A 227432-nucleotide genomic window follows, 5' to 3' on the forward strand; every position below is an offset into this window, starting at 1 on the left:
TAAAAGGAATATTTTTAAGCTCTGTAACCCCTTTTTCTATTTTAGAAATATCTAATAAATCATCCAGTAACACTTTTAAGTGTGTTCCTGTTTTGTTCATTACATTTAGCGCTTCTTTTTGTTCGTAATTAAGCTTGGTTTTCTCTAAAATTTCCATGAACCCAAGTAAATTATTTAGTGGGTTTCTAATTTCGTGATTTAGGTGAGCTAAAAACTTATTTTTTAATTCTTCTTTGGCAACAAGAATGTCGCGTTCAAAACCGAGTTTGTTTTTTAAAATAGACGCCTCATTTTTTTCTTGAACTAAGGGTTGCGACTCGTTATAATGTTCAGTAAAATCAAAGACCAATACATATATTTTGCCTTCTTGATGCAATACATCAACATCGGCGATAATTATTGTGTTTTCCATGTTTAAGTTAACACATGGAAAATGAACTTTTTCTGAAACCGTTTCAAAAAGAGGTACAATCGCTTCAAAGAAGGGGTGTGTATCTGAAATAAAATGGTCGTTAGGGATGTTAAAAAGCGTATTGTCACTTTGAATAATCTTCCCTTCAGAAGAAACTTCAATAATTTGAATTTTTGAATTGTATAGGGTTTCTTTAAATTTACTAATATCCATAAGTTAACGTAGTTGTTTCGTAATTTTCAGAAAGACATTTTCAACATTATCACCCTCTTTAGCACTTGTAAACTCGCAGTCTTTGAATGGCTCCTGCTTGAAAAAGTCTTCAACGTGTTCGGAGGTAATTAAATCAGATTTGTTTCCTACCACAGCAACTGGAATTTTGCTGTAATTTTCCTTCAGAAAATCCATTTCTTCTGCTAAGTTTTGAAAGGTTTCTGGGCGTGTTACATCAAATACATATAGAAACCCATGCGAGCCGGCTAGATAGGAGGCTCTGGCTTTAGATATGGAGGTGTTTCCTTCAATATCCCAAAGGATAAGAGTTATCTTTTCTCCATCTATTTCTACTTCTTTTTTCTTTACGTGAACGCCAAGGGTAACAAGGTAGTCTTCGCTAAAAACGCTATCTACAAAGCGTCTAACTAAACTGGTTTTGCCGACACCAAAGTGTCCTAACATAACTATTTTTTTTGACAGGGACATATAAGTTAGATTTTAAGCAAGTATAAAGAAATTAATTTAAATCGTTTCTTACGTCGTCCTTTAATTGAATGGATTTTTGGTGTAAGAGGGTCGAATTGTCTTTAATTTTTTTAAGTAAAGCGGTTTGCTTTTCGTCAAGATTTGTTTTTTGTAATTTTTCTATATCGGAAACAATATCCTGAAGTTTTTGAACAATCTTAGCGTCAATACGGTCTTGTATATATTCAAAGTACGCTCTTTTTTCTTCGGAATATTTTGTAGTTAATTCATACGCTTGCTCGTTAAGCATTGCTTTCTTTTTTTCTTGAGCTGCGTCGTGCAAATGTTCATAATGACTTGAATAATCAAACAATAAAATGGCTAGAAAGCCTATTTCTTTTTTAATTGTAATATCACAAATAACGTCACTATTAATAATGTCTAATTGTACACAAGGGAATGCCAAGCTATTTGTAGAGCCATCGGTTAATTCGTCTTTTAAGGATTCAAAAAATGGATGCACATCAAATAGATTTTGACCCACCGAAAGCTCTATAATGGTATTGCTGCTTTGAGTAATCTTACCATTTAGGTCGGCATGAATTTCTTGTACTTTATTAGAAAAATAAGAATTGTTAGGATGTGTCATAGTGTCTCTAGGTTTTTAGCTAAATCCATAAATAACTCAGTTACTCCTTCACCTGTTTTAGCGCTTACGACGCCATGAATGTCTATGTCTTTATTTTTGAGGTATTCTAAGACATTTTTAGGATTTTTCTCGTCAGATTTATTTCCTACGGTTCGCAAGAGAACTTTTGGATAGTTTTTTTTAAAAAAATTTATTTCTTCGTCAAGACTGTAATACGTTACGGGTCTTGTGATATCAAAAACATGAATAAATGCATTAGAGCCTAGTAAATACGAAGGTCTCGTTTTTGTTACAGAAGAGAAACCTTCTAAATCCCATATAATCATAGACATGGTGTTTCCAGAAGGCAACGTAATATGTTTCTTTTTAATTTGGACGCCAAGTGTTGTTTTGTAATCTTGAATAAATTCGTTTGTTATAAAACGACGTAATAGCGACGTTTTCCCAACTCCAAACTGACCAAGCAAAACTATTTTTTTTATACTCTCCATTTAAAAATGTGTTTTTAAAATATCATCAATCGCTTCTTTGGTAAGAATAGAGATTTGTGGGGAAAGGCTTTTAGATAGTTTTAATAATTTATTTTCTAACTTATTTTCAAAACTGCGGGAATAGGATCCAGAAATAACAACCGCAATGTAATACGTATGAAAGTTTTGAATATGAATGGTGTACAGTTCATATTCTATGGCCTCTAGGTTTTGAGTACCTCCTTCAAAAGCATCTTCTACAAAGCTTTTAATAGCGGTTAACATTCCAGAAATCATGTCTTTATCTACGGTAGCAGTATTGCTGTGATTTCCTAATAATATTCCAGAGCCTTTTTGAATAATAAAGACTTCACTGATGGTGGGTGCATCGAGCTCGGTAAGTAGTAAGTCACTTTCCTTTACTCCTGTAAATTTAGCGCGTAATTTTCGTTTAAAAGAATTTACAGAAAAGGTGTCGTTTACTTTCTTATTCATGGTTTCAGAAAGCAACTTAATCTCGTTTTGAATGTAGCGTTTAATCATTTTTCCCATAATTGGGTACAATGCTTCTACAACACGTTCTTTGGAGTTTTCTATTTCGTCTTTAAGGGTTTGAGTAATTACAGGGCCGAGTGATGTAGGGATTTCAGAAACAAATACTTTAAGTCGATCTTCAATAATTGGATTTACTTTTTCTGAAAGCTTTTCTTGTTTTTCAAGTGTTTCAGATATTTTTTCTATCCGTTGGTTTATGGCATGGGCAACCTCTCTGTCGTCTATTAACAGAATATCCCTTAGAAGTTGTAACCTGTCTTCTTCAACCATATATTACTTAAAAAGGTGGGCTATGAACTTATTTTTTCACCGAGATTGATTAAAAGTTTTCCAAGTTCTCTTCGGTCCACTTTCTTTTCTGAAAGCGCATCGGTTTTAGCATTCAATGAATCTTCTAGATCTGTAATACGAATGTTAACATCAGTACTAAGGGTGTCTATGGACTGCATTAGTTCATTGCGAACTTCATCAATGTAGTTTTCTAGGTGTTCCTTTTTATCCTGAATGTCTTTTTTTAAGGTTTCAAATTCACTGTCATATTGAACCATGTTTTCACCAAAAATAAGGTTTTTGATGGCTTCAATTTTAGAAGTAGAATCGACAGCGTCGTTGATAGGTTCTTGGGTGTTTTTTTTACTCATTACATTACATGTTTGCAAAAATAAAGTTACTAAAAAAACGCAGATATTAACAGCTTTTCCATTTTTTATGCGTTTCGCATAAATTCTTCGGCTTTCTCTACCATGCGTTTGCTTCCGCAGAAAAAGGGTGCGCGTTGGTGTAATTCGGTGGGTACAATGTCTAGAATACTCATGAAGCCATTGCTAGCCTTACCTCCCGCTTGTTCGGCAATATAAGCCATTGGGTTACATTCGTATAATAAACGTAGTTTTCCATCAGGATTTTTAGACGTACTTGGATAAATATAAATGCCTCCTTTAATCATATTTCTATGAAAATCAGATACTAATGATCCTATGTATCTAGAAGTGTATGGACGATCCTCTTCTTCTTGCTGACAGTATTTAATATAGTTTTTAACTCCTTGTGGGAATTGAATGTAATTTCCTTCGTTCACCGAATAAATAGCTCCCGTTTCGGGAAAACGCATATTAGGGTGCGATAAGTAATAAGTTCCAATCGCTGGGTTTAATGTAAATCCATTTACACCGTGTCCTGTACTATAAACAATCATGGTAGAAGTACCATATACGATGTATCCTGCAGCGACTTGTTTGTTTCCTGGTTGTAGAAAATCGTCAATTGTAACTGGGGTTCCAGAAGGTGTAACTCTTCTGTAGATGGAGAAAATGGTTCCTACCGAAACGTTTACGTCTATATTAGACGATCCGTCTAAAGGATCCATCAACACTACGTATTTATTATCGTTTTTCTCGTTACGTCCTTTAATGGTAATGAAATCGTCCTCTTCTTCACTCGCAATACCACAAACAATTTCTCTATTGGTAAGTGTTTTAATAAATACCTCGTTGGCGTAAACATCTAATTTTTGTTGATCTTCTCCTTGTACGTTTGTTTCTCCTACAGCTCCTAAAATATCAACTAAACCAGCCTTGTTTACTTCATGATTTACAACTTTAGCTGCAAGACGAATGGAGTTAATTAATCTTGAAAGTTCACCTGAAGAGTATTGAAATTCGCTCTGATTTTCAATAATAAACTCGCCAAGGGTTTGATTTTGTTTAGCCATTTTGTTTTGGGTATCATGAATTTTAAGCAAATATCGGGATTTTTAAGAAATTGAGCCGATATTTGTCAAGCAAAACGTATTTCATGAAAATTACTATAAGAAAAGCCCTTAAAGAAGATATGAAAGATGTGTTGTCTCTCATTGAAGAGTTGGCACTATTTGAGAAAGAACCAGATGCTGTTGAAGTGACTGTCGCTAACCTACAAGAAGATGGTTTTGGAGCCTCTCCTAAATTTACGTGTTGGGTTGCCGAAGTTGATAAACAAGTGGTTGGTATGGCTTTGGTTTATTTTAGATATTCTACTTGGAAAGGAAAAACAGTTCATTTAGAAGACTTGGTAGTAAGAGACAACATGCGAGGGAAAGGTGTGGGGGAAGCTCTATATGCTGAAGTGATGAAATACGGTCATTCGCAAGGTGTAAAACGCGTACAATGGGAAGTGATTGCTTGGAATGAGGGCGCAATTAAATTTTATGAGCGAAGTGGCGCTAAAGTACTGCGTGATTGGCATGTAGTACATATGGACGAACAAGGTTTAACTAATTATATTGAAAAAGAGTGATTAAAATATTTAAATTTGGGGGAGCTTCTGTAAAAGATGCTAATGGGGTTAAAAACCTAGCCTCTGTGCTAGAAACTACAGCTGAAAAAGATGTCGTAGTCGTGATATCTGCAATGGGAAAGACAACGAATCATCTAGAAGTTGTTGTTTCCAATTATTTTTCAAATCCGGAGGCGATTGAAGCTTCAGTAACTGAAGTGTATGATTACCATCACAAAATACTATCAGAATTATTTGCCTCTGCTTCGCATCCTATTTTTAAGAAAGTAGCCGGTCTTTTTAAAGAGTTAAATCAGTTTCTAAAAAGCACAAAATCTGAAAATCACGCTTTTATTTATGATCAAGTAGTAAGCTTTGGTGAGTTAACATCGACCACCATCGTTTCTGCGTATCTTTCCGAAGTAAACATAAAAAACACCTTTTTAGATGTTCGTAAATGCATTAAAACCGATAACTATCACAGAGATGCAAATGTAAACTGGGAGGTTACTCAAAAAAACATTTCGACCCTGGTTAGTGCAAAAGGTATTACCGTAACACAAGGGTTTTTAGGAGCTGAAGGAACTAATAATTTTACCACCACCTTAGGACGTGAAGGAAGTGATTATACGGCTGCTATTTTTGGATACTGCCTAAATGCCGAAAATGTAACGATTTGGAAAGATGTGCCAGGGGTTTTAAATGCCGATCCGCGCCACTTTGCAAAGACTCAATTATTACATCACATTTCATACAGAGAAGCCATAGAATTAGCGTTTTATGGAGCTTCTGTAATACACCCAAAAACATTGCAACCGCTTCAGAGAAAAGAAATTCCGTTGTTTGTGAAATCGTTTTTAAATCCGTTAAACGCCGGAACGTGTGTGGGTAAAGGTGTTACTTTAGATCCTCAAGTATCTTGTTTTATTCTGAAAAAGAATCAAGTGCTAATCTCGCTGTCGTCGTTGGATTTTTCATTTATGATGGAAGACAATATTAGTGAGATATTTAAATTGCTACATGAGTATAAAATGCGCATGGAGTTAATTCAGAATTCTGCCATTAGTTTTTCAGTTTGTATCGATAATAAATACAATAATTTAGAGCTGTTGCTTACCAAACTTAGAGAAAAGTATAAGGTGCATTGCGACGAGAATGTAACGTTATATACCATTAGACACTCCAAACCTGTAGAAATTAAAACATTGATAAACGGAAAAGATGTATTGGTAAAGCAAGAGAGTCGCGATACTGTGCAATTAGTTATTAAGGAATAGTTGGTTTGGTTTCGCTATATTTGCCAACAGCAATAATTGAAAAAAATTCATGGGTTTAGTCAGTGCAAAGGAAGTAGCAAAAGCCATAAAAGTAGATAAATTCGGCTTTTTAGGCACTTCTATGGGATGGACATTGATGAAAATACTTAACATTTCTACCATGAATAAAATTTATGATAGAAACAAGCACTTAAGCAATCTTGAGTTTATAAATGCACTTTTGGATGAATTTGAAATTAATTTTGAAATTCCGGAGGAAGATTTAAAGCGAATCCCAAAAACAGGACCTTTTATTACCATTTCCAATCATCCGCTTGGAGGAATTGATGGTATATTATTGCTGAAATTACTACTAGAACACCGCACAGATTATAAAATTATAGCAAACTTTTTACTGCATCGTATCGAGCCTTTAAAGCCGTATATAATGCCTGTAAATCCTTTTGAAGATCACAAAGACGCAAAGTCGAGTGTCCAAGGAATAAAAGCAGCTTTGAAACATTTAAGTGACGGACATCCATTAGGTATTTTTCCTGCGGGAGAGGTTTCTACCTATCGAGATGGTAAACTAATGGTGGATAAGCCCTGGGAAGAGGCGGCTATGAAAATTATAAAAAAGGCCAATGTTCCTGTAGTGCCTATTTACTTTCACGCCAAGAACAGCAAGCTTTTTTATCGTTTGGCAAAGATTAGTGATACGTTTAGAACCGCTAAATTGCCTTCTGAATTATTGACTCAAAGAGACCGTGTTATTAAAGTTCGTATTGGAAATGCCATTTCTGTGAACGATCAAGATGAACATGAGTCTTTAGCTGGTTTTACTGAATTTCTTCGGAAAAAAACGTACATGTTATCAAATGCGTTTGAAACAAAGAAGTTGTTAGATGGCATTCCAAAATCATTAAAAATACCCAAAGCACCTAAGAAAATTGCAGGTCCCGTTTCGGTTTCTGCGATGGAAAAGGAGATTGGAGTGTTGCGTGAAAACGACAAACGCTTACTTACCAGTAAAAATTACGAAGTCTTTTTAGCACAAGCAGATATCATTCCGAACATTTTACAGGAAATAGGGCGTCTGCGTGAGATTACCTTTCGAGAAGTAGGTGAGGGAACGAATAACTCGACCGATTTAGACAAGTTTGATTCTTATTACCACCATATGTTTTTGTGGGATACAGATACTAAAAAACTGGCAGGAGCCTATCGTATGGGATTAGGGTCAATGATTTTCCCAAGGTTTGGAATTGATGGTTTTTACCTTCAAGATTTATTTCGTTTTGAACCTGAACTCTATCCTATGATGGAAAAATCGATAGAGATGGGACGTGCGTTTGTGATAAAAGAATACCAATTACGTCCAATGCCTTTATTTTTACTTTGGAAAGGAATCGTGCACACGACGTTACGTTATCCAGAACATCGTTATTTAATTGGCGGAGTGAGTATTAGTAATAAGTTTTCAGAATTTTCAAAATCGTTAATGATTGAATTTATGAAGTCTAATTATTACGACCCTTATGTGGCGCAATACATTAATCCTAAAAAGGAATTTAAGGTAAAGCTGAAGGATGCCGATAAAGATTTTGTGTTTGATGAAAGTGAAGCCGATTTAAATAAATTTGATAAAATTATTGATGAGGTAGAACCTGGAAACCTTCGTTTGCCCGTATTGATAAAAAAATACATCAAACAAAATGCAAGAGTTGTTGCCTTTAATGTAGATCCTCTCTTTAATAATGCCGTAGATGGTTTAATGTATATTCGTATTGCAGACCTACCAGAAAGCACTGTAAAACCTGTGATGGAAGAGTTTCAGGAAGAGCTTGAGAAAAAGTACGCCAGCAAGGCAGAAGAAGGAGAATAAGTATAGTATATCCCCATTTGTGTTTTTTTTAATTCGTAAATTTTTCGAAATGATCGCTAAAACCATAGATGAAGTAATTGCTCAATTACACGATATTATTGCTGTTGAAGCCAGTAAGAATTCTCAAATGGCTTTCTTTCCGATATTGTATAAAAAAGTAACCGAACGTATAAAGGTCGGTATTCAGAACAATGAATTTGAAAACAATGTGCGAATGGAAACGCTCGACGTTCTTTTTGCAAATCGATACATCGCTGCCTATCGTCAATATTCCGAAGGAAAAACGCCTACAATCAGCTGGAAAAATGCTTTTGAAGCCACACGGGAAAGTTCGTATTTAATTATGCAGCATTTGTTGTTGGGAATTAATGCACATATCAATTTAGATCTAGGAATTGCTGTTGCTGAAACTGTTGGGGATCAAGGAGATTTAACCGATTTTGAGAATGATTTCAATAAAATTAATGACATCTTGGCGAGCATGATTGATGATGTGCAACAACGAATAGGAAAGGTGTCGCCGCTCTTTTATTTATTAGAAAAAGTAGGTAAAGGAAAGGAAGATAAAATTGTTTCTTTCAGCATCAATATTGCGAGAGATGGCGCTTGGTTGTTTGCCAATCAGTATCATATTTCTCCCAACAAACTTGAGGAAATAGCGTCTCGAGATACAATTATAGGCTTTTTAGCAACCCAACTTACCACGACAAAAAGCTGGCTTATTCGCCATACTATTAAAACCATTCGCTTTTTTGAAACAAAAGACACTAAGCGTGTGATTTCAGTTTTGGGAGCTGTTTAGTTTAACGGACGTTTTTTAATCATTCCTCCTTTGGCGTCTTTAATACTTTGCATTACTAAAAAGGCATTTTTATCTATTTTATCGACTTCCGTTTGCAGTTTTGCGAGTTCCAATCGGGTTATTAATGTGTAGATGATGTCTGTATCTTTCAACGTTTCCCCTCGTTTTCCAAACCCTCTTTTACCGTTGTAAATAGTACATCCGCGCCCCATGTTTTCAATAATAGCAAGTCTTATTTCTTCGCTTCTTTCAGAAATAATAGTAACACCTACATATTCTTCAATACCTGACACGACAAAATCGACCGTTTTTGAAGCCGATAAATAGGTTAACATCGCATATAGCGCTGTTTCAATTGTAAAAATATAGGCTGCCACGCTGAAAATCAGAATATTAAAAACAAGGATTACATCTCCAATAGTAAGGGATGTTTTACGGCTAATAAATATTGCGAGAACTTCGGTACCATCAATAACGGCACCACCACGAATTGCCAATCCGATACCAAGACCTAAGAAAAACCCCCCAAAAACGGCAATTAATAATTTGTCGTCTGTAACGGTTGGGAAATCTATAAAATGAACAGAAATAGCTAGGGCTAAGATGCCAAGAAAACTACGGAAAGCAAATTGTTTTCCTATCGTAGAATATCCTAAAACAATAAAGGGAGTGTTTAATAGTACTAAAAGCAGCGATAGTGAAAGTCCTGTAACTTCAGTTAGTATAAGCGAAATTCCGGTAACACCACCGTCTATAAAAGCATTGGGAAGTAAAAAACCAGTAAGACCAAAACTAGCTGAAACAACTCCAAGGATTATTAATGCGCTTTCTTTTAAGAGATGGGTAAACTCAATAGTTGTTTCTTTAACCTCTTTTTCGAAAGGTTTTTTGGTGGTTTGAACCCGTCTTTTTTTAAGACGTTGTTTGGTTGCTTCAACTATGATATACTGGAAAATGCTATTCATCCTTTTTAAAGTTTTAAGTGTTTTATTAAAAAAAGACTTAAATCAAAGGTAATAAACTAGCGAACCGTATGGTGTTTTTATTATGTTTTAAATAAAATAAAATATGAAGGTGTAAAGACGACCGTTACTTATGACATGAATGACGCAGAAAAAATGGATCCTTTATTTACTTCACTTTCTACAGAAATCTCACCTCCCATTGCTTCAATTTGATTTTTAGCGATAAAAAGTCCAATCCCTTTAGCATCTTTATTATAATGAAAGGTTTTGTACATTCCAAACACTTTATCTCCATAAAGGTCTAAGTTGATTCCAATACCATTGTCAATAAACTGAACAGTAACCTTACGTTTTTTAGTAATGGTCTTAATTGTTAAGCATGATTTTCGTTCTGGAGAGCTATACTTGATGGCGTTTGTAATAAGGTTGAGTAAGATACTTTCTAAGTACGCAGGAATTGCACGTACAATAGTATTGTCTGGCACTTCATTTATAATTGTAAAATCGGATTTAATTAATAATGATTTTACATTGGTAAGGGTTTTTAATATTGTGTCTTTAAGTTTTAGCGGTTCTAATCGATCATTAATATGAGTATTCATATTGACAATTTGATTAAGATGCCCAACCGTTTCTTCTAGGCTATTTGAAGCTTCTCTTAATAGCGGATAAAATTCATTTGTAGTTGCTTCTTTAGCTTCTTCGTCAATTAAGTTTAGAAGCATTGAGAAGTTCCCTGAATGCGATCTTAAGTTATGAGAAACAATATGTGCGAAGTTAAGAAGGCGCTCATTTTGACCTTTGGTCACTAAAAGTAGTTTGTTAATTTTATTTTCGGCGTTTTTCTTTTCGGTAATATCAGTTATTTGGGATACAAAATGAATAGGATCTCCAGCATCATTTAATACGATTGAAACCGATAAGTGAGCCCATATAACATTTCCATTTTTATGAAGGTATCGTTTTTCCATTTGATACCTTCTCTTCTTTAGATTTAATAATTCGGTTACGTTTTCTAAATCAATATTTAAGTCGTCAGGATGGGTAATATCTTGAAATGTTTTCTCGTAAAGTTCGGTTCTGGTATATCCAAGAATTTTTGTTAACCCGTTGTTTACTTTTAACCATTTGCCATCTATTCCAACTAAAGCTAATCCAACAGAAAGGTCATGAAACGTATTTCTGAACAATTCTTCTTGTTGAGAAACTCTTTTAATTGCTTTGGTTTTTTCATCAATGTCTTGGAATAAACCATACACTCTTATGCATTTTCCATCTTCCATTACAGGAATACCAATAGCTCTTACCCATTTTTCATTGTTTTTAGCAGTGATAATCTGTAATTCGATATCGTATTTTTTTCCCTTTTCAATAGCGTTTGTAAAAACTTTTGTGATTAAATCACGACTTTCACCTTCTTTGAAAAAATTAATTCCAGCTTCTAAAACAGGAATGTAAGATGTTTCTACTTCATGAATTTTACAGGTAACGTTAGACCAATACACCTTGCCTGTGGTTAAATCTACATCCCAAGTACCTATTTTGGCTGCTTCATTACTTTTTTCGAGTAAGTCTTTTAAATGGGTTACTTGAAATTGAATATTTTTTCGTTCCGTAATATCTTGATGCGAACCAGCAATCCATTCTGGTTGTCCATCCAACGTATGGGAAACAACTTTTCCTTTGTCAAGAACCCATACCCAATGGCCTTCTTTGTGTTTCATGCGAGTTTCATTTACATAAAACTCAGATTTACCTCTTACATGATCGTCATATAATTGCGTCGATTTAGCAACATCGTCTGGATGTGCAAATTTTTGCCAAGTACGATCATTCACTTCGCCTATTTCTTCTAGTGTATATCCTAAAATGGCAGCCCATTGTTCGTTAAAATTAACGGTTCTAGTCTGAACGTTATGCTCCCAAGTTCCAATATCAGTACCCGTAGTTACGTGCTTATAATGTTGTATTTTTCGTTGTTGATTTCTAATAGTTTGTTCTCTTTCGGTAACGTTTGTAAGAGATACAGCAATACAGTTTGGAGAATCATCAATGCCTTTTAATAGGTGTCCTTGTAGTTGCATCCAAACAGGAGAACCATCTTTATGTGTAAATCGTATGGTTTTAGCTCCTTTACTTTGAGTGTTGTTTTGAATAGAAGTAAAATAATCTAAAGCGTCTTGAAGATTTTCAGACGCGATGCATGATTGCCAAGAGGCAATATTAAGATGCAGTTCTTTTTCTGTATAGCCAAGAGCTTTGCAAAAAGATGAACTTAAGCTTCCTTGAAAAGGAAACGAAGGTTCTAATTCCCAAAAACCATCTAAAGCAATGTTTTTTAAAAAATCAAGAATAGAGGTATCTTTTTGAGTCAACTCGTGTAATTTAATATTTGGGGATTGATACATAATTGTAAATGTTACATCGGGGGTATTTACATTACTTAAACACAATAAAATTACCGGTAAGATTCAAATAACACCGACAAAGATACAAATAAAACCGATAAAACGCAACTTTATTGTAGGGCTATCCATTTATATTTAAATTTATTAGTTTTAACTGTTAAATGTATGATGTTTATTAGGTCTTGGTTGTCATAAAGTTAGGTTTTCTTTAAATAATTCTATTAGATTTTAAAAGAAAAAATCAACACAAAAACCTTAAAAGGAGAGGAAAAAGATGTTTTTAAGAAGAATAATTGCTTAGGAGCATTTTTTTTCAGTAGTTTCAAAAAACTCTTGAAATAGATTTTTTAAGGTAGCCAATCGATCGGGGTTAATTTTGTAATACTGACTTTTCCCAGAATAATTACTCTTTAATAAGCCCGATTTTTTTATAATTTGAAGATGTTGGGACGTAGTGGGTTGCGATAGTCTAATTTTTTCAGAAATATCTTTACACAAACAGCCGTCACAATCTCCTATATAGTTTAGTATTGCAATTCGTGCAGGGTGTGATAAAACCTTTGCTAAATCTGCCAATTGATTAACGCTTACCGAATGTATGTGTCTTTTAGAAACGCCCATAATAATAAATTTAATATTGCAATATTACGATAATATTTTAAAAATAAAAACTGTCTAATACCATATAATTACAATGGTATTAGACAGTTGAATCTAAAGTTTAGAACCAGCCTTTTTTCCCTATTTGATAGGTTTGGTAAAACTCTTCGTCACTTTTAGTCAAGTAAATGATACCTTCAATAAGTCCGATAATACCTCCAAGACCGCATGTAACCACGGTAATTATAATTTGTATGATACCTTCTTTTGTGTATCCTAAAATAAATTTATGAATCCCAAGAGAACCGATAACAATCGCTAAAATTCCTGCAATTAATTTTTTGTTTTCACCACCGTTTGTAGCTTCATTCCAGTTTTCTTTCATATCACTAAAAGTTTCTTTAGCATCTTCTTTTATATCTTTTGCAGCTTCTTTTGCTTCATCTGCCATTTCTGAAGCTTTTTCTTTTGCGTTTTCAAAAGATTCTTTTGCCTCGTTTTTCATTTCTGAAGCTTTTTCGCCAGCAGCATCTCTTAAGTCTTTAGCCTTATCGCCAAGATTCTCTTTATTGTTTTCACTCATTTGTTTTAGTTTTAAGTTAATTTAGTTTTTACGATCTAAAGCTACAAAAATTATAAGAACGCTTTGTCTACGGGTTCCCATAATTCAATTTTATTTCCTTCAGGGTCAAGAATCCAACCAAACTTTCCGTAGTCATATTCTTCTATTTCTCCAACAATAGTAACGCCTTCCTCTTTTAAAAGCTTCAGTAATCCTTTTAGATTTTCTACTCTAAAATTCATCATAAAAGGCTTGTCGCTGGGCTTAAAATATTCGGTGTCTTCTTTAAAAGGGCTCCATTGTGTAGAACATTTATTACCATTTTCGTCTTTCCACCAAAAAGTACAACCGTATTGGTCTGTGTTTAATCCTAAATGGTTTTTGTACCACTCTTTAATGGCATCGGGATCTTTCGTTTTAAAGAAAAATCCGCCTAATCCTGTGACTCTATTTTTCATGTTTTATTTTTTTACTTCGGAAGGTGCTAAAAATTCGTTGATTATTTGTTCTGCTATAACTTCTGCTAGTTTCTCTTTACTTTCTTTGGTCCATCCTGCAATGTGGGGTGTAAGGAGTACATTTTCCATGCGTAATAACTCTTGAAGGGGTTTTGGCAACTCTTCCGAAGAAAACAACGACTCAAACGATCCTTTTTCATACTCCAGCACATCCAATCCAGCGCCTAGTACCTTCCCGCTTTTTAATGCCGAAACCAAATCGGCTGTCACCACACTTTTTCCTCGTGCAGTATTAATAAACCAAAAGGGTTTTTTGAAGCCATCTATAAAAGAGGCGTCTATCATTTTATTGGTTAAAGGCGTCCACGGTGTGTGAATACTAACAACATCACTGAGTTCTTGCAAGGTTTTTAACGATACTTGTGTTGCATTTTTATTCCCGACACCTTCTTTAATGTCGTAGCAAAGTACGGTGCAGTTAAAGCCTTTCATTTTTTTGGCAAACGATTTTCCCATGTTGCCATATCCAATTAAGCCCACGGTTTTTCCGTCTAATTCAATGCCGCGATTGGCTTCTCGATTCCATTGTCCTGCTTTTACTTCCTTGTCGGCACGATTCAAATGATTGAATAATGACAACAGCATACCTAAGGCATGTTCGCCCACAGCACTTTTGTTTCCGCTAGGCGCAGAAAATAGTTTTACACCTTTACTTTCGGCATAGTCAATGTCGATACTTTCTAATCCGGCACCTACACGACCTATAAATTTTAAATTGGTGGCAGCGTCCAGAAAGGTAGCGTCAATATTAAATCGGCTTCGAATTACGATACCATCGTATTCAGAAATAGAGTGCTCAATGGTTTCTTTAGATGACGTATAATCTTCCTCGTTAGTGAAGCCTGCGTTTTTTAGTAGGTCTATCAATAACGGGTGATTGTTGTCTAAGTGAAGTACTTTCACGGCTTATATTTTTGGGTAGTTAGTTTGCGTTTTTGGATCTATAACATTGCCCGTGTGGGCAGTGGTTATTTTTTCGAAAAGTAATAGCTGTACTTCTTCGCCTTTTCTTGTTTTGGGACAATGTTCTACCCCTTTTGGAACCACAATGAGTTCTCCAGGGTTTACAATCTCTATTCGGTCCCTAAAGTGCATTTCAAGTGTTCCCTTTTGCACAAAAAACAATTCGTCTTCTTCTTCGTGTTTGTGCCAAACAAATTCATCTTTCACTTTGGCTAAAAGTACTTGCATGTCATCAACAACGGCTATTTGGTGTGGGTGCCAGTGTTTACTAAAACTCAAAAATTTTTGTGCTAAGTTTATCGTTTTCAAATACCCTTGTTTTAGACAAACAAGTTAGTGAATTCTTCGATAACTTTTATTTTGGGATGAATTTTTCCGAAAAGAAATAGTACTGAAGCTTTTGAAGTTAAAAGCCTAAAATAAGTTTTGCGATTAGAAAGTAGGTAAGAATTCCGAATACATCATTGCTTGTCGTAATAAAAGGACCCGTTGCAACGGCAGGATCTATTCCGTTTTTATCTAAAATAATTGGAACAAAAGTACCGATTAAGGCGGCTAAAATAATCACAGAAATAAGTGCAATACAGATACTGATAGATTCTAAATACGTAGTGTGAAACGCAAAATGACTAATTAATAATACAACCAATGCGATGCAAAGTCCGTTAATAAGCGCCAAAAGTGATTCTTTTAAAAGGCGGCGTATTATGTTTCCTTTAATGGTATCGTTAGCCAAACCTTGCACAACAATTGCGCTCGATTGTACCCCTACATTTCCTGCCGTTGCCTGAATTAAAGGCACAAACAATAATAAATTGGGGTAGGTTAGAAAAATAGCTTCAAAGCCAGAAATAATACTAGCCGCACCAAGCCCCCCCATCATTCCAATCATAAGCCACGGAAGACGTGCTCGCGTAAGTTTTAGTACGCTGTCATCTGCCTCTACATCTTGCGAAATACCGGCCGCCATTTGGTAATCTTTTTCTGCTTCTTCTTTGATGAAATCGACAATATCATCAATCGTAATACGCCCTACTAAAACGCCGTTTTCGTCAACCACAGGAATGGCTTCCAAATCGTATTTCTGCATGATACGGGCAACATCTTCATTGTCGGTATTCACCGTTACATAATCTACCTTCGGAATGTATATATCGCTAATATGCGCTTTTCCTGAAACGGTTAAAAGGTCTTTAAGAGAAAGGCGCCCTTTTAATTTCCCTTCTTTATCAACTACATAAATGGAATGAACACGTGTCACGTTTTTTGCTTGTCGGCGCATTTCGCGCACACAACCCGCAATGGTCCACGTTTCTTTTACCTTTACAAGCTCTTTCGCCATTAAGGCTCCCGCAGTGTCTTCATCGTAATTTAAAAGCTCGACAATATCGGCTGCGTGGTCTTCATCTTTTATTTTGTCAATTACTTCTTTCTGAATGTTTTCATCCAATTCAGCAATAATATCTGCTGCATCATCGGTATCCATTTCTTCCAGCTCGTTGGCAATCTCTTTTGGAGACATACGATCTAGAATTTTTTCACGAACCTCTTCGTCCAGCTCCATTAAAGCTTCCGAAGTAAGATCGGTTTCAAGTAATTTTATCAGGTAAGTTGCTTCGTCACTTTTCAGCTCTTCTAAAAGCTCGGCGATATCGGCAAAGTGGAATTCATTAAGAAGCTCACGCAATGCATTGCCATCTTTTTTGGCAATGAGTATTTCTATTTGATTTATAAAATCATCCGTGAGTTGAAATTGCATCTTCCTCCAATTTTAATGTGAGTGCGATAAACTGTTCCACCGAAAGTTGTTCGGGACGTTGGCCAAAGATAGTATCTTCTTTTAGTTTATCAGAGAGATTAAAGGATTTTAAACTATTTCGAAGTGTTTTTCGGCGTTGTTGAAAAGCCGTTTTTACCACTTTAAACAGCATTTTTTCCGAACAAGGAAGTGAAAAATCTTCTTTTCTAGTTAAACGAAGCACGCCACTTTCTACTTTAGGCGGCGGATTAAAAACCGTTGGAGGTACTGTAAATAAGTATTCTGCGATGAAAAAAGCTTGGGTCAATACGGAAAGAATTCCGTAGGTTTTACTTCCTTCTTTCGCGCAAATTCGCATCGCGACTTCTTTCTGAAACATTCCAGAAAATTCAGGTACTTGTTCTTTGTTTTCAATGGTTTTAAATACAATCTGAGTCGAAATATTGTACGGAAAATTTCCAGTAATGGCGTATAATTCATCTCCAAAAATATCGGAAAGGTCTGTACGTAGAAAGTCTCCTTCTAGCAACTGAAGGTTTTTATCTGGATAATTTGCTTCCAAATACGAAATAGACTCACTGTCTAAGTCCATCGCCACAAGGTCGATATCGTTTTCGAGCAAATATTTGGTAAGTACGCCCATTCCTGGACCAATTTCTAAGACGTTTTTATAGCCTTTAAAACGTAAAGTCTCGGCAATTTTTCTGGCAATACCTTCATCTTCCAGAAAATGTTGTCCTAAGTGTTTTTTGGCTCTTACGTCTTTGCTCATTTAATGCTCGCTTACAATTTCTAATTCCGTTCTAAATGCAACAAACTTTCCTTCAAAAGGTTTGCTTTGCGCTCTAAGTGCTTCCGCATTTTCGGCGTAATATTTTTCTAAAGTTGTTTTACTATCCGTTCGATATTGCACAGAATAGGTAATTCCGCCCATATCTTCTTCTATTTGCACTTTGGTCATCAAAGCATTGCTAAACTTTCCTGTGGCTAACATCGCCGGAATGTGTTCTTTTTGCATCCAACGAAGCCAAGTGTCGTGAATAGATTCTTCAATGTTTATGGTAACATTATAAATATACATGCGTGTGTTTTTACTCTTAATTAATAACGTCGCCTCGAAGGGCTCGGTACTTTTTACGTGCTTCTACAAAATAAATACTGTCGGAGAAACTGAAAATAATTTGTTCGTACAGTTCTTTTGCCTTTTCAGGTTGCTGCAAATGGTTTTCGTACAATTTTGCCAATCTAAAATGCGCATCATCGGCTAGAATATCGTCGTTGTAAAACTCAATAAGCTTCACATAATTTGCTTCAGCCTTGGTGTATTGTTCTGTTTTTTCAAACAATTCTCCTTGTTTCAGCAAAGCTTCGTCTTCAATTTTTTCTCCTTTGTGATTGGTAATTATGTCGTCTAAAGCAGTAATTGCTTCGTTGTTTTTATTCTGAAAGGAAAGTAAATCGGCTCGTGCGTATTTTTTAAGTGCCGTTTGCGTTGAATCTTCCAAGGAATTATCACGAATCATTAAGCTTAGTTGCATGGCGTCGTTTGCAATGAGTTGTGATGCCGACTTCCGAAGTACATCTAACTGAATTTGTGCCCATTCAAAATCGCCTTTGAAATAACTGGTTTGTGCTACTTTGAAACGTGCTTCTTGCGCCAACACATCACTCTGTACTTTTTTCTGAATCTGAGAATAGTAAATCAATGCTTGGTTAAATTTCTCATCATTCACCAAAATATCTGCCAATTCCATTTTGACACGTGCTTCTTGATAAGCAGTTAATCGTTCTTCTGAAAGGGCTTTCAAATGTGCAATTGCCGTTTCTTTTTTGTTCATTTCGAAAGCCAGAAAATGATTGTAGTCTATCTGAAGCAAATACGTTTTCGAATCACGGCCGTAGGTGTCTAAGAGTTCTTCAAACTTCGCTTCTATTTTTGAATATTCTTTTTTCGGAGTAGTTTCCAAAGCAATTTTCATGAGCAGTTGATGCCCTTGTAATTTTGCCTCAGGAGTTGCGGAGTTTTCAATTAGAAAATTAACAATAGCTGTTGCATTCTCATAGTCTTTTTCGGCAATGGTAATAACGGCTAGGTTGGTGACACCTCTTAAATCTTCTTCGGTTCTTTTGTAAATCGCTTTTTCTTGAGTAAACGCTTTTTTATAGTCTTTTTGCTGAATAAACAACCAACTAAGCAATTCGTTATACGTTACATTGGGATTTTCCTGAAGGTTCCGAAGTAAGATTTTACGTAAAATACCATTGGCTTCGTTGCTCGGATCTTCGGTGATGTACAAACTGAAATTATGCTGTGCTATTTTTTTTCCGGACGGATTCTTATCAATTAAATCGAGGTACTTCCGAAACATTTCTTCTAGCTTCCCTTGTTCGCCATAGATTCGCGCCAAATAGAGGTTAAAATCCATGTCTGGCTTCACTTTCATGGCCGTTTCATAAGAGGTTACGGCATAATCTAACAAGCTGTAGTCTTCAAAACTTCTGCCAATGCTGTATGCGTAATTAGGTCTTATTTTAATAGCTTCGATGGCCAAATCGTAGTTTTGAGTTGCTAGCGTATCCTTTCCTTGAAGCGCAAAATTGTATCCGTAATCGATGTAAAGTCTCGGATCAAAAGCGCGAGACGAAAGTTTTTCTTCCAACAGTTTTTCTACTTCGGAATACTTTTCGAGCTGCTGATTGGCTTCTACTAACGATTGTAAAAAATCGGTGCGATGCGGCGACTTCTTGTACAGCTTTTCATAGATGGTTACTGCTTTTTCAAACTCGCCTTGGTCAAAGTAATTTTTAGCCAATAGCTCGCTTTGCGCTACGGCTGAAGCACCTACGAAAAAGAGTAATACATAAAAAATACTGCGCATCTGGTAAATATAGGGTTTTCGAGATTCAATAAAAGCAAAAATTGAGCCGTGTTCATTTAGAGAATAAGCCAACGTAAGCTATTCTAAAATACCAACAATGTATAAACTAAAGTAATCTCCTGTTGAAAGATCTAGATTGACTAATTCTTCCGAGCTTTCATTAAACTTATAAAGAGTATAACCTATGTTGTAATCTCCAATAACGTTGAGATTTTGATTGGTATTTGGATCATAAAAAGATTTTCCTGTCAAATGCACAAGTGTATAGCCATTATTAGGGGTGATATCAACGAGTGTATTTTGAGCAAAATCGATTGAAATTGGAATCACATTGTATGTCCCCACAATAGTCCTAAAAGCTAATAGATTATTGGTGTTGTTTGTTTTAGATAATCTCCAAATACCATTAGGATAATTATTAAAATAGTATAGAGATGCGGTATTTGCTGCCAAATCAACTTCCACTAAATCGCGATCAACATCTGAATCAATAGAAACTGCAGAGTAATAAATTTTATTGTTGGCTAAAACAAATGAAAGTAGTGGGCTGCCAGAAAGCGGAGTAGTTATTCCCGTATCTATTACTTCATAGGTAGTTGGGTTAATATTAATTATATGATATTCAGTTTCATCATCATATTCGTTAGTATTCAATAGCCCTGTTAAAAGTGAAGTTTGTTCATTCCAAACTAAGGCTGCTATCGATTTATAAGGCCCCTCTAATGTGCTTGGGACCTCTAAAGGAACTTCAGTGGTTTGGCCAGAACTTTTATCGTAAACTAGTAATTCAAGTCTGTCGCTTAAATAGTAATTTGTAATCACAAAAATTTTGGTTTCAGTGTTTGAAATTGTATTTGTTTTAATTGACCTCGATTCACTATGCTCAATATTTCCTAGTAAAACAGTTTCACCCGATAGGTTTCCAATAGAATAAACGGCTCTGTTATTAGCCACAGCAATATATTTGTAATCATCGATACTCACAGAAAATGTTCCTACGGTTTGACTTACACCTTGTATTATAAGTGTAATCGTAGAAATACCTCTAGAAAGTTGCGGAACAATTACATCTAGCGTTGTTGTTGTAGCACTTGTTATTGTAGCAGTAACATCGTCAAAAGTAACAGTATTTTCAGAAGCAATAGGGCTAAAATTTGTACCTCTTATGGTAATGGTATCTCCTACTTTTCCCTCTTCAGTACTTATTGACGTTATGGAGAAATTGAATGCTTCAACTTCGTCACTATCAGATGAAGTACAACCCATGATAATGATGCATGTAAGTACATAGAATAAAAAAGTAGTTATTTTCATAGTTGTTAGTTTATCATATCAAACCCGCAATACGGTACTAAAACCTCTGGGATTTTAATTCCGTCAGGAGTTTGGTAGTTTTCTAAGATCCCTGCCAATACACGCGGTAATGCTAAAGCACTTCCGTTAAGGGTGTGTGCAAGTTTGTTTTTTCCGTCGGCATCTTTAAAACGCAATTTCAATCGATTGGCTTGAAAGGTTTCAAAATTAGAAACAGAAGAAATCTCCAACCAACGATCTTGCGCAGTAGAAAATACTTCAAAATCATACGTCAATGCAGATGTGAATCCAAGATCTCCTCCACACAAACGAAGAATACGGTACGGTAACTTTAATTCTCTTAAAATGTTTTTTACATGCTCCACCATTTCATCTAAGGCAGCATAACTGTTGTCTGGGTGTTCCACACGTACAATTTCTACTTTGTCAAATTGATGCAATCTGTTTAGTCCACGAACGTGCGCGCCATAACTTCCTGCTTCTCTTCTAAAACAAGGCGTGTAGGCTGTACAGTGAATGGGTAAATCGCTTGAGTTTACCAAATCACCACGAAACATATTGGTTACGGGAACTTCAGCGGTCGGAATTAAATATAAATCGTCTACTGTTGAGTGGTACATTTGCCCTTCTTTGTCTGGCAATTGTCCCGTTCCATATCCAGATGCTTCATTTACCAAATGTGGCACTTGGTATTCGGTATATCCCGCATCGGTGTTTTTGTCTAGAAAATAAGAAATCAAGGCACGTTGTAAACGCGCTCCTTTTCCTTTGTACACAGGAAATCCTGCGCCTGTTATTTTTACACCCAATTCAAAATCGATGATGTCGTATTTTTTGGCAAGTTCCCAGTGCGGTAATGCACCTTCTGCTAACTCAGGAACAGTTCCTTCGCGAAACGTTTCTTCATTATCGTTTTCGTCCGTTCCAGCAGGAACTAATTCATTCGGAATGTTGGGAAGTGTATATAACAACTCCTGTAGCTTGTCTGAAGCAGCATTTAATTGCTCAGAAAGTTCTTTAGAAGCTTCTTTTAATTGCCCTGTTTTTTCTTTTAAGAGGTTTGCTTTTTGCGTTTCTCCATTCTGAAAAAGTTTTCCAATCTCTTTTGAAAAGGTATTGGATTGTGCTAAGGTTTCGTCAAGTTTTGCTTGCGTATTTCTACGTGTTTCGTCTGCTTGAAGAACATCTTCAAGAACTTGTGCTGCATCTAATCCTCGCTTGGCAAGGGCAGCAATCATTTTTTCTTTGTTGTCTCGAATATCGGTTACCTGTAACATTGCTTGGGCTTTTAAGCTGGCAAATTTACGGAAATCACATTATTTATTGGCAGACTTCTTATGATAATCTTCGGGAGAGGGTAAAATCCAATCGTGATGCTTAAACGGATACCATTTTTCGGACGCTAAATCTACGTTTGGATCAATAAACGGATGGTATTTTCCGCCGTTTACTTTTACGCGAATGTCCATAAAAACAGCTACGTCGTTTCCTTTCTCCGCTTCCACTTTGCGAATGTGTTGTGCCAATTGCCAGATTAAATCGGGTTTCGCTTTAAAGGAGTTTTTCTGTTTGTGTACCAAGAGTGCTTGGTAATTGTATCGGGTTCGTTTTCCGGTGTTTTTGTCTTCTACCCAAACGGTGGCATTTCCACTTTTGGAACGTAGCATCATGCGCCAACTTAAACGATGTCCTTCTTCCGTCCACAACACATCGTCTTTAAAAAACCAATGGCGTACCGGCAATCCAATCTGAAACAGAAAGTAAATACTGAATACAGTGATGAGTAATTTTTTGTACTTCGGAACGATAATTTCTCCAGCTGTATATAATTTTTTCTGCGGAAGAAACCGTTTCTGTAATGTTTCCGAAGAAAAGAAAAATAAGGCAAACGCAATCGACATATACGGGAAGATGCCTATTTGAAACACGACAGAATTAAACAAATGAAAGAACACAGAAATGGCAAATCCGATCATTCGGGTGCGTTTCCAAAGTAATAAGGGTACAATGAATAAATCGAATAAAATTCCGATGTAGGTAATGCAAAACTGAACCCATTCTAGTTGTAAAAATGGACCAATCAACCAATAATCGCTCTTGCCTTTCATAAAAAGGGCTGCAATGGTTCCGTCGAGCCAATCTGGATACCATTTGGCGACAGAAGCATAGGTGTACACAATCCAAACCTGAAGAATAAGCACCAACAAACACCATTGTGGCATTGAGGGTGATTTAATTTCTGGTGTGAACTTAGCATCTAACGAAAACCACCGATTGGCGGGTAAAAAAGCCATGATCCAACACAATAACATCATGAGGTAATAATGGTTGTTGTAGCCCGTTTTTTGCATCAAATAAACGGCGCTCCAAAGCAACGCATAGGCGGGCATGGCAAAGCGATATTTGTAGCCTAGCATTACCATTACACCAAAAATACCCATGAGTACAAAGTAGGCATACATGCCAGGGCCTAATAAAACTTGTAAAAAGTCGAAACCTATAAAATTGAAGGTAAAATCGGGTTCTACCAAATGACGTCGCACCCAACCTGTAGCAATCGCACCAAAGGCTTCCGTGGCGATTAGGAGTCCGAAAACAGCTCTAAAAAGCACCAAACCTGTGTTGTCGATATGTTTGAATAAAATTTTATTCACGCGTGGCTAAATAGGTTCTAGCAAAGTGTTCGTCTTTTTGAATGGCAACTTTTAACGCTTCTACCGAATTGAAGGTTTCTTCGTCCCGAATGTGGGTTATGAATTCGATTTTTAGGGGTTGATCGTACAAATCTTCATTAAAATCTAGAAAATACGTTTCAATCGTTTTGTCTTTTCCTCCAACAGTAGGGTTGGTGCCCACGCTTGTAATTCCGTAGATAATTTTATTCTGAATAGCTGCTTGAACTACATACACGCCATCTTTCGGAATTAACTTATGAGTTTCTTCCAACTGAAGGTTTGCGGTAGGGAAATCTATGGTGCGACCAATGGCTTTACCTTTCACTACCGTTCCAGATACCATAAACGGGTAGCCTAAATAGCTATTTGCCGTTTCAATATCGCCCACATTAAGGGCTTTTCTAATTTTAGTTGAGCTTACGGCAACATCGTCTAGCTCTTGAGCGGTGATTTCTTCCACTTCAAAACCGTATGTTTTTCCAAACTCTTTAAGGTCGGTAATGTCGGCATTTCTATTTCTTCCGAAGCGATGGTCGTAGCCAATAATAATTTTTTTGGCATTGAGTTTATTTACGAGAATATCTCTTACATATTCCACCGCTGTCAGTCTTGAAAAAGATTGTGTAAACGGGTGAATAATTAAGTGATCTAAACCTATTTGTTGTAGCAGTTCTTTCTTTTCTGAAAGGGTATTGATCAGTTTAATGTTTGCGTCCTTTTGAAGAACCATTCTAGGATGCGGGAAAAAGGTTAGTAAAACAGAATCTAAATTGTCTTTTTGGGCGGTCGCCACCAATTTTTGTAAAATGGCTTTGTGTCCAATATGAACACCGTCAAACGTGCCAATAGTGACAACACTAGGGCGTTTGTTGGTGTATGAAGCGGCAGATTTGTATTCGTTCACGTTATTTTCCGTTAAAGGTGTTCATTGTTATGTTTATGCCTGCGAGTCCGAACGACTCGATAATTTTTGTTCCGACGTCCAAACGTTCTGGAAGTGCTTTCTCTTCTTCTGGAGTCCAATCGCCCAATACATAGTCTACTTGTCTTCCTTTTGAAAAGGCATCGCTAATTCCGAATCTAAATCGGTTGTAGGTTGCAGATTGCAATACATTTTGAATGTCTTTCAATCCATTGTGTCCGCCATCGCTTCCTTTTGTTTTTACACGGATGCTTCCGAAGGGTAAGTTAAGGTCGTCTGTAATGACCAACAAATTTTCCAAAGGGATTTTTTCTTTGTCCAACCAATATTTTACGGCTTTACCACTTAAATTCATATAGGTACTCGGCTTCAGTAAAATAAACGTACGTCCTTTTACTTTATGCGAAGTAATGTCGCCTAATTTTGCTGTTTCCCACGTAAGGGATTCCTTTTCGGCCAAGTGATCGAGAACTTTAAAGCCAATATTATGTCTAGTGTTGTGATATTTGGGACCGATATTCCCTAATCCAGCAATGAGAAATTTTTTCATAGGATCGCCTTCAATGCGTTGTGTTTGATTTTTTAAAGCAAAAAGATTTTTGAAAAATGAAAAGATCATAGGTTCTTTTTAAACTTCAGTAAAAATAAAAAAAGCATCCTGAATTAACAGAATGCTTTTGAGTTATCTTATAAAAAGAAGGTATATTATTCAGCAGCAGCTTCAGAAGCTTCTCCTTCACCTTCAGCGCTATCTTCGTCTTCATCATCAACATCTGCAACTGCAGTACGAGATGTTCTAACTTGACAGATAACAGTGTTGTCTGTATGTAAAATTGTAAACTTATCGCTTTTTACAGTTGCGATGTACATTTTAGCTCCAATTTTCATTTCAGAAATATCTACTTCGATAAAATCTGGAAGGTTTGCAGGAACTGCTTTTACACGTAACTTACGAGTAACGATACGTAAAACCCCACCATTTCTAACTCCACGAGAGTTACCTACGATACGTACAGGAATTTCCATCATCACTTCTTTATCGTCGAAGATTTGGTAGAAGTCCATATGTAAAATACGGTCTGATACTGGGTGAAATTGAATGTCTTGAAGAATGGCAGCAACTTCTGTTCCATCTTCTAAGGCAATTACAACTGTATGTACGTCCGGAGTGTACACTAAGTTTTTAAATGCCAATTCTGGTGCTGAAAAGTGAATAGGCTTATCTCCTCCGTATACTACGCAAGGAACCATTCCAGCATTACGTAAGGCTTTGGTAGCTACCTTGCCCACGCTTTCTCTTTGAGATCCGTTGATTGTAATTGATTTCATTTGGTATTTTTAAATTTATGAATACTAGCCTGCTTTTCAGCTAAGCGGGTGCAAAGATGCGGTTTTTTTTCTGAAGGTAGAAATAAAAAAGACAGTTTTTTAGGCTGTCTTTTTTATAGGTATTGTTTGTGTTTCTGAAGGTTACATCAAAAACTTAGAACTTATCGATTCGTTTGTATGTACACTTACCATTACATCGGCAAATAAGTTGGCACAAGTTAATACACGAATTTTATCACTTTGTTGGCGTAATGGAATAGAATCTGTTACGATTAACTCTTCCAGTTTTGAATTTTCTAACTTGTTATACGCATCGCCCGATAGGATAGGGTGCGTACAAATAGCGCGAACACTAAGCGCACCTCTTTCAATCATTAAATCGGCAGCTTTGGTAAGTGTTCCTGCAGTATCGACCATATCATCTACTAAAACAACATTTTTCCCTTGCACGTCACCAATAAGTTCCATGTGTGAGATTACGTTTGCTTTTTCGCGTTGCTTGTAACAGATAACGACATCGCTTTCTAATGCTTTCGAGTAGGCGTAGGCTCTTTTAGAACCTCCCATATCTGGCGAAGCAATGGTAAGGTTGTCTAGGTTTAAACTTTTTAAGTACGGTAAAAAGATGGTAGATGCAAAAAGATGATCTACTGGCTTTTCGAAAAACCCTTGAATTTGATCTGCGTGTAAATCCATCGTGATGATACGTGTAGCTCCTGCTGTTTCGAGCATTTTAGCCACTAATTTTGCAGCGATTGGCACACGAGGTTTGTCTTTACGGTCTTGTCTTGCCCAACCAAAATACGGCAATACGGCAGTAATGTGTCTTGCTGAAGAGCGTTTTGCAGCGTCTAACATAAGAAGCATTTCCATTAAGTGGTCGCTGTTAGGATGTGTAGAGCCAATAATAAATACACGACTTCCACGAACCGACTCTTCGAAAGAAGGTTGAAATTCGCCATCGCTATAGTGTGATGTAATAATGTTTCCTAATGGAATGCCGAAAGCACTCGCAATGTCTTTAGCTAGAGCCTCACTTTGTTTACAAGCAAAAATCTTAGGAGCTGGATTTGTCATCTGTGTTGTGTTGTGTTTTGTGGTTTGGAGGCACAAATGTAATTGAATCGATAGTTTTAATAAAAAAATGATGTTATGAATTACTAACAAATTTAAATAAAAGTGTATTTTTGCCGTCCAATTACTAATTTGCTCCAGTGGCAGAATTGGTAGTCTTGTTTTTACCAATAGACAGGCACTAGATTCAACATCTAGGTTAAATTGCTCGAGTGGCGGAATTGGTAGACGCGCTGGATTCAAAATCCAGTGACTTCGGTCGTGCGGGTTCGATTCCCGCCTCGAGTACTAAGAAAAGACTTAATTATCTGTAATATCAGGTTTTTAGGTCTTTTTTGTTTTGTGGTTAGCCGAAAGTTTGCCGAAAAGGGTCGCGTGAGACTCAGAAAGGCAAGCGAGTTCAGATCTTTCGGAATTACAAATAACTATTATTTGTTTAAATGATTCAGTTGTTAGCCACAAGGTTTACTCAAGTTTAATATTTTTTCGTTTGTTATTTATGTTTGAATTATTAAAATATCTATCATAAACTAATTTAAATCCGAAAACATTTAATAATGCAGCTAATGACCATAAAACAAAAGCAACTATGAAATTTGATTTAAAGTTAGTTATGTAGTTAGTTGCAATCTCAACATTCCAAGAATTGAAAAACATTATAATTATGAATATAATACCTATAAGGGCATAGATACCTAGCAACACTAAAATACTTTTTCTCTGCCAATTTTTGATTTTGGAATCAATCAGTTTTTCTCTTAGGTTCGTATTTGTGACTTCTAAACTTTCTAGTTTTTTATCTTTTATTTGCTCATTACTTTCTATGCTTTTTTTACTAGAATAAAAAGCCTCCGATTTTTCTGTAAATTCTTTTAATACATCTTCCAGTCTTTTATGGCGGTGTTCTTCAAGTTTCTTTTGCTTATTTGATTCTTCCTCCAATCTTCTGACAAATTCTTCTTTTTTATTTTGCGCTAAATCATTTAATTCTTTAATATCAGTTAATTGCTTGTTGGTAATTCTCGTTGCAATTCTTACAATATCAGAATCACTCAAATCCTCGCTGGCATATTTATGGATATTGTCATCTAATTCCCTAATTATTTTAGATTTTGGTAAATCTCGATTGAGAGTAAATGCTATCGATGAAGTCAATCCAATATCTGCTAAATCATCGGCATCCATTTTTAATTTGGTTTGTGGATTGCTTAGCCATAAAATGTTTAAAAGATTATCAGCGTTAATGATTTCTGGCTGGTATTTATTGTCAGAATTGAAAGTTAATTCCTCGCCTGTAGTGACATTATTTACAAACCAACTATTAACTTTTTCAAATTCTTTAATATTTTTATTTCGTGTTCTTTTGACATGAGTTATTGCGGTAGCATCGTGTAGGGCTGAAATTTTACTATGTCTGTATTCCTTAAGTGCAGCGTATTCTTTAGAATATTTAGCCTCATTTTTTGATTTTTGGTCATTAATAATTGATATACCAAGTTTAGATAATTCTGTTTCTAAATTGTCCGCAATTTTCTCTAAATCATTTTTTTTCAACCCTCTTCTGTCGCAAGCATTGTAAATGTCTTCGGCATAAACTTTTCTTTGCAAAAATGAAGCATCAAAATATTTCGCCTTTTGATCTAATAAATTTTTAGTTTCCTCTATTGTGTCAGTTAATACTCGAACTTTAAAATTTTGCTTTTTTGCTATTTCAACGAGGGTTTTACAAGTATGAGTCGATTCTGGTGTATTTAGGTCTAATAATCCAACTATGAAATTAGTGTCAAAAAGAAGCTCAACATCAATTTCTGTTTCACTTGGATTGTACATAATAAATCCAGAAATGATTGAACCTATATAAATATCTTTAATCTGACCATAGACTGTAGGTATTTTTCTAAAAAAATTTACAAACTGTGCTTCGGCTGTAAAATCTTCTTTATCTGATGATGTGTCTCTTGAAAAATATTTTGAGAGTTCAAACTTATTTTGTTCAATAAAACTAAAAATTGAACTACTGTTTTTAATTTCAAAATCAGAAGATTCACAAAATTTTTGAAATAAAGTTTCAATGTCGTTTATTGCCGACTCTTTTGCAGATATAGTTTCTTCATAATCAAGAAAAGTATATTCAGATATACTGAATGCGTTATCTTTATAAATTTCAAATAATTTTTTCTCATTGGTATTGATGTCTTTTGCAATCTGTCTTAAAACATTGTTTAAAACAGGAATAGGAATGTCAATGTCATAAATTAAGTCAAACTCTTTTTTAATTTCCATTGTGCTCTTACCACTATAAATACCTTTGTTGTTCATTAAAGAAATTACTCTTTTGACTAAAGGTTTAAAAATATCCAATGGTCCTTTTATTAAAGTCCCATTGTTTCTTATATGTGCTAAAAGACTGTAAGTGACAGCTCTATCTTTATTCATTGACGTTTTTTTTATCTTGTGGCTAACTCCATATATTGTCACCTTCTTAGTTGCCCTCAAGAACTATGATTAGTATACGTTGTTGTTAGCGTTTCGTTTTATTATATCCATTTATCAAAGTTGTTATACCCATCATCTTTAATCCAATCATAAATTGAATAGTCTGTAGATAATCTGAAGATTTTGTTTCGGTTTGATTCTGCAACCTCTTTCACTGTCCATCCGTCTAAGTCAGTATATTTTTGCCATTCATTTTGTATGTAATTATGTAGACTTAATTTTTTACCTGTATTATCGAAAGAATAACCTAAATAAAATAAAGGATTATTTCCATTACTTTTTGTTTTGCCATCTTTTCCTTTGATACCATTTATGTGGATTGCAAGTATATTATTTCCACTTTCTAAACTTTTCATTATTTCATAATCAACCCATCTGCGCTCATATGTATGAGTTCCAACTAAAACACAAGTAACAGAAGTGTTTATTAATTCTTTGTTTATTAATCTTTTTAAAGCTAGTTCACTTGTTTTCTTTGCATCTTCCCAAATAGAAGCGTCAAAATATCCAGCTTTATTATCTTTTGTAAGTTTATGGTTTCTAACAGTGTTTGCTCTAAAATCAACAACGTCTTGATAGTGAAAACTAAAAAATACTCTCTTTGCCATATTATATGTTTTTTTGTAATAAGTTAATTGCTTTAATGATATTATTAATTAAATCAGTGTCTTTGATGTCTGAATCGCCTAATAATGTGATTGCTTCAATTAAATCCGGATTATTTGGATAATATTCGTTTGTTGATTTAATAACTTTATCCCATAGGATTTTGGACATAAAGCCAGTACACCCAATAGGGATTACTTTAACATTTTGGTTAATCGCAATGTCAAATTCTTGAAGTAGCCCATCTGAATCAATAATATTTCCATCAACGATTTTATTGCCAAAGAAAAACAATGCAATTCCAGCATCTGTAAGCATATCTTCTCTGTATTTTTTCCATAACTTTTCTCTTTGAGTGCTATCAGAAATATTTTGAGGGAAAGGTCTTAATACTAAATAATCATCTAAGTGTCTTCTTTTTGAAGTATAAACAAATGAGAGAACACCATTAATTACTGAACTCCCGATACCTAATCCAAAGCCTGAAATTATTTTATACTTTTTTTCTGCTAATTTTCGAGAAATATTAAAAATCAACTTTTCAGTTCTATCTTTTCCGTATTTTCCATAATCGTGTACAGCTCCAGAAATAAAAATGTTTTGTCGTTTTAATTTGACTTGGATTAACTTTAAAACTTCTGTGATATCAGAATATTTATCTACAAGTAGAGCTTGTATTCTATATCGTTTTAGGTCTTTTATCTTAAGTTCCTGTTTAATTTTGGAATAATTAAATTCCTCTTCTGAATCAAAATCATCTTTATTTATTGTTTTAAAAAAGCAATAATGGTCTCTTGTGTTAGTCCCTAATAAAATTCTAATTCTACTAAGGATATAATCCAAATTAGGGTCTTCAAAACTAAAGCCGATAAATAAAAATGTTTTAGAAACTAAATCTCCTTGAAGTGCAGTAGTAAAGAGTTGTCTTTTTTCATTATAACTTTCATAATCATCTTTTGTTAAAATTGCTTCGTGTGGCAAACTTATGTCCCCGTGCATTTTATATACAACAGCATCTCTTCTGGGTTTATTGACAGCTAAATTCGCTGAACATATTTTAACATCTACTGTTTTACCGTAGTTTTCAAGTGATTTTTCTATTAAGTTATCATAGTTCGTAGTCCAAAAAGTATGAATAGGTAAGAATGATAATATTTTGTGATTTTCGCTTAATTCAACTTCTTTTGTAAACTCATCAATTAATTGGCTATTAATACTTCCTCTTCCTCCTTTTTCATTTTCATAGTATTGGGCAAGTGCTATTAAATCATTTTCTTTATCAATATTTAAGTTTAATTCATCCGCAATTTCAGCTAATAAACCTTTCCAATTAACTAAACCTGTAGATACAGAAAGACCAGCACCTGCAAAAATAGATGCATTTTCGTTATTTATTGCTTTTATATATTTATCTACAAAGAGGGTTAAATGTTTTTTCATATAAATTTTTCTTAATAAACGCCAACGTCTCGGCTATGGTTAGTACGGGATTAAAAGGAACTGATCTTTCGATTAAGCACTTAGTCAAAACTTTTTATTTTGTTTTATCTTTTCATTTTAAAGCCGAATCAAAAAGATTTGGCAGACTTGGTTAAAAGCTTGAATCTTTGGGTTAAGCAACAAAACCTGTATTAACGATAGCTATTGTTGTGCATAGTGTTTTATTTGTCATTTATAACTTCCGCAATTTCTTCTGCAATTTCTTCTACAGTATAAGAAGAAGTGTTACGTGCTAACTTATCAGCCAATGAAGGACTATATTCAATAACTTCTTTTTTTGTTATATTATGCCAAATAGGTAATACAATTTGTTCGTCTGAAATTGATTTAGTAATTATTCCATCAAGTTCATAATTTGTCCAACCTTTACGTATGAAATCTTTGGAAAGAACTACTATTCCAAATCTACTATTAGCTAATCCTTTATCAATTTTCCTTCTTAAAGAGTCTCCAATTTTTAGAGTAAATTCATCATACCATACTGAAAGTCCTTCAGATTGAAGTGCCAAAACTAAAGGTCTTACAACTTCGTCTTTGTCTTCTGAAGCGTGAGATATAAAAACATCATATTCTCTTTCTTCATTGTCGAATTCAGGTGGTTTATTTCTGTCTTGTACTAATGACGGAACAGAAGCTAATGAAGGCTGTCTCATTTCAGGTAATGCACTCGGCATCATTCTTATTGAACTTCTTGTTGACCCTCTTAAACCTTGCATATCCACCGTAACATACCAGTGTCCAGAATTTGGAATTTGTAGACGGATAGGCGATTTTTTTGCTAATCCCCCAATATAAGTATGTTTTTTACCATTTCTGTAGCTTTGGAAATTTGAGGAATTCATTAGTCTAACATTCGCAGCACTACCTTGCAATGTGATTTCAACTACATCTCCTCTTTTTTTATTTCCTAAATCGTATTTCGTAAAATTCATAAATTCTTTAATTTTTAAAATACTTCTTGCATTTCAAATTCACTTTCCCCACTGATAAAACCTTCTATTTTGTAGGTTCTATTCTCAATATCAAGTTCAAAGTAAATTCCTAATTGATAACCACAAACGTGTTCTGGGTGAGTTTCTCCATCATACGACCAAACTTCATCATAACTTGATTTTGTCAATGTTCTCAATCTATTTTTGTCACTTATTTTTTCGTGTTCTGGTCGAGTCGATTTTTTCATTTCAATGGCGAGTAAATTATCATTCCCCATTTCATTACCACGACTATGTATTATTAAATCACAATTTATGGTTACCACTTCCATATTGTCATCCAACATAGTTTTTACTTCTCCGTTCTGTTTCCTGTTATACTCTGTATCGGAAAAGTATTCAGTTAGCCCATATTTTGTGAGCAAAACCTCAAGATAGATTGCTAATCTTCCACATAAATTTCTTTCACTTGTTCCGCCAAGTATATTATCTACTTCTCTTTCAAAGAATTTGGCTTTACCTTCATTGAAAAAAGCAAATAAGTTATTTTGAATTTCATTCATTTATTTGATTCGTAAATTTGTACTTACATTATGCACAACTCCGCATATAATTACTTAGTTAACTATAAATAATTAATTAAGAACTCTAAAAATCACCTCAAAAACTCCTAATCTCGCCCCAACTTTTTAAAGTTGCAGGAACAAAACACACAGACGTTGCATCTAATAATTTCTAGACTATATTTAGTTGGGGATGGTAAAAGGGAATAGGTTTGTTTCAAAAAAGCATTCACTTATCTTACAGCTACTTGCTTTTACATAGTAAAATAAAGCTATTGCTCATTACTATCCTTACGGGTTTCCGTAAGGGTAGGTTTTTAAATGTACCGAGAATAGTTTAAATGGGGTGTATTTACGGTACAGGGTTTTTCCTGTATTTTGGTTTTTGGGGAGTTTTTAGTTGAAGCTAAAGTCAAAAATGACCTCAAAATAATCGCAACCAGCACAACCATTTGAAGTTGTTGTAAATTCTTCTTCTCCAGCTTTAAATTCAGATGTGTCAAAGTAAGTGTTACCAAAAGCATTAATTTTAGTAACTAAATTGTCATTATTATCATAAAATTCTACTTGATAAGAAGCAATATCATTAGTATTACTTCCGTCATTTATAGCTATAATATGTCCTGTTAAATCAACATCCCACTCCGTATTCTCTGGAAAGAATGAATAAACATGATGTTTTGTATAAGACGTATACGTATATGATGTAGTTCCGTCTAAACGGATTTCTAATATTTTAAAATAAAGTGAGCTATAATCTTGTGGAATATCCTTTAATGTTACTTTATCAAAAACTAAAGCTTGAGGTCTTGTAGTAGTAATTGTTTCTTCAATTTGTAAATCAAATAGGTTTGATTTTAATGTAATGGTATAGTCTCCAATGTAGTTCGCGTAAAAACTTAAATTGTTAGTGGTAAAAGTTTCAGTTCCGTTATTTGATGTTACTTCCCAAGTATAATCTCCATTTGAATTTGTAGCAGTTCCGTTAGATAATTCCCAAGTATAAAGTCCGTTTTGATTGGTAGATGTATTGGTGATATTAATTTCAGAAGATGCAATTGTGCGGCCACTTTCAATATTAAAAGATAGAGTAGGTTGAAATTCTTCGTCATTCGATAAGCAACTGTTTAGAGTAATGATAGCAAGTGTAAGGAGTACTAATTTTTTCATTCTTGTCTATGTATGTTTGGTTTCGAGTGATTTCAGCTTGTTTCCAAGTTTAGATATAATTAGTGGGAAATGGTTAAAAGTAAAATAATATTTTAAAAGGCATGGGGTAACCTTACAGGGTTTTTCCTGTATTTTGGGTTTTAACTCCTACCGTAATTTTTCAGAAGCAATATTTAAATAGCTATTTCATAAAAACCCGTACTTTTAACTCAGATTTACCCACTCTTTTTTTTATGAAAACAACAGTATTTTTCTTTATCGCAGCAGTCACAATGTTAAGTGCGTGCGGGACTTCAAAAACAACCATGAACGACTGTATTGATACGTCGAAAATAAGCGACGGCCCTTGTACCATGGAGTATGCTCCTGTGTGTGGTTGTGATGGTAAAACATATTCAAATGCCTGTGCGGCGATGCGCAGTGGTGTCACCTCGTGGACGGAAGGAGCCTGCGCTGAAAACTAAAAAAGATGTTCGGTTGCAACTAAAAGTGTACTACAACATCGCCTTTATTCTGGCAGTATCTTTTTAGATCGTTCTCGCAAATTGGCGCGATCGTTTTCTTCAGTCAAAGATTCGTTCCCTACATTCAACACCATTTGAGCGTGTTTTACAAGCGCCTTTTTATAAAGTTCTTTTTTAGCAAACACATTGATAGTGATTAATGCATCCATTAATTTCAAGATAACGGCGATACTACCTGCTGAAAACTGACGAATTTGATTGAAGGAAGCGTCTAAATAATCTTCAAACTCCAGCATATCGACAACTATTCTTAATTTGCCTTCCTCATCAACGCGGTATTTTGAAGGAAAAGGAACTTGCGAAAGGCGACACATCGTGGTCGTTAAATTATCAATACAGGCATTGGCTGTAAATGGGTCGTTAACGCCAGGAGATAAGGCGCGAGATGCAATTTCAACCATTTGATGAATGGAAAATACAAGGTCTTGTTGTGCGCTTTTGGTTTTTCCTATCACAAACTGATTGTGAATGCTTTTTAGTGTTTCTTCATCCACCGTTTCGTTGGTATAAACTGTTCCAATTTCAATACGCTCTACCAAATGGTCTCCCGGTTTAAAGTACAATTCTAGCAACCCGTCAAAAGAACATACGTCTCCTAACAATCCTTCGTTGTTAATGTATTGAAGGTAGCCGCTTTTCTGTGATTGAATGCTAATGCTATTCGTGTACTTTGACTTGATATCATCTACAGCGCTTTCTTTTTTACCTTCCCAATTAGCACCCATTTCTTCAGGAAATAAGGTGTCGATTTGTTTGAAAATGATTTCTGAAATGTCTGAAATCACTTTATCCGCCTGAATGCTCGTGGCAATTTGATGGATAAATACAATGAGAAGAATAATATTAATAAAGGCTACAAAAATAGCTACGAGTATAGAAAGTGAGGGTATAAAAGTGTAGCCGTCGCTTTCCTTTATGGCATTTAAAACGAAAAGGCAATACAGGTAGGTGGAAATGTACGACCCTAATACCACTTGATTCAATCGGATGTACATAAAATTCCGAATCAACCTTGGGCCAAATTGTGAAGATGCTAACGTTAAGGCCACAAGTGTTATGGAGAAAACCGTTCCCGCAACTCCTATCATCGCTGCAGAAATCGTAGTTAAGATACTTCGGGCAGAATCTGCGCTATTCACAATAAAGAAACGACCTAAACCATCTTGCGAGAACGTAATTGCATGATCTAACGATACCAATCCAATGGAAAGAAAGATGGTGAGTATGATAATCAATACGGGAACGAACCAAAAGGTCGCTTTTAATCTTTTAAAGAAAAATAATATGTTTTGCATAGTACTGAAAAGGGATTACGCCAAATTTCATGTCATTTCACGGCTGAATCAATGGGCAATACCTTCAAGAATAATCAATTCTATGAACGCTTAACGGTTTTAAATAGCTGTATTTTGCGTATTGCTATGAGTGTGAATTTTAAAGATACTAAAACTAAATTTTTCCTCGACTTGCAATCAATCTTTTATGAATTTCTTAATATGTTTCCCTTCTTCGGAATTGATTTCAATAAAGTAAACCCCTTCGGAAAGTGATGAGACGTCAACAGAACCTTCAACGGTCTTAAATTGCGTTACTATTTTTCCACTTACTTCATAAATGGTGATGGTTTCAATCTGAAGGTTTTCAGAAGTGATAACTAATTGCTCTGAAGCAGGATTTGGGAAAACAGTAAACTCGACTGCATTTTGATCTGAAACAGACAATGCCTCTGTTCCATAAGCAGCGTAAAACCCAGGCGCAAATTCTAAATTAAGGGTACCTATACTCGTATTTGCATCGTAATAAAGGGTGATATATTGATTTGAGGTTGCCGAAACATAGCCAAAAAATAAACTTTCAAAATTGGTATGTGATTGATAATTGCATGAATTGAGCGTTGCATCGAAAAAAGTTGGTGTAAGTGTTTCTTCTCCACTAATAATAGTATACGTAAACTGTCCCATAAAATTATTACAAGCACCGTAGCCTTCAAAACTCAAATCGGGGTGGATTGTTAAATAAGGATGGATACTTGGCTGTACATTGGAAACATACTCTGATGGGCTGAGGTCGGCTGCTAGTTCGTATAGATGCCAGGTTCTGTATAAATTTGGATCTTGAGCAAAACTTGGGGCTCCAAATGAAAGGGCGAAAAGGAAAAGTAGTATTTTTTTCATGATCAATAAATTAGAAAGAGTTCAAGGGGAGTTGTATTAAAGATATAAATTTTTTTAAAAACAATAGTTATCTTTGGGAATCATTGAAAATTAATTCCGCTAATGACAGATTTTTGGCTTTTTTTTGAACTTGGTCTTTCGCACGTACTCGATTGGAGGGCGTACGATCACATCCTTTTTTTAGTAGCGCTTTGTGCGGCGTATAATTTTGGCTCTTGGAAACGATTGTTGTTGCTCGTTACTCTATTTACAGTAGGTCATACGCTTTCCCTTCTATTGGCAAATTACGAATTGGTGCAGGTTTCAAGTGCATGGATAGAGTTTTTAATTCCGGTGACCATTTTGGCGGCAGCCATTTATAATGTGGCAACTGCGGGTAAAGAGAAGCGATTGGATACAATTAGTATCGTATATTTTATCACCTTCTTTTTTGGGTTGATACACGGCTTCGGATTTGCGACTTATTTTAAGATGCTAGCTGCCGACGGTGAACTATTTCCATTGTTAGAGTTTGCTTTTGGTGTTGAAATTTCTCAAGTAGTTATTGCGCTTGTTGTGTTGACTGCCGAATATGTTACACAAACATTTGTACGATGTAGTAAACGAGATTGGATTTTAGTGGTTTCGTCTATCGTAATAGGAATGAGTATTCCGATGCTTATGGAGACGTGGCCTTTTTAGTTTAAACGGAAGAGAAATCAAGGAATTTAAAACCTTTTGCAAATAGTTAACACAACTTATTTTGTGAAAGTGTAACTTCCCACTAATTTCGCTACTTATATTTCAGAACCCCTTCATGGATACAAATTTGCAGAAACAAGAACAGTACGATATCGCTTATTTACGAATGGCAAAAGAATGGAGCAAGCTTTCGTATTGCAATCGCAAACAAGTTGGCGCGTTAATTGTAAAGGATAAAATGATTATTAGCGATGGCTACAATGGTACGCCTACTGGTTTTGAAAATATTTGTGAAGATGAAGATGGCGATACAAAATGGTATGTGCTACACGCTGAAGCCAATGCTATATTAAAAGTGGCTTCCTCTACGCAATCCTGTAACGGAGCAACACTATATATTACTATGTCACCCTGCCAACAATGCAGTAAATTAATTCATCAAGCCGGAATTAAACGGTTGGTGTATCACCAAGAGTACAAAGATAACTCTGGTGTGAAATTTTTAGAAAAAGCAGGCGTTACAATTACGCATATTAATGACTTAGAGTAACAAATGAGCTTTCAGAAAAAACACGTACCGCTTCTACTTGGTCTGGCAATTGCCCTGGGTGTTTTTATTGGATCTAAGTTAAACTTCAACGATACTACCGAAAAAATATTCGCTACCAATTCGAAAAAAGACAAACTCAATCGGTTGATCGATTATATCGATTTTGAATATGTAGATCAAGTAAACACCGACAGCATCGTAGATGTAACGGTCAATGGAATTCTTGAAAATCTAGATCCACATTCTGTCTATATTCCTGTAGATGAGTACGAAGACAATGCAGATGACATGCGAGGTAATTTTGTCGGAATTGGAATTAGTTTCTATCCTTATAAAGATTCTATTGCAGTAATTCGCTCTATTAAAGGCGGACCTGCAGAAAAAGCAGGAATTAAAGGAGGCGATCGTATTATTTATGCAGACACCAATAAGCTGTTTGGAGAAACGGCGGTGCGCGATAGTATAACAAGTTACTTGAAAGGAGAAATAAACTCTAAAGTGAAGCTTCAGGTGTACCGTAAAGGGGAAAAAGAATTGCTAAATTTTGACGTGAAGAGAAAACGGGTTCCTTTGGTGAGTATCGATGCTTCCTATATGGTGACTGACGAACTAGGGTATATTAAAATCAACCGATTTTCAGAAACCACTTATAAAGAGTTTCATACTGCGCTAGAAGGTTTAATCGATGAAGGAGCGACCAAATTAGTGCTGGATTTACGAAACAATCCGGGCGGTTATATTTCTACGGCAGAGCAAGTTGTGGATGAGTTTTTAGAAAATAAAAAGCTAATTCTAATTACAAAAAATAAAACGGGAGAAGAGAACAAATCGTATGCGTCTCGAAAGGGTGATTTTGAAAAAGGAAAACTCTACGTGCTTATCAACGAAAACTCCGCTTCGGCAAGTGAAATAGTGGCGGGAGCTTTGCAAGACAACGATAAAGGAACCATTATTGGACGACGTTCGTTTGGAAAAGGGTTGGTGCAGCGCGAAATGTCGTTAGGCGACGGAAGTGCAGTACGTCTTACCATTGCGCGATATTACACCCCTACAGGACGGTCTATTCAGAAGCCGTATGGAAATGGAAACAAAGCCTATTACGAAGACTATGAAAAACGCTATAAAAATGGCGAACTTATTAGTGCCGATAGCATTCACGTAGCAGATTCCCTTCGATATGTAACGCCAATGGGCAAGGTTGTGTATGGCGGCGGCGGAATTATACCAGATGTGTTTGTACCGAAAGATACCAGTGTTGAAAACGAAACCATTCAATATGTTTCTAGAAGTGGTTTTATGAGTTATTTCATTTTTGAATACTTAGACAAACATCGTACAGAGCTTGATACAGTTCCGTTCACCGAATTTGCTTCAGATTTTGTTGTAGACGAACAACTTGTGAAGGATTTTCTAGAATACTCTAGGTTTACGGAAGCGCGCTTAGATTTAAAACGTTATTCCGAAGTGCTTAAAAAGGCATTAAAAGCGAATATCGCACAGCAATTGTACGGTCCAAATGCATTCGAATACATTATGAATCAAGACGACCCAATGTTGTTAAAAGTAGTGTCTTTAGAAGCAGCAACTCAAAAAGGTAATGCTTCGGAAACAGAAGAGTAAACAAATTTGTTAGCGTTTCTTTTTTGCAATCTTTTGTGAAACTTGAAAGATTAGCAACAACAAAATTACACAAGCTGAAGCTAAAACACCAATACCTGCAATGACACTGTCTCCTTCAAATAAGTTGTCGAAATCTAGGAGTGTTATATTATAGATTAGAAGAAACGATGCTATTGCGATAAGTATGTATCTAAATGTTTTCATGGTCGTTTTGTCTTCAAATTAATTAAAAAGTTCTTGAATGTTTGAGGTGAACAACTTTACCGCAATTGCTAATAAAATAACTCCAAATATTTTTTCGATAATCGCAATTCCGTTTTTACCTAAGAAGCGTTGAAGCCTAGAAGAGAAGCGCAATACAATAAATACAATTATAATATTTACAATAATTGCGATGATAATGTTTTGGATGTCGTATTCGGCCCTAAGCGCTAATAAAGTAGTTAAACTTCCTGGTCCGGCAACGATTGGAAAGGCAATTGGAAACACAGTTGCCATGTCTAGGCTTTCTTCACTTTGTTTAAAAAGAGAGATTCCTAAAATCATTTCAATAGCAATAAAAAAGAGGATAAAAGCTCCAGCAACAGCAAATTCGTTTACATTAATACCGATAAGCTTCAAGATCTCTTCTCCTATAAATAAAAAGATGATCATTACGACTGCTGCGATAATAGCAGCGCGTCCACTTCTAATTTGACCCGACTTTTCGCGTAGTGATATGATAATAGGAAGACTCCCTATAATATCTACAACGGCGAAAAGAATCATTGTTGCGGTTGCTATTTCTTTAAAGTTGAAATTCATAACTCCTTGTTTTAAAAGTGCAAAACTAAGTATTAAAGCCGTATTTCATGAATAAAATTCAGTTTTAATTAAAGCAAATTTTCTTCGGAATTTATTACAGAAACAATATATATTTGCAAGATGTTTCAACTAGGAAAGACAATAGTTTCAGAAGATTTAATCGAAAAAGATTTTGTGTGCAATTTAGGCGCCTGTAAAGGTGAGTGCTGTATTGCAGGAGAGGCTGGTGCGCCAGTAAGTAAAGAAGAAACCCTTATTCTAGAAGAGATTTATCCAAAAGTGAAGCCTTTTCTTCGCCCTGAAGGTATTGCTGCTATTGAAGCGCAAGGAACATTTATTACGTCAGATTTAGACGAATTAGAAACTCCTTTGGTAAATGGAGAAGAGTGTGCGTATGTCACATTTACCGACAGCGGAATTGCAAGTTGTGGTATTGAAGACGCTTACAATGCGGGCGAAATTTCTTTTAAAAAACCAGTTTCTTGTCATTTGTATCCTGTTCGCGTTCAGGAATACAGTGAGTTTTCGGCAGTAAATTACCACAGATGGCCAATCTGTAATGACGCCTGTACATTAGGAGCATCACTTAAAGTACCTGTGTACAAATTCGTGAAAGAAGCGCTCATCCGTAAGTTTGGTGAGTATTGGTACGCCGAGCTTGAAAAATTAGCCGCTAACAAATAACATCCTTTATTTCATAATTCGTAAAAATTCAGAATGAATTAATGTACTAATACACTTAATGTTAGTATATTAACTGCTCAATTTTTAAACCTTTTAATTATGAAAAAAATAATTTTCACACTAGTATCAGTGCTCTTATTTGTAGCTTGCGACAATCCAGTAAGTAAAAAGATTAAGGAAGCAAAAGAAAATGTTTCCAATACTACCGAAGCAGTTAAAGAGCTCAATAATATGCAAGAGGATCTTATGGAGCTTCAAAAAATAGAACCCCTTACCAATGAAGAGTTAAAAGAGTGGCTTCCCGACGATATTAATGGGATGAAACGTATTGCTTTTAAAGCTGGTCAGATGGGAATGGTTCAAATCGCCTCTATTGAAGGTACCTATGCTACGGAAGACAAATCTAAAAAGTTTAAAATAGAAGTTATTGATGGAGCAGGGCAAATGGGTGCCGCGGCCACTGCCGGAATGCGCATGTTGTTTTCACAAGAGTTTGAAGAAGAAACGGAAACTAAGATGAGAAGAACCGTTAAAAAGAACGGTGTAAAAGCCATTGAAGAATACCGAAAAAACAATAATAGTACTACAATTGAGTTGATGCAAAACAATCGATTTTATCTAAAAGCAACGGGAACAAATATGGATGTAGATGAAACTTGGGATGCGATTGACGAAATTGATGCGGACGATTTAGGAGCTTAAAAATAGATAGTATAATATAGGAAACCGTTTTCTTTTTTGGGAAGGCGGTTTTTTTGTGTTTTAAACTCATTTTTTCGAAAATCTGCCTTTTTAATTTCTTTTTTCTGAAAAATTCCGAGGGTTTTTTTGTTGAAAAATACTTCTGAAATAACTTGTTGAAAACCCTGTTTAAGTACCGTAGAATGGAAGAATTTGAGGCTTTTCAACGATAAATTTTCAAATTGTTTATAACGCAACAAAACATTTATAACTAATTGAAATACAACAAGTTAAACACTTTGTTTAACAAAACAATAAGAACAGTTTAAAAAGCCAAATGTTGAAAACTTTGTTGAAAACCTACACGCAGTTTTATCCTAAATACTATTAAAATTAGCCATCTTTGTTAGTCCCTAGTAGGCACAAAATATTTCAATTTTAAAAAGCAAAGGACAATGAGTCAAGTAGAGCCAATTTTACAAGAAAACAAGAGCAGATTTGTAATATTTCCAATTCAACATCATGATATTTGGGAGTGGTATAAAAAATCTGAAGCGAGTTTTTGGACGGCAGAAGAGATTGATTTACATCAAGATCTTACAGATTGGACTACGAAACTGTCAGATGATGAGCGTTACTTCATAAAACACATTCTTGCCTTTTTTGCAGCTTCAGATGGAATTGTAAATGAAAATTTAGCAGAGAATTTTGTAAATGAAGTTCAGTATAGTGAAGCGAAGTTTTTCTATGGTTTCCAAATCATGATGGAGAACATTCATAGCGAAACCTATTCCTTACTTATTGATACATACGTAAAAGACGAAAAAGAAAAAGACGGTCTTTTTAACGCCATCGATACATTTCCAGCAATTAAAAAGAAAGCAGATTGGGCCCTTAAATGGATTGAATCAGATTCATTTGCAGAGCGTCTTATCGCATTTGCTGCGGTAGAAGGAATTTTCTTTTCCGGTGCTTTTTGCTCTATCTTTTGGTTGAAAAAACGTGGATTAATGCCAGGACTAACATTTTCAAACGAGTTAATTTCTCGTGATGAAGGTGTTCACTGCGATTTTGCAGTTCACTTGCACAACCATCACTTAATTAATAAAGTGCCTAAAGACCGTATTCGCGAAATTCTTGTGGATGCCCTTAACATAGAGCGTGAGTTTATTACTGAATCACTTCCGGCAAGTTTAATTGGAATGAACTCTAATTTAATGACCCAATACCTAGAATTTGTAACCGACCGTTTGTTAATGGAATTGAATTGTGAAAAAGAATACAATACTACCAATCCATTCGACTTTATGGATATGATTTCGCTTCAAGGAAAAACAAACTTCTTTGAAAAACGAGTTTCAGAATACCAAAAAGCGGGAGTTACCAATACCGACAAAGATTCTAATAAAATTAGTTTCGACGCAGATTTTTAGAAGGTTTCGCTTTTACGCAGAACTTTTCAATATATAGCTGATACTGTGCAATGTAACTGTTGCGCACAGCACAATTTTTCAAAAATAATTAAATAACCTCAATAAAGGAGAACATATGAATGTAGTAAAAAGAGACGGCCGCAAAGAACCTATCATGTTCGATAAAATTACAGCAAGAGTTAGAAAGCTTTGCTATGGTTTAAACGAACTAGTAGATCCAGTAAAAATTTCGATGCGTGTTATTGAAGGATTGTACGATGGAGTAACTACAAGTGAATTAGATAATTTAGCTGCTGAGGTTGCGGCGACAATGACTACATCTCACCCAGATTATGCACGTTTGGCAGCACGTATTTCTGTGTCAAACCTACATAAAAACACCAAGAAAACATTTTCCGAAGTAATGGAAGACTTATACCTGTATGTGAATCCACGTACTGGGAAAAAAGCTCCTTTATTAAGTGATGAGGTGTATAAAGTAATTATGGATAATGCGGAGGATTTAGATTCTACCATTATTTACAATCGCGATTTTGGATACGATTATTTCGGATTCAAAACATTAGAGCGTTCTTACTTATTGAAACTAAATGGCAAAATTGCTGAGCGGCCTCAGCATATGTTAATGCGTGTTTCTGTAGGGATACATTTAAACGATTTAGCGGCGGTGAAAGAAACGTACGAACTGATGTCTAAAAAGTTCTTTACGCATGCTACACCCACCTTATTTAATAGTGGAACACCAAAACCACAAATGTCTTCTTGCTTTTTATTAGCAACACAAGACGATAGTATTGATGGTATCTATGACACACTGAAGCAGACTGCAAAAATCTCACAATCTGCTGGAGGTATTGGATTGTCTATTCACAACGTTCGTGCAACGGGATCGTACATTTCTGGTACCAACGGTACTTCAAACGGAGTCGTACCTATGCTTCGTGTGTTTAACGATACTGCACGTTATGTAGATCAAGGAGGAGGAAAACGTAAAGGGTCTTTCGCAATTTATGTAGAACCATGGCATGCCGATATTTTTGATTTCCTTGATTTGAAAAAGAATCACGGGAAAGAAGAAATGAGAGCCCGCGATTTGTTTTATGCAATGTGGATTCCAGATTTATTTATGAAGCGTGTTGAAGATGATGCAGAGTGGACGTTAATGTGTCCTAACGAATGCCCTGGTCTTTTCGATTGCCATGGCGAGGAGTTTGAAGCATTGTACCATAAATACGAAGCTGAAAACAAAGGAAGAAAGACTATTAGAGCGCGTGAGCTTTGGGAGAAAATTACAGAATCTCAAATTGAAACGGGAACACCTTATATGTTGTATAAAGATGCAGCAAATAGAAAAACAAACCAGAAAAATTTAGGAACCATCCGTTCTTCAAATTTATGTACAGAGATCATGCAGTTCACATCTCCAGAAGAGGTGGCTGTTTGTAACTTGGCCTCTATTGCATTGCCAATGTTTGTGAAAAATGGTGAGTTTGACCATAAAGAATTGTTCCGTGTAACAAAACGTGTTACTAAAAACTTGAACAGAGTAATCGACAGAAATTACTATCCGGTAAAAGAGGCTGAAGTGTCTAACTTCCGTCACCGTCCTGTTGGATTAGGAATTCAAGGATTGGCAGATGCGTTTATTATGATGCGTTTACCGTTTACTTCTGATGAAGCTAAAAAAGTAAACCAAGATATTTTTGAAACTTTATACTACGCTGCATTAACGGCATCGGTAGAAGAAGCTAAAGCGGACGGACCTTACGAAACATACAAAGGATCACCTATTTCTGAAGGTAAATTCCAACATAACTTATGGGGAATAGAAGATTCAGAATTAAGCGGTCGTTGGGACTGGGCTAAATTGCGCAAAGACGTTAAGAAACACGGAGTACGTAACTCATTGTTAGTAGCGCCAATGCCAACAGCCTCTACCTCTCAAATTTTAGGAAATAACGAAGCTTTTGAGCCATATACATCTAACATCTACACCCGTCGTGTATTGTCTGGTGAGTTTATTGTAGTAAACAAACACTTACTAGAAGATTTAGTTGCTTTAGGACTTTGGAATGATGACTTAAAAGAAGAAATCATGCGTGCTAATGGTTCTGTACAAGGAGTTGATATTCCTCAAGACTTGAAAGAGTTGTACAAAACTGTGTGGGAATTGAGTATGAAAGATATTATCGATATGTCACGTCACAGAGGATATTTTATTGATCAATCTCAATCGTTGAACCTGTTTATGGAGAATGCGAATTACGCTAAATTAACATCGATGCACTTTTATGCATGGAAGAGCGGACTTAAAACAGGAATGTATTACTTAAGAACGAAGAGTGCTGTAGATGCAATTAAGTTTACATTGAAGAAAGAAGTAAAGAAAGAGCCAATTGCGATGGCTGAAGCTACCGTAGAAGCAACTTCTGCAGTTTCAGATAAACCAATGACTCCACAAGAATTAAGAGCTTTATTAGACAAGTCGAAAGGTGGAGCACCAGACGACGATTGTTTAATGTGTGGATCTTAATCTACGATTTAAATAGACATATTTATTGTTTTTAAAAACCTTGCTGATAGCTATCAGCAAGGTTTTTTTTGTTTACGACAATACTTCGGCTTCAGAAGTAACGATAACAAAAAACCTCACAATCTCTTGGGAAGGAAATTGCGAGGTTTCTATGTGGTAACAATTCAATGTTACCAAATCCTTTGGAGCAAGAATACTTACTTCTAAAGGACTGTTTTTTTTCTAAAGTTTCAGAAGAACAAAAATAATAATTTTCTTTTTTTCTGAAAAACAGTATAAATATAGTCTGTTTTATCATTCTAAAAGAATCTATTTTGTTAAACTTTATGTCAGAAAAGCCACACAAAACTGTAAGAAACAGTGTTTTGTGTGGCTTTTTTAAATGATTCTGAAGCCTTTCCGAAGAGAAAGATGTACAGATAATACTTATAAAATATCGTTTTTCTTAGAGTTCGAATATTCTAAGAAATACTTTTCTAACAGAATGGTAATCTCTTCGACTAAATCTTTACACTCTAACAATATAGAGAAGTATAAAGAAGTGTTTTTAGGACTAGAACCAGACTCTTTGGTACGTGTTATTTGCTTTTCAATTTCGGCAGTGATGTAATCTAAAAACGCTTGTTTCTCATCAATAATCGAAGGAAGATTCTCAAGGGTTTTATTGTCAAACTCTTTTTTAACGTTTCCGAAAAGCGTTAGCAATTTCTCTTCTACTTTTTTAAGATCGCGAATTTGATTAAACTTAAGACCTTTATGACCATTTTTAACGTGCTTGTAACTCTTGTTTGCTATAAAATCAAACGATTGTACAATATCTTGTAATGAGTCTTGAATAAGTAGGTAGAAACGACTTGCGCCAGCTGTAGTGTCATCTACGTTCTTCATATAATAAAAAACGTGCGTGTTTAAGTCTTCAATTTCGTCGCTTAGTTTTTCACTTTGTACTTGTGCCTTTTTTAATCCTTTAAGGTCTTGTTTTCCTAAGCTTTCAATGGTATAGGCAAGTAATTTTGAACCACGACGCATTACTTCAGACACATTGGAAGAACTTTCTTCAATTACACCAACCATAGAAGAACTTTCGGCTTTCTTAAACTTAAGATCTTCTTTAATTTCGGCTGTTTTCTTTTTGCCTCTTATGTAGTTTCTCACAATTAAAACAATGGCTAAAATAAGTAAGACTCCTAAGGCAGCACCTTCAAAATAATAAATTAGTAATGCTAATATAGAAGCGGCCACGAAAGCAGTAATAGCAGTCATAAACCAACCTCCAATTACGTTTAGTACTCCCGAAACGCGGTACACAGCACTATCACTTCCCCAAGCGCGATCTGCCAAAGAAGTTCCCATTGCTACCATAAAGGTGACATAGGTTGTTGATAAAGGCAGTTTCATACCAGTTGCGATCGAAATTAAAACACTTGCTACCATTAAGTTTACGGCAGCTCTCACCATATCGAAGGCAGGGGTGTCTGCGGTTAGAATTCGTTTGCCAGTTGGAAGTTCAAATCTTTTCTGAATCGTGTTTTTTACTTTCGTAGGTAGTAAATAGTTGATACCATTGTTTAGGCCAATAACACCTCTTACGAGGTTTTGAGAAAGCCAGTTAGGTTGAAAACGTTCTTTTACTTCGTCTTGACGTGATAAATCTACAGAAGTTTTAACAACGCGTCTTGCTTTTTCGCTAAACCATAGGGTTAAAATCATTACAACTCCCGCACCTAATAATAGTAAGGGTTGCGCTGGAACTTTTGCCGCTAAACTTTCCATGCTAAACAACGAAGCGTCTACTCCGGAAGCAGACCAATCAATATACGATTGATATGCTGCCATCGGGACACCGATAAAGTTTACCAAATCGTTTCCAGCAAAGGCCATTGCTAAAGCAAAGGTTCCTAATACAATAATTATTTTGTAAATATTTGCTTTTAAAAATTGAATAGACGCCCAAGAAATGGCAGTCCAAACGGCAAAATTTAACCCTAAAAATTGAAGTAAGTTTTGATTTGCCCAACTTGAAAATGCTTCAGGAAGAATAGAAGCACCTTTTAATCCTTTTATAATAATGAAATATGCTATGGCTGAAACTGCGATACCACCAAATATGGCTGAAACCCAAGATGGTTTTTTCTGAAATTCGAAACTTAGCAGGTAGCGAGAAACGAACTGTACAAACGCCCCTATGGAGAAGGCGATGACGACCGAGAGGAGTATTCCGAAGATAATTTCAGTGGCTTTATCAGAATTGATATACTCGCCTAACTGAAGAAAGCTATCCCCGTTTTCTGATATTTTTAATAATGAAACACAAACCGCTGCTCCTAATAATTCGAATACAATAGAAACGGTTGTTGAGGTAGGTAAACCAAGGCTGTTAAAGAAATCTAGTAGCAAAATATCTGTAATCATTACCGCCATAAAAATGACCATAATTTCATCAAAATAAAACTTACTCGGATTAAAAATACCTTTACGGGCAACCTCCATCATTCCACTAGACGATAATGCTCCAAAAGCGATACCAACACTAGCAACAATCATAATGGTTTTGAAAGAAATGGCTTTAGATCCTATTGCTGAGTTTAAAAAATTTACAGCATCATTACTAACTCCTACAACTAAATCCGCAATAGCTAAGACAGCTAGTGCAATCAACATAACTAAGTAAATGTTGTCCATAGATAACAATATATTTTAAAGCGCAAATTTCAAGTTTATTTTTGAATCGGATGTTATGCAAATGTTATGTGTTAAGGTTGCGCGTCCTTGTTTTATTTTTAAAAATACGAAGAGATCTTTAATAATAAACAGACTATACAAGATATTACTAATGTTACCTTGTTAAAATACTGAAAACAAGATACTTATAGCTGCAATGTTAATTTAATGTTACGTAATTGTTGCTTGAAAGTAAAATATGATATATATTTGTAAAGTAATTATTAATTTAAAATGCCTCGTTATGAAAAATTTAATTGTTTTATTAGTCGCTTGTTTCTTTGTAAATGTAGCTGTAGCACAAACTGGAAAGAAGGATATTTATAAACTAAAAGGAGATGTTATTGAGGCAGTACTTTACCATGAAAATGGTGCTGTAGCGCAAACAGGATTTTATACTCTAGATAATAAATTAGAAGGAGAATGGATTAGCTACGATAGTAATGGAAAGAAAAGTGCTGTAGCACAATACGACAATGGAAAAAAAGTAGGAACTTGGACATTTTACCAAGGAACTACACAAAAAGAAGTTGTGTATAATGACTCTAAAATCGCAAAAGTAAAAACATGGGAAATTACAGATACTAGAATTGTATCAAATAACCCATAAGAAGATTTTAAAAATTTTCAATAAAAAAGAGCCACGATATTTCGTAGCTCTTTTTAGTTTTGAGCGGAAGCTCAAGGTTTATTTTTTATAATCCTGAAGTCCATCCAGCAGCCCAAGTAGGAGCAGCAGCACCGTTTCCAGCACCAGAAGTAGGACCTTGTACTACAAAGTTTTGGTTGGCACCAGGATAGTCCGTAACCATCCAACCTGCTAAAGGATTGTCAAATTGCATTGGGTTCACAGAAAGATCACCGTTTTCAATTCTAACAGCAGCTTCAGCATCTGTATCTTTTACTTTTACGCCAAGATCGATACCATCTGTATAGAAGTTAGTCACTGTAAAGTTTCCACCACCTTCTTTGTAGTATAATGCACCTTCAGAAACAGGTCCAACAACTGTAATGTTAGAAAGTGTTGTTGTTGTAACAGGAGTCGCATTTCCATTGTCTCCATTGTTAGAACCTTCAATACCTGCTTTAGCACCGTCTTTAATGTACCAGTATGATCCATTTCCAGTCCATCCGTCAGCAAAATCGATAGAGTCATCACCACTACCTGTAGATACTAAGTAGTTACCAGATACTGATCCTCCAAAAAATTCGATTCCGTCATCCCCACCGTGAAGTGATTGTACGTATTCAAAAGTTGTTCCTGCTCCAATTCCGAAAAGAGATACACCGTTAAATTCTTTGTCGTTAGAGAATGTAGCACCTGTGTACTCTACACGTAAGTAACGAATAGAACCAGAGTTGTCATTTGCGTCTGTACCACCATATGTAAGATCAGCAACTTCAGAAGTCACAGAAACACCTTTGTTTGTTGGTGCATAACCACATAATACCAATCCACCCCAGTCTCCAGCAGTAGGATTCGCACTTCCAGAAGTCATAACAACTGGATTGTTTGCTTCCCCTTCGATATTGATTTTACCACCTTGTGCTACTGCGATGTATGCAGCAGTTCCACCTGTAGCTTTAATTGTAGTTCCTGCAGGAATGTTTAAAACACCTCCGTTAAGCACCACGAATGAACCTGTTAATAAGTATTCAACATCAGCATTTAAAGAAACTGTTCCAGATACTTCACCGGCAAGGTTTTCAGTACTTGCTGGTCCGCTGTTGTCTAATCCAACAGTCCAACCTGCAGCCCAGTCAGGAGAAGCGGCACCGTTACCAGCACCCGTTGCAACACCTTCTGTGTAGAAAGATTGGTTGCTTCCTGTGTAGTCAGTGATTTGAAAACCAGCAGGAACATTTCCGAATTGAATATCGTTGATGTCAAGATCTCCATTTTCGATTCTTGCAGCAGCTTCAAGATCAGTATCTTTTACTTTTATTCCAAGATCTACGTTACTAGTGTAGAAGTTGTTAATTGTAAAGTTTCCACCACCTTCTTTGTAGTACAATGCACCTTCAGAAACAGGACCAACAATTGTAATGTTTGAAAGTGTCGTTGTTGTAACAGGAGCAGCATTACCGTTATCTCCATTGTTAGAACCTTCAATACCAGCTTTAGCACCACCAGCAATGTACCAGTTAGAACCCGTTCCTGTCCAACCGTCAGCAAAGTCGATTGAATCATCACCACTATTAATAGATACTAAGTAGTCACCTTTTACAGTTCCTCCAAAAAATTCGATTCCGTCATCACCTCCGAAGAACGATTGAACGTATTCAAAAGTAGTTCCAGCACCCACACCGAAAAGAGAAACTCCGTTAAATTCTTTGTCGTTAGAGAATGTAGCACCTGTGTACTCCACACGTAAGTAACGAATAGAACCTGAATTGTCATTTGCGTTTGTTCCACCATAAGTAAGATCGGCAACTTCAGAAGTTACAGAAACACCTTTGTTTGTTGGCGCATTACCACAAATTACCAAACCACCCCAGTCACCTGCAGCAGGATTTTCAGAACCAGAAGTCATAACTACTGGATTTGAAGAAGTTCCGTTTACAAAAATCTGACCTCCTTGTGCTACTGCGATGTAAGCAGCAGTACCACCTGTAGCCTTAATTTTTGTTCCAGCAGGAATTGTTAAAGATCCTCCGTCTAATATAACATATGCTCCAGTTAATTCATATTCTAATGTTGCGTCAAGAATAACATCTGTTGCAACTTCTCCAGAAAGTAAATTAGCTAAACAAGGTTGACATGCAGTTCCACCGCAATCAATACCTTCTTCGTCTCCATTTTGGATGCCATCGGTACAAGATGCAGCCGTTGGATTGTTGTCGTCATCACTTCCACACGATACTAAAAGTGTAGTTGTAGCAAGTGCTAACATAAAATTAAAAATTGTTTTTTTCATTTTTCTAGTTTTTAAGATAAGTACTACTAAGTGTAATTAGTTATTGTTAGATTAAAATTTGTATGCTAATGAAAGTTTGAAATCATACCCTTTTTTGTATGACAATACGGTTACATCTTTTTGTTGAAAGTCGACTAAGTCAGGATTTGTTGTTCCGTCTACAGCTTCTTGAAATCTTTCAATTGTTGGATTTAATAAGTTTTTAGCAGAAAGCCCTAAAGAGATATTTTCTGTTAGTTGTGTTTTTGCGATAAAGTCTAAGGTTGTAATTCCCTTTTCGATTAAGTTTCCTTTTCCTACACTTCCAAGCGCGAAGATTCGGTCTGAAAAGTAATTGGCAGCAACCGTTAGTTGTATGTTTTTATCTTCTGAAAATTCTTTGTAATAACTTACATCTGCATTTGCAACAAAGTTTGAAGCTCCAGAGATTTCCGTTTCGCTATACGTCGGAATAAAGCTAATTGGCGCTCCTACTTCGGTCGATTCAGCCAATACTTTTTCACCGTCTAAGTCTTGATTCGTCATCATGTAAGAAGCATTAAAACCAGCGCTTAAGTTGTTTTTTAAAGTCGCATCTTCAGTGTCTACTTCATGTTCGAAAATGGACTTACGAAGTTCCAATTCAGCTCCTAAAGCAGTTGCTTTTTCACCTGTGTTACCCCAAGAGATATCGTTGGAAGCAGAGACCACCGTGAAACTATTGATAGGGTTTTGAATGTATTTTCCGAAGGCACCTAACGAAACAATTTCATTAGATTGTGGAAATAACTCCCACTTTACATCTACGTTGTAATCGGTTGAAGCGTATAACCCAGGGTTTCCTTGGTAATCTTGGTTTATTTCTTGGAAAAGGAATAAAGCTCTCTCCTTATATTGTGGCAACGTGTATGTTTTACTTGCTGCAAATTTTAAGTTTTGCTTCTCAGTTAATTCATACTTCATCGACACGGCTGGAAGAATTTCAAGCGACTCTAAATCACTACTTCCGTCTCCAAGCGAAGTAGACCATTCGATGTTTTGATTAATTTGCTCCCCTCTAACTCCTGCAAGTACTGTGAACTTAGGTGAAAAAGCATATTCGAAATTTAAATATCCAGCGTGAATTGTTTGATCTCCTTTGTAAAACTGAGGATCTAAGGCGTTTGGAAGATCTACAGTACCTCTAAACGTTCTTATTCTGAAAAGTCCGTTATTTAAGTTTTCTTGATTGAAATAGGCATCAACGTTGTAAGGATCTACAGTTGGTTGTGGTACATTTCCAAAAATTTGAAAGTTGAATTGTGTCGCTTCAAAATTTACGTTTTTAAACTTTCCGTTGTACCCAACAGTAACTTTTCCATTATAATCATCATCTTCATTTTTGCTGAATTTATACGTTGCAGCAAGTCTAGCCGCTACTTCTTCTTCCGCTAATTCAGAATAAAAGCGATTGTTGTCTGAAGCTGAAGATACAAACTGAAAGGATTTAGGTCCGTCAGGATCATTTGCCGCTACAGGAACTAAAGTAACCTGTCTTCTGTCTGGCATTAAGTTTTCTAGATAGTTGTAAGATCCACCCCAATTCACTTCAAAACGGTCACCAATTTCGTGGTCACCTAAAAGTTGGTGAGAAATCAAAGAGGTTCTTTCAAAAATTGCACGTTGAATAAATCCACCTCCTTCAGAAGCATCATCATCCTTGTCTATTACCCCTAAGTATTCTTTTTGCTGTTGACTTGTAATGTTTAAGTAGAGACCGTTGTAGTTTATTTGAGTGCCTTTGTTTTTTATTCCTAAGTTACCCATTAACGTAGTGTTGGTGTTGTATGAGTAATTGTAAAAATCAAAATCACTGTCTTGTACCGAGCTAACATTGACACCCCCTCTAGAGATTCCTTCTCTAAATGAGTAGTCGTTACTGAAAGATCCCACACCAAATAGACTCACTTTTGTGTCTTCGCCAATTCTAAATGAATCTCCTCCTTTTAACGAAACACCAGAATTTACAGGCATTGAAGTACGCTCTCTATCCCAGCTTGTTTCAAAGTTGTAGTTGGTTAATGGAAAAGCTGGATAGTCTTTTTTGTAAAAACCTGTTTTGTTAGGGCCTTCATTTAAATAAAAGTCACTTTCTCCAACCGTAGCGGTATTTACTCCAGTTTCAAAACCCACTTCAAAAAAACCACTTCCTTTATAGTTTTTAGAAACGATGTTGATGTTTGCTCCTGCAAAATCTCCATAATTCTGAACATTGTATGTTTTGTCAATTCCGATAGACTCTAGAATATCAGTATCGAAAATACTAAGGCTAATGTTCTTCTTAGAAGGGTCGTTAGAAGGTAATGGTAAATCGTTTAGGGTTGTAATGTTGTAACGATCTCCTAAACCTCTTACAAATACATTTCCAGTACCTTCATCTTTCGAGATTCCTGTTACTTTGGTTACAGCCGTTGCCACATCTCCAACTCCTTTACGAGACAGTTCTGCCGAACCAATACTTTGTTTTGTTGTAATTGCTTTTTTCTGTTCCAATAATAAAGCAACTTCACTTTCTTTACGAGTGGTTGTTTTAATAACTACTTCATCAAGAGCAGCTGCACTTGCACCCATAGGAACATTTACCGTTGTTACTTTATTAGCTTCTACAACAATGTTGTCAATCTCTACAGATTCGTATCCTACAAAACTGTATACAATAGTGTATGTTCCAACCTCAAGGTTTTCTAAAGCGTATAATCCATCAAAATCTGAAGTAGTTCCTGTTGAAGTGTCTTTAATAATAACGTTTGCGAAAGGCAAAGGTTCGTTGTTATAATCTTTATCCGTTAAATTACCTACAATTGATCCTGTTTGTTGTGCAAAAGTGATAGTTGCAATTGATAAAAAAAGGATAGTTAAAAATGTTCTCATTACTTAGTTTAAATTTCTTGGGGCAAAGAAACCGTTATAATGTAAAGCCTGTGTTAATTGGGGATTACGCTTTTGTGATAAGAAGGTTACCTAAACGTTACGAGGCTTCCTGTCATTTTTCAGTACTTTTTCTGAACAAAATAGTATCTTGCTAGCAAATAAATTACTACAATGATGCAATGGGAAAAACTCTTGTCTTTACGAAGACAAGGCGATACCAACAAGCGATTACGCATAGAGCAAGATGAAACTCGTTTGGGTTTTGAAGTAGATTACGATCGTGTAATTTTTTCGTCTGCCTTTAGAAGTTTACAAGACAAAACACAGGTAATTCCACTTTCTAAAACGTCTTTTGTTCACACTCGCTTAACACACAGCTTGGAAGTTTCTGTTGTAGGACGCTCTTTAGGACGCACCGTAGGGAAAGCAATACTCGAAAAACATCCACACTTACAAAGCACGCACGGACACCATTTCAACGATTTTGGAGCTATTGTCGCTGCGGCAGCTTTAGCACACGATATTGGAAACCCACCGTTTGGCCATAGTGGTGAAAAAGCGATTGGAGATTACTTTTTAAACGGCAACGGAAAACGTTTCAAGTCGCAACTTACCGACAAGCAATATCAAGACCTTGTAAGTTATGAGGGGAACGCAAACGGATTCAAAATAGTTACAGAATCTAAAAACGGAGTAGAGGGCGGATTGCGATTGTCGTTCGCAACATTGGGTGCTTTTATGAAATATCCAAAAGAGTCCCTACCTAAAAAACCTACCAAACACATTGCCGATAAGAAATTTGGTGTTTTTCAATCGGACATTCCTTTTTTTGAAGAGGTCGTGAAAGAATTAGGGTTGCAAAAAAGAGGGAAAGCCAATGATGTAAGTTATGGCCGTCATCCGTTGGCCTTTTTGGTAGAAGCAGCAGACGATATCTGTTATACCATTATTGATTTTGAAGATGGAATTAATTTAGGGCTAATTGATGAAGAGTTTGCGTTAGAATATTTAATTAATCTAGTAAAAAAGTCTCTTAATACTGAAAAATATAGTAGTTTAAAGTTGCCTTCAGATCGACTAGCGTATTTAAGGTCGTTAGCGATAAGCACATTAATAGGAGAAGCCGCCTCAATTTTTATTGAAAATGAAGCCGCTATCTTAGAAGGTAATTTTTCCGAAGCATTGCTCGATAAAAGTAAATACAAGGCACAAATCGATGATATTATAAAGATTAGTGTTGAAAAAGTATATCAAAGTAGTGAAGTAGTAGATAAGGAAATTGCTGGATATACAATTTTGGCAACGTTGCTAGATGTGTATACAACAGCTTTTGAAAATTACTTTAAAGGAGGCAATCGCCATTATGATGCGTTAATCTTGAAAAATTTTAAAGGAAATATTTCAGAAAATCAGAATGTCTATGATTACTTGATGGAATGTTGCAGTTATATTTCAAGACTTACAGATGGGAATGCATTGCAACACTTTCAGAAGATAAAAGGAGATCTTTAAATACAGGCAGAGAAATTAAGTCTACATAATTGATAGGCCATTTGAGGATTTTGATAGCACGATTATGTATATAGGATTCTAAAGAAATTAATCTGAAATATCTTTAACAAAAACCCCTTAATCGCTTATATTTGTCAATCTTAGTGTTAAATAGTAGGATATTGTAAGATATTTGCAATGTTTATGATATTTTTATGAACTAAAGAAATTAATAATAAACCTTATTATGGAATATAGCTTATTGTATTTCGTATGTTAATCTAAAAAAAAACATGAAAAAAGCATTATTTTTACTAGCTTTTATTACTGTGAGTGTTGTTTCAGCGCAAGACTACAGTAGTGTGATTAGCTCGTATTTGAGTAGTAATCGCGCAGAGCTAGGACTACAACCTCAAGATATTGGGGAAATCGAAATTAGTTCACAAAGTTTCTCAAAAAGCATGGAACTTGATGTAGTATATGTAAATCAAGTACATCAAGGAATAGAAGTTTTTAATTCAACTTCTACTTTTGCAATTAGAAATGGAAACGTTGTAAACGCTAACCTTTCTTTTACTGAGAATATTTCTCAAAAAGTAAACGCTACAAACCCAAGTAATACTGCAATGGCAGCAATTGCAACGGCAGCGAGTTCTTTAGGGATTCAAGCACCTTCGAACTTACAGGTTATAGAGACAGTTGGAGCGCATTCTTATGTGTATTCTAATGGAAGTATCTCTTTAGAGAACATTCCTGTAAAATTAGTGTACCAAACAACTGAAGACAACAACTTACGTTTAGCGTGGGATTTAAGCATCTATCTTTTAGATGGTTCTCATTACTACAGTGTACGTGTAGATGCAGTAACTGGAGCATTATTAAGTACTCATGATTGGGTAGTTAGCTGTAGTGTTAATTCTAAAGCGCATACTAATCATGCAAGTCATACAAATGAAGTTGCTGCAAGAGGACAAAGTATTTTGTTTCAAGACAAAGCACCTACCAATCTTGAGCTTTTAGCTGGAGAGCAATACAGAGTATTTCCTATTCCTGTTGAAAGTCCAAGTCACGGATCTGATGAGTTAGTAATTGAGCCTGCAGATGCTACAGCATCTCCTTTTGGATGGCATGATTTTGACGGAGTAGCTGGTGATGAGTTTACAATTACTAGAGGTAACAACGTTTGGGCACAAGAGGATGCAGATGGAAATAATGGGGTTGGGTACTCTCCAGATGGAGGAGCTACTTTAGACTTTGACTTTGCATTTAACTTTAATACATCTCCTGGAAACATGAGGGATGCAGCGATTACAAACTTATTCTATATGAATAATATCTTGCATGATGTATTGTACCAATACGGATTTGACGAAGAAGCTGGAAACTTTCAACAAAACAACTACGGAAATCCTGGAAATGGAAACGATTATGTAATTGCAGAAGCACAAGATGGTTCTGGAACTGATAATGCAAACTTCGCTACACCACCAGATGGACAAAGACCAAGAATGCAAATGTTCTTATGGACTGCTTCAGGACCTGCTGGTGAGCCGTTAACGATTAACAACGGACCTTTAGCTGGAGATTATACTGGTATTCCTGCGAATTTTGGACCACCATTACCTGCAACTCCTATTACAGAAGATTTAGTAGTTGTATTAGATGATGATTCTGGTGTTTCTACAGATCCAACAGATGCTTGTGATGTAATTACTAATGGAGGAGCACTTTCTGGTAAAATTGCAGTAATCCGAAGAGGAGAATGTGAATTTGGATTTAAAGTATTAGCTGCTCAAAACGCAGGTGCTGTTGCAGCAATTGTAGTAAACAATGAAGCTGGAGCTCCAATTATTATGGGACCTGGTGTAAATGGTGGAGATGTTACTATTCCTTCTATTATGGTTTCTCAAGCAGACGGTGAGGCTTTTATTACTGAATTAGCATCAGCTACAGTAAATGGTTCTATCTTCGAAACGGGACCTTACATGTTAGATGGTGATGTTGATAATGGTATTGTTGCACACGAATACGGACATGGTGTTTCTAATAGATTAACTGCTGGACCAACAAACGTAGGTTGCTTGCAAAATGCTGAGCAAATGGGTGAAGGTTGGAGTGATTATATTGGTTTAATGCTTACTATGGAACAAGGTGACTTAGGTCCTGATGTTAGAGGTATTGGAACTTATGCTACTGGTGAGCCAATTACTGGTACTGGTATTAGAACTTACCCTTACAGTACAGACCTTACAGTTAATCCTCATACATATGATAATATCAAAACAGAATCAGTACCTCACGGTGTAGGTTCAGTTTGGACTGCAATGCTTTGGGAAATGACTTGGGATTTAATTGATGCTAATGGTGGAACTATCGGTGATATTTACACAGGTACTGCTGGAAATAACATCGCATTACAATTAGTGATGGATGGTATGAAGTTACAACCTTGTAATCCTGGTTTCGAGGATGGTAGAGATGCTATTTTATTAGCTGACAGACTGAACAATGGAGGTGCTAACCAATGTTTAATTTGGGAAGCATTTGCAAGAAGAGGTATGGGTCTTAGTGCTAGTCAAGGTAGTTCAGCAAGTAGAAGTGATGGTACTGAAGCTTTTGATGTACCAACAACTCCTGGTTGCCTTTTAAGTACAGCAGATACTAAACTTGATAATAACTTTGCAATCTATCCAAACCCATCTAATGGAAACATTAACATTAGCTCTGTTGTAGATGCTGGTGATGTAACAGTTTCTATTGTTGATCTTAATGGTAGAGTAGTATTTACTCAAAATGTTGAGTTACATACTTCAGTAAATATTAACGCTGAAAACTTGAACACAGGTATTTATGTTGTTCAAATCGAAGGTGTAAATTACGCACATACTGCTAAGTTGATTATTGAGTAATCAATAGTTAGAACAGAATTTTAAAAAGAGGCTTCTTAGAAGCCTCTTTTTTATACGTATAATTCAATGGTTTTTTGAATTGCTTCGGAAGAAATTCCTGCAATACTTTGAAGTTCGTGCACACTAGCATGTTCTAGAAATACATCGGGCACACCTAGAATCTCAATGGTGTTTGAATACTGATGCTTTACTGAAAACTCAGCAATACTACTTCCAAAACCCCCTGCAATAGCGCCATCTTCAATCGTAATGATTGTTTTGTAGTTTTTAAAAATATGGTGTAGTAGTTCTTCATCCAGCGGTTTTATAAATTGCATGTCATAACACGCCACTTTTTCTGAAGCTGAAGAGGTTTTAATGGCTTCTAATGCATTTTCAGCAATAGGACCCACCGTTAAGAGTGCTACATCAGTACCTTCCTTTAAAAGCGATCCTTGTCCTATTTTTAGTTCTGAAAAAGGCAGTTCCCAATCCAAAAGGGTTCCTCTGCCACGCGGGTAACGTATGGCTATGGGTAAATTCAATCCTAATTGAGCAGTATAAAGAATGTTTCGCAGGGCGATTTCATTTCGTGGTGCGACAATTATTAAATTTGGAATGCAGCGTAAATACGAAATGTCAAAAATACCGTGATGGGTGGCGCCATCTTCACCTACAATTCCAGCCCTGTCTAAACAGAAAATAACGGGCAGTTTCTGCAAGCAAACATCATGAATTACTTGGTCGTAGGCACGTTGTAAAAATGTAGAGTAAATATTACAATACACATACAACCCTTCCGAAGCCAATCCAGCAGCAAGAGTTACCGCATGTTGTTCTGCAATTCCCACGTCAAAAGCACGTGTTGGAAACGCTTCCATCATATATTTTAAAGAACTCCCAGTAGGCATCGCGGGTGTAATTCCAATGATTTTCTCATTCTTTTTGGCGAGAGTGACCATTGTTTTGCCAAACACATCTTGAAACTTAGGCGGAATTTTTTCGGTGCCTTTGGGAAGTAAGTCGCCCGTTTTCGCGTCAAATTTACCAGGAGCATGATAGGTTACCTGATTTTCTTCTGCTTGCCGAAGTCCTTTTCCTTTTTTAGTAATAACATGAAGTACTTTGGGACCTTTTATGTGTTTTAATCTGTTTAATTCTGAAAGTAACGTATCTAAGTCGTGACCGTCGATTGGACCTGTATAATTAAAGTTTAATGCTTCAAAAATGTTGTCTTTTTCTGAAGCTTCATCAAGTTTTACTTTTGTAAAATAGGCTTTTAATGCGCCAACGCTAGGGTCAATACCAATGGCGTTGTCGTTTAGTATGATTAAAATATTGGTGTCGGTTACGCCCGCGTGATTTAAGGCTTCAAAAGCCATTCCGCTTGCAATGGAAGCATCACCAACCACAGCAATATGTTGTCTGGTTGTATTTCCTGTTAATTGTGCTGCGATGGCCATTCCTAAAGTGGCAGAGATGGCGGTACTGCTGTGTCCCGTTCCGAAGGCATCGTATTCACTTTCGGCCATTTTTGGAAATCCGCTAATGCCTCCAAGCGTTCTGTTGGTGTGAAAAACATCTTTTCGTCCCGTGAGTATTTTATGTCCGTAAGCCTGATGACCCACATCCCAAACGAGCTTGTCTTCAGGAGTGTTAAAAACATAGTGCAATGCAATGGTGAGTTCTACAACGCCTAAACTTGCGCCTAAATGCCCTTCTTTAACCGCAACGATATCTATAATGAATTCGCGAAGTTCCTGCGCAATCTGAGGTAAGTCTTGTTGCGTCACTTTCCGAAGATCTCTTGGGAATTGGATGCTATCTAATTTGTTTTCTGACACATCGCAAAGATACAGTTATTCGGTATTTGTTAAATAATAGATTGGATAATTTGTTACTTTGCGTTTAGAAACTAATTGCAACAGGAATACATTATGATTGAGCCTTACGACGATGCGTATTTTATGAAAAAAGCACTTCAGGAAGCGGAAGCTGCATACGCTAAAGATGAAATTCCAATTGGAGCGGTGATTGTAAGTAACAATCAAATTATAGCAAGGGCACATAACTTAACTGAAACGTTAAACGATGTAACCGCACATGCCGAAATGCAAGCGATTACCGCAGCAGCAAACTTTTTAGGTGGAAAGTATTTGAAAAAATGCACACTATATGTTACGATTGAACCTTGCCAAATGTGTGCAGGAGCTCTTTTTTGGAGTCAGATTTCAACCATCGTATATGGCGCTCGTGATGAACAAAGAGGGTGTATTTCGTTAAACACGAAGCTGCATCCCAAAACAGTTTTAAAAGGGGGTGTTTTGAAAGAAGAAGCTTCTAATTTGTTGAAGCAATTTTTTATAGAGAAGCGCAACTTAAATTAAGTCATAAAAAAAGCCTCTAAGTTCATTGTGATTAGAGGCTTATATCTATTAGGTTGTATCGTATATACTTAGTCGTGGAGTACGCGCACTTGAGCTGCAACCATTCCTTTTCTTCCTTCTTCTTCTACATATTCTACTCTGTCACCTTCGTTAAGAGCTTCCCCATTTAATCCGGTAATGTGTACAAAAATGTCTTTTCCAGTATCATCGTTAGTGATGAAACCAAAACCTTTAGATTCGTTGAAAAATTTTACTGTTCCTTCCATTGTAATAAAAAATAAATTAAAAATTGGTGTTATTGAGCTATAAATGTAGTGCGGTTTTTTAACATTAAGAAAAATATTTACAAAAAAGTAATTGATTTATAACTTCTTGTCTTTTTGGTACTCTTGCATTTTTTCAATGTTCTCTTTGGTTAGCATATAGTCCTTTACGTTTTTATCTTTCCATCGGTGATAAATAAATGAAGGCATTAATATGAAAAAACCTACAACAATAGCGCTTCCAATTAAAAGATGTCCTGTAGCTTCATCTTCGGGTTTTATGTAGAATCCAACAGCTAGTAAAATAATAACGGCTATGAATAAAAGGGGTAAAAAATATTTCATGATTTATTTAGTTGAAAAATCTATAAGTTTTCGTCTGTATGCGGTTAATAATTTCGATTTAGAAACAAAACCATAATATTTGCCGTTGCTAATTACGGGTAAATTCCAAGCAGACGTATCTTGAAATTTCTTCATAACATCAGTCATTTTGTTTTCTTCTAGCATGATGTATGCTGGAGGGGTTTGCATTAAATCACTCGCCTTAATTTTTTTATACAAAGTTTGATCAAACATAACAGGGCGAAGATCGTCTAGTAAAATGATGCCTTCAAGTTCTTTTGTAGCTTTATTAACAACAGGAAATAAATTCCGATTCGATTTTACAACGGCTTTGTGTACAATGTCTCCCAAGGTCATGTCTAAATAAACCGGAACAAAGTCGCGTTCAATCACGGTTTTAATGTCCATGAGTGTGAGTACTGCGTGGTCTTTATTGTGAGTAATTAAGTCTCCTTTTTTGCCTAATTCCATTGCATATACTGAATGTGGAATAAAGTATTTGGTAATGGAAAATGAAATCACAGAAGCAATCATTAACGGAATAAATAGTTCGTACCCTCCTGTTAGTTCAGCAATAAGGAAAATTGCTGTTAAGGGGGCATGAAGCACTCCTGCCATCACTCCTGTCATTCCAACTAATGTGAAATTACTTTCAGAAATGTTGGACGTAAAGAAATTTAGGGTATTCAATATTTTGGCAGAACAAAAACCTGTAATGCTTCCCATAAATAGGGTAGGCGCAAAAATTCCCCCTACACCACCAGCTCCAAACGTAAAACAACTTGCAATAATTTTGAAGAAGATGAGACCTGCTAATAATGCAATAACCACCCAAGCACTCGTTAAATCGAGGTGAAAGATGTTGTTTTCTAAGGCAATTTCAGGGTTTCCTTGTACTAAATTATTAATAACATCGAATCCTTCACCGTAAAGCGGCGGAATGAAATAGACGAGGACTCCAATTCCTAGTCCTCCAATCATAAGTCTTTTTATGGGCGAACTAATTTTTTCAAAAAAGGATTGAAAAAAAGAGTATGTTTTTGTGAAATAAATAGAAACCAATCCTGTAGCAACCCCAAGAATAATGTACAAAGGAACGTGTTGAATTCCGAATTCATCTTCAATTCTGAAAGGGAGTAGGACATCATTTCCGAAGAAAAAATAAGACGTAATAATTGCTGAAAGTGACGCTAATAAGAGCGGCATTAAGGAAGCCAAAGTAAGGTCGAGACTAAATACTTCAATCGCAAAGATAATAGCTGCAATGGGTGCTTTAAAAATGGAAGACATGGCACCAGCAGCAGCACATCCAATTAACAAGGTTCGCGTTGCTTGGTTTAAATGAAGCATTCGCGATATATTCGAGCTTATTGCGGCTCCCGTTGCCACGGTAGGGCCCTCTAATCCGACAGATCCTCCAAAACCAACCGTTAAAGGTGCGGTAAGTAAACTTCCAAACATTTGATGGGCTTTCATGAAGCCTTTTCGTTGCGAAATAGCATATAATGTAGAAGGAATTCCGTGACTTACTTTTTGTCTAATCACATACCGAATACAGAGATAGGTGAGGGTTAGTCCTATAATTGGAAAGATAAAATAGAAGGCTGTGAGGTAGTCTTTTATTAATTTCTTTTCAAGGAGTAACTGTATAAAGTGGGTTGTGTTTTTAATAATAACTGCACCAACGCCCGACGTAAAGCCCAAAAGAATACTTACAATGTAAATAAACTGTTTGTTTGAAATATGCTTTATGCGCCATATTAAAAATTTCTTTAAAAGCGTTTTTTTAGGCATAGTGCTATAGTAGTAAAAAATCCTGCAAAAAGCAGGATTTTAAATTTACGATTTTATATTGAGTTGTAAGCTTAGTTCTTCAAGTTGTGCATTGTCTATTGGTGCAGGCGCATCGATCATGACATCGCGTCCCGAATTGTTTTTTGGGAAGGCAATGAAGTCTCGAATCGTTTCTTGACCGCCTAAAATAGCAACCAGTCTATCCAGTCCGAAGGCCAAACCACCGTGAGGAGGCGCTCCGTATTGGAAGGCATCCATTAAAAATCCAAATTGAGCTTTTGCTTCCTCTGGTGTAAACCCAAGGTAATCGAACATTAATGCTTGTGTTTTCTTATCGTGAATACGAATAGAGCCTCCTCCAATTTCGTTTCCATTTAGTACTAAATCGTATGCGTTTGCTTTTACGTCGCCAGGATTGGTTTCTAGTAATGCTAGTTGCCCTGGTTTTGGAGAGGTAAAAGGATGGTGCATTGCATGGTAGCGTTGTGTGTCTTCGTCCCACTCTAATAAAGGAAAATCGATAACCCATAAAGGAGCAAACTCATCCGCTTTACGAAGACCAAGTCTTTCGGCCAATTCCATACGTAGCGCACTTAATTGAGCGCGTACTTTATTTTTAGCTCCTGAAAGCACACAGATTAAATCTCCCTTTTGAGCTCCAGTTACTTCTGCCCATTTTGCAAGATCTTCTTGGTCGTAAAATTTATCTACGGAAGATTTATAGGTACCATCATCGTTGCAGCGTGAGTAAACCATTCCTAACGCGCCTACTTGAGGGCGTTTTACCCAATCAATCAGTTTGTCAATTTCTTTACGCGTATAAGCGTTTCCTCCAGGGACTGCGATACCTACTACTAATTCTGCTTGGTTAAAAACACCAAAGTCTTTGTGTTGTGCTACTTCGTTAAGCTCTCCAAACTCCATTCCGAAGCGAATGTCAGGTTTGTCGTTACCATACTTTTGCATAGCCTCATCATAGGTCATTCTTGGAAATGTTTCAAGAGTAACTCCATTAATTTCCTGCAACAAATGACGTGTTAAGCCTTCAAAAGTGTTTAAAATATCCTCTTGATCGATAAATGCCATTTCGCAATCAATTTGCGTAAACTCTGGCTGTCTATCGGCGCGTAAGTCTTCATCTCTGAAGCATTTTACAATTTGGAAGTATTTGTCCATTCCCCCCACCATCAATAATTGTTTGAAGGTTTGCGGAGATTGCGGAAGCGCATAAAATTGACCTTCATTCATGCGAGAAGGCACTACAAAATCACGAGCTCCTTCAGGAGTAGATTTAATAAGGTACGGAGTTTCTACTTCGACAAAGTTTTTTTCAGAAAGAAAATTACGAACTGCCATGGTTACTTTATGACGAAAAATAAGGTTTTCTCGTACTGGGTTTCTTCTAATGTCTAGGTAACGATATTTCATTCTAAGGTCTTCACCACCATCTGTTTCATCTTCAATAGTAAAAGGAGGTGTAAGTGATTCGTTCAGAATCGTAATTTCAGAAACTAATAGTTCAATGTCTCCAGTGGCCATTTTTGAGTTTTTAGACTCACGTTCAATAACGGTTCCTGAAACTTGTATTACAAATTCGCGTCCTAATTTAGCGGCTGTTTCCATCATAGCTTTAGGCGTGCGCTCTTCATCAAAAATTAATTGCGTGATGCCATAACGATCTCTAAGGTCTACCCAGACCATGAAGCCTTTATTTCTAATTTTTTGTACCCAACCTGATAATGTTACTTGTTGGTTTATGTTTGAGGCGTTTAATTCGCCATTAGAATGCGTTCTGTACATTTTGAAAAATTAAGTTCTAACTACTTTTGTAGAAGTTGCAAATTTATAAAGATAATATATGCAATGCATTAAAAAATTGGAAAAGAAATTTTTGTCTATCCTTTATATAATTCCTTAAATTTTTGTGTTAATTAAGCTACAAATGCAAAAAAAAGGAGAATTCTTTATTAACTTACCACTGAATTAATCAATATGAATAAATTATGAAACAAAAAAACTCTACTCGCAGGACCTTCCTGTTTTTATTATTTCTGTTTCCATGTTTAGTGTTTGCACAAACCTCGCTAAAAGGAAAGATTCTTGATAAAAACGGAGACACTGTCCCCTTTGCCAATGTAATTGAAAAAGGAACCACTAACGGAACGACAACAGATATTGATGGTAAGTTTACCATTGACGTTCCCAATTTGCCCGCAACTTTAGTGTTTTCATCTTTAGGTTACGAAACAGTTGAACAAGTAGTAAATACAGCTGCTCCAATGACTATTAATTTTGTTGAGTCTGCTCAGGCTCTTGACGAAGTAGTCGTAACAGGGCTAGCAACCTCAGTAAAAAGATCAAACTCTGCAAATGCTGTTGCTTCCATATCTGCTGAAGATATTTCAGGAAGAACACCTCCTCAAACGTTAGATGGAGCTTTGGCAGGGAAATTTGCAGGAGCACTGGTAACAAAAAGTTCTGGAGCTCCCGGTGGTGGAATTTCAGTGAAACTTAGAGGGGTAACCTCGATAAATGGTAACTCACAGCCGTTATATATCGTAGATGGTGTTTATGTAAATAATAGTAGTGTTTCGGCAGCAGGATTGAATGCTGTTTCTGGTGCTGCTTCAGGAGGAAATCCTTCAAGTCAAGACAACCCTTCAAATCGTATAGCAGATATTAATCCAGATGATATTGAAAGTATAGAAGTGCTTAAGGGTGCATCTGCCGCTGCAATTTATGGATCTCGTGCTGCTGCAGGGGTTATTTTAATAACAACCAAAAAAGGAAAACGTGGTGAAACAAAAGTTTCTTTGTCTCAAGAAGTTGGTTTTAATACCATGTTGAATCCTTTAGGGCAACGAACTTATACTCGTGACATTGCTGAAGCTGCTTTTGGGCCAGGAAATGGCGCATTGTTTGCTGAAGCACAAGCAAACGGAACCTTAACAAATTTTGAAAAAGAGATTTATGGTGAAGAAGGCTTTATTAATAACACAAGTGTTAATGTGTCTGGAGGTTCTGAAAATACATCCTTTTATGCAGGGTTTTCTAATAGTGAAGAAGATGGTATTGTGAAAAATACGGGTTATAATAGAAAATCGGTTCGTTTAAATGTTGAGCATAAGTTTTTAGATAAACGTGCGAAAATTTCTGTTAGCAGTAATTACATTAACTCAAATGCGGACAGAGGGTTTTTTAACAATGATAATACAGGGACCACAATAGGGGTGTCTTTAACATCTACACCACCTTGGGCACAATTGTTTCCTGATGAAAATGGAAATTATCCAGACAACCCTTATGGAGGGTCTAACCCGCTTCAAACAAGAGATTTAATTACAAACAGAGAAACAGTTAATAGATTTATTACTGGGGCGACTCTTGATTTTAATATATATGATGCTGAAAATTCTAGTTTGAAATTACAATTACGCGCAGGTGTCGATTACTATCAATTGGTTACTAAAGCTATTTTTCCGAAGGAACTTCAATTTCAGAAGATTTCAAATGGAGGGCTTAATGGTTTAAGTGCATTAGGTTCAGCTGAAAATAAAGATGCGAATTATTCTGCATTTTTAGTACACGACTTTAATACTGATAATGATCTTGCGTTTACTACTCAAGTGGGTATTACAAAACAAACGTTTAGTGTTAACATCGTACGAAACATTGCAACAAATTTAATTGGTACTGAAACAAATTTAGACCAATCTGGAAATGTTAGTGTTTCTCAAAACAGATTAGAACAAGAAGATGCTGGTTTTTTCGCTCAAGAAGAAATTAATTATCAAAATAAATTTATTGCTACCTTAGGGGTTAGAGGTGACAAATCTTCTAATAACGGAGATGCAAATAAATTGTTTTATTATCCGAAAGCGTCATTAGCAGTTAACTTCCATGAATTTGATTTTTGGAACAATTTTGAAACGATGAATCAATTTAAAATTAGAGGAGCTTATGGAGAAGCTGGGAACTTTGCACCAAACGGAGCATTATTTACAGCTTATGGGAGTTCTTTAATTGATGGTTTACCAGGAATTGTAGTTCCAGTAACGCTTGGAGATCCTACAATTGTACCTGAGCGTCAAAAGGAATTAGAATTTGGGGTAGATGCTGGCTTTTTTAACAATAGATTAAATTTAGAAGCAACGTATTACAACAAAAACGTAGACGATTTAGTACTTCTTGCAAATAATGAGCCTTCTTCAGGTTTTGGAAGCAGATGGGCTAACTCTGGTAACCTTGAAAACAGAGGGATTGAACTTTCGTTAAATGCTGATGTTGTAAGAAGCGATAACTTTAACTGGAGTACAACTATTTTATATTTTAAAAACGAATCTGAAATAACTCGTTTGGATGTAGAGCCATTTAATCTTGGTGGATTCGGACAAGGATTGGGTACTTTTAGAATTGAAGAAGGAGAAAGTGCTACCCAAATTGTAGGGAACAATGCTGATGGTGATTTGGTAGTTTTAGGAAATGCAGAGCCAGATTTTCAAATGACTTTTACAAATAACTTTAATTATAAAAACTTTGATTTATCATTTTTATGGCACTGGAAAAAAGGAGGAGATAATATCAACTTATCAAGCCTTTTAACAGATTTTGGACAAACTAGTTTCGACTATGATGGTACAAACCTCGATCCAAGTGGTGCTATGTCGAATGGAGATTATAGAGTAAATGCTTTCCTTTCTGGAAACGCAACGCCATTCGTTGAAGATGCTTCCTATTTAAGATTACGTGAAATTGGATTGTTTTATACGGTTCCAAGTAAGTTAATTAAATCAGCATTTAAAGATTATGTATCTAATTTTAAAATTGGATTTTCAGGAAATAACTTAATCAACATTTTTGATTATAACAGTTACGATCCTGAGGTTTCGAATTTTGGCTCTAATGGGTTGTCTTCAGGAGTTGAAGTAACACCATTCCCATCTTCGAAGCGTTACTTATTTCATTTAGCGGTTGATTTTTAATATTAAAAAGAAGAATATGAAAAACATAAAAATATATTTAGTTGCAGTTTTGATTGGTTTGGTCACAGTTTCTTGTGAGGTCGAAGACGGTCAAAACTTAAATGGACCCACAACAGATTCTGTATCATCAGATTTGTCAAGAGGTGAATTAGACGTAGCCATGGCTGGAGCTTTGTCGGACATGAGAGTGTTTTTAGGTACTCAAGTGGATGCACAAGCAGTTGCCGGACGTGAATATTGGAGATTTCAAAGTTCCGATCCACGATGGACAGGAGATTTATTAACTGGAATTTTAGATAATAATACCTTTTATACTACAAACCCTTATGCTTCAAGATATGCTACAATAAAGGATATTAATCTTTTATTGGAAGGATTGGAAAATACGACTGCAGATTTTAGTGCGGAAGAAATAGCAGCATCGAAAGGTTTTGCAAATACTTTAAAAGCGCATGAGCTTTTAATGGTATTAAATCAGCAGTATCAAAACGGAATTAGGATTGATGTTTCTGACCCGGATAATTTAGGGGAGTTTGTAGATTATAATACAGCATTAACAGAAGTATTTAACTTACTATCTAGTGCAGCATCCGACTTGTCAAATGGAGGGGGAAGCTTCCCGTTTATGGTGCCTTCAGGATTTGCTAGCGTAGCAACTCCTTCTAGTTTTTTAACTTTCAACAGAGCCTTAGCAGCTCGTGTGGAAGTTTACAGAGGGAACTATGCCTCTGCGAATTCGTTACTTCAAAATTCATTTATGGATTTAGCTGGAGATTTATACAATGGTGTTTATTATAGTTTTTCACTTACGGGAGCAGATCTTCCTAATCCATTGTTTTTCTCTTTAAACGCTTCAGGAGCAAATGCTAGAATAGTGCACCCTTCTTTTATAGAAGATGCTGAAGCTAACGATGCTCGTTTAAGTAAAGCCGTGGAGAGAATGATTGATGATGGTAATGGAAATATGGTCCCAAACCCTTTAACGCAATCTAATCTAACAGGTTTTTACGATGTATTCATTTATGAAAGCAATATAGACCCTGTCGCTATTATTAGAAATGAAGAGTTAATTTTGTTGTATGCTGAAGCAAATCATATTTCAAGCCCTTCAACTGCTGTAAGCGCTATAAATGTCATTAGAAATGCTGCAGGAATTGGACCTTACACAGGAGGTACTTCTCCAGCAGAATTAGTGAATGAAATTTTAACGCAAAGAAGATATTCTCTTTTTGCTGAAGGAGGACATCGTTGGATTGATTTAAGACGTTTCAACAGGTTAAATGAATTGCCATTAGACAGATCTGGAGATGGAACTTTTGAACAATTTCCAACACCATTAACAGAAAATCAATAATCAATTATAATTAGTACCATAATTAAAAAACCCTTTCCAGACGGAAAGGGTTTTTTTTATGCTATATCGTTTCAGAAACAATAGGTTGTTTTTTTGAACCCGATCGCCATTTGTGTATGCGAAGTTTCATTCGATGCACCATGTAAAATAAAACAGGAACAATAATTAACGTAAGGAAAGTAGCTATAATCAATCCATAAATTACGGTCCAAGCCAAAGGTCCCCAGAAAATTACGTTATCTCCACCCATATATATATTAGGGTCAAACTCTCCAAATAACGAAAAGAAGTCGATGTTAAAACCAATCGCAAGCGGTATTAACCCAAGTACAGTGGTAATAGCGGTTAACAATACAGGGCGTAAACGTGCTTTTCCTCCTTGAATAATAATGTTTTTAACGTCTTCTTTTGGTAATAACGCATCCTCGTCTAAATCAAGTTCTACCGATTTTCGATCGATAAGGAGTTGTGTGTAATCTAGTAATACGACTCCGTTGTTTACTACAATTCCGGCGAGCGAAATAATCCCCATCATGGTCATCATAATTACGAAAGAAGCACCTGTGATTAAAATACCGCCAAATACACCTATGAAGCTTAAAAAGATCGCAATCATGATAATCGTTGGTTTTGAAATAGAACCAAATTGGAATACCAAAATGAGCATAATTAACCCTAATCCTGAGAAAAATGCACCCATCAAGAAACTCATTTGTTTGTTTTGCTCTTCTATCTGACCAGTATAATCTATAGAAACCCCTTTTGGAAGGTCTTTAAAGTTCGCCATTTCAGTTTGTATGTGCGACACAATTGCACCAGCATCAGTATATCCCGGTTTTAACGCTGAATACACAATCACAACTCTTTTTCCATCACGATGCTTTATCGCACTAAAAGAAGACGTGTTTTTCTCTGTTGTTACTGCGGAAACAGGAACTTCTCTTAATTTTCCAGCACCATCTTTAAATGTTATATTTTGATTAAAGAGCGCACTTTTGTTGTATTTATTATCCTCGTTGAAGCGAACGTAAATATCAAAATCGTCTCCATTCTCTTTATAAACACCCGCTTTTTCACCGAATAAAGATCTTCGTAATTGATTTCCGACCTGTCCCGCAGAAACACCAAGTGCTCCAGCTTTTTCACGATCTACCACCACTTGCATGGCAGGTTTTCCTTTGTTAACGTCTATTTTAAGCTCTTCAATTCCGGCAATGTTACGAGAGTTAATGAAACTACGCATTCTTTCAGCAGTTTGAATAAGCTCGTCATAATCTTCTCCTTCAATCTCTATGTTGATTGGGTAACCAGCTGGTGGCCCAGCAGCATCTTTTTCAACAGAAATAGCAACTCCAGGATAAATTCCAGAAAGTTCAGATTGTACGCGTTGACGTAAGACTTCAGAATCTTTTCCTCTACGTTCTTTGTATTCACGCATGGTAGCTGTAATCTTAGCTTTGTGTGGCATTTCAGCAGAAGATCCTCCGTCAGTTTGCGGATTTCCAGCACCTTCACCCACTTGTGATACAGCAGATTCGACCAAGAAATTACGTCCGTTATCTACGTATTCACTGTCGTTAATTATACCGTACACACGTTGTTCTATCTCTTTCGTGATTGCATTTGTTTTTTGAATATCGGTTCCTTGAGGATATTCTATGTAAACAATAATCTGGTTGGGTTTGTTGTCTGGGAAAAACTCAATGTTGGTTCGCTGACTCGCAACAGAGGCGCCAAACAATCCGAAGACTACAAAAAGTAATAAAAATGTCCCTACAACAAAAATAATAGGTTTGTAGCCAGATAAAGCAAATTCTAAAAAGGCTTTGTATTTGTTTTCTAACCAAACTAATGTATTTCTTTGGAAGTAATTAGCCCAATTTTTTAGTACATATCTATAGATCCAAAAGTTAGCAGCAACAACTAGCATTAGTGTTCCTAAACCTCTTAATGAACCTCCAAATAAAAGAATAAGGATTCCAGGAACTCCTAGAAGTAATGAGAGTCTAATTAGTTGTTTTCTCGTCAGTGCTTTTTCGTTTATGTCCATAAAACGAGACACTAACATAGAATTAAAAAGGATGGCAACAAAGAGTGAAGATCCTAATACAACAGATAGTGTAATAGGGAAATAAATCATAAACTCACCCATCATTCCTGGCCACATTCCTAACGGGACAAAAGCCGCCACAGTAGTAAGTGTAGAGATAATAATAGGATAGGCAATTTCTCCAATTCCTTTTTTCGCTGCTTCAATACGTGTCATTCCTTCCTCTTCCATGAGGCGATATACGTTTTCAACCACTACAATACCATTATCAACCAACATTCCTAGTCCCATAATAAGACCAAATAGAATCATGGTGTTTAATGTGTAGCCTAATGCCGAAAGAATCATAAACGACATGAACATGGACATCGGAATTGCAAACCCGACAAACAATGCATTTCTAAATCCTAAGAAAAACATCAATACTGTCACCACTAGGATAATCCCGAAAATGATATTGTTTACAAGATCATCTACTTGATTGATTGTTTTTTCAGATTGATCGTTTGCAATGGTCACGGTTACATCTGGAGGAAATACATTGGCGATTGCATCTTCTTTAATCAATTCGATTTTTCGAGCCGCTTCGACCATGTTTTTTCCAGCTCTCTTTTTAACGTCAAGCATCACCACACTATGTCCGTACTCACGTGCATAGGTAGTTTTTTCCTCTTCCTTAAATTTTATAGTCGCTAGGTCTTTTAGATATACAGTTCCGTCACTTGATTTTACAACAAAGTTTTCAAGCTCAGACGGCTTACTAATTTCACCCAAAATACGAATGGTTCTACGTTGTCCGCTAGTCACCATATTTCCAGCCGACATCGTCATGTTTTCATTTCGGATGGTGTTTATAATATCGTCAAAACTAACACTAGCCGCCATCATTTTGTAGATATCTACCGCAACTTCAACTTCTTTGTCTTGCGCTCCACGAATATCAGCTTGTTTAATTTCTGGAAGGTCTTCAATTTCATCTTGAAGGTATTCAGCAAATTCTTTTAGCTTTTCAACCGTATAGTTACCAGAAATATTAATGTTACTAATCGGTGTTTCTTCTGAAAGATTTAAGTCAAATACATTCGGTTCAACCTTGGCGCCATTAAACGTAGGCCAATCTTCACCTGCTTTTTCAGAATCTACTTCGTCTTTAACTTTCTGTTTTGCAGCTTCCACTTGAATGTCGTCATCAAATTCTACAGTAATAATACCGTAATCTTCTTGCGAGGTTGAAGTGATTTCAGAAACACCACTAATGTTTTTTAATTTGTCTTCCAAAGGATCGACAATAAGGCGCTCTATATCTTCGGCAGTATTTCCAGGATAAGGAATACTAACATATATTTTAGTTTCTTTTATTTCTGGGAAACTTTCACGTGGCATGCTAAAATATGCCGAAAGACCTAAAAATAGAATAATACCAATGATTACGTAAATGGTTGTTTTGTTGTCAATTGCCCACGACGACAAAGCAAACTCCTTGTTTACACTTTTTTGTTTCTTACTCATCGTTGTTTACGCTTAAAATTTTAACGGTCTGTCCTTCTTTTACACTACGAGCACCTTCACTAATAATTGTGTCTCCTTTCGAGATTCCTGAATTGATTTCAACAAAATCACCTTCCGTTTTACCGGTTACAACAATCTTTCTGTTTGCCGTTGCTTCGTTAGAATCTCCAGTTCTTGTTGTTACATATACATACTGTTCTCCATCGGCATTTTCAGAAATAACACTTTGCGGAATTAAGATCGCTTCTGGATTTGTGTAGTCGTTAATTTTAACCTTAGCCGTTAAATTTGGTTTTATGTTTCCAGCTTTATTTGGAACATTTACTTCTATTTTAAACGTACGGTTTCCTGGGTTGATGTAATTTCCAACTTGCGAAACTTTTGTTTGAATCGTTTCGTTTAGTACTGGGAAGTTTACTTCTACTGTTTTTCCAGGAACCACATCGGATAAGTAACTTTCAGGAATTTCAACTTCTATGTACATGTCGTTTAAGTTTACCAAACGAAATACTTCCGATTGTCCTGCGGAAACTACAGTTCCTTGTTCGCTTTTTACATCGTCTATAATTCCTGAAAAAGGAGCTCTAATCGATGTTTTAGCAACTTGTGATCGCATTTGATTGATAGATTTTTGTTGCCCTTCATAATTCGCTTTCGACTGAAGGTATTCAATTTCGCTACCAATTTTTTGTTCCCACAAACGTTGTTGTCTTTCAAAAGTCGTTTTAGCAAGATTTGCTTGTACTTCCATTTGTGCGACTTGTTGCGACAAACCACCATCGTCTATAGAAGCAAGTAATTGTCCTTTTGTGACTTTCTGACCTTCTTTTACATATACTCTAGTTAATAAACCGGAGTATTCTGGGTATAGAATGATATTTTTCTTGGTTTCAACATTTCCTTGTAGCTCTAAGAAGTGATTAAAAGGTTTTTGTTTTGCTTCAAAAGCTGTTACCAAAGGAAGTTTCTTTACCGTGTCTAATTTGGCAATAGCAACATCTATTTGCTTTATTTTATTGTTGATTTCAATTTGTTCTGCAACAATTTCGTTTCTTTTAGTATGTATTGCTTCAAGATTACCTGACTCAATGATTGCATCCAACGATTTTCCATCACCTCCACAAGAGGCAACTGTAATAGCAGTTAGTAGGATTAGAATTATTTTTTTCATCTGTATGTTTTTTTTCAAGGTAATTAGTTAGTTGTTGTTTCTTAGTTGAGGTTTGTTTAATACGGTTTCTAACGTAGCTTTTGTAGTGATTACGTCAAGCATCGATTGAAAATATTGTTGTTGTGCAGAATATAACTGCGTTTGGGCTTGTCGCAAGTCGAAACTTGTTGAAAGACCTTCAGTAAATTTGATTTGATTTTTATGTTCAATTCGTTCGGCTAAAGCAATGTTCTTTTTAGAGTTTTCGTAATTCTCTGTTGCAAATTGATAATTGCTTTTGGCTGTATTCACTTCTAGTTTTATATTCTGAACTGCTTCGTCTAAGCTCGTTTTTGCCTTTTCAAGGGCAATCTTGGCTTGCTGTGTTTTCGCACTTCGCATCCCACTACTAAAAATAGGTACGTTTAAGTTAAACCCTAATACAGAAGACTGATACCAAATTTGTTCGTTTTTCAAAAATGAAAACTCCTCGCTGTTTGCGGCAGTTCCGTAGTTTAAAAAGGCAGATAAAGTTGGTAATGCCTTACTTTTTGCCAATTGCACTTCCAAGTCGCGTTGTTCGGTTAGGTTGTAAGCAATTTTATAATCTACGTTTTCTTCGATGCTTGAAGTGTCGTCTAGAAGCGTTAAGCTGATGTTTTGCTGTGCTAAGTCGTCTAAGCTGTCTTTAAATTCAACGTTTTCGTCGGCGTCTATTCCTAGGGAAACATTGAACATTTGTCGTGCTATTGAAGCGCTTCGTTTCGCATTGTTAAGCTGTGACTCAATGTCTAACAATGTAATTTCTAACTGCTCAACACTTTCTTCTTCAGTAAGACCATTTTCATAAATCTTTCTCGTTTCATAAATATTCTTCTCAAGATTCTTTTTGTTCTTTTCAAAAATAGCGACCAGTTCTTCAGAAAGGAGTACACTTCCGTAGGCATTAATAACTCCTTTTCTAACTTCTAAGGAGGTTTTTTCCGAAGCATTTTCAGAATAATCTAAAAACGCCTTTGCCGCTTTTAAACCAACAAGGTAGCTACCGTCAAAAATTAACTGATTTAACGTAGCGGTGGCAGAAGCACTTTGTTTTGTTCCAAAAGTTATCGGTACAAACGTACCTGGTGCTCCTCCTGCAATTTCGCCAGGAAGTAATGTTACTGGCTGTTTTAGGTTGTTTGTATAGTTTACAGCACCGTCAATTTGTGGCAACCCCGAAGCGGTTGTTTCCCATTTTTGTTTTAATGCAATTGCGATGTCTCGACGTGCATTTAAAACAGTATAGTTGCTGTCTAAAGCAAACTGTATAGCTTCTTCTAAGTTGAAACTATAATTGCCTTTCTGTTGTGCTTTTCCTGCTGTCGAAAAAAGCAAAAGGCAGATGATAATTAGTGATTTATGCATTTGATTGATTTGAAATTGATTGATTTTCGTTTGTGAATTTATGAAGTGTTTTTAAGCCTTCGGCAGTAATAATTCCGCGTATGTGATATTCTAAAAATTCTTCTATCAGTGCCGCTTTCGAGAAATTTTCTGACGGAAAAAGCTTTTCATCTTTTATTCCGCTAACGCCCATGAAATAGATTCGAGATACAAATTCTATATCTAGATTTTTGCGGTACAAGCCAAGTGCAACTCCGCGTTGTAAGTTAGACACGGTACACGCGTGCATTGCTTCGTATTGCTTATCCTTTAGCTCACTGTATATTTCAGGGTAATATTTCTGAAGTTGGTATTGTGGCGATGTTTTTTCACCTTTAAGATGCATTAAAACAAACTTTTTAATTTCATACAATTCTTCAATTGGATTTTTATGAAGTTCTGTAATCGTATTGATACCACACGAAATTTCGTTAAAAACACAGAGCGTAGATTCTTTAACTAATTCAGTTTTGTTACTAAAATGCGAATAAATCGTCTTTTTAGAAATCCCCATTTCTTGGGCAATATCGTCCATGGTAACGCTCTTAAAGCCAATGCTTAAGAATAATTTTGATGCGTTTAGTATAATTTTATCTCTCATAATCGATTGCAAATGTAACGCATGGAAACTATAAAAACAAAATAAGTTTCCTAAGTTTTACATTAATTTAACATTCCCAGTTAGGAGCGTCGTAGTTATATTCTTTTTCTTGATTAATTAGCGCCATTTTGCTTAGCTTCTTGTATTTTTGCCGGAAATTTTTTGAATGGACATTTTAGCAAAATATAGTGAAGCATTAGACGTACACCTTACTTCAAGTGTAGCAGTAAAAGAACCCATACAGTTGTACGAGCCTATTCAGTACATTGTGTCTTTAGGAGGAAAACGGTTACGTCCTACACTTACATTATTGAGTTGTGATTTTTTTGGAACCAGCTACGAAAAAGCTATGAATGCTGCATTGGCAATTGAGTTGTTTCATAATTTCTCTTTAATTCATGACGATATTATGGACAATGCACCCTTGCGTCGCGGAGAAGAAACTGTTCACGAAAAATGGGATTTAAACACAGGGATATTATCTGGCGATGCGATGCTAATTTTAGCGTATCAGTTGTTTGAAGTATACGATGCTTCTTTGTTTAGAGATTTAGCAAAGTTGTTTAGTAAAACAGCCTTACAGGTTTGTGAAGGACAACAATACGATGTTGATTTTGAAACTCGAGACGATGTTACAATTCCTGAGTATATTAAAATGATCGATTATAAAACGGCCGTTTTAATTGGAGCAGCAATGAAAATGGGAGCTATTGTTGCAGGTGCTTCGGAAAGTTGTAAAGAGAGGATTTATGCTTTTGGGCGAAATTTAGGAATTGCGTTTCAATTGCAAGATGATTATTTGGACGCTTTTGGAAATCCTAAAAACTTTGGAAAACAAGTGGGAGGTGATATTATTACCAATAAAAAAACCTTTTTGTACTTGAAAGCGCTTCAAAATGGTACAAAAGATGAAGCGGAAGAATTAGAGCATTTATTCAGTATAAATCCTAAAGACCCTTCCGATAAGATTCAGAGAGTAACCGCTATTTTTAAATCTACAGGAGCTTCCGAAGCAACCAAAGAAGAAATCGTAAAATACACTCAAAAGGCAAATGAAGATCTAGAAAAGATTGCTATTTCTTCTGAAAGCAAAAATACATTGCGTGAGTTTGGATTATCTTTAATGGCGCGTTCCGTTTAAAAATAAACTCGAACAAAAGGAGCCCACGCATTGGCGTAAATACTATCCGTTTCGTCGTACAACACATCGTATCTAATTCCTGCTGAAAAGTTTTGGATGCGATACCCAGCACCTACAAACAATGCTGGATACCAATAGGTGTCGTCGGCTATATTTAGAAACTCTTCAAATTTTCGAGACACATTTAGTTGTTCAAATTCTAACGAAAGTTGCAACTGCGGAATCACATTGTAAAGTCCTAAGACACTTCCGCCAAGAATGGTGGTGTTGTATCTATTTTTTTGTTCGTTGTATGTAAAATTAGCACCCACTCCCAAAGCAAACTGATCGTCAAATTGGTAAATGGCACTTGGCGCAATGGTGCCACTAAAAAAACCATCGCCAAAACTAAGTCCGAGCCCTCCTCCAAAGCGTACATGCGACCAAAAAGTGTCGGTGTTATCTTGTGCATTTACCTGTGCTTGCATCGCAAAGCTGGACAGAAATAAAGTAAATAAGAAGAATGCAAAGGGCCTTTTAAGTAAATATTGACTTTTCATTAGTAAATAATTAAGAGTTTTGTTCTATAAATATATAAAATCGAGGAATGTAGTTTATGGATTTATTGTATTTTTGTTTCGTTTTATAAAATAGATCACTTTTTAATCCTACTATGGATAAATATTCATTCCTTAACGCAATTCACCCTGCATATATAGCAGAACTTTACGATACTTATTTAAACTTTCCCGATAGGGTTGAACCCAGTTGGAGGGCTTTTTTCCAAGGGTTTGACTTTGGAATAGAAAACGGATCGCTTGAAGCTTTAGGTATTGAGCAAGGTGAAACAGCAACAGTTCCTGAAAATGTTCTAAAAGAATTTCAGGTTATTAAATTAATAGACGGATACCGTACGCGTGGACACTTGTTTACGAAAACGAATCCAGTTCGTGATAGAAGAAAATACGAGCCTACACTTGCATTGGAAAATTTTGGGTTGTCTCAAAACGACTTACAAACATCTTTCAAAGCAGGAGAAATCCTTGGAATAGGCGAAACAACTTTGGAAGAAATCGTTAGACATCTCCAAAGTATATACTGTGATTCAATAGGAATCGAGTATATGTATATTCGGAAACCTGAAGAGCTTCAGTGGATTCAAAAGAAACTGAATATTAATGACAATCAGCCCAACTTTTCAGAAGTTCAGAAAAAAGACATTCTTAAAAAGCTAAATGAAGCTGTTTCTTTTGAAACATTTTTACACACAAAATATGTTGGACAAAAACGATTTTCTCTTGAAGGAGGAGAAAGTTTAATTCCGGCCTTAGATTCGCTCATTGAAAATGCAGCAGAAAAAGGTGTCAAAGAATTTGTCATGGGAATGGCACATAGAGGACGTTTAAGTACGCTAACCAATATCTTCGGAAAAAGTGCTAAAGACATCTTTAGTGAGTTTGACGGAAAAGATTACGCACAAGATATTTTTGATGGTGATGTAAAATATCACCTTGGATGGACGTCGAAACGTAAAAGTAAATCTGGAAAAGAGATCAATTTAAATATTGCGCCAAACCCTTCTCACTTAGAAACGGTAGGAGCGGTTGTGCAAGGAATTGCACGTGCAAAACAAGACGATCATTACAAAGACAATCAGAAAGCAGTATTGCCTATTATTGTACACGGAGATGCAGCAATTGCTGGACAAGGTTTGGTGTATGAGATTGTGCAAATGGCACAGTTAGATGGGTATAAAACGGGCGGAACCATTCATATTGTTGTAAATAACCAAATAGGATTTACAACCAATTATTTGGATGCACGTTCGTCTACATATTGTACAGATGTTGCAAAAGTAACCTTATCGCCTGTATTGCATATTAATGCAGATGATGCTGAGGCAGTAGTTCACGGTATGTTATTTGCGTTAGACTTCAGAATGCAATTTGGGCGCGATGTATTTATCGATTTACTAGGATATAGAAAATACGGGCATAATGAAGGTGATGAACCGAGATTTACACAGCCTAAATTATACAAAGCAATTGCAAAGCATGAAAATCCGAGAGATATTTATGCAGATAAATTGATCAAACAAGGTATTATTGATGCCTCATATACTGCAAAATTAGAGCAAGAATATAAAGATAAACTAGAAGAGAATTTAGAAGATTCTAGAAAAGAAGATACGACTGAGATCACTCCTTTCATGGCCGATGAGTGGCAAGGGTATGTGTATGCTGAAGAGGATAAAATGATGGAGTCTGTCGATACGACATTCGATTTGGATGCCCTTACTGAAATTGCTGAGGTCATTACGAAACTGCCTAAAGACAAAAAATTTCTTCGGAAAATTTCACGTCTTGTTGAAGCACGTCACCAGATGTACTTTGAAGACAATCAATTAGACTGGGCAATGGCTGAATTGTTAGCCTATGGTACTTTGTTAAAAGAAGGCCACGATGTTAGAATGAGTGGGCAAGATGTTGAAAGAGGAACGTTCTCACACCGTCACGCAGTAATTAAAGTAGAAGAAAGTGAAGAAGAAGTGGTATTGCTAAACCAATTAAAAGGAGAGCAAGCCGACTTCTATATTTATAATTCATTATTATCAGAATACGGAGTTGTAGGATTTGATTATGGATACGCAATGGCGAGTCCGATGACACTTACAATTTGGGAAGCACAATTTGGAGACTTTAGCAATGGGGCGCAAATTATGATAGATCAATACATTTCGGCAGCCGAAGATAAATGGAAGCTTCAAAATGGATTGGTGTTGTTATTGCCTCACGGTTATGAAGGTCAAGGGGCAGAACACTCTTCTGCAAGAATGGAACGTTACCTTCAGTTATGCGCTACCGATAATATGTTTGTTGCAGACTGTACCACACCTGCAAATATGTATCACTTGTTACGAAGACAACAAAAAATAAAGTACCGTAAACCACTAATTGTGTTTACTCCTAAGAGTTTGTTACGTCACCCAAAAGTGCTTTCTACAAAAGAAGAATTTGCAAATGGAAGTTTCCAAATGCTTATCGATGATGCAGAAGCAAAAGTCGCAAAGGTGAAAACGTTAGTATTTGTTTCCGGTAAATTCTATTACGATTTATTAGAGAAAAAAGAAGCCGATAAGCGGGATGATGTTGCATTGGTGCGTGTAGAGCAATTGTTTCCATTACCAACAGCTATGATGACTGCTACTATTGAAAAATATAAAAATGCAGACGATATTGTTTGGGCACAGGAAGAGCCTAAGAATATGGGGGCATATTCGCATGTATTAATGCATTTTGACGCTGCTAAAAACTTTAGAGTTTGTAGTAGAAAAATGTATGCTGCACCTGCTTCTGGAAGCAGTGTTCGTTCTAAAGCGAGACAAGCAAAAGTAATTGAAAGTGTTTTTGATAAAAATGAAGCGTAGTTAGTATATTTATACAGCGCAAAACCAATTGAAAAATAAATAATAAATGTCTCTTTTTTTGAGATTGAAATAATGATACTATGGCATTAGAAATGAAAGTTCCTTCACCAGGAGAATCCATAACCGAAGTAGAAATAGCTCAATGGTTAGTTGAAGATGGCGATTGGGTTGAAAAAGATCAAGCCATTGCTGAAGTAGATAGTGATAAAGCAACACTAGAACTTCCAGCAGAAGCTAGTGGAATTATTACCCTAAAGGCTGAAGAAGGCGATGCTGTAGCAGTTGGAGCGGTTGTTTGTTTAATAGACACAGAAGCAGCTCGACCTGATGGAGCTTCAGACGAAAAGGAAACAAAAACTGAAGCAGCAGCACCAGTAGAAGCCAAAAAAGAAGCACCTGTAGCAGCTAAAAAAGAAAGTTATGCAACAGGAACTCCTTCGCCAGCAGCGAAGAAAATTTTAGACGAAAAAAATGTTTCGGCAACTTCAGTAAAAGGAAGTGGTCGTGATGGTCGTATCACAAAATCTGATGCTGAAAATGCTTCAGTACCTTCAATGGGAACTCCAGGAAATGGATCTCGAGGTACCGAGCGTAAAAAGTTATCAATGTTACGTCGTAAAGTAGCAGAACGTTTAGTTTCAGCAAAAAATGAAACGGCAATGCTTACTACTTTTAACGAAGTAGATATGGGACCTATTTTCGAATTGAGAAAACAATACAAAGAGCAGTTTAAAGAAAAGCACGGTGTAGGATTAGGCTTTATGTCTTTCTTTACCTTGGCGGTTGTTCGCGCATTAGAGTTGTATCCAGATGTGAATTCAATGATTGATGGCGATTACCAAATTAAACATGATTTTAAAGATATTTCGATTGCAGTATCTGGTCCTAAAGGATTAATGGTGCCTGTTATTAGAAATGCAGAAAACTTAACTTTTAGAGGTGTTGAAGCAGAAGTAAAACGACTTGCAATTAGAGCGAGAGATGGTAAAATTACCGTAGATGAAATGACAGGTGGTACATTTACTATTTCTAATGGAGGTGTTTTTGGTAGTATGTTGTCTACACCTATTATTAACCCACCACAATCGGGTATTTTAGGAATGCATAATATTGTTGAAAGACCAATTGCACGTGATGGCGCTATTGCTATTGCACCAATTATGTATGTCGCATTGTCTTACGATCACCGTATTATTGATGGTAGAGAGTCTGTGGGATTCTTGGTTGCTGTTAAGGAAGCACTAGAAAATCCAGAAGAATTACTGATGAATAACAACATTAAAGCTGCTTTAGAGCTTTAGTAGTTGAATACTATATGTAAAAAAAAACCTGACTTTATAAAAGTCAGGTTTTTTTTTGGTGTAAGTTAGTTGGAAATTTTGAATAATATTTATAGAAAAAATGGAACAAAGTAATTTGCAACATTTAATGTGACCACTGTTATAATTGAAATGACTAAAACAACAAATAATGTTTTTTTAGAGCTTTCAGAGAGTGTATTTTTATCTAAAGGAATCATAATAACTTTCATACTATAAAAGTACACGCTATGATTGATTTATGAAATACGTAAAAACACGTATATTAATTAGATTCCGCTACAAAAGGATTAAAAAAACTTTTGATGATGCTCTTTGGCCCAGATTAGCAGGCTGTTTGTTTTAGGTTCAAGTTTCAGTTTGTTGATGATATTACTTCGGTGTTTTTCTACTGTTCGATACGATATAAACAGCAAAGAAGCGATTTCTTTATTCGTTTTATCTTTTGCAATAAGCTTTAAAATCTTTTTTTCTGAAGGCGTTAAGTCGGTAAGAGCACTGTCTTCAGGAATGTCATCTGCCAAGAGTTCCATTATTTTTGGACTGTAATAATGTTCTCCGCTTGATACTGTGTTAATGCAGTTTTCAATTTCTTCGAGCGCAAACTCTTTTAAGATGTATCCAAATATATTAAGGTCCTGCGCCTTTTGATACAAATCTCTCTCTTTGTGAAGCGTAATTAGGACAATTTTTGTGTTTAAACCGTTTGTTTTACAGTTTTTAGCAATTTCCAATCCAGACATATATGGCATCTGAATGTCTAATATTGCAATGTCAGGATCCATTTTGGTAATTAAATTATAGGCTTCTCTTCCGTTGTTTCCACTACCGATAACATTGTACTTTTTTTCTAATAAAAAGTCGTTAAGTCCCTTTAAAAGTAGTGGGTGGTCATCTGCAGTAATTATGCTGTGTTTGTTCATTGTAGTGGAAGTTTATATTCTAGGATGGTCCCATTTTCAATTTTGGAAATCACCTTCATCTGACCTTTTAATACTTTGGTTCTTTCCAGAAGTGTTTTTAATCCAAGTGATTTCTTGTCTTGGTATTTTTCGTTAAAATCGAACCCTACGCCATTGTCTTTGATAGAGATGATAATATTGTTCGCAAATCTTTTTACAAGTACTTTACTTGCTTCGGCATTGGCATGTTTTATAATATTACTCAAACTTTCTTGAACAATGCGATAAATATTCACTTCTTCTTCAGGAGTAAACAAATTATCGATGTTATCTATTTCCGAAGAAATAAATAAACTCGTGTTTTCATCTATCTGACGAATGGTGTGTTCTATTGCTTTTGTGATGCCTAATTCCTGAAGCGCAAAAGGGTGTAAGTCTCTTGAGATGTTTCGAACTTCATCTATGGTTTTATCAACCATCTCCATTGTATCTTGGTCTCCAGTAGAAATAAGTTTGTTTTTTATAACCAGTAGTTGTTGCCCAATACCATCGTGTAAATCTTTCGATATTCGCATTCGTTCTTGCTCTTGCGATACCAATAATTTTTGGCTAAATCCTTCTTGAAGGTTCTTTTTACTCTTTAAGTTACGTCTGTTTCTGGAAAGCAGAATGATTCCGAAGCCCAACATAATAGCTAAGCTGATAAAGAACATTACTTTTTTGAAGGTTTGGGTATCTTTCTCTAGTAATTTAATATTGGTATTCTTTTCAACCAGTTCTTTTTCCTTCTTTTGCATATCAAATAGGGTTTGATAATAGGCGAGGGAATTTGCGTTACTTCTGCTGTAAAGAGAGTCTCTAATTACGGCATATTGGTCTTTGTTTTCTAAACTTTTTTTGTAGTTTCCTAAGTTTTTATAAATTTCTGAAAGCATTAAGTGCGAATCCATGATTTCGTCTTCAACACCAAGTTTTTCAGCATTCTCAAGTTTTTTATTTGCGTAAAATAAACTGTTGTCATAATCGCCTATTGCAATTAAAAAGGTGGCGTGAGCGCTGTTAAAGTTTAGTTCAGCACTAGGGTCTCCGAGTGCACTGTCGTAATACGGCTTGATGGTTAAAATTTCTTGTTTTGCCTTTATTAATTCTTTGTGTTCGCTATAATATTCAGATAATTTGGAGTGAATATTAATAAACATCTTTGTGTTTAGTGTGTCTGTGAGGTTTTTCTTGGCTTCTAATAAATACTTTAACCTGAGTTCTGAATCACCTGTTTTTTGATAATCGAGTGCTTGGTTGAAATATTCCGTCGATAAAAACTCTTTTAAATCAAGTGTTTTTAATTTTGTGATTAATTCGGCCCGTTCCTTTTTAGCAAGCTCATAAAATCCATTGATGCTAAACATGGTAATTTTACCTTGTTGTGCTCGGAGCATGTATTGATAGTCTTTTAGCGATTCATAAATAATATAGGCATCGTTAAAGTCTTTACGGGCAGATACAAACTCACCTAAACTAGACCGGGCATGACCTCGTAGTAGTAAAGCGTCTGCGATGTGAATGGAATCTTTGCTAGAAAAATTTTGTAACGCTAAGGTATAATCTTCAATAGCTTCTTTGTAATTTTTTGTGTAGTGCGCGAGTCCCTTTTTTAAATACAAGCCTCCTAATAAAAAGCTGTCTTTAATTTTATATTTATGAGCTAACACCCCGTTTAAAATTACAATTGCTTTTTCTGGATCATTGCCAATATTGGTAAGTGGATGCTGCAAGTTCATTGCTTTTTTTGCAGCTTGCTCAATGCTGTCCATATCTTTGGCAAGATTGATGTAAATTTGGCTATAATCGATAAATGTTTTTGTGTCTTTTCGAAACGATTTTGATAAGACAGAGTCTAAAGCGGTTAATTTTAAGACGTTATCGGTTGTTGTGTCTGCGATGTTTTTATAATGCCTTACATCTTGTGCAACCATAGAGATGGCAAACAGAAATAGCAGGGGAGCTATAACTAAAGATTTGTGAAGCATTCGTGTTTTTTAAGTTTGTTGTAGGTATTAAAAGTACTAAAAAAAAATCAACTTTTTAGCAATCTATTTAACATACAGACAGTTTCTTCCATAGTCAATAACCCCTCTTTGTTGCTTTAAAAAATCCGCGCCAATAATCCCGTGAACAGCTGTTTCGTCTGCTTGTCGAAGGGCTTCATTTACGTGAGATAAGTCGAAAAGAACAAAATCCATTTTTGAAGTCGTCCATTTTTTAATTTGAATGGTGTTATTTCTAGCTACTTTGGTTTCCATATTAATAGCCCCAGCCCCAGCTGCTTTAATGTCGCTCTCTTCACTGGTAAGTGCGAAATGACTTGTATGTGAAAAACCAATGCAACTCGTTGACGCTCCTGTGTCTAGGATGAATTGGCCTGCGATATTGTTTATTTTTGCTGAAAATTTATAGTGTCCTGTAGCTAATTTTTTTAATGGAATTCTGTAAAAACCATTGCCTTCAAGGAAATTTCTTAGATGCGTCACGTTACTTTTTTTGTAAAGATAGCAAACAAAATAAGTAGCTTTGCAGTATGTTAACAGATACCCACACACATTTATATAGTGATGCTTTTGAAGCAGACCAAGACGAAATGATGCAACGTGCCATAGCGGCTGGAGTGACTCGTTTTTTTATACCCGCAATAGATTCTGCGACAACGGAGGCGATGTACCAATTAGAACAAAAGTATCCAGATCAGGTTTATTTGATGATGGGATTACACCCTACATCGGTAAAAAGCAATTATAAAGAGGAACTTCTTCATATAGAAGCGCAATTTGAAAAGCGGAATTTTTATGCAGTGGGTGAGATTGGAATTGATTTGTATTGGGACACTTCAACGCTAGACATTCAGCAAGAAGCATTTCGGTATCAGATACAGTTGGCGAAAAAGCATAAACTACCTATTGTAATTCATTGTCGGGAGGCATTTAACGAGGTTTTTGAAGTGTTAGAAAGTGAAAAAGGAGAGGATCTCTTCGGAATATTTCATTGCTTCACAGGAAGTTTAGAGCAAGCTAAACAAGCAATTTCGTATAATATGAAATTAGGTATTGGGGGTGTTGTCACCTTTAAGAATGGGAAGATTGATACCTTCTTACATCAAATAGACTTGAAACATATTGTATTAGAGACTGATTCGCCCTACCTTTCTCCCGTGCCATTTCGAGGCAAGCGTAATGAAAGCAGTTATCTTTGTTATGTAAGTAAAAAGCTTTCAGATATTTACCAGCTTTCCGAAGCCGAAATAGCCCACATCACGACAGAAAATTCCAAAGCAGTTTTTGGGATCTAAAACTTCAGAGAAGAATGACAAAAAAATCGAACATACTACTTATATATACAGGAGGTACTATTGGGATGATCAAAGATTTTGAAACTGGCGCACTGCGTAATTTCAATTTTGACGATTTATTGAAACATATTCCAGAGTTGAAATTATTAGATTGTGACATTGCAACCACTAGTTTTGAGGCTCCTATAGATAGTTCGAACATGAATCCTTCTTTTTGGGCAGAAATAGCAACACTTATAGAGGTTAACTATGAAGCGTATGATGGTTTTGTGGTATTGCATGGTAGTGATACAATGTCTTATACAGCTTCAGCCTTGAGTTTTATGCTAGAGAATTTAGCAAAGCCAGTCGTATTTACAGGGTCTCAATTACCTATTGGTGATTTTAGAACAGATGCGAAGGAAAATTTAATTACGTCTATTCAGATTGCAGCCTTACAGGAAAAGGGGCGACCTGTACTCACAGAGGTTTGTCTTTATTTTGAATACAAATTATACCGTGCAAACAGAACAACGAAAATAAATGCCGAACATTTTGAAGCTTTTGCATCGTTAAATTATCCTCCATTGGTAGAAAGTGGAGTGCATTTAAAGGTAAATAACGAAGCATTGTTTGTAGCCAATCGAAGAAAAAAGTTGAAGGTTCATAAAAAAATGGAATCAAATATTCTCTTGATTAAAATGTTTCCAGGATTAGATCGACCTACGTTAGAATACCTTTTAGCCTATCCAGATTTAAAAGGATTGATTTTAGAAACCTATGGTAGCGGCAATTGCACGAACGAAGAGTGGTTTTTAAAAGCCATTAAAAAAGTACTTCAAAAGAAAATTCCCGTTGTTAACGTAACACAATGCTCTGGAGGAAGCGTAAGTATGGGGCAATATGAAACGAGTATGGACCTTAAAAAGATGGGTGTTATCTCAGGGAAAGACGTGACTACGGAAGCTGCTTTGGCAAAATTAATGTATTTAATGGGGCAAAATGTTTCGTCTAATAGCTTTAAAACCATCTTTGAAACATCATTACGAGGTGAAATGCAATAAATAATAGACTAAAGTCTTTTTATTGCGTTACTTTTTTTTGTTATTTGCCATCCTATTAATTTTAACCCTTTGGGTTTTATAATAGAGAGGTGGCCGAGTGGTCGAAGGCGCACGCCTGGAAAGCGTGTATACGCCAAAAGCGTATCGAGGGTTCGAATCCCTTCCTCTCTGCAAATTTGTAATAGTACTTTGAAATGTGATGCTTGTGGGTAAGAATACGATTGTATGTATTCTAGCTTGTTTAAATAGAAACATTTTCTTTTAATTAAGAAATTTAAAGATGATTTCTGTTTGAAATCGTGCTGTTTGATAGTTATTTATGCGTTTTTACGTTAAAAAGAAGCGACTTTTTTGGTTAAAAAAGAAGATTCAATAGGGTAGTTTACCTTAATAAATTACGTTTTAACTTAAAATTGTATTGGTAACAACTTTAAATACAGCAAATACGGGCTTGCGTTAAATATATTATTGCAGATTAACTAAATTATTTTATATCTTTAAAACCTTAAACTAAAAACAAATCTTTAAGTCGATAGCAATGAAAAAATTATTTTCTATTATGGCAATTGCCGCACTAGTTTTTGCGGGAACATTAACTGCATCTGCAGCACAAACTTCGCCAACAAGCACACAATCTCTAACTACAGCAGCGACTGTATCATTTGTACAAGATGAGGAAGCTGGCTCAACAGAGGAGCCACAAGGATGGCATCAAGATTTAAAACAACGTTTCATTGAAGGGGGTCCTAGTTTTATGGGGATTGTACTTTTATGTTTAATTCTTGGTTTAGCAATTGCTATTGAAAGAATTATTTATTTAAATCTTTCTACAACTAACACTCAAAAGTTAGCTCAAAACGTAGAAGACGCATTAAGTAGTGGTGGTATTGAAGCTGCTAAGGAAGTTTGTAGAAATACAAAAGGACCTGTAGCATCTATCTACTATCAAGGTCTTGATCGTGCAGACGAAAGTATTGAAGCTGCTGAAAAAGCAGTAGTTGCTTACGGTGGTGTTCAAATGGGACAATTAGAGAAAAACGTTTCTTGGATTTCATTATTTATCGCTCTTGCTCCAATGCTTGGTTTCATGGGAACTGTAATTGGTATGATTTTAGCATTTGATAAAATTGAAGCAGCAGGTGATATGAATCCTTCTCTTGTAGCAGGGGGTATTAAAGTAGCACTTTTAACAACTGTATTTGGTTTAGTTGTAGCGATTATTCTTCAAATTTTTTACAATTATATCATTGCAAAAATTGATAGCATTGTAAACAGTATGGAAGATGCATCTATCACATTAATTGATATGTTGGTAGACTACAAAAACAAAAGATAATTTTAAAACACACCAATAATGGGTTTACATAAAATTTTAAAAATAGTAGCATTAATCCTTAGTATTGCTGGAGTTATTTCTCTTGCAATGATAGTTTCTAAGGGAGATGATGCTGTTAAAGCAACCGGAGAAGGACTAGATTGGTTTTTATATGTAGCGTATATCATGTTGGCCATTGTACTTCTTTTTGTAATAGTGTTTGTGATAAAAGGACTTTTATCAGGGAATATTAAAAATACACTTATTGCAATTGGATCTTTCTTAGCAATCGTAGTCGTATCTTATGTTTTATCAGACGGTACAGAAACAATGTTAAAAGATGGTACAATGCTTTCAGCTAGTGGTTCTAAATGGATCTCTACGGGACTGTATGTATTTTATATCTTAGGAGTTCTTGCAATTGCAGCAATGGTATTTAGTGGAATTAAGAAAATAACAACAAAATAATATGGCAAGAAGAGCAACACCAGAAGTTAATGCAGGGTCTATGGCAGACATCGCATTCCTGTTGCTTATCTTCTTTTTGGTAACAACTACCATCGAGAAAGATAAGGGGATTGCTAGACAGTTGCCTCCAAATGAAGATGTAGTCGATCCTCCAGTTATAAAGCAAAAGAACTTATTCATTGTAAATGTGAATAAAAATGATCAATTGCTTGTTGAGGATGATTTGATGGAGCTTAAAGATTTACGTCAAGCTGCAATCGAATTTTTAGACAATGGTGGGGCTGCAAAAGGGTCACCAGAATATTGTGCACATTGTAAAGGGAAAAGAAGTCCTGATTCATCAGACAATCCTGACAAGGCAGTAATATCTGTACAAAACGATAGGCTTACTTCTTATAAAATGTATATCGCTGTTCAAAATGAATTAGTGGCGGCGTACAACTTTTTAAGAGATAGAGAGTCTCAACGTTTATACGGATGGAAATTTACCGAAGTTAAGAAGGCTATTGACGAAGGGAATTATAGTGGAAACGAAGAGGCGGCTCAGGCTAAATTAGAGAATATCCAAAAATTATTTCCTTTGAAACTATCTGAGGCAGAACCGAAAAAAACAGGACAATAAAACAAGGAAAATTATGTCAAAATTCACAAAGAAAAAAAGCGGTGAGTTACCACCAGTGAATACTGCATCTTTACCAGATATTGTATTTATGTTATTGTTCTTTTTTATGGTTGTAACTGTATTAAGAAATAATAATCTATTGGTGAAAAACGAATTGCCAAAAGCAGATCAAGTTGAAAAACTGAAGAAAGATCGTTCAGTATATATTTTCGCTGGAAAACCTAGTGCTCGCTATGCAGATAAGTATGGTAAGGAAGGTAAAATCCAAATTGGAGATAAGTACACAGATGTTTCGAATGTAAAATTCGCTTTGACTGAAGCAAGACAAAAACTTTTACCAGAACTTCAAGATAAAGTAATGGTGGCTTTAAAAGTAGATAAGGAAACTAACACAGGTCTAGTAACAGACATTAAACAAGAGTTACGTGACTTAAATATGTTAAAGCTTATTTATATTGCTGCACCAGGTACCGAAATTGGAAAGTAATACGTTTTTATAATACTTAAAAAACGCCTTGTCACTGAACTTTCAGTACAAGGCGTTTTTTTGTTTCAGATAAATTAAAATACAACTATATTTATCGTATGTCTAAGCATCTATTTAATTCTTATATCTTTCTATTGCTATCATTTACTCTGATGGCACAGGATACTATTCCAAGCGATTTAGGAGACGCTAAATACCGAGAAGACCAATTTTATGTAGGGGCAACCTATAACCTTTTAACCAATGTTCCAAGTGGCGTGGACATTCGCGGACTTTCAGGCGGAATACAATTTGGGTATTTGAGAGATATGCCAATTAATACAAAGCGAAACGTTGCTATAGCCGTTGGACTAGGATTTTCATTTAATGAATTTGGTCAAACCTTATTTATTGGTGAGGATACTAATGATGAAACAATTTTTACTGTTCTAGACGATTCAGAAGTAGATTATTCGCGCAACCGATTTAGTACAGCAGCGGTAGAACTTCCTATAGAGTTTCGATGGAGGTCTTCTACGGCAACTACCTACCGATTTTGGCGTGTTTATGCGGGATTTAGGGCTGGTTATACCTATTGGTACAAAGCGAGCTTTAAACAGTCTGGAAACAATGTAAATCAGACTTCAATTCCTGAGTTTGAAAAATTAAGACTTGGAACCACATTGAGTTTTGGGTATAATACGTTTAATTTCTTTGCGTACTATAGCGTAAACCCCTTTTTCAAAAATGCAGTCACAACTACAGGAGAGTCCGTAAAGTTTCAAACCATTAGTGTCGGACTTATGTTTTATATCTTATAGCCAGAAATTAAGCATCACTAGCTGCGGTAGTATCCCTACAAAAAAACCAATAATAAGTTCTATTCCCGTATGCGAGTTTGTGTGTAAGCGCGAAGAAGCTACCCAGCCATTTGCGATAAAGAAAAAACCAATACCTACCAATACATTAACTTTAAAATGTATCCCTAAGGCTATTAAAAACATGGTTACACCTGCAATTCCCATTTGATGTAAACTAACTTTGAACTTTAAGAGAACGAGTATTAATGCACTAATGCTTGAAAAAAGTATGGCTACAAAGAAGTAATATAATTCGGGACTTTCATAAGGATCAAAAACCATCTTAATAATCAACAGCAGTAATAGGCATTGTACCATTAGTGGAATCTTTCGTTCTCCTACACTTTGAAGATGAATACTTTGTAACACTCCTATATTTTTCAGTAGAAAGAAAACAATGATAGGTATGAACAGTGTGATAATTGCAATAGAGAATAAACGCGCTTGCATGATCTCTAACTCAATAAATCGAGGTGTCACGATATAATATAAGGTTGCACCTAACAAAGGCATTAAAAGCGGATGAAATAAATAGGCGGCGAGGCGAATGAAGAAGTTCATTAAATCTCTTTTCTAAGTCTTGCGACCGGTAAATCTAATTGTTCGCGGTATTTTGCGACAGTACGACGGGCAATTGGATATCCCTTTTCTTTCAGAATTTTAGCTAGTTTATCGTCGGTTAATGGCTTTCTTTTGTCTTCTTCTGAAATTGTAATCTCTAGTATTTTTTTTATTTCTTTGGTTGAAACATCTTCTCCTTGATCGTTTTTCATCGACTCACTAAAAAAGTCTTTAATCAATCGCGTTCCGTAGGGAGTATCAACGTATTTACTATTAGCAACTCTAGAAACCGTTGAAATATCCATATTAATTTTATCGGCAATATCCTTTAAAATCATTGGTTTCAGTTTACGTTCGTCACCCGTTAAAAAATATTCTTCTTGCTGATGCATAATAGCATTCATCGTAACAAAAAGAGTTTGCTGACGTTGTTTGATAGCGTCAATAAACCATTTTGCAGCGTCTAATTTCTGCTTTATAAACTGAACGGCATCTTTCTGCGATTTCGATTTGTCTTTCGACTCTTTGTAGCCTTTCAGCATGTTGGTGTATTCTCTCGAAACATGAAGTTCTGGAGCGTTTCTACCATTTAACGTTAATTCTAAAACTCCTTCCACAATAGTAATGGCAAAATCGGGAACAACGTGTTCTACCATTCGATTATTTCCAGAATAAGCACCTCCAGGTTTCGGATTTAAATTTTCAATTTCTTGAATAGCACCACGCAATTGGTCTTCTGAAATGTCAAACTTCTGAAGTAATTTTTTATAGTGTTTTTTTGAAAAATGATCAAAGGCTTCTTCTAATATAGAAATAGCAAGAGCTACAGATTCTGTAGTGTCTTTTCGTTCTAATTGAATTAATAAACACTCCTGAAGGTCACGTGCACCTACACCTGCTGGATCTAAATCTTGTACAATTTTTAATACCTTTTCAATCTTGTCTTCACTGGTATAAATGTTTTGTGTAAACGCAAGATCGTCAACAATATCGATAAGTTCTCGGCGTATGTAACCACTTTCGTCTATACTCCCCACTAAAAACACGGCAATTTCCTTTTCCTCTTCATCCAGACGATAGGTGTTTAATTGTTGTGTTAAATGTTGAGTAAACGAAGTTCCAGAAGCATACGGCATGTCTTTCTCTTCATCATCGGCACTGTAGTTATTGGCAGAAAGTTTATAGCTAGGCGTTTCGTCATCGCTTAAATAATCGTCCACATTGATGTCGGTTTCAATAACTTCACTGTCCGATTCGTATTCGTCTTCATTGTTAAAATCTTCATCGTACGTATCGTCATCATCTTTTCCTCCTTCAAGCGCAGGATTTTCATTCATTTCTTGCGAAATACGTTGTTCAAAAGCTTGCGTAGGCAACTGTATCAACTTCATCAGCTGGATTTGCTGAGGCGATAGTTTTTGAGATAATTTAAAGTTAAGCTGTTGTTTTAGCATCGTTCTTTGTACTTACTTATAAAGTTAAAAAAAACTGGCTACTTACAGTGTAAAGTAGCCAGTTTTAATAAAAGCTTATGAAAATATAGGAAGAAGCTGAAAGTAGAAGCTTTCAAACCCCTTTTTTGTCATTTTGCGATCTTAAAACTCGGCGTTACCAGGAGTTCTAGGGTAAGGGATTACATCTCTAATATTCCCCATTCCTGTTACAAACTGTACCATACGCTCAAAACCAAGTCCGAAACCACTGTGAACTGCAGTTCCAAATTTACGAAGTTCTAAGTACCACCAAAGTTCTTTTTCGTCAATACCCATCGACTCCATTTTTGATTTTAGGACATCATAACGCTCTTCACGTTGTGAACCTCCCACGATTTCACCAATACCTGGGAAAAGAACATCCATAGCGCGTACTGTTTTTCCATCTTCGTTAAGACGCATGTAAAACGCTTTAATATTTGCCGGATAATCAAATAATATCACAGGGCATTTAAAGTGTTTCTCTACTAGAAAACGCTCGTGCTCACTTTGTAGGTCAGCACCCCATTCTTCGATGATGTATTTAAATTTTTTCTTTTGATTTGGTTTCGATCTTTTTAAGATTTCGATCGCTTCCGTATAGGTAACTCGTTTAAAGTTATTGTCTAAAATAAACTGAAGCTTTTCGCGTAGTTTCATTTCGCTACGCTCGGCTTGTGGCTTGTTTTTTTCGTCTTGAAATAAACGCTCTTCAAGAAACTCAAGGTCGTCAGCACAATTTTCTAGCGCATACGTAATGATATACTTGATAAAATCTTCAGCAAGATCCATGTTTGCATCAAGATCGTTGAAAGCTACTTCTGGTTCAATCATCCAAAATTCAGCCAAATGACGAGAAGTATTTGAATTTTCGGCTCTAAATGTAGGTCCGAAGGTATAAACTTTCCCCAGTCCCATTGCGTACGTTTCTGCTTCTAGTTGCCCACTTACAGTTAAGTTGGTTTCCTTTCCGAAGAAATCTTCTTTATAATTAATAGAGCCATCTTCATTTAAAGGTGGGTTTTTAGGATCAAGTGAGCTTAAACGAAACATTTCGCCAGCACCTTCAGCATCACTTCCTGTAATAACAGGCGTATTCATGTAATTGAAACCGTTTTTCTGAAAGTAATCGTGAACGGCAAAAGCCAGTTTAGAACGGGTGCGCATAACTGCACTAAATGTATTGGTGCGAACGCGTAAATGAGCTTGCTCTCTTAGTGTTTCAATCGAATGTCTTTTAGGCGATAGTATCGTTAATTTTACTTCTTCCGGATTTGCTTCTCCAAGAATTTCGACTTTTGAAACTTGTATCTCAACTGCTTGTCCCTGTCCTTGGCTTTCTACAAGTAAACCTCTCACGTGGATGGCAGCACCTACGGTAATTTTTTTAAGTATCTCTTCTTCAAATTTTTCAAAATCTACTACACATTGAATATTTTTAATAGTAGATCCATCATTTAATGCAATAAAACGATTGCTTCTAAAGGAGCGTACCCAGCCTTTAACGGATACTTCATGAAGAGAAGGTTCACTTTTAAGTAAGGTAGCTATTTCTATATGTTGCATAATGGTTTTTTATGAATGCGTAAATATAATTTTTTAATTGTTATTTCTGAAAAAATTACGTCTTAGACTCTAGTTCATCTTCGTCATCTTCACTGTCTGGAATAATTTTTAATGCAGGTTTTTTGAGGGTCTTTTTATTTGCAATACTTCGCTCTAATGAAAGTAATAAAGAAGGCAATAACAGAAGGTTTGCTAGCATTGCAAAAAGAAGCGTCATCGAAACTAAAGCTCCTAATGCTACGGTTCCTCCAAAGCTTGAAATGGTAAATACAGAGAACCCGAAAAACAAGACTATTGAAGTGTAGAACATACTAACGCCTGTTTCTCGTAACGCGGCATATACCGATCGTTTGATTTTCCAGTCGTTTACAATGAGCTCTTGACGGTATTTTGCCAAAAAGTGAATGGTATCATCTACCGAAATACCAAAGGCAATGCTAAACACTAAAATAGTGGAAGGTTTTATAGGTACTCCTAAAAAGCCCATCAATCCTGCGGTTACTAATAAAGGCAATAGATTTGGAATTAACGAAACAAGAATCATTCTAAAGCTTCTAAACATCCAAGCCATAAATAAGGCAATGAGTAAAATAGCGAGCGATAGTGAAATGACTAAGTTTTGAACCAAATATTTGGTCCCTTTTTGAAATACCAATGCTTTACCTGTGAGGGTTACATCGTATCTTTCCGAAGGGAAAATTTTAGCAATCTTAGTTTTTAAGTCTTCTTCTATACGATCAAACCGTTCTGTTTCGGTATCCTTCATAAATGTAGTAACACGCGCATACTGACCTGTTGTGTCTACATAGCTAGACAGTAAATTTGTTTTGTCAGAACTGCTTTTAGCGTAGGATAGTAAAAAGGTTTGTTCTTGGTTGTTTGGGAGTTGATAGTACTCAGGATTGTTATTGTAATACGCCTGCTTAGAGTATTTAATGAGTTCAACGACTGAAAGTGGCTTTGAAAATTCTGGTATTTCTTGAATGTAATCTTGTAGTTCATCAATGCGTTTAAGGGTCGCTAACTTCATCACCCCTTTTTTACGCTTGGTATCTACTAAAATTTCAAGGGGCATAATACCTTCAAATTCTTTTTCAAAGTACTTTATGTCTTTGTAGAATTCAGTTTTCTTCGGCATATCCTCAATAATACTTCCCGAAATTTTGATATTGAAAATTCCAATAATGCTTACGCAAAGCAATGCAATGGCGGTAATGTAAATGGCAATGCGATGTCCGCGTACCATTTTTTCCATCCAGTTTACAAAGCTGTTAATCCACCCTTTGTTCAAGTGTTTTAAATGTTTGTATTTAGGAATGGCCATATAACTATACACAATTGGAATGATAAGTAAGCTCAATAAAAAGATAGCGATGATATTGATTGAAGCAACAATACCAAACTCTTTAAGCAACTGACTGTTGGTTAAAATAAATGTAGCGAAACCTGAAGCAGTTGTTACGTTGGTCATTAAGGTTGCGTTTCCAACCTTGGTAATTACACGCTGTAGCGATTTTGCTTGATTCCCGTGTTGTTTTATTTCTTGCTGGTATTTATTAATCAGGAAGACGCAATTCGGAATTCCGATAACAATGATTAGTGGCGGAATTAAAGCCGTAAGTACCGTTATCTCGTAGTGCAATAAGCCTAAAATACCAAAGGCCCACATAACACCAATAATTACGGTAACCATTGAGATTAAGGTGGCTCTAAAAGATCTAAAAAAGAAGAAAAAGATAAGCGAAGTTACGAGTAGGGCAGCACCAATAAACATCCCAATTTCATCAATAATGTTTTGAGAGTTTAGAGTTCGAATATACGGCATCCCAGAAGTATGTACTTTTATACCGGTGTCTTTTTCAAATTGCTGAATTTTCGGAATTAAAACCTTGTCAATAAAATCTTTTCGTTCGGGCGTATTTACAATGTCCTTTTTAAGATAGATAGCGCTTCGTACCGATTTTTTATCGGGGCTATACACCAATCCATTGTAAAACGGAAGGTTGGTAAAAAGTTCATGTTTGTAATCATCTACAACAGCTTGTGTAATGATAGAGTCTTTCACCAACGGAACCATCCTAAAGCCTTCAATGTCGGTTCTTTTTTCTAGTTTCTGAAGGTTTCCTAAAGAAAGGGCAAACTCTACTTCTGGTGATTTTATGAAATCTTCGGAAAGTTTATTCCACGCATTGAAATTTTTAGGGGTAAATAGCAGCGAGTCTTTTACGCCTAAAACAATCAAATTTCCTTCTTCGCCAAAGTGCTTTAAAAAACTATTGTACTCGATGTTAATTTCGTGGTCGTCGGGTAATAAATTCGCTTCCGTGTATGTAAAGCGCATGTGTTTCCATTGCATTGCCAAAGCGACTGTAATAGCTGCAATTGCAATAAGAATGAACGCTCTGTTCCGTAGAATAAAACGAGCGGTTGCGCTCCAAAAACCAATGCTAAAAAGTTTATTCAAAATAGATGCAAATTAAGAACGGCAAAGGTACTAATTCCTATGAAGGGGAACGCTTTTTTGCGATAGATTTATTTTGACTAAAACTTTAAGTAGAAAGTGAACTTTAAAGAGATATTGTCGTCAAAATCTGGAAGGCTATAATACCCATAACGATACGCAAAACTCAATCCAAAACCAAAGAGGATTTTATTAAGCTCGACTCCCGATTCAGAATAAAGTTGATCTAATGTCTTAAAGTTTAGCCCTGTGTGATCCGTTTTGTTTTTTAAATCACCCAAAGCATGACGAGTAATAAGTACTAATTCGGGTTGTATTTTTCTTGAAATATTGAAGCGTCTCAAGCTATGTCTAACCTGAAGTGTGGTTAATTTGTCTGAGAAAAACTCGCCAAAATACATGGTTTCAAAACTCTTTCTGCCCGCTACAGAAAAGCGCTTTAATATTTTTCCTTTTGTAGGATTGTTAGGGTATGCGTGGTATAAATGTGTCAATGGAACATCTCCAAGTGCCAAAGCGTTTTCCCATAAAATGTGGGTAGAAGATAGGTTTCTTCTTTTTATGTAATAATCAAATTTTAATCCTAGTTTGGTGTAGTTAAAGTCACTTCCTTCAATTCCTTTTACACCTTGAGTAATCTGAGCACTAATTTTTGGAAACCCATCAAAGTATTCAATACGGCCGTCTTCCGCAGTAAAAAAATTTGTTTTCGGACTATATCGCATCGATACTGTAGCTTCTGCCACTGTGTAGTTGTTATAAAGCGTGTTGTTGATTACGTAATTATAGGCTAGTGTTTGTTCAATTTTACTTTTGGAGAGTCTAAATTCGGAATAAAATTTAGGTGAAAATTCATGCTGAATATTGGTTTGCCACGTTCTATGCTTGTAAAACTGTGTCACGTTTACCAATCGAGGTTCAAAAACGGAATATACTCTGGCATCGGTTAAAAAGTTGGAAGCACCAATTTCCATAATATCTTTGACGTAAAAAGCATTAAGCCAAGTGTTCTTATCTTTATTTAAACGAGCACTACCTCCAATGCTGTATTTTATTTGTTCGTCAATAAAACCTCGAGCAACATAACCGCTTATTTTGTAGGTTTCAGAAAGGCGATTGTTGGTTACACCTCCAAAACCAATACGTAAACCTTCATAATTGTTGTATTTAATAAGGTATTTTAAATCAGCATCGAAAAAGCCGATTGGGTAAAAACCAGTATTAAATGGGTTTTGTTTTTTTTCTTGTTGGGAAGCTGTAGTGTCCTGCTTGGTTTGAATAGAGGGCTCTTGCGCAAATGCGGAAAAAAAGGTTAAAAAAGTAAGGAAGAGTAAAACCTTGCGCATATAGGATTTCAAATCAATCTAAAGTGTAAAATTATAAATAAAGCGACAATTAAGTCGCTTTATTGTATGAATAAGAAATTAAAATGATTAGACTGTCATTATTTCTTTTTCTTTATTCGCGAAAATTTCATCTATCTTATTGATGTGGAAATCGGTTAATTTTTGAACATCAATTTCAAGATTTTTCTTCATATCCTCAGAAATTTCTAGATCTTTAATGTCATTATTTGCGTTTTTACGATCGTTACGAACACCAATTTTAGATTCTTCAGCTTCGTGTTTTGCTTGCTTGGCTAAATCTCTTCTTCGTTCTTCCGTTAGTGGCGGAACAGTAATTATAATGCTCTCTCCGTTATTCATTGGGTTAAAGCCAATGTTCGCCTGGTGAATTCCTTTTTCAATTTCAGGAATAAGGTTTTTCTCCCAAGGTTGAATGGTAATAGTCATCCCATCGGGTGTATTAACGTTGGCTACTTGACTCAAAGGAGTAAGACTTCCGTAGTAATCTACCATTACAGCATTCACCATAGCAGGAGAAGCTTTCCCGGCACGAATGTTTATGTATTTTTTTTCAAGGTGAAGTAATGCATTGTGCATTGCTTCTTTTGTGCTATCTATTATGAATTTAATTTCTTCTTCCATCTTTAGTAGTGTCTGCCTATACAGGTCTCATTTAATTAAACTTAATTGTATTAAAAAAAGTGTGTTTCTTTAAAATTAAGATATATTTTTCAAAAACTAAGCCATTTTTTAAAAATAGGAATGACTTATGGGTTTTTATAAGTTAACTTTTGTTCCAATATTTTCACCAGAAACTACTTTCATTAAGTTTCCTTTGGTGTTCATGTCGAATACAATAATTGGCAATTCATTTTCTTGACTTAATGTAAAAGCGGTGGTGTCCATTACTTTTAGGCCTTTTCGAAGTACATCGTCAAAGCTTATTGAGTCAAATTTGGTTGCAGTAGTGTCTTTTTCGGGATCGCTAGAGTAAATACCATCTACACGCGTTCCTTTTAAAATAACATCTGCGTGAATTTCGATTGCGCGTAAAACAGCAGCCGAATCTGTAGTGAAATATGGGTTTCCTGTTCCTCCGCCAAAAATAACTACGCGTCCTTTTTCTAAATGACGAATGGCTTTACGGCGAATAAAAGGTTCTGCAACTTCGTTAATTTTAATAGCGCTTTGTAAGCGTGTTGGAATCCCTTCGTCTTCCATAGCACTTTGCAGTGCGAGTCCGTTAATAACCGTTGCAAGCATCCCCATATGGTCTCCTTGTACACGATCCATTCCACGACTTGCACCAGCGACACCTCTAAAAATATTTCCGCCGCCTATTACAATGGCAACTTGTACACCTTTTTCAATAATTTCCTTAATTTCTTGGGCGTATTCTTGAAGGCGTTCTGGGTCAATCCCGTATTGACGATTTCCCATAAGGGCTTCACCAGATAATTTTAAAAGAATTCTTTTGTAGTGCATAGCTTTGTTTTACGAAGGCAAAAATAATGAAAAATGTTGGATGTTTATTTAAAAATAAAAAAACCGTCAGCGAAGAGCTGACGGTTTTAAATACAAGATATTTTTTTGAAGCTTACGTTAAAGAAACTCTTTTAAATCCAACTACTGTTGCGTCACCTTTGCTAGCAACGTAAGCAGCTACATTCATAGAATCGTCCATGATAAAGTTTTGATCTAACAATGCTTTTTCGTGGTCTAATGTAGTGTTGTCTGAAATAAAACGCTCCATTTTTCCTGGAAGAATTCTATCCCAAATAGCTTCTGGTTTCCCTTCAGCTTTTAATTCAGCTTTTGCATCTTCTTGAGCTTTTGCAAGAACCTCATCAGTTAATTGAGATCTAGAGATAAATTGAGGAACATTTTTAAGTGTTTTTCCTAATCTACCTAATTCGATATTGTCTTTTTCAATTACAGCAATTCTAGCTTCTGTTTCTGAAGCTACGAATTCTGGAGAGAAATCTTTGTATGAAAGTGTTGTTGCACCCATTGAAGCAACTTGCATAGAAACATTTTTAGCAACCTCAGCAGCTGTATCAGACGCAGCTGAAAGACCTGTTAAAGCACCAATTTTGTTTCCGTGAATGTACCCACCAACGAAAGGAGCTTCTAAAATTTCGAAACCACCGATTTCAATTTTTTCTCCAATTACACCAGTTTGCTCGATTAATTTTTCTTCAACAGTCATTCCGTCGAAATCTGCTTTTAAAAATTCTTCTTTAGAATTTGTGTCTAAAGCGATATCGGCCATTTTTTGAGCCATTGCTACGAATGAGTCATTCTTAGCTACGAAATCTGTTTCACAGTTTAAAGAAACAATTACACCTCTTGTGTTAGCGTCGTTTACTTTCGCAATTACAGCACCTTCACTAGAGTCTCTGTCGGCTCTTTTTTCAGCGATTTTTTGTCCTTTTTTTCTAAGGATTTCGATTGCTTTATTGATGTCACCTTCTGCTTCAACTAATGCCTTTTTACAGTCCATCATTCCAGCTCCAGTTTGTTTTCTTAATTGATTTACTTCTGCGGCAGTTATTTTTACCATCGTTATAAAGTTTTAATGTATTTGAAAAAAAAGGTCGTTTAATTTATTTCTATAGCAAAGAAAAGAACCAAACGACCTTAGAGTGTTAACTAAAGTTTATTTATTCTTCTTCTTTGCTTTCTTTAGAAGCAGTCACTTTTTTGCGAGCTTCTTTTTTAGCTGGAGCAGCATCCTTTTTGTCTTCTTTTCCTTCTTTACCAGATTTTCTTTCAGCAAGACCTTCTATAATAGAGTCAGATACGGAAGTCATAATTTTGCTAATAGATTTAGAAGCATCGTCATTCGCAGGAATTACATAATCAATAACACGAGGGTCACTGTTTGTATCTACCATTGCGAAGATTGGAATTTTTAATTTTTGAGCTTCAGCAACTGCGATGTGCTCACGCGTAGTATCTACGATGAATAATGCAGCAGGAAGACGGCTCATGTCGCTAATAGAACCTAAGTTCTTTTCTAGCTTAGCACGTAAACGATCTACTTGAAGACGTTCTTTTTTAGACAAAGTCATGAAAGTACCATCTGCTTTCATACGATCAATAGAAGCCATTTTTTTAACCGCTTTTCTAATCGTTACAAAGTTTGTAAGCATTCCACCAGGCCATCTTTCAGTAATGTAAGGCATGTTAGCATTCTTTGCTTTTTCAGCAACGATGTCTTTTGCTTGTTTTTTAGTAGCTACGAAAAGGATTTTTCGTCCGCTAGCTGCGATTTTTTTCAAAGCTTCATTCGCTTCGTCAATTTTTGCAGCAGTTTTGTAAAGGTTGATAATGTGAATACCATTACGCTCCATATAGATATACGGTGCCATGTTTGGATTCCATTTTCTTGTTAGGTGACCGAAGTGTACACCTGCTTCTAGAAGATCTTTAACTTCTACTGAGTTACTTGTTTTTGCCATTTTTGTTTAGTTTACTTTCTGTATGTTTAGATGTCAACCTTCTCTAGGAGCTTGGTTTAGATGCTAAACTAATGTTACATCCGGCAGGATGAAACTAACAGCTTAATGATAATAAAATTTATGAACTTGTGTTTCAAAACTATTTTGAAACGAAAATGATGTTGTGCCACAGTTTTTGCAGCACAACATACATTTGTAATATTAACGTTTCGAGAATTGGAACTTTTTTCTCGCTTTTTTCTGACCGAATTTTTTACGTTCAACCATTCTAGGGTCTCTAGTTAATAGACCTTCTGGCTTTAATACCAATCTGTGTTCTTCATTAATTGCACACATTACACGTGCCAATGCCAAACGAATTGCTTCTGCTTGACCGGTAATACCACCACCAAATACATTTACTTTGATATCGAAAGATGTTTCGTTCTCAGTAAGTACTAATGGTTGTTTTACTTTGTATTGAAGTGTTGGTGTAGTGAAATAATTTGTTAAATCACGTTTGTTAATTGTGATGTTTCCTTTTCCTTCAGAAACATATACACGTGCAACAGCCGTTTTTCTTCTTCCTATTTTGTGTATCGTCTCCATTACTTAGTTAGGTTAAGGTTAATTTCTCTTGGCTTTTGTGCTTCTTGACCGTGGTCTGTTCCTACATAAACTTTAAGGTTTCTGAATAATACAGCACCTAGCTTGTTTTTAGGAAGCATTCCTTTTACAGCCTTTTCGATAACACGTGCAGGATCTTTTCCGTACAATTCTTTAGCAGTTAAGCTACGTTGTCCACCTGGGTAACCCGTGTGGCGAATGTACGTTTTGTCATCCCACTTGTTTCCTTTAAGAACAATCTTATCGGCGTTAGTAATAATTACGTTGTCTCCACAATCTACGTGAGGCGTAAAACTTGGTTTGTGTTTGCCACGAAGTAATTTTGCAACCTCACTAGCAAGACGACCCAAAGTCTGGCCGTCCGCATCCACTAAAAGCCACTCTTTGTTAACAGTGCTTTTGTTAGCAGATACTGTTTTGTAACTCAATGTATCCATTTCGTTTTTTGTCAATAGTTAATAAAAATTTGTTTCCTCCGGTTGATACAATCGCGCTAAGAGGGGTGCAAATGTAATATTATTTATTTGAATAACAAGGGGTGACGATTTTATTTTTCCTTGTTTTCTTCGGAAGGATTTTCGAAATGTAAAACAGTTGTATGTGAACACAATCACCCTTTTACATTTTGTCTTTGAAATTTTACATTTCCTATATTTTTACTGATGTCGTGTTTCTTTTCTTCGGAAGGATTTTAAATAATAAAGCGCTGTGTTTATTGTTTGACAAACATTTTAGTCGTTGTTTTTTCTTCGGAAGAAATCTGAACGTAATAGATGCCAGCTGCGAATTTAGAAACATCAATTGGTTTTTTTATATTGATTTCTGAAAGTTCTTTTAGTAACGTTCCTTTGGTATCGTAGATTTTTATTTCTGAAAGTGAAAGTTCATCTGAAGCTACGGTTAAAAAATCTGCTGTAGGGTTTGGGTAGATAGTAATAGCTTGTTTTAAAGTTTCATCGTCAATTCCAAGATTACCATCTAGTCTAACAACCCAATAATCATATAACCCAATTGCGTCTTCTGTTTTGTCCCCCGATATATCTGAATCTGAAAAGCCAGCAACAACATAGGATCCGTTATTAGATTGTATTATTGAGTAAGCTGCTTCTCCACCATTTCCTCCTACAGTATTTTGGGCTTCAATTAGCCCCTCTGAATTGAGTTTTACAACCCAATAGTCAGATAAACCTTCAGAATTTTCAGTTTTGTCGCCTGAAATATTGCTATCAGACCCGCTTACTAAAATATAACCTCCATCCATAGTTTGTACTATAGATTCAAGGAAATCCAACCCATTTCCTCCAATAGTATTCTCCCATTGAATTTGACCGAGACTATCAATTTTCACAACCCAAATATCACCATCACCAATAGCATTTTCTGTTTTATCTCCAGAAATATTAGACCATGAGGTACCACCAAATATGTAACCCCCATCCGTTGTTTGTGATATACAATGAACGATGTCACTATCGTTACCACCAATGGTATTCTGCCATTCTATAGCACCTAAAGAATTCAATTTTACTGCCCAATAATCCTTATCACCTTTAGAATTTTCTGTTTTATCACCCGAAATGTTAGAAGAAGAATGACCACCTAGAATGCATCCACCATCACTTGTACTAACAACAGAATATAAAGAATCTTCATTATCTCCACCAATGGTATTATCCCATTCTATAATTCCATTAGTATTTAATTTCACTACCCAATAATCCATTGCATGATTAGTGCCAATTCTGTTTTCTGTTTTATCGCCTGAAATATTAGAGTCTGAGTATCCTCCAATAAAATAGCCGTTATCTGGAGATTGAACTACTGAATATAACAGTTCACGACTAGATCCACCTATTGTATTTTCCCACTCAATAATACCATTTGCATCAATTTTTACAATCCAATAGTCTGATTCTCCCATGGCATCCTCAGTTTTATCACCAGAAATATTAGAGCTTGAAATACCCCCAAGAATATAACCACCATCCATAGTCTGTTTAATAGAATACAAATGATCATCAAAAGTACCCCCAATAGTATGTTGCCATTCTATGTTCTCGTTGCTGTCAAGTTTAACTACCCAATAATCACCGGAACCTATAGAGTTTTCTGTTTTGTCTCCAGATATATTTGATGTTGAACGCCCGCCAAGAATATATCCTCCGTCAGTGGTTTTGTCCATACAATAGAGTCTGTCATCATTGCTACCACCAATTGTATTTTGTGAGAGTATATTTAGGTCTTGTGAATAGGAGAATGTAACAAATAAAAGCAATAATAGAAATGATAGTAGTTTTTTCATGAAGCATTTTTTTACAATAATAGAAAAGTTATTAGTAAAACCAGAAAATTTCATAAGTTTGATTTTTTTCAGAAGAAGATACCTAAAATAAGTGTCTTGTTTCCAGTAAAATTAGTATTTGAGTTTGTCTGTTTCTACTAATTTGTAATCTTTCAGAAACAATGAAAGTTATAAATGCCCTGTATATTTTAGTATCCAAATATCGCCAAGACCTTTACCTGCTCCTGTTTTATCTCCGTTAATTCCTGAATATGAAGTCCCAGCAATAACATAGCCACCATCTTCTGTTTGTAATAACACTCTTGCTTGATCAGACCGATTGCCTCCTAATGTTTTATCCCATTCTACTTCACCTAATTCGTTTAGTTTTACCAACCAATAGTCCTCCTCACCTCTAGAATCTTCCGTTTTATCTCCAGAGATATTAGAATTTGAATGACCAGATACTAAGTAGCCTCCTTCAGAAGACTCTATAATAGTGTTATCCCCAATTCAATTCATTTCCACCTATAGAGTTTTGCCATTCAATTGCCCCAGAACTGTCGGTTTTTAGTATCCAATAATCAAAATTTCCGTTTAAGTCTTCTGTTTTATCTCCAGAAATGTTTGATCCTGATCCCCCGCATACTATATAACCGCCATCAGTAGTTTGTATAACGTCTTCTAAAATGTCAAATTGGTCACCACCGAAATGTCTTTGCCATACAGATGAACCAGAAGCATTTGATTTGTATAACAAGTAATCTTCTCCTGTGCCGTTTTGGATGTTTATTCCTGAAATAAAACTATTGTCGGTAGTTGTTTTAAATGCTTTTAAATATCCGCCACCAGGAAATGAAAAGTCTTTTTGATCTTGAATAATTCCAGCGGAAGAAATTTTAACATACCATTGGTCGAAACCTGATCCTAGATTTATAGGAAGTGTTTTATCTCCAGAAATGTCAGAACCAGAATGGCCAGCTAGCATATAACCGCCGTCAGGAGTTTGTACAATACCTTTTAAAACATCCGTTTGATCACCACCAATCGTATTCTGCCATTCAAGCGTGCCATCAGAATTTAATTTTAACACCCAATAGTCGGGACCTCCCTGCGAATTTTCTGTTTTATCTCCCGAAATGTTAGATTCAGACGTAGCAGCAACAATATACCCTCCATCTGCCGTTTGTAAAATGTCAAATCCAAAATCGTCTTCACTTCCTCCGTAGGTTTTGTCCCATTGTATCGTTCCGTTAGCAGAAAGTTTTATAATCCAGACGTCATCTCCTCCTCTAGACTCTTCCGTTTTATCCCCAGATAAACTAGAATTAGAAGTCCCACAAAGAATAAATCCTCCATCGGCAGTTTGAATCATGGAATTAACCTGATCGTACCAAATACCACCAATTGTTTTTTGCCACGACTCTGGAATTGGAATCTCATCATCGGTTGGATCTACTTCATCATCATTAGTTTCTTCAACAGGTTCGCTGGTATCTGTAGAGCTGCAAGATTGGGTGAAAATGACGGTACAAAAGACAAATAATAGAATGTATATTTTTTTCATGGGGTGTTTTTTTTCAATAGTCCAAAAATAGCTATTTAGAGTAAATAATACATTTTATAGTTTTACAACCCAAAAGTCATTGCCTCCTCGTGAGTCTTCAGTTTTATCTCCAGATATATTAGAAGAAGAGGTTCCTGCTAAAAAGTAGTCTCCTTCACTTATTTCTATAATACTTCTTAAAAGTTCTTCATTTTCTCCTCCAATTGTATTTTGCCAATCAATATTTCCAGAAGCAGTTAGTTTTAATACCCAATAGTCTAATCCTCCTTTACTGTTTTCAGTTTTATCTCCCGATATATTAGAATTTGAATTACCACCAATAATGAACCCTTGATCTATAGTTTCTGAAACTGACCAGAGTTCATCAGATTGAGAACCGCCAATAGTATTGTCCCATTCAATAACACCCGAGTTGTTTAGTTTTAAAATCCAATAATCAGTAATTCCAATTGCGTTCTCACTTTTAGTTTCTGAAATATCTGAAGCTGAATGACCTCCTAAAATAAAACCATTGTCACTAGTCTTGCATATTGTATTTAATATATCATCATTGGCCCCGCCAATCGTTTTTTGCCAAATTATATCTCCTTGAGAATTTATTTTTACAATCCAATAATCAAAAAGGCCTAAGCCAGCTTCAGTTTTATCTCCACTAATACCAGAACCAGAGTTCCCTCCAATTATATAACCACCGTCATTCGTCGAAATTGCTGCAGAACCTGAATCTATACTACTACCTCCAATGGTTTTATCCCACTCTACATTTCCAGAACTGTCAATTTTTACGATCCAATAATCTGATCGACCTCTTGAGTTTTCAGTTTTGTCACCAGAAATATTTGAAGAGGAAAATCCACTTAATAAAAAACCACCATCATTAGAAACTACAATTGAACTTAAAATATCGCTATCGCTACCTCCAATCGTATTCTGCCATTCTATAATTCCATTATTTGTTAATTTCACGACCCAATAATCTCGACCTCCATTTGAATTTTCAGTTTTATCACCAGATAGGTTTGATACTGAGAATCCGCCTAAAATATACCCCCCATCTAATGTTTCTTTAATTGCATATAAAAAATCTTGATCAGATCCGCCTATGGTTTTTTGCCATTCAATAACACCTGAAGCATCTAATTTCACGACCCAATAATCTCCCATGCCTTTAGTGTTTTCTTCTTTATCACCAGATATATTAGAATCTGATGTTCCTCCAATAAGGTATCCATTATCTGAAGTTTTAATGCTAGGAAACAATGCGTCTTCGCCACTCCCACCAATCGTTTTTTGCCACGACTCTGGAATTGGAATCTCATCATCAGTCGGATCCACGTCATCATCATTTGTTTCTTCTATAGGCTCTCCAGTGTCTGATGAGCTACAAGATTGGGTGAAAATCACGGTACAAAAGACAAATAATAGAATGTATATTTTTTTCATGGGGTGTTTTTTTTGAAAACTACAAAAAGTATTTCATTCAGTTCTAACAAAAAATGAAATACCAATTGAATCATTCAAAAATATAACTCTTTAGTGTAAAATATGTTGTAAAAAAGGTATTACTCCACAGTCACTACCAAATCATTTTTAAACACCATCGTACCCGGCTTCAGCGTAATCGACTTTACTTTTCCTGCTTTGGTTGCGGTAACCGTAGTTTCCATTTTCATCGCTTCAATAATAAACAACGGATCGTTCTTTTTTATTTCTTGCCCTTTTTTCACCAACACCTTATATAACATACCTTGTAACGGAGCACCCATCTGACTTGCATCTGAAACATCTGCTTTTAGGTTTTCTATCTTTTTAATGTTTAGCGATTTGTCTAGCACTTCCACCAATCTGTTTTCTCCATTTACTTTGAAAAATACAATTCGCACTCCTTCATCATTGGCATTACCAATAGACAGCAGTTTTACAATGATCGTTTTTCCTGGTTCTAAATCGATCAGTACTTCTTGCCCTACCTTCATTCCGTAGAAAAAATTCTCGGTCGGTAAAATCGCTACATTTCCATATAAATTGTGTTTTTGGTGCGCGTCTTCAAAAACTCTTGGGTATAAACTATAGGATAAGAAATCTTCAAATTCGATAGGTCGCGTAAAGCCTGGCTGAAATTTCTTCTGAAAGCTTTTATATTCAGCATTAAAATCGATGGGTTTTAAATGTGCATTCGGTCGGTCGGTATACGGTTCGTTGTTTTTCAGAATTATCTTCTGAAGCTCCTTCGGAAAGCCTCCTAAAGGTTGCCCTAAATCTCCTTTGAAAAAGTTTATCACCGATTCTGGAAACGAAATGTCTTGTCCGCGCTCCATCACATCTTGCGGACTTAAATCGTTAGTGACCATGAAAATGGCCATGTCGCCTACAACCTTAGAACTTGGAGTTACTTTTACTAAGTTTCCGAAGAGGGTATTTACGTTTCCGTACATTTTTTTCACTTCGTCAAAACGATCACCCAATCCTAAAGCGGTTGCTTGCGGGCGTAAATTTGAATATTGTCCTCCCGGAATTTCATGTTGATACACTTCTGCAGTTCCCGATTTTAAACCAGATTCAAACGGATAGTACAATTCACGAACATCTTCCCAGTAATTTGAAAATTGATTCAAAGTATTGGTGTCAAAATGATGCGCACGCTCTTGGTGTTTCATCATTTCTACAATTGAATTGAAATTAGGTTGCGAAGTAAGTCCCGACAAACCTCCCAAAGCAACATCTACCACATCAACTCCTGCTTCAATCGCTTTTAAATAGGTGGCAGATTGAATGGAAGAAGTGTCGTGCGTATGCAAATGCAACGGAATGTTGAGCGTGTCTTTTAAAGCACCTACCAACTCGGTAGCAGCGTACGGACTTAACAATCCGGCCATGTCTTTAATGGCAATCATGTGTGCGCCGGCATTCTCCAAGTCTTTTGCCAGTTGGGTGTAGTATTTTAAGTTGTATTTGGTTTCGTTTTTGTCTAAAATATTTCCGGTGTAACTAATAGCAGCTTCTGCAATACCCCCCGTTTTGTTTCGGACGAAGTTAATGCTAGGCTCCATCGCTTTTACCCAGTTTAGAGAATCGAAAATTCGGAAAATATCAATTCCGTTTTCCCATGATTTTTCGATGAATTTTTCAATCAAGTTGTCTGGATATGCTTTGTATCCTACACCGTTGGAACCACGCAATAGCATCTGAAATAAGATGTTAGGCATCAGTTTCCGAAGTTGGCGTAAGCGCGTCCACGGACTTTCATGTAAAAAGCGCAAGGCTACGTCGAAAGTAGCACCTCCCCACATTTCGATACTAAAGGTGTTGGGGTGATTTTTCGCATAACTTTCAGCAACTTTCAACATATCGTACGAGCGCATTCGTGTTGCCAACAATGATTGGTGCGCATCTCGAATGGTAGTATCGGTATAATGTATTTTCTTTTCGTCTTTTAACCACGCACAAAATTTCTCTGGTCCAAGCTCGGTTAATAAGTCTTTTGTTCCTTTTGGGTAAGGCGCATTACTATCAAATTTTGGAATTTTTGCACTTCGGAAAATTTTACTGTCATCCTTAAACTTTACGTCTGGATTCCCATTTACGATCACCTCACCTAAATACTGCGTTATTTTTGAAGTACGATCCTGTGATAGTTTAATATTGAATAACTCGGGTGTATTCTGAATAAAATTAACCGAAGCCTTCCCTTCTTTGAAGGTTTCGTGCTGAATCACATTTTGAAGAAAATGGATATTGGTTTTCACTCCTCGAATACGAAATTCTTTTAAAGCACGCGTCATTTTCCGAACGGCTCCGTCTAAGGTTCTACCATGTGCAGAAACTTTTACCAACATCGAATCGAAAAACGGACTCACACTATACGATTGGTAAATACTTCCAGCGTCTAGTCGAATTCCCATTCCTGAAGCCGAACGGTAGGTTGTAATGGTTCCGTAGTCTGGCGTAAAATCGTTTTCAGGATCTTCAGTAGTTAATCTACATTGCAGAGCAAAACCATAGGTTGCTAATGTATCTTGATCGTAAATTTTTATTTGTTTGTCGGAAAGTTTATAGCCTCCGGCAACAAAAATCTGCGTTTTAATAAGGTCAATTCCGGTCACCATTTCGGTCACGGTGTGCTCTACCTGAATACGAGGGTTCACTTCAATAAAATAGACATTGTCCTCGCGATCTACTAAAAACTCTACGGTACCAACGTTGTTGTAATTAACTTCTTTAGCGATTGAAATCGCATAGGTATATAATTCATTTTTTACTTTTTCTGAAACATTAAAAGAAGGCGCCACTTCTACCACTTTTTGGTGGCGACGTTGTACCGAGCAGTCCCGTTCAAATAAATGACGGATGTTTCCGTGGTTATCGGCTACAATCTGAACTTCAATATGCTTAGGGTCTTCTACATATTTCTCCAAAAACATGGTGTCGTCAGCAAAGGCATTCAACGATTCGTTTCGCGCCGAATCAAAATACAATTCAAGGTGTTCTGGGTTTCGTACAATTCGCATTCCTCGTCCACCACCACCAGAAGCAGCTTTCAGCATTAACGGATAGCCAATTTTATCAGCTTCAGCTAAGGCAACTTTAAGTGATGTTAGTTCATTTTCGTTACTTTCAATAATAGGTACCTTACATTTTACAGCAATTTTCTTGGCCGTTATTTTATCGCCCAACGCATCCATCACTTCTGGATCTGGACCAATAAAAATAATGTTGTTTGCTTTACATTTTCGGGCGAATTCAGAATTTTCAGACAAGAAACCATAGCCAGGGTGAATGGCATCGACACCTTTCGATTTTGCCAAAGCAATAATCTGATCGCTGTCTAAATACGGTTTTAAAGGTTCATTGTTTTCTCCAATTTGATAAGCTTCATCGGCTTTATAGCGGTGTTGCGAATACCTGTCTTCGTAGGTAAATATAGCCACCGTTTGAATGTTGATTTCTGTACAAGCACGTAAAACTCTAATGGCAATTTCACCACGATTGGCAACTAAAACTTTCTTGATTTCCATGAAACTAATGAATTATGAATGAACGATTCTGTGATTTCGTTAAAGATACAATTTACTATGCATGCACAGCAAATTTTAAAGTAATTTTATTTTACTGTTTTTTCAAAGCAAACACTGTTTTCAGCGGCGGCATATTGCCCGTAATTGGGAATGATTTTGTAACCGTTTTTTTTGTATAGCTGTATGGCTTCTGGTTGTTTTAGGCCTGTTTCTAGAATGCATTTTTGAAACGATAGTTCCTTTGCCCAGAGTTCTAATTCGGCAAGTATTTTGGTGGCGATTCCTTTTCCTCTACTTTCTGGAGCGGTGTACATTCTTTTTACTTCGGCGGCGGCAGTATCGTATTTTTTAATAGCGCCACAACCTAGAGGGAGTTTACCATTGTAGGCTACAACAACGTGCTTTATGGTGTCTAATCCATTAAATTGATGGTAAAAATCGTGTTCGTCTCCGTCTCTAATGGCTAAATCTTCATCTAATTTAGACACTAGTTTTTTAAAATTCTCATCTTCTGAATTTGTCCGAATTAAGGTAATCATAGCTACTACTTTATAATGTATGGGTTTTCGTTTTTGTAATTTCGAATGATAAAATCCAACGCACTATGTAAAATATCGCCCATATTTAACGATTTTTTGAAATTCACATCTCCTGTAAGGTCAAAAAGATGATCTTTTAATTGGTTTATTTTATCGAGACTAGAAATTTGGTCTGCTTTCATGCAGTTTATTAAACCTTTCAAACGTTTTTTTTCACTTACAGCCCTTTTTGCTAATAACGACCGTTCTTCTAATTTGTATTGTAGAATAGAGGATTCTTTGAGCGAACTTAAAGTCATTTTGACTAGTTTATTGTTCTCTTTCAAAAATTGAGGCATGTATACCTTTATATTGCCTTCATAACTTTGTTGGTCAAAATCGATAGCTCTAATTCGGTATTGTATGCGGTCAAAATCGTGGGTTAACACCATCACATAATTGTACGAACGCATATCGCCTAGAAGTCGGACAAAACAACGTTCGTTAAATTTTACGAACTCCTTTGCGATTTCTTTTTTGTCTCTATCTGAACAGTCATCTAAATTTTTATTGATAAAATCATCACCTGGAATCCCAGAGATATGTTCTTCAATTACAGTGTTTCCGTGCACTAAAAAGTTGATGTGATTTGGAGATAAGAGGTGTTCCAGTTCTAGTCCATAAATTCGGGAAGCATCTGCTTTTTTTATATATAGGAAAAGATAATTGTCATTTAAAATATTCCGAACCTTCACTCGAAACGGTTTTGTGTTTCCAAAAGTGCAATAATCAATGCTGTCAATCGAGAGGTACGGAAGCACAACATCGCTACCATCTGCGTGTAAAATGTTGTACATTCTTTTTAAACTCACTTCAATTTCGTCCCGCTCCGATTCAGAATAATAGGCACTTACCCAAAGGGTGTCTTTTCCGTCTTTATCATAAATAGAAACAACTCCTTGAAACCGAAGTAAATCGTCATAATAAATAGGAATTTTTATGTTCCGTCCATGACGTGTTAAGTAAGCCGATAGCTTTTCGGTGATTTCATAGGCAGGTTTTTTTTTGGAGATAAGTTTTTTCATGGCTTCAGGAAATAAGCCTAAAGATATGTATTAAAAAACACTATTACTCTTTCACAAACTTTTTTAAAGCCACATTTTTACCTGAATAGAACTGGATATAATACACACCTGTGGCTAAACTTGAAACATCTACGTTTGGAGAAATGGTATCAACTTCCCATTGTAATAAACGACTTCCCGTTATTGAATAAATGTTTATTTGGTCTATGGTTTGATCTTGAGTGTTGATTTGTAATGTGTTTTTAGTAGGGTTGGGGTAGATTGTTATTGCAGTATTAAATGGGTTTTCTGAAAGACCTAATGTTTGAGTATGTTTAAGTATCCAAAAATCCTGTTCTCCACGAGAGTCTTCAGTTTTATCGCCTGAGATATTCGAGCTCGAATTACCACCTAAAACGAAACTTCCATCAGCTGCTTGTACAATAGATAATATACCATCAATTTCATTTCCGCCAATGCCATTTTGCCACTCAATAATACCTACGTTATTTAATTTCACGATCCAAACATCATAATTTCCATGTCCATTTTCGTTTTTATCTCCTGAAATGTTAGACCTTGAAAACCCACCTATTAAATAGCCCCCATCCGTTGTTTGCTGGGCGGCGTACGAATTATCAATGTCATTCCCACCTATCGTATTTTGCCATTCGATTGTTCCATTAGCATCCAACTTAACAACCCAATAGTCTGAACTGCCTTGCGAATTTTCAGTTTTTTCACCTGAAATATCAGAAATAGATATGCCTGTTAATAAATAACCCCCGTCTGATGATTGGAGTATAGAAAATAAAACGTCGTCTTGGTTTCCCCCAATTGTTTTGTCCCATTCAATGTCTCCTGAAGAATTTATTTTCACCGCCCAATAATCAAATTGACCTCTTGAGTTTTCAGTTTTATTTCCAGAAATATTTGAATCTGAATATCCTCCAAGGATACAACCTCCATCTGAGGTACTAGCCATTGCTTCTATGGAGTCTGAATTATCACCCCCAATCGTATTTTGCCATAAAATGTTTCCAGAAAAGTCCAATTTTAGAAGCCAGTAATCATCAGATCCCCATGAATTATTGGTTTTGTCGCCTGAAATGTCTGAATCAGAGGTTCCACATACATAATACCCATCAGTAGTAACTCTAATTTGTGGAAACCATTCAATACCTGAACCTCCGATAGTTTTATCCCATAGCACATTTCCTAAGGAATCCAATTTTACGATCCAATAATCGATTGGCCCTTTTCTGTCTTCAGTTTTATCTCCCGAAATATCCGAACTCGAATTTGCGCTAATAATGTATCCTCCATCTGGAGTCAATTCAATCGAATAAAGAGAATCAGTGCCATTTCCACCAATTGAATTTTGCCATTCAATATCTCCATTACTATCAATTTTTATTATCCATAGATCAAAATGACCATTTGAGTTTTCAGTCTTATCCCCTGAAATATCAGAGATTGAAGAACCTCCCAAAATATACCCTCCATCTGGTGTTTGCTTTAAATCGTGAAAATTTTCCATTTGGCTTCCTCCAAAAGTTTTCTGCCAAAGAATGTTTGGGTCTTGAGCGTAAGTGTATGTTGAAAGTAGTATTGCTAAAAGAGTAAGTATTCTTTTCATATTCTTTAATTGAGGTCTGATATAGATTATCAGGGTGTAAAATACATAATTCCTACAAATTAAGAAACCTAGTAAAAACTTATTAATAAGGGTGTTTTTTTATAACAGTTTTGAATATGCAAAATAGTTAAAACATAAAAAAGGAGCTGTTTTAAATGTTAAAATTGTCTTAAAGAGATTAAATTACTGTCACGGACCCAACTTTAAGAAGTCTTTAACACACATCAATCAATCAACCCATCATGTTTTATAATCGTATACTATTGACAGTTCTTCTTTTTTGTTCTTTTCAATTCATCGTTGCTCAAGACGAAAAAGTTTCCGAACCTGCCTCGCCAGAAGGCAAGGAAAAAAAACAAACCATCGCTAAAAGAATCTACACAACCCATCCTTTTGAAGGCGTTGAACCTCCAAAAATAGACGGTGTACTAGACGATGCCGCTTGGGATGTAGTGGAATGGAGTAGCGATTATGTTCAAAATGAACCTCATAACGGAGCAGCACCCACCGAACAAACCAAATTGAAAATTACCTATGACGATAAAAATCTGTATGTTGCTTTTCTATGTCTCGATACAGACCCTGACGGAATTGTAAAACGCTTATCGCGCCGCGATGGCTTTGAAGGCGATTGGGTAGAATTGAATATCGATAGTTACAATGATGATCGTACCGGGTTTTCATTTACCATCACAGCTGCAGGCGTAAAAGGAGACGAGTTTATTTCTAGAAACGGAAATAACTGGGACGGAAGTTGGAATCCTATTTGGTATGTAAAAACGGCTATTACTTCGGAAGGGTGGGTCGCAGAAATGCGCATTCCGTTAAGTCAGTTGCGATTTGGAAATGAAGAAGAGCAGGTATGGGGAATTCAATCGACACGACGTTATTTTAGAGGGGAAGAGCGCTCACTTTGGCAACCTATTGTGCAAAACGCACCAGGTTGGGTAAGTGAATTTGGAGAGCTTAGAGGAATTAAAGGAATAAAACCTCAAAAGCAAATTGAAATTCAACCCTATGCATTGGGACAACTAGATACCTACGAGCAAGAAGCAGGAAATCCTTTTCGTGATGGAAATGATGTCATGGGAGCTGTTGGATTGGATGCGAAAATTGGAATTACAAACGACCTTACATTAGATTTAACGATTAATCCAGACTTCGGACAAGTAGATGCAGACCCTGGAGCAATTGCTTTGGATGGTTTTGAAATATTTTTTGACGAACGACGTCCGTTTTTTGTGGAAAACAAAAACATTTTCGATTATGAGTTTGGGGGAAATCAGGACAATTTATTTTTCTCTCGTCGTATTGGAAGAAGCCCACAAGGAAATACCACTACAGACGATGCGAAAGGGGAGTTTGAAGATTTCCCAAACAACAGCACCATATTAGGAGCCGCAAAATTTAGTGGTAAAACCAAAAATGGCTGGTCTATTGGCGTGTTAGAAAGTGTAACGGCAAAAGAGTATTCAGAAATTGAGCTAGACGACCGAGAATCAGTTTTAAACGAGCTGCCTGAACGAGGAACGGAACGAAAAGAATTGGTAGAACCGTTAACCAATTATTTGGTGGGGCGTGTTCAAAAAGATTTTAATAAACGCAATAGTTTTATTGGAGGAATTTTCACGGCCACAAACCGTGATTTGGAAGACAATCTTTCGTTTTTACATAAAAGTGCGTATACTGGAGGAATAGATTTTAAGCATAACTGGAAAGAACGTAAATATTATATTGAAGGGAGTGCCGTGTTAAGTAAGGTAAGCGGAAGCCCAGAGGCCATCACTGAAACACAACAATCTATTGTACACTTATTTCAACGTACCGATGCGGGACACGTATCGTTAGACACGACCAAAACCTCTTTAACAGGTACTGGAGGGCGCTTGGAGATTGGAAAAGGCAGTGGTAATTTTCAATATGAATTTGGAGGAAACTGGCGCTCTCCAGAGTTAGAACTAAATGATATCGGCTTTTTACGTCAGGCCGATGAAGTGCGACAATATGCAAGTGTCATACAACTTTTTAACACACCTACTAGCTGGTACCGTCGTGCAAACATGTCTTTGTACCAATCGACCACGTATGATTTTGAAGGAAATTTCAACGCTTTTTATTATCAATTTAATGCTTTTGTAAATCTCAAAAACAATTGGTTTGTAGAAGCGGGCGCAGAAAATAACGGAAGAAATTATAGCAAATCCTTTTTACGTGGCGGACCAAGATTTAAAAGCAATGGAGACAACCTTGGTTTTGTGTATGCAGGAACCGATTCTCGGAAAAAACTAAGCACTACGGTTGGATATGTATTTGGGCAAGCCAGAGAGAAAAATTATTCGTTTACGCGGTATGAACTTCGGTTACAATACCAACCTTTAAATTCGTTGCGTTTAAATATGACGACAAAATACGAGTCGCGACCTCATAAAACACAGTATGTAGCACAACGAGATTTTAATGACACAAAAAGATATATTACAGGAAACATAGATTTTGAAACCATTAGTACGGTGTTTCGAGTAAACTATACTATAAACCCGAATCTATCAATTCAATATTACGGAGAGCCGTTTATTGCAAGAGGACGCTACTCTGACTTTAATTATGTAAAAGATCCTACAGGAAAAAATATAAACGATCGCGTTCAAACCTTCGGCGACAATCAAATTTCATTTCAAGAGGACTCGTATAATGTAGACGAAGATGCTGATGGCACTACTGATTATTCCTTCGGAAAGCCAGATTTTACAGCAGCACAATATAGATCTAATATAGTAGTGCGTTGGGAATACATTCCAGGGTCAGAGATATTTTTCGTGTGGTCTCAAGGAATTGATGGTTCTGGTGACGGAAGCAATGATTTTGGGAAAATAATTGACACTCAGATTTTTGGACAAAAACCACAAAACACATTTTTGGTAAAAGCAACTTACAGATTTGTGTTATAAGAATAGGGTTTTAGTCGAAAAAGAGGTGTGTTTAAGCGAAAACAACTTTTGTTAAATGGTAATAGTTAGGTAGTTGTTCTTTCTATGTATAGATTTGAAATAGGTTAGTTATAAGGCTTACAATAAATGTAATTTGTGAGGAATTACGTAAGCCCTTTTTCATAATAATTTGGTTAAGACGCATGTTTTTTATAGTACATGTTTGGCGTTCTTTTTTTACTACTTGACAGGGTTTATGTAGAGCGTTTTTAAATGGGTGTTTCTCCGCAAAGAGAAGCACCCTTTTTTATTGCTATTTAGTTTCCCGTCATTCCGAATTCATTTCGGAATCACATTGCATTGATAATCTGATGGGTATTGTGCGAACCTGAAACAAGTTATAGGTTGACAAACGATGCTTCAATTAAATTCTAGTGCGCTTCCAGCCAGTTTTGTCCTAATCCAATTTCTACATCTAAAGGAACAGAAAGTGTGTAGGCATTTTCCATTTCAGATTTAATAAGTATCTGAAGCTCTTCTAGTTCGGGTTTGTAAATATCAAAAACCAATTCATCATGTACTTGTAACAACATTTTACTCTTATAATTCCCTTCGGAAAGTTTGTTGTAAATATTGATCATGGCAAGTTTAATAATATCGGCAGCGCTTCCTTGTATCGGCGCGTTTACAGCATTTCGCTCTGCGGCACCTCTTACAATGGCATTGCTTCCGTTAATTGCATTTAAATAACGGCGTCTTCCCAATACGGTTTGTACATATCCATTGTCACGGGCAAAATCTACTTGCTCGCTCATATAATTCCGAAGCTTCGGATAGGTTTTGTAATAGGTATCTATCAATTCTTTTGCTTCCGTTCGGCTGAGGTCTGTTTGATTGCTTAGTCCGAAGGCAGAAACCCCATAAATAATTCCGAAGTTTACGGTTTTCGCATTGCTACGTTGTTCGCGGGTAACTTCTTCCAACGGAACATTAAACACTTTAGCAGCGGTAGAAGCGTGAATATCTTCTCCGTTTTTAAAAGCTTGAATCATGGTTTCTTCCTCACTTAAAGCAGCGATAATACGAAGCTCTATTTGCGAATAATCTGCCGCTAATAAAACATACTCTTCATTGCGAGGTACAAAAGCTTTACGCACTTCACGTCCACGTTCGGTACGAATAGGAATGTTTTGTAAGTTAGGATTGTTACTCGACAATCTTCCAGTAGCGGCTACCGTTTGCATATAATCGGTATGCACGCGTCCCGTAATAGGTTCTACTTGCGTTGGCAAGGCATCTACATAAGTACTTTTAAGTTTAGCAAGCCCTCTGTATTCTAATACATCGCGTATAATTTTATGGTCTTTTGCCAAATACGAAAGTACATCTTCAGCTGTAGAATATTGCCCCGTCTTGGTTTTTTTAGGCTTGTCTACCAATTTCATTTTATCAAACAGAACTTCTCCCAATTGTTTGGGCGAAGCAATATTGAATGTTTCTCCTGCGGTTTCATAAATGGCAGCTTCCAACGTTAAGATATCTGAATCTAATTTTGAAGAAAGACTGTTTAAAAATTCTATGTCTAAGTTAATCCCTTCCAATTCCATCGCTGCTAACACGCGCAACAACGGAACCTCAATCTCATCGAATAATTTTTGTGTATTGGCTTCTCCTAATTCATTCTGAAAATGTTCTTTTAACTGAAGCGTAATATCTGCATCTTCAACCGCGTATTCTGTTTGGTCTTTTACAGGAACATCGCGCATTGAAAGCTGATTTTTTCCTTTTTTACCAATCAATTCTGTAATTGAAACAGGCGTATAGTTTAAATAAGCCTCGGCCAATACATCCATATTATGACGCATGTCTGGATTGATGAGGTAATGTGCCAGCATCGTATCAAATAATTTTCCTTTTACGGCGATGTTGTATTTGGCGAGTACTTTAATATCATATTTTAAATTCTGACCAATCTTTTCGATGGTTTCAGCTTCAAAAAACGGACGTACAATTTCAATAAGTTCTTGTGCTTCGTCTCTATTTTCTGGAAACGGAATGTAAAATCCTTTGCCTGCTTCCCACGAAAATGCTATTCCGACCAATTCGGCAGTTAACGGATTCAATCCGGTAGTTTCGGTATCAAAACAAACACTGGTCTGTTTCATTAAGTTCTGAACAAACAGTTTTGTTCCCATTCCGGGTTGTACGGTTTGGTAAAAATGTTCGGTAGTGGCAATGGTATTTCGAGAGCTAAATGCTTGCGATTCTTGGGTTGCTTCGGAAGTATTTACGTCGCCACCAAATAAGGAGAACTGTCCCGCACCAGCCGAACTAGCAGCAGCTTTTTTAGGGGTTTCGGTTCCCGTTGAAGCCGATTTGTTCGTTGTGTCTGTAGACGTTTCCGTAGCAAAAGTCTTCAGAAAGTTGTCGGTAAGACGTTTGAATTCTAACTCCTGAAAAATTTCTGTTACTGCTGAAATATCAGGCTCCGACATCTCAAAGTCTTCCGCATTAAAATCGACAGGAACGTCTAAGATAATTTTAGCGAGCTCTTTCGAAAGCATTCCGAGTTCTTTTGCTGCTTCTACTTTCTCCTTCATCTTTCCTTTCAGCTCATGGGTATTGGCTAATAAACCTTCCATGCTTCCGTAGGCAGCAATAAATTTTTTCGCAGTTTTTTCACCCACACCTGGTAATCCAGGAATGTTATCGGCGCTATCGCCCATCATTCCAAGAAAGTCGATGACTTGCGACGGACTTTCAACTTCAAATTTTTTCTGAACTTCTGGGATTCCCCAAGTTTCGTAACCACCACCAAAAACAGGGCGGTACATAAAAATATTTTCAGAAACCAGTTGTGCAAAATCCTTATCGGGAGTTACCATAAAGGTTTTATAGCCTTCTTTTTCTGCTTTTTTAGCAAGTGTTCCAATTACATCATCGGCTTCATAGCCTTCCTTCACCATAATTGGAATGTGCATTGCTTTTAAGATGGTTTCAATATACGGCACGGCAAGTTTTATAGCATCGGGAGTCGCGTCACGATTGGCTTTGTACTCAGGAAACATTTCGTTTCTACTCACGCTTCCACCTCTGTCAAAACAAACCGCCAAATGATCGGGACGTTCTCGTTTAATAACATCTAGCAAGGAGTTGGTGAATCCTAAAATTGCCGAAGTGTCTAAGCCTTTTGAGTTTATTCGGGGGTTTTTAATAAAAGCGTAATAGCCTCTAAAAATAAGGGCGTAGGCATCAACGAGAAAGAGTCTTTTTTGGTCTGACATGGATTATTTTTTGAAACGTATTGTCTCCCCGAGCGCAGTCGAGAGATACTTATTGAAGCAAGAATTCAACGTGAATTCTCGACTGCACTCGAACAAATATGTTGTTCGCTTTACAATATTTTCAAATGTAAAAAGAAGCTTTCAGAAATCAGCATTTTCAGAATATAAAAAACAAATGTTAAATGCGACTATGCCTGATTTATAAAATATTTTTCAGGTGGTTATAGCAAAAAGCAAAGGAATAATAATAGTAGCTCCAGCTTTTTCATTAGCTCCTCTTTGTTAGAAGAACTCAAAGGAATGGCTATGTCGCCAATATATACCGTGTTTTTTTCAGTAGAAGTTATCCTATTTAAATTAACCCAATACGATCGATGTGTCTTCACAAAATTTTCTAGATTGAGTCTTTCCGAAGTGTGTTTTAATGTATGTGGTACCAAGTATTGATTTGACGTAGTAAATACATAACAGTAATTATCAAAAGCTTCTAAGTGAGTAATTGTTGACTGATTGATTTTATGAGTCCGTCCTTCAGATTTTAGAAGAATAAAATCTTCATCCGTTAGTGAAAAATTGTGCCAAGCTAATTCAATATTACTGCGTAAACCTGCTTCCGTAAAAGGCTTTACAATATATCCGAGAGGATGCGTTTCTTTAACTCTTTTAATAGTTTCAGGGTCGGTTTGCGAGGTAAGATATAAATATGGAATATTTCTAATATCTAATTGTTTGGCCAAGTCTATACCATCTTTTACACCCTCCAATTGAATATCGACCAAAACTAGATCTGGACTTAATTTATCAATATTGGTAATGGCTTCTTCATACTCATCGCTATCACCAACGACTTTAAAACCTTGTTTTCTAAGTGCTGTTTCAACGGTCGCAGCTATTAGCGGCTCGTCTTCTACGATATAGATAGTTAAGGCTTTCAAATTTTATTCTTTTTTCTAAATTAGGGTATTCATATAGATTTGGAGCATTTATTTAGTGAAAGTAGAATTATATTTAGTGAAAACGATTACAATTCCTTGAAACGTATAATTTGTAGTGAAGCAATGGTTCCTTTTGTTTTCTTCGGAAAGGTCAGTTTTGCTTTCAACTTTTTCGCTAAGGCAGTAATAAGCTGAATGCCAAACGAGCTGTCTTTTATTTCTGAAGGCATGCCAATTCCATTGTCTTCAACTTCGAGTAGAAGCTCATTTCCTTGCTTGGAAAAGCGAATCTCCATGTGACTTTCTTCAGAAACAGAAGTAAATGCATGTTTTATAACGTTGGTAATCATTTCGTTTAATATCAACCCCAAAGGTGTGATTGTTTCAATGTCTAATACTATTGGAGTTACATTTAAAGAATAGTTTATTTTCTTTCCTTCAAACTGATGACTTTCAAAAATGTCGTGAGCTAAGTCTGTAAAATACTCTTTAGTGTTAATTCCTACTAATTGATCTTTACTGTATAATTTCTGATGAATTAAAACCATAGAACGCACTCTGTTTTGTGCTTCTTTCATCGCTATTTTTGCTTCTTTGTCCACAATATTTTCAGATTGCAAATAGAGCAAAGAAGATACAATTTGAAAACTGTTTTTTACACGATGATGTGTCTCTTTGAGTAGTACATTTTTTTCATCAACAGATGCTTCTAACAATTGTTTTTGTTTTGCCAATAAGGTATTTTTCTTTTTGTTTTTATAGAGAAAGAACCCGACCAAGGCTGCAACTAGTAATCCAGCTAACGCCAACATGAGGTATAGTCTCTTTTCTTGAGCTGCTTTTTCGGTTTCTAATGAAAGCACTTTAAGCTGGGCGTCCTTTTTTTCAGTTTCGTATTTCGTAAGTGCCTCAGCCATGTTTTGGTCTTGTGTCGCGGCTATGACAGAATCTTTTAACTTTTGTGACTCTAAAACTGTTTTATAAGCATCGTGAAATTCATTTTTCTCTGAATAATAATCGGCAAAGGCATTATACGACTCAATGAGTTGTTCTACATGATTTATTTTTTTGGCAATAGCCGTCCCACTTTTTAATAAAGGGAGGGCCAATGAAAATTGTTTTTGCTTGGTGTATGCTATTCCCATTCCGGTATTTGAAACGGCGTGTAGTAGCGGAATTTGTTTTTCAGAAACATATAGTTTTGAAAGAGAATAGGAAGAAACTGCTCCAGAGAAATCATTGTTGAAAATTTTAGAATTTCCTTGATTCATATAGGCAATTCCTGCATTAATAGAATCATTCTTTTTTAGATAATAATGAATCGCTTTTTCAAGGATTTCATCTGCCTCTTGATATAAATTATAATTCATGTACAAAATAGACAGGTTATTATTTACATTGGCTACCCACTTTTCATCTTTGAGATTAGAGGCAATTTCTCTTGATAGTAAATAGTATTTTTCGGCATTTTTAAAATCGTCTGTTTTGATAAAACAAGAAGCAAGATTGCTATATAACTGAGCAAGTTCTTTAGACAGTGTCGAAGAACCTAGCATGCGTAAGGATTCTAAATAATACGAAATGGCTTCGTTGTAATCTTCGGTAACATAGCTCGCCATTCCTTTAATATTTAAGGATTTGGCATCATATTTTTGAGAACCTATGAGTTTTGAAATAGAATCATAAATATGAGCATACTCAATAAGATTTTGAGGGCTAGATCGCCATTCTGTATTGACAACTTCTTGAAGAAAATTTAGCTTTTCAGTATTTAGCGCAATGGTATCTAATGTAGCTTGAACATTCTTCGTTTGACCGAAAGAGAGAAAAGAAACTAAAAGTAATGATACTTGGGCGATGAAAATTTTACTCATGTATTTCGATTTATTAAATTTCAATTAGGCTATTAATCGTCTCTGAGTTTTGAACAAACCGAGAGGGGGAGGAAAATATATAATAGCAGATTGCTTCAAAGGTATCTGTGCTTAAGTGATACTCTAAGATACTGTTTTTCAATTATCTTTTTAAAACAAATAATTAGCATTTCGTCGTACCCTTCAATTTTACAAAGGCACGTTTTTTTCAGGTATTTATACTAACATCTTGATCTATAATGTTACTAGTGCTGTTTCCTAAACTTTGTCTCTAAGTATGAAGTAATCGTAATTTTTTCAAAGACAGAGTTTTTTTGTCTAAGAAATGCTGAATTAACTTTTTAATAGCTTTTACAGAGGTTTTTATACGCTATTTCGTACTTTTCGAGCTTAATAACTATCTTCTATGAATAAAATCTCAATAGCAATCCACGGAGGTGCTGGAACCTTATTAAAGGGACAAATGACAGCTGAAAAAGAAGCAGCGTATAAAAAAGCTTTAGACACTGCGCTAGAGAAAGGGTATGCTATTCTGAAAACGGGCGGAAGCTCGGTCGATGCCGTTGCAGCCTCGGTACAATTGTTAGAGGATTCCCCGTTGTTCAATGCAGGAAAAGGAAGTGTGTTTACTGCGGAAGGTTCGCATGAAATGGACGCAGCCATCATGGAAGGAAAAACTTTGCAAGCAGGAGCCGTTTCATTAATAACAGGAATAAAAAATCCGGTGTTATTAGCGCGCGATGTGATGGAAAAAAGTGAACATGTGTTTTTGGCAGGAGAAGGCGCAATGCAGTTTGCAAAAAGCAATGGCTATACTTTAGAAGACGAAACGTATTTTTACGATGAATTACGCTACAAACAATGGCAGGATATAAAAGGAAGTGATAGCTTTCAATTAGACCACTCCGTAAAAAAAGATTCAAAATTTGGAACGGTAGGGGCGGTTGCTTGCGATGTAAATGGTACGGTTGCAGCAGCGACAAGTACGGGAGGAATGACCAACAAGAAATGGGGCCGAGTAGGCGATAGTCCGATGATTGGCGCAGGAAATTACGCAAACAATGCAACGTGTGCGGTAAGTTGCACAGGAAGTGGTGAGTTTTTTATTCGCGGTGTTGTGGCCTACGATGTTTCGTGTTTAATGGAATACAAAGGATGGTCGCTCGACGAAGCGGCTTCAGAAGTAATTCAGAAGCGTGTTTTAGCACTTGGGGGTGATGGCGGATTAATCGCAGTGGATGCCAAAGGAAACATTTCAATGCCTTTTAATACGGAAGGAATGTACCGGGCGAGTAAGACTTCAGAAGGAATAAAAGAAATTGCTATTTATAAAGAATAAACAAGAATCACATAAACTGTTTTAATGAATATGTGATTCTTGTTTGATTTGCTTTTTATACTAAATCAGCAGATAGTGGTGAAACGAGGATCGATTTCTTTTCAATGTTAAAACGGTCACCGTTTGCTAGAATATGAGTTTTTAAGTTGGTTAGCGACATGGCGTCTCCTTCTTTAATTACTTTTCGGTTGTTGTGTTTCGCTTTACGAGCGTTGAAAACAATCACCATTCCGGAGCCAATCACTTCAAATTTATTGCCTTTAATTATTAATCCAGTGTCTTCAGCAAGACCGATACCTATAATTTTTGGGAATTTTGCAACGGCTTCCGCAAGACGTCCAAAACGACCACGACGAATAAAATGAGAATCGATAATTAATTCAGGAATAAAACTCATCCCTTCTCCCATTCTCGTAGCACCTTTGGTAAATGCTTCTTTAATTCCGCCGCCTGTAATCATCTCTTTCGACATGCACATAGCGCCAGCACTTGTTCCTGCAATTACAAAAGGCTCGTTGGTGTACTTCTCAGACATGATTTTGTGAAGCTTCGTGCCGCCTATTTTTTTAGTAATATTAGATTGATCACCACCAGAAAACATCACGCAATCTGCCTTTTTCATCAATTCAAGATTGGCAGGGTCGTCAGACTGCTCTCGTTCTCTAATGTCCATTACATGCAAATTAGTACATCCTAATTTGCTAAACGCAGCTAGGTAATTTTCACCAACTTCTGCTGGAATACTAGAGGCTGTAGGGATTATAATTATAGAAGCATTTGTACCCCCACTTTCTTTGACAACGCGCGATAGGATACCATCTAATATAAATTCTAAATGGTAAATCTCACTGATTTCTATGCCTTTGTCTTCATTTCCTCCTATGGGGATTAAGATTCCTTTTACTTTCATGGGGTTTCAATATTTTGAGGGCAAAAATACAAGTTTTGTACTGAAAAAAATTATATATTTATAATCTTTCGCCTATCTATTAGAAAGCTTTTGAGGTAGCTAGGTTCTTCCAATTTTTTTATTTTGAGGTACTTACAAATTAAAAACCTTGGCTTTTATAGATTTCAAAAGACACACAAAAACTAACCAACTATGAAAATACGTGAAATAAATGCAATGCGAGGACCCAATTATTGGTCTGTTCGTCGCCATAAATTAATTGTAATGGTGCTGGATTTAGAAGAGATGGAAGAAAGACCTTCTAATAAAATTGAAGGCTTCAAAGAGCGTCTAGAAACCATGTTCCCTACAATGTATAGTCACCGTTGTTCTGTAGGAGAACCCGGCGGGTTTTTCCAACGTGTAGACGATGGTACATGGATGGGGCATATTATTGAGCATATTGCGTTAGAGATTCAGACATTGGCGGGTATGGATACTGGCTTCGGAAGAACACGTGGGTATGGAGAAGAGGGCGTTTATAATGTTGTTTTTTCGTATATCGAAGAAAATGTGGGGCGTTTTGCGGCGGAAGCAAGTGTACGAATTTGTGAAGCCTTAGTTCTTGGAGAAGATTACGATTTGGAGGCAGATATACAAAAAATGCGCGAACTTCGTGAAGCAGAACGATTGGGACCAAGTACAGGTTCTATTGTTGAGGAAGCTGAAAGCAGAGGGATTCCATGGATTCGTTTAAACAAGTATTCCCTTTGTCAGTTAGGATATGGTGCCAATCAAAAAAGGATTCAGGCAACAGTTACTAGTGAAACAAGTAGTATTGGGGTAGAACTTGCTTGCGATAAAGAAGATACAAAATACCTCTTAGAACAAGCTGAAGTAGAAGTGCCAAAAGGCGATATTATAAGTAGAGAAAGTAGTTTAGAAGAAGCCTGTCGTTATGTTGGATATCCTTTAGTGATAAAACCAATTGATGGAAATCACGGTCGCGGAATTACCGTGGGTATTGAAAACTACGACGAGGCTGTTGTTGCTTTTCACGCCGCAAAAGAGGTGTCTCGAAGAGTCATCGTAGAAAAATATATTACGGGTGAAGATTATCGCTTGCTTGTTATTAACCATGTGTTAGTTGCAGCAGCCATTCGTACTCCTGCACATGTTATTGGAGATGGTGTTTTGACAGTAAAAGAATTGGTTGATAAAGTAAATGAAGATCCACGTAGAGGGTATGGACATGAAAATGTACTAACCATGATTACCATTAACGATCTCACAAAAACAATTATTAAAGACGCCGGCTATACGGAAGATTCGGTATTGCCAAAAGGGGAGCGGCTTATTCTGAAAGATACAGCGAATTTAAGCACAGGAGGTACAGCAGAAGACATTACCGATATTGTTCATCCTTCTAATGTTTCGATGGCGGAACGAATTTCGAAAATCATCGATTTGGATATTTGTGGAATTGATATCATGACTAGTGATATCACCAAGCCTTTGTCTGAAACGGGAGGTGCTGTATTGGAAGTAAATGCAGGACCAGGATTTAGAATGCACTTAGCACCAACCACTGGATTGCCTAGAAATGTCGCGGCGCCAGTAGTCGATAAGTTATTCCCAAACAAAGGAGATACGGGACGAATTCCAATCGTAGCCATAAGTGGAACCAACGGAAAAACCACAACGACTCGTTTAATCGCCCACATGGCAAAAATGAGCGGATATCGTGTAGGATATACAACGAGTGATGGTGTGTATATTCAAAATAGGTTGTTGATGAAAGGAGACTGTACAGGGCCTGCTAGTGCCGAGTTTGTGCTAAAAGATCCAACAGTAAATTTTGCAGTATTAGAATCGGCTCGTGGTGGCTTATTACGTGCGGGACTTGGCTTTAAAAACTGTGATATTGGAATTGTAACCAACGTAGCAGCAGATCACTTAGGATTAAAAGGAATTCATACCATTGAACAATTAGCGAAAGTAAAAGGAGTTATCCCAGAAACGGTATTGCCAGATGGTTATGCTATTTTAAATGCCGACGACGACTTAGTGTACGACATGAAAAAAGGGATTAACTGTAACCTAGCGTTGTTCTCTATGGATGAAATGAACCCGAGAATACAAGCGCTTCAGAAAATGGGCGGAATTACAGCCGTTTACGAAAATGGATATGTTACCATTTGTCGCGGTACCTGGAAGATGCGAATTATGAAAGCTGAAAATATTCCGTTAACCTACGGAGGAAAAGCCAAATTTATGATTCAAAACGTGCTGCCAGCGATTCTTACCGCAAATATTAGAGGGATTAGCATTGAAGATATGAAAGCAGCATTGGAAACGTTTATTCCTTCAGCTTCGCAGACGCCTGGTAGGTTGAATATGTTTGAATTTGAAAACTTTACTATTTTATTAGATTATGCTCATAATCCTGCGGGAATGAGAGCGCTTCAAAACTTTGTAAGTACCATTGATGCAACTGTGAAAGTGGGGATTATTGCCGGAATCGGAGACCGACGCGTAGAAGATAATAATGAAATGGGCGCAATTGCCGCAGAGATGTTTGATGAGGTAATTATACGCCAAGACAAGCGTTTACGAGGAAAAACAGAAGAAGAATTAATCAAAATGCTAAACGATGGGATTATGGCGAAAGATCCTAATAAGAAAACAACCATTATTCCTTCGGAAAAAGAAGCCATCACCTATGCCGTTAACAATGCTAAAAAAGGGTCGTTAATTATTTTATGCAGCGATGTAATTCCAGATGCTTTAGACTTAGTGATGAAATTTAAAGAACAAGAAGCCAGTGGAGAGGTGGTTTTTGCAAAATAAACCTTTTTGAAAACAATTTATAGTATTAAAAAGCCGCCTGGAGAAGCGGCTTTTTTGATTTAATAAACTAAACTAAATACCTTTCAATAAATTATTGAATCTAGTCAAATGTATGATTCATAAATTGTTACTAAGTTGTCTTATTGTTATGAATGGGTTATGAAAATAGAAAAGCCACCACAGATGTGGTGACTTTTCGCCCCAAATTTGATCGATAACCTAAGTCATCAACCTACTTATGTCTAGTAAAATTAATAAAAAAATTGGTTGAAACTATAATTGTAAGAACATCCCTACTAATAACTTGTAGGGGTTATTTGTTAATTTTCAATACTTGAGAACACATAGTAGTTGTTTTAGTCTCAGAATTAGAAGAAGAAAACAGTTAAATAAAAGTGAATGTTCTTTTCAAAAAAATGAAACGCACTACCTTTAAAAAAAAGTTGCATTTTCATGGGAGTACGTCTCATTATTTTTATTACCATTCTTATTTTATTAGATCTGTACGCCTTTCAGGCGATTCGGACATTTTCAAAAAATCAGTGGGTATTTTGGGTTTATGTTTTGTTGTCGATTGCAGTTTTGGCTTACCTAGTGTATGCTTTTTTGGTGTACGATAGAAGTGTAGGACCTACCTCTGGAAGTTTACAAGTTGCAGGAATTTTCCTGTTGTTTTTCGTGCCAAAACTCGTTTTATTAGTTTTCATGTTTGGGGAAGATATCACACGCGTATTTTTGGGTGGGTATAACTACCTGGCATCAAATAATACAACCGAGTACATTCCGTCAAGACGTAAGTTTGTAAGTCAGTTGGCGATTGGTGCAGCGGCAATTCCTTTTGCTTCATTAGTCTACGGAATGGTGAAAGGAAAGTATAATTATAAAGTGCTGACACATACCCTTTATTTTGATGACTTACCAGATGCCTTTGATGGTTTTAGAGTGACTCAGATAAGTGATATCCATTCGGGAAGCTTTGATGCACCTGAAAAAATTGAATACGCCATCGACTTAATCAATGAGCAAGAAACCGATCTTTTAGTGTTTACAGGCGATATTGTAAATACAAAAGCGGAAGAGATGGATCCTTGGATTTCTACCTTCAAGCGATTAAAAACACCCGAGTTTGGAAAGTACTCCATTTTAGGGAATCACGATTATGGGGAGTATGTTAGTTGGCCTTCCGAAGAAGCAAAAGCTGCTAATTTTAAAGGGATAAAAGACATTCATAAAAAAATAGATTTTACGTTATTGCTCAATGAAAATCGTTTTATCGAAAAAGAAGGAGAACGCCTTGCTTTAATTGGAGTAGAGAACTGGGGACATAACTTTAAACAAGCGGGCGATTTAGCAAAAGCTTCCGAAGCAACCCTACAAAAAGACTTTAAAATTTTACTCAGTCACGATCCGAGTCATTGGGAGTACGAAGTAAAAAATAACGACCACAACTATCACCTTACCTTAAGTGGACATACCCACGGATTTCAATTTGGAATCGAAATTCCAGGTTTTTTAAAATGGAGTCCTGTGCAATATGTGTACAAACATTGGGCGGGAGTGTATAAAGAAGTGGGACGCTATATAAATGTAAATAGAGGTTTTGGTTTTCATGCGTATCCAGGACGGGTGGGAATTTGGCCAGAAATTACAGTAATTGAACTTAAAAAGAAGCGTACTACAACTTAATTGCAAGGAAATGCTATATTTGTAGTACTAATGCTCAAGTAATACTTTAGATACATGTCAAAGTTTGGAGAATTAATTGAAACCCGAGTTCCGGTTTTATTAGATTTTTATGCAGATTGGGATGAAGCCTGTAAAGGAATGCACCCAGTTTTACGCGATGTTGCCGCCGCACTTGGCGACAAGGCGCGTGTGATAAAAATTGACGTAGATAAAAATCAGCAACTTGCCGAAGCCCTTCGTGTAAAAGGACTTCCAACACTTATGATCTATAAAAATGGCGAGATGAAATGGCGCCAAAGTGGAGAGCAGGATGCAAATACCTTAATCGGTTTGGTAAAAGAATACGTCTAGGTTTTAAATAGCCTCACACTTTAACCCTTTTTCAGAAATGTACTGAAGCACTTTTGGTAGCACATACCGAAGGTTTTTTTCTGCTTTTAAACTATCGTGAAACACAACTATATTTCCAGCTTGTATGTTTTTTAATACATTCTGAAGACATTTTTCTTCGGAAACTTCTGCGTCATAATCATAGCTTAGCAGGCTCCACATAATAATTGTATGGCCTTTTTTCTGAAGCTTTTTTGCTTGCTTCGAACGAAGTTTTCCATAGGGTGGACGAAACAAGTTTGTGTCTCCTTTGGAAAGTTGTTGGTTGTAACTTTTCAGAAGAGTATCACACTTTGAAGCATCTTCAATATACTTTGAAAGTTCCGTTTTCCAACCATTACAATGTGTATAGGTGTGATTCCCTACGGAATGACCTTCAGAAAGAATATCAGAAAAAATAGTGGGATGTTTCCGAATATTATCGCCAATACAAAAGAACGTGGCTTTGGCTTGGTGTTCTTTTAACTGCTGAAGCACCCAAGGTGTTACTTCAGGAATGGGGCCATCGTCAAAAGTAAGATACACGGCATCTGAAGCATTTGGAAACGCCCAAACGCGCTTCGGATAAATCCAAGAAGCAAGTTTGGGCGTTGTTACCAAATTTAGTTTCAACCTGTTTAATTTAAAGGTGTTTCTTCAACCGCATCTAACAGTGTAGAATCGAATGGAATCTCGGGGGTTGAATCTTGTTGTTGTAAATCTCTATCCACATCTACCTTTTCGTTGTCCGAATAGAAGTGACGGAAGAGTAATAAATACCCGTTAAATTTATCGGCTTCCTTACGAGCAATTTCTTCGCTGTCTTTCATAATTAATACGTCGATTAAGCCTCTATAGCGTTCCATGTCACTAATAATTTCATCGGCAATTGCGTATTGTTGTTGTACTTTCATACCGCTGTAATACGTAAGTTTTTCTTGGTATTTTCTAGCGACATCTTCGTATACTTTTCTGGCTTTTTCTGGCTTGTCAACTTCGTAATACCCAAGAACAAACGGTTCTAAAAGAGAATAGTATTCAAACATATCTACCGGCATTTTTTCCATTGCCACATCTAATATGTTCTCTGCTTTTTCCTTTTTACCTTCATTGATAAGAGTTTCGGCAAGGCGTGCTAAATTACTACGGTAGGTAATTCCATTTCGACGTGTTTCTACATCGTGATAAATGTCTGGGCTACCACTATTCCCCCAATCCCAATCCATAACGATATCGTACATTTTATCGGCGTCAACACGGCCCATATCAAATGGGTTACGAGGATTTACAGGAGTGCGAATAGGGACTAATTTGTAAACAACACCTTCCAGTTGAAGGTAGTCCTTCATCCATAAATAGTCGTCGTCTCCAAAGCTTCCACCACTAAAATAGATAGGGCGTTCCCAGTTGTTATTTGCGATAATATCGAGCATTAACAGGCGGTTTTTATAAATGAAATCACCTTTCAGCTTGATGTCAATATACGGTACAATTTTATCGGCGTCTTTTTCAGAAACAATTCCATTTTTAAGCACTGATTCTTTGTTTACAGGAACTCTAATTATTTTTGAAGGGAATGAATTTGCAAAAATACCGCTGTTTAATTCAACTTTGGTTACAGGGCTATCGTCTGCCACCCATTTCATCCATGTTTTGATGTCTATGGTATCTTGTTTGGTTTCTTGATATGCAATGTAGTCTCGCGTTCCAAATCGATACTTTTCGTGCGTCAGTTGCGACGGAATAGGATCACTAGTGTACGCTTTTTTCTTCATGTCGTCAATATACCAATCGGTAGCAAAAAGACTTGTGTTTATAACGCGTACATCTTGTCTGTAGCCTTCAATACCTTGTGCGTACCATAGTGCAAAGGTGTCGTTGTCGCCAATGGTAAACAGAATGGCATTTTCATCGCACGAATCTAAATACATTTTTGCCATAGATTGTGCAGTGTATCTACCAGATCTATCGTGGTCGTCCCAGTTTTGAGTTGCTAATAATACAGGAGCGGCAAGAGCCGTGGCAATAAGTACTGTTGGAATTGCAATTTTCGGCTTTATATAGTCTTTTAACATGTCGTATAGTGCATAGACTCCAAAACCAATCCAGATAGCAAATACATAAAATGAACCTACTAAGGCGTAATCTCTTTCTCTTGGTTCGAAAGGTCGCTCGTTGAGGTATACTTTTAAGGCAAGCCCCATAAATAGGAAGAGAACCATGAGTACCCAGAAATTTTTCCGATCACTTTTAAAATGAAATACGAGACCTAGAATACCAATAATGAGTGGTAAAAAGTAATATGTATTTCGAGCCTTGTTGTATTTTGCGTCACTAGGAAGGTTTTCTTGTGTTCCTAAGCGAACTTCATCAATAGGTTTGATGCCACTCAACCAGTTTCCGTGTTGATTGGTGTATTGCCCTTGAATGTCGTCTTGTCTTCCTGTGAAATTCCACATAAAATAACGCCAATACATATACCCAAACTGGAACTCGAACATGAATTCCATGTTTTGTAAGAATGAAGGTTTTTCAATATTTAGAAAAGGTCCGAAGTCTCGCATAAAGGCATCGTAATCTTCACTATCGACAAGACCTTCGTTATAGGCTTGTTTAAACTTATTCACTTCATCAATCAGGCGAGATTCTCCGAGATAGTCTCTTTTAATGGTGAAATCTAATCCGTTGGTAAACTCTAAGTAGTTTTTCGCATTTTCGGTGCTCCACATCCTTGGTAAAAAGGCTTTGTGGTTGTTGTCGAAATTTTGAATCGCGTTTTTATATTCGTTTACAATAATGTATTTCCCTGTTTTTTCGTCTTTTTCGTATTTCGGTTTGTCGTCTTTATAAGGGCTGTCAAGATCTAGTCCTGAGTAAGCTTCCGTAAAGAGCGGTCCGTAAAACAGGTGTGTTTCAGGATATTGTTCACGGTTGTAGTATGCTAATAACTCACGTGCGTTGTTTGGGTTATTTTCATTAATTACTGTCCCAGCGTTTGCTCTAATTGGAAGCATTAGCCAACTAGAAAATCCGATTAGGATGAATAAAACACATAAAACAAGTGTGTTTAATTGAGTATAGTTTTTCTTACGCGTGAACTTCAGTAAGGAGTAGGCAAGCGCAACAAACAATATTCCTGCGATAATGGTTCCTGAATTGAAAGGCATTCCAATGTTGTTTACGAAAAATAATTCCGTAGCACTAAAAAACTTCATCGTCATTGGAAGTAAAAACTTGAAGATGAAAAGCAAAACAGCTACCGTAACTACATTCGCAACTATGAAATTTTTAACAGTGACCGTTTTGTAGTTTTTAAAAAAGTACAGAAACCCAATAGCAGGAATGGTTAATAACCCTAAAAAGTGAACTCCGAATGATAGTCCGACCACAAAAGCAATTAGAATAAGCCAACGATCGCCACGAGGGGTGTTCATTTCACGTTCCCAGCGTAGAGCAACATAAAATAGCACAGCCATAATAAAGGTGGCCATGGCGTATACTTCTGCTTCTACGGCATTAAACCAGAAACTATCGGTGAATGTAAACGCTAACGAACCTATTGCCGCACTACCTAAGATGGCAATTTGATTGTTTTTGGTAAGTTCCGTTTGTTTTGAAATGATATTGGTAAGCAAAATGGTAATAGACCAAAACATAAAAAGAATGGTAAATGCACTTGCAAAAACAGACATTAAATTTATGGTAAGGGCAATATTTGACGCTTCAATCGCGAAAATGGAGAAAAAAGCCCCTAAAATTTGGTACAAGGGTGCTCCTGGAGGATGTCCAACCTCTAAGTTACTGGCTGTCGTAATGTATTCGCCAGCATCCCAGAAACTAGCGGTAGGCTCTACAGTTAACCAGAAGGTAATGAGGGCGATGGCAAAGACCGACCACCCTAAAATATTATTCCATTTTTTAAAGTTAAAGGAACCCATATATGCTTTCAATTTTAATTGAGGCGAATTTACTAATAATTAAAAATAGTTAGCCTATTAAATAGTGGTAACGTGCTTTATAGCGTGTTATTTTATTCTTAAAAGTAAACAAAGAAAATTTTTTAGTAAAAAATGTTTGCACAAAACAAAGTTTCTATTAAATTTGCATCCGCATTAAGGTATTGGCCCATGGTGTAACTGGCAACACGTCTGTTTTTGGTATAGAAGAGTCTAGGTTCGAGCCCTAGTGGGCCAACAAAAATTAAATCCCGATCGAAACGATCGGGATTTTTTTGTTTAGTGCAAATACAAAATAGGCTACTTACCTGACAGTTAAATCTTTAAAAGCAGCTATTTTTTTTAGAGAAAAATTTAAGGCTTTTTCCCGTTTCCCAAACTTCATCCTTTGTAGATAATTTTCTTATGTTTACTCCTACAAACACCTAAACATATTGATAATGAAAAAAGCATTTTTCTACTTATTGCTACTTGCAATGCCATTTTATAGTTATGCACAAAAGGATCTTTCAGAAGATTATAAGTATACGGTAAGTGAGCCATATCAGGTTTATGACGCTCCAAGAAAACATTATTTTTCTGATGGAAATGAAATTTTGAGTGTAAAGCCTTGGAAGAAAAAAATGATTCTTCAAAAGTTTGATGTAGAGGGATTGACTTTAAATTCGATGAAAGAATATGAAGACTTTCCAGATAACTGTATGGTAGAAGGAATAAAGCAGTTGCAAGATAAATTTTATCTTTTTTATTCTTCATGGACAGGTAGAGATACGCAGCATGAACAGCTTTTTTATAGAGAAATTAATTTTGAATCAGGAACTTTTGTAGGGGATGCTGTAAAATTAATTGATATTGATGGAAAACTAGCGGGTACTTTGGCTTCTACAAGTGGCGTTGCAGCTCCTTTTGCTTTTGGATTTGGAGTCACCGATAAATTTGATTTTTTAACTTCATTAGATGAGTCTAAAATTCTTATTCAATACAGAAGAAAACCAGAGGTAAAGTCGGACAAGAATAGTTATGATATTATAGGGGTAGAGGTGTACGATTTGTCGTTGAATAAACTTTGGTCGCGAGAATACACCATGCCTTATACAGAGCGTAGGATGAATGTAGAAGATTTTGCGGTCGATTCTGACGGAAATGGCTATTTGATGGCGAAGGTTTTTCACGATGATAGTAATAAGGATAAAAAGAGAAGAAAAGATGAAGAAGCTAATTATCACATGGAATTGTTTAGGCTTTCTAAAGGAGTGGCTGAAATTGAAATTACCAAAATTGATTTAGGGGAAAAATTCATCAATGGAATCTCCCTTTTTGAATCTGTAGATGGGTATATGTTATGTTCGGGCTTTTATACAAACGGACTTAATAATAAATTACACAATGCCGATGGAGTTTATACATTCAAAATTACGAGAGAAGGAAAATTGATTGATGAGAAATCGTACGAAATCCCGTTGGAGATTTTAAATCAATATGTTAAAAATAGAACCAAAAAGAAAAACGAGCGTAAAGATAAAGACGGGAAAGCTGAATTTCAAAACATGAAATTACGAAATCTTGTTGTTAATGGGGATGGAAGCTTAGTTTTAATAGGGGAACAAACGTTTATTGTTGTACACCGTTCTACACGATATACCTATGTAACGTATCATAATAATGATATTTTAGTTACAAAAATAGATCCAGAAGGAAACTTAGCGTGGATGAAAAAAATACCTAAAAGACAGGTAGGAAAGCCGAAAATGGGAGAGGTTTTTGATACAAGTAAAACCTATCAGGGAGGAATGTCATATTCCCATTTTGCAGCCAATGGAAATCATTACATTGTTTTTCTAGACAATGTGAAAAACATAGACCTTCCTTTAGATAAAATTCCAGCATTACACAGTGATGGTCATGGAGGTTATCTTACAGCCTATAAAATAGACGATGCTACTGGGGCTCATTCGAAAGGGTCAATTTTGGATACGAGAGAAGTAAACGATATGGAGCTGTATCAGTTTAACAACGATCGAATTGTAAAAACCGCAGAAGATGAGTTTGTAATCGAATTTTACAAAAAGAAAAAAGAGGATGTGCTAGTTAAGGTAAACATACTTAATTAGAAAAAATCTAAATTTTTATACAACAAAGCCGAATCTTTTTAGATTCGGCTTTTGTATTTTTAGTACTTAACTATTTTTAGTTTCCATATCGATTACGGTGGCTACTGTTTTCACCAAACGATTGTGGTTTTTTACAAATGGATTGCTTTTATCCCACACATAACCCGCTAAAACCGCACAGATTTGTTTTTTAATTTCGGGGTTTTCAGGACGGTGAAAAAATATTTTCTGAAGGTTTCCTGTGTACCATTCTTTCACATAGGTGGAAAAAACATGCACCCCTTCTTTGATGTAATCGGTATATTCAACCTCCCAATCTACAGGTTCGCCATTTAATTCTTTTGTGATCAATTTTGCCGATAACAAAGCAGATTCCGTAGCAAATGTCACGCCTGAAGAGAAAACGGGATCTAAAAACTCGGCGCTATTTCCTGTAAGTGTAAACCCTTTTCCGTAGAGTTGTTTTACCGATTTAGAATAATTTTTAATTTCAACAGGCGGAAACAAATGGGCTTCTCCTTCAAAACGCTCTTGATAATAGGTAGAAAGCTCCATCATTTTGGTAATTTTTTCTGAAGGGCTTCCGGTATATTTTTCTAAAAACTCGGTAGGACCTACAAAACCAATACTTGTAACGCCATTTGAGAACGGAATCACCCACAACCAAACATCGTCTGTAACCACGTCGAAAGTTATGATGGTGCCTTCAACGCCTTTAGGTCTTTTGGTTTCTTTTACGTGTGTAAATATTGAAGAGTGTTTTGGTAGTGCTGAAGGTTTGTCTAAATCTAATAATCTTGGTAGCACCCTTCCGAAGCCGCTAGAATCAATAATATATTTCGCTTCAATTATAGAAAGGTTTCCTTCGGAATCTTTTATCGTTGTTTTAGACGATCCGTCTTCAGCAAAATCGACAGCAACGACTTCTTGCTCAAATTCGATATTTACCCCTTTTTTCTGAAGCTCATTAGTAAGAGTTACATCAAAATCGGCCCGTGGCACTTGCCATGTCCAATCCCAACCTGGGGTGTGTTTTTTGCTAAAATCGAAATCACAAACCACTCCATTTTTCAGAAAACGCGCTCCCGATTTCACTTCAAAGTTTTGCGCTTTGAGGCAGTCTAATAAGCCAACTTCTTCAAAATGATCCATGCATCTAGGCAATAAACTTTCACCAATAACAAACCGTGGGAAGTTGTTTTTTTCAACTACTTTGATGGAAAGACCTTGGTTGTGAAGATGCGCTGCGGCAACGCAACCAGATGGACCTGCTCCAATAATTAATACGTCAATGTTTTTAGAGGTTGTCATTAGCTGTTATAGATTGATTTGCATAAATAGTATATAGATGCTATAAATTATTAGATTTGTATTCAAAATAACCATTTTTATTTTAAGTAATATATCAATATCCATTAAAAGTTATTCCATTTTACATGTTGAAAATTAAAGGAGAGTTAGGGGTTCAAGAATTTTACGATGTTATCATTAAAGGCGAATCCATTCAAATTGACAATCAGATTGTTGATAGAGTACAAAAAAGCTTCGAATTTTTGAAAGAATTTTCAGAAAACAAAATCATATACGGTGTTAATACGGGCTTTGGTCCGATGGCTCAATATAAAATTGAAGACTCTCAACGAATAAAATTACAATATAATTTAATAAGAAGCCATGCTTCAGGTACAGGAAATCCAATTCCGGCAATGTACGTGAAAGCAGCTATGTTGGCGCGATTAAATACATTGAGTTTAGGGAATTCGGGTGTGCATCCATCAGTGGTGTCGCTAATGACCGAACTTATTAATAGAAATATAATTCCTTTAATTTACGAACACGGTGGTGTGGGCGCTAGTGGAGATTTGGTGCAATTAGCACACTTGGCATTGGTAATGATTGGTGAAGGCGAAGTGTATTACAAAGGTGAACTAAAACCAACGCAAGAGGTTTTCAAACTGGAAGGACTTTCACCAATTACTGTGGAATTACGTGAAGGATTGGCATTAATGAATGGTACGTCGGTAATGACGGGAATAGGTGTTGTGAATACCATTTACACCAGAAGGTTATTGAATTGGGTGATTGGGTGTTCTTCGGCTATTAATGAAATTGTTGAAGCTTACGACGATCATTTATCACACGATTTAAACCATACCAAAAAACACAAAGGGCAACGTCGTATTGCGGAAGCGATGCGCGAACACCTAGAAGATAGTACACTTACTAGAAAACGCGAGCATCATTTGTACAACGGTAATAATGAGGTGAGTGTTTTTGAAGAAAAAGTACAAGAGTATTATTCATTGCGATGTGTGCCTCAAATTTTAGGGCCCGTTTTAGATACGTTGAATACTGTTGAAAGTATTCTTATTGAAGAAGTAAATTCGGCAAACGACAATCCTATTGTCAATGTTGAAAAAAAGCATGTATACCACGGTGGAAACTTTCATGGAGATTATGTATCTTTAGAAATGGACAAGCTGAAGATTGTCGTAGCCAAAATGAGTATGTTGGCAGAGCGTCAATTAAACTATTTGCTAAATTCCAAGCTAAATGATATCCTACCTCCTTTTGTAAATTTAGGGGTGTTAGGATTAAACTTTGGAATGCAAGGGGTGCAATTTACAGCCACTTCTACCACGGCCGAAAATCAGATGCTTTCCAACCCTATGTATGTGCATAGTATCCCCAACAATAACGACAATCAAGATATTGTAAGTATGGGAACGAATGCTGCCTTAATCACAAAAAAAGTTATCGAAAATGCATTCGAGGTGGTGGCAATCGAGTTAATTACTATTATTCAAGCTATTGAATATTTAAAAGTACAGGATAAAGTTTCATCAAAAACAAAGAAAATGTACGATGAAATCCGCGCTATTGTTCCCGTTTTTTCAGAAGATGTTGTTATGTATCCATTTGTTAATAAAGTCAAAGAATATATTATAAACGCTGAAAATTAATACTATGAAAAAAGTAAGTCTTTTCGTTCTGGTCATTTTGATCAATGTAAGTTTTGTCTATGCGCAAGAATTTGCTCGTGTTAGAGACAATGATAAATTTGGGTTCATCGATACCACGGGGAATCTAGTGGTTCCGTTTCAATTTGAAAAAGCAGGAGATTTCTCTGAAGGCTATGCTGCCGCTTTTAAAGATGATAAATGGGGATTTATTACTACTTCAGGAGAATGGGTGATTCAGCCAACCTACGACCGTGTAAAAGCGTTTAGTTCGGGGTATGCACTTGTGTTGAAAGACGATCAGTGGCGTTATATTGATGCTTCAGAAAAAGAACTTACCACGCCTGTATTGGAAAAGCATTATGATTTTGATGAAAATGGTATTGCATTTTATAAGGTAGAGAAAAAGGTAGGTTTGATGAATACAAAAGGAGAAGTGTTTTTAGAGCCAACGTATGATGAAATAAAACCTTTTGTAGACGGATTTGCAAGAGTGAAAAATAATGATGCATGGGGAATGATTGATACCTCCGGAAAGGTGACTATTCCTGTTGAATATTCAGAACTTGGTGACTATAGTAGCAAAGCTATTTGGGCAGCCAAAGGCGAATCGTACGGGGTTTTAGTGAATGGAACTTTTACCATTGTGTCAAATGCAGATAAAATTTGGGACTTTTCTGAAGATTCTAATTTGACCTATGCGCGCAGCAACGACAAAATTGGTTTTATTAATACAAAAGGGGAATGGATTATTGTTCCTGCGTACGATAAAGCAAGAGCTTTTGTAAATGGCTTGGCACCTGTGAGTAATGATAAAAAATGGGGCTACATTAATGAAAGCGGTGCACAAGTAATCGATTTTAATTTTTACGATGCTGAAATATTTTCAAAAGATGGCTTGGCTCCTGTGAAAGAAAAAAAATTATGGGGCTTTATCGATGCTTCAGGGAAAATGGTAATTCCAGCCGAATATAAAATTACTGCTGGTGGGTTTTCTATCTTCAGCAAAAACAACCTAAAAGGCTTCAGAAATGGGGTGGCTCGCGTAAAGTTCAAAAAAGAATGGGGCTTCATCACTAAAACAGGACAGCCTTTAGGAGGAAAATGGTATGAAAATGCCGAAAATTTTTCAAAATAGAACATAAAATACTAGCCGAATAGGTAATGGAAAAAAAAGTAGCCCCAAAAAAATACGCCTTAGTTACAGGCGGTTCTAGAGGAATAGGACGTGCAGTTTGTATTCAACTAGCCAAAGACTTATCGTATTCACTATTAATAAATTACAATAGCAACGAAGCGGCAGCTCAAGAAACTTTGAAAGAAGTTGAAGCTGTGGGCGGATCTGGAGAGATCATTCAGTTTGATGTGGTAAATGCTGAAGCGGTTGTTTCAAAACTAGAAGCTTGGCAAGAAAATCATAAAGACGCCATTATTGAAGTGATCGTGAACAATGCCGGAATCACGAAAGACGGTTTGTTTATGTGGATGAAGCCAGAAGATTGGACCAATGTGATCAATACAAGTCTGAACGGATTTTTTAATGTAACCAATCATTTAATTCAGAAGTTATTGGTAAATCGCTACGGAAGGGTGATTAATATGGTTTCCGTTTCAGGATTGAAAGGAACGCCAGGACAAACAAATTATAGTGCTGCAAAAGGAGCGGTAATCGCTGCGACAAAGGCGCTAGCACAAGAAGTAGCAAAAAGAAACATTACAGTAAATGCTGTGGCTCCAGGTTTTATTAAAACTGATATGACGGGCGATCTGGATGAGAAAGAACTCAAAAAGATGATTCCCGCAAATAGATTTGGTGAAGCTGAAGAAGTGGCGAATTTAGTTTCGTTTTTAGCTTCCGAAAAATCCTCTTATATTACCGGCGAAGTAATTAATATAAATGGAGGAATATACTCCTAAAACTAAGTAGCGAGTAATGAAGCGAGTTGTAATTACAGGAATGGGAATATATTCTTGTATAGGTAAAAATCTTTCCGAAGTAAAAGAATCTCTTTACAACGGAACTTCAGGAATTACCTACGATCAAGACCGTAAAGAGTTTGGGTATCGCTCACCGTTAACCGGTATTGTAGATGAGCCAGACTTAAAAGCGCTGTTGTCTAGACGTGAGCGTATTAGTATGGGAGAAGAGACCTGCTATGCGTATGTTTCTACGATTGAAGCGCTTGCCAATGCAAAAATAGATCAAGATTTTTTAGATACCCATGAGGTTGGAATTCTCTACGGAAACGACAGTACTGCAAAGTCTGTGATCGAATCGGTAGATAAAATACGTGAAAAGAAAGACACTACGTTGGTGGGCTCTGGTGCTATATTTAAAGCGATGAACTCGACGGTAACCATGAATCTTTCTACTATTTTCAGATTGACAGGGATTAATTTTACTATTAGTGCCGCTTGTGCAAGTGGTTCACATGCTATTGGAATGGCATACCAACTAATTAAAAGTGGGTTGCAAGACTGTATTATTTGTGGCGGTGCTCAAGAAATTAATAAATTGGCCATGGGAAGTTTTGATGGATTAGGGGTGTTCTCTATGAATTTAGACGATCCTACCAAAGCATCACGTCCCTTCGATAAAGACAGGGATGGATTAGTACCCAGTGGTGGTGCGGCAACCTTAGTGGTTGAAAGCTACGAGTCTGCTATAAAAAGAGGTGCGCCCATTTTAGGAGAAATTATTGGGTATGGATTTTCTTCCAATGGAGAACATATTTCAACACCCAATGTAGATGGTCCTTCAAGAGCCATGAAAAAAGCATTGGAACAAGCAAACCTTAAGCCAAGCGAAATAGATTATGTAAATGCTCATGCAACCTCTACTCCTGTAGGTGATGCAAATGAAGCGAAGGCATTGGTGAATGTTTTTGGAGAAAATGGCCCCGCAATAAGCTCAACCAAATCAATGACAGGTCACGAATGTTGGATGGCGGGCGCAAGTGAGGTTATTTACTCAATGTTAATGATGGAACATTCATTTGTAGCGCCTAATATTAACTTAGAGAATCCAGACGAGGATGCGGCTAAATTAAATATTGTTAAAAAAACGTTAAACAAAAAAATTGATGTATTTTTGTCGAATTCCTTCGGATTTGGAGGAACAAATTCAGCATTAATAATAAAAAAAGTGCCGTAAGAAAATGACTAAAGAAGTAATTGTAGAGAAGATAAACTACTTTCTGGTAGATGAGTTTGAAGTAGAAGAAGAGGATATTGCGCCACAAGCCAATTTAAAAGAAACACTAGAGTTAGATAGCTTAGATTTTGTTGATTTAGTTGTTGCTATTGAAGCAAATTTTGGCGTAAAATTAGTTGGAGAAGATTTTCAAACGGTAATAACATTACAAGACTTTTACGATCTAATAGAACAAAAAATAAGCTGAAAAACTACTTGAGTTAGCATGTCGGGCGAATGGGAAGGAAAATCGAGAGGTACCGTCTTAGGGTATAAAATCTTTATTTTCTTTATTAAGAAACTAGGGGTTCGTGCGGCCTATGTATTACTCTATTTTGTTGCTTTTTACTTTTGTTTTTTCTCTCCTAAGAGCACTAAATCCATTTATTACTATTTCCGAAAACGACGTTCTTACTCAAAAGGGAAGAGTATTCTTCATATTTTTAAGAGTTATTACGTTTTCGGACAAACCATAATTGATAAGTCTGCAATAGCGTCTGGCTTAAAAGATCAATTTACATATGAGTTTGATGGCGTTGAGAATATAATCAACCTTTTAGATGAAGGAAAGGGTGGAATCTTAATTAGCGCTCACGTTGGAAATTTTGAATTGGCCGAATACTTTTTTGAAGAAATTGATACGCGTTCACAAATTAACTTGGTTACTACCGATGCCGAGCATCAACACATTAAAGAATATTTAGAAAGTGTTACTAAAAAATCGAGTATAAAGTTTATTCTCGTAAAAGAAGACCTTTCACATATATTTGAAATTAATGCAGCTTTGAGTAATGGTGAGTTGGTATGCTTTACGGGCGACCGCTTTTTTGAAGGCACCAAATACCTTTCCGAAGCATTGTTAGGAGAAGAAGCAAAATTCCCAGCAGGCCCCTTTTTATTAGCCTCTCGTTTAAAAGTTCCCGTGGTTTTTGTGTATGTGATGAAAGAAACTGCAAAACATTACCATCTGTATGCTAGAACCGCTGAGGTACAACATAGAGATGCACAAGGATTGCTGAAAAAATATACCGAAAGTGTTACTTGGATGCTTGAAAAATATCCCTTACAATGGTTTAATTATTTCGATTTTTGGAATGTAAAAGGTAAGAAATGAAAGAGGTTTTAGTTGTTTATTATTCGCAAACAGGACAATTGTTCGATATCGTAAAGAATATTACTTCTTCTCTAGAAGCTGAAAATGTAAACCTTACATATTATAAAATTACTCCCGAAAACGAGTATGAATTTCCATGGAAGAAAGAGCAGTTTTTTGATGTATTCCCGGAGTCGTTTCTTCAAATACCTTGCGATTTAAAAGAACCTTCAGAAGAAATCCTTCAGAAGAAATACGACTTAGTTATTTTAGGATACACCGTTTGGTATTTATCGCCTTCTGTTCCTGTAAACTCCTTTTTAAAATCAGCTTCAGCAAAGATAATACTGGAAAATACACCTGTTGTTACAGTTGTTGCTGCTCGGAACATGTGGATCATGGCGCAAGAGAAAGTGAAACAATTACTTCTTCAGAATAAAGCAAATTACGTAGGGAATATTGCGCTAGTAGATCGTCATATCAACCATATTAGTGTGATTACCATTGTACATTGGATGCTTGGAGGGAAAAAGGATAAGAAGTTTGGTCTTTTTCCAAAGCCAGGAGTGTCTGATAAGGATATCGCTGAAGCTTCAAAATTTGGAGTGCCTATTAAGACCGCTTTGTTCACAAATAAATACACAGATCTTCAGCCTAGTTTATTACAATTAGATGCAGTACGGGTGAGCCCGTTTTTAGTTACAGCAGATACTAGAGCGAATATTTTATTTTCAAAATGGGCGAATTTAATTATAAAGAAAGGTGATGCGGGAGACCCAAAAAGAAAGAAATGGCTCGTTTTTTTTAATTATTATTTGTTAATTGCAATATGGGTATTTATGCCTATTGTTTTTATTGTATTTTTGGTTACTTATCCCTTATTAACGAGAAGAATAAAAAGGCAAAAAGAATATTTTTCATCTGTATTTACAAAGAAGATTTAATGAAGAACGTTTACATAACAAGAGTATCAAAGTTTTTACCTAATGATCCTGTTGATAATGACACTATGGAGAAACGCTTGGGGTTTATCAATGGTAAAACATCCAAGGCAAGACGCATTGTGTTGCGAAATAATAAAATTGAAACGCGATACTATGCTATTGATGACAATGGAGATGTAACACATAACAATGCACAATTAACCAAAGAAGCTATTTCAGGATTGTGTGACGAAAGTTTTAAAGCGGAAGACATACAGATGCTTTCCTGCGGAACGTCTAGTGCAGATCAAATTTTACCGTCGCATGCGGCCATGGTTCACGGGTTTCTGAAAAATGGAAACTTAGAGATTAATTCTCCTACGGGAGCGTGTTGTAGTGGTATGAATGCACTTAAATACGGCTATATGGCTGTAAAGTGTGGTGAAGTTGAAAACGCTGTTTGTACAGGGTCTGAACGAATTTCATCATGGATGACAGGAACTATTTTTGAAGAAGAAATAGAACATTTAGAATCTTTAGAAGAACAACCTATTATTGCATTTAATAAAGATTTTTTACGTTGGATGCTTTCCGATGGCGCAGGTGCTTTTTTATTACAAGATAAACCTGAAGGCGACCTTTCACTCAAAATAGAGTGGATGGAAGGCTATTCGTTTGCGCACGAAATGGAAGCCTGTATGTATGCTGGAGGCGATAAGCAAGATGATGGTTTTCTAAAACCTTGGAGTGAGTTTCCAACACAGATGTGGAGCAAACAATCACTTTTTGCCATTAAGCAAGATGTGAAAATTTTAGGGGAAAACATCCTAGTAAAAGGTGTTGAAAGCTTGAAAAATGCAATGGAGAAGCACAACATTACAGCTTCAGAAATAGATCATTACTTGCCACATATTTCATCGTATTACTTTAAAGATGGTTTGTACAACGAGATGAAAGCACAAGGTGTTGAAATTCCGTGGGAAAAGTGGTTTATGAATTTACGTCAAGTAGGAAACGTTGGATCGGCTTCTATTTATCTTATGGTAGAGGGTTTGATTGCTTCAGGAAAACTTAAAAAAGGCGAAAAAATATTATTATCGGTTCCTGAAAGTTCTCGTTTTTCATTCGCTTATGCATATTTAACTGTTTGTTAGATGAATGTACTACAGCAGCCCATATTAGATTCAAGTTTCATTAAAGACTTAATTCCGCAAAAAATGCCATTTGTAATGGTAGATAAATTGCTCTATTTTTCTGAAACAAAAGTAACCGGAGGTTTAACTGTTTCCGAAGAAAATATATTTACAGAAAATAATACATTTCAAGCACCAGGACTTATCGAGCATATGGCGCAAACCCTTGCGTTGCATACAGGATATCAGTTTTTTCTGAAAAATGAAACACCTCCTACAGGCTATCTAGGTGCCATAAAAAAAGTGGAAATTTTTAAGCTTCCTACCGTAGCACAGCAAGTGGAAACTACGGTGACAATACTTCACGAAATTATGGGTGTGACCTTGGTTACCATCGAAACAGTATGTGAAGGTGTTGTTATTGGAACAAGCGAAATGAAAACTGTATTAGCGAAGTAACATGGATGCAACGCGTGAAGAACATATAGATTTTAAAAATTTTCTTCCTCATAGAGAACCTATGCTCATGGTTAGTAAACTTGTTTCTATTTCTGAAACAGATGTACATACCGAGTTTGCCATCACTTCCGATTGTATTTTTGTGAAAAACAACCAGCTTTCAGAAACAGGACTGATTGAAAATGCTGCGCAAAGCTGTTCGGCAATCGTCGGACAAAGTTATTTTGAAAAAGACGATTTAACGGGAGAAGGAAACAAACTCGTAGGCTATATTAGTGCGATTAAAAAAGTTGAAATATTTAGTCTTCCTGCCTTAAACGCTACCATCACCACCAAAGCAACCTTAGTGTCTAGATACGATACCGGTTCGGTCACCATGTGTAGTATTGATTGTTCCACTTTTAATAACGACGAATTAATTGTAGCTTGTACCTTAAACTTTTTAATTCACGAGGTAGCATGAAACGCAGCGAAGTACCACAAGACAAAAGCAACCTAGGCACTGCAAACCTTAGGGAGTTGTGTTATGCCGTGGATGAAAATGGCGAATATACCACAGAACATACCTCAGGTTGGGATCCTAAAACCATCGCACTAACCAATGCGATTGACGATATTAAAGAACGCGTTGCAGCAGCAAAAAAGCGTGTATTAGCAAACGAAACAAGTCCGATAGAATATTACATGGAACTCCATAAAATGGATCTTTCGGTATTAGCGAGTTACGTGGGCATGTGGAAATGGCGCGTTAAAAGACATTTTAAGCCGTCTGTTTTTAAAAAATTGAGTGCAAAAACCCTTCAAAAATACGCAGAGGTGTTCGATGTTTCTGTGGAACAACTTCAACAGATCGACTCCTAGTTTATGAAGATAGATTTTACACACCATCAATCGGCACATTGCGAAAACGGCGTCGTTTCAAACCTAATGAAGCACAACGGTTTTACCGTAAGTGAGCCCATGGTTTTTGGAATTGGCTCTGGATTGTTGTTTTGCTACATCCCTTTTTTAATGGTAAATCACGCACCAGCGATCACGTATAGAGCGATGCCTGGTTTTATTTTTAATCGGTTTGCAAAGCGAGTTGGAGTTACTTTTAAACGCGAAAAATTTAAAAGTCCGGAAGCTGCTAAAAAGCGATTGGACGAAAATATAAAACAAAAGAATCCTGTCGGACTTCAAGTGGGAGTCTATAACCTGGGCTATTTTCCAGACGAATATCGGTTTCATTTTAACGCACATAATTTAGTTGTATATGGAAAAGAAGGCGATACGTATTTAATTAGCGATCCTGTAATGGAAGAGGTGACTACGCTCACCGAAAAAGAACTGGAAAAAGTACGTTTTGCCAAGGGTGCTTTTGCTCCCAAAGGGCACATGTATTACCCTGTGGCCTTTCCCAAAGAGTTACAACTAGAGAAAGCGATTGTAAAAGGTATTAAACACACCTGTCGCGATATGTTGGCTCCTGTGCCAATTGTTGGGGTAAAAGGAATTAAAACCATTGCAAAATTAATTCGGAAGTGGCCTAAGAAAAAAGGAACGAAGGTTGCCAATCATTACTTAGGGCAAATTGTACGAATGCAAGAGGAAATTGGTACGGGTGGCGGCGGATTCCGATATATCTATGCGGCTTTTTTACAGGAAGCGGGTAAATTGTTAGGAAATGAAAAGCTAGTCAGTCTTTCTTCGGAAATGACTCAGATTGGTGACCTTTGGCGCGATTTTGCGGTGGATGCTTCACGGATTTACCGTAATAGAAGCACAAAAGTAGACGTGAATGTGTACGATGATATTGCCAACCAATTGGAAGCGATTGCCGATAAAGAAGAAGTATTCTTCAAAAAATTGAAAAAAGCCATCTAAGGTATGATTCAAATTCAACAACTATCCAAGAAGTACAAGGGTGCCGAAAATTATTCGGTCCAAAACTTGGATTTAGTCGTTGAAGATCAAGAAATATTTGGATTGTTAGGTCCGAACGGTGCAGGGAAAACCACCCTTATTTCCATGCTGAGCTTTTTACTAAAACCGACCTCGGGTTCCTTTACCATTAATAATCTTTCGTTCAAAGAAAACAAAAAAGAACTCAAACAACTCATTGGTATTGTTCCGCAGGAATATGCCTTATATCCAACCTTAACGGCTTACGAAAATCTTTATTACTTCGGAAGTATGTACGGTTTGAAAGGAAAAGTGTTAAAAGATAGCATTCATTCACATCTAGAAACACTTGGTTTGTCTCGCTTTGCAGATAAAAAGATAGATACTTTTTCTGGCGGAATGAAACGTCGCATCAATTTAATTGCAAGTATTTTACACAATCCGAAGGTGTTGTTTTTAGACGAGCCTACCGTTGGCGTAGATGTGCAGTCTAAAAATGTAATTATAGATCATTTGAAGCAGTTAAATGCGAACGGAACGACCATTATTTACACCTCACACCATTTAAATGAAGCCGAAAATTTATGTACACGGGTTGCTATTATAGACCAAGGAACGATTATTACCAAAGGGGTTCCTTCAGATTTGATTGCTGCGCAAGAAAATGCCCGTAATTTGGAAGATGTTTTTCTAGCACTCACCGGTAAAGCCCTTAGAGACCATGCATAAATTACTAGCATCGGCATACAAAGAAGCATTGCTCCTTTCAAGAGATATTGGAGGACTGGCGATATTATTTATCATGCCATTGGTATTGGTTATTACCATTACGCTGATTCAAAACAACACCTTTAAAACCATTAACGATACTAAAATTCCGGTATTGCTTGTCGATAACGACCAAGGGCAAATCGCCGAACATATTTCTGAAGGCTTAGCGGCTTCCAACTCATTTGAAATTATCGAGAGTCTTTCCGAAGAAGAAGCGAGAGAAGCGGTTTTTAAAGGGAAGTATCAATTAGCAATTGTAATTCCTGAAAATTTATCTGCCGACCTTCAGAAAAAAGTAACCACAAATGTGGAAGGTATTTTAGCGCAGTTCGGACTAGAAGAAGAAACTTCTCCAACTTCAACGGAAGATCAAAACTTTCAGAAGGAAGTCCGTTTGTATTTTGATCCTGCCACACAAGTCAGTTTTAAAAGTTCGGTAAAAAACGGAATCGATAAAATGATTTCTCAAATTGAAACCCAATCTATTTATAAGGCGTTTCAGGAGCAAATTGGCGAAGAAGACAATGCCATTTTCGAGACCAATAGTTTTATCACATTTAAAGAAATTATTCCCACAAAAGACAACAAAGAAATCATTCCGAACGCCACACAACACAACGTGCCCGCGTGGACCCTCTTTGCCATCTTTTTTATCATCGTTCCGCTTTCCATCAATATGGTGAAAGAAAAAACCCAGGGTACCTTTGTGCGCCTTCGTACCAATCCTGTGGGATACGGAACTGTTTTGGGAGGAAAAACAGTTGTGTATTTAGGGGTTTGCCTCATTCAATTTACATTAATGTTATTGTTAGGAGTGTATGTATTTCCGCACCTCGGACTCCCACAATTAGATGTTTCAGGGAAACTGCCTTTACTTTTTGTAGTCGCTATTTTTGCGGGATTAGCAGCAATTGGCTTGGGATTACTTTTAGGAACACTTGCCAAAACACAAGAACAATCGGCACCTTTTGGCGCAACTTTCGTGGTTATTTTAGCTGCGATGGGCGGCGTTTGGGTTCCCGTATTTATAATGCCTAAATTTATGCAGCTATTGTCCACGATCTCACCCATGAATTGGGGGTTAAATGGATTCTATGATGTATTTTTAAGAAATGGAAGTTTGTTAGATATTCTTCCCGAAATAGGGTTGCTCTTCTTGTTTTTTGTAGCAACCACATTGATCTCAATTGTTTATAATGAAAGGAAAAACACGGTATAATTCACATAAAGAAATAAGTTTTACCAACGAAATTCGCGTTCGGTTTGTAGAGACAGACCCTTTGGGAATTGTTTGGCATGGAAATTATATTCAGTATTTTGAAGATGGAAGAGAAGCTTTTGGGCGCCATCACGGAATTTCCTATTTGGATCAAAAAGACAATGGCTTCGCTTCACCAATTGTAAAATCTACCAGCGAGCACAAACTACCGTTACGTTATGGCGATATTGCGACTGTAAAAACGATTTATGTAGATTCGCCCGCGGCAAAAATGATTTTTAGGTACGAAATTTACAATCCTGAAGGACAATTGGTGTGTACAGGAGAAACCATACAAGTATTTGTGTCCTTAGATTCTGGCGATCTTTCACTGAGTATTCCCGAGTTTTTTAGAGCTTGGAAACTAAAAGAAGGGTTGTTGAATGCGTAAGGTGTATGTTTCATATAATTCTATAGTATCGGCGCTTGGTTTCGATAGTAAAGCGGTGGTGGAAAACATTGCCAATGAAGTGTCGGGGATACGTAAGATTTCAGACCCGAAATTGTTCCCAACGCCTTTTTATGCTTCTTTAGTTGCTTCGGAAGCTATTTCGGAAGCATTTCATCAGTTCGGCGCTACAGAAGCCTATACACGTTTAGAACAGCTGCTCATTCTTTCACTGCAACACGTAATTGAAGCTTCTAAACTTCCATTAAATGATCGTGTGGGGTTGATTATTTCGACGACCAAAGGAAATATAGATGTACTAGAAAAAGACAGTCCTTTTCCTGAAAAACGCGCCTATTTAGCAGCACTTGGAAATGTGTTAAAAAACTTTTTCGGATTTCAAAATGATGCCATTGTACTTTCAAACGCTTGTGTTTCGGGTGTTTTGGCAGTGGCAGTCGCAAAACGATACATTCAGCAAGGAACTTACGATCACGTATTTATAGCCAGTGGCGATATTGTGTCGCAATTTATTTTGTCGGGATTCAATTCGTTTCAAGCAATGAGCTCGTTGCCTTGCAAACCCTATAGCAACGATCGTACAGGAATCACTATTGGAGAACTTTCTGCCAGCGCATTAGTTACTTCCGAAGAAAAAAATCTAGCGCCAGAAGCTGTGGAGATTTTAGGAGAGGCTTCTTGCAACGATGCCAATCATATTTCGGGACCTTCACGAACGGGAGAAGGATTGTATAGAAGCATCCAGAGTGCCATGAAAGAGGCAGCTATCGAAGCTTCTACGATTGATTATATTTCTGCACACGGAACGGCAACTTCGTTTAACGATGAGATGGAAGCCATTGCATTTAATAGAGCAGCGCTACAAAATGTCCCTCTGAATAGTTTGAAAGGATATTTTGGACATACCTTAGGCGCTTCAGGATTGGTAGAAACCATCGTAGGAATGCATTCGTTGCATCAAAATACACTCTTTACATCGTTGGGGTTTTCAGAATTAGGGGTTTCAAAACCGCTTACTATTATTACGGAAGTAGCGCCTAAAGAAGTTTCAGTATTTTTAAAAACAGCCTCAGGATTTGGAGGATGTAATACTGCAGCGATTTTTCAGAAGTGTCACAACACAGAAACTAATAACCAAACTAATTAATCAATACGAATGTCAAAAAAAGCAATGAGAGCCATCGACGCACTAGAAGAAGCACAACGAATTGCTTTTGCACCCTTCGTTTTTCAAGCCACAATTTCCCTTCGCGAATTAGGGATTTTCGATTATATTTTTGACAATAGAGACAAGGGTGGAGTTACCATTGAAGAGATTTCGGAAGCGTTATCTATAAGTCCTTATGGTATTGGAGTTTTGTTAGAAATTGCTGAAAGCTCTAGTATTGTTGATAAAAGTGAAGACGATACCTACGAACTTAGTAAAGTGGGGTACTTTTTAAATTTTAATACCACTGCCAGCGCAAATATTAATTTTACAAATCAGGTGTGCTACAAAGGTTTGTATCATTTAAAAGAATCGATACAAACAGGGAAGCCAGCAGGATTGCCTGAATTAGGTAATTGGAATACGATTTACGAAGGTTTATCGCAATTGCCTCCGGAAATACAAAAATCATGGTTCGATTTTGACCATCATTATTCCGATCCCATTTTTGATGACGCGTTAAAATTGGTGTTTGAGAATCCGCCAAAAACCATCTTCGACATTGGAGGAAACACCGGAAAGTTTGCGATTGCTTGTTGCCAGTTTGATCCAGAAGTAAATATTCGGATTGTCGATTTGCCAGGACAGTTAAACAAGGCTTTGGCAAACGCTAAAAGCAACGGATTTGAAACTAGAATTGACGGACAAGAAATAGATTGGTTGTCGGAAAATCCTCAAATCCCAACCGGTGCAGACCTTATTTGGATGTGTCAGTTTTTAGATTGTTTTTCGGAAGCTGAGATATTAAAAATACTAAAGGTTTGTGTGGCTTCTATGGACGAAAACACAGAGTTGCGCATTACAGAAACCTTTACCGATCGCCAGAAATTTGACAATGCAAAATTTATATTGGAGGCGACTTCATTATATTTTACGGTGCTTGCCAACGGAAATAGTAAAATGTACAGCGCTACCGTTTTTGAACGTTTAATTGCTGAGGCAGGGTTGAAAATTTCGAAAGATATCGCTGTTGGCGAATATCACACAATGTTTATTTGCAAGAAAAAATAAGGATAGGTGTCTACAAAACTTCACATAGAGCGTTATTGCCATATTAAGAACAGTACTGTTTCGCTAAACGGAGCGCCCCTTTTTGAAATAGCTTCGGAAGATTTTTTAACGTTTATTAAAGCAGCGTATAAAGAATTAGACACGAAGTATTCAAAGTTTTTTAAGATGGACAATCTTAGTAAACTAGCCTTTTTAGCCGCAGACGTACTGTTAAAAGAAGATACGTCACTTTCCGAAGGAGAAAAAAATATAGCCATTGTGCTTTCCAATAGGGCGTCTAGTTTGGATACCGATAGGAAGCATCAAGCGTCTATTTCAGATCCAAAGAATTATTATCCGAGTCCCGCCGTGTTTGTATATACCTTGCCCAATATTTGTATTGGAGAGATAAGTATTAAGCATAAACTGTTTTCTGAAAATAGTTTTTTTATATTTGAAACGTTTAGTGCAGACTTGTTAAAAGTGTATACTGAAAGTCTTTTAAAAACAAACAAAGCTGAAAAAGTACTGTGCGGTTGGGTAGATTTTGATGCCGATTCTTATGAAGCTTTTTTATATTTGGTAAGCAGCGAAGGCACGATTGAACATAACAACAACGAAATAACCAGATTATATAGATTATGAGTGAATTAAGAGAAGAGTTAAAAGAAAAAATCATAGAGCAATTAAACCTAGAAGATGTTGCCGTAGCTGATATCGCTGATGACGACTCACTTTTTGGAGATGGCCTAGGATTAGATTCTATCGATGCATTAGAGCTAATTGTAATGCTTGATAAAGACTACGGAATTAAACTTTCTGACCCGAAAGAAGGGCGTAAAATTTTTGAATCGATAGGGGTTATGGCAGATTACATTGCCGAGCATAGAACTAAATAAACGAACTTTTTGAAGTTTTTCATACCACGATAAGCTTCCTAGATACAGAAATTCATGTCAAAAGGCATAGCAATCACCGGAATGGGAATTATTTCTGCCATTGGAAACAACGTGGCAGAAAATTATAGTGCGCTTATTGAAGGTAGAAAAGGAATTTCTAGAATTTCAAAAATAGATACGGTGCATCGCGATGCCATTATGGTGGGCGAGATTGAAAGTTCAAATGAAGCGTTAATACAACAACTCGACTTACCTGCTACAAATAATTATTGTCGTACGGCATTGCTGGGTGCTATAGCTGCAAAACAGGCGATTGCTGACGCACAAATTTCGGACATCAACCAGTACAGAACAGGGCTCGTTTCTTCCACCAGTGTTGGTGGAATGGATATGACCGAAACCTATTACTACGACTATCTAGAAAATACAAACACACAAAAATATATTGAAGGACATCACGCAGGGGATTCCACACAAAAAATAGCCCAACAGCTTGGAATACACCAAAGTTTGGTAACAACCATCAGTACGGCTTGTTCTTCGGCAGCAAACGCTATTATGTTGGGAGCTCGCCTTATAAAGTCTGGTAAGTTAGATCGCGTGGTTGTTGGAGGAACCGATTGCTTGTCGAAGTTTACCATCAACGGGTTTAAAACTCTAATGATTTTAAGCGATACCTACAGCACTCCTTTTGATGAAAACCGTAAAGGGTTAAATCTAGGAGAGGCCGCTGCATTTTTAGTCTTGGAAAGTGATGCGGTTGTAAAAGCTGAAAACAAAAAGGTGTTGGCGTATGTGAAAGGCTACGGAAACGCAAACGATGCGTATCATCAAACGGCTTCGTCAGAAAATGGGGATGGTGCGACTTTGGCAATGGAAAAAGCACTGAAAGTTGCCGGTTTGAAACCTTCAGACATCGATTACATCAACGCTCATGGTACTGCTACAGGAAATAACGACCTGTCTGAAGGACGCGCGATCATCAATGTGTTTGGCGATGCGATTCCAGACTTTAGTTCTACAAAAGCTTATACGGGGCATACCTTAGCAGCCGCAGGAGCGATAGAAGCGGTGTATTCTGTGTTGGCATTGCAACACAACGTTATTTTCCCGAATCTCAATTTTAAAACACAAATGAAGGAGTTTGCTATCACGCCGCAAACTACCTTAAAAGAAAAAGAATTACAGACTGTTTTGTCTAACTCGTTAGGGTTTGGAGGAAATTGCTCTACGGTACTATTTTCAAAAAACGCATAATGAAAAAGGTCTATATAAACAGTATCGGTTCTATTTCGGCTCAAAAAACTTTTGAGAACGCTTCCTTTTTGGAAACTATTGCCGACTATAACGATACGGTACTTCCAGCCATAGATCCTGTATATAAAGATTACATTCCACCCGCCGCTGCCCGCAGAATGGCAAAAGGAATTAAAATGGGGGTGGTGGCCTCCAAAATTGCATTGGCCGAAGCAAATCTCGAAAATGTGGATGCTGTCATAACAGGAACAGGAATGGGCTGCGTGGTCGATTCTGAAAAATTTGTGAGTGCGATTATCGATAACAACGAAGAATACCTTACGCCGACTTCTTTTATACAATCTACCCACAATACTGTTGGCGGACAAATAGCATTGGGACTAGGCTGTAATGGCTATAATTTTACGTATGTACACGCGAGTATTTCGTTTGAATCGGCGTTGCTAGATGCTAAAATGCAACTAGAAACTGAAGAAGCTGAGAACATATTGGTAGGTGGCGTGGATGAATTGGGAGCGCATACCGTGAAGATTCACCGATTGATCAATCATATCAAGCCAGAAGCGGTTACGTCTAAAACGGTGTTAAACTCAAAAACATCGGGAGCCGTGTTTAGCGAAGGCGCGAATTTCTTTGTGCTTTCTAATTTAAGGGCTGCACAAACCTACGCTGAGCTTTTGGATGTAAAAATGTTTAATACTTTAGAAATACGTACACTTTCCAAAGCAGTTTTAACCTTTTTACAGGTAAACGGACTTTTTATTTCAGATGTTGATTTAATAATTTTAGGGAATAATGGTGATGTAGCATACGACACTTATTACCATGAACTTACAGATAAGGTGTTTGCTGAGACACCACAAGCTACTTACAAACAACTCTCTGGAGAGTTTCATACAGCGTCTTCTTTCGGACTTTGGATGGCTTCAAAAATAATGAAAAGCCAATCGGTACCTGAAGCAGCTCAATTAAACACGATACAAACTTCTGAAGTTAACACCATCTTACTGTACAATCAATATCGTGGAGAAAATCATAGTTTAACATTGTTGCGTCATGTTGAGGTTTAAAACAACAAACCTCATTTTTGTGGGAGCCTTTGTTTTGCTGCTACTTGCTTCTTTCTTTTTCACCGTTTCCCTATCAGTATTTCTTCTTTTGTTTGTATTATGGATTATTATTACTGCCTTTGGATCGTTTCAGATTCAGTGGAATTATCATGTGAAATCGTTACATAGCAATATTGCAATATCAAAAAATGAAGTTGCGATTACTTTTGACGATGGTCCCAATCCTGAATACACCTTACGAGTGCTTTCTTTGCTGAAACAGTACAATGCAAAAGCTACTTTTTTCTGCGTAGGGAAAAATATCGCTTCCCATCCTGAGATTTTTAAACAGATACTAGCTGAAGGACATACGGTAGGAAACCATACGTATTCACACTCCAATGGTTTTGGATTTTTTTCCACCCAAAAAGTAATCGAAGATTTGCAACAAACAAATGCTATTGCAAAAAAAGTGGCCAATTTAGAGCTGAAATTATACCGTCCAGCCTTTGGAGTGACCAATCCGAATATTAAAAAGGCACTCCAAGTAACAAAACTACAATCGATAGGTTGGAACAAACGCTCCTTCGATACCACGAAACTTTCCGAAGAAAAAATAGTAAAACGCGTTACAAAAGACTTGAAGAAGGGTGATATTATCTTGCTTCACGATTCGAGTGAGAAAACAAGTAAGGTATTGGAACAGTTATTGCTATTTTTGCAAACAAAACAAATGCAGTCGGTTCCTGTGGACCAATTGCTAGCGATTGAAGCCTATGCGTAAGTATCTTTTTATTTTAGTACTAGTTTGTAGTTCGGTTCTCTTTGGACAAGAAGTAACAATGAATGCTTCAGAAATTATAGCTTTTAAAAAACAAGTGCAAACAACAGCTTCCGCAACAAAAACAATTACAAGCGATTTTGTGCAGTACAAGCATTTGGATTTTTTGGATAACGATATTGAAACTTCAGGAAAACTAGTGTTTAAATCTCCTGATTTGGTCAAATGGGAATATACAAACCCATATCAATACACGGTTGTTTTTAAAGAAGATCAGCTGCTAATTAATGATGGTGGCACCAAGAGTAATGTAGATATTGGAAGTAGTAAATTATTTAAAAAATTAAGCGAACTTATCGTGAATAGTGTAAAAGGAACTTTGTTTGATACGGCCGATTTTGACGTTTCTTACTTAAAAACAAATGGTGAGAATAAAGTCATTTTTACACCGAAAGACAAAAAAATGGCTGGGTATATTGCTTCTTTTGAATTGTTATTTACTAAAGAAGATGCAACGGTAACTGAAGTGAAAATGGTAGAGCCGTCTGAAGATTTTACGCGCATCGTTTTTACCAATCGAATTGTAAATAGCAACGTGAATGATGCGGTTTTTACTAATTAGTTTCCTCGTTTTTGTCACTTCTTCGTGTGCGTTAAAAACCACGAAAGGATTGCAAACCACCGAAATTTCGGAGGCAACGGTTGTAAATCCGTACTTTTCAGACACCGCTGTCGATTATGTGTACAAGGCTAAAATTGCGGTGTATGGGAATAATTTTGGCGGAATTGTAATTATAAAGAAAGTTGGTGTGAACAAACATCGCGTGGTGTTTACGACCGAGTTTGGAAGTAAGATTTTTGATTTCCTCTTTGAAGGTGATCAATTTACCAAGAACTTTATTTTGGAGGATTTAGACAAAAAGATACTGGTAAATACACTGCGGAAAGACTTTAAATTATTGCTTACGGAAACAATGCCAGTACAAGAGCAGTTTGTTTCTGATGACTATAAAGTTTATAAGTCGGTTGCGGAAAACCGATATAATTTTTATTTCTTTACGAATCCACAGGGGCAATTGCAAAAAATTGTAAACACCTCTAAAAGCAAAGAAAAGGTGGTTGTTTTGGTAACACCGTTGGTTTCTGAAACACTTTCCGAAGCAAAAATGATTGCCGATAAAATTGCAATCAATCATCAAAATATCAAACTGTCCATTACGATGGATTATTTTAAAAAGAACTAAATGTTACTAGAAGGATTATATATAATAACGAGTTTTGAACAGCAAGACGCTGAAGTGACTGCAATGATCGAGTTGCATAAAGAGCACGATATATTTAAAGGACATTTTCCTGGGAACCCGGTGATGCCAGGCGTTTGTATGCTTCAGATGATTAAAGAACTTACTGAAAAAGCAACGGGAAAAAACTTGTTTTTATCGGTATCGTCCAACATTAAATTCATGGCCATTATCAATCCTGAGGTTAATCCTGTATTGAAAGTAGCGATTACCATTTCAGAAGAAGACGGTGTGGTAAAGATTAAAAATACCAGTTCTTTTGAGGATACTGTGGCTCTAAAACTAAGTGCAACTTTTAAAGTGATTGCCTAAATGAAAGTGTTATTTTATTTCTTTTTGTGTGTTTCTTTCTTCGGAAAAGTTCCCGAGTTATCAGAATTGCGGGATAGTTATATTGCTGCGAACGGTAATCAAGAACGTACGCTTGCTTTTTACGAATCCCTTTCAGAAGTAACCAAAAAGGATAAAACGGTGTTGGTCGCTTATAAAGGTGCTTCAACCATCATGCAAGCAAAGTTCGCAAAAGGAAAAGATCAGAAAAAAGACTTGTTTAAAGAAGGCGCGCTATTGCTTGAGTATGCAGTGGCTTCGGAACCTAATAACATTGAAATAAGAGTCATTAGAATGTCGATACAAGAGAACGTTCCAAAGTTTTTAAAGTACAACAAAAACATTTCTGAAGACAAAGAATTTATAACCACACACTATAGCACACTTACAAATGCTGGTTTAAAAGAATTTGTAAAGTCGTTTGTGATGCATTCTGAAGGCTTTACAGCTTCGGAAAGAGAAGCGTTCTAGCGTTAAAATCTCAGTCCTTTTTTTCGTACATTCATTTGCGTCAAATTTTGATACTTAGATAGCGAATGTATATTTTTACACGCGATTCAACTAACGTGAAATTCAGCTGCTTTTACCAACAAAAACAGCTACAAATTAATGGACAATACAACAACCAAACAACGGTTAACCGATTTACAATGCTGTGTAATTATTCCTACGTATAATAATCACAAGACATTGAAGCGTGTTATTGATGGTGTTTTAAACTACACCAACGCTGTTATTGTTGTAAACGATGGTGCTACCGATAGTACCGAAACTATTTTGCAAGCCTATCCGCAACTGACCCAAATACACCTACCCAAAAACAAAGGAAAAGGGAATGCGCTTCAAATAGGATTTAACAAAGCAGTCGAGTTAGGCTACCAATACGCCATTACGATTGATAGTGATGGACAGCATTTTCCGTCCGATATTCCTGTGTTTGTCGATGCCTTAGTAGCTTCCGAAGAGAAAAACATCCTGCTAATCGGTGCGCGAAACATGACGCAAGAAGGGGTGCCTAAGAAAAGCAGCTTCGGAAATAAATTTTCAAACTTCTGGTTTTGGTTTGAAACAGGCACTTCTTTAGACGACACACAATCTGGTTTCCGATTGTACCCAATTCAGGAATTGAAAAAACGAAAGTTTTACACTAAAAAATTTGAGTTCGAAATTGAAGTCATCGTAAAAGCCGCATGGAGCGGAACCGTCGTGAAAAATGTTCCTGTAAATGTGTTGTACGATGAAACAGAACGCGTTTCTCACTTTAGACCGTTTAAAGATTTTACGCGCATTAGCATTTTAAATACCTGGTTTGTGATTGTTACTTTTCTCTATATCAAACCGCGAGATTTGTATCGAAAATACCGTAAAAAAGGGTTGAAGCGTTTTGTTATGGAAGATTTGCTCGGAAATGACGATTCGCCAAGAAAAAAAGCATTGTCTATTGCCTTAGGTGTGTTTATTGGGTTGTCTCCGTTTTGGGGGTTTCATACCCTTATCGTGATCTTTTTAGCCATACTCTTTAAACTAAATAAAGCCATCGCATTTGCATTTTCAAATGTAAGTTTACCGCCGTTCATTCCATTTGTTTTATACGCGAGTTCTAAAATGGGACAGTTTGTTTTAGGCATTGAGTATTCGTATACGATGGAAGAAATGACCGAAAACTTTGAAGTGCTAAAACACCTTAAAACGTACATCGTGGGAAGTTTTTCGTTAGCATTAGTCGCCTCAGTTGTAGTAGGACTTTTAGGGTTTCTCATTCTTTCTATTGTACAAGGAAAACAAAAGCTTTTGGTACATGAATAAGCTGTTTTATAACGCATATACGTTTATTGAAAAAAATAGCATAGCGAGCTTAGGGGCACTTTTAGTGGTGATTGCTTTCCTCGGATTTTTAGCTTCAAAAATTGAATTTGAAGAGGATATTACCAAACTTATTCCCACAAATAGTAAAACCCAAGAAGTTCAAAAAGTATTGGCGTCGGTAAACTTTACCGATAAGATTATTGTAAATATTCAACGTCAACCCAACGGAACGCTCGAAGATTTGACCAATTACGCAAGTGTGCTTGTGGACAGTCTGCAGAAAGAAATCCCCACACACATAAAAAACATTCAAGGAATTGTAAAAGAAGATGCCATCGATTCGACCCTCGATTTTCTGTATTACAATGCGCCTATATTTTTAGAAGATACCGATTATCGAAAGATTGAAGCCAAACTTCAAAAAGACAGCATCGCAGCCATTACGGAGGCAAATTATAAAATGCTATTGTCACCTTCCGGAATCATTGCCAAGAAAACGATACGTCGCGACCCCTTAGGAATTTCCTTTTTGGCATTACAAAAACTACAACAAATCGGTCTTAATGATCAATTTACACTTAAAAATGGCTTTTTAGTCAGTAAGGACGAGCAAAACGTATTGCTATTTATAACACCCACTTTTCCGTCCAGCGAAACGGCTCAAAATGCACTTTTTGCAGATAGATTATATGAAATTCAGAAAAAGGTAAATACGGCTTTTTCAGAAAAAGTAGAGAGCGAGTATTTTGGAGCTGCGTTAATTGCGGTTGCCAATGCACAACAAATTAAGAAAGACATTCAGTTTACGGTAGGGATTGCACTCTCAGTCCTTGTTTTGATTTTTATTCTGTTCTACCGAAAACTCACAATTCCGCTCATTTTATTCACACCTACCTTATTTGGAGGGTTGTTGTCGGTAGCGGTTTTGTATTTGGTTCGAGGTCAGATTTCAGCCATTTCGTTGGGAATTGGCTCCGTACTTTTGGGAGTAACACTCGATTATTCGTTACACATACTAACGCACATTCGAAATAACGAAACCATTAAAAGTCTTTACAAAGACATCACATTGCCCATTTTAATGAGCAGTCTTACCACGGCTTTGGCATTTTTATGTTTGCTGTTTTTAGACTCTCAAGCCTTGCAGGATTTAGGGATTTTTGCAGCGGTTAGTGTCATCGGGGCTTCAGTTTTTGCATTGCTTTTCATTCCGCAGGTGTACAAAGGAGGAACTTCAAAAAAGCGTAAAAACACCTTGTTAGATCGCATTGCTTCCTACCAGTTTCATCAAAATAAATGGTTGGTTGGCGGAATCGCATTGTTGGTTTTGGTGAGTGCTTTTACGTATAACAACGTTGTTTTCAATAAAGACATTTCAAAGCTTAACTTTGAACCCCCAGCGGCTACGGCAGCGAAAGAACATCTCGAAACGCTGACCAATATAGATTTAAAGTCGATGTATTTGGTGGGCTTCGGAAAGACCACAGAAGAGGCACTTGCAGCGAATGATGTGATTTTTGAAAAGCTTCAATTGCTGAAAGAACGCAACGAAATTACAAGCTATAATTCGATTGGAGCTATTCTTTTTTCTGAAGGTATTCAGCAACAAAAAATAGCGCAGTGGAAACAATTTTGGAATCCTGAAACCTTTCAGAAGACACAAACCAACTTAATTGAAAGTGGGGCCACCTTCGGATTTAAACCCACAACGTTCAAACAGTTTTATACCTTGTTGGAATCAGATTTTGAACCTTTACAAGTTTCAGACTACAGTGCAATTACTTCCTTCTCGATAGACGATTTTGTAACGGAAAAAGACGATTTCACAACGGTTACAAGCTTGGTAAAAGTAGGAGAAAGTACTTCTGAAAAAGTAAAAGAAACCTTTAAAGACCTCCCAAACACATTGCTTATCGATCGACAAGCGATGAACGAAACTCTATTGGGGAATCTTAAAAATGACTTTAACGACTTAATAGGCTATTCGCTTTTGGTGGTGCTTATTTTGTTGCTGTTGTTTTTTAGAAGCTTCTCACTAACCTTGGTGACGGCAATTCCAATTTTTTTGACGTGGGTCATTACCATTGGCGTGATGGGACTTTTCGGACTTGAATTCAATATTTTTAATATTATTATTTCCACCTTTATTTTCGGACTCGGAATCGATTACAGCATTTTTGTTACGAATGGAATGCTTAAAGAAAACGAAACAGGTGAGAAGACGTTGGCGACTCATAAAACCTCGATTATCTTATCGGTAATCACCACTATTTTAGGGGTTGGTGTTTTAATTTTCGCAAAACATCCTGCGCTGTATTCAATTTCGGTCGTTTCTATCATCGGGATTTTCGCTGCGATGTTGGTTTCTTTTACCATACAACCCTTACTGTTTAAACTGTTTATAGGAAGCAAAACAAAGCGACCTATTTCGTTGCGATTGCTACTACACTCGGTTGGTTCGTTTCTGTATTACGGCTTGGGCGGACTATGTCTTTCTATTTTTAGTGTGTTGTTAATGCCGTTGATTCCACTGAGCAAAAAAGTGAAAATGTTGGGCTTTCATAAAGTGATTTCGAAATTTATGAAATCTGTTTTATACACCAACCCTTTTGTTAAAAAACGAATCGTTAATGTAGGAAACGAAACCTTTGAAAAGCCTGGAATTATAATCGCGAACCATACGTCGTTCTTAGATATTTTGGCAATCGGAATGTTGCATCCTAAAATCATTTTCTTGGTGAACGATTGGGTGTATAATTCGCCTATTTTCGGAAAAGCAGTGCAATTGGCAGGTTTTTATCCTGTCTCCAACGGAATTGACAATGGCGTAGAGCATTTGCAGGTAAAAGTTGCGCAAGGCTATTCGTTAATGGCATTTCCAGAAGGGACGCGTTCTACGACCAATAAGGTGAGACGATTTCACAAAGGCGCCTTTTTTCTTGCGGAGAAATTGAGTTTAGATATTATTCCCGTGCTTATTCATGGGAACTCTGAAGTACTTCCGAAGGGCAGTTTTGTAATTAGAAATGGAAGTATTACCGTTAAAATTTTGGATCGAATTACTTCGGGAAATGACACGTTTGGAACAACCTACAAGGATAGAACAAAGCGTATCAGCGCCTATTTTAGAACAGAATTGGAAGCATTACGAAACGATATTGAAGGGGAAACGTACTTTCATGATTTGATAAAATTAGAGTATCGGTACAAGGGAGATGCTTTGTATGCATGGGTTAAAAACGACTTGAAAGCAAACGCAGCGGTGTATAAAACGGTGATGGATACATTGCCCAAAAACGCCAGTATTGTAAATCTTTCTGAGAACAAGGGTGTATTAGACTTCTTGTTGATGCTAGATAGTACCGACCGTAAAATTTGTACCTACATCGAAGATGAAGAGGTGAGAGTGATTGTTGAAAATAGTTTTATAACCGAGCATTACAAGCGATTAACGTTTGCTGCTTCTGAAAAAGAGGCATTGGATTTTCCTGGACATTTTTATATTTTAAATGCTTCGGAAAGTGCTACAGCATTGTTGAATGATGTTAAGAAGTCTTCAGATTTAGACTTTCAAATTGTTTTTCAAAACCATAAACTTAGTATCTTTAAAAAAACAGAAGAATAGTTGAAGTATCAAGAGAAATATGATGTTGTTATTGTTGGAAGTGGCTTAGGAGGTCTTGTTTCTGCTATTATTCTTGCCAAAGAAGGGAAAAGTGTTTGTGTATTAGAAAAGAACAATCAGTTTGGAGGAAATCTTCAAACCTTCGTTCGAAACAAAACAATATTTGACACGGGAGTTCATTATATCGGAGGACTTTCCGAAGGGCAAAACCTCTATCAATATTTTAAGTATTTAGGAATTATAGATGATATCGAGCTCAAACAACTCGATCAAAATGGATTTGATATTATCACCTTTGATGATGATACGGTAGAATACAGACACGGCCAAGGCTACGATAATTTCATTAAAAATCTAGTAGAACAGTTTCCAGAAGAAGAAAAAGCCATCCATACCTACTGTGATAAATTGAAAGAAACCTGTCGTCAGTTTCCGCTGTATATGGTAGAAGTGGGAAAACCTTATTATGAAGATACGAAGGTCTTTGAAATCTTTGCCAAAGATTATATCGATTCGGTAACGACTAATAAAAAGCTACGAGCAGTACTTTCAGGAAGTAATTTGCTATACGCAGGAGAAGCAGATCGAACTCCTTTTTATGTGCATGCTTTATCTGTGAACAGTTACATTGAAAGTTCGTATCGGTGTGTCAATGGAGGAAGTCAGATTACCAAAGCATTGTTGAAGCGATTAAAAGAAGCAGGTGGAGAAGCGTACAAACGTCACGAAGTAACAACGTTTAACCTTATCGATGGAGAAGTAGCTTCAGTAACGCTAGCCAATGGTATAGAAATTAAAGGAGATACTTTTATTTCGAATATAGAACCGAAACTAACCATACAGATGGTTGGTGAAGGGAGTTTCCGAAAATCGTATGTTTCAAGAATTAAAAATATTGAAAGTACGATGGCAGCTTTCACGTTGTATTTGGTGTTAAAGCCAGGCACTTTTGAATACCTAAACAAGAATTATTACCATTATAAAGATGAAGATGCTGTTTGGGATGCGTTTAATTATACGCAAGAAAATTGGCCAAGAGCGTATATGATTTCTATGGGAATCAAGAAAAATTCAGATGGCTACGGCGACAATTTGACGGCAATGACTTATATGAATTTCGACGAAATGAAACCTTGGGAAGGTACGTTTAATACCGCAGCCGATAAAAATGAACGCGGCCAAACCTACGACGAATTCAAAAAAGAAAAAGAAGAGCAATTTATAACTGAAATAGAGAAGAAATTTCCAAACATTCGCGATTGTATTGAGGCGGTGTATTCTTCAACCCCTTTGTCATATCGTGATTATATAGGAAGCAACCGTGGTTCTATGTATGGATATGTAAAAGATGCAAACAACCCTTTAAAATCGTTTATTTCAGCAAGAACAAAAATTAAAAACCTCTATTTCACAGGACAAAGCTTGAATATGCACGGTATTTTAGGTGTTACAATTAGTGGGGTTGTGACCTGTTCATTGCTTTTAGGAAGTGAATATTTGGTATCTAAAGTTAAAGAAGCGAATAAGAAAGAAGTAAAAGTCTAAGTTTCATGGGGCAAATTAAGACAATACCTATTGAAAGGGTGCAGAGTATTACCAAAAAGGAGTTTGTAGAAAAATACTACAAACCGCAGCGTCCTGTGCTTATCGAAAACCTAACCAAAGATTGGGGTGCTTATACAAAATGGAATTTAGAGTACTTTCAAGAACACGGAGGGGATCAAATTGTTCCTTTGTACAATAGCGAACCTACCAAAGGGAAACAAAACTCCGCAGCGCCCGTTAAAGAAATGAAGCTCTACGATTACTTGGAACTGCTAAAAACACAACCTACCGATCTTCGTATCTTTTTCTTTAATATTTTAGACAACTTGCCAGAATTATTAAAAGATATAAAGTATCCAGACATCGGACTCAAGTTTTTTAAACGTTTGCCGGTGATGTTTTTTGGCGGAGGCGGTTCTAAAGTATTGCCGCACTACGATATGGACTTGTCAGATTTGGTGCATTTTCATTTTCACGGGCATAAAAGTGTGACTTTGTTTTCGCCCAAACAAACCAAGTATTTGTATAAAGTGCCATTTGCGGTTCATAATTTAGAAACCATCGATTTAGACCATCCCGATTTTGAAACCTATCCAGCATTACACTATTTGGAAGGAATTCAGGTCGAAATGAAACACGGCGACGCCCTTTACATGCCAAGTGGCTATTGGCATTACATAAAATATCTAGACGGCGGTTTTTCGATTACATTACGTGCATTGCCTCGACACCCAGTGCGTTTGGTAAAAATGCTTGGCAATGTATTTGTGATGCGCCCTTTTGAAAATATCATGCGAAAGCTATGGGGTCAAACATGGGTAGATCGTAAGGAAGCACGGATTTTAAGAACCACTAATGAGAAGGTTCGTAAACGTCAAAAGAGTCATGCGTAACAAGTACTATTTTCTATATTTTTTAGGAGGACTTTGTACTCTTTTTGTATTGACGTCTTGTGGAATTTCAAAATCACTAAAGGACCGTCCAGATGTAGGTAACTATCACGTAAACCTTCCTGAAAGAACCCAGATATCAGATTCTACCTTTGTACTTGGAGCTAATTTTTTAACCAAAAACAAACACGGACTTTGGGAATTGTATGTAGAAGGAAATCCTTTAGAGAGAGGAATGGCTATTGGAAGTCTAACTCAAGAATTACTTCAGAAGCAAGAAAAAGTCTTTTTATCTAAAGTGAACGATTTAGTGCCTTCCAAAACCAAACAAGCCTTGTTGCGAAGCTTTTTAAAATACTACAATCGGAAGATGTACAAACACGTTACCGAAGAATACAAAACCGAGATTTATGGTGTATCTCAGTATTCTTCAGACACGTTTAATAGCATTGCACCACCGTATCTTCGAGCCTTGTATTTACACAGTGCGCACGATATTGGACACGCCCTGCAAGATTTGGCGTTGGTGGGTTGTTCGTCATTTGCGGTTTGGGATGCTAAAACAGAAGACGGGGAACTGCTCATTGGACGTAATTTCGATTTTTACGCAGGCGATGCTTTTGCGGAAGAGAAAATTGTGGCGTTTGTAAATCCTTCGGAAGGGTATAAATTTATGTCGGTTACTTGGGGAGGCATGATTGGCGTTGTGTCTGGAATGAACGATCAAGGACTTACAGTTACGATTAACGCAGGAAAATCTAAGATTCCGCTAACTGCTAAAACGCCTATTTCGTTAGTAACACGAGAGATTTTACAATATGCGTCTACCATCGCGGAAGCGATTGAAATTGCGAAAAAGCGAGAAGTATTTGTTTCGGAAGCGATATTTATAGGAAGTGCCAACGATAAAGAAGCAGCGCTTATTGAAGTTTCTCCACATAAATTAGGGGTGTATGACGTTCCGAATGAGCATCAATTGGTGTGTTCCAATCATTTTCAGAGTGACGCGTTTTCAGAAGACAAGCGGAACATTAAACAGATTGCCGAAAGTCATTCGCAGTATCGCTACGATCGTATGGAAGAGTTACTTTCCGAAGAAAATAAACTGAATCCGACAAAGGCAGTGGCTATTTTACGGAACAAAGAAGGGTTGAACGATAAACCAATTGGCTACGGAAACGAAAAAGCATTGAACCAATTATTAGCGCATCACGGCATTGTATTTCAGCCTGAAAAATTAAGAGTTTGGGTGTCGACCAATCCGTATCAGTTGGGTGAGTTTGTGGCGTACGATTTAAACGAGGTGTTTAAAAATCGAGATGGAACCCCTTCAGAAGAGTCGGTAGCATCTAAAAATTTAACCATAGCTGAAGATCCTTTTGCGACTTCGGAAGCCTTTCAAAAATATGAAGCGTATCGCGTTTTAGAACGAGAAGTAGAAGCGGCTATTGAAGAAAAAACGGTGTTGAAAGCCAAAAAACTTTCAGAATTACAAAATTATAACCCCGAATATTGGAAAGCATACTATCTTGCAGGCTACTATTATTATGAACACAAACAATTTTCAGAAGCAGCAAAAGCATTTGAAAAGGCAAAAGAGAAAGAGATAACTACCGTTCCAGATCGCGAACGAGTAGAGAAGTATCTTAAAAAATCAATTCGAAAAGCAACACAATGATTCCTGAAATAGAAAAAAAAGCTTCCTACGAAATAAAGGCCTTTCAGGAACAAAAACTGAAAGAAATACTGCAGTATGTTTCGCAACATTCGGCCTATTATCAGCAAGTATTTAAGGAGAAGAACATTGCGATCGATGCGATTACAGCCTTAGAAGATCTTTCTAAAATCCCGGTGACGACCAAAGACGACTTACAAAAAAACAATGATGCCTTTTTGTGTGTTCCAAAGAAAAAAATTATTGATTATGTAACCACTTCCGGTACCTTAGGCGACCCTGTAACCTTCGCGTTAACCGATACCGATTTGGAGCGTTTGGCGTACAATGAAGCGATTTCATTTGCGTGTGCAGGAGTAGGCGAAGACGATATTTTACAATTAATGACTACGATGGATCGCCGTTTCATGGCAGGTTTGGCGTATTTTTTAGGGGCTAGAAAATTAGGTGCAGGAATTGTAAGAGTGGGTTCTGGGGTTCCCGAATTGCAATGGGATTCTATCCAAAAGTTTCGGCCTAGTTATTTAATTTGCGTGCCTTCTTTTTTGCTGAAACTCATCGAATTTGCACAACAGCACAACATAGATTTAAGTACAACAGGTGTAAAAGGAGCGATTTGTATTGGAGAACCTATTCGCAATGAAGATTTTTCGTTGAATGTATTGGCTAAAAAAATTAAGGCCTCTTGGGATATTGAGTTGTTTTCAACCTATGCCTCTACCGAGATGAGTACTGCTTTTAACGAGTGTGAACAGCATGTAGGAGGGCATCATCATCCAGAACTAATTATTGCTGAGGTGTTGGACGAAAACGAGGAACCAGTTGCGGAAGGCGGTATTGGCGAGTTGGTAATTACAACCCTCGGTGTAGAAGCGATGCCCTTGCTTCGTTTTAAAACGGGCGATATGGTACAAGCGTATTTTGGAAATTGCGATTGTGGGCGAAATACCATGCGTTTGGGACCTGTGGTTGGTCGAAAAAAACAAATGATTAAATATAAGGGAACTACCTTGTATCCACCTGCGATTTTCAATGTGTTAAACCAGTTTAGCGCGATAGATGCCTTTGTAATTGAGATCTATCACAATAGTTTAGGAACCGATGAGATTTGTATTAAGATTGCTTCGGAAAGTGCTTCGGAAACATTATTGAATGAGCTTAAAAATCACGTTCGGGCAAAACTTAGGGTGACGCCAAAAATTGAATTCCATAGCCTGGCTGAAATTGACAAAATTCGATTCCCAGCCATGAGCAGAAAGCCCATTCCAATTGTTGACTTACGGAAATAAACTCAAAATCACCTATTCTCTATAGGTACACTTTCTTGAAGCAGACGCCAGGTATACCCTAATTCGCTCGTTTCATCTATATCGAATACAGAGTAATTCCGAAGTATTTCATTTGGATTCTTTGGATTGATAGCAATGACTTGTTCTATTTCAGGGAGGTTGCTTTTATGAACTGCAAATCCATTCATTACGGGTTTCCATTCATTATTTCGAAAAACATACAGAAAATACTTATTAAAATTCGGGTCTTTCAGTTTTGCTGTGAGTAGAATTAATTCCCTGTCGAAGCCTTCCAGCATTACTTTTGATACGATTCCGCCATGCGTTTTTGGAATTTTTAATTGCGGACACGTATTATTTTCAAAAGAAACAAACGTTGTTTCATTAGCGCGGTCCACATGTGAAACCTGTGCGTAAAACGGAGTAGCATCTCCTCTAAAATCACCCAAAACGGCGCCTTTAGGGAGTGTGCTAATTGTTTCTAAAGGAATTTCCTGATGAACTGTTTGGGTTCCTGAGGTGTTAGATACTTCCGTATGTACAGTTTCGTTTCCGCCTCCAATAATTGGTCCGGAGGATTTTGAAGGCGTACCACAGCTATAAAGTAAAACTGAAATAGATAAACTTAAAAATCGAATCATTGAATTCTAAACGTAATTACAGGCATATTGGCATGGTTTACTAAGTCTTCACTAACACTTCCATTAAAAAAATGTGAGATACCTTTTCTTCCGTGTGTGCTCATCCCTATGAGTTGCGCTTTTGTGTCTTTGGCAAATTGTAAAATTCCTTTTTCGATAGAAGTATCGTTGTAAATATTAAGTGTGTAATTTTCTGCTCCCATTCCACTTACAAAGTTCTTCATAATCTCATTTGCTTCAAGTGTTGTTTTAAAATCACTAGGAGTATTTACAAAAAGCAAGTGCATTTTAGCGCCAGCGTTTTTTGCAAATTTTTGGGCTTCATTAAAGCTCCAACGGCATTCTTCAGAAAAATCGGTAGCAAAAACAAAATCATTAATTTCGAAAGAGGCATGTGCATTTTTAATCACTAATACAGGAATTGTAGAGGTTCGAACTACTTTTTCAGTATTACTTCCAATAAACATTTCTTTAAAACCACTTGCGCCATGAGACCCCATAATAACTAGGTCTATATTGTTTTTTTCTACAGTATTGCTAATGTCGTTGTAAATTTCATCATGCCCAATAGCTTCATGTACATCAATTTCTTGCAGGTATGGTTTTTCGAGTAGTTCTGAAAAGTTTTTTTCAGCAAGTTTTATGAAAAAAAGCGATTCGGGAAGATTGCTAGGATCTGCGCCACGCCCAATGCTTAAAGGCATTTCTAAAGAGTGTAATAAGTAAATTTCGCTGCCGTGTTTTAAAGCAAGTTCTGCGGCTACTTTTAAGGCATTTTCTGCTTGAGAAGAAAAATCTGTAGGAACTAAAATACGTTTCATATGTTTTTTTGATTTGATACTAAAATTGATAGTATTAAGGTACAAAAATAAAATGGGTAGAAGTGGTTTTTTAATATTAAAAAAAATTGGTATATTTGCAAAGAATTTGATACACAACAAGTAGAGGGGACGTAAAGTCCCCTCTTTTTATAGTAAAAAATGATGCGGGGAAAAGTAACACAACTGCTAGAAGCAGCATTAGAGGAGAACGAATCACTATTTTTAATTGATTTGTCTATTTCTGAAAGTAATAAAATTACAGTGATACTGGATGGTGATTCTGGAGTAAAAGTGGAAGATTGTATTGCGATAAGTCGCGCTATCGAGAATAACTTAGATAGAGAAGAGGAAGATTTTTCGTTAGAAGTGATGTCTTCGGGTATTTCTGAAGGATTAAAAATTCCACGACAATACAAAAAAAATCTAGGGAGAAGCTTGAAAGTGAAAACACTAGAGGGCCGTACCATAGAAGGAGAGCTTACTCATGTAACAGATACAGAAGTAACACTTACTTGGAAAGCTAGAGAGCCAAAACCTGTAGGAAAAGGAAAAGTTACTGTTCAGAAAGAAGCCGTGCTACCTTATAAAGAGATTGTTGAAGCAAAAGTGATGGTAAAATTTAACTAAAATATTATGGAAAATTTAGCGTTAATTGATTCGTTTTCAGAATTTAAGGACGATAAACTGATTGACAGAGTAACGCTTATGGCGATACTAGAAGATGTTTTTAGAAATGCTTTAAAAAAGAAGTACGGAAGTGATGATAATTTTGATATTATTATCAATCCAGATAAAGGAGATTTAGAGATTTGGAGAAATAGAATTGTAGTTGCAGATGGTGAGGTAGAAGATCCTAACGAAGAAATTTCAATAAGTGCAGCGCGAAAAATTGAGCCAGATTTTGAAATTGGCGAGGATGTTTCCGAAGAAGTAAAGTTAATAGATCTTGGGCGTCGTTCAATTTTAGCATTGCGTCAAAACTTAATTTCAAAAATACACGAACACGACAATACAAACATATACAAGCACTTTAAAGAGCTTGAGGGAGAAATTTATACTGCGGAAGTACATCATATTCGTCACCGTGCTGTAATTTTGTTGGATGATGATGGAAATGAGATAATTCTTCCGAAGGAAAAACAAATTCCTTCAGATTTCTTCAGAAAAGGAGATAACGTTCGTGGAATTATTGAAAGTGTTGAGTTGAAAGGAAATAAACCAACTATTATATTGTCTCGTGCAAACCCTGTATTTTTGGAGAAATTGTTTGAACAAGAAATTCCAGAAGTATTTGACGGTTTAATCACGGTTAAAAAAGTAGTGCGTATTCCTGGAGAAAAAGCAAAAGTAGCAGTAGATTCATACGACGATCGTATTGACCCTGTTGGAGCTTGTGTTGGGATGAAAGGATCTCGTATTCACGGAATTGTTCGTGAATTAGGAAACGAAAATATTGATGTTATAAATTATACAACTAACTTGCAGCTTTATATTACAAGAGCTTTAAGTCCGGCAAAAGTAACGTCAATTAAGATTAATGAAGAAACCAAACGTGCCGAAGTAATTTTACGCCCTGAAGAGGTAAGCAAGGCAATTGGTAGAGGTGGACACAACATTCGATTGGCAGGTCAGTTAACTGGTTATGAGATTGATGTATTGAGAGAAGGTGCAGAAGAAGATGTAGAATTAAGCGAATTCTCTGACGAAATCGAAAGCTGGATTATTCAAGAATTCCATAAAATTGGACTTGATACAGCGAAGAGTGTCTTAGAATACGATTTTAAAGATTTAGTGTCACGAACTGATTTAGAAGAAGAAACTATTCAGGAAGTGATAAATATATTGAAAGAAGAATTTGAAGAGTAGTTGAAAGTTTAATTACTTTTATACAAATTTTTTAATACACAGAAAACAGGAGAAAGCATTTATATGGCTGAAGTAAAAACGATACGACTTAACAAAGTACTACGCGAATTCAATATCTCGCTAGATCGTGCCGTGGAATTTTTGAGTTCCAAAGGACACGATATAGAGGCGCGTCCAACAACTAAAATCTCTGATGGAGAGTACCAAGTACTGTTTGAAGAATTTCAAACGGATAAAAGCAAAAAGGTACAATCTAAAGAGGTTGGAGAGGAAAAGCGCAAAGAGAAAGAAGAACTTCGTTTAGAGCGTGAGCGTGAAATTGAAGAGAAACAGAAACGAGTAGCGCCAGTCGTTATTAAAGCTGAAGCTAAATTGTCTGGCACAAAACAGGTAGGTAAAATTGACCTTCAAACTGGAAAGCCTAAGGCTGCGCCAGAAGAGGTTAAAGCTCCTGAAGTACCTGCTAAGGTTGAAGCTCCTGCTGAAACTGAAAAGATAACGGAGGTTAAGAAAACCGAAGTTAAGAAAGCTGAAGACAAACCAGCCGTTAAAGAGGAAACTCCTGTAACTCCTCCGAAAGCTGAAAAGAAAGAAGAAACAGCGAAGGTTGAAGCGAAAAAAGAAACTCCTAAAAAGGAGGATAAATCCACTATTGAGAAACCAAAAGAGGAGGCTCCTAAAAAAGAAGTTGCTGCAAAACCTGAACCAACCCCTAAGAAAGATGAACCAGCAGCTCCTGTTGCTGAGGCAGAATCTCCAACGGGTGTGGTTGAAACAAAATATAAAAAATTAGACGGTCCTAACTTTACAGGTCAGAAAATTGATCTTACTCAATTTAAAAAACCTGAAAAGAAAAAGCCGGATGCTAAAAATGACAACTCTAAAGGTAAAAGTAAGAGACGTCGTATTAGTAAGGAACCTCAAAAAGGAGGCGGACCTGGAAATAGAGATAATAGAGGTCCAGCACGTAAGTCTGGTGGAGGTTCTGTAGGTAGAGGACGCACAAATGTCCCTAAGGAAGAGCCTAGTGAAGAAGAAGTACAAAAACAAGTACGTGAGACTCTTGAAAAATTACAAGGAAAGTCTTCAAAAGGAAAAGGGGCAAAATACCGTAGAGAGAAAAGAGATAGTCACCGTCAAAAAACGGAAGACGAACAAGCATTGCAAGATGCTGATAAAACATTAAAGCTTACAGAATTTGTAACTGTAAGTGAAGTGGCAACCATGATGGACGTGCCAGTAACAAAAGTTATTTCAGCTTGTATGTCATTAGGAATGATGGTAACAATGAATCAGCGTTTAGATGCCGAAACATTGTCGATCGTTGCAGATGAATTCGGATTTGAGGTAGAGTTTATTACTGCCGATATTGAAGAAGCAGTACAAGAAGAACAAGATGCTCCAGAAGATTTAATTTCTAGAGCTCCTATTGTTACAGTAATGGGACACGTAGATCACGGTAAAACATCTTTATTGGATTACATCCGTGAAGAAAATGTTATTGCTGGAGAGTCTGGAGGTATTACACAACACATTGGTGCCTATGGTGTGCAATTAAAGAATGGTCAAAAAATAGCCTTCCTTGATACACCAGGTCACGAGGCCTTTACCGCAATGCGTGCAAGGGGTGCTCAAGTAACCGATCTTGCTATTATTGTAGTGGCGGCAGATGATGATATTATGCCACAAACAAAAGAGGCAATTAGCCATGCGCAAGCAGCAGGTGTGCCAATTGTATTTGCAATTAATAAGATAGATAAGCCAGATGCAAATCCTGAACGTATTAAAGAACGTTTGGCGCAAATGAACTTATTGGTAGAAGATTGGGGAGGTAAAATTCAATCTCACGATATTTCTGCAAAAATGGGAACCGGAGTGCCAGAATTACTTGAAAAAGTATTATTGGAGGCTGAGCTTTTAGAGCTTAAAGCGAATCCAAACAGACATGCAAACGGAACCGTAGTAGAAGCATTCTTAGATAAAGGACGCGGATATGTTTCAACCATATTAGTACAAGGAGGAACCTTAAAAGTTGGTGATTACGTACTAGCAGGTCAAAATAGTGGAAAAGTAAAAGCAATGCATGACGAACGTGGTAATAACGTTAAAGAAGCAGGACCTTCAACACCAGTATCTATTTTAGGGCTAGACGGAGCGCCACAGGCAGGTGATAAGTTTAATGTATTTGAAGACGAGCGCGAAGCTAAAGCAATTGCAACCAAACGTACACAATTACAACGTGAACAATCGGTGCGTACACAACGTCATATTACATTAGATGAAATTGGACGTCGTATCGCATTAGGTGACTTTAAAGAGCTTAACATTATCCTTAAAGGAGATGTGGATGGTTCGGTTGAAGCCTTAACAGATTCGTTCCAAAAACTTTCTTCTGAAGAGATTCAAGTTAATATTATCCATAAAGCTGTTGGGCCAATTACCGAGAGTGATGTATTGTTAGCGTCCGCTTCCGATGCGATTATTATTGGATTTAATGTGCGCCCAATGGGGAATGCACGTCAGATAGCAGATAAAGAAGAAATCGATATCCGTACGTATTCTATCATTTACGATGCAATTAACGACCTGAAAGATGCGATGGAAGGAATGTTGTCTCCAGTGATGAAAGAAGAGATTACAGGTACTGCCGAAATACGTGAAACATTCAAGATATCTAAAGTAGGTACGATTGCAGGTTGTATGGTATTAAGCGGAAAGATTTTCAGAGGTTCTGGAATCCGTTTAATTCGAGAAGGCGTTGTGGTGTACACAGGAGAACTTGCTTCGTTAAAACGATTTAAAGACGATGTGAAAGAGGTTTCAAAAGGATACGATTGTGGTATTCAAGTGAAAAACTATAATGATATCTATGAAAATGATATTATTGAAGCTTTTCAAGAAGTAGCAGTGAAGAAGAAATTGAAATAGTATTTCTTATCCATCATAAAAAAAGCGATCTACCCATTGGGAGATCGCTTTTTTTATTTGTAATAAGTTATTGAGTTAACTTTATTATTCTCTTCGGAAAGTAATGGGTTGCTATTTGCGCTTTAAAATAAAAGCAGAACCAAATGTTTTCTGAACTTCGATCAGCGCACGGTCGGCTTCTATGCGCGAACTGAAGTTTCCTGCCCATACTTTATAATTAGGCGTTTCATATTCAATAGACGCAGGCCAAGCACCATAGCTATTTCTGTATTTTTTTATGGTAGAATTTGCAGTGTTTAGTTCGCCATAATACAATTGAATTGTATAACCGTCCGATAGTTTGTTGTCTTTCTCTAATTCTTTTTTGAGTTGAAGTAATTGCGTAATTTTAGAATCTTCATGTACAGTAACCGTTGCCGATTGTGCTACGATACTTTCAGAAAAAACCAGCGTTAACAAGCTGATAATAAATAAATTGCGAAGTGCTAATAATTTCATAGATTTGAATCTTTAATGCAAATGTAAAAGATAATAACATTAAGAAGTGCAAATTTATTATTTAGAATAAATATAAATTAATAGTTAACATATTATTTGCATTTCTAAAATGGTCATAAAGATGTACTTTTGTGCCGTTATTTATGGCGTGTAATTGCATTTTTAATGTAGGTAAAATACTAACCAATTACGTTCCAAACTATTGACAATAATTTAACCATTAGTATGAAAAAGGTCGATTTCCGAAATATACCCTCTCAATTGTCGCTTCTTTTGTTGGCTCTAATGCTGACTTTTTCAACGAGTCTTTTTTCTCAAGGAGACCCAGTTGCTGGAAAGGCATTGTTTAATGCAAATTGTGCGGCTTGTCATAAATTAGACAAGAAAGCTACGGGTCCTGCGCTTCGAGGTGTTTCTGAGAAACATGATGCAGCTTGGTTGTATAGCTGGATTAAAGATAGTCAAGCAATGATTAAGGCAGGTGATGCCAAAGCAGTTGCTTTGTTTGCAGAAAATAATAATTCTGTAATGACTTCTTTCCCTGCTTTGTCTGATGCAGATATTGATAATATTATCGCATATACAAACGAACCAAAACCTGAACCGAAAGTAGCTGTTGCAACAGCAACTGCTGATGGTGGATCTGGCGGAGGTGTTTCAAATAACATCATATTAGGTGCTCTTGCGTTGGTATTCTTGTTGTTGGTGGTAATGTTGTTCTTGGTAACAGGTACGCTTAAGAAAATTGCTGCAGCGAATGGTGTTGAAGTTGAGGAAAAGCAAAAAGGAGATTCTCTTTGGAAAGCATTTGCTAAAAATCAATTCTTAGTAATGGTAACTTCAATTGTGTTGATTTTAGGATCTGCATATTTTGCATACGGTTACTTAATGCAGGTTGGTGTTGATCAAGGATACGCTCCGGTTCAGCCAATCCACTTTTCTCATAAGATACACGCTGGTGATAATAAGATAGATTGTAATTTCTGTCACTCTTCAGCAAGAAAAAGTAAAACATCAGGTATTCCTTCTTTAAATGTATGTATGAACTGTCATAAGAACATTTCAGAATACAACGGTGAAGAAGATTTAGCGAATGGATATGACAAAGCTTTCTACGATGCTGAAATTGCAAAATTATATGAAGCTGTAGGTTGGGATGCAACCAATCAAAAATATACTGGAGATACAAAACCTGTTAAATGGGCGCGTATTCATAATTTACCAGACTTTGCATATTTCAATCACTCACAACACGTAACGGTTGCTGGTGTAGATTGTCAGAAATGTCACGGTCCAGTTGAAGAAATGGAAATATTAGAACAATTTGCGCCACTTACAATGGGTTGGTGTATTAATTGCCACAGAGAGACAAATGTCGTGATGGAAGGAAATGAATACTATGAAAAGATTCACGAAGAGCTTTCAAAAAAATATGGAGTTGACAAATTAACAATCGCTCAAATGGGTGGATTGGAATGTGGTAAATGTCACTATTAAAAAACAAAAGTAATTACAAGTAACAATATGGCATCAAACAAGAAATACTGGAAGAGTGTTGAGGAGCTAAACGAAAATAGCTCTATTGTTGAGACCTTGCAACAAAACGAATTTGTGGAGTCAATTCCAACAGATGAGTTTTTGGGAGATAAAGAAACCCTTGAGGCTTCTTCAACTACGCGTCGTGATTTCTTAAAATACGTTGGATTTACAACAGCTGCTGCTTCATTAGCGGCTTGTGAGGGTCCCGTAATTAAATCTATTCCTTACGTTGTTGCTCCAGACGAGATTGTTCCTGGGGTGGCTAATTTTTACGCTTCTACCATTGCAGATGGTTTCGATTTCGCTAATGTATTAGTAAAAACTCGTGAAGGTCGTCCAATCAAAATTGAGCGTAACGACTTATCTACAAGTGGTGGAGATGTGAATGCACGTGTGCATGCATCTGTATTGACACTTTATGATAACAACAGATTAACAGCACCTCTTGTTGATGGCGCTGAAGTTTCTTGGGCTGAGTTTGATACGAAAGTGGCTCAGAAAATGAATGAGATGACAGGGAAAGATGTTGTGTTGCTTACACAAACATTTGCGAGTCCATCTACTTCAAAATTAATTAAAGAATTTACAGCTAAGTATCCTAATGTGCGTCACGTAGTGTACGATACAGTTTCTTCTTCGGAAGCATTGGATGCTTTTCAAAATAAATACGGAACTCGTGCATTAGCTGATTACGATTTTTCTAAAGCAGAAGTTATTGTTTCAGTAGGAGCAGATTTCTTAGGAGATTGGCAAGGTGGAGGTTTTGATTCTGGATACGCGAAAAGTCGTATTCCGAATAATGGAAAAATGTCTCGCCATATTCAATTTGAAGCAAATATGAGTCTTTCAGGTGCAAACGCAGATAAGCGTGTTCCTGTAAAACCATCAGAGCAATTAAAAGTTTTAAAAGCATTAACGGGGAATGGAAGTGTTTCAGATTTATCTGAAGCAATTCAAACAGCTGTTGCTAATGCAAAGACGCAATTAAAGAGAGCGGGAAATAAAGGAGTTGTTATTACAGGACTTCCTGATGTAGCTGCACAAACAATGGCGCTAGAGTGTAACGAAGGAAGTGTCGTGATGGATACTGATAAACCTCGTATGATGCGTCAAGGAAATGCAGCTGAAGTACTTCGTGTAATGAACGGTGTTATTTCTGGTGCTGTGAAAGGAATGATTACAGTAGGAGTTGATCCTGTGTACTCTTTTCCAAATAGTGCTGCTTTTACCGAAGCGTATAAAAAACTAGAAATGTCCTTAGCTTTTTCTATGAAGTTAAGTGCAACTGCTGAAGTTTCACAATTAGTTGCTGCAACACCTCATTATTTAGAGTCTTGGGGAGACGCACAATTGAAGAAAGGAAACTTTAGTTTAATGCAGCCAACCATTCGTCCATTATTTAATACAAGACAATTTCAAGATTGTTTGTTGCAATGGACAGGTAATTCGACAAAATATTACGATTATATAAAAGATACTTGGGCTTCAGTTTTAGGCGGAAGCTCTTGGAACAATGCTTTGGAAGCTGGTGTTTTTGCTAGTACTTCGGAAGTAGAAATGGAAGTGGCTCCTTCAACTGAAGGTCACGAAGAAATGGAAAGCAGTACCGGTCACGGAGCACTTTCCGCAGCACTTCAAAATGGTGGGTTAGAGCTTACGCTTTATACCAAAACCGCAATGGGTGATGGACAACAAGCAAACAATCCTTGGTTGCAAGAGATGCCTGATCCAATATCTAGAGCATCTTGGGATAACTATATTACTGTTTCTAAAGCCGATGCGGAAGCAATGGGATTAGAAAACTCACATGTTGCAAATGGTGGACTTAACGGTAGCTATGTAAATGTGAAAATGGGCGATGTAGTTGTAGAAAAAGTTCCTGTTTTAATTCAGCCAGGACAAGCAAAAGGATCTGTAGGTTTGGCTTTAGGATACGGTAAAACTGCTGCGATTCAAGAAGAAATGCAAACAGGAGTAAATGCTTATGCACTTTACAATAACTTTTCTGAGGTACAAAATGTTACTTTAGAGAAAGTTGCAGGAGAGCACGAATTTGCTTGTGTTCAATTGCACAATACAATGATGGGAAGAGATATCATTCGTGAAACTTCCCTTGAAATATTCAATACAAAAGATGCTTCTGTATGGAACCCAATGCCGATGGTTTCAAAAGATCATCAAGAAATTCCAGTAACATCTCCGGATGCTGATTTATGGGAATCTTTTGATCGTTCTGTAGGGCATCACTTTAACCTTTCTATTGACTTAAATGCTTGTACGGGATGTGGAGCTTGTGTAATCGCTTGTCACGCAGAAAATAATGTACCTGTTGTTGGAAAAGATGAAATACGTAAGAGTAGAGATATGCACTGGTTGCGTATTGATAGATACTATTCAAGTGTAGAATCTTTTGAAGGTGATGTAGAGAAAAAAGAAAATATTTCTGGTTTAGGAAGTTCATTGTCAGATTTTACTGCAATGGAGCATCCTTCAGACAATCCTCAAGTGGCTTTCCAGCCAGTTATGTGTCAGCACTGTAATCACGCTCCTTGTGAGACTGTGTGTCCAGTAGCTGCAACATCTCACGGACGTCAAGGTCAAAACCATATGGCGTATAACCGTTGTGTAGGAACAAGATACTGTGCAAACAACTGTCCTTATAAAGTGCGTCGTTTCAACTGGTTCTTGTATAATGAGAATGACGAGTTTGATTACCATATGAATAATGACTTAGGAAGAATGGTGCTTAACCCAGATGTGGTGGTACGTTCTCGTGGGGTTATGGAAAAATGTTCTATGTGTATTCAAAAAACACAATTATCAATATTGAAGGCAAAACGTGATGGAAGACCTGTAAAAGACAGTGAATTCCAAACAGCTTGTTCTTCAGCTTGTGGAACTGGTGCGATGGTTTTTGGTGATATCAATGATCATTCAAGCGAAGTATTTGAAGAGAAAAAGAATAATAGAATGTATCACTTGTTAGAATCTGTTGGGACTGAACCTAACGTATTCTATCATACGAAAGTGAGAAATTCAAACGAAGTTTAAATCAACTAAGAAATAGTATATAAATATGGCGTCGCATTACGAAGCACCTATTAGAAAACCCTTAGTTATAGGAGATAAAAGTTACCACGATGTTACTGTCGATGTAGCTGCTCCTGTTGAAGGCAAAGCAAATAAATCTTGGTGGATTGTTTTCACCATTGCCTTAGTAGCCTTTTTGTGGGGTATTGGTTGTATTATTTACACCATTACTACAGGAATTGGAGTTTGGGGTCTAAACAAAACTGTGGGCTGGGCCTGGGATATTACCAACTTCGTTTGGTGGGTAGGTATTGGTCACGCAGGAACACTGATTTCAGCAGTATTATTGCTCTTCCGTCAAAAATGGAGGATGGCAATTAACCGTTCTGCGGAAGCAATGACCATTTTCTCGGTTGTTCAGGCAGGATTGTTTCCAATTATCCACATGGGTCGCCCTTGGTTAGGATACTGGGTGTTACCAATTCCAAACCAATTTGGTTCGTTATGGGTAAACTTTAACTCGCCATTACTTTGGGATGTATTTGCAATTTCAACATACTTATCGGTATCGTTGGTATTCTGGTGGACAGGTTTACTTCCGGATTTTGCAATGATTCGTGATCGTGCAGTAACGCCATTTACAAAAAGAATTTATAGTATTCTATCTTTTGGATGGAGTGGACGTGCTAAAGATTGGCAGCGTTTTGAAGAAGTATCATTAGTGTTGGCAGGTTTAGCGACACCACTTGTACTTTCTGTGCATACGATTGTATCTTTTGATTTTGCTACTTCGGTAATTCCAGGATGGCATACCACGATTTTCCCTCCTTACTTTGTTGCAGGAGCGATTTTCTCTGGGTTTGCAATGGTAAACACCTTATTGATTATAATGCGTAAGGTTTCTAATCTAGAAGACTATATTACAATACAACATATCGAGTTAATGAATATTGTAATCATGCTTACGGGGTCTATTGTAGGTGTGGCGTATATTACAGAGCTGTTCATTGCTTGGTACTCTGGTGTAGAGTACGAACAATACGCTTTCTTAAACAGAGCAACAGGACCTTATTGGTGGGCATATTGGGCAATGATGTCTTGTAACGTATTTTCACCTCAATTCATGTGGTTTAAGAAATTACGTACAAGTATTATGTTCTCTTTCTTTATTTCGATTGTAGTAAACATAGGAATGTGGTTTGAGCGTTTTGTAATTATTGTAACATCATTACACAGAGATTACCTTCCGTCATCTTGGACAATGTTCCAACCTACATTTATTGATATAGGGATCTTTATTGGAACGATTGGTTTCTTCTTTGTGTTATTCTTATTATATTCTAGAACATTCCCAGTAATTGCGCAAGCAGAGGTGAAATCTATCTTAAAAGGTTCTGGAGATAAATATAAAAAACTAAGAGCTGAATTTGGTGACGATGTAAAGCATTATGACGAAGTTGTTACTTCACCTAAGGCTGCAGTTGTAACGAATACAGTTTCCGAAGATACTTCTGAAAAAACAGCTAATTTATTAAGTAAGCTTGGTGCTTTCGATCCTGAAACACAAACGCAAGATGATCTTAAATTAATTAGTGGTGTAGGTCCAAAAATGGAAGAAAAACTACACCAATTAGGAATCTTCACTTTTGAACAAGTGAGTAGAATGACAGATACTGAATACGATTTATTGGACAGCATTGTTGGCGAATTCCCTGGAAGAGCGAAACGTGACGATTGGGCTGCTCAAGCATCTAAACTTAAAAACAAATCCTAGATATGGCATCTAAAGTGATTCACGCTATTTATAACGACGACGACATCTTAATGAATGCTGTTAAGAAGGTTAGAGCCGAACGTTATCATATTGAGGAAGTATATACTCCTTTTCCAGTCCATGGGCTAGACAAGGTAATGGGGCTAGCGCCTACACGTATTGCGATTACTTCTTTCTTATATGGTTTGGTTGGTTTGTCTGTTGCAACCTTAATGATGAATTTCATTATGATTGAAGATTGGCCTCAAAATATTGGAGGAAAGCCTAGTTTTAGCTACATAGCTAACATGCCTTCTTTCGTTCCAATTATGTTCGAACTTACAGTATTTTTTGCTGCCCATTTAATGGTTATTACTTTTTATATGAGAAGTAAATTATGGCCTTTCAAAAAAGCTGAAAATCCTGATCCAAGAACAACAGACGATCATTTTTTAATGGCAATAGATGCTGGACATCATGATGTTGAAAAACTTTCTAAGTTTTTACATACTACAGGAGCTATAGAAATTAGTTTAATTGATAATGACGAAGACCACTAATATGAGAAAAATTGTAACTATAGGGATTACCATTATAGCTTCTTTTAGCTTGGTTTCTTGTTTTAACAATGACAAGCCGAATTACCAATTCATGCCTAACATGTATGAGCCTGTAGGATATGAAACCTATGGCGATTATGAGGTGTTTCCAAACCAACAAGAGGCAATGTTGCCTGTTGAAGGATCAATTCCAAGAGGATGGAGCCCTTATGAATATGGTGATACAACAGAAGAGTTAAACCGTGCTAAAGAAGAATTGAAAAGCCCTATTCCTGTAACTGTTGAAAATTTAACACAAGGAGCTCATTTATTTTCAATTTATTGTGCAGTTTGTCATGGAGATAAAGGTGACGGACAAGGAATTCTTGTAAAAAGAGAAAAGTTTCTTGGAATACCAAGTTACGCCGATGCAGGAAGAACAATTACTGAAGGTGGTGTGTATCACGTTCAAATGTATGGTTTGAATACAATGGGGTCTTATGCGTCTCAAACGAACGAGTTAGAACGTTGGCAAATTACACAGCACGTAATGAACTTAAAAGCAGCATTAAAAGGAGAACCTTTATTGGTTCCTGGAGCTGAAGAAAAAGTACCTGTTGAAAATATTACTTCTGAAACTGTTACTCAGTTAGAAGGACATTAATTATAGAATAATAGAGAATAGCTAAAGATATGTATACGCTACCTAGTAAATTAAAACTGTTTGCAATTGTTTTTATGGTAATTGGTGCCATAGGAATTGTTTCGGGTTTTTTAACCGCTCCAAAAACCACTGCGGAAGTAAAAGAAATGATGGCTGCTCATGGAGATGGTCATGGATCTGATGCTTCGCATGAAGCACCACATCATGAAACTGCAACAACGCATGAAGCTGCTCCTTCGGAAGGACATCAAGATGCGCACAGTAGTGAAGAAGCTCACTTAGAGCATACTTTACATCAAATGCAAAACAGACCATGGTCTGCATTGTATATTGCATGTTTCTTCTTTTTTATGATCGCATTAGGTGCTTTGGCTTTTTATGCAATTCAATTTGCAGCACAAGCTGGATGGTCTCAAGTATTATTTAGAGTAATGGAAGGTATTACAGCCTACTTGGTACCAGGAGGTATTATAATGTTTGTATTATTAGCGCTTTCAGGATTTCATATCAACCACCTATTCGTGTGGGCAGACCCTGAAGTAGTTGCTCACGATAAGTTATTACAAGGAAAAGCAAGCTGGTTAAACGGTACATGGTTTTTAGTGAGAGCAGCAATCTTTTTAGGGGGATGGATGTTATATCGTCATTTTGCAGTGAAATTTTCACGTAATAGTGATGATGAAACAGACAACAGATGGTTCAAGAAAAGTTTTAAAATATCAGCAGGTTTCTTAGTATTCTTTATTTACACAGAATCTATGATGTCTTGGGATTGGATTATGAGTTTTGATCCACACTGGTTTAGTACCTTATTTGGATGGTATGTATTAGCAGGAATGATGGTTTGTGCGATTACTACAATAGCATTAATTACAATCTTCTTGAAATCTAAAGGATATTTAGAAGTTGTGAACGATAGTCATATTCACGATTTAGCTAAGTTCATGTTTGGATTTAGTATATTCTGGACCTATCTATGGTTTTCACAATTCATGCTAATCTGGTATGCAAATATTCCAGAAGAGGTTACTTACTTTATTACGCGTATTGAGCAATATAAACTACCTTTCTTCGGAATGTTAGCAATGAACTTCTTATTCCCGGTACTATTGCTTATGAATAGTGATTACAAACGTGTTAATTGGTTCGTAGTATTAACAGGAATAGTGATTCTTGCAGGACACTATGTAGATATATTTGTGATGGTAATGCCTGCAACGGTTGGATCATCTTGGTATATCGGAATACCAGAAATAAGCTCAATTTTCTTTTTCTTTGGTTTGTTTATTTATGTAGTGTTTACAGCACTTACAAAAGCACCAATTGTGATGAAAAACAATCCATTCCTTAAGGAAAGTAAGCAATACCATTATTAATAATTATACAGAAGACAGATAACGATGACCGCATTTTTAGTTGTATTAGTAATCATTCTATTTGGAGTTGCAGTTTGGCAAATGAATAAGATATTTCAAATGTCTAAATCAAAAGCAAACGACACTTCCGAAATAGCTTCAGATAAGGACAATAACATTCATGGATATTTGATGTTAGCCTTTGTTTTTGTTACCTATTTTATTCTAATCTTTAGTTTTTGGGAATGGGGCGATGTGTTGCTTCCTGAAGCTGCATCTGAGCATGGAGCAGGGATAGATAACCTTATGCTTATCTCTATGATTCTTATCTTTTTCGTAGGATTTGTTACGTTATGGATGTTGAGTTATTTCTCTTTCAAATACAGAGGGAAAAAAGAAAACAAAGCATTATTTTATGCAGATAACGATAAACTTGAATTTATCTGGACTATTATTCCAGTAATTGTTTTAGCAGGTCTTATTATTTATGGTTTGTTTACTTGGACAGATATTATGAACGTTACCGATGAGGACGATCCGATGGTAATAGAGTTGTATGCGTACCAGTTTGATTGGAGAGCTCGCTATAGTGGAGAAGATAATACATTAGGAGATGCCAATGTTCGTTTGATTGAAGGTGTTAACCAATTAGGTGTAGATGCTTCAGATCCAAATGCACAAGATGATATTATTGTAAATGAACTACACTTACCGGTAGGAAGAAAAGTAATTTTCAAAATGCGTTCACAAGATGTATTGCACTCAGCATATATGCCTCACTTTAGAGCGCAAATGAACTGTGTTCCAGGTATGATTACTCAATTCTCATTTACACCCTCTATTACGACAGACGATATGCGTCTTAACGAAGATGTTGTAGGGAAAGTAAACCGTATAAATCAAATTAGAAGAGAAAATAGTATCGATTTAGTTGCTAAAGGTGAAGAAGCTTTAGAGCCATATGAGTTTGACTACTTACTTCTTTGTAATAAGATTTGTGGAACCAACCACTATAATATGCAAATGAAGATTGTAGTAGATACACAAGAAGATTATGAGGCTTGGATCGCTACACAACCAACCTTTTCAGAAGTTATTAAAAAATAAAAATATTAGTTAAAAAGATATGTCAGCACACGCACACGACCACGCAGAAGATCACGATGATCACGGACATCATCATAAAGAGACGTTTATAACTAAATATATCTTTAGCACAGATCATAAAATGATCTCTAAACAATACCTTATTACAGGGTTGTTTATGGGGATGATCGGTATTGCAATGTCTATTCTTTTTAGAATGCAATTAGCTTGGCCTGATCACCAATTTACTATTTACGAAATATTTTTAGGTAAATGGGCTGAAGGTGGTGTAATGGATCCTAGTGTTTACCTTGCATTAGTTACAATACACGGAACTATAATGGTGTTTTTTGTGCTTACTGCTGGTTTAAGTGGTACGTTTAGTAACCTCTTAATTCCGCTGCAAATTGGAGCCCGAGATATGGCTTCTGGATTCTTAAACATGGTGTCTTACTGGCTATTCTTTATTTCAAGTGTAGTAATGGTAATGTCATTATTTGTTGAAGCAGGACCTGCATCTGCTGGATGGACAATTTATCCTCCATTAAGTGCCTTGCCACAAGCAATTCCAGGTTCAGGGACAGGGATGACTTTATGGTTAGTTTCTCTAGCTATATTCATTGCTTCTTCTTTAATGGGATCTCTTAACTATATTGTTACTGTAATAAACTTGCGTACCAAAGGAATGTCTATGACGCGTTTGCCACTTACAATTTGGGCATTCTTCGTTACAGCTATTATTGGTGTGGTTTCTTTCCCTGTATTATTATCAGCTTCATTAATGTTGATTATGGACAGAAGTTTTGGAACTTCATTTTTCCTTTCAGATATTTATATTGCAGGTGAAGTATTACACAATCAAGGAGGATCTCCTGTATTGTTCGAACACCTTTTCTGGTTCCTTGGGCATCCAGAAGTATATATTGTAATCTTACCAGCCATGGGACTTGTGTCAGAGATTATGGCAACCAATGCTAGAAAACCTATTTTTGGATATCGAGCAATGGTAGCTTCAATTTTGGCAATTGCATTCCTTTCAACAATTGTTTGGGGTCACCATATGTTTATCTCAGGAATGAATCCATTCCTAGGGTCAGTATTTACATTTACAACCTTATTAATTGCAATTCCTTCCGCAGTAAAATCTTTTAACTGGATTACAACACTCTGGAAAGGGAATCTCCAATTCAATACGGCCATGTTATTCTCTATTGGGTTTGTTTCTACATTCATCACAGGAGGTTTAACAGGTATTATTTTAGGAGATAGTGCATTAGATATTAACGTTCACGATACGTATTTTGTAGTAGCTCACTTCCACTTGGTAATGGGAATATCTGCACTGTATGGTCTTTTTGCAGGGGTGTACCACTGGTTCCCTAAAATGTTTGAAGGACGTATGCTGAATAAAAAATTAGGATATATCCACTTTTGGGTAACCGTAGTTGGAGCATATGGAGTATTCTTCCCAATGCACTTTGTGGGAATGGCAGGATTGCCAAGACGTTATTACACCAATACAAACTTCCCGTATTTTGATGATTTAGCAGATATTAATGTTGTTATGACTGTATTTGCAATTATTACTGCAGCGGTTCAGTTGGTGTTTTTATACAACTTTATCCACTCAATGTTCCACGGAAAAGTTGGACCTAAAAATCCTTGGAAATCAACAACGTTAGAATGGACTGCAGATGTAAAGCATATTCACGGAAACTGGTCGGGTGCAATTCCTGAAGTTCACCGTTGGTCTTACGACTACAGTAAAATGAATAAAGACGAAACAGATTATGTTATCGCTGGACAAGATTATATTCCACAACATATTCCACTTCAAGATAACGAAGAAGAAATGCATCATTAAGATGTATTAAAAAACATTAAAAACCCTTCAGCTTTGTTTTGCTGAAGGGTTTTTTTATGCTTCAACCTTTCGACATTCTAATAACATTATATAGAGACACTTTGTATATTTGTATTTATGAACCAAAATCTTGATCCCTCAGGGGAGGATCTTTCTCCTCAAGAAGTTGAATTAGAAAAAAAATTACGTCCCTTATCTTTTGAAGATTTTACGGGGCAAGATCAAGCATTAGAAAATCTTCAAATATTTGTTCAAGCTGCAAATCTTAGGGACGAAGCGCTCGATCATACGTTGTTCCATGGGCCTCCAGGGCTCGGAAAAACGACCTTGGCGCATATATTAGCGAACGAATTAGAAGTTGGGATTAAAGTGACCTCTGGACCCGTTTTGGATAAACCAGGAGATTTGGCAGGATTACTTACCAATCTTGACGAACGGGATGTTCTCTTTATAGACGAAATTCACAGATTAAGCCCTATTGTAGAGGAGTATTTGTACTCTGCAATGGAAGATTATAAAATTGATATTATGATTGAGTCAGGACCCAATGCGCGTTCTGTTCAGATTCATTTGGCGCCTTTTACTTTGGTAGGAGCCACGACACGGTCTGGGTTGCTAACTGCGCCTATGCGTGCTCGTTTTGGAATATCATCCAGATTGCAATATTATACCACTGAATTACTAACTACCATTGTACAGCGAAGCGCCACAATTTTGGATGTGCCTATTTCGATGGAAGCAGCAATTGAAATTGCAGGACGTAGCCGTGGAACACCTCGTATTGCAAATGCATTGCTGCGTAGAGTTCGAGATTTTGCACAAATTAAAGGAGATGGTAACATCGATATTGCCATTGCGAAATTTGCATTGAAAGCATTAAATGTGGATGCCTACGGATTGGACGAAATGGACAATAAGATTTTAACTACCATCATCGAAAAATTTAAAGGAGGCCCTGTTGGTTTAACGACAATTGCAACGGCTGTTTCTGAAAGCGCCGAAACCATTGAAGAAGTGTACGAACCTTTTTTAATTCAACAAGGGTTTATCATGCGCACACCTCGCGGTCGTGAGGTAACGGAAGCTGCGTATAAACATCTAGGAAAGTTGAAGGGTCCTACGCAAGGCGGTTTGTTTTAGATGACCGCTTCTAAAAAATACAGCTACCCGAAAACACTTCCTCTGTTGAAGTTTTTTTGGTATGCGGAAGCGATTCGTAAAAATCCAATTCCGTATCACAATGCTTTTTTTGAAACATACGGCGATACTTTTTCAGTGCGGTTGGGGAAAAACAAGTATTTATTACTTTCTCGAGATAAGGATTTTGCGCAATACATACTTCAGAAAAATCAGAAGAACTATAATAAGTCTAAGATTCAGACCCAATTTTTGTCAAAATATTTGGGTAATGGTTTGCTTACAGCAAATGGTGCGTATTGGCTAAAACAACGACGGTTGATTCAGCCCGCGTTTCATAAAGAGAAAATGGAACAATTGGTGGCATTAATGAATACAACGATTGTTTCTGAATTAGATTCGTTAGCTTCAGATGCACCCTTAGATGTTTTTTCAAAAATGAATCAGTTAGCTTTCAATGTGGTTGCTACTTCTTTATTCCATGTGTCTCCTTCCGATACTTCTTCCGAAGAAAAACAAGAGCGGGAACTTCAATTAAACCGACTTCAAACCATTATTCAGAAAGTACAAGAATTTTTGGTGAAAGAAGTGCGATTACCTCATAAAGGGTGGTGGTTTAGACTGAGTGGCCAAGTGGATGCACACAAAAAACTTTCCGAAGAAAGCAGAACTATTTTAGGGAATTTTATTGAGGAAAGAAGAAATGACACAGTCGAACACGGAGATTTACTTGACTTACTATTGGCGACGCGATACGAAGACACGGGCGAGCCGATGAGTACCAAGCAGCTTATTGATGAGATTACAATTTTGTTTGTGGCTGGGCATGAAACTACTGCCAACGCGCTTACGTTTACCACCTTCTTGCTAGCAAAACATCCTGAAATATGCCAAAAAGTATTTGAAGAGGTGTGTCGTGTAGAAAGCCAAACAACCAATGTAGTGGAGCGTTTAAAACTGTTGGAATATACACGCGCATGTATCGATGAGGCAATGCGTTTGTACCCACCTGCATGGATTACCGATCGAGAAAATATTGAAGACGATACAATTACAAACTTTCATATTAAAAAAGACACTCTTGTGGGTGTTTCCTTTTACGAAATACATCGAAATCCGAAGTACTGGGACCAACCCGACGTTTTTGATCCGACGCGTTTTTTAGGAGACAACAAAAAGAAAACTGCGGGATGTTACTTCCCGTTTGGGGCAGGGCCTCGAATGTGTATTGGAATGGGATTTGCGATTTACGAAATGCTTTTGGCAACATCTTATTTGGTTAAAAAATATACGCTTTCTACCGCACAAGATTCTATTACCTTACATCCCTTAATTACGCTAAAGCCTGTGGATGTTAAGGTTATTTTTTCTGAAAGAAACGATATTTCGTAGCTACTTTAGAAGTAAATGAACGAAATTTGGTTTTGTATCTTTAAGAAAAGCACTCTTAATTCATGAATGAAGCCCAACATACACGACTTATAAAAGAAGAAGCAAAACGCTTAGGCTTCTTATCGTGTGGTGTGAGTAAAGCTGAATTTTTAGAAGAGGAAGCACCGCGATTAGAGCGTTGGCTGAAGCAAAATAGAAACGGGGAAATGGGATATATGGAAAACCATTTCGATAAACGTTTGGATCCTACGTTACTGGTGCCCGATTCTAAAAGTGTGATTTCTTTGTTGCTTAACTATTATCCTTCCGAAGTACAAAGCGATGATACCTATCATATTTCAAAATACGCTTACGGAACTGATTACCATTTTGTGATAAAAGACAAATTGAAACACTTACTCGCTTTTATTCAGGAGGAGATTGGCGAGGTTCACGGACGTGCATTTGTAGATTCTGCACCTGTTTTAGACAAGGTTTGGGCCGCTAAAAGTGGTTTGGGTTGGATTGGAAAGCATAGTAATGTATTGACAAAGCAAGTGGGATCTTTCTATTTTATTGCTGAATTGATTGTCGATTTAAAGCTAGCGTACGATTCGCCAGTTACCGATCATTGTGGATCGTGTACCGCCTGTATAGATGCGTGTCCAACACAGGCTATTGTTGAGCCGTATGTAGTGGATGGAAGCAAATGTATTTCTTATTTTACGATTGAACTGAAAAATGAGATTCCGTCAAATGTTCGGGGTCAATTTGACGACTGGATCTTTGGATGTGACGTATGCCAGGATGTGTGTCCGTGGAACCGTTTTAGTAAATCGCACAATGAGCCGTTGTTTAATCCGAATCCTGAGCTGTTGTCCATGACGAAGAAAGATTGGGAAGAGATCACCGAAAGTGTGTTTCAAACGGTATTTAAGAACAGTGCTGTAAAACGAACTAAGTTTTCAGGCTTGCAGCGAAACATAAACTTCGTAAAAGATTAACTAGGAAAATTTCTTCATTTAGGCTATCCTTATACCTTTGTATCTTAATTTTTTTTCTATGAGTAAACAAAGTAAACGTCGCGAAGCCCTTTTGTATCATGCCAAGCCAAAACCTGGTAAAATACAAGTAGTTCCTACTAAAAATTATTCATCTCAAAGAGATCTTTCGTTGGCCTATTCGCCAGGTGTAGCAGAGCCTTGTTTAGAAATAGCGAAGGATGTAAAAAACGTTTATAAATATACAGCTAAAGGAAATTTAGTAGCGGTTATTACAAATGGTACTGCTGTTTTAGGATTGGGGAATATTGGTCCTGAAGCCTCAAAACCTGTAATGGAAGGAAAAGGGTTGTTGTTTAAAATTTTTGCAGACATCGATGTTTTTGATATTGAAATTAATACAGAAGATGTAGATGCTTTTATTGAAACAGTAAAAAATATAGCTCCCACTTTTGGTGGAATAAACCTAGAAGATATTAAGGCTCCTGAAGCTTTTGAAATTGAACGCCGTTTAAAAGCAGAGTTAGATATTCCGGTAATGCACGACGATCAGCATGGAACTGCGATTATATCTGCCGCAGCATTATTAAATGCGTTAGAGTTGGTGGATAAGAAAATTGAAGATGTTTTAATCGTTATAAATGGTGCTGGAGCAGCTGCAATTTCATGTACCCGCTTGTATAAAGCTTTTGGTGCTAAGAGGGAAAACATCGTTATGGTAGATAGTAAAGGTGTTATTCGAGATGATAGAGAAGAGCTTTCAGAAGAAAAAAGTGAATTTGCAACACACAGAAGAATAGATTCGTTGGAAGATGCCATGAAAGATGCAGATGTATTTGTCGGTCTTTCCATTGCAGATATTGTAACTCCAGAGATGTTGTTGAGTATGGCTAAAAATCCAATTGTATTTGCAATGGCAAATCCAAATCCTGAGATTGAATACGACTTAGCGGTAAAAACACGTAAGGATATTATTATGGCAACAGGCCGTAGTGATCATCCTAATCAAGTAAATAATGTACTCGGATTCCCATTTATTTTTAGAGGGGCCTTAGATGTGCGTGCTACAAAAATTAATGAAGCCATGAAAATGGCAGCGGTAAAGGCTTTGGCTGAACTGGCAAAAGAAGCCGTTCCAGAACAGGTGAATATTGCGTATGGAGAAACAAAATTAATTTTTGGAAAAGAATATATCATTCCGAAACCCTTCGACCCTCGATTAATAGCAGTAGTGCCCCCAGCAGTTGCAAGAGCAGCTATGGAAAGTGGTGTTGCGACCGAGCCTATAAAAGATTGGGGCAAGTATGTAGATGAGCTGAATGAGCGAATGGGCAGTGACAACAAAATTGTTCGTTTGTTGTTAAACCGAGCAAAAACAAATCCGAAGCGAATTGTTTTTGCAGAAGCAGATCATATCGATGTGTTGAAAGCAGCACAGATTGTTTTTGAAGATGGTATTGGAATTCCTGTGTTATTAGGAAGAAAAGAAATTATTCTTGAACTCATGGGGCAAATAGATTTTGAAGAAGATCTAGAGATTATCGACCCAAAAAGCGACGATCAAACAGAAAAATTAAACAGATACGCCGAAACGTTTTGGAAAAGTAGAAGACGAAGCGGAATCACCCTTTATGCAGCTCAAAAATTAATGCGCGAACGTAATTATTTCGCTGCAATGATGTTACGTGAAGGAGATGTTGATTGTATGATTTCGGGGTATTCTAGATCGTATCCTACGGTTGTTCGTCCGGTGTTGGAAACAATTGGGAAGTTTGAAGGGGTAAATAAAGTAGCTACCACAAACTTGATGTTGACCAAAAGAGGGCCTTTGTTTATTTCAGATACGTCTATCAACATTGATCCATCGGCAAAAGAATTGGCGAAGATTGCTCAAATGACCAACTATACCATGAAAATGTTTGGGTTAGATCCTGTGATTGCGATGATTTCGTATGCTAATTTTGGATCTTCTAAAGATCCTCACGCTACTAAAGTGCAGGAAGCGGTTGAGTTGTTACATAAAAGCAATCCAGATATGATTGTTGACGGTGAGCTTCAGACAGATTTTGCATTAAACCCTGAAATGCTTCAGAAAACATTTCCATTTTCAAAACTAGCGGGTAAAAAAGTGAATGCACTAGTGTTTCCAAATTTAGATTCAGCAAATAGTAATTACAAGCTATTAAAAGAGCTTAATAATGTAGAATCGATTGGACCCATTATGTTGGGAATGAGAAAACCAGTTCATATTCTACAATTAGGTGCAAGTGTGGAAGAAATTGTAAATATGGCAGCGGTTGCAGTGGTAGACGCTCAGCAAAAAGAAAAACGTAGAAGAGATCATTAAAAGGCTGGTAAAACCTAAAGATTTTAATATTTTCAAGGCTGGTAGCTATAAATAATTATGCTATATTTGAGCCATTAACATTTTTATAACATATGATTACCCATATACAGGGCAGACTGGTTGAAAAAAATCCGACAGATGTAGTGATAGACTGTAATGGCGTAGGTTATTTCATCAATATTTCATTACATACTTTTTCGCAATTACCTGCCTCTGAAAATGTAAAATTATACACACATTTGCAAGTTCGAGAAGATGCACATATTTTATATGGCTTTTCTGGAGTGGCAGAACGTGAAATATTTAGATTGTTACTCTCAGTTTCTGGAGTTGGAGCGAGCACTGCACGAACAATGCTTTCGTCTTTATCTCCAGATCAAGTTATTGAAGCAATTGCTTCGGAAGATGTAGCGGTTATTCAATCTGTTAAAGGAATTGGAACAAAAACAGCACAACGAGTGTTGTTAGATTTGAAAGATAAGATATTGAAAGTATATGGCTTGTCTGGGATTTCTTCTGTTTCGAGCAATACGAACAAAAATGAAGCGTTATCTGCTTTGGAGACATTAGGTTTTGTTCGGAAGCAAGCTGAAAAGGTTTGCGATAAAATTGTGAAGGAAGATCCACAGGCATCGGTTGAGACGATTATAAAACAAGCTTTAAAAAATTTGTAAAAATTGGGCGCAAAAAATTACGATTACAACAATAGTTATTATAAGCTATTACTGGTTTTAAGTATAGTATTTGGAAGTTATTCGGTAGGTTTTTCACAAGACACTACTGCCACAGGCTCGTCTATGGGCCGGATGGACTTGCCAAATCCTACAAGTATTCAAGATTTATACTCTTACGACCCTATCACTGATAGATACATCTATACAAAAACTTTAGGAAACTTTAATATTACATATCCTGTAATATTAACTCCTGAAGAGTATAAAGATTTACTTCTGAAAGAGCAAATGAAAGCGTATTTCAAGGAAAAAATTGATGCTGCCGATGGAAGAAAAGAAGGAGCTGAAGAGCTTCAAAAGAATTTACTTCCAACATTCTATGTAAATTCAGGTTTTTTTGAATCTGTTTTCGGCGGAAACACCATCGAAGTAATTCCGCAAGGTAGTGTAGAAATGGATTTAGGACTGTTGTTCACTAAACAAGACAACCCAGCCTTTTCACCACGAAATAGAAGTAATTTATCTTTCGATTTTGACCAACGTATTAGTTTAAGTTTATTAGGGAAAGTAGGAGAACGTCTTCAAGTGACGGCAAACTACGACACCCAATCTACGTTCGATTTTCAAAACCAAATAAAACTAGAATTTACACCAACCGAAGACGATATTATTCGAAAAATTGAGGTAGGTAATGTAAGCATGCCACTTAATAGTACTTTAATTCAAGGGGCGCAAAGTTTATTTGGAGTAAAAACAGAGCTTCAGTTTGGTAAAACAACCATTACAGGGGTGTTTTCTGAACAAAAATCAGAATCGAGAACAGTGGTTGCTGAAGGAGGATCTACTGTCACAGACTTTGAAGTTTTCGCATTGGATTATGACGAAAACAGACACTTTTTCTTAGCACATTACTTTAGAGATAATTACGATAGAGTATTAAAACAATATCCTTTTATTAACTCGAACGTGCAAATTACACGTGCAGAAGTATGGGTAACGAATAGAAGTAATCGCACCGAAAATGTAAGGAATATTGTAGCGATTCAAGATATTGGAGAGTCTGATCCTACAAAAATTGGATTGGCATTGCCTCCGGGAGGTTTTATTAATAGTCCGAGAAATTCATATCCAGACAACAGTAATAACGACTTTAATCCTTTTGGCTTAAATGGCGGGGGAGAACAAACTATTTTAAATTCTTTAATTCGTGATGTTGCAACCGTAGATTCTGGATTTACAGGTGTACAGGTAAGTGATGGTAAAGATTATGTGACGTTAGAAAATGCTAGAAAGCTTCAGTCAAACGAATACCAATTAAATTCACAGTTAGGGTATATTTCCTTAAACCAACGATTAACGAATGATGAAGTATTAGGGGTTTCCTTTCAGTTTACAGTAAATGGAAAGGTATATCAAGTGGGTGAATTTTCAAACGACGGGGTTGAGGCAAATGGAGGAACACTTCCAGGAGATGATCCAACAGGAGATCCAATTGAAGGGATTTCACAAAACTTAATCGTAAAATTATTAAAGAGTAATATTACCAATGTAAACCAGCCAGTTTGGGATATTATGATGAAAAACATCTATCCTTTAGGTGCATTTCAGTTAGAGAAAGAAGATTTCAGATTAAACATTCTTTATACAGACCCTTCGCCATTAAATTATATTACGCCAGTTTCAGGAACGTTTCCAGAGCCGAATTCAAGTGATATAGATCCTGTAGATATTAATGATGCTACTTTATTACGTGTTTTTAATTTTGACCGATTAAATTTCAACAATGATCCACAACCTGGAGGAGATGGATTCTTCGATTTCATGGAAGGAATTACTGTTGATACTCAAAACGGGCGAATTATCTTTACTTCCGTAGAACCTTTTGGAGAATACTTATTTAACAAGTTAGATAATACGCCTAACGATAATGTGGAGATGTATTCTAATCCGGCAACTTATAACGCCAATCAGAGTCGCTACGTATTTGATAAACTATACTCTTCAACAAAAACACAAGCGGAACAAGAGCAAAGTGATAAAAATAAGTTTCAATTAAAAGGAACCTATAAATCTACGGGAGCTGACGGAATTGCTATTGGAGCGTTTAACATTCCGCAAGGATCAGTAACCGTTACTGCTGGAGGAAGAGAATTAGTTGAAGGTGTAGATTATACCGTGAATTACCAATTAGGAAGAGTTCAAATTTTGGATCCTTCGTTGCTTAATTCAAGTACGCCAATTCAGATTCAAACTGAAAATAATACATTGTTCGGCCAACAAACAAAACGTTTTACAGGATTAAATGTAGAGCATCAGTTTAGTGATAAGTTCTTAATTGGAGGTACCTATTTAAACTTAAATGAACGTCCGTTAACTCAGAAGTCTACTTACAATTCGGAGCCAATTAACAATACTATCTTCGGAATAAATGCAAACTATTCAACAGAGGTTCCGTTCTTAACGCGATTGGCAAATAAGCTACCTAATATTGATACCGATGTAGAATCTAATGTTTCTATACGAGGAGAGTTTGCTTATTTAATGCCAGGAGCGCCTAAAGTGTCCGACTTTGACGGAAAGACAACAGTTTATGTAGATGATTTTGAATCTTCACAAACAGAATTGGATGTAAGTTCTCCAACGACGTGGTTTTTATCAAGTACCCCAGTTAGTTTTGGTGGTGATCTTGCAAACGGAAACTTATCGTATAACTACAAACGTGCAAAGTTAAACTGGTACACTATTGATCCCATTTTCTATAGCAGTCAACGTCCTGACGGAATTAACGATGAAGACTTGTCGTCACCATTTACACGTCGTGTTTTTAGAGATGAAATTTTTCCAGAACAAGACATTATTCAAGGACAAACACAGGCTTTATTTACTTTAGATCTTTCGTATTATCCAGATGAAAGAGGGGAATATAACTTTAACCCTGCAGCTGCCGGAGGAAATACGTTGCCAAATCCAGAAGATAATTTTGGTGGAATTACACGACCGTTAACGACTACCGATTTTGAGCGTTCTAATGTTGAATACCTTCAGTTTTGGGTAATGGATCCTTTTATCTATCCTGAAAATGCAGGAAATCCAGGAGGGGTGTTAAGTTTCAACTTGGGTAATATTTCTGAAGATGTATTAAAAGACGGTAGAAAACAGTATGAAAACGGACTTCCGGAAGATGGAAGTACTACAAATACGTTGCCATCGGCTTGGGGTAGAGTGCCTGCAAATCAATCATTAGTATATACTTTCGATACAGAAGGGCAAGAGCGAATTAATCAAGATGTTGGGTACGATGGAGAAGGTGATGCTGATGAAGCTTCAGATCCAGACCCTTCTATAAATGCAATAGTATCGGCATTCCAAGGGCTTCCAGATCCAGCAAATGATAATTATGAATATTTTCTTCAAGCTGAAGGAGGCATTTTAAATCGTTATAAAAAATATAACGGAACGCAAGGAAACTCGCCTGTAGAAGTTACCAATACCAATAGAGGGTCTACTACACAACCAGATGTAGAGGATATTAACCGTGACAATAGTATGAATACGGTGAATAGTTACTACGAGTATAATATTCCAATTAGACCGGGAATGGATGCTACTACGAACGACTATATTACCGATGTGAAATTGGTACAAGGCATTGAGTTGCCAAATAATGAAGTGATTGATGCACGTTGGGTACAGTTTAAAATACCTTTAAGTGAACCAGACCAAGCTGTAAATGGTATTTCAGATTTTAGATCAATTCGTTTTATGCGAATGTTCATGTCGCAATTTTCACAACCTACCGTAATCCGTTTTGGTACGTTAGAATTAGTTCGTGGTGATTACAGAAGGTTTACACAAGCGTTAGATGGAGGAAACGATCCAGCAAACGAAGACACTGTTTTTGAAGTAGAAGCAGTTAGTATTGAAGAAAACAGTTCAAGTTATGTAATTCCGCCAGGTGTAGAGAGAGAAGAATTAAACAATAACAACAATATTATTCGTCAAAATGAGCAATCATTAGCGCTTCGCGTTTGTGGATTAGAGCAAGATGACAGTAGAGCCGTGTATAAAAACTTTAGTGTGGATATGCGTCAATATGAAAATCTTGAAATGTTTATTCATGCCGAGTCTTTAGAAACACAGCCTGATATAAGTGACGGCGACATGGTAGCTTTTATTCGCTTAGGAAATGATTTAACGCAAAACTTCTATGAAATAGAAATTCCGTTAAATGTGACTACTGGAACTACATTAGATCCAGAAGCTGTTTGGCCTATTGAAAACAGAATTAATTTACCACTTCAATTGCTTCAAGAGATAAAATCGAGAGTGTTAAACAACGAGAACATACCAACTGCCGATATAAATGGTATCGTCTTTTTTGAACAAGCAGAACTGGATGAGTCTTCAGCTAGTGGTCAAGAAAATGACATGCGAATTGGTATTAAAGGGAATCCTAGCTTCGGAAACGTACGTACGATAATGTTAGGTCTTAAAAATGCAACATCGAGTGATATTTGTGGAGAAGCTTGGTTTAATGAGTTGCGTCTTTCAGAATTGAAAAATCAAGGAGGTTGGGCAGCTGTTGCAAGTGTAGATGCAAACGTAGCAGATTTTGCAACAATTAGCGCTTCAGGTAGAAGAAGCACCATTGGTTTCGGATCTATAGAACAAGGGCCCAACGAACGTAGTAGAGAAGATTTACAAGGATACGATTTGGTAACCAATTTTAATTTAGGACAAATGCTTCCGAAGAAATGGGGAATTCAATTACCTTTTAACTACGGAAGATCTGAAGAGTTAATAACACCGCAATACGATCCATTGTTACAAGATGTTGAGTTACAAACGAGCTTGGATAACGCGGAAGATTCAGAAACAGAAGAAGAAATTAAAAATAGATCGGTAGATTACACGAAGAGACAAAGCATCAACTTTATTGGAGTTCGAAAAGAACGAACTGGTGACGCAAAACCTAAAATTTACGATGTAGAAAACTTTACATTCTCTTATTCATACAATCAAATAGACCACCACGATTTCGAAATTGAAGATGCCCTTGACCAAAATGTGCGTGTTGGAGGTACTTATAACTATAATTTTGTACAAAAACCTGTAGAGCCTTTCAAAAAGAATGATTCTATTTTTACCGGTAAATATTGGCAATTTTTAAAGGATGTTAACTTTAATTATTTACCAACCAATATTACGGTGAGCTCTAATATTATTAGACAATACAACGAGCAAAAATTTAGAGAATTAGATTTAGAAGAAGGGAATATTGGATTGCCTACATTATATCAACGTAATTTCTTGTACGATTGGCAGTATGCAATTAATTATAACCTAACAAAATCGTTGCGTTTCAACTTTACGTCTTCTAATAATATGGTAGTAAAAAACTACTTGGATGAAGGTGGAATTCCAGATCCTGAAGTAGGTATTTGGAGTGGTTTCTTTGATGTTGGAGAGCCTAATCAGCATTTCCAATCTCTTCAATTAAATTACGACTTACCGTTTAGTAAGATCCCTTTCTTGAAGTTTATTAGAGCAACGTATGGGTATACTGGAGATTTCCAATGGCAAAAAAGCAGTGAATTGTTTACCGATTTGCCAATTACATTAAGCGATGGAACTTCTCAGACCTATAATTTAGGAAACTCAATACAAAATGCGAGTACGCACCGTATTAACTCTAGTTTGGATATGAATAATTTCTACAAGTACATCGGACTTGTTAAGAAAACTAAGAATACGAAGAACGCAAGAGCTAATTCTAGAGCACGTGGATCAAATGATAAAACTGGAGGAAAAAGCGATCCAAAGGGAGATAGAGAAGGTAAATTATTATCTAACAATGAGATTGGCGCGAACAATGCTTTAGATAGAGGCGCAAGCGGAACGCCTTCAACATCTTTGTCTGGTGGTGATAAAGCTGTTAATACTTTAATAGGATTGGTTACCTCAATACGAAAAATTCAATTAAACTATCAAGAGAATAATGGTATTTACTTACCGGGATATACACCTTCAATTGGGTTTATAGGAACCTTAAAGCCCACTACTGGATTTACGTTTGGGAGTCAGTCGGAAATTCGTGATTTAGCTGCTCGTAAAGGATGGTTAACATTGTATCCAGAATTCAATGAGCAATACACAGAAGTTGAAAGTAAGCAATTGGATATTCAGGCGAATATGGAATTACTTCCAGACTTAAAAATTGACTTGAATGCGAGCCGTGTTTTTTCTGAAAACTATGCTGAAAATTATATCGTAGAAAATGATCAATATCGTTCGTTAACGCCTAATACCTTCGGAAACTTCAATATTTCGACCATGTTGATTAAAACAGCATTTGGTTCTAGTAATGATGTAACTTCGGCAGCTTTTGAAGACTTTAGAACCAATCGTCTGGTAATAGCAGATAGATTAGCAACAGAGTATTACGGAAGCGCCTCTTTTGATAGAGATGAAGATGGGTATCCAGTTGGATTTGGTAAAGAAAGTCAAGACGTATTGTTGCCAGCATTCTTATCTGCTTATAAAGGAAGTAATGCTTCTAAAGAAAAAACAGGAATCTTTAGAGACGTTCCGTTGCCAAACTGGGATATGAAGTATACTGGTTTAATGCGAATTAAATGGTTTAAGAAGCTGTTTAAGCGTTTCTCTTTACAACATGGATATCGTGCAGGATATACTGTGAATCAGTTCCAGTCTAACTTAGATTACGACCCTAATACCCCTGAAGCAACCGATCAAGCAGGAAACTATAAGAGTAAAACATTTTTAACCAATGTGAATCTTACAGAGCAATTTTCTCCTTTAATTCGAATAGACTTTGAAATGAAGAATTCGATGAAAATTCTTGCTGAGTATAGAAAAGATAGAGCTCTTTCTTTAAGTTTCGCCAATAATCTATTGACAGAGATAAAAGGAGACGAAATTATATTAGGATTTGGATACAGGGTTAAAGACCTTCGAATCGCCACTAGTTTTGGTGGTAAGAAAACAATTATGAAAAGTGACCTTAACTTTAAGTTAGATTTATCTCGTAGAGAAAATAGAACAATTGTGAGGTATTTAGATATTAACAACAATCAAACAACAGCTGGGCAAACTATTTACGGCTTACAATTTACAACTGATTATGCCTTAAGTAAAAACCTTACTGCTTTATTCTATTACGACCATTCGTTCTCAGAATATGCAATTTCAACAGCCTTCCCGCAAACCACGATTAGAGGTGGTTTCACACTACGATATAACTTTGGAAACTAAAAAATACTTACTTTAATTACCCTTATTATGAATGTACCTTCTGAATTAAAATATACTAAAGACCACGAATGGGTTCTAATCGATGGTGACATCGCTACTGTTGGAATTACTGATTTTGCCCAAGGCGAATTAGGTGATATCGTTTATGTAGAAGTTGAAACTGTTGATGAAACAATGGACCTTGGAGAGGTTTTTGGAACGGTTGAAGCAGTTAAAACAGTATCAGACCTTATTCTTCCTCTATCTGGAGAGATAATAGAGTTTAACGACTCTCTAGAATCTGAACCAGAAAAAGTAAACACAGATCCTTATGGTGACGGTTGGATGATTAAAATTAAAATAGCCAATACCGACGAAATTGATGAACTATTAGATGACGCAGCTTATAAAGAGGTTATCGGAGCCTAAATCATTAGTTTTTGTAGGGATTCTCTACACAGTTTTTATTACCATTATTTTTTTAATGCCCACTCAAGATTTGCCGAAATCAAATGTTGAGTGGGCTGATAAAATTATACACATCACTATACACACAGTGTTATCTTTGCTTTGGCTGCTTTACTTTTATGTACATGATAAAAAGGGTACTAACTTCCGAAAACAGATCATATGGGTGTTAACTTTTTGTGTTGTTTATGGCATAATAATTGAGATACTACAACAAGTATTTACCGCTTCAAGAACCGCAGATATTTTAGATGTTTGTGCAAATGCAATTGGAACTTTCCTTGGATTGGCCTTGTTTTGGAGCGTAAAAAATAAATTTAAAATCTAAAATTGTAATTTCATTTTAAATTACAGAGATTTTATATATTTTAGCATCTATAAATAAACGAATATGGAACCGAAGAAAAATCCCAAGGCAGACTTAAGTAAGAGAAGCATGTTGTTTTTCCAATTAGGAATGATCTTTATGCTTTTTTTAGCTTGGCAAGCAATTGAATGGAAAACCTATGATAAATCCTTAGCAAGGGATATTCTAGATGTAGGAGAAGATTTAGAAGAAGAAATTCCAATTACCCAAACTGTAACCCCACCACCGCCACCACCACCGCCACCACCAGCTCCAGAAGTTATTGAGGTTGTTGAAGACGAAGAGGAAGTGGAAGAAACCATTATCGAGTCGACTGAAACAAATCAAGAAGAAGAGATTGTAGAGATTGAAGAGATTGAGGAAGTTGTTGAAGAAGAGATTGCAGATGTACCTTTCGCAGTTATTGAAAATGTACCAATCTATCCTGGATGTGAAGGTGAATCTGGAAACGCAGGGAAGAAAAAATGTATGTCTGAAAAAATTCAGAAGTTCGTACAAAAGAAATTTGACACTGAATTAGCGAATGACTTAGGTCTTGAAGGAAGACAGCGTATTTCTGTTCAATTTAAGATTGACAAAAACGGAAACGTAGTAGATGTTAGAGCAAGAGCTCCGCATCCTAAGTTAGAGCAAGAAGCTGTAAGTGTTGTAAAAGCATTGCCTAAAATGACACCAGGAAAACAACGTGGTAAGTCAGTAGGGGTATTATATGCATTACCAATTTTGTTCCAAGTAGAGAATTAATATTCTTTAAAATATATATTCAAAATCCCATTCGGTAAAACGGATGGGATTTTTTTTTGGCACAACTGTTGTAATTCTAAAGTATTAGTAACCCATAAAATAATACGTTATGAAACCATCAGTGAACAATTTGAACAGCGACCAACCAAAAAAGCAGTCAAAAAGAGCCGATAAAAAACGTGTTAATATTCCGTGGAACCATGGTTTATTTTTTCAAGTGGGGCTCATCGTAAGTTTACTTGCAGTATTTTTTATCATGGAAAACGCCAAAATGTATGTGTCGGCTAAAGTGGTTCCGAAGGAAAGGGCTACTGTAGAAGAACCATATGTAATGTCTGATGTGATACTAGAAGTAGAAACTCCCGTGAAAGAACCGGTGAAGGCGGAGCCAATTGTAAAAAGGGTACAACCCGTAGCGCCAATTGTTAGCGCTGTAACACCAATTGATGACCGTAGTACTATCATTGAAACGCCAGTACCAACAGTAGATGCTCCAGTTACGGAAGCGCCTCCAGTAACGGCGATTCCAAAACCTCCGGTTGACATAACACCAAAGAATATTAATAGTGTGGAATTTGTTCCAGTATTTCCAGGGTGCGAAGCATTAGTAACAAATGGTGAGAAGGTTGCGTGTATGTCTTCAAAGATTGCGAGCTTTATTCAAAAAAAGTTTAGAACCGACTCGTTCAGTCATTTAGATTCAGACGAAATTCAGCGTATTTCAGTTCAATTTCAAATTGACAAGAATGGGTATATTACAAATGTAAAAGCAAGAGCACCAAGAGCAGATTTAGAAAAAGAAGGAGCGCGTGTTATTTCGCAATTGCCTAAAATGAAACCGGGCCGACAAGGAGATGCCAATGTAGATGTTTTGTATATGGTTCCGATTGTTTTCAAAGTAAATTAAGTATTTTCCATAGATTAAAACCCGTCTTTTATATTTCTAAGAGACGGGTTTTTTGTTTCTATATAGCAGCCTTCTAAAAAAGCCGTATCTTTCAGCCTTCAAATAATGAATTGTATGATGAAGAATAGTGCCTCGTTTCTCATTTTATTTCTTTCAATTTACGCCTACTCTCAAAGCAACCCTTCTGGTTTTGAGAAGTACCCTGTTTTTCCTGAATGTTCAGAAAGTAGTATTGGCGATTTAGAGAGTTGTTTTAATACGACCTTACAGCAATTTGTGTTCGCAAATTTTAAAACTCCTGAAGTGGTTACAGCAGAATCATATTCAGGTAGCGTTTCTGTTTTTTTTGAAATCAACAAAGAAGGTGCTTTTAAAGTACTGTATGTAGATGCAACTTATAACGAATTAAAGGAAGAAGCAAAACGCGTTTTTGAATTGCTTCCGAAAATAGAGCCAGCTACCTATAACGGGAATCCTTCTTATGCGCAGTTTACCATGCCTATTGCTATCCTGTTAGGAGGACCTCTGGTTGTAGCTACTTCGGAAACAGCAACTGAAACGACCAAGCTTTCCGAAGCAAAAAAAATAGACTCACTTTCTTTAGAATACGATGCTATTGAAAAGTTCCCGTATGCGAATGAAGAGTATAAAAGCAATATAAACATTCCGTTATCGCATCATAATTACAGCAAATTTGATCCCGCATTAAATAGAGTGGGTACCAACAGTCATACTGCTCAAAAACCCTATATCTATTCGGAAGTAAATAGGTATTATAATTTTGAAGAAGAAAACAAACCGTTGCTAGCTAATAAAACCTCTTGGTTGGGACGAAAGCTTTTAAATGAACATTTTATCACACTTAAAGGGAAAGACTATTGGTTAACACTAGATCCTGGTGTCGATTTGCAAGTTGGAAAAGATTTTGATGCCGATATAAGTACTTATAATAATACGCGATTGGTTACAACGCAAGGAGGTATTGGTGATAATATTAGCTTTTTTGCAGTAATTTTTGAAAGTCAAGGACGTTTTGCAGATTATTTTAATCGGTATGCAGAGTCCATTCGACCCGACGGAGGAAACCCAGCAATTATTCCTGGGAGAGGAATAGCAAAAGCGTTTAGGACCGATTCGTACGATTATCCAATTGCAACAGGGCATATTTCATATTCGCCTTCAAAAACATTCAATGTGCAATTAGGGCATGGGAAAAATTTTCTTGGAGATGGGTATCGCTCTTTGTTGTTGAGTGATAACGCAAGTTCGTATCCTTACATAAAAATCAACACTACTTTTTGGAAGCTTAAATATACCAATACATGGATGTCGTTACGCGATGTACGTTCTGAGGTAACTTTAGACGATTCGTTTCGTACTAAATATATGGCGAACCATTATTTGAGTTACAATATTACCAAACGTTTGAATATTGGGTTGTTTGAGTCTGTTTTGTGGCAAAATGATAATGATAGAGGCTTTGATTTAAATTATGTTAATCCTATTATTTTTTACCGTGCTATTGAGTTCTCTACAGGGTCTAGGGGAGGAAATGCCTTAATTGGACTAAGTGGGAAGTACAAGTTTAGTGATCGCGTAAATGCATACGGACAATTTATTATTGACGAATTTTCTACAAGCGATGTTTTTGGGGGTAACGGAAGTTATAAAAACAAAACTGGATATCAATTAGGGGTAAAATACTACGACGCTTTTAAAGTGAAAGGATTGTATTTGCAAGCGGAATATAACCGTGTGCGCCCATATACGTATTCTCATAATACGGTGGTGCTTAATTACGGACATAACAACCAGTCGATGGCGCATACTTTAGGTGCTAATTTCTCTGAATTTATTGCCATTGGACGTTATGATTACGGTCGGTATTTTGCAGATGCGAAGTTTATAATCGCTAAAAGAGGGTTTGACTTTAACACCGATAAAGATGACTTTTTCTACGGCGGAAACGTTTACGGAAGCGAAGACAATCGCGTTAGTGATTTAGGGAATGAACTGGCACAAGGAAACACCACCAATTTTTTCCACATGGAATTGCAAGGAGGGTATTTGATTAATCCAGCAACAAATCTGAAAATCTACGGAAGCTTAATTTTTAGAGACTTTAAGCCATTAGAAAACACCGAAACTGTTTTTGAAAACCAGACAACGTGGGTGAACTTTGGTATTCGTACCGACTTGTTTAATTGGTACAACGATTTCTAAAAAGAGGTTTCTTTTATTTTGAAAGTTCTTTATAAAGGGTGCGGATAAAACTTTCGGTAGTAATGAAATTATCACCAAAGCCTTTATCGTCGTATTCTTTTGTTAGTTCACGCATCGCAACGACTTCATCTTCTGTTTTTTTAGCAACAATTTGATACTTAATTTGTCCTTTTAAAAACCGAAACATGCTTATGAGGTATTTGACATCTTCAATAGAAGCAATCTCTCCGTGTCCAGGAATGATTTTAGTGTCTTTGTCGGCAATGCTAAGTATTTTGTTTAAACCATCCATATATCCACTAAAACTTCCACCGTTTTTAGCATCTATAAATGGATACCCATTACTAATGTAGGCATCACCTGTGTGTAAAACGTTCGATTTGGTAAAATAAACCATTGCATCGCCATCGGTATGGGCTCTTGGAGTATGGGTAACTTCAATTTTCTCATTGTTGTAATAAAAAGAAATGTTTTTGGGAAAAGTAACAACAGGAAGCGCTCCGTTTGGAATATCAACAAATTCTTCAAGCGTACCAATCACTTTTTCTGCACTACGCATTTCATTTTTACGAACTTCTTCCGAAGAAATTTTACTTCCTTGACGTTCAATGATGCTATCTATTTTTTGGTCATATATTTTTTTAGCAGCATTGGTGTAGGTAGCTAAAATTCGTTTGCGAGCATTTTCTTGAGAAAAAATAAGTGCTCCTGAACTGGCCATGTACGCATTTCCGCCCGTATGATCTCCGTGATGATGAGTATTTACCAGTAGCTCAATAGGTTTGCTTGTAATTGTATTTAATTTTTGAATAACAGACGAAGATGTTTCTGGAAACTTATCATCAATCATGAAAACGCCATTTTCTCCAACACAAACACCAATATTTCCTCCTCGGCCCTTAATCATATAAATACTGTCTTTAACTCTGATAATACCTACGTTATTTTTAGCTCCGGCTTGCATTTCTTGCCCCTCCTTGCTCTTTGAATCAAGTTCAGCATCTGTTTGAGCTGATGCATAAAAACTACTAATAAGTAAAACGAAAACAAGGGCTATTCTTTGTGGCATAAGGTGCTTTTTTAATTAAAGTTTGAAAATAATAAAAAATGATAAATATTGCACTAACATTGTGTAGATTATATTGTGAAAAAAGGGAAGGTAGTGTATCTTTGCATCCTCAAACTTTGAAGCGTTTTTTACTTAGTAGTTAAGAGTCTAGTTAAAAAACAAAAGTTTCAACCTAAACCAAAAAGATTGCCCGTTACCCAATCATATCCTGTGCAACAATCGCTAATTCGAAATTTTACGGAGATTACTAAAATTCGCCTATCGGTGAGTGTCGTGTTTTCATCTGTTGCAGGGTATCTTCTAGGGGCAGAAACAATTGACTTTTACATTTTATTTCTATTGTGTGTTGGAGGCTATTGTATGGTGGGAGCTTCAAATGTATTTAATCAAATTATAGAACGTGACTTAGATGCTTTAATGGATAGAACGAAAGATCGTCCTATTCCTTCGGGAAGAATGTCGGTGCAAACCGCTTTTATCATAGGCGCAGTTTTAACTGTTATAGGACTTGTAGTGCTGTATGTAATTAATCCTAAAACAGCGATGTTTGGGGCTATTTGCATTTTTATGTACGTAAGTTTATACACACCCTTGAAAACAAGAACACCATTGTCTGTTTTTGTAGGTGCGTTTCCTGGAGCAATTCCTTTTATGTTAGGATGGGTTGCTGCTACAAACGACTTCGGAATTGAGCCCGGAACCTTATTTATGATTCAGTTCTTTTGGCAATTTCCACACTTTTGGGCTATTGGATGGTTTCTTTTCGACGATTATAAAAAAGGAGGTTTCTTTATGTTGCCTAATGGAAAAAGAAATAAAGGAACAGCGGTGCAAGTTGTTTTTTACACCATCTGGACTGTCTTAGCTTCTTTAATTCCAGTAATGGGAGTAACAGGGAGGTTGTATTTAACTCCGGTTTCAGGAGTGATTATAGGATTGTTAGGTGTTGGTTTAATATACTATGCGTTCCGACTTTACAAAGAACAAACCGCTAAAGCGGCAAAGCAATTGATGCTTGCAAGTGTAAGTTATATTACACTGTTGCAAATAATTTATGTGTTAGATAAATTTATACGATAATGGATTACACACAAGGGACAGAAGAGGAGAAGATATATCGAGCTAAAAAGAACATGCTTTGGTTTGGTATTATTAGTCTTACCATGAGTTTTGCAGGACTAACAAGTGCGTACGTAATTAGTAGAGAACGTAAAGATTGGTTGACCGATTTTGAAATTCCGCAGGCTTTTTATCTAAGTGTGCTTGTAATTTTACTAAGTAGTATTACGGTTCATTTTGCAAAAAAAATGATTCAGAAAAACGAAAACAAAACAGGAATGTGGCTTCTAGTTACTACATTTGTGTTAGGAATTATTTTTGTGATTCTTCAGTTTAGAGGTTTTTCAGAAATTATTGCAAATGGTTATTTTTTCACTGGAAGTGAAAGCTCAATTACCACGTCATTTGTCTATTTGGTGGTTCTTCTGCATTTAGCACACGTGTTTGTGGGGTTAATTACCTTGTTAGTGGTAATTTATAATCATTATAAACTAAAGTATCAAAACGGGAAAACCCTTGGAATAGAACTTGCTGCGACTTTTTGGCACTTCGTAGATGTACTATGGATTTACCTGTTTTTATTTTTATATTTCGTTAGATAAAAAATATACGTATTTTTGAACCTTTATTTAAAACCAAATTCTTTATATGGAAGCTACTGTTGCTAAAACAGGTACCGAAGGAAAAACCTGGGGTGGTGGAAACCAACCTTTAAGAGCCAGTTATGGCAAAATGATGATGTGGTTTTTCATTGTTTCAGATGCCTTAACTTTTTCTGGATTCCTAGCCGCTTATGGCTTTTCAAGATTTAAATTTGTAGATGCTTGGCCTATTGCTGACGAAGTGTTTACTCACTTTCCGTTTTTACACGGTGTAAATGCTCCTATGTATTATGTGGCGTTTATGACGTTTGTGCTTATTTTCTCATCTGTTACTATGGTATTAGCAGTGGATGCAGGACATAAAATGCAACAGAAAAAAGTGATCTTTTATATGTTCCTTACCATTATTGGAGGAGCTATATTCGTTGGGTCACAAGCCTGGGAATGGAATACTTTTATTAAAGGTGATTATGGCGCAGTAGAAACTAAAGGGGGGAAAATTATCCAATTTTTAGATACAGATGGAAAACGTGTCGCTATTAGAGATTTTGCGGTTCAATTACCAACCGAGAGAGTAGAGCACGTAAAGAAAGAAGGTATTTGGTTTGTTTCTGAACCTGAAACAATGTCTTCTTTTTCTTATGAAGAAGTAAAAGCAGGTTTCTTAGCAAATGATAATTTGCTTGTAAGAACACAATATAAAGACGAACACGGTCATCCAATCGTGCTTTCTAGAGAAGCTTCTATCGATAAAATTACAAACGATGGAAAATTAGTTGTTGAAGGTGCAAACTTGAAGCATAATGAATACGGAACACCATTATTTGCAGATTTCTTTTTCTTCATTACTGGTTTTCACGGTTTTCACGTATTATCAGGTGTAATTATTAACATTATTGTCTTTTTTAACGTTGTAATTGGAACCTATGAGCGAAGAGGTCATTACGAAATGGTTGAAAAAGTTGGACTATACTGGCACTTTGTAGATTTAGTTTGGGTATTTGTATTTACCTTCTTTTACCTTGTATAAATTAAAAAGCACTATCAAAATTTAAAAAATGGCTCACGAACATAAATTAGAAATATTTAGAGGACTTTTAAAGTTTAAGTCTAACGTAAGTAAAATTTGGGGTGTATTTGTACTTCTTTCTATAATTACAATTGTAGAAGTTATACTAGGGATTATTAGACCTGATTTCTTAGTAGATCACCACTTCTTAGCGATGCGTCTTTTGAACTGGGTGTTTATTATCTTAACACTTGTAAAAGCATATTATATTACTTGGGATTTCATGCACATGCGTGATGAGAAAAGTGGTTTAAGACGTTCCGTAATTTGGACTGCTATTTTCTTAATCTGTTACCTAGTTTTAATTCTACTAATAGAAGGAGATTATATTTATGAAGTTTACAAAAGCGGATTTATTAAATTCGACTTCTAAAATAATATGATAACATACTTATTAAAAAAAAGCCCTGAATTTCAGGGCTTTTTTTGTGTTTAAAAATTAACTATCAAAGGTTGCTCAAGCCCCTTTTAGCACGTATTTTTGTAGCCGTAATTTAACATGCAATGAAAAAGTTTATAGTTCTAGGAGTCTTATTTATTTTACCCATAACCATTTACATCTTTTTTGCTTCTGGTAAAGATAATTTTGCAAGATTACCGGTGTTAAACGAAGGTGTTGTTGAATTAAATAACTTTAAAACCATTGATGGTGCTTCCGTAGCGTTAACAGATCATATTACCGTTTTGGGTTTCTTCGGAAATAACTTAGAGGAAACAAAAAGTTACGCATTTAACCTAGCACATAAAATCTATAAAAAGAATCAAGGGTTTAAAGATTTTCAAATGATTATCCTTCTTCCTGAAGGCACTCAAGAAAGCGCAAAAGAACTTAACATCAAGCTTTCTGAAATTACGACCACAGAAAATTGGAAATTTGTTTTCGGAGCTTCCGAAGAGATTCAGAAAGTATTCAATTCCTTACAATCAAACAAAAGCCTAAACGGCAACCTAGCGACCCCTTATGTGAGTATTATAGATAAGGATCGTAATTTAAGAGGTAGAAATGATGATGAAGATTTCGGAATGGTCTACAGCTATAATGCTTCAGACATTGCTGAAATTAACAACAAAATGAGCGATGATATTAAAGTCTTACTTGCCGAATATCGTCTCGCTTTAAAAAAGAACAAAGCAACTAGAAAAATTTAACGCTATGAAAAAGAATACATACATAGGGATTAGCTTTATTGTTTTAGTTTTTGGAATTATTTTTATTCCGAAGATTTTAAACCGTCTTGAAAACGGAAGTGTTGTCGATGCAGACAGAATGAGCAACAACGAACACAATTTTGAAGCCACTGAAGCCATAGACAAAGCAAAGCTATTAACGATTAGTGAAGTGCCGCCTTTTAAATTTGTAAATCAGAATAACGACACTATAACCAATGCTGATTATGCTGGAAAGGTATATGTTGTTGAGTTTTTCTTTTCTACTTGCCAAAGTATTTGCCCAATTATGAATACCAATATGATTAAAGTGCAAGATGCTTTTAAAGACACCGATGACTTCGGAATTGCCTCTTTTACTATAGACCCAGCTTACGATACTCCAGAAGTGTTGAAGGAGTATGCAGAGGCTTACGGTGTGCATCATAAAAATTGGAATTTCTTAACGGGAGACAAAGACGCTATTTTTAAACTTTCTAACGAAGGATTTAAACTGTATGCAGGCGTAACAGACGATCCAGAAGAAAGTTTTGAACATTCTGGGTTATTTGCCTTAATCGACCAAGAGGGGAATGTGCGCTCTCGAATCGATGAATTTGGCAATCCAGTGATTTATTACAACGGATTAGAAGACGACGGAGTTAATATGCTAATAGAAGATATTAAAAAATTATTGTAAGATGTCAGAAACAGTTTCAAACGCTTCAAAAAAATATACCATTTGGATTTGGATCCTTTCAATTGCCATTCCAGTGGTGGTTGCAGTTTTATTTAGTGTTCGTATTCCGGGTGTAGAGCGCATGGGGTTTTTGCCTCCTATTTACGCGACGATTAATGGATTAACGGCTATATTGTTAGTAGCTGCAGTCTTTCAGATTAAAAAAGGAAATAGAAAGAGACACGAGCAGCTAATGAAAACCTGTATCGTACTTTCAGTGCTATTTTTAGGAATGTACGTAACCTATCATATGACGTCAGATTCTACTCCTTATGGAGGTGAAGGTGCGATTCGATATGTTTATTTCTTTATATTAATCACACACATTATCTTGTCAATACTTGTCATCCCTTTTGTACTCATTACTTATGTTAGGGCTATTTCAGGAAATTTCGAGATGCATAAAAAAATTGCAAAAATTACGTTTCCACTTTGGTTGTACATTGCAGTGACTGGAGTGATAGTATATGTAATGATTTCGCCTTATTATTAATTTATTCTTCGGAAACTACTACAAGTATTCTTACTCTTTAACGATGAAAACAAAATATTTACTTCTATTAATTGTCTTTCTTTTGGCTGTAATTCCAGCTGATGCTCAATGTGCTATGTGTAGAGCTGTGCTTGAAAGTGAAGAAGATGGTACCATGGCAAAAGGAATTAATAATGGTATTATGTATTTAATGGTTTTTCCCTATTTATTGGTGGGAGGCATCGGATTTATCATTTACAGAAGTAGAAAAAAAGCAAAAGCTTCAGAAAATTAACACTTTCTTCACATTTTTACTGTAACAGATTGTAAATAAAACAGTCTTACTTACACAGACTTCAACCAACCAAACCTGCAAGTCTTAACAAGAATTTCACAAATTACAGAAATGATTTCCTGTACTTTGGCACATATTTTATATTATGATCGAAATTAAAGACTTACATAAGTCCTACCATATGGGGAGTAATTCCCTTCACGTACTAAAAGGAATAAACTTTAACGTTAACGAGGGCGAAATGGTTTCTATCATGGGGTCGTCTGGTTCTGGGAAATCGACACTTCTAAATATCTTAGGGATGTTAGATGAAGCCGATGAAGGTACATACACCTTAGACGGTACACTTATTAAAAACCTAAATGAAAAAGTTGCAGCCAAGTATCGGAATAAGTTTTTAGGATTTATTTTTCAATCATTCAATTTAATAAATTACAAAACAGCTCTAGATAATGTGGCAATGCCGCTTTACTATCAAGGAGTAAAACGAAATATTAGAATGGAAAAAGCCATGCATTACTTAGAAAAAGTAGGCTTGGCCGAATGGGCAAACCATCATCCAAACGAGCTTTCTGGAGGACAAAAACAACGTGTCGCTATCGCGCGTTCGTTGGCGAGCGATCCAAAAGTACTGTTGGCAGATGAACCTACAGGAGCATTAGATACCAAAACATCGTACGAGGTAATGGAGTTGATTCAAGGAATTAACGACGAGGGAAAAACCATCCTTTTGGTTACTCACGAAGACGATATAGCGCATATGACCAAACGAATCGTAAACCTAAAAGATGGTCTTATCATCGACGATTCTGTAGTAAAACAAGTGCGTGCTAAAGAAGCAAAAGAATTACAAATGCTAGCAAAAAAAGCCGCAAATGTTTAATCTAGAGCGTTGGCAAGAAATATTTGAAACCATTCGTAAAAACAAACTACGGACCTTTTTAACAGGTCTTTCGGTAGCGTCTGGGATCTTTATTTTAGTCATATTATTAGCTATTGGACAAGGAATGGAAAACGGCATTGGTGAGCAGTTTAAAAATGATGCCACCAACCGTATTAGTATTTGGACAGGTGTTACTTCGGAAAGCTATAAAGGTTTAAACCCTGGGCGTCGTATCGAATTAGATAATTACGATTACGAACGTACCGTGGCTAAAAATATAGACAAGCTAGAGTATAAATCTGGTTTGTACAGTATTTGGGGCGGACTTGCAACCTACAAAGGAGAATCTGGAAGTTACCGGGTTGAAGGAGTACATGGCGATTATCAATTTTTAGAAAATGAAACTCTTACCACGGGGAGGTATATCAATCAGAATGATTTAGATCACTATGAGAAAGTAGCTGTTATTGGAAACAGAGTCTTTTTAGATCTGTTTAAAGGTAAAAATGCACTTGGAGAATATATTGAAATAACAGGGATTAATTTTAAAGTAGTTGGAATTTATACCGATCCAGGAGGAGAACGAGAGGAAACTCGTATTTTTATTCCACTTACAACAGCACAACGAGTCTACAACGCAGGCGATAAGTTACGTTCTGTAGCCTATGCTCTTCATCAATCTGATAACTTTGAAGAGGCCTTAGCTGCTTCGGAAGCTTTTACAACTCAATTAGAAGCCGATTTAAAACAGAAACACATTGTATCTCCTACTGATAAAAGTGCAATTAACATTAATAACTCTTTAGAAAATGCGAAACGGTTTTACGATTTAATCGGAATGATTCGTGGATTTTTCTGGGGCGTAGGGATTTGTACCATCATTGCAGGAGTTGTAGGGGTTAGTAATATCATGCTTATTATTGTTAAAGAGCGCACCAAGGAAATTGGAATTAGAAAAGCTATTGGAGCGCAACCACTCTCAATTATTGGAATGATCTTGCACGAATCAATTTTTGTAACAGCAATTGCGGGCTTTGTAGGGCTTATCTCAAGCTTACTATTGTTAGAAGTCGCGGGCCCTTTTATACAGAGTGAGTATTTAAAAAATCCTTCCGTCGATTTCGGAGTTGCAATCACCACAGTAATTATACTAATTGTAGCAGGAGCGTTGGCAGGTTTTTTCCCAGCCAGACGCGCAGCCAATATTAAACCTATAGTAGCCTTGCGAGATGAGTAAATTATTCAGTAGAGATATATGGTCTGAGATTATTGAAGCATTAAGTTCAAATTGGTTTCGAACGCTGTTAACTGCTTTTGGAGTGCTATGGGGAATATTTATACTAGTGATTCTATTAGCTGCAGGAAAAGGACTAGAAAACGGTGTAAAGCAAGGATTTGGTGGTATGGCTACTAACTCAATGTTCATGTGGACGCAAACGGCTTCAAAACCGTATAAAGGATTGCCAAAAGGACGTCGTTACAATTTTAAAATTGGCGATGTTGAAGCGATTAAGCAAAGTGTACCCGATTTACGATTTGTGTCTCCTAGAAATCAATTAGGAGGGTTTAGAGGAAACAATAATGTGGTTAGAGGGTTAAAAACAGGTGCGTATAATGTGTATGGAGATTATCCAGAAATTATACAGCAACAACCAATGGATATCACTTCGGGTCGATTTATAAACTATTCAGATATTCAAGACAAACGAAAAGTTGCCGTTATAGGAGAATCTGTTCGTAAAGGATTGTATGAAACTGGGGAAGAAGTGATTGGTTCGTACATTAAAATTAACGGAGTTAATTTTATGGTGATAGGAACCTATACTAAAAAATCGCAAGGAGGGGGTGATCCTGAAGAAAACCAAAAAGAAATTTATGTTCCTTTTACCTCTTTTTCTCAAGCTTTTAATATGGGAGAGATTGTAGGTTGGATGGCTATCACTGCAAACGATGGGGCTTCCATTACGGAGTTGAAAAGTCGTGTATTTGACGTTGTTAAAGCAAGGCATTCTATAAGTCCAGATGATGATAGGGCGGTTGGAAATTTTGATCTATACCAAGAGTATAGTCAGATAAACGGACTGTTTGTAGCCCTTAATTTTGTTGCCTATTTCGTAGGGATATTAGTATTACTGTCTGGAATTATTGGAATTAGTAATATCATGCTTATTGTAGTTAAAGAACGCACTAAAGAAATTGGAATACGACGTGCTTTAGGCGCCACCCCTTGGGAAATTAGATCTCAAATTTTATTAGAGTCCATATTTTTGACAATTATTTCCGGAATGGCTGGAATTGTACTAGCCTCGGGAGTATTAGCACTGGTAAACTTGGTGTTGGATGGGATGGACACGAGCACCATGATGTTTGCAAATCCAACCGTAAACATAGGGGTCGTATTTATCGCACTACTAATATTAATTGTATCAGGATTATTAGCAGGATTAATTCCTGCACAAACAGCTATACGAGTAAAGCCCGTAGATGCTTTAAGAACCGAATAAACTAACAAATACTATAAATTGAACAACTAAAATGAAAAAGACAGGAACCATTATAATACTAGTTGGAATTTTGCTGCTTTTTGGAATTGCAATGTTTTGGCTTTGGTCTAAAAATGCTGAAGATCCAATCGTATATACAACCGAAAAACCTTCCGTAGAAAATATTGTTAAAAAAACAGTTGCAACGGGAAGTATTGTGCCTAAAGAAGAAGTGCTAATTAAACCTAATATTTCAGGAATTATAGATGAAATATTTGTGGAAGCTGGAGATATTGTAGAAAGCGGAGATCTAATTGCACGGGTAAAGGTAGTGCCTAACGTTTCTTCATTGAGTAGTGCTCAAAATAGTATCAATAGCGTTCGAACACAAGTAGAGACCGCTCGATTGGCATTAGAAAACCAAAAAAGTATTTACAACCGCCAAAAAGAACTTTTTGAAAAAGGAGTGATTTCAGCAAATGAGTTTGATACGGCACAATCTGCTTACGATCAAGCCGAGCAACGATATAAACAAGAAAAAGTAGGCTTAAATGGAGCGCTTCAAAACTATGATATTGTTAAAACGGGGACAAGTCGTGGATTAGGTGCTTCTGCAAATACAGAAATTAGAGCTACCGTTTCAGGAATGATATTAGATGTTCCGGTGAAAACTGGAAATCAAGTTATTGAATCTAATAATTTCAATGATGGAACAACCATTGCTACCATTGCCGATGTCGATAAAATGATTTTTGAAGGGAAAGTGGATGAGAGTGAAGTTGGTAAAATAAAAGAAAACCTTCCGTTAGAGATTACTGTTGGAGCTATTGAGAATAAAAAGTTTGACGCAGTGCTTGATTATATCGCTCCTAAAGGGGTGAGTGAAAATGGAGCCATTCAGTTTGAAATTAAAGGAACCCTTAAAAAAGGAGATACCACGTTTATTAGAGCAGGGTTAAGTGCAAATGCCTCTATTATTTTAGCAAGAGCAGATAGTGTTTTGACGGTAAAGGAAGGATTGGTTCAATACGATGCGAAAACACAAGCACCCTATTTAGAAATCATGACGGGAGATCAAAAGTTTGAACGTAAAGATATCGAGCTAGGTATTAGCGACGGAATTAATGTGGAGGTTAAAAGTGGTATTTCTAAAGAAGCCGAAATTAAAGTTTGGAACCAGTTGAAGGAAGCCCCAAAATTCGGGAATCAATAAAAAATGTGTTTTTATGTGTCATTTTTGTAACACATTTAATAATAGCAAGACAAATTTAGTAATACAATCAATTATGAAAAAGTTAGGAATCTTACTTTTTTTCCTTTTAATAGGATTACAAATAAATGCTCAAGAAAAGAAATGGACATTGCAGGAGTGTGTGGCTCATGCACTCGCTAATAACATTTCTGTAAAGCAAAGCGAACTAGAATTAGATTTGGCCGCTATCGATAAAAGCGATGCTTTTGGTAACTTCTTACCAAACCTAAACGCCTCCGCTTCTAATTCTTGGAATACAGGACTTACACAGAATATTACAACAGGAGTTTTAGAAACTCAAACTTCTCGAAATTCATCGTATGGTGTTTCAGCAGGAGTTACTTTATTTAATGGCTTACGAAATCAGAGACAATTGCAACGTGTAAAGCTTTCGAAGCTTGCTGCACAATATAATCTTGATAAAATGCAAGATGATATAGCGCTGTTTGTAGCCAATAGTTACTTACAAGTACTTCTAAATAAAGAGAATTTAGCAGTTGTTAAATCTCAAAATGAAGTAACACAAGCACAAATAGAAAGAACCAATCAATTGGTTGAAGCAGGAACGCTTCCTAAAGGAGATTTGTTAGAGATTAAAGCGACAAGCGCTAGTGAAGTTCAACAAATTGCTATTGCTGAAAATGCAGTAAAAATATCATTGATTAGTTTGGCACAGCTTCTTTTGGTGAAAGATTATGACACTTTTGATATCGCAAATGATGATTATGATATTATCGATGATGGCTATGTTTCTAAAGATGTTTCAGAAATTATAGAATCTGCTCAGAAAAACCGTCAAGAAGTTAAAATAGCCGAAAACAATGTGGCCTTGGCTCAAAAAGATTTACAAATTGCTCGAAGTTCATTTTACCCATCACTAAGTGGTTTTTTTAACTATAACACTAGAGAGTCGGGTTCAAGTCGTTTTGTGCAAGGAATAGATCCAAATAATCCTACGTATACAGAAGAAATAGGAGTCGTTCAGGGAACCAACCAATCGGTAATTGGAACATTTCCAAACACAATAATTGAAGAATTAAACCCGCTCCCTTTTCAAGAGCAGTTGTATAACAACGACGGTATTTCGTACGGAGTTTCTTTATCGGTTCCAATTTTTAATGGATTTTCTGCTCGTAACAATGTAAAACGTAGTAAGGTAAATATCAAACGAAGCGAATTTCAGTTAGAACAAGCAAAACTAGATTTAGAGTCTAATGTGTATCAAGCTTATGTAGATGCAAATGGAGCTCTAAAAGCATATGAAGCAGCTTTAGTTGCATTAGAGTCGCAAGAGTTAGCGTATCAATACGCAAAAGATAGATACGATGTTGGTTTAACAAATGCATTTGATTTAAGTCAGTCGAAACTTCGATATGATAATACACAAATTGAAGTGAACCGTAGTAAATATGATTATATTTTTAAAATAAAAGTATTAGAATTGTATTTTGGAATTCCTGCAGAGGAGTTAAAGTTTTAATTATGAAGAAAAAAACACTTATTTGGATTGTTGTACTGGCCTCCTTACTTATCGCAGTGCTTCTTGTAGGAAGCAAACAAGGTTGGTTTGGTAAAAAGGGTAATTTTAAAGAAGTTGAAACAACCAAAATAGAATTATTAAATATTACTGAAACGGTTGCGGCTACTGGAAAGATTCAGCCTGAAGTGGAAGTAAAATTATCTTCGGAAGTATCTGGAGAAATAATTGAACTTCCTATTAAAGAAGGCCAACAAGTTGAAAAGGGCGACCTTTTGGTAAAAATAAATCCAGATTTAGTGCAAGCAGCTTTGAGTCAATCGCAAGCGGGACTTCAAAATGTAAGAGCACAATTGGCGCAAGCGGAAGCAGGACTTAAAAACTCAAAGTTAACCTACGACAGAAGTAAAGCTTTGTTTGAAAAAGGAGTGATTTCTAAATCTGAATGGGATCGCGCTGTAGCCGATTATGAAAGCTTACAAGCAAACGTAAAATCTGCGTACTACAATGTGCAAAGCGCTGCTGCTAATGTAAAACAGTCTAGAGATAATGTCTCTAGAACTTCTATTTATGCACCCATGAGCGGAACTATTTCTAAACTCTCTGTAGAATTAGGTGAACGTGTGGTAGGAACAGCTCAAATGGCTGGAACCGAAATTGTACGTGTTGCTAATTTAAACAACATGGAAGTTGAGGTAGATGTAAATGAAAACGACATTGTAAAAGTAAACGTAGGAGATTCGACGAATGTTGAGGTAGATGCCTATTTAAAGCGAGAGTTTAAAGGAATTGTTACTGAAATAGCAAACTCGGCAGAAACAACTTTGTCTGCAGATCAAGTAACTAATTTTAAAGTAAAGGTTCGTATTCTAGCGAGTTCGTATCAGGATTTAACAGAAGGAAAGCCTGAAAGTTATTCACCTTTCCGCCCAGGAATGACTGCAACGGTAGATGTGATAACCAACAGAAAAGACAATGTAATTGGAGTGCCAATTAGCGCTATTGTAATAAAGAATGATACCAGCAGTGTTAAAAAAGTAGGGGTAAAAGAGAAATCTTCGGCTACTTCTGAAAAATTTGAATGCGTCTTTGTGAAAAATGGAGAAAAAGCCAAATTACGCGTGATTAAAACAGGAATTCAAGACGATAGTAATATTGAAATAGTTTCTGGACTAGCAGAAGGAGATGAGGTAATTACAGGACCTTATACAACCGTAACTAAAACCTTAGTAAATGGTGATAAGGTTGAGGTGAAATCTTCAGAAAAAGACAAATAGAAATTAAATAGCATGGCAACATTATTGTGCATTGAAACGGCAACAACAAATTGCTCCGTAGCGCTTTCGGTAAACGGAAGCGTTATTGCTTTTCAAGAAGATACAAGCAAAGAATACTCACATGCAGAACGATTGCACGTTTTTATTGAAGAAGTATTGGCAAAAGCGAACTTGACAAAACAAGATTTGGATGGCATTGCAGTAAGTAAAGGGCCAGGCTCTTATACAGGACTCCGTATAGGTGTTTCTGCGGCAAAAGGATTGTGTTATGCGTTAGATATACCATTAATTTCTATACCGACCTTACAGTCACTTATGCTTCAATTAAAAGGAGTGGAGGGTTGTGTGGTTTCTATGTTAGATGCACGTAGAATGGAAGTGTATGCAGCAGTGTTTTCTTCTGAAGGAAAGGAGCTAAGAGAAACAAGAGCCGAAATACTTACGGAACATTCTTTTTCAGAGTATTTAGAAAAAGGAAAGGTACATTTTATAGGAAGTGGAACCGATAAGTTTGAAGAAATTTGTACCCATAAAAATGCTGTTTTTGTAAAAGAAAAGTTCCCATCTGCACAAACGATGGCGATATTGGCTGAAGCTAAGCATAAAAAAAGCGACATCGAAGATGTCGCCTATTTTGAGCCTTATTATTTAAAAGACTTTATGGGTACGAAATTATAAGATTGAATTGTAATAATCTACTAACTTCACTAAATCATCTTCTGCATCAAGATCAAGTCTATTTTTCTTAATAAAAGATTTTATCTCTGAACTTTTAGATCCCATAGCTTTTATAATTTTTGATTTGCTATTTGGCAATTCATAAAGTTCACCCTTTGTAGACACTAAGTAATAAGTAACTTCCTTACTCCATTCTGCAGGTCTACTTATTTCGTAATTTGATTTGGCAAAATAAGGTGGCTTGTAAACTACACTCTCTTTAGTGTAAAGATTGAAGTTTTTTCCTTCAGTACTTACTTTAAAGTAATGTCCTTTTTCATTAGAACCTTCAAAAGGAATGAAGACATAGATGTCGTTGAAAATTTTAACAAATACATCTGGGTCTCTAAGAAGTGCCCCATATGTTTCATCGTTTTTATATTTTTTAATTTCAATTTCATCAGAAAACAAGTTGTAGCGCATGGCAACATTTGTTTTTACTAATTCATCATTTTTGAAAATTTTTCCTTGTAAGAAATCTTCGTTTGAATAAGGAGATCCTATTGTGGCTTTAAATTGCTCTTCCGTAAGTCCGAAAGCAGCGTCTTTTTCAGTTAATTCAATTTGCCTTAAATTTAAGTCGTAATTATTACTACCAGCGTTCCTGGCAGTTTGTGAAAATAAAGGCGTACTAACTATTACTAGTAACGCTATAATTATAGTCTTTTTCATGGGTTTAAATTTTTATTGCATTAAAGGTACAAATATTAATTATTTTTTTAAGTTTAATAAAGCTTCTTCTGTTAGTTTTACAGGAAGCTTACAGGTATTGTTTACACAAATGTAAATTAATGTTTCATTTGCTACGTATCTACCCTCAAAAAGAGTGCCGTTATTCTCTGTTAAACTAGCGGCTATTAGTGCGTTAGGGATGTAAGTTGTATTTATCTCTTTTGTTTTTTCTAAGGCGCTAGAGCCAGTAATAACGATTTCATAAAATTTAGATTGATAATTTGCCAAAAGGTTTAACCAATTAGAAAAACCGCTTGGATACTGTTCAATCTCTGGAAGCACGTTTTTAAGCATTTGAATTGCTGTTTCGGCATAAGTTTGTTCGTCGTAGTGGTGTGATAACACGAAAAGACTATTGGCTAACATTGAATTTGAGGCTGGAATTACATTGTCTCGGTATTCAAAATTTCTTGAAACCAAGGCGGCATCTTTTTTTGAGGTGAAGTAAAACATTCCCTTTTCAACATCAAAAAAGTTTGTAAACGTATAATCGGCAAGTTGTTTTGCTTTCTCAATCCATTGTGAATCTAACGTCACTTCGTATAATGCAATATAAGCGTCAATAACAGCTGCATAATCTTCTAAGTAGCCATTAATGGTGCTTTTTCCATCTTTATAATTGTGAAATAATGCACCGTTGCTTTGTAATTGTTTGTTGGCGATAAAGTGTGCGTTTTTTAATGCTGCTTGCAAGTATTCTTCCTTCTGAAAGGTTTTATAGGCATCTACATATCCTTTAAGCATCAAACCATTCCAAGAAGTTAGTGTTTTGTCGTCTAAGCGAGGTTTTGCACGTTGGTTACGATAGTCGAATAGGGTTTGTTTCCATGCTTTCTTTTTCTTCTGAAGGGTTTCAACTGTGATGGAAAAAGTTTCAGCAAAGGCAACGTCACTTTGATTTCGGATAAGTACATAGTTCTCATCTTCCCACTTTCCGTAGTCATTAACATTGTAATAGCTTTCAAAAAGTGTGTAGTCATCACCTAATAACGGTTGTAACTCTTCTTTGGTAAACACATAAAAAGCGCCTTCTTCCAATTCATCATTGCTATTTTTACTATCTGCATCTAAAGACGAATAAAATGCACCTTCTTCATTTGTTAAATCAGTCGCTATAAAATCTAATGTTTCAGAAACCACTTCTTTGTATAAAGGGTTTTTAGTTATTTTATAAGCATTACTATACAAGCTAACCAGTTGGGCGTTGTCGTAGAGCATTTTTTCAAAATGAGGCACCAACCATTTTATATCGGTGCTGTATCTTGAGAATCCGCCGCCTATTTGATCGTAAATTCCGCCATAGGCCATTTTATCGAGGGTCAAGGTTACTTGGTGTAATAAAGCAGTGTCATTTTTTTCAACAGCCTTCCGAAGTAAATACGCGTAATTGTTTGGCATCATGAATTTAGGAGCTCGATTGTAGCCGCCAAAAACTGTGTCAAAACTTTGCGACCAATTTTCTAGGAGTCCGTCAGTAGGAAATTTAGTAAAATCTACATCTTCAGTGTTTAAAGTAATGAGGTCCATTCCTTTAATTCCTTCTTCCAATTTTGTGGCGTAGTCGATCAGGGTTTGTGGCTCTCGTTCGTAGATTTCTTCAATTTTAGAAAGTGCTTCAATCCAATCGCTCTTTTTAAAATAAGTACCGCCCCAAACAGGACGACCGTCGGGAAGTGTAATCACATTTAGCGGCCAACCTGCATTACCCGTCATTAATTGTACAGCATTGATGTAAATTTGATCTACATCGGGACGTTCTTCTCGATCTACCTTTACCGAAATAAATTTTTGATTCATCACTGCTGCAACGGTAGAGTCTTCAAAACTTTCGTGCTCCATCACATGACACCAATGGCAAGCGGAATAGCCAATACTAATAATCATCAGCTTTTTCGATTCTTTTGCTTCGCGAAGCGTATTCTCGTTCCACGCTTTCCAATTTACGGGATTATGGGCGTGTTGAAGGAGGTAAGGACTGGTCTCATTAATGAGCTCGTTGGTGTGAGTAAATGTTTCCAAAGTTTCTTTTTTTGAAGAATTACAAGAAAATAATAGGGTAGCACTAATAATGCAAAGTAAAAAGTGACGCATATTGAAATAGGTATAAAAACAAAAATACGCTTTTGAATGTTCAAAAGCGTATTTTTTTATAAACGGGACTATTAATTTAGTTTACTTCAAAAGTGATTTTTACGTTTACACGAAATTCGGTAATTGAATCTCCGTTTACACTAGCACTTTGCTCATTTATATATACAGAGCGGATATTTTTAACGCTTTTTCCTGCGTGCTTTACTGCATTTTTTGTTGCATCTTCCCAACTTTCAGTTGAGTTTGCCATTACTTCAATAACTTTTAATACTGCCATAATTTTGAAAATTTAAAATTGATTCTCTAAGTTACGATTTTAGCAGCGATTTTACTCTATATATAAGTAAAACCTTTCTTTTAAAGTGTTTAAAAGCAGGAAGTTTTACCCATTTATTGCTTCAACAGTTTGTACGCGTCCATTCAGCATGTCCTTTAACATGGTTTCGATTCCATTTTTAAGGGTAATCGTAGAAGACGGACAACCGCTACAAGCACCTTGTAAAATAACACGAACGGTTTTTGTGTTTACATCGAAAGAGTCGAAGGCAATATGGCCACCATCACTTGCTACGGCAGGTTTTATGTATTCATCAAGAATTGCCATAATTTCTTTATCGATGTCTGAATGCGCTTCGGAAGCTTCTGTAGTAGTATCAAGACTTGCTGCCGTTTCAGCTTCTTTTTTCTTCTGAAGAATGGCATCGTTTAAAATAGGCTTACCGTTTTCAATATAACTTCTAATGAATTCACGAAGTTCCATCGAAATTTCTTGCCATTCAGCAACATTATATTTCATCACAGAAACATAATTCGCGCTAATAAATACTTCTTTTACAAAAGGAAAGGCAAATAAGGCTGTTGCTAAGGGCGAATCGATAGCGTCGTCTATATTTTTAAATTCGAAAGTTCCATCTGCTAAAGGTTTGTTCGCAACAAATTTTTGAACAATAGGGTTTGGAGTGCTTTCTGCATAAACGGTTACAGGTACTTTTTTAGTAGTTTCAGTATCTTCAATCACTACTTTTCCGCTTTCTAGATATTCTGAAATTGAAGCGGCTACTTCCTCTTTAACATCATCCCAGCCTACGATGTTGTATTTTTCAATAGCAATGAAATTTTGTGAAATATAGACTGTCTTTACAAATGGAAGGTAGAATAATTGTTGTGCGAGAGGACTCGGTTTTGCCTCGTCAATATTATTGAATTCGTAACTTTTTGCTTGAGTTAAGAAGGAATTTGTAACAAATTTTACAATATTTTCGTTAGAAGTGGGTTGTACAGTAATATGAAATTGAGACATTTTAATTTTTTTTACAAAAATATAAAAAGAAACTCAATGTATTCAATATATTTGACCCGATAATATCTACTTTATGCAGAGACTTTTACTCGTTTTATTTTTATCTTTTTCAATTTATGGATATTCGCAAATAACTGTAGATGAGACGTTAACCCCTCGACAACTAATCGAGGATGTTTTAATAAACAATACTTGTACACAAGTTTCTGACATAATACAAAGCACAGGAACTAATTTTGGTGATGTAAATGGTATTGCAGCATTCGATGCAAATGGTTCCGATTTCCCATATGCTTCAGGAATCATATTGTCTTCTGGAGGTGTTACAGGCGCTCCAGGACCTAACTTATCTACCCTTAGTGGTGGAAATCCGGGTTGGCCAGGTGATGTCGATTTAGAAGCAAACACAACGGCTACAAATACAAATAATGCTTCTTTCCTTCAATTTAATTTTATTCCTGTTATTGATGAGATAAGTTTCGATTTTTTATTGGCTTCGGAAGAATACAATCAAAATTTTGAGTGTACTTTTTCTGATGCTTTTGCTTTCATACTTACCGATCAAATTACAGGTGGTGTTCAAAACCTTGCCGTATTGCCTGGAACAACAACCCCAATAGAAGTAACAAATATTCATCCAGATGTGCCAGGAAGTTGTCCGGCTATTAACGAACAGTATTTCGATAAGTATAACTTCTTGCCTTTTAATCCTGAAGCACTTTCAGCAACCAATTACAATGGACAAATAGTATCGTTAGTAGCAAAGGGGACCGTAGTGCCTGGAAATACTTATACTATTAAATTAGTAATTGCTGATGAAACGGATACGTCTTTAGACTCTGCTGTGTTTTTACGAGCGGGTTCTTTCGATATTGGAAGTGTTGACTTAGGAGTAGATTTAACGATTGCAGGTGGAAACGCGAGATGTGAAGGAGAAGTATTTACTATTTTTCCAGATGTTGCTGCCCCACCAAATACAACCTACGAGTGGCAATATGAAGATCCCATCGGATCGGGTGTGTTTTCACCGTTTACACCTCCTGAAACCAATCCTAGTTTAGATATTTCAACAACTGGAAATTATAAATTGATCGTTAACTTTGGCGGAAACTGCGAAAATGAAGGAGAAATTTTTGTAGAGTTTTCTCCTCCTATTGTTTTCAATCCAACGCCAAGCTCTTTGGTGGTTTGCGATGGAAATAATGATGGTTTTGCCTTTTTTACGTTGCACGATGCCGATTTAGATATTACGAATGGGGATCCTGATCTATTTGTTACCTATCACCCAACACAGTTGGATGCTGAGAATAATTTAAATGAATTATTAGATCCGTATGCAAATGACGATCCTTTTAGCGATGTCGTGTATGCACGTGTTGTAAGTACATTTAGTAGCTGCTTTGAAATTGTAACACTAGATTTGGAAGTCCGTAACACTCCTGAGATTGTAGCACCTGCCGACCCTTTGCGTTTGTGTGATTATGATACTCCAGGCGATGGATTAGAGGTTTTTGATTTAACGGTTGTTGAGCCAGAGGTTTTAGATGGTTCAGATCCTTTATTATACGATATTTATTATTATGAAGTAGAGCAAGATGCTATTGACGCTGGAGAGTTGGCCTTAACGGTTCCCGATTTTTCATTGGCTATTGGA

At 36.5% G+C, this 227432-nt stretch carries 189 protein-coding genes and 3 tRNA genes (1 of these 192 only partly in view); 107 read left to right on the plus strand and 85 right to left on the minus strand.

The window, feature by feature from the left end; genetic code table 11:
* The 7 genes from BLQ00_RS05045 to fbp all read right to left on the minus strand — a co-directional run.
* On the minus strand, positions 1 to 625 hold the 5' portion of the coding sequence (locus BLQ00_RS05045) for an ATP-binding response regulator (RefSeq protein ID WP_093141340.1). 896 nt of this gene lie to the left of the window's left edge; 625 of the gene's 1521 nt are visible here — the first part of the coding sequence; its start codon is at positions 623 to 625; the stop codon falls past the left edge of the window.
* Between the two features lie 3 nt (positions 626 to 628).
* Positions 629 to 1114 carry a Rab family GTPase gene (locus tag BLQ00_RS05050; RefSeq protein WP_093141343.1) on the minus strand — a complete coding sequence of 162 codons (486 nt, stop codon included), beginning with the start codon at positions 1112 to 1114 and terminating at the stop codon, positions 629 to 631.
* Positions 1115 to 1145: 31 nt separating this feature from the next.
* On the minus strand, positions 1146 to 1742 hold the full coding sequence (locus BLQ00_RS05055; protein WP_093141345.1) for a hypothetical protein: 597 nt from the start codon (positions 1740 to 1742) through the stop codon (positions 1146 to 1148).
* A complete protein-coding gene (locus tag BLQ00_RS05060; RefSeq protein WP_093141347.1) occupies positions 1739 to 2233 on the minus strand; it encodes a Rab family GTPase in 495 nt (164 codons plus the stop codon). Before BLQ00_RS05060 ends, BLQ00_RS05055 begins: the two co-directional genes overlap by 4 nt.
* Positions 2234 to 3037 carry a cell envelope biogenesis protein OmpA gene (locus tag BLQ00_RS05065; RefSeq protein WP_093141349.1) on the minus strand — a complete coding sequence of 268 codons (804 nt, stop codon included), beginning with the start codon at positions 3035 to 3037 and terminating at the stop codon, positions 2234 to 2236.
* A gap of 20 nt (positions 3038 to 3057) precedes the next feature.
* A complete protein-coding gene (locus tag BLQ00_RS05070; protein ID WP_093141352.1) occupies positions 3058 to 3408 on the minus strand; it encodes a fructose 1,6-bisphosphatase in 351 nt (116 codons plus the stop codon).
* 65 nt (positions 3409 to 3473) lie between these two features.
* A complete protein-coding gene (gene fbp / locus BLQ00_RS05075) occupies positions 3474 to 4478 on the minus strand; it encodes a class 1 fructose-bisphosphatase (protein WP_093141354.1) in 1005 nt (334 codons plus the stop codon).
* A gap of 83 nt (positions 4479 to 4561) precedes the next feature.
* On the opposite strand from fbp, the gene BLQ00_RS05080 reads away from it, so the two are divergent.
* Genes BLQ00_RS05080 through BLQ00_RS05095 form a run of 4 tightly spaced genes read left to right on the plus strand, consistent with a single transcriptional unit; the run spans position 4562 to position 8963 of the window.
* Positions 4562 to 5041, plus strand: coding sequence for a GNAT family N-acetyltransferase (locus BLQ00_RS05080; protein ID WP_093141357.1), 480 nt, complete (start codon positions 4562 to 4564; stop codon positions 5039 to 5041).
* A complete protein-coding gene (locus tag BLQ00_RS05085) occupies positions 5041 to 6297 on the plus strand; it encodes an aspartate kinase (protein WP_093141913.1) in 1257 nt (418 codons plus the stop codon). Before BLQ00_RS05080 ends, BLQ00_RS05085 begins: the two co-directional genes overlap by 1 nt.
* A gap of 49 nt (positions 6298 to 6346) precedes the next feature.
* A complete protein-coding gene (locus BLQ00_RS05090) occupies positions 6347 to 8161 on the plus strand; it encodes a GNAT family N-acyltransferase (RefSeq protein ID WP_093141359.1) in 1815 nt (604 codons plus the stop codon).
* Between the two features lie 49 nt (positions 8162 to 8210).
* Positions 8211 to 8963, plus strand: coding sequence for a DUF5995 family protein (locus BLQ00_RS05095; protein ID WP_093141362.1), 753 nt, complete (start codon positions 8211 to 8213; stop codon positions 8961 to 8963).
* Here the strand turns inward: BLQ00_RS05095 and BLQ00_RS05100 are convergent.
* The 18 genes from BLQ00_RS05100 to BLQ00_RS05185 form a co-directional block, all read right to left on the minus strand.
* Positions 8960 to 9928, minus strand: a complete 969-nt coding sequence (locus BLQ00_RS05100) for a YitT family protein (protein WP_093141364.1) — start codon at positions 9926 to 9928, stop codon at positions 8960 to 8962. The two genes, BLQ00_RS05095 and BLQ00_RS05100, sit on opposite strands and share 4 nt — an antisense overlap.
* A 128-nt stretch (positions 9929 to 10056) precedes the next feature.
* Entirely contained in the window at positions 10057 to 12336 is a 2280-nt protein-coding gene (locus BLQ00_RS05105; protein WP_093141366.1) for a PAS domain-containing sensor histidine kinase, read from the minus strand.
* A 297-nt stretch (positions 12337 to 12633) separates the two neighbouring features.
* Positions 12634 to 12957 (minus strand): ArsR/SmtB family transcription factor, encoded by a 324-nt coding sequence (locus BLQ00_RS05110; protein WP_093141369.1) that lies wholly within the window; start codon positions 12955 to 12957, stop codon positions 12634 to 12636.
* A 100-nt stretch (positions 12958 to 13057) separates the two neighbouring features.
* Complete coding sequence (locus BLQ00_RS05115; RefSeq protein ID WP_093141373.1) at positions 13058 to 13519, minus strand: NINE protein; 462 nt, start codon at positions 13517 to 13519, stop codon at positions 13058 to 13060.
* Between the two features lie 50 nt (positions 13520 to 13569).
* Complete coding sequence (locus BLQ00_RS05120) at positions 13570 to 13956, minus strand: VOC family protein (protein ID WP_093141377.1); 387 nt, start codon at positions 13954 to 13956, stop codon at positions 13570 to 13572.
* A 3-nt stretch (positions 13957 to 13959) separates the two neighbouring features.
* A complete protein-coding gene (locus BLQ00_RS05125) occupies positions 13960 to 14919 on the minus strand; it encodes a 2-hydroxyacid dehydrogenase (protein WP_093141380.1) in 960 nt (319 codons plus the stop codon).
* Positions 14920 to 14922: 3 nt separating this feature from the next.
* Positions 14923 to 15288: a cupin domain-containing protein gene (locus BLQ00_RS05130; RefSeq protein WP_093141382.1), complete on the minus strand. Its 366-nt coding sequence runs from the start codon at positions 15286 to 15288 to the stop codon at positions 14923 to 14925.
* A gap of 97 nt (positions 15289 to 15385) precedes the next feature.
* Positions 15386 to 16738, minus strand: a complete 1353-nt coding sequence (gene mgtE, locus BLQ00_RS05135; RefSeq protein WP_093141385.1) for a magnesium transporter — start codon at positions 16736 to 16738, stop codon at positions 15386 to 15388.
* Positions 16716 to 17510: a 16S rRNA (adenine(1518)-N(6)/adenine(1519)-N(6))-dimethyltransferase RsmA gene (gene rsmA, locus BLQ00_RS05140; protein WP_093141387.1), complete on the minus strand. Its 795-nt coding sequence runs from the start codon at positions 17508 to 17510 to the stop codon at positions 16716 to 16718. The genes mgtE and rsmA overlap by 23 nt, the downstream gene beginning before the upstream one ends.
* Entirely contained in the window at positions 17511 to 17819 is a 309-nt protein-coding gene (locus BLQ00_RS05145; protein WP_093141390.1) for a DUF4286 family protein, read from the minus strand.
* Positions 17820 to 17835: 16 nt separating this feature from the next.
* A complete protein-coding gene (locus tag BLQ00_RS05150) occupies positions 17836 to 19617 on the minus strand; it encodes a tetratricopeptide repeat protein (protein ID WP_093141392.1) in 1782 nt (593 codons plus the stop codon).
* Between the two features lie 78 nt (positions 19618 to 19695).
* Complete coding sequence (locus BLQ00_RS05155) at positions 19696 to 20931, minus strand: IPT/TIG domain-containing protein (protein WP_093141394.1); 1236 nt, start codon at positions 20929 to 20931, stop codon at positions 19696 to 19698.
* A 5-nt stretch (positions 20932 to 20936) separates the two neighbouring features.
* The gene (gene serS / locus BLQ00_RS05160) at positions 20937 to 22208 is read right to left on the minus strand and encodes a serine--tRNA ligase (RefSeq protein ID WP_093141397.1); all 1272 of its coding nucleotides are present in this window, start codon (positions 22206 to 22208) and stop codon (positions 20937 to 20939) included.
* A 39-nt stretch (positions 22209 to 22247) separates the two neighbouring features.
* On the minus strand, positions 22248 to 23585 hold the full coding sequence (locus tag BLQ00_RS05165) for an HTTM domain-containing protein (protein ID WP_093141399.1): 1338 nt from the start codon (positions 23583 to 23585) through the stop codon (positions 22248 to 22250).
* On the minus strand, positions 23578 to 24510 hold the full coding sequence (locus tag BLQ00_RS05170) for a bifunctional riboflavin kinase/FAD synthetase (protein WP_093141402.1): 933 nt from the start codon (positions 24508 to 24510) through the stop codon (positions 23578 to 23580). The genes BLQ00_RS05165 and BLQ00_RS05170 overlap by 8 nt, the downstream gene beginning before the upstream one ends.
* A gap of 1 nt (position 24511) precedes the next feature.
* Complete coding sequence (pth, locus tag BLQ00_RS05175) at positions 24512 to 25078, minus strand: aminoacyl-tRNA hydrolase (RefSeq protein WP_093141916.1); 567 nt, start codon at positions 25076 to 25078, stop codon at positions 24512 to 24514.
* Positions 25079 to 25233: 155 nt separating this feature from the next.
* Complete coding sequence (locus BLQ00_RS05180; protein ID WP_093141404.1) at positions 25234 to 25857, minus strand: 50S ribosomal protein L25/general stress protein Ctc; 624 nt, start codon at positions 25855 to 25857, stop codon at positions 25234 to 25236.
* A 141-nt stretch (positions 25858 to 25998) separates the two neighbouring features.
* Positions 25999 to 26934: a ribose-phosphate pyrophosphokinase gene (locus BLQ00_RS05185; protein WP_093141407.1), complete on the minus strand. Its 936-nt coding sequence runs from the start codon at positions 26932 to 26934 to the stop codon at positions 25999 to 26001.
* Positions 26935 to 27137: 203 nt separating this feature from the next.
* Between BLQ00_RS05185 and BLQ00_RS05190 the strand changes: the two genes are divergently transcribed.
* Positions 27138 to 27219, plus strand: a tRNA-Leu gene (locus tag BLQ00_RS05190).
* 177 nt (positions 27220 to 27396) lie between these two features.
* Here the strand turns inward: BLQ00_RS05190 and BLQ00_RS05195 are convergent.
* The 6 genes from BLQ00_RS05195 to BLQ00_RS05220 all read right to left on the minus strand — a co-directional run bounded on the left by BLQ00_RS05195 (position 27397) and on the right by BLQ00_RS05220 (position 34198).
* On the minus strand, positions 27397 to 29367 hold the full coding sequence (locus BLQ00_RS05195; RefSeq protein WP_093141409.1) for a hypothetical protein: 1971 nt from the start codon (positions 29365 to 29367) through the stop codon (positions 27397 to 27399).
* Positions 29368 to 29468: 101 nt separating this feature from the next.
* Complete coding sequence (locus BLQ00_RS05200) at positions 29469 to 30035, minus strand: TIR domain-containing protein (RefSeq protein WP_093141412.1); 567 nt, start codon at positions 30033 to 30035, stop codon at positions 29469 to 29471.
* Position 30036: 1 nt separating this feature from the next.
* On the minus strand, positions 30037 to 31473 hold the full coding sequence (locus tag BLQ00_RS05205) for an SIR2 family protein (RefSeq protein ID WP_093141414.1): 1437 nt from the start codon (positions 31471 to 31473) through the stop codon (positions 30037 to 30039).
* A gap of 221 nt (positions 31474 to 31694) precedes the next feature.
* Positions 31695 to 32465: a DUF1883 domain-containing protein gene (locus BLQ00_RS05210; RefSeq protein ID WP_093141416.1), complete on the minus strand. Its 771-nt coding sequence runs from the start codon at positions 32463 to 32465 to the stop codon at positions 31695 to 31697.
* A 14-nt stretch (positions 32466 to 32479) separates the two neighbouring features.
* Complete coding sequence (locus tag BLQ00_RS05215) at positions 32480 to 33028, minus strand: hypothetical protein (RefSeq protein ID WP_093141418.1); 549 nt, start codon at positions 33026 to 33028, stop codon at positions 32480 to 32482.
* 396 nt (positions 33029 to 33424) lie between these two features.
* Positions 33425 to 34198, minus strand: coding sequence for a hypothetical protein (locus BLQ00_RS05220; RefSeq protein ID WP_093141421.1), 774 nt, complete (start codon positions 34196 to 34198; stop codon positions 33425 to 33427).
* A 305-nt stretch (positions 34199 to 34503) separates the two neighbouring features.
* Here BLQ00_RS05220 and BLQ00_RS05225 point away from each other — a divergent pair, with 305 nt between their 5' ends.
* Positions 34504 to 34662: a Kazal-type serine protease inhibitor domain-containing protein gene (locus tag BLQ00_RS05225; protein ID WP_229792574.1), complete on the plus strand. Its 159-nt coding sequence runs from the start codon at positions 34504 to 34506 to the stop codon at positions 34660 to 34662.
* 44 nt (positions 34663 to 34706) lie between these two features.
* Here BLQ00_RS05225 and BLQ00_RS05230 read toward each other — a convergent pair whose 3' ends face one another.
* On the minus strand, positions 34707 to 36017 hold the full coding sequence (locus BLQ00_RS05230) for a DUF2254 domain-containing protein (RefSeq protein ID WP_093141426.1): 1311 nt from the start codon (positions 36015 to 36017) through the stop codon (positions 34707 to 34709).
* 177 nt (positions 36018 to 36194) lie between these two features.
* Entirely contained in the window at positions 36195 to 36896 is a 702-nt protein-coding gene (locus BLQ00_RS05235; RefSeq protein ID WP_093141429.1) for a T9SS type A sorting domain-containing protein, read from the minus strand.
* Positions 36897 to 36998: 102 nt separating this feature from the next.
* On the opposite strand from BLQ00_RS05235, the gene BLQ00_RS05240 reads away from it, so the two are divergent.
* The 3 genes from BLQ00_RS05240 (at position 36999) to BLQ00_RS05250 (ending at position 39747) form a co-directional block, all read left to right on the plus strand.
* Positions 36999 to 37577, plus strand: a complete 579-nt coding sequence (locus BLQ00_RS05240; protein ID WP_093141434.1) for a HupE/UreJ family protein — start codon at positions 36999 to 37001, stop codon at positions 37575 to 37577.
* Between the two features lie 115 nt (positions 37578 to 37692).
* Complete coding sequence (locus BLQ00_RS05245; protein ID WP_093141437.1) at positions 37693 to 38127, plus strand: deoxycytidylate deaminase; 435 nt, start codon at positions 37693 to 37695, stop codon at positions 38125 to 38127.
* Between the two features lie 3 nt (positions 38128 to 38130).
* A complete protein-coding gene (locus BLQ00_RS05250; protein WP_093141439.1) occupies positions 38131 to 39747 on the plus strand; it encodes a S41 family peptidase in 1617 nt (538 codons plus the stop codon).
* 9 nt (positions 39748 to 39756) lie between these two features.
* Here the strand turns inward: BLQ00_RS05250 and BLQ00_RS05255 are convergent, their stop codons facing one another.
* Together BLQ00_RS05255 and BLQ00_RS05260 are read right to left on the minus strand one after the other, a co-directional pair.
* Positions 39757 to 39951 (minus strand): hypothetical protein, encoded by a 195-nt coding sequence (locus tag BLQ00_RS05255; RefSeq protein ID WP_093141442.1) that lies wholly within the window; start codon positions 39949 to 39951, stop codon positions 39757 to 39759.
* Positions 39952 to 39969: 18 nt separating this feature from the next.
* A complete protein-coding gene (locus BLQ00_RS05260; RefSeq protein ID WP_093141445.1) occupies positions 39970 to 40551 on the minus strand; it encodes a MarC family protein in 582 nt (193 codons plus the stop codon).
* Positions 40552 to 40671: 120 nt separating this feature from the next.
* Between BLQ00_RS05260 and BLQ00_RS05265 the strand changes: the two genes are divergently transcribed.
* The 4 genes from BLQ00_RS05265 to BLQ00_RS05285 all read left to right on the plus strand — a co-directional run bounded on the left by BLQ00_RS05265 (position 40672) and on the right by BLQ00_RS05285 (position 45882).
* The gene (locus tag BLQ00_RS05265) at positions 40672 to 41235 is read left to right on the plus strand and encodes a DUF3109 family protein (RefSeq protein ID WP_093141447.1); all 564 of its coding nucleotides are present in this window, start codon (positions 40672 to 40674) and stop codon (positions 41233 to 41235) included.
* A 99-nt stretch (positions 41236 to 41334) separates the two neighbouring features.
* Positions 41335 to 41937, plus strand: a complete 603-nt coding sequence (locus BLQ00_RS05270; protein WP_093141450.1) for a hypothetical protein — start codon at positions 41335 to 41337, stop codon at positions 41935 to 41937.
* 434 nt (positions 41938 to 42371) lie between these two features.
* Positions 42372 to 43349, plus strand: coding sequence for a ribonucleotide-diphosphate reductase subunit beta (locus tag BLQ00_RS05280; RefSeq protein ID WP_093141456.1), 978 nt, complete (start codon positions 42372 to 42374; stop codon positions 43347 to 43349).
* A 115-nt stretch (positions 43350 to 43464) separates the two neighbouring features.
* A complete protein-coding gene (locus BLQ00_RS05285; protein WP_093141458.1) occupies positions 43465 to 45882 on the plus strand; it encodes a ribonucleoside-diphosphate reductase subunit alpha in 2418 nt (805 codons plus the stop codon).
* A 426-nt stretch (positions 45883 to 46308) separates the two neighbouring features.
* Here the strand turns inward: BLQ00_RS05285 and BLQ00_RS05290 are convergent, their stop codons facing one another.
* Positions 46309 to 48564: an inorganic phosphate transporter gene (locus BLQ00_RS05290; protein WP_093141461.1), complete on the minus strand. Its 2256-nt coding sequence runs from the start codon at positions 48562 to 48564 to the stop codon at positions 46309 to 46311.
* A 283-nt stretch (positions 48565 to 48847) separates the two neighbouring features.
* Between BLQ00_RS05290 and BLQ00_RS05295 the strand changes: the two genes are divergently transcribed.
* Complete coding sequence (locus BLQ00_RS05295; RefSeq protein ID WP_093141464.1) at positions 48848 to 49213, plus strand: toxin-antitoxin system YwqK family antitoxin; 366 nt, start codon at positions 48848 to 48850, stop codon at positions 49211 to 49213.
* An 85-nt stretch (positions 49214 to 49298) separates the two neighbouring features.
* Here BLQ00_RS05295 and BLQ00_RS17550 read toward each other — a convergent pair whose 3' ends face one another.
* Together BLQ00_RS17550 and BLQ00_RS05305 are read right to left on the minus strand one after the other, a co-directional pair.
* A complete protein-coding gene (locus tag BLQ00_RS17550; RefSeq protein ID WP_175445415.1) occupies positions 49299 to 51521 on the minus strand; it encodes a hypothetical protein in 2223 nt (740 codons plus the stop codon).
* Positions 51522 to 51572: 51 nt separating this feature from the next.
* On the minus strand, positions 51573 to 54410 hold the full coding sequence (locus BLQ00_RS05305) for a TonB-dependent receptor (protein ID WP_093141467.1): 2838 nt from the start codon (positions 54408 to 54410) through the stop codon (positions 51573 to 51575).
* 174 nt (positions 54411 to 54584) lie between these two features.
* On the opposite strand from BLQ00_RS05305, the gene dgt reads away from it, so the two are divergent.
* The gene (gene dgt, locus BLQ00_RS05310; RefSeq protein WP_093141918.1) at positions 54585 to 55922 is read left to right on the plus strand and encodes a dGTP triphosphohydrolase; all 1338 of its coding nucleotides are present in this window, start codon (positions 54585 to 54587) and stop codon (positions 55920 to 55922) included.
* Between the two features lie 272 nt (positions 55923 to 56194).
* A complete protein-coding gene (locus BLQ00_RS05315) occupies positions 56195 to 58810 on the plus strand; it encodes a T9SS-dependent M36 family metallopeptidase (protein ID WP_093141469.1) in 2616 nt (871 codons plus the stop codon).
* A 50-nt stretch (positions 58811 to 58860) separates the two neighbouring features.
* Here BLQ00_RS05315 and BLQ00_RS05320 read toward each other — a convergent pair whose 3' ends face one another.
* Positions 58861 to 60633 (minus strand): 1-deoxy-D-xylulose-5-phosphate synthase, encoded by a 1773-nt coding sequence (locus tag BLQ00_RS05320; protein ID WP_093141472.1) that lies wholly within the window; start codon positions 60631 to 60633, stop codon positions 58861 to 58863.
* A 93-nt stretch (positions 60634 to 60726) separates the two neighbouring features.
* Here BLQ00_RS05320 and BLQ00_RS05325 point away from each other — a divergent pair, with 93 nt between their 5' ends.
* On the plus strand, positions 60727 to 61176 hold the full coding sequence (locus BLQ00_RS05325; RefSeq protein WP_093141475.1) for a nucleoside deaminase: 450 nt from the start codon (positions 60727 to 60729) through the stop codon (positions 61174 to 61176).
* A 68-nt stretch (positions 61177 to 61244) separates the two neighbouring features.
* On the opposite strand, the gene BLQ00_RS05330 is transcribed toward BLQ00_RS05325, so the two are convergent.
* From BLQ00_RS05330 to aspS, 4 genes are all read right to left on the minus strand, one after another.
* A complete protein-coding gene (locus BLQ00_RS05330; protein ID WP_093141479.1) occupies positions 61245 to 61442 on the minus strand; it encodes a cold-shock protein in 198 nt (65 codons plus the stop codon).
* 96 nt (positions 61443 to 61538) lie between these two features.
* Positions 61539 to 61784 (minus strand): hypothetical protein, encoded by a 246-nt coding sequence (locus tag BLQ00_RS05335; protein ID WP_093141481.1) that lies wholly within the window; start codon positions 61782 to 61784, stop codon positions 61539 to 61541.
* A gap of 3 nt (positions 61785 to 61787) precedes the next feature.
* Positions 61788 to 63578 carry a chloride channel protein gene (locus tag BLQ00_RS05340; protein ID WP_093141484.1) on the minus strand — a complete coding sequence of 597 codons (1791 nt, stop codon included), beginning with the start codon at positions 63576 to 63578 and terminating at the stop codon, positions 61788 to 61790.
* A 45-nt stretch (positions 63579 to 63623) separates the two neighbouring features.
* A complete protein-coding gene (aspS, locus tag BLQ00_RS05345) occupies positions 63624 to 65378 on the minus strand; it encodes an aspartate--tRNA ligase (protein WP_093141486.1) in 1755 nt (584 codons plus the stop codon).
* Positions 65379 to 65581: 203 nt separating this feature from the next.
* Here aspS and BLQ00_RS05350 point away from each other — a divergent pair, with 203 nt between their 5' ends.
* Both BLQ00_RS05350 and BLQ00_RS05355 read left to right on the plus strand, forming a co-directional pair.
* Positions 65582 to 68560 (plus strand): SusC/RagA family TonB-linked outer membrane protein, encoded by a 2979-nt coding sequence (locus BLQ00_RS05350; RefSeq protein WP_093141488.1) that lies wholly within the window; start codon positions 65582 to 65584, stop codon positions 68558 to 68560.
* A gap of 16 nt (positions 68561 to 68576) precedes the next feature.
* Complete coding sequence (locus BLQ00_RS05355) at positions 68577 to 69914, plus strand: RagB/SusD family nutrient uptake outer membrane protein (protein ID WP_093141490.1); 1338 nt, start codon at positions 68577 to 68579, stop codon at positions 69912 to 69914.
* A gap of 61 nt (positions 69915 to 69975) precedes the next feature.
* Here the strand turns inward: BLQ00_RS05355 and BLQ00_RS05360 are convergent, their stop codons facing one another.
* Genes BLQ00_RS05360 through BLQ00_RS05375 form a run of 4 tightly spaced genes read right to left on the minus strand, consistent with a single transcriptional unit; the run spans position 69976 to position 76649 of the window.
* The gene (locus BLQ00_RS05360) at positions 69976 to 73473 is read right to left on the minus strand and encodes an efflux RND transporter permease subunit (RefSeq protein ID WP_093141493.1); all 3498 of its coding nucleotides are present in this window, start codon (positions 73471 to 73473) and stop codon (positions 69976 to 69978) included.
* Positions 73466 to 74644 carry an efflux RND transporter periplasmic adaptor subunit gene (locus BLQ00_RS05365; RefSeq protein WP_093141496.1) on the minus strand — a complete coding sequence of 393 codons (1179 nt, stop codon included), beginning with the start codon at positions 74642 to 74644 and terminating at the stop codon, positions 73466 to 73468. Before BLQ00_RS05365 ends, BLQ00_RS05360 begins: the two co-directional genes overlap by 8 nt.
* Positions 74645 to 74671: 27 nt before the next feature.
* Entirely contained in the window at positions 74672 to 76030 is a 1359-nt protein-coding gene (locus BLQ00_RS05370) for a TolC family protein (RefSeq protein ID WP_093141498.1), read from the minus strand.
* Positions 76023 to 76649, minus strand: a complete 627-nt coding sequence (locus BLQ00_RS05375) for a TetR/AcrR family transcriptional regulator (RefSeq protein ID WP_093141501.1) — start codon at positions 76647 to 76649, stop codon at positions 76023 to 76025. The genes BLQ00_RS05370 and BLQ00_RS05375 overlap by 8 nt, the downstream gene beginning before the upstream one ends.
* A gap of 166 nt (positions 76650 to 76815) precedes the next feature.
* Between BLQ00_RS05375 and BLQ00_RS05380 the strand changes: the two genes are divergently transcribed.
* Positions 76816 to 77790: a polyprenyl synthetase family protein gene (locus tag BLQ00_RS05380; RefSeq protein WP_093141503.1), complete on the plus strand. Its 975-nt coding sequence runs from the start codon at positions 76816 to 76818 to the stop codon at positions 77788 to 77790.
* Here the strand turns inward: BLQ00_RS05380 and BLQ00_RS05385 are convergent.
* Positions 77787 to 78329, minus strand: coding sequence for an alpha-ketoglutarate decarboxylase (locus tag BLQ00_RS05385; RefSeq protein ID WP_093141506.1), 543 nt, complete (start codon positions 78327 to 78329; stop codon positions 77787 to 77789). The genes BLQ00_RS05380 and BLQ00_RS05385 overlap by 4 nt on opposite strands.
* Before the next feature lie 113 nt (positions 78330 to 78442).
* Between BLQ00_RS05385 and BLQ00_RS05390 the strand changes: the two genes are divergently transcribed.
* Positions 78443 to 81196, plus strand: a complete 2754-nt coding sequence (locus BLQ00_RS05390; protein WP_093141508.1) for a 2-oxoglutarate dehydrogenase E1 component — start codon at positions 78443 to 78445, stop codon at positions 81194 to 81196.
* Between the two features lie 80 nt (positions 81197 to 81276).
* The gene (odhB, locus tag BLQ00_RS05395) at positions 81277 to 82497 is read left to right on the plus strand and encodes a 2-oxoglutarate dehydrogenase complex dihydrolipoyllysine-residue succinyltransferase (RefSeq protein WP_093141511.1); all 1221 of its coding nucleotides are present in this window, start codon (positions 81277 to 81279) and stop codon (positions 82495 to 82497) included.
* A gap of 308 nt (positions 82498 to 82805) precedes the next feature.
* Here the strand turns inward: odhB and BLQ00_RS05400 are convergent, their stop codons facing one another.
* The 3 genes from BLQ00_RS05400 to BLQ00_RS05410 all read right to left on the minus strand — a co-directional run bounded on the left by BLQ00_RS05400 (position 82806) and on the right by BLQ00_RS05410 (position 85945).
* A complete protein-coding gene (locus BLQ00_RS05400; RefSeq protein ID WP_093141513.1) occupies positions 82806 to 83438 on the minus strand; it encodes a response regulator in 633 nt (210 codons plus the stop codon).
* Entirely contained in the window at positions 83435 to 85444 is a 2010-nt protein-coding gene (locus tag BLQ00_RS05405) for a tetratricopeptide repeat-containing sensor histidine kinase (protein ID WP_093141516.1), read from the minus strand. The genes BLQ00_RS05400 and BLQ00_RS05405 overlap by 4 nt, the downstream gene beginning before the upstream one ends.
* A 63-nt stretch (positions 85445 to 85507) precedes the next feature.
* Positions 85508 to 85945 (minus strand): retropepsin-like aspartic protease, encoded by a 438-nt coding sequence (locus tag BLQ00_RS05410; RefSeq protein ID WP_093141518.1) that lies wholly within the window; start codon positions 85943 to 85945, stop codon positions 85508 to 85510.
* A gap of 47 nt (positions 85946 to 85992) precedes the next feature.
* Here BLQ00_RS05410 and BLQ00_RS05415 point away from each other — a divergent pair, with 47 nt between their 5' ends.
* The 8 genes from BLQ00_RS05415 (at position 85993) to BLQ00_RS05450 (ending at position 91492) form a co-directional block, all read left to right on the plus strand.
* Entirely contained in the window at positions 85993 to 86757 is a 765-nt protein-coding gene (locus BLQ00_RS05415) for a TatD family hydrolase (RefSeq protein WP_093141520.1), read from the plus strand.
* Positions 86758 to 86771: 14 nt separating this feature from the next.
* Positions 86772 to 87800 carry an asparaginase gene (locus BLQ00_RS05420; protein ID WP_093141523.1) on the plus strand — a complete coding sequence of 343 codons (1029 nt, stop codon included), beginning with the start codon at positions 86772 to 86774 and terminating at the stop codon, positions 87798 to 87800.
* A gap of 83 nt (positions 87801 to 87883) precedes the next feature.
* Positions 87884 to 87971, plus strand: a tRNA-Ser gene (locus BLQ00_RS05425).
* Between the two features lie 367 nt (positions 87972 to 88338).
* Positions 88339 to 89136: a MotA/TolQ/ExbB proton channel family protein gene (locus BLQ00_RS05430; protein ID WP_093141525.1), complete on the plus strand. Its 798-nt coding sequence runs from the start codon at positions 88339 to 88341 to the stop codon at positions 89134 to 89136.
* Between the two features lie 18 nt (positions 89137 to 89154).
* On the plus strand, positions 89155 to 89583 hold the full coding sequence (locus tag BLQ00_RS05435) for a hypothetical protein (protein WP_093141528.1): 429 nt from the start codon (positions 89155 to 89157) through the stop codon (positions 89581 to 89583).
* 1 nt (position 89584) lies between these two features.
* Positions 89585 to 90205 (plus strand): ExbD/TolR family protein, encoded by a 621-nt coding sequence (locus tag BLQ00_RS05440; protein ID WP_093141529.1) that lies wholly within the window; start codon positions 89585 to 89587, stop codon positions 90203 to 90205.
* 13 nt (positions 90206 to 90218) lie between these two features.
* A complete protein-coding gene (locus BLQ00_RS05445) occupies positions 90219 to 90692 on the plus strand; it encodes an ExbD/TolR family protein (protein ID WP_093141532.1) in 474 nt (157 codons plus the stop codon).
* A 152-nt stretch (positions 90693 to 90844) separates the two neighbouring features.
* On the plus strand, positions 90845 to 91492 hold the full coding sequence (locus BLQ00_RS05450) for a porin family protein (RefSeq protein WP_229792573.1): 648 nt from the start codon (positions 90845 to 90847) through the stop codon (positions 91490 to 91492).
* Here BLQ00_RS05450 and BLQ00_RS05455 read toward each other — a convergent pair.
* The 19 genes from BLQ00_RS05455 to BLQ00_RS05545 form a co-directional block, all read right to left on the minus strand.
* The gene (locus tag BLQ00_RS05455) at positions 91487 to 92092 is read right to left on the minus strand and encodes a hypothetical protein (RefSeq protein WP_093141537.1); all 606 of its coding nucleotides are present in this window, start codon (positions 92090 to 92092) and stop codon (positions 91487 to 91489) included. The genes BLQ00_RS05450 and BLQ00_RS05455 overlap by 6 nt on opposite strands.
* Positions 92092 to 93546 carry an RNA polymerase factor sigma-54 gene (rpoN, locus tag BLQ00_RS05460; RefSeq protein WP_093141539.1) on the minus strand — a complete coding sequence of 485 codons (1455 nt, stop codon included), beginning with the start codon at positions 93544 to 93546 and terminating at the stop codon, positions 92092 to 92094. The genes BLQ00_RS05455 and rpoN overlap by 1 nt, the downstream gene beginning before the upstream one ends.
* Before the next feature lie 141 nt (positions 93547 to 93687).
* On the minus strand, positions 93688 to 95130 hold the full coding sequence (asnS, locus tag BLQ00_RS05465; RefSeq protein WP_093141542.1) for an asparagine--tRNA ligase: 1443 nt from the start codon (positions 95128 to 95130) through the stop codon (positions 93688 to 93690).
* A gap of 55 nt (positions 95131 to 95185) precedes the next feature.
* On the minus strand, positions 95186 to 97594 hold the full coding sequence (locus BLQ00_RS05470; RefSeq protein ID WP_093141545.1) for an efflux RND transporter permease subunit: 2409 nt from the start codon (positions 97592 to 97594) through the stop codon (positions 95186 to 95188).
* A 77-nt stretch (positions 97595 to 97671) separates the two neighbouring features.
* Positions 97672 to 98937, minus strand: coding sequence for a hypothetical protein (locus BLQ00_RS05475; RefSeq protein WP_093141548.1), 1266 nt, complete (start codon positions 98935 to 98937; stop codon positions 97672 to 97674).
* An 87-nt stretch (positions 98938 to 99024) separates the two neighbouring features.
* Positions 99025 to 99579: a ribosome recycling factor gene (frr, locus tag BLQ00_RS05480; RefSeq protein WP_093141550.1), complete on the minus strand. Its 555-nt coding sequence runs from the start codon at positions 99577 to 99579 to the stop codon at positions 99025 to 99027.
* A gap of 135 nt (positions 99580 to 99714) precedes the next feature.
* Positions 99715 to 100422, minus strand: coding sequence for a UMP kinase (gene pyrH / locus BLQ00_RS05485; RefSeq protein ID WP_093141553.1), 708 nt, complete (start codon positions 100420 to 100422; stop codon positions 99715 to 99717).
* A 112-nt stretch (positions 100423 to 100534) separates the two neighbouring features.
* A complete protein-coding gene (gene tsf / locus BLQ00_RS05490) occupies positions 100535 to 101500 on the minus strand; it encodes a translation elongation factor Ts (protein ID WP_093141555.1) in 966 nt (321 codons plus the stop codon).
* Between the two features lie 100 nt (positions 101501 to 101600).
* On the minus strand, positions 101601 to 102401 hold the full coding sequence (gene rpsB, locus BLQ00_RS05495; RefSeq protein WP_093141558.1) for a 30S ribosomal protein S2: 801 nt from the start codon (positions 102399 to 102401) through the stop codon (positions 101601 to 101603).
* A 201-nt stretch (positions 102402 to 102602) separates the two neighbouring features.
* On the minus strand, positions 102603 to 102989 hold the full coding sequence (gene rpsI / locus BLQ00_RS05500; protein ID WP_093141559.1) for a 30S ribosomal protein S9: 387 nt from the start codon (positions 102987 to 102989) through the stop codon (positions 102603 to 102605).
* A complete protein-coding gene (gene rplM / locus BLQ00_RS05505; RefSeq protein ID WP_093141562.1) occupies positions 102989 to 103444 on the minus strand; it encodes a 50S ribosomal protein L13 in 456 nt (151 codons plus the stop codon). The genes rpsI and rplM overlap by 1 nt, the downstream gene beginning before the upstream one ends.
* A gap of 275 nt (positions 103445 to 103719) precedes the next feature.
* Positions 103720 to 105309 carry a T9SS type A sorting domain-containing protein gene (locus BLQ00_RS05510; protein ID WP_175445416.1) on the minus strand — a complete coding sequence of 530 codons (1590 nt, stop codon included), beginning with the start codon at positions 105307 to 105309 and terminating at the stop codon, positions 103720 to 103722.
* Positions 105310 to 105477: 168 nt separating this feature from the next.
* Positions 105478 to 105684, minus strand: coding sequence for a hypothetical protein (locus BLQ00_RS05515; RefSeq protein ID WP_093141566.1), 207 nt, complete (start codon positions 105682 to 105684; stop codon positions 105478 to 105480).
* 106 nt (positions 105685 to 105790) lie between these two features.
* Positions 105791 to 106855 (minus strand): hypothetical protein, encoded by a 1065-nt coding sequence (locus BLQ00_RS05520; protein ID WP_093141569.1) that lies wholly within the window; start codon positions 106853 to 106855, stop codon positions 105791 to 105793.
* 54 nt (positions 106856 to 106909) lie between these two features.
* On the minus strand, positions 106910 to 108298 hold the full coding sequence (locus BLQ00_RS05525) for a hypothetical protein (protein WP_093141571.1): 1389 nt from the start codon (positions 108296 to 108298) through the stop codon (positions 106910 to 106912).
* A gap of 119 nt (positions 108299 to 108417) precedes the next feature.
* A complete protein-coding gene (locus BLQ00_RS05530; protein WP_093141574.1) occupies positions 108418 to 111870 on the minus strand; it encodes a pyruvate carboxylase in 3453 nt (1150 codons plus the stop codon).
* An 86-nt stretch (positions 111871 to 111956) separates the two neighbouring features.
* Positions 111957 to 112409 (minus strand): GNAT family N-acetyltransferase, encoded by a 453-nt coding sequence (locus BLQ00_RS05535; protein WP_093141576.1) that lies wholly within the window; start codon positions 112407 to 112409, stop codon positions 111957 to 111959.
* Between the two features lie 5 nt (positions 112410 to 112414).
* Positions 112415 to 113473, minus strand: a complete 1059-nt coding sequence (locus BLQ00_RS05540; RefSeq protein ID WP_093141579.1) for a hypothetical protein — start codon at positions 113471 to 113473, stop codon at positions 112415 to 112417.
* Positions 113474 to 113516: 43 nt separating this feature from the next.
* Positions 113517 to 115091: a T9SS type A sorting domain-containing protein gene (locus BLQ00_RS05545; protein WP_093141581.1), complete on the minus strand. Its 1575-nt coding sequence runs from the start codon at positions 115089 to 115091 to the stop codon at positions 113517 to 113519.
* Positions 115092 to 115333: 242 nt separating this feature from the next.
* Between BLQ00_RS05545 and BLQ00_RS05550 the strand changes: the two genes are divergently transcribed.
* Positions 115334 to 118039, plus strand: coding sequence for a DUF5916 domain-containing protein (locus BLQ00_RS05550; RefSeq protein WP_093141584.1), 2706 nt, complete (start codon positions 115334 to 115336; stop codon positions 118037 to 118039).
* Between the two features lie 410 nt (positions 118040 to 118449).
* On the opposite strand, the gene polA is transcribed toward BLQ00_RS05550, so the two are convergent.
* The 3 genes from polA to BLQ00_RS05565 form a co-directional block, all read right to left on the minus strand.
* On the minus strand, positions 118450 to 121302 hold the full coding sequence (gene polA / locus BLQ00_RS05555; protein ID WP_093141586.1) for a DNA polymerase I: 2853 nt from the start codon (positions 121300 to 121302) through the stop codon (positions 118450 to 118452).
* Positions 121303 to 121523: 221 nt separating this feature from the next.
* Positions 121524 to 122237 (minus strand): LytR/AlgR family response regulator transcription factor, encoded by a 714-nt coding sequence (locus BLQ00_RS05560; RefSeq protein WP_093141589.1) that lies wholly within the window; start codon positions 122235 to 122237, stop codon positions 121524 to 121526.
* A gap of 86 nt (positions 122238 to 122323) precedes the next feature.
* The gene (locus BLQ00_RS05565; RefSeq protein WP_093141592.1) at positions 122324 to 124111 is read right to left on the minus strand and encodes a tetratricopeptide repeat-containing sensor histidine kinase; all 1788 of its coding nucleotides are present in this window, start codon (positions 124109 to 124111) and stop codon (positions 122324 to 122326) included.
* Positions 124112 to 124517: 406 nt separating this feature from the next.
* Between BLQ00_RS05565 and BLQ00_RS05570 the strand changes: the two genes are divergently transcribed.
* A complete protein-coding gene (locus BLQ00_RS05570; RefSeq protein ID WP_093141595.1) occupies positions 124518 to 125450 on the plus strand; it encodes an isoaspartyl peptidase/L-asparaginase family protein in 933 nt (310 codons plus the stop codon).
* A gap of 55 nt (positions 125451 to 125505) precedes the next feature.
* On the opposite strand, the gene BLQ00_RS05575 is transcribed toward BLQ00_RS05570, so the two are convergent.
* A complete protein-coding gene (locus BLQ00_RS05575; protein ID WP_093141597.1) occupies positions 125506 to 126360 on the minus strand; it encodes a cyanophycinase in 855 nt (284 codons plus the stop codon).
* Between the two features lie 192 nt (positions 126361 to 126552).
* Here BLQ00_RS05575 and cphA point away from each other — a divergent pair, with 192 nt between their 5' ends.
* From cphA to BLQ00_RS05590, 3 genes are all read left to right on the plus strand, one after another.
* Entirely contained in the window at positions 126553 to 129189 is a 2637-nt protein-coding gene (cphA, locus tag BLQ00_RS05580) for a cyanophycin synthetase (protein WP_093141600.1), read from the plus strand.
* A gap of 453 nt (positions 129190 to 129642) precedes the next feature.
* Positions 129643 to 130875, plus strand: a complete 1233-nt coding sequence (locus BLQ00_RS05585; RefSeq protein WP_093141602.1) for a metallophosphoesterase — start codon at positions 129643 to 129645, stop codon at positions 130873 to 130875.
* A 54-nt stretch (positions 130876 to 130929) separates the two neighbouring features.
* On the plus strand, positions 130930 to 131226 hold the full coding sequence (locus tag BLQ00_RS05590; protein WP_093141605.1) for a thioredoxin family protein: 297 nt from the start codon (positions 130930 to 130932) through the stop codon (positions 131224 to 131226).
* Between the two features lie 3 nt (positions 131227 to 131229).
* On the opposite strand, the gene BLQ00_RS05595 is transcribed toward BLQ00_RS05590, so the two are convergent.
* Together BLQ00_RS05595 and BLQ00_RS05600 are read right to left on the minus strand one after the other, a co-directional pair.
* Positions 131230 to 131877: a polysaccharide deacetylase family protein gene (locus tag BLQ00_RS05595; RefSeq protein WP_093141607.1), complete on the minus strand. Its 648-nt coding sequence runs from the start codon at positions 131875 to 131877 to the stop codon at positions 131230 to 131232.
* Positions 131878 to 131882: 5 nt separating this feature from the next.
* Complete coding sequence (locus BLQ00_RS05600) at positions 131883 to 135182, minus strand: glycosyltransferase family 117 protein (RefSeq protein ID WP_093141610.1); 3300 nt, start codon at positions 135180 to 135182, stop codon at positions 131883 to 131885.
* Between the two features lie 183 nt (positions 135183 to 135365).
* On the opposite strand from BLQ00_RS05600, the gene BLQ00_RS05605 reads away from it, so the two are divergent.
* A tRNA-Gln gene (locus BLQ00_RS05605) sits at positions 135366 to 135438 on the plus strand.
* A 202-nt stretch (positions 135439 to 135640) separates the two neighbouring features.
* Positions 135641 to 137311: a hypothetical protein gene (locus BLQ00_RS05610; protein ID WP_093141612.1), complete on the plus strand. Its 1671-nt coding sequence runs from the start codon at positions 135641 to 135643 to the stop codon at positions 137309 to 137311.
* A 66-nt stretch (positions 137312 to 137377) separates the two neighbouring features.
* Here the strand turns inward: BLQ00_RS05610 and BLQ00_RS05615 are convergent, their stop codons facing one another.
* A complete protein-coding gene (locus BLQ00_RS05615; protein WP_093141615.1) occupies positions 137378 to 138622 on the minus strand; it encodes an NAD(P)/FAD-dependent oxidoreductase in 1245 nt (414 codons plus the stop codon).
* Between the two features lie 125 nt (positions 138623 to 138747).
* Here BLQ00_RS05615 and flxA point away from each other — a divergent pair, with 125 nt between their 5' ends.
* The 32 genes from flxA to flxY all read left to right on the plus strand — a co-directional run bounded on the left by flxA (position 138748) and on the right by flxY (position 170038).
* On the plus strand, positions 138748 to 140274 hold the full coding sequence (gene flxA / locus BLQ00_RS05620) for a flexirubin biosynthesis tyrosine ammonia-lyase FlxA (RefSeq protein WP_093141618.1): 1527 nt from the start codon (positions 138748 to 138750) through the stop codon (positions 140272 to 140274).
* Positions 140275 to 140278: 4 nt separating this feature from the next.
* Positions 140279 to 141409 (plus strand): WG repeat-containing protein, encoded by a 1131-nt coding sequence (locus tag BLQ00_RS05625; RefSeq protein ID WP_093141620.1) that lies wholly within the window; start codon positions 140279 to 140281, stop codon positions 141407 to 141409.
* A gap of 26 nt (positions 141410 to 141435) precedes the next feature.
* Positions 141436 to 142188 (plus strand): flexirubin biosynthesis SDR family reductase FlxB, encoded by a 753-nt coding sequence (flxB, locus tag BLQ00_RS05630; RefSeq protein ID WP_093141623.1) that lies wholly within the window; start codon positions 141436 to 141438, stop codon positions 142186 to 142188.
* 16 nt (positions 142189 to 142204) lie between these two features.
* On the plus strand, positions 142205 to 143425 hold the full coding sequence (locus BLQ00_RS05635) for a beta-ketoacyl-[acyl-carrier-protein] synthase family protein (protein ID WP_093141625.1): 1221 nt from the start codon (positions 142205 to 142207) through the stop codon (positions 143423 to 143425).
* Between the two features lie 4 nt (positions 143426 to 143429).
* Positions 143430 to 143672 (plus strand): acyl carrier protein, encoded by a 243-nt coding sequence (locus BLQ00_RS05640; protein ID WP_093141628.1) that lies wholly within the window; start codon positions 143430 to 143432, stop codon positions 143670 to 143672.
* An 18-nt stretch (positions 143673 to 143690) separates the two neighbouring features.
* A complete protein-coding gene (locus BLQ00_RS05645; protein WP_093141630.1) occupies positions 143691 to 144578 on the plus strand; it encodes a lysophospholipid acyltransferase family protein in 888 nt (295 codons plus the stop codon).
* Positions 144575 to 145501 carry an NADPH-dependent FMN reductase family protein gene (locus tag BLQ00_RS05650; protein ID WP_093141633.1) on the plus strand — a complete coding sequence of 309 codons (927 nt, stop codon included), beginning with the start codon at positions 144575 to 144577 and terminating at the stop codon, positions 145499 to 145501. The genes BLQ00_RS05645 and BLQ00_RS05650 overlap by 4 nt, the downstream gene beginning before the upstream one ends.
* The gene (gene darB / locus BLQ00_RS05655) at positions 145501 to 146634 is read left to right on the plus strand and encodes a dialkylresorcinol biosynthesis protein DarB (RefSeq protein WP_093141635.1); all 1134 of its coding nucleotides are present in this window, start codon (positions 145501 to 145503) and stop codon (positions 146632 to 146634) included. Before BLQ00_RS05650 ends, darB begins: the two co-directional genes overlap by 1 nt.
* Entirely contained in the window at positions 146635 to 147072 is a 438-nt protein-coding gene (locus tag BLQ00_RS05660) for a hotdog family protein (RefSeq protein WP_093141637.1), read from the plus strand.
* A 1-nt stretch (position 147073) separates the two neighbouring features.
* Positions 147074 to 147535: a hotdog family protein gene (locus tag BLQ00_RS05665; protein WP_093141640.1), complete on the plus strand. Its 462-nt coding sequence runs from the start codon at positions 147074 to 147076 to the stop codon at positions 147533 to 147535.
* Entirely contained in the window at positions 147532 to 147933 is a 402-nt protein-coding gene (gene DarG, locus BLQ00_RS05670; protein ID WP_093141643.1) for a flexirubin biosynthesis protein DarG, read from the plus strand. Before BLQ00_RS05665 ends, DarG begins: the two co-directional genes overlap by 4 nt.
* Positions 147934 to 147936: 3 nt before the next feature.
* Positions 147937 to 148938 carry a BtrH-related acyltransferase DarH gene (gene darH / locus BLQ00_RS05675; RefSeq protein ID WP_093141645.1) on the plus strand — a complete coding sequence of 334 codons (1002 nt, stop codon included), beginning with the start codon at positions 147937 to 147939 and terminating at the stop codon, positions 148936 to 148938.
* Between the two features lie 3 nt (positions 148939 to 148941).
* Positions 148942 to 149685: an ABC transporter ATP-binding protein gene (locus BLQ00_RS05680; protein WP_093141648.1), complete on the plus strand. Its 744-nt coding sequence runs from the start codon at positions 148942 to 148944 to the stop codon at positions 149683 to 149685.
* Positions 149678 to 150946 carry an ABC transporter permease gene (locus BLQ00_RS05685; RefSeq protein WP_093141651.1) on the plus strand — a complete coding sequence of 423 codons (1269 nt, stop codon included), beginning with the start codon at positions 149678 to 149680 and terminating at the stop codon, positions 150944 to 150946. The genes BLQ00_RS05680 and BLQ00_RS05685 overlap by 8 nt, the downstream gene beginning before the upstream one ends.
* Positions 150924 to 151376 carry an acyl-CoA thioesterase gene (locus BLQ00_RS05690; RefSeq protein WP_093141654.1) on the plus strand — a complete coding sequence of 151 codons (453 nt, stop codon included), beginning with the start codon at positions 150924 to 150926 and terminating at the stop codon, positions 151374 to 151376. The genes BLQ00_RS05685 and BLQ00_RS05690 overlap by 23 nt, the downstream gene beginning before the upstream one ends.
* Positions 151369 to 152541, plus strand: coding sequence for a beta-ketoacyl-[acyl-carrier-protein] synthase family protein (locus BLQ00_RS05695; protein ID WP_093141657.1), 1173 nt, complete (start codon positions 151369 to 151371; stop codon positions 152539 to 152541). The genes BLQ00_RS05690 and BLQ00_RS05695 overlap by 8 nt, the downstream gene beginning before the upstream one ends.
* A gap of 9 nt (positions 152542 to 152550) precedes the next feature.
* The gene (locus BLQ00_RS05700) at positions 152551 to 153612 is read left to right on the plus strand and encodes a methyltransferase (RefSeq protein ID WP_093141661.1); all 1062 of its coding nucleotides are present in this window, start codon (positions 152551 to 152553) and stop codon (positions 153610 to 153612) included.
* 6 nt (positions 153613 to 153618) lie between these two features.
* On the plus strand, positions 153619 to 154236 hold the full coding sequence (locus BLQ00_RS05705; RefSeq protein WP_093141663.1) for a 3-oxoacyl-ACP synthase: 618 nt from the start codon (positions 153619 to 153621) through the stop codon (positions 154234 to 154236).
* Positions 154233 to 154490, plus strand: a complete 258-nt coding sequence (locus BLQ00_RS05710) for a phosphopantetheine-binding protein (RefSeq protein ID WP_093141665.1) — start codon at positions 154233 to 154235, stop codon at positions 154488 to 154490. Before BLQ00_RS05705 ends, BLQ00_RS05710 begins: the two co-directional genes overlap by 4 nt.
* Before the next feature lie 54 nt (positions 154491 to 154544).
* The gene (locus tag BLQ00_RS05715; protein WP_093141667.1) at positions 154545 to 155747 is read left to right on the plus strand and encodes a beta-ketoacyl-[acyl-carrier-protein] synthase family protein; all 1203 of its coding nucleotides are present in this window, start codon (positions 154545 to 154547) and stop codon (positions 155745 to 155747) included.
* Positions 155747 to 156817 carry a beta-ketoacyl synthase N-terminal-like domain-containing protein gene (locus BLQ00_RS05720; protein ID WP_093141669.1) on the plus strand — a complete coding sequence of 357 codons (1071 nt, stop codon included), beginning with the start codon at positions 155747 to 155749 and terminating at the stop codon, positions 156815 to 156817. Before BLQ00_RS05715 ends, BLQ00_RS05720 begins: the two co-directional genes overlap by 1 nt.
* Before the next feature lie 19 nt (positions 156818 to 156836).
* The gene (locus BLQ00_RS05725; protein WP_229792571.1) at positions 156837 to 157580 is read left to right on the plus strand and encodes a polysaccharide deacetylase family protein; all 744 of its coding nucleotides are present in this window, start codon (positions 156837 to 156839) and stop codon (positions 157578 to 157580) included.
* Positions 157573 to 158199, plus strand: a complete 627-nt coding sequence (lolA2, locus tag BLQ00_RS05730; RefSeq protein WP_093141674.1) for a flexirubin biosynthesis/transport protein LolA2 — start codon at positions 157573 to 157575, stop codon at positions 158197 to 158199. Before BLQ00_RS05725 ends, lolA2 begins: the two co-directional genes overlap by 8 nt.
* Complete coding sequence (gene lolB2 / locus BLQ00_RS05735) at positions 158177 to 158821, plus strand: flexirubin biosynthesis protein LolB2 (protein WP_093141675.1); 645 nt, start codon at positions 158177 to 158179, stop codon at positions 158819 to 158821. Before lolA2 ends, lolB2 begins: the two co-directional genes overlap by 23 nt.
* On the plus strand, positions 158822 to 159190 hold the full coding sequence (locus BLQ00_RS05740) for an ApeI family dehydratase (protein WP_093141678.1): 369 nt from the start codon (positions 158822 to 158824) through the stop codon (positions 159188 to 159190).
* Positions 159191 to 159679, plus strand: a complete 489-nt coding sequence (locus BLQ00_RS05745) for a hypothetical protein (RefSeq protein WP_093141680.1) — start codon at positions 159191 to 159193, stop codon at positions 159677 to 159679.
* 138 nt (positions 159680 to 159817) lie between these two features.
* On the plus strand, positions 159818 to 161014 hold the full coding sequence (locus BLQ00_RS05750; RefSeq protein WP_093141683.1) for a DUF2062 domain-containing protein: 1197 nt from the start codon (positions 159818 to 159820) through the stop codon (positions 161012 to 161014).
* Complete coding sequence (locus BLQ00_RS05755; RefSeq protein ID WP_093141684.1) at positions 161007 to 164639, plus strand: MMPL family transporter; 3633 nt, start codon at positions 161007 to 161009, stop codon at positions 164637 to 164639. Before BLQ00_RS05750 ends, BLQ00_RS05755 begins: the two co-directional genes overlap by 8 nt.
* Positions 164640 to 166184 (plus strand): phytoene desaturase family protein, encoded by a 1545-nt coding sequence (locus BLQ00_RS05760; protein WP_093141687.1) that lies wholly within the window; start codon positions 164640 to 164642, stop codon positions 166182 to 166184.
* A gap of 5 nt (positions 166185 to 166189) precedes the next feature.
* The gene (locus BLQ00_RS05765) at positions 166190 to 167077 is read left to right on the plus strand and encodes a cupin-like domain-containing protein (RefSeq protein ID WP_093141689.1); all 888 of its coding nucleotides are present in this window, start codon (positions 166190 to 166192) and stop codon (positions 167075 to 167077) included.
* Positions 167070 to 168752, plus strand: a complete 1683-nt coding sequence (locus BLQ00_RS05770) for a C45 family autoproteolytic acyltransferase/hydrolase (protein WP_093141692.1) — start codon at positions 167070 to 167072, stop codon at positions 168750 to 168752. The genes BLQ00_RS05765 and BLQ00_RS05770 overlap by 8 nt, the downstream gene beginning before the upstream one ends.
* A complete protein-coding gene (gene flxY / locus BLQ00_RS05775) occupies positions 168749 to 170038 on the plus strand; it encodes a flexirubin biosynthesis putative acyl-CoA ligase FlxY (RefSeq protein WP_093141694.1) in 1290 nt (429 codons plus the stop codon). Before BLQ00_RS05770 ends, flxY begins: the two co-directional genes overlap by 4 nt.
* Before the next feature lie 8 nt (positions 170039 to 170046).
* On the opposite strand, the gene BLQ00_RS05780 is transcribed toward flxY, so the two are convergent.
* Together BLQ00_RS05780 and BLQ00_RS05785 are read right to left on the minus strand one after the other, a co-directional pair.
* The gene (locus BLQ00_RS05780) at positions 170047 to 170679 is read right to left on the minus strand and encodes a hypothetical protein (RefSeq protein ID WP_093141697.1); all 633 of its coding nucleotides are present in this window, start codon (positions 170677 to 170679) and stop codon (positions 170047 to 170049) included.
* Entirely contained in the window at positions 170676 to 171500 is an 825-nt protein-coding gene (locus BLQ00_RS05785; protein ID WP_093141700.1) for a universal stress protein, read from the minus strand. Before BLQ00_RS05785 ends, BLQ00_RS05780 begins: the two co-directional genes overlap by 4 nt.
* Positions 171501 to 171659: 159 nt before the next feature.
* On the opposite strand from BLQ00_RS05785, the gene rimP reads away from it, so the two are divergent.
* The 3 genes from rimP to infB all read left to right on the plus strand — a co-directional run bounded on the left by rimP (position 171660) and on the right by infB (position 176294).
* Positions 171660 to 172127: a ribosome assembly cofactor RimP gene (gene rimP / locus BLQ00_RS05790; protein WP_093141703.1), complete on the plus strand. Its 468-nt coding sequence runs from the start codon at positions 171660 to 171662 to the stop codon at positions 172125 to 172127.
* A 6-nt stretch (positions 172128 to 172133) separates the two neighbouring features.
* Positions 172134 to 173366, plus strand: coding sequence for a transcription termination factor NusA (gene nusA / locus BLQ00_RS05795; protein WP_093141706.1), 1233 nt, complete (start codon positions 172134 to 172136; stop codon positions 173364 to 173366).
* Between the two features lie 63 nt (positions 173367 to 173429).
* Complete coding sequence (gene infB / locus BLQ00_RS05800) at positions 173430 to 176294, plus strand: translation initiation factor IF-2 (RefSeq protein ID WP_093141709.1); 2865 nt, start codon at positions 173430 to 173432, stop codon at positions 176292 to 176294.
* A gap of 111 nt (positions 176295 to 176405) precedes the next feature.
* On the opposite strand, the gene BLQ00_RS05805 is transcribed toward infB, so the two are convergent.
* Positions 176406 to 176792, minus strand: a complete 387-nt coding sequence (locus tag BLQ00_RS05805; protein WP_093141712.1) for an SPOR domain-containing protein — start codon at positions 176790 to 176792, stop codon at positions 176406 to 176408.
* Positions 176793 to 177017: 225 nt separating this feature from the next.
* Here BLQ00_RS05805 and BLQ00_RS05810 point away from each other — a divergent pair, with 225 nt between their 5' ends.
* From BLQ00_RS05810 to BLQ00_RS05900, 19 genes are all read left to right on the plus strand, one after another.
* Positions 177018 to 178289: a c-type cytochrome gene (locus BLQ00_RS05810; protein ID WP_093141715.1), complete on the plus strand. Its 1272-nt coding sequence runs from the start codon at positions 177018 to 177020 to the stop codon at positions 178287 to 178289.
* A gap of 27 nt (positions 178290 to 178316) precedes the next feature.
* Positions 178317 to 181382 (plus strand): TAT-variant-translocated molybdopterin oxidoreductase, encoded by a 3066-nt coding sequence (locus BLQ00_RS05815; RefSeq protein WP_093141718.1) that lies wholly within the window; start codon positions 178317 to 178319, stop codon positions 181380 to 181382.
* A gap of 25 nt (positions 181383 to 181407) precedes the next feature.
* Positions 181408 to 183135: an NrfD/PsrC family molybdoenzyme membrane anchor subunit gene (gene nrfD, locus BLQ00_RS05820; protein WP_093141721.1), complete on the plus strand. Its 1728-nt coding sequence runs from the start codon at positions 181408 to 181410 to the stop codon at positions 183133 to 183135.
* 2 nt (positions 183136 to 183137) lie between these two features.
* On the plus strand, positions 183138 to 183674 hold the full coding sequence (locus BLQ00_RS05825) for a DUF3341 domain-containing protein (RefSeq protein WP_093141724.1): 537 nt from the start codon (positions 183138 to 183140) through the stop codon (positions 183672 to 183674).
* A gap of 1 nt (position 183675) precedes the next feature.
* Positions 183676 to 184317 carry a c-type cytochrome gene (locus BLQ00_RS05830; RefSeq protein WP_175445417.1) on the plus strand — a complete coding sequence of 214 codons (642 nt, stop codon included), beginning with the start codon at positions 183676 to 183678 and terminating at the stop codon, positions 184315 to 184317.
* Between the two features lie 29 nt (positions 184318 to 184346).
* On the plus strand, positions 184347 to 185693 hold the full coding sequence (locus BLQ00_RS05835; protein WP_093141730.1) for a quinol:cytochrome C oxidoreductase: 1347 nt from the start codon (positions 184347 to 184349) through the stop codon (positions 185691 to 185693).
* 24 nt (positions 185694 to 185717) lie between these two features.
* Complete coding sequence (locus BLQ00_RS05840) at positions 185718 to 186779, plus strand: cytochrome c oxidase subunit II (RefSeq protein WP_093141733.1); 1062 nt, start codon at positions 185718 to 185720, stop codon at positions 186777 to 186779.
* A 19-nt stretch (positions 186780 to 186798) separates the two neighbouring features.
* On the plus strand, positions 186799 to 188622 hold the full coding sequence (locus BLQ00_RS05845) for a cytochrome c oxidase subunit I (RefSeq protein WP_093141736.1): 1824 nt from the start codon (positions 186799 to 186801) through the stop codon (positions 188620 to 188622).
* A 117-nt stretch (positions 188623 to 188739) separates the two neighbouring features.
* Positions 188740 to 189762, plus strand: a complete 1023-nt coding sequence (gene ruvB / locus BLQ00_RS05850; RefSeq protein WP_093141739.1) for a Holliday junction branch migration DNA helicase RuvB — start codon at positions 188740 to 188742, stop codon at positions 189760 to 189762.
* Positions 189763 to 189807: 45 nt separating this feature from the next.
* Positions 189808 to 191151, plus strand: a complete 1344-nt coding sequence (locus BLQ00_RS05855) for a cytochrome P450 (protein WP_229792570.1) — start codon at positions 189808 to 189810, stop codon at positions 191149 to 191151.
* Between the two features lie 62 nt (positions 191152 to 191213).
* Complete coding sequence (queG, locus tag BLQ00_RS05860; protein ID WP_093141745.1) at positions 191214 to 192134, plus strand: tRNA epoxyqueuosine(34) reductase QueG; 921 nt, start codon at positions 191214 to 191216, stop codon at positions 192132 to 192134.
* Positions 192135 to 192192: 58 nt separating this feature from the next.
* Complete coding sequence (locus BLQ00_RS05865; protein WP_093141748.1) at positions 192193 to 194478, plus strand: NADP-dependent malic enzyme; 2286 nt, start codon at positions 192193 to 192195, stop codon at positions 194476 to 194478.
* Positions 194479 to 194570: 92 nt separating this feature from the next.
* Positions 194571 to 195152: a Holliday junction branch migration protein RuvA gene (gene ruvA / locus BLQ00_RS05870; RefSeq protein ID WP_093141751.1), complete on the plus strand. Its 582-nt coding sequence runs from the start codon at positions 194571 to 194573 to the stop codon at positions 195150 to 195152.
* Positions 195153 to 195155: 3 nt separating this feature from the next.
* A complete protein-coding gene (sov, locus tag BLQ00_RS05875) occupies positions 195156 to 202427 on the plus strand; it encodes a T9SS outer membrane translocon Sov/SprA (protein ID WP_373287739.1) in 7272 nt (2423 codons plus the stop codon).
* A gap of 27 nt (positions 202428 to 202454) precedes the next feature.
* A complete protein-coding gene (gcvH, locus tag BLQ00_RS05880; protein WP_093141754.1) occupies positions 202455 to 202835 on the plus strand; it encodes a glycine cleavage system protein GcvH in 381 nt (126 codons plus the stop codon).
* Positions 202801 to 203202 carry a VanZ family protein gene (locus tag BLQ00_RS05885; protein WP_093141756.1) on the plus strand — a complete coding sequence of 134 codons (402 nt, stop codon included), beginning with the start codon at positions 202801 to 202803 and terminating at the stop codon, positions 203200 to 203202. Before gcvH ends, BLQ00_RS05885 begins: the two co-directional genes overlap by 35 nt.
* 63 nt (positions 203203 to 203265) lie before the next feature.
* Positions 203266 to 203985: an energy transducer TonB gene (locus BLQ00_RS05890; protein ID WP_093141759.1), complete on the plus strand. Its 720-nt coding sequence runs from the start codon at positions 203266 to 203268 to the stop codon at positions 203983 to 203985.
* Positions 203986 to 204094: 109 nt separating this feature from the next.
* Complete coding sequence (locus tag BLQ00_RS05895) at positions 204095 to 204892, plus strand: energy transducer TonB (protein ID WP_093141762.1); 798 nt, start codon at positions 204095 to 204097, stop codon at positions 204890 to 204892.
* Positions 204893 to 205009: 117 nt separating this feature from the next.
* Positions 205010 to 207115 carry a gliding motility protein RemB gene (locus BLQ00_RS05900; protein WP_093141764.1) on the plus strand — a complete coding sequence of 702 codons (2106 nt, stop codon included), beginning with the start codon at positions 205010 to 205012 and terminating at the stop codon, positions 207113 to 207115.
* Positions 207116 to 207128: 13 nt separating this feature from the next.
* Here the strand turns inward: BLQ00_RS05900 and BLQ00_RS05905 are convergent, their stop codons facing one another.
* Entirely contained in the window at positions 207129 to 208184 is a 1056-nt protein-coding gene (locus BLQ00_RS05905; RefSeq protein ID WP_093141767.1) for an MBL fold metallo-hydrolase, read from the minus strand.
* A 186-nt stretch (positions 208185 to 208370) separates the two neighbouring features.
* Here BLQ00_RS05905 and cyoE point away from each other — a divergent pair, with 186 nt between their 5' ends.
* From cyoE to tsaB, 15 genes are all read left to right on the plus strand, one after another.
* Complete coding sequence (gene cyoE, locus BLQ00_RS05910; RefSeq protein WP_093141770.1) at positions 208371 to 209264, plus strand: heme o synthase; 894 nt, start codon at positions 208371 to 208373, stop codon at positions 209262 to 209264.
* The gene (locus BLQ00_RS05915) at positions 209264 to 209845 is read left to right on the plus strand and encodes a cytochrome c oxidase subunit 3 (protein WP_093141772.1); all 582 of its coding nucleotides are present in this window, start codon (positions 209264 to 209266) and stop codon (positions 209843 to 209845) included. Before cyoE ends, BLQ00_RS05915 begins: the two co-directional genes overlap by 1 nt.
* Positions 209846 to 209891: 46 nt before the next feature.
* Positions 209892 to 210875, plus strand: coding sequence for a cytochrome c oxidase subunit 3 (locus tag BLQ00_RS05920; RefSeq protein ID WP_093141775.1), 984 nt, complete (start codon positions 209892 to 209894; stop codon positions 210873 to 210875).
* Positions 210876 to 210903: 28 nt separating this feature from the next.
* A complete protein-coding gene (locus BLQ00_RS05925) occupies positions 210904 to 211287 on the plus strand; it encodes a cytochrome C oxidase subunit IV family protein (protein WP_093141778.1) in 384 nt (127 codons plus the stop codon).
* A gap of 131 nt (positions 211288 to 211418) precedes the next feature.
* Positions 211419 to 212063: a hypothetical protein gene (locus BLQ00_RS05930; protein ID WP_093141780.1), complete on the plus strand. Its 645-nt coding sequence runs from the start codon at positions 211419 to 211421 to the stop codon at positions 212061 to 212063.
* Between the two features lie 4 nt (positions 212064 to 212067).
* Positions 212068 to 212760 carry an SCO family protein gene (locus BLQ00_RS05935; protein WP_093141783.1) on the plus strand — a complete coding sequence of 231 codons (693 nt, stop codon included), beginning with the start codon at positions 212068 to 212070 and terminating at the stop codon, positions 212758 to 212760.
* Between the two features lies 1 nt (position 212761).
* Complete coding sequence (locus BLQ00_RS05940; protein WP_093141786.1) at positions 212762 to 213292, plus strand: DUF420 domain-containing protein; 531 nt, start codon at positions 212762 to 212764, stop codon at positions 213290 to 213292.
* Between the two features lie 43 nt (positions 213293 to 213335).
* The gene (locus tag BLQ00_RS05945) at positions 213336 to 213566 is read left to right on the plus strand and encodes a hypothetical protein (RefSeq protein ID WP_093141788.1); all 231 of its coding nucleotides are present in this window, start codon (positions 213336 to 213338) and stop codon (positions 213564 to 213566) included.
* Between the two features lie 145 nt (positions 213567 to 213711).
* Complete coding sequence (locus BLQ00_RS05950) at positions 213712 to 214449, plus strand: ABC transporter ATP-binding protein (protein ID WP_093141791.1); 738 nt, start codon at positions 213712 to 213714, stop codon at positions 214447 to 214449.
* Positions 214442 to 215686 (plus strand): ABC transporter permease, encoded by a 1245-nt coding sequence (locus BLQ00_RS05955; protein ID WP_093141793.1) that lies wholly within the window; start codon positions 214442 to 214444, stop codon positions 215684 to 215686. Before BLQ00_RS05950 ends, BLQ00_RS05955 begins: the two co-directional genes overlap by 8 nt.
* Positions 215679 to 216953 (plus strand): ABC transporter permease, encoded by a 1275-nt coding sequence (locus tag BLQ00_RS05960; protein ID WP_093141796.1) that lies wholly within the window; start codon positions 215679 to 215681, stop codon positions 216951 to 216953. Before BLQ00_RS05955 ends, BLQ00_RS05960 begins: the two co-directional genes overlap by 8 nt.
* Before the next feature lie 31 nt (positions 216954 to 216984).
* Positions 216985 to 218145 (plus strand): efflux RND transporter periplasmic adaptor subunit, encoded by a 1161-nt coding sequence (locus tag BLQ00_RS05965; protein WP_093141798.1) that lies wholly within the window; start codon positions 216985 to 216987, stop codon positions 218143 to 218145.
* A gap of 73 nt (positions 218146 to 218218) precedes the next feature.
* Positions 218219 to 219664: a TolC family protein gene (locus BLQ00_RS05970; RefSeq protein WP_093141801.1), complete on the plus strand. Its 1446-nt coding sequence runs from the start codon at positions 218219 to 218221 to the stop codon at positions 219662 to 219664.
* A gap of 2 nt (positions 219665 to 219666) precedes the next feature.
* A complete protein-coding gene (locus tag BLQ00_RS05975; RefSeq protein WP_093141804.1) occupies positions 219667 to 220938 on the plus strand; it encodes an efflux RND transporter periplasmic adaptor subunit in 1272 nt (423 codons plus the stop codon).
* A 12-nt stretch (positions 220939 to 220950) separates the two neighbouring features.
* On the plus strand, positions 220951 to 221616 hold the full coding sequence (gene tsaB / locus BLQ00_RS05980; protein WP_093141806.1) for a tRNA (adenosine(37)-N6)-threonylcarbamoyltransferase complex dimerization subunit type 1 TsaB: 666 nt from the start codon (positions 220951 to 220953) through the stop codon (positions 221614 to 221616).
* Here the strand turns inward: tsaB and BLQ00_RS05985 are convergent.
* The 4 genes from BLQ00_RS05985 to BLQ00_RS06000 form a co-directional block, all read right to left on the minus strand.
* The gene (locus BLQ00_RS05985; protein ID WP_093141809.1) at positions 221611 to 222327 is read right to left on the minus strand and encodes a hypothetical protein; all 717 of its coding nucleotides are present in this window, start codon (positions 222325 to 222327) and stop codon (positions 221611 to 221613) included. The genes tsaB and BLQ00_RS05985 overlap by 6 nt on opposite strands.
* A 39-nt stretch (positions 222328 to 222366) precedes the next feature.
* Entirely contained in the window at positions 222367 to 224478 is a 2112-nt protein-coding gene (locus tag BLQ00_RS05990; RefSeq protein WP_093141811.1) for a thioredoxin domain-containing protein, read from the minus strand.
* Positions 224479 to 224554: 76 nt separating this feature from the next.
* On the minus strand, positions 224555 to 224755 hold the full coding sequence (locus BLQ00_RS05995; RefSeq protein WP_093141814.1) for a dodecin family protein: 201 nt from the start codon (positions 224753 to 224755) through the stop codon (positions 224555 to 224557).
* Between the two features lie 105 nt (positions 224756 to 224860).
* Positions 224861 to 225778, minus strand: coding sequence for a NifU family protein (locus BLQ00_RS06000; RefSeq protein WP_093141817.1), 918 nt, complete (start codon positions 225776 to 225778; stop codon positions 224861 to 224863).
* A gap of 73 nt (positions 225779 to 225851) precedes the next feature.
* Here BLQ00_RS06000 and BLQ00_RS06005 point away from each other — a divergent pair.
* Positions 225852 to 227432: choice-of-anchor L domain-containing protein (locus tag BLQ00_RS06005; RefSeq protein WP_217629420.1), on the plus strand; the 1581-nt coding region annotated here is incomplete at its 3' end.

The sequence above is a fragment of the Ulvibacter litoralis genome (assembly GCF_900102055.1).
Classification (GTDB): Bacteria; Bacteroidota; Bacteroidia; order Flavobacteriales; family Flavobacteriaceae; genus Ulvibacter; species Ulvibacter litoralis.

Coding starts and splice junctions, on each gene's coding strand:
- BLQ00_RS05100 (WP_093141364.1), bottom strand. CDS start 9,928: ATGAATAGCATTTTCCAGTATATCATAGTTGAAGCAACCAAACAACGT.
- BLQ00_RS05445 (WP_093141532.1), top strand. CDS start 90,219: ATGTCAAAATTCACAAAGAAAAAAAGCGGTGAGTTACCACCAGTGAAT.
- infB (WP_093141709.1), top strand. CDS start 173,430: ATGGCTGAAGTAAAAACGATACGACTTAACAAAGTACTACGCGAATTC.
- BLQ00_RS05205 (WP_093141414.1), bottom strand. CDS start 31,473: ATGAAAAAACATTTAACCCTCTTTGTAGATAAATATATAAAAGCAATA.
- BLQ00_RS05370 (WP_093141498.1), bottom strand. CDS start 76,030: ATGCATAAATCACTAATTATCATCTGCCTTTTGCTTTTTTCGACAGCA.
- BLQ00_RS05740 (WP_093141678.1), top strand. CDS start 158,822: ATGTTACTAGAAGGATTATATATAATAACGAGTTTTGAACAGCAAGAC.
- BLQ00_RS05315 (WP_093141469.1), top strand. CDS start 56,195: ATGAAAAAAGCATTATTTTTACTAGCTTTTATTACTGTGAGTGTTGTT.
- BLQ00_RS05625 (WP_093141620.1), top strand. CDS start 140,279: ATGAAAAAAGTAAGTCTTTTCGTTCTGGTCATTTTGATCAATGTAAGT.
- BLQ00_RS05720 (WP_093141669.1), top strand. CDS start 155,747: ATGAAAAAGGTCTATATAAACAGTATCGGTTCTATTTCGGCTCAAAAA.
- queG (WP_093141745.1), top strand. CDS start 191,214: ATGAATGAAGCCCAACATACACGACTTATAAAAGAAGAAGCAAAACGC.
- BLQ00_RS05695 (WP_093141657.1), top strand. CDS start 151,369: ATGCGTAAGGTGTATGTTTCATATAATTCTATAGTATCGGCGCTTGGT.
- BLQ00_RS05840 (WP_093141733.1), top strand. CDS start 185,718: ATGACCGCATTTTTAGTTGTATTAGTAATCATTCTATTTGGAGTTGCA.
- BLQ00_RS05825 (WP_093141724.1), top strand. CDS start 183,138: ATGGCATCTAAAGTGATTCACGCTATTTATAACGACGACGACATCTTA.
- DarG (WP_093141643.1), top strand. CDS start 147,532: ATGAAACGCAGCGAAGTACCACAAGACAAAAGCAACCTAGGCACTGCA.
- BLQ00_RS05770 (WP_093141692.1), top strand. CDS start 167,070: ATGCGTAACAAGTACTATTTTCTATATTTTTTAGGAGGACTTTGTACT.
- BLQ00_RS05185 (WP_093141407.1), bottom strand. CDS start 26,934: ATGACAAATCCAGCTCCTAAGATTTTTGCTTGTAAACAAAGTGAGGCT.
- BLQ00_RS05355 (WP_093141490.1), top strand. CDS start 68,577: ATGAAAAACATAAAAATATATTTAGTTGCAGTTTTGATTGGTTTGGTC.
- BLQ00_RS05510 (WP_175445416.1), bottom strand. CDS start 105,309: ATGAAAAAACTACTATCATTTCTATTATTGCTTTTATTTGTTACATTC.
- BLQ00_RS05865 (WP_093141748.1), top strand. CDS start 192,193: ATGAGTAAACAAAGTAAACGTCGCGAAGCCCTTTTGTATCATGCCAAG.
- BLQ00_RS05285 (WP_093141458.1), top strand. CDS start 43,465: ATGAATGTAGTAAAAAGAGACGGCCGCAAAGAACCTATCATGTTCGAT.
- BLQ00_RS05055 (WP_093141345.1), bottom strand. CDS start 1,742: ATGACACATCCTAACAATTCTTATTTTTCTAATAAAGTACAAGAAATT.
- BLQ00_RS05745 (WP_093141680.1), top strand. CDS start 159,191: ATGAAAGTGTTATTTTATTTCTTTTTGTGTGTTTCTTTCTTCGGAAAA.
- BLQ00_RS05885 (WP_093141756.1), top strand. CDS start 202,801: ATGACGCAGCTTATAAAGAGGTTATCGGAGCCTAAATCATTAGTTTTT.
- BLQ00_RS05765 (WP_093141689.1), top strand. CDS start 166,190: ATGGGGCAAATTAAGACAATACCTATTGAAAGGGTGCAGAGTATTACC.
- BLQ00_RS05715 (WP_093141667.1), top strand. CDS start 154,545: ATGTCAAAAGGCATAGCAATCACCGGAATGGGAATTATTTCTGCCATT.
- BLQ00_RS05920 (WP_093141775.1), top strand. CDS start 209,892: ATGGAAGCTACTGTTGCTAAAACAGGTACCGAAGGAAAAACCTGGGGT.
- BLQ00_RS05210 (WP_093141416.1), bottom strand. CDS start 32,465: ATGAATTTTACGAAATACGATTTAGGAAATAAAAAAAGAGGAGATGTA.
- BLQ00_RS05365 (WP_093141496.1), bottom strand. CDS start 74,644: ATGAAAAAAATAATTCTAATCCTACTAACTGCTATTACAGTTGCCTCT.
- BLQ00_RS05890 (WP_093141759.1), top strand. CDS start 203,266: ATGGAACCGAAGAAAAATCCCAAGGCAGACTTAAGTAAGAGAAGCATG.
- BLQ00_RS05540 (WP_093141579.1), bottom strand. CDS start 113,473: ATGAAAAAACTTATCTCCAAAAAAAAACCTGCCTATGAAATCACCGAA.
- BLQ00_RS05805 (WP_093141712.1), bottom strand. CDS start 176,792: ATGAAATTATTAGCACTTCGCAATTTATTTATTATCAGCTTGTTAACG.
- BLQ00_RS05230 (WP_093141426.1), bottom strand. CDS start 36,017: ATGCAAAACATATTATTTTTCTTTAAAAGATTAAAAGCGACCTTTTGG.
- BLQ00_RS17550 (WP_175445415.1), bottom strand. CDS start 51,521: ATGAAAAAAACAATTTTTAATTTTATGTTAGCACTTGCTACAACTACA.
- BLQ00_RS06000 (WP_093141817.1), bottom strand. CDS start 225,778: ATGTCTCAATTTCATATTACTGTACAACCCACTTCTAACGAAAATATT.
- BLQ00_RS05455 (WP_093141537.1), bottom strand. CDS start 92,092: ATGAACTTCTTCATTCGCCTCGCCGCCTATTTATTTCATCCGCTTTTA.
- rpoN (WP_093141539.1), bottom strand. CDS start 93,546: ATGCTAAAACAACAGCTTAACTTTAAATTATCTCAAAAACTATCGCCT.
- darH (WP_093141645.1), top strand. CDS start 147,937: ATGAAGATAGATTTTACACACCATCAATCGGCACATTGCGAAAACGGC.
- BLQ00_RS05250 (WP_093141439.1), top strand. CDS start 38,131: ATGAGCTTTCAGAAAAAACACGTACCGCTTCTACTTGGTCTGGCAATT.
- BLQ00_RS05830 (WP_175445417.1), top strand. CDS start 183,676: ATGAGAAAAATTGTAACTATAGGGATTACCATTATAGCTTCTTTTAGC.
- BLQ00_RS05220 (WP_093141421.1), bottom strand. CDS start 34,198: ATGAAAAAATTAGTACTCCTTACACTTGCTATCATTACTCTAAACAGT.
- BLQ00_RS05435 (WP_093141528.1), top strand. CDS start 89,155: ATGGGTTTACATAAAATTTTAAAAATAGTAGCATTAATCCTTAGTATT.
- lolA2 (WP_093141674.1), top strand. CDS start 157,573: ATGCGTAAGTATCTTTTTATTTTAGTACTAGTTTGTAGTTCGGTTCTC.
- BLQ00_RS05265 (WP_093141447.1), top strand. CDS start 40,672: ATGTTTCAACTAGGAAAGACAATAGTTTCAGAAGATTTAATCGAAAAA.
- BLQ00_RS05685 (WP_093141651.1), top strand. CDS start 149,678: ATGCATAAATTACTAGCATCGGCATACAAAGAAGCATTGCTCCTTTCA.
- BLQ00_RS05115 (WP_093141373.1), bottom strand. CDS start 13,519: ATGAGTGAAAACAATAAAGAGAATCTTGGCGATAAGGCTAAAGACTTA.
- BLQ00_RS05960 (WP_093141796.1), top strand. CDS start 215,679: ATGAGTAAATTATTCAGTAGAGATATATGGTCTGAGATTATTGAAGCA.
- BLQ00_RS05105 (WP_093141366.1), bottom strand. CDS start 12,336: ATGTATCAATCCCCAAATATTAAATTACACGAGTTGACTCAAAAAGAT.
- polA (WP_093141586.1), bottom strand. CDS start 121,302: ATGTCAGACCAAAAAAGACTCTTTCTCGTTGATGCCTACGCCCTTATT.
- BLQ00_RS05060 (WP_093141347.1), bottom strand. CDS start 2,233: ATGGAGAGTATAAAAAAAATAGTTTTGCTTGGTCAGTTTGGAGTTGGG.
- BLQ00_RS05935 (WP_093141783.1), top strand. CDS start 212,068: ATGAAAAAGAATACATACATAGGGATTAGCTTTATTGTTTTAGTTTTT.
- BLQ00_RS05950 (WP_093141791.1), top strand. CDS start 213,712: ATGATCGAAATTAAAGACTTACATAAGTCCTACCATATGGGGAGTAAT.
- BLQ00_RS05225 (WP_229792574.1), top strand. CDS start 34,504: ATGAACGACTGTATTGATACGTCGAAAATAAGCGACGGCCCTTGTACC.
- BLQ00_RS05845 (WP_093141736.1), top strand. CDS start 186,799: ATGTCAGCACACGCACACGACCACGCAGAAGATCACGATGATCACGGA.
- BLQ00_RS05565 (WP_093141592.1), bottom strand. CDS start 124,111: ATGAGTAAAATTTTCATCGCCCAAGTATCATTACTTTTAGTTTCTTTT.
- BLQ00_RS05255 (WP_093141442.1), bottom strand. CDS start 39,951: ATGAAAACATTTAGATACATACTTATCGCAATAGCATCGTTTCTTCTA.
- BLQ00_RS05380 (WP_093141503.1), top strand. CDS start 76,816: ATGGACATTTTAGCAAAATATAGTGAAGCATTAGACGTACACCTTACT.
- BLQ00_RS05155 (WP_093141394.1), bottom strand. CDS start 20,931: ATGAAAATAACTACTTTTTTATTCTATGTACTTACATGCATCATTATC.
- BLQ00_RS05895 (WP_093141762.1), top strand. CDS start 204,095: ATGAAACCATCAGTGAACAATTTGAACAGCGACCAACCAAAAAAGCAG.
- BLQ00_RS05095 (WP_093141362.1), top strand. CDS start 8,211: ATGATCGCTAAAACCATAGATGAAGTAATTGCTCAATTACACGATATT.
- BLQ00_RS05810 (WP_093141715.1), top strand. CDS start 177,018: ATGAAAAAGGTCGATTTCCGAAATATACCCTCTCAATTGTCGCTTCTT.
- BLQ00_RS05690 (WP_093141654.1), top strand. CDS start 150,924: ATGAAAGGAAAAACACGGTATAATTCACATAAAGAAATAAGTTTTACC.
- BLQ00_RS05240 (WP_093141434.1), top strand. CDS start 36,999: ATGACAGATTTTTGGCTTTTTTTTGAACTTGGTCTTTCGCACGTACTC.
- BLQ00_RS05290 (WP_093141461.1), bottom strand. CDS start 48,564: ATGGACAACATTTACTTAGTTATGTTGATTGCACTAGCTGTCTTAGCT.
- BLQ00_RS05520 (WP_093141569.1), bottom strand. CDS start 106,855: ATGAAAAAAATATACATTCTATTATTTGTCTTTTGTACCGTCATTTTC.
- BLQ00_RS05975 (WP_093141804.1), top strand. CDS start 219,667: ATGAAGAAAAAAACACTTATTTGGATTGTTGTACTGGCCTCCTTACTT.
- BLQ00_RS05440 (WP_093141529.1), top strand. CDS start 89,585: ATGGCAAGAAGAGCAACACCAGAAGTTAATGCAGGGTCTATGGCAGAC.
- BLQ00_RS05065 (WP_093141349.1), bottom strand. CDS start 3,037: ATGGTTGAAGAAGACAGGTTACAACTTCTAAGGGATATTCTGTTAATA.
- BLQ00_RS05535 (WP_093141576.1), bottom strand. CDS start 112,409: ATGATTACCTTAATTCGGACAAATTCAGAAGATGAGAATTTTAAAAAA.
- BLQ00_RS05640 (WP_093141628.1), top strand. CDS start 143,430: ATGACTAAAGAAGTAATTGTAGAGAAGATAAACTACTTTCTGGTAGAT.
- BLQ00_RS05385 (WP_093141506.1), bottom strand. CDS start 78,329: ATGAAAAGTCAATATTTACTTAAAAGGCCCTTTGCATTCTTCTTATTT.
- flxY (WP_093141694.1), top strand. CDS start 168,749: ATGATTCCTGAAATAGAAAAAAAAGCTTCCTACGAAATAAAGGCCTTT.
- BLQ00_RS05335 (WP_093141481.1), bottom strand. CDS start 61,784: ATGAAATATTTTTTACCCCTTTTATTCATAGCCGTTATTATTTTACTA.
- BLQ00_RS05090 (WP_093141359.1), top strand. CDS start 6,347: ATGGGTTTAGTCAGTGCAAAGGAAGTAGCAAAAGCCATAAAAGTAGAT.
- rplM (WP_093141562.1), bottom strand. CDS start 103,444: ATGGATACATTGAGTTACAAAACAGTATCTGCTAACAAAAGCACTGTT.
- BLQ00_RS05450 (WP_229792573.1), top strand. CDS start 90,845: ATGGCACAGGATACTATTCCAAGCGATTTAGGAGACGCTAAATACCGA.
- rsmA (WP_093141387.1), bottom strand. CDS start 17,510: ATGAGCAAAGACGTAAGAGCCAAAAAACACTTAGGACAACATTTTCTG.
- BLQ00_RS05995 (WP_093141814.1), bottom strand. CDS start 224,755: ATGGCAGTATTAAAAGTTATTGAAGTAATGGCAAACTCAACTGAAAGT.
- BLQ00_RS05575 (WP_093141597.1), bottom strand. CDS start 126,360: ATGAAAGTAAAAGGAATCTTAATCCCCATAGGAGGAAATGAAGACAAA.
- rpsB (WP_093141558.1), bottom strand. CDS start 102,401: ATGGCAAAAACAAGTAACTCAGTAGAAGTTAAAGATCTTCTAGAAGCA.
- tsaB (WP_093141806.1), top strand. CDS start 220,951: ATGGCAACATTATTGTGCATTGAAACGGCAACAACAAATTGCTCCGTA.
- ruvB (WP_093141739.1), top strand. CDS start 188,740: ATGAACCAAAATCTTGATCCCTCAGGGGAGGATCTTTCTCCTCAAGAA.
- BLQ00_RS05195 (WP_093141409.1), bottom strand. CDS start 29,367: ATGAATAAAGATAGAGCTGTCACTTACAGTCTTTTAGCACATATAAGA.
- BLQ00_RS05780 (WP_093141697.1), bottom strand. CDS start 170,679: ATGATTCGATTTTTAAGTTTATCTATTTCAGTTTTACTTTATAGCTGT.
- BLQ00_RS05590 (WP_093141605.1), top strand. CDS start 130,930: ATGTCAAAGTTTGGAGAATTAATTGAAACCCGAGTTCCGGTTTTATTA.
- nusA (WP_093141706.1), top strand. CDS start 172,134: ATGGAAAATTTAGCGTTAATTGATTCGTTTTCAGAATTTAAGGACGAT.
- BLQ00_RS05150 (WP_093141392.1), bottom strand. CDS start 19,617: ATGCGCAGTATTTTTTATGTATTACTCTTTTTCGTAGGTGCTTCAGCC.
- BLQ00_RS05930 (WP_093141780.1), top strand. CDS start 211,419: ATGAAAAAGTTTATAGTTCTAGGAGTCTTATTTATTTTACCCATAACC.
- BLQ00_RS05660 (WP_093141637.1), top strand. CDS start 146,635: ATGAATGTACTACAGCAGCCCATATTAGATTCAAGTTTCATTAAAGAC.
- pth (WP_093141916.1), bottom strand. CDS start 25,078: ATGAAAAAATTTCTCATTGCTGGATTAGGGAATATCGGTCCCAAATAT.
- asnS (WP_093141542.1), bottom strand. CDS start 95,130: ATGCAACATATAGAAATAGCTACCTTACTTAAAAGTGAACCTTCTCTT.
- BLQ00_RS05145 (WP_093141390.1), bottom strand. CDS start 17,819: ATGTATATTTATAATGTTACCATAAACATTGAAGAATCTATTCACGAC.
- BLQ00_RS05835 (WP_093141730.1), top strand. CDS start 184,347: ATGTATACGCTACCTAGTAAATTAAAACTGTTTGCAATTGTTTTTATG.
- BLQ00_RS05900 (WP_093141764.1), top strand. CDS start 205,010: ATGAAGAATAGTGCCTCGTTTCTCATTTTATTTCTTTCAATTTACGCC.
- BLQ00_RS05415 (WP_093141520.1), top strand. CDS start 85,993: ATGTTAACAGATACCCACACACATTTATATAGTGATGCTTTTGAAGCA.
- BLQ00_RS05340 (WP_093141484.1), bottom strand. CDS start 63,578: ATGCCTAAAAAAACGCTTTTAAAGAAATTTTTAATATGGCGCATAAAG.
- BLQ00_RS05570 (WP_093141595.1), top strand. CDS start 124,518: ATGAATAAAATCTCAATAGCAATCCACGGAGGTGCTGGAACCTTATTA.
- rpsI (WP_093141559.1), bottom strand. CDS start 102,989: ATGGAGACGATACACAAAATAGGAAGAAGAAAAACGGCTGTTGCACGT.
- mgtE (WP_093141385.1), bottom strand. CDS start 16,738: ATGCAATTTCAACTCACGGATGATTTTATAAATCAAATAGAAATACTC.
- BLQ00_RS05070 (WP_093141352.1), bottom strand. CDS start 3,408: ATGAGTAAAAAAAACACCCAAGAACCTATCAACGACGCTGTCGATTCT.
- BLQ00_RS05945 (WP_093141788.1), top strand. CDS start 213,336: ATGAAAACAAAATATTTACTTCTATTAATTGTCTTTCTTTTGGCTGTA.
- BLQ00_RS05965 (WP_093141798.1), top strand. CDS start 216,985: ATGAAAAAGACAGGAACCATTATAATACTAGTTGGAATTTTGCTGCTT.
- BLQ00_RS05080 (WP_093141357.1), top strand. CDS start 4,562: ATGAAAATTACTATAAGAAAAGCCCTTAAAGAAGATATGAAAGATGTG.
- BLQ00_RS05600 (WP_093141610.1), bottom strand. CDS start 135,182: ATGGGTTCCTTTAACTTTAAAAAATGGAATAATATTTTAGGGTGGTCG.
- BLQ00_RS05110 (WP_093141369.1), bottom strand. CDS start 12,957: ATGGGCGTTTCTAAAAGACACATACATTCGGTAAGCGTTAATCAATTG.
- BLQ00_RS05955 (WP_093141793.1), top strand. CDS start 214,442: ATGTTTAATCTAGAGCGTTGGCAAGAAATATTTGAAACCATTCGTAAA.
- BLQ00_RS05970 (WP_093141801.1), top strand. CDS start 218,219: ATGAAAAAGTTAGGAATCTTACTTTTTTTCCTTTTAATAGGATTACAA.
- BLQ00_RS05180 (WP_093141404.1), bottom strand. CDS start 25,857: ATGAAATCAATTACAATCAACGGATCTCAAAGAGAAAGCGTGGGCAAG.
- BLQ00_RS05550 (WP_093141584.1), top strand. CDS start 115,334: ATGTTTTATAATCGTATACTATTGACAGTTCTTCTTTTTTGTTCTTTT.
- BLQ00_RS05665 (WP_093141640.1), top strand. CDS start 147,074: ATGGATGCAACGCGTGAAGAACATATAGATTTTAAAAATTTTCTTCCT.
- BLQ00_RS05755 (WP_093141684.1), top strand. CDS start 161,007: ATGAATAAGCTGTTTTATAACGCATATACGTTTATTGAAAAAAATAGC.
- BLQ00_RS05405 (WP_093141516.1), bottom strand. CDS start 85,444: ATGCTTCACAAATCTTTAGTTATAGCTCCCCTGCTATTTCTGTTTGCC.
- BLQ00_RS05905 (WP_093141767.1), bottom strand. CDS start 208,184: ATGCCACAAAGAATAGCCCTTGTTTTCGTTTTACTTATTAGTAGTTTT.
- darB (WP_093141635.1), top strand. CDS start 145,501: ATGAAGAACGTTTACATAACAAGAGTATCAAAGTTTTTACCTAATGAT.
- BLQ00_RS05350 (WP_093141488.1), top strand. CDS start 65,582: ATGAAACAAAAAAACTCTACTCGCAGGACCTTCCTGTTTTTATTATTT.
- BLQ00_RS05215 (WP_093141418.1), bottom strand. CDS start 33,028: ATGAATGAAATTCAAAATAACTTATTTGCTTTTTTCAATGAAGGTAAA.
- serS (WP_093141397.1), bottom strand. CDS start 22,208: ATGTTACAGGTAACCGATATTCGAGACAACAAAGAAAAAATGATTGCT.
- BLQ00_RS05430 (WP_093141525.1), top strand. CDS start 88,339: ATGAAAAAATTATTTTCTATTATGGCAATTGCCGCACTAGTTTTTGCG.
- rimP (WP_093141703.1), top strand. CDS start 171,660: ATGATGCGGGGAAAAGTAACACAACTGCTAGAAGCAGCATTAGAGGAG.
- dgt (WP_093141918.1), top strand. CDS start 54,585: ATGCAATGGGAAAAACTCTTGTCTTTACGAAGACAAGGCGATACCAAC.
- ruvA (WP_093141751.1), top strand. CDS start 194,571: ATGATTACCCATATACAGGGCAGACTGGTTGAAAAAAATCCGACAGAT.
- BLQ00_RS05200 (WP_093141412.1), bottom strand. CDS start 30,035: ATGGCAAAGAGAGTATTTTTTAGTTTTCACTATCAAGACGTTGTTGAT.
- BLQ00_RS05120 (WP_093141377.1), bottom strand. CDS start 13,956: ATGAAAAATAGAGTCACAGGATTAGGCGGATTTTTCTTTAAAACGAAA.
- BLQ00_RS05260 (WP_093141445.1), bottom strand. CDS start 40,551: ATGAATTTCAACTTTAAAGAAATAGCAACCGCAACAATGATTCTTTTC.
- BLQ00_RS05305 (WP_093141467.1), bottom strand. CDS start 54,410: ATGAGAACATTTTTAACTATCCTTTTTTTATCAATTGCAACTATCACT.
- BLQ00_RS05610 (WP_093141612.1), top strand. CDS start 135,641: ATGAAAAAAGCATTTTTCTACTTATTGCTACTTGCAATGCCATTTTAT.
- frr (WP_093141550.1), bottom strand. CDS start 99,579: ATGGAAGAAGAAATTAAATTCATAATAGATAGCACAAAAGAAGCAATG.
- BLQ00_RS05615 (WP_093141615.1), bottom strand. CDS start 138,622: ATGACAACCTCTAAAAACATTGACGTATTAATTATTGGAGCAGGTCCA.
- BLQ00_RS05815 (WP_093141718.1), top strand. CDS start 178,317: ATGGCATCAAACAAGAAATACTGGAAGAGTGTTGAGGAGCTAAACGAA.
- tsf (WP_093141555.1), bottom strand. CDS start 101,500: ATGGTAAAAATAACTGCCGCAGAAGTAAATCAATTAAGAAAACAAACT.
- BLQ00_RS05050 (WP_093141343.1), bottom strand. CDS start 1,114: ATGTCCCTGTCAAAAAAAATAGTTATGTTAGGACACTTTGGTGTCGGC.
- BLQ00_RS05235 (WP_093141429.1), bottom strand. CDS start 36,896: ATGAAAAAAATACTACTTTTCCTTTTCGCCCTTTCATTTGGAGCCCCA.
- BLQ00_RS05700 (WP_093141661.1), top strand. CDS start 152,551: ATGTCAAAAAAAGCAATGAGAGCCATCGACGCACTAGAAGAAGCACAA.
- flxA (WP_093141618.1), top strand. CDS start 138,748: ATGTTGAAAATTAAAGGAGAGTTAGGGGTTCAAGAATTTTACGATGTT.
- BLQ00_RS05785 (WP_093141700.1), bottom strand. CDS start 171,500: ATGAAACGTATTTTAGTTCCTACAGATTTTTCTTCTCAAGCAGAAAAT.
- flxB (WP_093141623.1), top strand. CDS start 141,436: ATGGAAAAAAAAGTAGCCCCAAAAAAATACGCCTTAGTTACAGGCGGT.
- odhB (WP_093141511.1), top strand. CDS start 81,277: ATGGCATTAGAAATGAAAGTTCCTTCACCAGGAGAATCCATAACCGAA.
- BLQ00_RS05635 (WP_093141625.1), top strand. CDS start 142,205: ATGAAGCGAGTTGTAATTACAGGAATGGGAATATATTCTTGTATAGGT.
- BLQ00_RS05530 (WP_093141574.1), bottom strand. CDS start 111,870: ATGGAAATCAAGAAAGTTTTAGTTGCCAATCGTGGTGAAATTGCCATT.
- BLQ00_RS05585 (WP_093141602.1), top strand. CDS start 129,643: ATGGGAGTACGTCTCATTATTTTTATTACCATTCTTATTTTATTAGAT.
- fbp (WP_093141354.1), bottom strand. CDS start 4,478: ATGGCTAAACAAAATCAAACCCTTGGCGAGTTTATTATTGAAAATCAG.
- BLQ00_RS05245 (WP_093141437.1), top strand. CDS start 37,693: ATGGATACAAATTTGCAGAAACAAGAACAGTACGATATCGCTTATTTA.
- BLQ00_RS05420 (WP_093141523.1), top strand. CDS start 86,772: ATGACAAAAAAATCGAACATACTACTTATATATACAGGAGGTACTATT.
- BLQ00_RS05390 (WP_093141508.1), top strand. CDS start 78,443: ATGGATAAATATTCATTCCTTAACGCAATTCACCCTGCATATATAGCA.
- BLQ00_RS05270 (WP_093141450.1), top strand. CDS start 41,335: ATGAAAAAAATAATTTTCACACTAGTATCAGTGCTCTTATTTGTAGCT.
- BLQ00_RS05280 (WP_093141456.1), top strand. CDS start 42,372: ATGAGTCAAGTAGAGCCAATTTTACAAGAAAACAAGAGCAGATTTGTA.
- BLQ00_RS05915 (WP_093141772.1), top strand. CDS start 209,264: ATGGATTACACACAAGGGACAGAAGAGGAGAAGATATATCGAGCTAAA.
- BLQ00_RS05990 (WP_093141811.1), bottom strand. CDS start 224,478: ATGCGTCACTTTTTACTTTGCATTATTAGTGCTACCCTATTATTTTCT.
- BLQ00_RS05650 (WP_093141633.1), top strand. CDS start 144,575: ATGAAAGAGGTTTTAGTTGTTTATTATTCGCAAACAGGACAATTGTTC.
- aspS (WP_093141486.1), bottom strand. CDS start 65,378: ATGTACAGAACGCATTCTAATGGCGAATTAAACGCCTCAAACATAAAC.
- BLQ00_RS05330 (WP_093141479.1), bottom strand. CDS start 61,442: ATGGAAGGAACAGTAAAATTTTTCAACGAATCTAAAGGTTTTGGTTTC.
- pyrH (WP_093141553.1), bottom strand. CDS start 100,422: ATGCACTACAAAAGAATTCTTTTAAAATTATCTGGTGAAGCCCTTATG.
- lolB2 (WP_093141675.1), top strand. CDS start 158,177: ATGATGCGGTTTTTACTAATTAGTTTCCTCGTTTTTGTCACTTCTTCG.
- BLQ00_RS05985 (WP_093141809.1), bottom strand. CDS start 222,327: ATGAAAAAGACTATAATTATAGCGTTACTAGTAATAGTTAGTACGCCT.
- BLQ00_RS05360 (WP_093141493.1), bottom strand. CDS start 73,473: ATGAGTAAGAAACAAAAAAGTGTAAACAAGGAGTTTGCTTTGTCGTCG.
- nrfD (WP_093141721.1), top strand. CDS start 181,408: ATGGCGTCGCATTACGAAGCACCTATTAGAAAACCCTTAGTTATAGGA.
- gcvH (WP_093141754.1), top strand. CDS start 202,455: ATGAATGTACCTTCTGAATTAAAATATACTAAAGACCACGAATGGGTT.
- BLQ00_RS05400 (WP_093141513.1), bottom strand. CDS start 83,438: ATGAACAAACACAGCATAATTACTGCAGATGACCACCCACTACTTTTA.
- BLQ00_RS05750 (WP_093141683.1), top strand. CDS start 159,818: ATGGACAATACAACAACCAAACAACGGTTAACCGATTTACAATGCTGT.
- BLQ00_RS05925 (WP_093141778.1), top strand. CDS start 210,904: ATGGCTCACGAACATAAATTAGAAATATTTAGAGGACTTTTAAAGTTT.
- BLQ00_RS05325 (WP_093141475.1), top strand. CDS start 60,727: ATGATTGAGCCTTACGACGATGCGTATTTTATGAAAAAAGCACTTCAG.
- BLQ00_RS05375 (WP_093141501.1), bottom strand. CDS start 76,649: ATGAGAGATAAAATTATACTAAACGCATCAAAATTATTCTTAAGCATT.
- BLQ00_RS05680 (WP_093141648.1), top strand. CDS start 148,942: ATGATTCAAATTCAACAACTATCCAAGAAGTACAAGGGTGCCGAAAAT.
- BLQ00_RS05475 (WP_093141548.1), bottom strand. CDS start 98,937: ATGCGCAAGGTTTTACTCTTCCTTACTTTTTTAACCTTTTTTTCCGCA.
- BLQ00_RS05645 (WP_093141630.1), top strand. CDS start 143,691: ATGTCGGGCGAATGGGAAGGAAAATCGAGAGGTACCGTCTTAGGGTAT.
- BLQ00_RS05545 (WP_093141581.1), bottom strand. CDS start 115,091: ATGAAAAGAATACTTACTCTTTTAGCAATACTACTTTCAACATACACT.
- BLQ00_RS05295 (WP_093141464.1), top strand. CDS start 48,848: ATGAAAAATTTAATTGTTTTATTAGTCGCTTGTTTCTTTGTAAATGTA.
- BLQ00_RS05940 (WP_093141786.1), top strand. CDS start 212,762: ATGTCAGAAACAGTTTCAAACGCTTCAAAAAAATATACCATTTGGATT.
- BLQ00_RS05525 (WP_093141571.1), bottom strand. CDS start 108,298: ATGAAAAAAATATACATTCTATTATTTGTCTTTTGTACCGTGATTTTC.
- cphA (WP_093141600.1), top strand. CDS start 126,553: ATGAAAATACGTGAAATAAATGCAATGCGAGGACCCAATTATTGGTCT.
- BLQ00_RS05710 (WP_093141665.1), top strand. CDS start 154,233: ATGAGTGAATTAAGAGAAGAGTTAAAAGAAAAAATCATAGAGCAATTA.